Origin of the sequence: Gorillibacterium terrae, from assembly GCF_051594785.1 — a bacterium.
Classification (GTDB): Bacteria; Bacillota; Bacilli; order Paenibacillales; family NBRC-103111; genus Gorillibacterium.
Genome location: NZ_JBPPGI010000007.1, coordinates 1 through 166,182 on the forward strand (window position 1 = coordinate 1; position 166,182 = coordinate 166,182).

142 protein-coding genes, 4 tRNA genes, 1 rRNA gene, 2 pseudogenes and 1 riboswitch are annotated in these 166,182 nt (G+C 59.9%); of the genes and pseudogenes, 21 read left to right on the plus strand and 128 right to left on the minus strand.

Annotated elements, in window-relative coordinates; all coding sequences use genetic code 11:
- Positions 1 to 229 precede the first annotated feature (229 nt).
- From csrA to ACSEXS_RS20245, 14 genes are all read right to left on the minus strand, one after another.
- Positions 230 to 466: a carbon storage regulator CsrA gene (gene csrA / locus ACSEXS_RS20180; RefSeq protein WP_438435055.1), complete on the minus strand. Its 237-nt coding sequence runs from the start codon at positions 464 to 466 to the stop codon at positions 230 to 232.
- A gap of 4 nt (positions 467 to 470) precedes the next feature.
- Entirely contained in the window at positions 471 to 926 is a 456-nt protein-coding gene (fliW, locus tag ACSEXS_RS20185) for a flagellar assembly protein FliW (protein ID WP_438435056.1), read from the minus strand.
- 82 nt (positions 927 to 1,008) lie between these two features.
- Positions 1,009 to 1,578, minus strand: a complete 570-nt coding sequence (locus ACSEXS_RS20190) for a DUF6470 family protein (RefSeq protein ID WP_438435057.1) — start codon at positions 1,576 to 1,578, stop codon at positions 1,009 to 1,011.
- A 126-nt stretch (positions 1,579 to 1,704) separates the two neighbouring features.
- Positions 1,705 to 2,595 (minus strand): flagellar hook-associated protein FlgL, encoded by an 891-nt coding sequence (flgL, locus tag ACSEXS_RS20195; protein ID WP_438435058.1) that lies wholly within the window; start codon positions 2,593 to 2,595, stop codon positions 1,705 to 1,707.
- Positions 2,596 to 2,620: 25 nt separating this feature from the next.
- Entirely contained in the window at positions 2,621 to 4,195 is a 1,575-nt protein-coding gene (gene flgK, locus ACSEXS_RS20200; protein ID WP_438435059.1) for a flagellar hook-associated protein FlgK, read from the minus strand.
- A gap of 17 nt (positions 4,196 to 4,212) precedes the next feature.
- Complete coding sequence (locus tag ACSEXS_RS20205) at positions 4,213 to 4,713, minus strand: flagellar protein FlgN (RefSeq protein WP_438435060.1); 501 nt, start codon at positions 4,711 to 4,713, stop codon at positions 4,213 to 4,215.
- 21 nt (positions 4,714 to 4,734) lie between these two features.
- Positions 4,735 to 5,019, minus strand: a complete 285-nt coding sequence (flgM, locus tag ACSEXS_RS20210; protein ID WP_438435061.1) for a flagellar biosynthesis anti-sigma factor FlgM — start codon at positions 5,017 to 5,019, stop codon at positions 4,735 to 4,737.
- A 119-nt stretch (positions 5,020 to 5,138) separates the two neighbouring features.
- Positions 5,139 to 5,564, minus strand: a complete 426-nt coding sequence (locus tag ACSEXS_RS20215; protein ID WP_438435062.1) for a flagellar protein — start codon at positions 5,562 to 5,564, stop codon at positions 5,139 to 5,141.
- Between the two features lie 166 nt (positions 5,565 to 5,730).
- Positions 5,731 to 6,564, minus strand: coding sequence for a ComFC family protein (locus tag ACSEXS_RS20220; protein ID WP_438435063.1), 834 nt, complete (start codon positions 6,562 to 6,564; stop codon positions 5,731 to 5,733).
- Complete coding sequence (locus ACSEXS_RS20225; protein ID WP_438435064.1) at positions 6,561 to 8,558, minus strand: ATP-dependent helicase ComFA; 1,998 nt, start codon at positions 8,556 to 8,558, stop codon at positions 6,561 to 6,563. Before ACSEXS_RS20225 ends, ACSEXS_RS20220 begins: the two co-directional genes overlap by 4 nt.
- Positions 8,559 to 8,616: 58 nt before the next feature.
- Positions 8,617 to 9,021, minus strand: a complete 405-nt coding sequence (locus tag ACSEXS_RS20230; RefSeq protein WP_438435065.1) for a hypothetical protein — start codon at positions 9,019 to 9,021, stop codon at positions 8,617 to 8,619.
- A gap of 100 nt (positions 9,022 to 9,121) precedes the next feature.
- Positions 9,122 to 9,844 (minus strand): response regulator, encoded by a 723-nt coding sequence (locus ACSEXS_RS20235; RefSeq protein ID WP_438435066.1) that lies wholly within the window; start codon positions 9,842 to 9,844, stop codon positions 9,122 to 9,124.
- Between the two features lie 8 nt (positions 9,845 to 9,852).
- The gene (locus tag ACSEXS_RS20240) at positions 9,853 to 11,007 is read right to left on the minus strand and encodes a sensor histidine kinase (RefSeq protein WP_438435067.1); all 1,155 of its coding nucleotides are present in this window, start codon (positions 11,005 to 11,007) and stop codon (positions 9,853 to 9,855) included.
- A 95-nt stretch (positions 11,008 to 11,102) separates the two neighbouring features.
- On the minus strand, positions 11,103 to 13,799 hold the full coding sequence (locus tag ACSEXS_RS20245; RefSeq protein WP_438435068.1) for a phosphodiester glycosidase family protein: 2,697 nt from the start codon (positions 13,797 to 13,799) through the stop codon (positions 11,103 to 11,105).
- A gap of 290 nt (positions 13,800 to 14,089) precedes the next feature.
- On the opposite strand from ACSEXS_RS20245, the gene ACSEXS_RS20250 reads away from it, so the two are divergent.
- Positions 14,090 to 16,426, plus strand: a complete 2,337-nt coding sequence (locus ACSEXS_RS20250) for an Ig-like domain-containing protein (protein ID WP_438435069.1) — start codon at positions 14,090 to 14,092, stop codon at positions 16,424 to 16,426.
- Positions 16,427 to 16,611: 185 nt separating this feature from the next.
- Here the strand turns inward: ACSEXS_RS20250 and metK are convergent, their stop codons facing one another.
- The 17 genes from metK to spoIIID form a co-directional block, all read right to left on the minus strand.
- Complete coding sequence (gene metK, locus ACSEXS_RS20255) at positions 16,612 to 17,820, minus strand: methionine adenosyltransferase (protein WP_438435070.1); 1,209 nt, start codon at positions 17,818 to 17,820, stop codon at positions 16,612 to 16,614.
- Positions 17,821 to 18,079: 259 nt separating this feature from the next.
- Complete coding sequence (locus ACSEXS_RS20260; protein WP_438435071.1) at positions 18,080 to 18,358, minus strand: alpha/beta-type small acid-soluble spore protein; 279 nt, start codon at positions 18,356 to 18,358, stop codon at positions 18,080 to 18,082.
- Between the two features lie 104 nt (positions 18,359 to 18,462).
- Positions 18,463 to 18,945 (minus strand): hypothetical protein, encoded by a 483-nt coding sequence (locus tag ACSEXS_RS20265; RefSeq protein ID WP_438435072.1) that lies wholly within the window; start codon positions 18,943 to 18,945, stop codon positions 18,463 to 18,465.
- Between the two features lie 106 nt (positions 18,946 to 19,051).
- Positions 19,052 to 21,655, minus strand: a complete 2,604-nt coding sequence (locus ACSEXS_RS20270) for an S-layer homology domain-containing protein (RefSeq protein ID WP_438435073.1) — start codon at positions 21,653 to 21,655, stop codon at positions 19,052 to 19,054.
- A gap of 420 nt (positions 21,656 to 22,075) precedes the next feature.
- Positions 22,076 to 25,852 carry an S-layer homology domain-containing protein gene (locus tag ACSEXS_RS20275; RefSeq protein ID WP_438435074.1) on the minus strand — a complete coding sequence of 1,259 codons (3,777 nt, stop codon included), beginning with the start codon at positions 25,850 to 25,852 and terminating at the stop codon, positions 22,076 to 22,078.
- 261 nt (positions 25,853 to 26,113) lie between these two features.
- Entirely contained in the window at positions 26,114 to 27,172 is a 1,059-nt protein-coding gene (locus tag ACSEXS_RS20280; RefSeq protein ID WP_438435194.1) for a glycosyltransferase family 4 protein, read from the minus strand.
- Between the two features lie 261 nt (positions 27,173 to 27,433).
- Complete coding sequence (locus ACSEXS_RS20285; protein WP_438435075.1) at positions 27,434 to 28,177, minus strand: WecB/TagA/CpsF family glycosyltransferase; 744 nt, start codon at positions 28,175 to 28,177, stop codon at positions 27,434 to 27,436.
- Between the two features lie 6 nt (positions 28,178 to 28,183).
- Positions 28,184 to 29,383: a polysaccharide pyruvyl transferase CsaB gene (gene csaB, locus ACSEXS_RS20290; protein ID WP_438435076.1), complete on the minus strand. Its 1,200-nt coding sequence runs from the start codon at positions 29,381 to 29,383 to the stop codon at positions 28,184 to 28,186.
- Positions 29,359 to 31,410: a DUF5693 family protein gene (locus ACSEXS_RS20295; protein ID WP_438435077.1), complete on the minus strand. Its 2,052-nt coding sequence runs from the start codon at positions 31,408 to 31,410 to the stop codon at positions 29,359 to 29,361. Before ACSEXS_RS20295 ends, csaB begins: the two co-directional genes overlap by 25 nt.
- A gap of 157 nt (positions 31,411 to 31,567) precedes the next feature.
- The gene (locus ACSEXS_RS20300) at positions 31,568 to 33,265 is read right to left on the minus strand and encodes a phospho-sugar mutase (protein WP_438435078.1); all 1,698 of its coding nucleotides are present in this window, start codon (positions 33,263 to 33,265) and stop codon (positions 31,568 to 31,570) included.
- Positions 33,266 to 33,335: 70 nt separating this feature from the next.
- Positions 33,336 to 33,773: a 3-hydroxyacyl-ACP dehydratase FabZ gene (gene fabZ / locus ACSEXS_RS20305; RefSeq protein WP_438435079.1), complete on the minus strand. Its 438-nt coding sequence runs from the start codon at positions 33,771 to 33,773 to the stop codon at positions 33,336 to 33,338.
- 45 nt (positions 33,774 to 33,818) lie between these two features.
- Positions 33,819 to 34,394 (minus strand): CDP-alcohol phosphatidyltransferase family protein, encoded by a 576-nt coding sequence (locus ACSEXS_RS20310; protein WP_438435080.1) that lies wholly within the window; start codon positions 34,392 to 34,394, stop codon positions 33,819 to 33,821.
- Between the two features lie 87 nt (positions 34,395 to 34,481).
- Positions 34,482 to 34,757, minus strand: coding sequence for a DNA-directed RNA polymerase subunit beta (locus tag ACSEXS_RS20315; RefSeq protein WP_438435081.1), 276 nt, complete (start codon positions 34,755 to 34,757; stop codon positions 34,482 to 34,484).
- A 20-nt stretch (positions 34,758 to 34,777) separates the two neighbouring features.
- A complete protein-coding gene (locus ACSEXS_RS20320; RefSeq protein ID WP_438435082.1) occupies positions 34,778 to 35,650 on the minus strand; it encodes a flagellar hook-basal body protein in 873 nt (290 codons plus the stop codon).
- Positions 35,651 to 35,656: 6 nt separating this feature from the next.
- Positions 35,657 to 36,604, minus strand: coding sequence for a flagellar hook-basal body protein (locus tag ACSEXS_RS20325; protein WP_438435083.1), 948 nt, complete (start codon positions 36,602 to 36,604; stop codon positions 35,657 to 35,659).
- Positions 36,605 to 36,629: 25 nt separating this feature from the next.
- A complete protein-coding gene (locus tag ACSEXS_RS20330) occupies positions 36,630 to 37,646 on the minus strand; it encodes a rod shape-determining protein (protein WP_438435084.1) in 1,017 nt (338 codons plus the stop codon).
- Positions 37,647 to 37,827: 181 nt separating this feature from the next.
- Positions 37,828 to 38,118: a sporulation transcriptional regulator SpoIIID gene (gene spoIIID / locus ACSEXS_RS20335; protein WP_438435085.1), complete on the minus strand. Its 291-nt coding sequence runs from the start codon at positions 38,116 to 38,118 to the stop codon at positions 37,828 to 37,830.
- Between the two features lie 274 nt (positions 38,119 to 38,392).
- Here spoIIID and ACSEXS_RS20340 point away from each other — a divergent pair, with 274 nt between their 5' ends.
- Positions 38,393 to 39,796, plus strand: a complete 1,404-nt coding sequence (locus tag ACSEXS_RS20340) for a phytase (RefSeq protein ID WP_438435086.1) — start codon at positions 38,393 to 38,395, stop codon at positions 39,794 to 39,796.
- A gap of 108 nt (positions 39,797 to 39,904) precedes the next feature.
- Here ACSEXS_RS20340 and ACSEXS_RS20345 read toward each other — a convergent pair whose 3' ends face one another.
- The 9 genes from ACSEXS_RS20345 to ACSEXS_RS20385 all read right to left on the minus strand — a co-directional run bounded on the left by ACSEXS_RS20345 (position 39,905) and on the right by ACSEXS_RS20385 (position 53,078).
- Complete coding sequence (locus ACSEXS_RS20345; protein ID WP_438435087.1) at positions 39,905 to 40,033, minus strand: hypothetical protein; 129 nt, start codon at positions 40,031 to 40,033, stop codon at positions 39,905 to 39,907.
- A gap of 46 nt (positions 40,034 to 40,079) precedes the next feature.
- The gene (locus tag ACSEXS_RS20350) at positions 40,080 to 41,639 is read right to left on the minus strand and encodes a response regulator (protein ID WP_438435088.1); all 1,560 of its coding nucleotides are present in this window, start codon (positions 41,637 to 41,639) and stop codon (positions 40,080 to 40,082) included.
- Positions 41,614 to 43,515: a cache domain-containing sensor histidine kinase gene (locus ACSEXS_RS20355; RefSeq protein ID WP_438435089.1), complete on the minus strand. Its 1,902-nt coding sequence runs from the start codon at positions 43,513 to 43,515 to the stop codon at positions 41,614 to 41,616. Before ACSEXS_RS20355 ends, ACSEXS_RS20350 begins: the two co-directional genes overlap by 26 nt.
- Before the next feature lie 129 nt (positions 43,516 to 43,644).
- Complete coding sequence (locus ACSEXS_RS20360; RefSeq protein WP_438435090.1) at positions 43,645 to 45,333, minus strand: type 2 periplasmic-binding domain-containing protein; 1,689 nt, start codon at positions 45,331 to 45,333, stop codon at positions 43,645 to 43,647.
- Positions 45,334 to 45,437: 104 nt separating this feature from the next.
- Positions 45,438 to 46,331 (minus strand): carbohydrate ABC transporter permease, encoded by an 894-nt coding sequence (locus ACSEXS_RS20365; RefSeq protein WP_438435091.1) that lies wholly within the window; start codon positions 46,329 to 46,331, stop codon positions 45,438 to 45,440.
- A gap of 20 nt (positions 46,332 to 46,351) precedes the next feature.
- On the minus strand, positions 46,352 to 47,323 hold the full coding sequence (locus ACSEXS_RS20370) for an ABC transporter permease (protein WP_438435092.1): 972 nt from the start codon (positions 47,321 to 47,323) through the stop codon (positions 46,352 to 46,354).
- A gap of 185 nt (positions 47,324 to 47,508) precedes the next feature.
- On the minus strand, positions 47,509 to 50,733 hold the full coding sequence (locus tag ACSEXS_RS20375) for a cellobiose phosphorylase (RefSeq protein ID WP_438435093.1): 3,225 nt from the start codon (positions 50,731 to 50,733) through the stop codon (positions 47,509 to 47,511).
- 42 nt (positions 50,734 to 50,775) lie between these two features.
- The gene (locus ACSEXS_RS20380; RefSeq protein ID WP_438435094.1) at positions 50,776 to 52,116 is read right to left on the minus strand and encodes a glycoside hydrolase family 30 protein; all 1,341 of its coding nucleotides are present in this window, start codon (positions 52,114 to 52,116) and stop codon (positions 50,776 to 50,778) included.
- Between the two features lie 233 nt (positions 52,117 to 52,349).
- The gene (locus ACSEXS_RS20385) at positions 52,350 to 53,078 is read right to left on the minus strand and encodes a peptidoglycan DD-metalloendopeptidase family protein (RefSeq protein WP_438435095.1); all 729 of its coding nucleotides are present in this window, start codon (positions 53,076 to 53,078) and stop codon (positions 52,350 to 52,352) included.
- 228 nt (positions 53,079 to 53,306) lie between these two features.
- Here ACSEXS_RS20385 and ACSEXS_RS20390 point away from each other — a divergent pair, with 228 nt between their 5' ends.
- Complete coding sequence (locus tag ACSEXS_RS20390; protein WP_438435096.1) at positions 53,307 to 53,816, plus strand: hypothetical protein; 510 nt, start codon at positions 53,307 to 53,309, stop codon at positions 53,814 to 53,816.
- A 268-nt stretch (positions 53,817 to 54,084) separates the two neighbouring features.
- Here the strand turns inward: ACSEXS_RS20390 and spoIID are convergent, their stop codons facing one another.
- The 38 genes from spoIID to spoIIR form a co-directional block, all read right to left on the minus strand.
- Entirely contained in the window at positions 54,085 to 55,395 is a 1,311-nt protein-coding gene (spoIID, locus tag ACSEXS_RS20395; RefSeq protein WP_438435097.1) for a stage II sporulation protein D, read from the minus strand.
- A gap of 141 nt (positions 55,396 to 55,536) precedes the next feature.
- On the minus strand, positions 55,537 to 56,097 hold the full coding sequence (locus tag ACSEXS_RS20400; protein WP_438435098.1) for a hypothetical protein: 561 nt from the start codon (positions 56,095 to 56,097) through the stop codon (positions 55,537 to 55,539).
- Positions 56,098 to 56,156: 59 nt separating this feature from the next.
- A complete protein-coding gene (locus ACSEXS_RS20405) occupies positions 56,157 to 56,870 on the minus strand; it encodes a response regulator transcription factor (protein WP_438435099.1) in 714 nt (237 codons plus the stop codon).
- A complete protein-coding gene (locus tag ACSEXS_RS20410) occupies positions 56,860 to 58,149 on the minus strand; it encodes a sensor histidine kinase (protein WP_438435100.1) in 1,290 nt (429 codons plus the stop codon). The genes ACSEXS_RS20405 and ACSEXS_RS20410 overlap by 11 nt, the downstream gene beginning before the upstream one ends.
- Before the next feature lie 305 nt (positions 58,150 to 58,454).
- Entirely contained in the window at positions 58,455 to 59,807 is a 1,353-nt protein-coding gene (murA, locus tag ACSEXS_RS20415; protein WP_438435101.1) for a UDP-N-acetylglucosamine 1-carboxyvinyltransferase, read from the minus strand.
- Positions 59,808 to 60,032: 225 nt separating this feature from the next.
- Positions 60,033 to 60,281, minus strand: coding sequence for a DUF1146 family protein (locus tag ACSEXS_RS20420; RefSeq protein WP_438435102.1), 249 nt, complete (start codon positions 60,279 to 60,281; stop codon positions 60,033 to 60,035).
- Between the two features lie 50 nt (positions 60,282 to 60,331).
- Positions 60,332 to 62,623 (minus strand): S8 family serine peptidase, encoded by a 2,292-nt coding sequence (locus tag ACSEXS_RS20425; protein WP_438435103.1) that lies wholly within the window; start codon positions 62,621 to 62,623, stop codon positions 60,332 to 60,334.
- Between the two features lie 497 nt (positions 62,624 to 63,120).
- Positions 63,121 to 64,635: an NADH-quinone oxidoreductase subunit N gene (locus ACSEXS_RS20430; protein ID WP_438435104.1), complete on the minus strand. Its 1,515-nt coding sequence runs from the start codon at positions 64,633 to 64,635 to the stop codon at positions 63,121 to 63,123.
- 2 nt (positions 64,636 to 64,637) lie between these two features.
- Positions 64,638 to 66,311: a complex I subunit 4 family protein gene (locus ACSEXS_RS20435; RefSeq protein ID WP_438435105.1), complete on the minus strand. Its 1,674-nt coding sequence runs from the start codon at positions 66,309 to 66,311 to the stop codon at positions 64,638 to 64,640.
- Positions 66,301 to 68,271 (minus strand): NADH-quinone oxidoreductase subunit L, encoded by a 1,971-nt coding sequence (gene nuoL / locus ACSEXS_RS20440; RefSeq protein WP_438435106.1) that lies wholly within the window; start codon positions 68,269 to 68,271, stop codon positions 66,301 to 66,303. The genes ACSEXS_RS20435 and nuoL overlap by 11 nt, the downstream gene beginning before the upstream one ends.
- A gap of 19 nt (positions 68,272 to 68,290) precedes the next feature.
- Positions 68,291 to 68,602 (minus strand): NADH-quinone oxidoreductase subunit NuoK, encoded by a 312-nt coding sequence (gene nuoK / locus ACSEXS_RS20445; protein ID WP_438435107.1) that lies wholly within the window; start codon positions 68,600 to 68,602, stop codon positions 68,291 to 68,293.
- Between the two features lie 3 nt (positions 68,603 to 68,605).
- On the minus strand, positions 68,606 to 69,373 hold the full coding sequence (locus tag ACSEXS_RS20450; protein WP_438435108.1) for an NADH-quinone oxidoreductase subunit J family protein: 768 nt from the start codon (positions 69,371 to 69,373) through the stop codon (positions 68,606 to 68,608).
- Positions 69,363 to 69,827: an NADH-quinone oxidoreductase subunit NuoI gene (gene nuoI, locus ACSEXS_RS20455; RefSeq protein ID WP_438435109.1), complete on the minus strand. Its 465-nt coding sequence runs from the start codon at positions 69,825 to 69,827 to the stop codon at positions 69,363 to 69,365. Before nuoI ends, ACSEXS_RS20450 begins: the two co-directional genes overlap by 11 nt.
- 33 nt (positions 69,828 to 69,860) lie before the next feature.
- The gene (gene nuoH / locus ACSEXS_RS20460; RefSeq protein ID WP_438435110.1) at positions 69,861 to 70,868 is read right to left on the minus strand and encodes an NADH-quinone oxidoreductase subunit NuoH; all 1,008 of its coding nucleotides are present in this window, start codon (positions 70,866 to 70,868) and stop codon (positions 69,861 to 69,863) included.
- Positions 70,869 to 71,969 carry an NADH-quinone oxidoreductase subunit D gene (locus ACSEXS_RS20465; protein WP_438435111.1) on the minus strand — a complete coding sequence of 367 codons (1,101 nt, stop codon included), beginning with the start codon at positions 71,967 to 71,969 and terminating at the stop codon, positions 70,869 to 70,871.
- A 7-nt stretch (positions 71,970 to 71,976) separates the two neighbouring features.
- Positions 71,977 to 72,693: an NADH-quinone oxidoreductase subunit C gene (locus ACSEXS_RS20470; protein ID WP_438435112.1), complete on the minus strand. Its 717-nt coding sequence runs from the start codon at positions 72,691 to 72,693 to the stop codon at positions 71,977 to 71,979.
- Positions 72,690 to 73,208, minus strand: coding sequence for a NuoB/complex I 20 kDa subunit family protein (locus ACSEXS_RS20475; RefSeq protein WP_438435113.1), 519 nt, complete (start codon positions 73,206 to 73,208; stop codon positions 72,690 to 72,692). Before ACSEXS_RS20475 ends, ACSEXS_RS20470 begins: the two co-directional genes overlap by 4 nt.
- On the minus strand, positions 73,193 to 73,555 hold the full coding sequence (locus tag ACSEXS_RS20480) for an NADH-quinone oxidoreductase subunit A (protein ID WP_438435114.1): 363 nt from the start codon (positions 73,553 to 73,555) through the stop codon (positions 73,193 to 73,195). Before ACSEXS_RS20480 ends, ACSEXS_RS20475 begins: the two co-directional genes overlap by 16 nt.
- 204 nt (positions 73,556 to 73,759) lie before the next feature.
- Positions 73,760 to 74,164 carry a F0F1 ATP synthase subunit epsilon gene (locus tag ACSEXS_RS20485; RefSeq protein ID WP_438435115.1) on the minus strand — a complete coding sequence of 135 codons (405 nt, stop codon included), beginning with the start codon at positions 74,162 to 74,164 and terminating at the stop codon, positions 73,760 to 73,762.
- Between the two features lie 137 nt (positions 74,165 to 74,301).
- The gene (atpD, locus tag ACSEXS_RS20490) at positions 74,302 to 75,708 is read right to left on the minus strand and encodes a F0F1 ATP synthase subunit beta (RefSeq protein ID WP_438435116.1); all 1,407 of its coding nucleotides are present in this window, start codon (positions 75,706 to 75,708) and stop codon (positions 74,302 to 74,304) included.
- Between the two features lie 68 nt (positions 75,709 to 75,776).
- A complete protein-coding gene (gene atpG, locus ACSEXS_RS20495) occupies positions 75,777 to 76,637 on the minus strand; it encodes an ATP synthase F1 subunit gamma (protein WP_438435117.1) in 861 nt (286 codons plus the stop codon).
- 141 nt (positions 76,638 to 76,778) lie between these two features.
- Positions 76,779 to 78,293, minus strand: a complete 1,515-nt coding sequence (gene atpA / locus ACSEXS_RS20500) for a F0F1 ATP synthase subunit alpha (RefSeq protein ID WP_438435118.1) — start codon at positions 78,291 to 78,293, stop codon at positions 76,779 to 76,781.
- A gap of 15 nt (positions 78,294 to 78,308) precedes the next feature.
- Complete coding sequence (locus tag ACSEXS_RS20505; protein ID WP_438435119.1) at positions 78,309 to 78,860, minus strand: F0F1 ATP synthase subunit delta; 552 nt, start codon at positions 78,858 to 78,860, stop codon at positions 78,309 to 78,311.
- Positions 78,857 to 79,345, minus strand: a complete 489-nt coding sequence (gene atpF / locus ACSEXS_RS20510; protein WP_438435120.1) for a F0F1 ATP synthase subunit B — start codon at positions 79,343 to 79,345, stop codon at positions 78,857 to 78,859. Before atpF ends, ACSEXS_RS20505 begins: the two co-directional genes overlap by 4 nt.
- 101 nt (positions 79,346 to 79,446) lie before the next feature.
- The gene (gene atpE / locus ACSEXS_RS20515) at positions 79,447 to 79,671 is read right to left on the minus strand and encodes a F0F1 ATP synthase subunit C (protein ID WP_438435121.1); all 225 of its coding nucleotides are present in this window, start codon (positions 79,669 to 79,671) and stop codon (positions 79,447 to 79,449) included.
- Positions 79,672 to 79,788: 117 nt separating this feature from the next.
- Complete coding sequence (gene atpB / locus ACSEXS_RS20520) at positions 79,789 to 80,571, minus strand: F0F1 ATP synthase subunit A (RefSeq protein WP_438435122.1); 783 nt, start codon at positions 80,569 to 80,571, stop codon at positions 79,789 to 79,791.
- Positions 80,572 to 80,604: 33 nt separating this feature from the next.
- The gene (locus tag ACSEXS_RS20525; RefSeq protein WP_438435123.1) at positions 80,605 to 80,979 is read right to left on the minus strand and encodes an ATP synthase subunit I; all 375 of its coding nucleotides are present in this window, start codon (positions 80,977 to 80,979) and stop codon (positions 80,605 to 80,607) included.
- Positions 80,972 to 81,211 carry an AtpZ/AtpI family protein gene (locus ACSEXS_RS20530; protein WP_438435124.1) on the minus strand — a complete coding sequence of 80 codons (240 nt, stop codon included), beginning with the start codon at positions 81,209 to 81,211 and terminating at the stop codon, positions 80,972 to 80,974. The genes ACSEXS_RS20525 and ACSEXS_RS20530 overlap by 8 nt, the downstream gene beginning before the upstream one ends.
- A gap of 445 nt (positions 81,212 to 81,656) precedes the next feature.
- The gene (gene wecB, locus ACSEXS_RS20535) at positions 81,657 to 82,802 is read right to left on the minus strand and encodes a non-hydrolyzing UDP-N-acetylglucosamine 2-epimerase (protein WP_438435125.1); all 1,146 of its coding nucleotides are present in this window, start codon (positions 82,800 to 82,802) and stop codon (positions 81,657 to 81,659) included.
- A 129-nt stretch (positions 82,803 to 82,931) separates the two neighbouring features.
- The gene (gene upp, locus ACSEXS_RS20540; RefSeq protein WP_438435126.1) at positions 82,932 to 83,561 is read right to left on the minus strand and encodes a uracil phosphoribosyltransferase; all 630 of its coding nucleotides are present in this window, start codon (positions 83,559 to 83,561) and stop codon (positions 82,932 to 82,934) included.
- A 260-nt stretch (positions 83,562 to 83,821) separates the two neighbouring features.
- Positions 83,822 to 84,229, minus strand: a complete 408-nt coding sequence (locus tag ACSEXS_RS20545) for a RidA family protein (protein ID WP_438435127.1) — start codon at positions 84,227 to 84,229, stop codon at positions 83,822 to 83,824.
- Positions 84,229 to 85,476 (minus strand): serine hydroxymethyltransferase, encoded by a 1,248-nt coding sequence (glyA, locus tag ACSEXS_RS20550; protein ID WP_438435128.1) that lies wholly within the window; start codon positions 85,474 to 85,476, stop codon positions 84,229 to 84,231. The genes ACSEXS_RS20545 and glyA overlap by 1 nt, the downstream gene beginning before the upstream one ends.
- A gap of 101 nt (positions 85,477 to 85,577) precedes the next feature.
- A complete protein-coding gene (locus ACSEXS_RS20555) occupies positions 85,578 to 86,168 on the minus strand; it encodes a TIGR01440 family protein (RefSeq protein ID WP_438435129.1) in 591 nt (196 codons plus the stop codon).
- Positions 86,169 to 86,183: 15 nt separating this feature from the next.
- Positions 86,184 to 86,642, minus strand: a complete 459-nt coding sequence (gene rpiB / locus ACSEXS_RS20560; RefSeq protein ID WP_438435130.1) for a ribose 5-phosphate isomerase B — start codon at positions 86,640 to 86,642, stop codon at positions 86,184 to 86,186.
- 138 nt (positions 86,643 to 86,780) lie between these two features.
- Positions 86,781 to 86,860, minus strand: a riboswitch (ZMP/ZTP riboswitch).
- A 63-nt stretch (positions 86,861 to 86,923) separates the two neighbouring features.
- Positions 86,924 to 87,502 carry a low molecular weight protein arginine phosphatase gene (locus ACSEXS_RS20565; protein ID WP_438435131.1) on the minus strand — a complete coding sequence of 193 codons (579 nt, stop codon included), beginning with the start codon at positions 87,500 to 87,502 and terminating at the stop codon, positions 86,924 to 86,926.
- A gap of 87 nt (positions 87,503 to 87,589) precedes the next feature.
- Complete coding sequence (locus ACSEXS_RS20570) at positions 87,590 to 88,144, minus strand: manganese efflux pump MntP (protein WP_438435132.1); 555 nt, start codon at positions 88,142 to 88,144, stop codon at positions 87,590 to 87,592.
- Positions 88,145 to 88,348: 204 nt separating this feature from the next.
- A complete protein-coding gene (locus tag ACSEXS_RS20575; RefSeq protein ID WP_438435133.1) occupies positions 88,349 to 89,497 on the minus strand; it encodes an L-threonylcarbamoyladenylate synthase in 1,149 nt (382 codons plus the stop codon).
- 111 nt (positions 89,498 to 89,608) lie between these two features.
- Positions 89,609 to 90,412, minus strand: coding sequence for a stage II sporulation protein R (spoIIR, locus tag ACSEXS_RS20580; protein WP_438435195.1), 804 nt, complete (start codon positions 90,410 to 90,412; stop codon positions 89,609 to 89,611).
- Positions 90,413 to 90,600: 188 nt separating this feature from the next.
- Between spoIIR and ACSEXS_RS20585 the strand changes: the two genes are divergently transcribed.
- The gene (locus tag ACSEXS_RS20585; RefSeq protein WP_438435134.1) at positions 90,601 to 92,211 is read left to right on the plus strand and encodes an ATP-binding protein; all 1,611 of its coding nucleotides are present in this window, start codon (positions 90,601 to 90,603) and stop codon (positions 92,209 to 92,211) included.
- A 350-nt stretch (positions 92,212 to 92,561) separates the two neighbouring features.
- On the opposite strand, the gene prmC is transcribed toward ACSEXS_RS20585, so the two are convergent.
- From prmC to ACSEXS_RS20610, 5 genes are all read right to left on the minus strand, one after another.
- Complete coding sequence (gene prmC, locus ACSEXS_RS20590) at positions 92,562 to 93,476, minus strand: peptide chain release factor N(5)-glutamine methyltransferase (protein ID WP_438435135.1); 915 nt, start codon at positions 93,474 to 93,476, stop codon at positions 92,562 to 92,564.
- A gap of 125 nt (positions 93,477 to 93,601) precedes the next feature.
- Positions 93,602 to 94,669, minus strand: a complete 1,068-nt coding sequence (gene prfA, locus ACSEXS_RS20595) for a peptide chain release factor 1 (RefSeq protein ID WP_438435136.1) — start codon at positions 94,667 to 94,669, stop codon at positions 93,602 to 93,604.
- Positions 94,670 to 94,796: 127 nt separating this feature from the next.
- Complete coding sequence (gene ychF / locus ACSEXS_RS20600; RefSeq protein ID WP_438435137.1) at positions 94,797 to 95,897, minus strand: redox-regulated ATPase YchF; 1,101 nt, start codon at positions 95,895 to 95,897, stop codon at positions 94,797 to 94,799.
- A gap of 148 nt (positions 95,898 to 96,045) precedes the next feature.
- Positions 96,046 to 97,605: a histidine kinase N-terminal 7TM domain-containing diguanylate cyclase gene (locus ACSEXS_RS20605; RefSeq protein ID WP_438435138.1), complete on the minus strand. Its 1,560-nt coding sequence runs from the start codon at positions 97,603 to 97,605 to the stop codon at positions 96,046 to 96,048.
- A 103-nt stretch (positions 97,606 to 97,708) separates the two neighbouring features.
- Positions 97,709 to 97,915: a hypothetical protein gene (locus ACSEXS_RS20610; RefSeq protein ID WP_438435139.1), complete on the minus strand. Its 207-nt coding sequence runs from the start codon at positions 97,913 to 97,915 to the stop codon at positions 97,709 to 97,711.
- A gap of 303 nt (positions 97,916 to 98,218) precedes the next feature.
- Between ACSEXS_RS20610 and tadA the strand changes: the two are divergent.
- From tadA to ACSEXS_RS20625, 3 genes and pseudogenes are all read left to right on the plus strand, one after another.
- Positions 98,219 to 98,686: pseudogene (gene tadA / locus ACSEXS_RS20615) on the plus strand (tRNA adenosine(34) deaminase TadA); the annotation flags it as partial.
- A gap of 140 nt (positions 98,687 to 98,826) precedes the next feature.
- Complete coding sequence (locus ACSEXS_RS20620) at positions 98,827 to 99,771, plus strand: EamA family transporter (protein WP_438435140.1); 945 nt, start codon at positions 98,827 to 98,829, stop codon at positions 99,769 to 99,771.
- On the plus strand, positions 99,768 to 101,045 hold the full coding sequence (locus ACSEXS_RS20625) for an ArnT family glycosyltransferase (RefSeq protein ID WP_438435141.1): 1,278 nt from the start codon (positions 99,768 to 99,770) through the stop codon (positions 101,043 to 101,045). Before ACSEXS_RS20620 ends, ACSEXS_RS20625 begins: the two co-directional genes overlap by 4 nt.
- A gap of 47 nt (positions 101,046 to 101,092) precedes the next feature.
- On the opposite strand, the gene ACSEXS_RS20630 is transcribed toward ACSEXS_RS20625, so the two are convergent.
- Together ACSEXS_RS20630 and ACSEXS_RS20635 are read right to left on the minus strand one after the other, a co-directional pair.
- Positions 101,093 to 101,671, minus strand: a complete 579-nt coding sequence (locus ACSEXS_RS20630) for a hypothetical protein (protein ID WP_438435142.1) — start codon at positions 101,669 to 101,671, stop codon at positions 101,093 to 101,095.
- Between the two features lie 228 nt (positions 101,672 to 101,899).
- On the minus strand, positions 101,900 to 102,043 hold the full coding sequence (locus tag ACSEXS_RS20635; protein ID WP_438435143.1) for a hypothetical protein: 144 nt from the start codon (positions 102,041 to 102,043) through the stop codon (positions 101,900 to 101,902).
- A gap of 156 nt (positions 102,044 to 102,199) precedes the next feature.
- On the opposite strand from ACSEXS_RS20635, the gene ACSEXS_RS20640 reads away from it, so the two are divergent.
- Entirely contained in the window at positions 102,200 to 104,827 is a 2,628-nt protein-coding gene (locus ACSEXS_RS20640; RefSeq protein ID WP_438435144.1) for an EAL domain-containing protein, read from the plus strand.
- An 86-nt stretch (positions 104,828 to 104,913) separates the two neighbouring features.
- On the opposite strand, the gene ACSEXS_RS20645 is transcribed toward ACSEXS_RS20640, so the two are convergent.
- The 4 genes from ACSEXS_RS20645 to ACSEXS_RS20660 all read right to left on the minus strand — a co-directional run bounded on the left by ACSEXS_RS20645 (position 104,914) and on the right by ACSEXS_RS20660 (position 107,346).
- Complete coding sequence (locus ACSEXS_RS20645) at positions 104,914 to 105,591, minus strand: ABC-2 transporter permease (RefSeq protein WP_438435145.1); 678 nt, start codon at positions 105,589 to 105,591, stop codon at positions 104,914 to 104,916.
- Complete coding sequence (locus ACSEXS_RS20650; protein WP_438435146.1) at positions 105,588 to 106,478, minus strand: ABC transporter ATP-binding protein; 891 nt, start codon at positions 106,476 to 106,478, stop codon at positions 105,588 to 105,590. The genes ACSEXS_RS20645 and ACSEXS_RS20650 overlap by 4 nt, the downstream gene beginning before the upstream one ends.
- A 62-nt stretch (positions 106,479 to 106,540) precedes the next feature.
- A complete protein-coding gene (locus ACSEXS_RS20655) occupies positions 106,541 to 106,915 on the minus strand; it encodes a GntR family transcriptional regulator (protein WP_438435147.1) in 375 nt (124 codons plus the stop codon).
- 206 nt (positions 106,916 to 107,121) lie between these two features.
- Positions 107,122 to 107,346: a DUF2188 domain-containing protein gene (locus ACSEXS_RS20660; protein WP_438435148.1), complete on the minus strand. Its 225-nt coding sequence runs from the start codon at positions 107,344 to 107,346 to the stop codon at positions 107,122 to 107,124.
- A 529-nt stretch (positions 107,347 to 107,875) separates the two neighbouring features.
- Here ACSEXS_RS20660 and ACSEXS_RS20665 point away from each other — a divergent pair.
- Positions 107,876 to 107,952: transfer RNA gene (locus ACSEXS_RS20665), tRNA-Arg, on the plus strand.
- A 92-nt stretch (positions 107,953 to 108,044) separates the two neighbouring features.
- On the opposite strand, the gene ACSEXS_RS20670 is transcribed toward ACSEXS_RS20665, so the two are convergent.
- The 9 genes and pseudogenes from ACSEXS_RS20670 to ACSEXS_RS20710 form a co-directional block, all read right to left on the minus strand.
- Positions 108,045 to 109,085, minus strand: coding sequence for a LacI family DNA-binding transcriptional regulator (locus ACSEXS_RS20670; protein WP_438435196.1), 1,041 nt, complete (start codon positions 109,083 to 109,085; stop codon positions 108,045 to 108,047).
- 96 nt (positions 109,086 to 109,181) lie between these two features.
- Positions 109,182 to 109,877, minus strand: coding sequence for an MgtC/SapB family protein (locus ACSEXS_RS20675; protein ID WP_438435149.1), 696 nt, complete (start codon positions 109,875 to 109,877; stop codon positions 109,182 to 109,184).
- 42 nt (positions 109,878 to 109,919) lie between these two features.
- Positions 109,920 to 110,762, minus strand: a complete 843-nt coding sequence (locus tag ACSEXS_RS20680; RefSeq protein WP_438435150.1) for a sugar ABC transporter permease — start codon at positions 110,760 to 110,762, stop codon at positions 109,920 to 109,922.
- A complete protein-coding gene (locus ACSEXS_RS20685; RefSeq protein ID WP_438435151.1) occupies positions 110,762 to 112,060 on the minus strand; it encodes a carbohydrate ABC transporter permease in 1,299 nt (432 codons plus the stop codon). Before ACSEXS_RS20685 ends, ACSEXS_RS20680 begins: the two co-directional genes overlap by 1 nt.
- Positions 112,061 to 112,124: 64 nt before the next feature.
- A complete protein-coding gene (locus tag ACSEXS_RS20690; protein WP_438435152.1) occupies positions 112,125 to 113,420 on the minus strand; it encodes an extracellular solute-binding protein in 1,296 nt (431 codons plus the stop codon).
- Between the two features lie 16 nt (positions 113,421 to 113,436).
- Complete coding sequence (locus tag ACSEXS_RS20695; protein ID WP_438435153.1) at positions 113,437 to 114,072, minus strand: histidine phosphatase family protein; 636 nt, start codon at positions 114,070 to 114,072, stop codon at positions 113,437 to 113,439.
- A 52-nt stretch (positions 114,073 to 114,124) separates the two neighbouring features.
- Positions 114,125 to 114,736 (minus strand): histidine phosphatase family protein, encoded by a 612-nt coding sequence (locus tag ACSEXS_RS20700; protein ID WP_438435154.1) that lies wholly within the window; start codon positions 114,734 to 114,736, stop codon positions 114,125 to 114,127.
- 385 nt (positions 114,737 to 115,121) lie between these two features.
- Complete coding sequence (locus ACSEXS_RS20705) at positions 115,122 to 115,571, minus strand: hypothetical protein (RefSeq protein WP_438435155.1); 450 nt, start codon at positions 115,569 to 115,571, stop codon at positions 115,122 to 115,124.
- Positions 115,572 to 115,678: 107 nt separating this feature from the next.
- Positions 115,679 to 115,792 (minus strand): annotated as a pseudogene (locus ACSEXS_RS20710) (acetyltransferase); the annotation flags it as partial.
- A 216-nt stretch (positions 115,793 to 116,008) separates the two neighbouring features.
- Between ACSEXS_RS20710 and ACSEXS_RS20715 the strand changes: the two are divergent.
- On the plus strand, positions 116,009 to 116,443 hold the full coding sequence (locus tag ACSEXS_RS20715) for a hypothetical protein (RefSeq protein ID WP_438435156.1): 435 nt from the start codon (positions 116,009 to 116,011) through the stop codon (positions 116,441 to 116,443).
- 75 nt (positions 116,444 to 116,518) lie between these two features.
- Here ACSEXS_RS20715 and ACSEXS_RS20720 read toward each other — a convergent pair whose 3' ends face one another.
- The 4 genes from ACSEXS_RS20720 to ACSEXS_RS20735 form a co-directional block, all read right to left on the minus strand.
- Entirely contained in the window at positions 116,519 to 116,671 is a 153-nt protein-coding gene (locus ACSEXS_RS20720; protein ID WP_438435157.1) for a YjcZ family sporulation protein, read from the minus strand.
- 100 nt (positions 116,672 to 116,771) lie between these two features.
- Entirely contained in the window at positions 116,772 to 117,365 is a 594-nt protein-coding gene (rbr, locus tag ACSEXS_RS20725) for a rubrerythrin (RefSeq protein ID WP_438435158.1), read from the minus strand.
- A 211-nt stretch (positions 117,366 to 117,576) separates the two neighbouring features.
- Positions 117,577 to 119,967 (minus strand): YhgE/Pip family protein, encoded by a 2,391-nt coding sequence (locus tag ACSEXS_RS20730; RefSeq protein WP_438435159.1) that lies wholly within the window; start codon positions 119,965 to 119,967, stop codon positions 117,577 to 117,579.
- Positions 119,968 to 120,045: 78 nt separating this feature from the next.
- Positions 120,046 to 120,690: a TetR/AcrR family transcriptional regulator gene (locus tag ACSEXS_RS20735; protein ID WP_438435160.1), complete on the minus strand. Its 645-nt coding sequence runs from the start codon at positions 120,688 to 120,690 to the stop codon at positions 120,046 to 120,048.
- A gap of 231 nt (positions 120,691 to 120,921) precedes the next feature.
- On the opposite strand from ACSEXS_RS20735, the gene ACSEXS_RS20740 reads away from it, so the two are divergent.
- The 3 genes from ACSEXS_RS20740 (at position 120,922) to ACSEXS_RS20750 (ending at position 121,854) form a co-directional block, all read left to right on the plus strand.
- A tRNA-Pro gene (locus ACSEXS_RS20740) sits at positions 120,922 to 120,995 on the plus strand.
- Between the two features lie 144 nt (positions 120,996 to 121,139).
- Positions 121,140 to 121,213: transfer RNA gene (locus ACSEXS_RS20745), tRNA-Pro, on the plus strand.
- A 230-nt stretch (positions 121,214 to 121,443) separates the two neighbouring features.
- Complete coding sequence (locus ACSEXS_RS20750; RefSeq protein ID WP_438435161.1) at positions 121,444 to 121,854, plus strand: hypothetical protein; 411 nt, start codon at positions 121,444 to 121,446, stop codon at positions 121,852 to 121,854.
- Positions 121,855 to 121,941: 87 nt separating this feature from the next.
- On the opposite strand, the gene ACSEXS_RS20755 is transcribed toward ACSEXS_RS20750, so the two are convergent.
- On the minus strand, positions 121,942 to 122,223 hold the full coding sequence (locus ACSEXS_RS20755) for a KGG domain-containing protein (protein ID WP_438435162.1): 282 nt from the start codon (positions 122,221 to 122,223) through the stop codon (positions 121,942 to 121,944).
- A 279-nt stretch (positions 122,224 to 122,502) separates the two neighbouring features.
- On the opposite strand from ACSEXS_RS20755, the gene ACSEXS_RS20760 reads away from it, so the two are divergent.
- Positions 122,503 to 126,663: an endo-1,4-beta-xylanase gene (locus tag ACSEXS_RS20760; protein WP_438435163.1), complete on the plus strand. Its 4,161-nt coding sequence runs from the start codon at positions 122,503 to 122,505 to the stop codon at positions 126,661 to 126,663.
- A 59-nt stretch (positions 126,664 to 126,722) separates the two neighbouring features.
- Here the strand turns inward: ACSEXS_RS20760 and ACSEXS_RS20765 are convergent, their stop codons facing one another.
- The 9 genes from ACSEXS_RS20765 to ACSEXS_RS20805 all read right to left on the minus strand — a co-directional run bounded on the left by ACSEXS_RS20765 (position 126,723) and on the right by ACSEXS_RS20805 (position 145,241).
- Positions 126,723 to 128,672, minus strand: a complete 1,950-nt coding sequence (locus ACSEXS_RS20765; RefSeq protein ID WP_438435164.1) for a methyl-accepting chemotaxis protein — start codon at positions 128,670 to 128,672, stop codon at positions 126,723 to 126,725.
- A 352-nt stretch (positions 128,673 to 129,024) separates the two neighbouring features.
- Positions 129,025 to 130,101 carry an endo-1,4-beta-xylanase gene (locus tag ACSEXS_RS20770; protein WP_438435165.1) on the minus strand — a complete coding sequence of 359 codons (1,077 nt, stop codon included), beginning with the start codon at positions 130,099 to 130,101 and terminating at the stop codon, positions 129,025 to 129,027.
- Positions 130,102 to 130,205: 104 nt separating this feature from the next.
- Positions 130,206 to 131,720 (minus strand): response regulator transcription factor, encoded by a 1,515-nt coding sequence (locus tag ACSEXS_RS20775; protein WP_438435166.1) that lies wholly within the window; start codon positions 131,718 to 131,720, stop codon positions 130,206 to 130,208.
- Complete coding sequence (locus ACSEXS_RS20780; RefSeq protein ID WP_438435167.1) at positions 131,713 to 133,527, minus strand: sensor histidine kinase; 1,815 nt, start codon at positions 133,525 to 133,527, stop codon at positions 131,713 to 131,715. The genes ACSEXS_RS20775 and ACSEXS_RS20780 overlap by 8 nt, the downstream gene beginning before the upstream one ends.
- On the minus strand, positions 133,524 to 135,053 hold the full coding sequence (locus ACSEXS_RS20785; RefSeq protein ID WP_438435168.1) for a response regulator: 1,530 nt from the start codon (positions 135,051 to 135,053) through the stop codon (positions 133,524 to 133,526). The genes ACSEXS_RS20780 and ACSEXS_RS20785 overlap by 4 nt, the downstream gene beginning before the upstream one ends.
- 129 nt (positions 135,054 to 135,182) lie before the next feature.
- A complete protein-coding gene (locus tag ACSEXS_RS20790; RefSeq protein WP_438435169.1) occupies positions 135,183 to 136,094 on the minus strand; it encodes a carbohydrate ABC transporter permease in 912 nt (303 codons plus the stop codon).
- A gap of 12 nt (positions 136,095 to 136,106) precedes the next feature.
- Positions 136,107 to 137,087: an ABC transporter permease gene (locus ACSEXS_RS20795; RefSeq protein ID WP_438435170.1), complete on the minus strand. Its 981-nt coding sequence runs from the start codon at positions 137,085 to 137,087 to the stop codon at positions 136,107 to 136,109.
- 73 nt (positions 137,088 to 137,160) lie between these two features.
- Positions 137,161 to 138,861, minus strand: coding sequence for a type 2 periplasmic-binding domain-containing protein (locus ACSEXS_RS20800; RefSeq protein ID WP_438435171.1), 1,701 nt, complete (start codon positions 138,859 to 138,861; stop codon positions 137,161 to 137,163).
- A 293-nt stretch (positions 138,862 to 139,154) separates the two neighbouring features.
- Complete coding sequence (locus ACSEXS_RS20805; RefSeq protein WP_438435172.1) at positions 139,155 to 145,241, minus strand: alpha-amylase family glycosyl hydrolase; 6,087 nt, start codon at positions 145,239 to 145,241, stop codon at positions 139,155 to 139,157.
- Positions 145,242 to 145,674: 433 nt separating this feature from the next.
- Between ACSEXS_RS20805 and ACSEXS_RS20810 the strand changes: the two genes are divergently transcribed.
- The 4 genes from ACSEXS_RS20810 to ACSEXS_RS20825 all read left to right on the plus strand — a co-directional run bounded on the left by ACSEXS_RS20810 (position 145,675) and on the right by ACSEXS_RS20825 (position 151,043).
- On the plus strand, positions 145,675 to 147,645 hold the full coding sequence (locus tag ACSEXS_RS20810; protein ID WP_438435173.1) for an NAD(+) synthase: 1,971 nt from the start codon (positions 145,675 to 145,677) through the stop codon (positions 147,643 to 147,645).
- A gap of 335 nt (positions 147,646 to 147,980) precedes the next feature.
- Entirely contained in the window at positions 147,981 to 149,138 is a 1,158-nt protein-coding gene (locus tag ACSEXS_RS20815) for a hypothetical protein (RefSeq protein WP_438435174.1), read from the plus strand.
- Positions 149,139 to 149,260: 122 nt separating this feature from the next.
- Positions 149,261 to 150,268 carry a Gfo/Idh/MocA family protein gene (locus ACSEXS_RS20820; RefSeq protein WP_438435175.1) on the plus strand — a complete coding sequence of 336 codons (1,008 nt, stop codon included), beginning with the start codon at positions 149,261 to 149,263 and terminating at the stop codon, positions 150,266 to 150,268.
- A complete protein-coding gene (locus tag ACSEXS_RS20825; protein ID WP_438435176.1) occupies positions 150,249 to 151,043 on the plus strand; it encodes an alpha/beta fold hydrolase in 795 nt (264 codons plus the stop codon). Before ACSEXS_RS20820 ends, ACSEXS_RS20825 begins: the two co-directional genes overlap by 20 nt.
- A 121-nt stretch (positions 151,044 to 151,164) precedes the next feature.
- Here the strand turns inward: ACSEXS_RS20825 and ACSEXS_RS20830 are convergent, their stop codons facing one another.
- From ACSEXS_RS20830 to ACSEXS_RS20865, 8 genes are all read right to left on the minus strand, one after another.
- Positions 151,165 to 152,295, minus strand: a complete 1,131-nt coding sequence (locus tag ACSEXS_RS20830; RefSeq protein ID WP_438435177.1) for a hypothetical protein — start codon at positions 152,293 to 152,295, stop codon at positions 151,165 to 151,167.
- Positions 152,285 to 152,797: a zf-HC2 domain-containing protein gene (locus tag ACSEXS_RS20835; RefSeq protein WP_438435178.1), complete on the minus strand. Its 513-nt coding sequence runs from the start codon at positions 152,795 to 152,797 to the stop codon at positions 152,285 to 152,287. Before ACSEXS_RS20835 ends, ACSEXS_RS20830 begins: the two co-directional genes overlap by 11 nt.
- Positions 152,794 to 153,369: an RNA polymerase sigma factor gene (locus tag ACSEXS_RS20840; protein ID WP_438435179.1), complete on the minus strand. Its 576-nt coding sequence runs from the start codon at positions 153,367 to 153,369 to the stop codon at positions 152,794 to 152,796. The genes ACSEXS_RS20835 and ACSEXS_RS20840 overlap by 4 nt, the downstream gene beginning before the upstream one ends.
- A gap of 233 nt (positions 153,370 to 153,602) precedes the next feature.
- Complete coding sequence (locus tag ACSEXS_RS20845; protein WP_438435180.1) at positions 153,603 to 155,066, minus strand: stalk domain-containing protein; 1,464 nt, start codon at positions 155,064 to 155,066, stop codon at positions 153,603 to 153,605.
- A gap of 230 nt (positions 155,067 to 155,296) precedes the next feature.
- Positions 155,297 to 155,449 (minus strand): small acid-soluble spore protein P, encoded by a 153-nt coding sequence (locus ACSEXS_RS20850; RefSeq protein WP_438435181.1) that lies wholly within the window; start codon positions 155,447 to 155,449, stop codon positions 155,297 to 155,299.
- A gap of 51 nt (positions 155,450 to 155,500) precedes the next feature.
- Positions 155,501 to 155,647, minus strand: coding sequence for a hypothetical protein (locus ACSEXS_RS20855; protein WP_438435182.1), 147 nt, complete (start codon positions 155,645 to 155,647; stop codon positions 155,501 to 155,503).
- A gap of 57 nt (positions 155,648 to 155,704) precedes the next feature.
- The gene (locus ACSEXS_RS20860) at positions 155,705 to 156,049 is read right to left on the minus strand and encodes a hypothetical protein (protein WP_438435183.1); all 345 of its coding nucleotides are present in this window, start codon (positions 156,047 to 156,049) and stop codon (positions 155,705 to 155,707) included.
- A 91-nt stretch (positions 156,050 to 156,140) separates the two neighbouring features.
- Complete coding sequence (locus ACSEXS_RS20865; protein ID WP_438435184.1) at positions 156,141 to 156,767, minus strand: class I SAM-dependent methyltransferase; 627 nt, start codon at positions 156,765 to 156,767, stop codon at positions 156,141 to 156,143.
- Between the two features lie 187 nt (positions 156,768 to 156,954).
- Here ACSEXS_RS20865 and ACSEXS_RS20870 point away from each other — a divergent pair, with 187 nt between their 5' ends.
- From ACSEXS_RS20870 to ACSEXS_RS20880, 3 genes are read left to right on the plus strand one after another with little or no spacing between them, the layout of a single operon-like run.
- Positions 156,955 to 157,545 (plus strand): TetR/AcrR family transcriptional regulator, encoded by a 591-nt coding sequence (locus tag ACSEXS_RS20870; RefSeq protein WP_438435185.1) that lies wholly within the window; start codon positions 156,955 to 156,957, stop codon positions 157,543 to 157,545.
- Positions 157,542 to 158,045 carry a flavodoxin family protein gene (locus ACSEXS_RS20875; protein WP_438435186.1) on the plus strand — a complete coding sequence of 168 codons (504 nt, stop codon included), beginning with the start codon at positions 157,542 to 157,544 and terminating at the stop codon, positions 158,043 to 158,045. The genes ACSEXS_RS20870 and ACSEXS_RS20875 overlap by 4 nt, the downstream gene beginning before the upstream one ends.
- Positions 158,042 to 158,680 (plus strand): flavodoxin family protein, encoded by a 639-nt coding sequence (locus tag ACSEXS_RS20880; protein ID WP_438435187.1) that lies wholly within the window; start codon positions 158,042 to 158,044, stop codon positions 158,678 to 158,680. Before ACSEXS_RS20875 ends, ACSEXS_RS20880 begins: the two co-directional genes overlap by 4 nt.
- A gap of 258 nt (positions 158,681 to 158,938) precedes the next feature.
- Here ACSEXS_RS20880 and ACSEXS_RS20885 read toward each other — a convergent pair whose 3' ends face one another.
- The 8 genes from ACSEXS_RS20885 to rrf all read right to left on the minus strand — a co-directional run.
- The gene (locus tag ACSEXS_RS20885; RefSeq protein ID WP_438435188.1) at positions 158,939 to 159,487 is read right to left on the minus strand and encodes a DUF1697 domain-containing protein; all 549 of its coding nucleotides are present in this window, start codon (positions 159,485 to 159,487) and stop codon (positions 158,939 to 158,941) included.
- Positions 159,488 to 159,586: 99 nt separating this feature from the next.
- Positions 159,587 to 159,673: transfer RNA gene (locus ACSEXS_RS20890), tRNA-Ser, on the minus strand.
- 108 nt (positions 159,674 to 159,781) lie between these two features.
- Positions 159,782 to 161,062 carry a serine--tRNA ligase gene (serS, locus tag ACSEXS_RS20895; protein WP_438435189.1) on the minus strand — a complete coding sequence of 427 codons (1,281 nt, stop codon included), beginning with the start codon at positions 161,060 to 161,062 and terminating at the stop codon, positions 159,782 to 159,784.
- An 81-nt stretch (positions 161,063 to 161,143) separates the two neighbouring features.
- A complete protein-coding gene (gene pdxT / locus ACSEXS_RS20900) occupies positions 161,144 to 161,719 on the minus strand; it encodes a pyridoxal 5'-phosphate synthase glutaminase subunit PdxT (RefSeq protein ID WP_438435190.1) in 576 nt (191 codons plus the stop codon).
- A 171-nt stretch (positions 161,720 to 161,890) separates the two neighbouring features.
- Positions 161,891 to 162,778 carry a pyridoxal 5'-phosphate synthase lyase subunit PdxS gene (gene pdxS / locus ACSEXS_RS20905; protein ID WP_438435191.1) on the minus strand — a complete coding sequence of 296 codons (888 nt, stop codon included), beginning with the start codon at positions 162,776 to 162,778 and terminating at the stop codon, positions 161,891 to 161,893.
- A 50-nt stretch (positions 162,779 to 162,828) separates the two neighbouring features.
- Positions 162,829 to 164,148 (minus strand): D-alanyl-D-alanine carboxypeptidase family protein, encoded by a 1,320-nt coding sequence (locus ACSEXS_RS20910; protein WP_438435192.1) that lies wholly within the window; start codon positions 164,146 to 164,148, stop codon positions 162,829 to 162,831.
- A gap of 273 nt (positions 164,149 to 164,421) precedes the next feature.
- Positions 164,422 to 165,882 carry an IMP dehydrogenase gene (guaB, locus tag ACSEXS_RS20915; protein WP_438435193.1) on the minus strand — a complete coding sequence of 487 codons (1,461 nt, stop codon included), beginning with the start codon at positions 165,880 to 165,882 and terminating at the stop codon, positions 164,422 to 164,424.
- Positions 165,883 to 166,076: 194 nt separating this feature from the next.
- A 5S ribosomal RNA gene (gene rrf, locus ACSEXS_RS20920) occupies positions 166,077 to 166,182 on the minus strand; the annotation flags it as partial.

Sequence of the window (166,182 nt, forward strand, 5' to 3'; positions counted from 1 at the left end):
GTTATGGTTGATTCTCATCGTTATTACCTCCATGTGTTTGGGTGTAGGTCCACATCCGTGTGGGCCCTGTTCGGCGGTTCCGCAGGGTCGGCCGCCCCTGAGAATCGCTTATACTACCTATATCGAAAGTCCCGGGCCAAAAGTGAAGAGCAAAATGCGAAAAAAAGAGAGCTTTTTCGAGAATTTTTTCTCGAAGGCTCCCTTTTCTCCCAGCACGTCGATAGCCCGATTATTCCGGCTTGTCCCTTTTCAACAGACCGGCCAGCCCCTGCATATGGAGAGCGCTCTTCGAGGCCTCCCGGTTGGCTTGCTGGATGGCCTGGTAGATTTCCTGGCGGTGGATCTGCACCTCTTTGGGAGCCGTGATGCCGAGCCGGACCGTGTCTCCCTCGACGTCGAGAACGACCACCTCAATTTGGTCTCCGATGACGATGGATTCGCCTTTCTTCCGCGCGAGTACCAGCATGGAGTCACCCTCTCCCTTCGCTCGCCGCAGCCGGGAGCAGACGGTGTTTGGTGGTGTATTCCTTGTCGTGGAGCACGATCTGCTTGCCCGTCTTGCGCTCTCCATTGATTACAACCGGAGCAAACAGGTTGGCCGTGGCCTCCTGAAGGCGATCGCCGATGGTGAGAATCGACAGGACGACCAATTGCTCTTCCCGTTCGGCTTCCAACTCCTTTTGATCCGCCTCCGACAGCTCGAATTCGTAATCGGGGAAGAAGGTGAAGGGGTTCGCGACCACGAAGGCCAGCTCCGGCTCGTCCACCGCTTGCAGATAGGAGAAGGGAACCTCCGGGTCCGGATGAATCAGAAGGAAACGATGCAGGGTCTCAAACCCGGGAATCCCGTGGGGGAAGGATAAAATGTCTTGCTCTTCTGCCTCGACCGTCCCGCAAGCCGCGGTTGCGATCTGGATCTTCGCCATGGGGGATCATCCTCTCGAACGGTGAATTCGGTATAAAAAAAGCTATAGAGTCGCGTCCATAGCTCGATTATACCGTATGCGATTACACTTTGATATCCAGCTGCGGCGGGATCACCGTCAGCGCCGCCTGCTGGGCGACGTAGATATCCAGCTTGCCGCGGATGTAGTCAATCTCCGGCTTATGAACCTGCACCTCGGTTTCCACGCGGCCTTCCCGGACGTCAACCATGGGGGGAGACGGCGTGTACGCAACCTCCACGTTGTTCGTACTCGGCTCGGTCAGGTAGTTGAACTCACGGAACTTCAGCGCCTCTTCTTTGCCGATCTCGGCGATGGTATTTCCCGGGCTGGTGAGGTCCGCCAGCCGGTCCCCCTGCTGAACGATGCGGGCGACATGAGCCCAGGCCACATTCCGCGCCTCGGCGTGAATTCGGTCCATCGACGCCAGTGCGTTGCGCATGCCGAGCGCATCCCAAGCCCGACTCTGGTCGATTCGGAGCGTGCCCGGCTCGGAATGAATGGAAATGGCCGCCGGAGCGGTCGTCAAGGACAACTCCGCTTGCGGCTGGCGGATCGAAAGGCGGGCGGGAACCGAATCCATGCCGATCCGGGCATACTGCTGGCGGATTTGAATGGCGGGCAGGGTCGTCATGGGCGAGATACCTCCGAATGCCGGAATCCATCCCGGTCAGAGGGCGTTTCGGTCTCGGCTGCCGCGGCTAGGATGTCGGGAAACGGCTCCGGGGATTCGATCGGATTAACGCAGAAGTCGTTCGGGTTAACGCAGGAAGTCGATCAGGCTCTGCTGGATCAGCTTGGCTCCGACGGAAAGCGAGGATTCGTACACATTTTCCTGCGTCTTCATATTGGTGATCAGCTCCGCCATGTCGGCATCCTCCGTTTTCGACTGGAGGGTCTGCAGGTTGGTGCTGATGTCCCCCAGCCGGTCCTGGGCCAGCTCGACGCGGTTCGTCTTCGCGCCGACGTCGGAGCGGACGTTCAGGAGCTGCTGCAGACGGACGTCGAGCTTTTCCAGCATGGCCGACACGCCGGTCTGGTCTCCGGCGCCAAGGGAAGCGGATAATCCCTTCAGCACGCTGAACACATTGTCGCCGGCTTCTCCAAACACCCGGTTGCCGGTTACGTTGATGCCGATCTTGGTCCCGTTGCCGATGGAATACTGGATCTGCCCGCCGTCCGTCACGGAAGCCTCGGGAGAGTCGGCAGAATAGGGCGGCTGATCGGTCATCTGTCCGTTAAAGATATATTTTCCGTTAAATTGGCTGTTGGCCACATCCACCAGCTGAGAGCTTAGCTGGTCGACCTCGTTGCGAACCGCCTTCAGCGCGTCCTCGGGATTGGTTCCATTGGCCGCCTGCACGGTCAGCTCGCGGATTCGCTGAATAACGCTGCCGGCTTGTCCCAGCATCGTGTCGGTGTTGTCCATCCAGGAAATGGCCTCGTCGACGTTCTTGGTATATTGATCGTTCGTTGCCAGCTCGCTGCGGTAGCGCATGGAATAGGTGATTCCCACGGGATCGTCGGATGGCTTGTTGATCTTGCGGGTGGTGGACATCTGGTTCTGCATGTTGCTCAACCGGTTCATGTTGTTGTTCAGGTTGGTGAGCAGTTGGGTATTCATCATGCTCTGGGTAACCCGTCCGGGCATGGCGATCCCCTCCTTTCAAAATTCGTTACCGGCCGACGACGCCCATGCTGTTGATGATCTTGTCCAGGCATTCGTCGAAGGTGGTCATGGTTCGGGCCGCTGCATTGTAGGCGTGCTGGTACTTGATCAGGTTCGACATCTCCTCGTCGAGGGACACGCCGCTGACCGACTGGCGCCGGGAATCGACCTGGTCCACCAGCAGCTTCTGGTTGCTCGCCTGCCGCTGGGCCTCCTGGGACTGAACCCCGATTTCGCCTACCATGGCGCGGAAATACTCGTCGATCGTGCCGCCGTTCAAAACGGTGGTGCCGGTATGGTCCGGATCGAAATTGAACGACTTGCCGCTCAGCCCCTGCATGAGGAGCGCAAGCCCATTGTTGCCTTTGATCACCTTGACGGTGCTGTCGGTCGTATCGGTATAAGTCCGCAGAGAGGACGCGATATTTTCCACGTTGTCGACGATCGCCGGATTAACGGTAATGCTTGCCGCGCTGAACTCCGTCTCGCCGGGCTTGAGGGTGAAGAAGGGAATGCCGGCGGTGACGTCCCCGTTCAGCGAATACCCCAGCTGATGAAGGCCGTTGATCCCCTTGACCGTCACCTCAAGATCCGCGGACAGGGTCGTATCGCTCGAATAAGGGGTGCCGTTCAGCTCCGTTCCGGCGCGGATGACCGTACCGGCGGGCAGCGTTACCTTGACGTCGCCTTCCGCCATGGTCTTGACCATGTTGTCCAGCTGTTTCTGAAACCCGGTGACGATGCTGTCCCGCGACTCGATCAGCCCCTTGACCTCGCCGCTTACCAAATCGCCATTCGCTGCCGCGTCGGTCAAAAAGTCGGAGTCGACGGTCTGATTGACCTCAATGCCGGTTACCAGATCGGCATTGCCCATCTTGATGTGGTAGCCGTTGTCCGTATCGGTAACTGTGATGTTGACCATCTTGGACAAGCCGTCCACGAGCACATCCCGCTGGTCCCGCAGGTCGTTGGCATCGTTGCCGAGCCCCTCTACGCGGCGGATTTCTTTGTTCAGGTTGGCAATTTGCGACAGGCTGGTGCCGATCTGGGTCGCCTTGACCGAGAGGTTGTCGGTGAGGTCGCTCTTCAGATCGCGCATCTGGCTGGAGACATGGTTCAGGGCGTCGGTGAGGGCCAGCGCATTTTCCTTCACCACCGCACGGGCGGTCAGGTTCTCCGGCGACTTGCTCAGCTCCTGCCAAGAGTTCCAGAAATTCTGCAGCACCGTCCGAATGCTGGTATCCGACGGCTCGTTCACGATCGTCTCCAGCTTCTCCAGCGTATCCTGCCGGACGCTCCAATCGCCGTAGTTCTTGTTTTCGTTGTAATACTGGTTATCCAGGAATTTCTCCCGGATGCGATTAATATGGTCGAATTCCACCCCTTGGCCGATCTGCCCCGGAAGGACGCTCGACGTCATGCCGACGGCCTCCAGCGGGCGCGAAGCCACCATATTGACGACCTGGCGGGTATACCCGATCGTGTTCGCATTGGCCATGTTATGTCCGGTTGTCTGGAGCGCCGTTTGCTGGGCAAACAGGCTTCGCTTGGCGATCTCCAGCCCGCTGAATGTCGATCTCATGGGAGTCCCCTTTCTTCCTAGACGCGATTATCGTAGAACCGGTAGCGAGAACCGGCGGTTTGCTGCTGCAAGGGATTCCGGTAGACCGTGTCGTCGTCCGGCGGACCGATCATCAAGTCGAGCGAGAGGTTTAAGTAATCCAGCGACTGTTCGATCAGCTGGCGGTTCTGCTCGTTCAGCCGCTTCAGCTTGTCCAGCCGGCTCGCCAGCTCCTGCTGCAGTTCACCCACGGCGGCCTTGTCCTCCATGCGGAAGATCAGCCGGATCACCTCGCCGACGGTAATCGCCGGAGTCGGCCGGAAGCCCTTTGAGATGAGAAACCGGTCGATGGCCTCCATCCGCCGCTTCTCGCATTCCGTCACCTGGCGGACCAGCCCCGCCTCCTTATGGACGATCCGGTTCAATTCGTCGACACGGTTCTCGACGAGCACCCGGATTTTCGCCTCCGACAGCTCGATCAGCGCGTCATGCAGTGAAATCAGCTGCTCCATTTCTTCCCTGAGCGCCTGGATGGACATGCTCGCTCCTCCTGAATGCCGCTATTTTAAATAGGGCAAAAGCTTCTCCGCCAGCTTGCCGGAGTCAACGTGGTAGGTTCCCGTGGAAACCTGGTGCTTCAGTTCCTCCACCTTCGCCTGACGGGCCGGATCGACGCCGTTCTTGGAGGCGGCCGCCTGCAGCTCCTGCAGCTCCTTGGCCTCCGGCGAGATTTCCAGCTGATCCTTGCGCTTCGTCTTCTCCCGGTTCACTCCGGCCGTCTTGCCATCCTGCTGCTTGCGATAGGGATTGACGCCGCCGATCCGCGACGGTTCGTTGATTTTCATTGCGTTCACCCCGCTTCTGCTCTCGATTGTAAAAAAACTTGCCGAAATAGGTTTACTCCTATTATCGGCAAGCGATTGGCGATTATTTAGTTTTCGGAAAGAGATTCCGTGAGCTTACCTTATTTGCTGCGGTTGCGCAACCGGTCCTTGATCTGATAGCTCGCCCCGTCCTGCTGCTGACGGGCGTCCTCCTTGCGCTTCTCGTCCTGCTGGGCCTGATTGAAATCATGCATCAGCCGCTGGCGGCAGTTCGGGCACATCGTCTGCTCGCGGATCAGCGTCCCGCACACCTCACAAGGATATGCCAGATTGGGGGCATTCACGATCGAGATGCGGCCCTCCCGGATAAACCGGATAATCTGCTTGACCGGCACTTCCGTCGCGTCGCTCAGCTCCTGGAGGGTGATTCCCCGATTCTCTCGCAGATAGTTCAAGCAAATCTCGTATTGGTATTCCAGCTCTTTTTGGCAAGCCGGGCAGATTCCGCTGAGCGATCGGACGCAAACCTTGCCGCAGCGGGTGCAATTCATGACATTCAGGCTCATGATCCTGACTTCCTCCAATACCAAATTCATCGCCGCCCGCTGCAGAAAGCTTGCTCGGGGGTAGGCTGGGCCGCTCCGCCACACGGGGGCTGGACTCTCGGCCATCTTGTTCCCTTAGTGTACATGACTCTCGGATTCTTGTATAGAATGCTTTGAATGGATTCCTTTACCGGGCCCAGGTCAGTCCGCAGACCTCGGCCCCGAGTCGGGTCCGCAGGACAGAGGAGCATTGCTGCATGGTGCTTCCTGTCGTGTAGACATCATCCACCAGCAAGAGACGCGGCCCTGCCGGTGAGAAAGCGGAAGACGTCAAGGCGAAAGCCGCTTCCAGCCGGACGATCTCCGCCTCATTGGGGGCGAACGCGTCGCGCAGATCCAGAAACCGCTGACTCCGCGATTTGAGGCTTTGCTTCACGGTCGAATGCGTCCGCAGAAGCAGCGGATACACCGACAGGCCCGTTAATCGCGCGAGCTCGTGCGCCATTCTCTCCGCCTGATTGAAGCCGCGCTCGAGCAGCCGCTCCCGGCTCACCGGCACGAAGGTCACGCCGTCAAACGGACGATCCTTCCTGGCCGCACTCCCTTCCGCGATCAGGGCGTAGGCGTGGTGCAGCATGGTTCCCAGCAGCCGGGCGAAGCGTTCGTCGCCGCGGTATTTGTAGCGGGCGAGCCACTCCTTCATCAGCGGATTATAGCGGACGGCGCTGCGGCTGAGTTGATAATCCCGCCGATGGCCGCGTAAGCAGTCCGGGCAATCCTCCGGGCGGCCGCACACCGGACAGCGGATTTCGGTGATCCAAGGGATCGCCTGAAAGCAGGCCGCGCAAAGGCCAAGCGGATTCCCGGCTCCCTTCAGCGTCCCCTGGCAGGTAAGACAAGATTCTCCTGCCGAACCCCGTTGATCCTCTTTCCAGCGAACCAGCAGCGATCGCAGACGATCCAACCCGCTCTGCGCCCGCCGCGGGCTCGGGCTTGGGCTGGGGTTAATTTCCCTTTTCATTCTTTTCCTCTTCCCTTCCGCGGAATGGGCAGCAAAAAGCCGCTTTGGCGGGCAAGCCGGTTCATTCGCCGAATCTGCCGGACCGCGCCCGTCTGGTTGCGGGTTACCGACTCGGCAGCGAATACCACGTACCCTGCCGGATCGTCCTTGGACCTGCCGGCACGGCCCGCCATCTGGATGAGCGCCGCCTCGCCAAACCAGGAGGCGTCGGCGTCCAGGACGAAGACATCGGTGCGGGGAACGGTAACGCCCCGCTCCAGAATCGTCGTCGTGACCAGGATGTCGTAACGCCGCTTGCGGAAATCCGCGACCTTCTCCATCCGCTCCTCGTCTTTGGAGCTTGTCCCGGAGACCGACCGGTCCGGATAACACTGCCCAAGCAGGGCGGCAAGCGGCTCCACCAACCGGATTTCCGACACGAACACGAAGACCTGCGCCTCCCGCGCCAGCGAGCGGTCGAGCAGCCGCTTGAGCGCCCGCGGCAGGCGGCCCGTCCTTCCGCCGCCCACCCATTTGGCGAGCGGCGGGATTCGAACAAGCCACGGCACGGGCAGGGGATGCCGGTGGTAGCGCACGGGCACTTTGGCATGCGGCAGCTTTCCCCTCGCCGCTTGCTTCTCCAGCTCGCGCGGCGGAGTGGCGCTGAGCAGGATTCGCCGGCCGACGGGGGCGAGGGCTTTCTCCGCCGCGTAGGTCAGCATCGGGTCGCCGGCGTAGGGGAATGCGTCGATCTCGTCCAGGATGACGAGGTCAAAGGCCGAACGGAACCGCAGCAATTGATGCGTGGTGGCCAGGGTTATACCCGCGTCGGCCCAACGGTCTTCGCTTCCGCCGTAGAGGGCAATCACCGTCTCGGCGGGAAATGCCGCTTTAAGCCGCGGCAGGAGCTCCAGCACGACGTCCTTGCGCGGTGTGGCCACGAGCGTCCGGCCACCGCGCCTCCGTTCGTCGGCAAGGAGCGGAAACACCATCTCGGTCTTGCCGGCGCCTGTCACCGCCCAGATCAGGAAATCCCGGCTTGCGGAGGGAGCCCCCTCCGACTTCCGCAGAAAACGCAGCGCCGCGGCCGACGCTTCCGCCTGCGCCGGGCTGAGCCCCCAGGCGGCGGTTAAGCCGCCGGGGGAACACTCATCCAGACCGGTCATATCGGCAGCGGCCCCTCGAACCGGCTCCACGCGTCCGCTGCCCCCTCCGGCTCCGCAGTCCACCCCCGAAACCGGCCCCGCCTCGAACAGCGGCTCGCACATGCGCGAGCGCCCCATGCCGAGGCAGCGTTCACAGTAAGCGCAGAGGCCGCCGCAGCTCGGACAGGGTGCGAAGCGGAGCTCGTCCTCCCCGGCTCCGCAGCGGCGGCAGACCAGCTTCGGCGGCGCGCCGGATGGTTGCCGGTCCGGATGCCGGCGGCCTGCCCGAAGCAACCGCTGCTTCCATCCCGGCTCCGTCGCCGGGGCGGTGCTCGGCTCCTCGTCCTCCACTCCGCAGCGAATCGCCAGCCAGCCGCGCAGCTCGGCCGCTTGCGCCAAGGTCCGCCACCGCTCGCCGGATACATCGATCCCCCGCTCCGCGCATAAAGAAAGCAGCTCATCCCGGAACAGGGAGCGCCCCCGAATCGCCGCGGCCAGCCGCCGTACGTCAGGTTCGTTCTGTTCAAGGGATGGCTGCTTGCCCATTCCCGTGCCGATTTGCAATCGAATGCCGGACCGCTTGGGTTCCGGAATGCCCGCTTCCGCGGCCCGTTTCGTCAATTCCCTCCTCTGCTCCTCATCCTCGCTGTCGATGCCGCCAGGAAACCGATCCGGCGGTGTCCATCCCGACCGGATCAACCGGTCCCGCCATCTCGCCGCCTGTCCCCAGGATAGGGATACGCCTGTCCAGAGAATCGGATGGTCCTCGCCCGGCTGACTTTGCCAATAGGCGGCATCCGTCCGTTCATCGAGTGTCGCCCGCCATTGCCAGCGCTGACGCACCCATACCGCATATACCGTCGCTGTCACGTTTGCCCTGCCCCCAACTCTTTCCTCCACGCCTTACCTGCGCGCGGCCGGCATAGCCTTACAACCACTGATGAAGCGGCCGTTTCGGACTGAGGTCCATCCGATAGAGATGGAGTACAAGCAAAGGCTGCGATTCATGCTCCTCAAGAAAACGGTCTAACCCTTCCGTCGATTCATACAACTTGACATTCGGCCGTTCCAGCTCGACCTTGCGGACGATGGCGGCGGTATCATCCTTGGAACCGTCATCAAAAACGGCAATGGCCGTCTGTCTGCCGCGAAGCCACGACACGAATAGATAAGAGTACAAATACCATTCGATCTTGGCCGCGCTGTCTCGGGTGATCACAACGAGCTGATAGGTCTCCCGCTCTTTCCTCCGCCGCGAACAGGCATGCAGTACATGAATCACCGCGGCGCAGATCGCATAAGCTCCGACAATCATCAGCAATCCAGGTATCATCGGCGGCTCCCTCCTTGGTGGGATAGTATATGCCGCCTGAGCGCCCAGAGTGCGTTGTCATCCGTCCCTCCGGTCCGCCTGGATTGTCTCTGTTAGTCGGTTACAGCGTTACCCACCCGTTCTTGATCGCGTTGATGACCGCTTGGGTCCGATCTTCCACCTCAAGCTTCTGCAAAATGCTGCTGACATGGTTTTTTACGGTTTTTTCGCTGATGAACAGCGACTCCCCAATCAGCTTGTTGCTTTTGCCTTCCGCCATGAGCCTCAGCACTTCCGCTTCCCGTTTGGTCAGCGGGCTTTCCGGCGTATGTATGTACCGAACCCCGGCTTCCTTCAGCGGATCGCCGCTGCCCGACGTTGCTCCGCGCTCGTCCAGGTAAGTCATCCTGCGCAGTTGATTGATCAGCTTGCCCGTTACTTTGGGATGTATGTATGCGTGTCCGGCCACGACCGCGCGGATGGCGTTGATCAGCGCTTCCGCCTCCATGTCCTTCAACAGATAGCCGGAAGCTCCCTTGCGCAGCGTCTCGAACACATACGATTCATCATCGTGAATGGAGAGGATGATGATTTTGATCATCGGGAAGATTTCCTTCAGCTTCTCCGTCGCGGCCACGCCGTTCTCCACCGGCATGTTGATGTCCATCAGCACGATATCCGGCTTCAGCTCGTTGCAGAGCTCGATGACCTGAATCCCGTCGCCGCATTCCCCTACTACTTCCAGGTCATTCTCCATGTTGATAATCCGCTTGACACCTTCGCGAAACAGTTGGTGATCGTCCGCCAGAACCAGCTTGACGGTCTTGCTTGTGGCGAGTGCCATAACATCACTTACTCCTCTCTGTTCTTAGCGCTGAGTGGAATCTCCATCATGATTGTGGTCCCCACCCCCTTCGTAGACTCGATGTCCATCTTCCCCTCCAGCAGCTCCACGCGTTCCCGCATGCCGAGCAAGCCGAAATGAACCCCTTTGGCGAAGACGGCCTCCATGTTTTCGGTGTTAAAGCCCTTTCCGTTGTCCCGAACCCGGATAATGACGGTGGATTCCTGAAACTGAACCTCCAGCCGGATAAAAGTGGCCTCCGCATGCTTGGAGCAGTTGGAGAAGGCTTCTTGAACGAGCCGGTAAATGGCCACTTCCATGCCGGAGGGAAGGCGGACTTCTCTGCCGTTTAGATCGAATTGGGTGCGTATTTTGGTTTTCTCTTCGAAGTCTTGGGAAAATTTCCTCAAGGTGGGCACCAGACCCAAATCATCCAGCGCCATCGGACGGAGATTGAAGATAATCTTGCGGATTTCCTCCAGTCCGCCCCGGACTTGTCCCTTGAGCTCGGTCAATTCTTCGCGAACCATGTCATACTCGTTCTTGACCAGCATTCGCTCGGCGATTTCCGTGCGAAGCACCACATTGGCCATCGTCTGCGCAACCCCGTCGTGAATTTCCCGGGCAATACGCTTGCGCTCATCCTCTTGGGCAAGGATGATCTTCAGGCCGAGCAGCTGCCGGTTCTTGGCGGATTCCAAGATGCGGGTGACCTGATTCAGATCACCCGACAGGTATTCCAGTACGACATTCATTTGCGAAACCAGCGTTTCCGCCCGCTCCACCTGCTTATCCACGTTCTTGATCCGCTTCTGCAGGTCGTTGCGCCTCAGCTTGAGGTGGTTTTCCTTTTCCCGAAAAACCGTCAGCTGCAGCTGCAGCTGAGTGGCGCCCTCATAAGCGATGCGGATATCTTCTTCCCGAAATTTATGAAAATCCCGGCTTACTTCCGTAAGCCGGATTCGGGTGCGTCGGTACTCCAACTCCAAGCGGTCGACCTGCTTGATCGCCTCGCTCGCTTCTTCCATGACCTGCTGGAGCTCCTTGTACAAGGAGTCCCTTTCCGCCCGGACGTTTTCGCAGATTTCGAAGATCTGATACTTGCTGCTCTCCATGACTTCGATGGCATTCTTAATCACGCGGTCAATTGCGTCCACTTGCAAGGCGGCCAGGCTCCTTCAATCGTTGATTTGCCTATATAGTAACATATTTCGCTACGCTTGATGTGAATAATTAGTACTGATCGGATAGAACTATTTTACTCCAAGGTGATCGTCTTAGTCTTCGAGTCATACGTTACGGTCCAATGGAACGCTTCGGACAGCACCCGAAGGGGGACCATAGTCGAGGCTCCTTTCAGCTCTGCCGGGGCATCCGTGGCCACTCGCTTGCCGTCGACGATCAGCGACTTGTCGCCGATCCACAGATCGGCCAACTGGCTTCCGCGCAGGATGCTGACCTGCCTCGTGGCATTCGTCCAGACGACGCTTCCGCCGAGAGCTTCGGTGATAAATCTCACAGGGACCATCGTCCGTCCGTCTTTCGTGGTATAGGGAGCCGGGGCCGGCGACAGCGAAAGCTGCTTGCCGTTCACGGTTACCGTCGTCTTGTCGAGGGTCAGGATGACTTTGTTGCGGGCCGCTACAGGGGCGCCCACTTTATATTGGAAGGCAATATCGTCGATGCCGATGCTGCCGGTCCGGGACCGTTCATCCTGGCCTACGGCGGGGCTCGCTACATAAATGCGCTTCAGCTTGATCGGATACACCGGCTTCGCCGCGGTCAAGTCGGCGGTCAGGGTCTTCCACCCCTGCCAATCGATGCGCTCGGCCAAATCGACGCGCGTCAGCGTCCCGGCCGCATCCACGATTTCCGCCCGCAGCATGTTGAGGCTGTTGTCGCCCAGCACCTTCACGGACAAGCTTTGCGGCGATCCCTGCGCTTGAACGCCGTCGGGGTCGGTGCCGAACTTGAGATAGGCCGCTTTGGTAACTTCTCCGAAGGTGCCCGGTGTCATGTCGTAGTTCAACTGCATCGCGGCGTTCGTTGCGGAAAGGCCGCCCAGCCCCGCCGTCTTCGCGGCGGTCGCGGTGAGTTCTCCTTGCGGATAGACCGTGACGCTGCTCGGAACCTCGGTCTTGTCAAAATCGGACCAGATGGACGAGGTCCCGCTGGACAGGGGGAGAATGGTGCGGAAGCCGTCATAACCGGCGACCAGCTGCCCCCCGCTTGTGCCCGCATCCGTTACCTTCAGGCTTCCGCCGCTGACTTGACCCTTAAAGCCCTTGGTCTCCCACTTGAACGAGCCGGCCGGAAGCGTGCGCTGCGTCCCGTTCTTCAGCTTTACTTGCACGGACAGGCCGATGTCGCTGCCGCTCATCAGCACCGTGCTGGTCGGAACGATGGTCATCGAAGCGATATCGTCGCGGCCGACGACGTTCACATCCAGCGTGCGGGAGGCTTGGCCCATCACGGCCTTGATCGTCGTTTTGCCGGTCGCTTTTACGGTAAAGGCATTGCCCTTAAAAGCGCCGACATTGCCGGTGCTGCTCCAGGCTACCTGCGACTGATCAAATTCCATCGGGTTGTAGTAGGTATCATAGCCCTTGATCTGATAAGTCAAGCTTTCGCCCAGGAAGACAGAGGTCTCGCCCAGGATGCTGATGCTGAGCGCGCTCCCCTTCGGAGCCGTCGTATAGACGCCCAAGCCGTTGACCACCCGGCGCTCGTCGCCGTTCTCGGTCGTATTGGCGACGACCACATCCGTCTCGCCGAGCGGCCGCGAAACGAGCTGGGTCGAACCCCCGCCGTCCATATTCAGCGCTTTATACACGCCGATCTTGACGAGGAACTGCTGCAGCTCCTCCAGGCTCATGCCGGCGCTGTCGGAGCTCTTGTCCGCGGTCACGAGATAGACATAGCGCTGGTCGGCCGAGTAGCCGACCGCCGTCCGCGCGCGGTAGTATTGGCCGCCGACCCCGCTGATGTCCCGCGAGAAGGTTGCCGCCTTGCCGCCGTCGACCAGAATCGTATGCCCGCCCATCAAGAGGCTGAGGTCGGCGTCGGTATAGGCCTTGCCGCTGCCGGTAGAGACGAGTTGGGCTTGGGTGGATAGCGGATCGCCCACCTGCATATGGGCTTTCACAAATTCGGCGCCTTTGCCATGTGCGCGCAGGATATAACCGTCCGCAGGCGGAACCATGGGCAGCGCCTTGCCGAGGGAAATCTGCTGGATGATGTCATTCTGCACCAGTACCTCGGTCGGCGTCGTCCCGCTGCCGGTTCCCCGGTTGGTGCTGGCCCACTTGTCGGTGTACAGCTGAATCGAATCCACCATCGTGTTGGTGTTTTTGTTATCATAGTCCGAATAGTAGAAGTTCTTGTTCAATCCGGACAGCGTATAGCTCTCCCCGTCCGCCGCCGTCACGGAGCCCTGAAAGCCGAACAGGTCGATGACCGGCTTCTTGTCCTTGGTGAGCGCGAAGCTGTACAACCCCTGAATGCGGGAAGGCGACGTCAGGATTTCTCCGCCCTTAACCACCCCGCCCATCGGCGCCCGGTCTACCGTCGAAGAAGTATTGTAGACGTCTCCGTTGATGCCCGCGACCGCTCCCGTCTCTTCGGCCATGCCGCGCACGCTGTTGCTGGTCGTGATCGAATCGTTCTCGCCGTTCATCACGCCAAGCTCCACATATGGAGCCTGCAGGTCCACCTGCACCACCTTGGCGGTCGTTGCGACGGTTGTCGTGCTCCGCTTGATCTTTGCCGTATATGTCAGCAGATTAGCGCCTGCCGTGATCGGCTCCTTGCTCTTCAACAGGGCGTCGGTGACCGTCGAAGCGGCCTCCGCCTTGTCCGCATATAACGTGAACGCCGGCACCATCAGTACCATCGCGACTCCGGCACTCACGACCTTTTTCCAATTCCAGCTCTTCCTGCTGTTCCTTCCTGCCATTCGTTTCGGTTCCTCCTCATTCGCTCGGTTTGCCGGAATTCTGTCTACCGTTCTCTATTTCCGGCTAGCTCTAAATCTCGTATTGCTAGATTCGGCCCGCACCGGCGCAACTCAAAAAAAGCCCGCCGGAATGCGGATTCGGGGACTTCTTCCAGCCGCCTATTATCTTAGACTCCTTCCCTTTGGGAAAAGTTACGTTTTTTTTGAAAATAGATTTCTTCTAATATCTGCGGACAGGAAGGTCGATATAAGAGATAAGACCAATCCCGTCATGCGAAAGGAGAACCGAATTGAAAGCAACCCGAATCATCGCCCTGCTGCTGACTGCCGCTCTGTGTCTAAGCCCCTTTACGTCGATTGCGGCCGCCGCAAGCGCCGATCTGTCCAAGCTGGTCGTATCCAAAAACGAAGTGACCTTGGAGGTCGGCGACTCGCTTTCCCTCTCCTCCACTGCCGTCTATACCGATGGAAGCACGGCCGTCGTCACCGTCAGCACCACCTGGACCAGCGAGAATTCCTCCGTGGCCAGCGTTTATAACGGCACGATCACGGCCAAAGCGGAAGGAACCGCCATCCTTACGGCCGTCTACCATAATCAGTCGCAAGCGGTTCAAGTCACCGTGACCAAGAAGGTCAAAAGCCTGACGAAGTCCAAGCAGAAGCTCGAAATTCGGCTTCAGGACAAAGCCACGGTCGAGCTGACCGCCACCTACAGCGACAATTCCACGGAAGAGGTTCGCTCCAAAGCCGACTGGTCTTCCAGCGACGACGATGTGGCCACCGTCGTGAACGGCGTCGTCACCGGCGTCGGTTCCGGTTCCGCCACGATCACGGCCAAGCTGGGCAGCCAAACGACCAGCATTCCGGTCTATGTCGAGTTGGTCAAACGGCTCGATCTCTCGGAATCCTCTCTCTCCCTGCTGCTCAAAGAGAAGAATACGCTCGAGCTGATCGCCACTTATCCGGACGGTACGACCCGCAACGTGGCCGCCGATGCCGATTGGACGACCAGCGACAGCACGGTAGCCGATGTTATCCGCGGTACGGTTACCGGCTACAAAGCCGGAACCGCTACCCTCACCGCAGCCTATGGCGGCAAGAGCACCACCATCGCCGTCAACGTCGATGCTACGAGCAAGCTGGACGTCAGCGAGCAAAAGCTGTTCCTGCACAAGAACTCCCAAAAGCAATTGAAGCTGACCGCCGTCTATCCGAACGGAACCTCGACCGACGTGACCTCTCTTGCGACTTGGGGCAGCAGCAATGAAGCGGTCGCCACGGTCGCGAACGGTTCAGTCGCCGCAGTCGCCCCCGGCTCTGTGACGATCACCGCAACCTACGGGACCAAGAAGGTTACGGTCAACGTCGATGTTAACATCCCGCGCTACCTGGAGCTGAGCGACGATTCGGTCTCCATGAAGGCGAAGGAAACCGCCGCCATCTCGCTCATGGCGACCTACCTCGACGGTACTCGGGAGGATGTAGCCAATCTCGCCACCTGGAGCTCCACCAAGGAGGAGATTGCCTACTTCGATCAAGGCAAAATCTATTCCGTCGGCCAGGGGGAAGCCAAGCTCACCGCTTCATACGGCGGCAAGACGGCGACCGTGACCGTCGATGTCGAAGTTCCGGCCAAGCTCGCGCTGAACAGCAAGACGGCCGCACTCGGAATCGGCGAGAGCTACCAGCCGAAGCTGCTGGCCATCTTCGCGGATGGCCATGAAGAAGACATCACCGCCAAGGCGACCTGGTCCAGTTCGGCGGCCTCCATCGCCGAAGTAAACGCGAGCGGTCTTGTCCTCGGCGTTGCCTCCGGCTCGGCGACGGTGACCGCCAAGTATCAATCCTTGTCGGTTACGCTTTCGGTGGGAGTCGCGCTGGCCAGCAAGCTGACTCCCGATGTCCGCTCCGTCTTCCTGAACGCCAATCAGAGCAAGACGATCAAGCTGACCGCCACCGACTCGGCCGGCAAGAACACCGATGTGACCGCCGATGCCCAGTGGAAGGTCGGCAATGCGAAGATTGCCGACGTGAACGACGGAGTCGTGACCGGCTATACCCGCGGTTCTACCACGGTTACGGCACAATATGGCGGCAAGACGGTCAGCATCCCCGTCGATGTCGACGTCGTCCAGAAGCTGGAGGTAAACAAGAAGTCGCTCTCGTTAAAATCCGGCGACAAGTATCAACTGGCGCTGACCGTTACGTTCAGCGATGGCAGCAAAAAGGCGGTGACGGCCGAAGCGGAATGGACCTCCAGCGCTTACAAGGTCGCCGATGTGAACGATGGGCTGATCTCCGCCATCGCCTACGGCAAATCCACCATCACCGCCAAGTATGGCAACAAATCGGTCACGGTGGCCCTGGACGTCGATACCCTCAAGTACCTGCAGACCGATGAAGTCGTGCTGAACGTAGCTGTCGGGTCGAAGACCAAGGTCGTCGCCACCGCGACGTACGCGAACGGTACCGAAGAGGATGTCTCCAAGCCCGCCCTCTGGTCCTCCTCCAAGGTATCCGTGGCCGACGTCAAGGACGGCGTGATCCGGGCCATCGGAAAGGGCAAGGCCACCATTACGGTGAGCTACGCCGGCAAGAAGGCCAAGATTACGGTTAATGTGAAGTAAGAGCCTTTCGATTCTTCCAATACAAAAAGGCCTCCGGCCGCTGTTCAAGCGGGCCGGAGGCCTTTTGCTATGAGTAAAGAGGATCAGGTCGTCGTAGCCGCTCATGACAGCGACCGAAACCAGTGCGGTCGCCAGGATGGCGAGCGTCGCCCCATGGTCCATATTCCCCCCGAATCAGCCGTTCCTTATGCCAGGCTGAGGGCATCCGCCTTCAGCTTCTCCGCCTTGTCGGTGCGTTCCCAAGGCAGGTCTACGTCCGTACGGCCAAAATGGCCGTACGCCGCCGTCTGCTTGTAGATCGGCGAACGCAAGCCGAGCTGCTTGATGATCCCGGCCGGGCGCAGGTCGAAATTATCCCGGATCAGGCTAACGATCTTCTCATCGCTCACTTTGCCGGTACCAAACGTATCCACGTTGATCGAGACGGGGCGAGCCACGCCAATGGCATAAGCCAATTGAATTTCGCACTTCTCGGCCAGTCCGGCCGCTACGATATTCTTGGCGACATACCGGGCGGCATATGCTGCAGAACGGTCTACTTTCGTCGGATCCTTCCCGGAGAAAGCGCCGCCGCCATGGCGGGCGTAGCCGCCGTAGGTATCGACGATGATCTTCCGGCCGGTCAATCCGGCATCCCCTTGCGGACCGCCGATGACGAAGCGGCCGGTGGGATTGATGAAGTATTGAGTGGAAGCATCCAGGAACTCCGCCGGAACGATGGGCTCAATGACGTGCTTTTTGATATCGGCTTGAATCTGTTCCAACGCCATATCCGGAGCGTGCTGGGTCGATACGACAATGGTATCGACGCGGACCGGCTTGTCCCCTTCGTATTCGACCGTTACCTGCGTTTTGCCATCCGGGCGCAGATAGGCCAGCGTTCCATCCTTGCGCACTTTCGCCAAACGGCGGGCCAGGCGATGAGCCAGGGCGATTGGCATCGGCATGAGCTCCGGCGTTTCATTCGTAGCAAAGCCGAACATCAGCCCTTGGTCGCCGGCACCGAGCGCCTCAATCTCTTCGTCGGACATGAGTCCTTCACGCGCTTCGAGCGCTTGATTGACCCCTTGCGCGATATCGGCCGACTGCTCGTTCAACGAGGTCAGAACCGCGCAGGTTTTGTAATCAAATCCATACTTGGCGCGCGTGTAGCCGATGTCCTTGATGGTATTGCGGACGATCGCGGAGATATCCACGTAATCCGCTCGGCTTGTAATTTCGCCGATGACGAGTACCAGGCCGGTCGCCACCGATACCTCGCACGCAACCCGAGCATTCGGGTCTGCTTCCAAAAATGCATCCAGCACAGCATCGGAAATTTGGTCGCAGATTTTATCCGGATGTCCTTCCGTGACCGATTCCGACGTAAACAACCGTTTCACGCCATTCCCCATACGTGTTTCGACCTCCTCTTAGTCAAGCAAATCGCCAACCTATATCTTGCCCTTTATGAAGGATTATGTAGCGAATGCGATGTTATCCTGATGATAAAAAATCAACCTTTTCCAAATCGGAAAAGGTTGGGGGTTACCTTCCATAAAGTATAGTATCGGAAATAAAGATACCTGTCAATTCGTGCTAACCCGTTTTGGGACCCATGATTCACCCATTTTATATCAATTTTGCGAATTTTTTAATTCTTCACGAATCGATTTAGGAAAGCTTAAAGAGCTCCTGTTCCGCTTGTTCGATCAGTCGCTTGGTGATATGGCCGCCGACCGCCCCGTTATCCCGAGAAGCCAGGTGTCCCCAATAATCTTTCTTCATTCCGCTGGTTCCGCTTGAACCCAATTCTCCGGCAAACTCCGTATCTGCGGCACCATTCATGTACCCCTGTCCCACAGGAAGACCAAGCTCTGCGGCGATCTCGTACTTCATCGCATCGAGGGCTTGCTTGGACGCGGGGACGACCTTCTGGTTGGACCTTGCCATTGCTTCGGCACCTCCTGAGTAGAGTGTAACCCTAGGATATCCCGCCGAAGAAGGCCTAACTCCCGTGAAATGCTGGAACCCTCATGCTTCGTGAAGTTGCCGGGTTAAGGAGCGATCCGGTTGCCATTCTTGTCAAGGACCGTATAACTTCCTCGAACCATGACAATACTTGAAGTTAAGGCGGTTACTCCCCTTCCGTCCCGGGGGAAGAGCAGCAAATGATTTTTCGGAACGGCTACTCCGTTTGCCAAGTCTTTGCCGTCCGTTAAATCCGGAATCCCGCTTCCGTCCTTGCTGTACGCCTTGGTATTTCCCGCTCGCACGATAAACTCGGTACTGGCATTGGCGATCAACTGCTGACCGGCCGTCAGGCTAACGTTGATGACCTGCGTCATCCCGCCGCTGCTCGAACCGCCGGTTACCGATTTAATGGCTTGATCGACGTAGCTCTTCGTGACCACCGGGTCATCGGCAGATCCGGGTTGAACGGCAGAATCGGCCTGGGTATGCGAGGGCAAGGATGAGCCTACAAATACGGCTGTCCCTAGAGCCAGTGTCGCCACCAGGTATGTCCATTTCTTCGCCATCATTTACCTCCTTGTGCTGTTCTATGAGGTTAGACTTAACGAGTCTAGCAAAAGTTGCGAAAAAAAAGAACCTGACCGAAGTCAGGTTCTTTTGGGTTGAAGAGGATTAGTTGAAGATGACCGTGGTCGTAGCCGTTGCAGTGCCGGCAATGAAGGTGATCGTAACAGAACCCTTCTTGTCGTCAACGCGAGTTACATTACCGGAACCATCAACCGTAGCAACCGAACGATCGGAGGAGAACCAAGCTCCAGCCGTCGTCAGAGTTACTCCATACTGGTCGGTAACCGTAACATCACCAGCAAGAGACTTAGCGTTTACGGTGCTGGCCAATTCATACTTATCAGACTTGAAGGCAATCTTAGCAGGTACCGGAACGGACTCGGATACCGTTACGGTTTGTTCACCAATCTTAGCACCGGTCATGCTGTATACAACAACCGTTGCCGTACCGGCTTTCTTACCAACTACCTTGTAAACGTCGTCTGCCTTGACAACTTGCAGAATGCTGTTGTCGCTGGAGGTTACCGTACCAATGTAGTTCGATTGTTTCAGGGCAATTTCGTTACCGCTAGCGTCTTTACCAACCAGCGTGATCTTCTTGGCATAGCTGTCATTGTTGCCGGCATAAACAGCCGTACCAACGGAATCTACTGCATAGGAAGCAATATCCTTATCAGCAAGCGTCGAAACCGTCAGATCATACTTGGAAGTAGCAACATCTTTGCTGTCAACAACCAAGGTCAGCGTCAGCGTTTCGGATCCTGCTTCAACACCAACCACCGTTTTACCGCTCAAAGCAACGGCCTTAGCGGCAGCATCCTTTTCTTCAACCTTGAAGGTGAAGCCATCGTTATCAACAGCGCGTCCGTACTGGTCAACAACCGAAACATTCTTGTTTTCGATCGTTACTTGACCACCAACGGCGAACAGGTTCTTAAGGTCTTTAACACCAATGATGGAAACGGGGGTAGCCTTTTCAACTACATCAACCGTTACTTGGCTTGCCAATACCGTCTGGCCGTTCAACCAAGCGTAGAGGATATTGGTGCCCTTCTGAGCAAACTTCACTTTCAGTTCGCCAGTGGTCGAATCAAACTTATATTCGATCGTGCCAGCGGCAGTAAGCTTAACTTGTTCAGCAACGGAGTTCGTATTGAAGGCCTTGGTGTCCATCGGCTTGTCGAAAGTGTCGAGAGCCGTGAAAGGAACCGTTACCCACTCATCAGCTGCGACAAGAACACCCGGGTTGGAGACGGTGAACTTGCCAACCTTAGCAGCATCATATACTTGAACTTGGAAGGTTGCAAATGCACCATTAGCCGGGTTCAAGATCGTAACGATCGTGATGCCTGCCTTGGAACCAGCTTCCATGGTCAGAACGCCTTTGCTGTCTACGGCAAACTTAGCCGGATCAACTACGTCCTTGTTACCCGATTCGATACGGAGAGCCGGAGCGATGGTGGTAGCACCAATGCCCTGGTTCAGCTTGATGCTGTTGCCATACTGATCCTTCATGGTGTAAGGAATTTCAATCCCCTTGTCACCAACAACAATGCGGTCTTTGTTCTTCAGCGGAGTTACCGGACCGAACTGCATGGTCGTTACAGAGCTGGCCGAAACTACTTTGAAAGACTTGGCAGCCGTAAGTCCAGCGGAGGGGTACAGAGCGCTGACCGTGATAATGTCGTCGACTTTTGCCTTGGACAGGTCGATCTTACCGCCAACGACGGTATAAGCGCCGTAGGTAGCACCATATACGGTGATATTGCTATCTGCAACAACGCTGGAGGAGTGCTTCTCACCAAACTGGTTGAGAACCTTAACATCCAGGTCTTGGTTTGCAGCTTGCGTCAGGTTTTGAGCACCGATTTCGAGTTTGTCGGCCTTTTCAGCTTCAACTTTGATCGTCTTGGCATCAAAGCCCTTAACAGCAACAGTGTAATCGCCAGCGGGAAGAGCAAAGCTCGTTGCCAATACAACGGACTTGTTGTCTTCAGCCCAAGTAGCGGTTACGTTGTAAGGAACGTTGCCATTCTTGACCGTGTAGGTCAGAGCAGCCTTTTGATCAGCCGTAGCAGCTTGGTTGAACGCTACTTGGATCTTCTTAGCACCAACTTGCTTCACTTCGGCAATCGCCAGTTCCTTAACCGGAGCATACAGCGTGTAGGCACCTTCTACCAGAGCGGCGCGAAGAGCGTCCTTCGTGTAGTCGGCAGCCTTTTCGATCAGGCCGGCTTCGAGAGCGGCGGCTACATAGCCAACAGCCCACTTTTCAACCTTGCCTTCAACCGTAGCGCCTTCTTTCGGCTCGAGGCCGGAAGCGACAACCAGAACCTTAGCCAATTCTTCGATCTTCATGTTGGCGTTCGGTTTGAATGCCGTTGCGGATACGCCGTTCATGATGCCGGCTTTTACAACAGCACCGATGTACGGTTTGCCCCAGTGGTAGCTAACGATATCCTTGTAGGCGTTAGCGGAGGCCGGAGCGTTGTCCAGGCCCAGGGTCAGAGCGATAACTTTAGCCAGCTGAGCGCGAGTCATCGGTTGGTCGAGATCGCGGTCACCTGCAGGCGTATTGCCGTTGAAGATACCGGCTTCTGCCATTTGGTCGTATTTCTGAGTCGTCGTCAGTTCAGCAGCGCCGGCCATGCCAGCGAATGCGCCGAAGACGAGAGAAACGGCCAGAAAGAGTGTCAAAACTTTCTTCATAACCTTTTTTTCTCCTCCTTGGAAATGCGTCAATGTCTGTACGTGATTCTTTGAAAAAATTGAGCTCGATTCCCTCATTGTGTGTGTCACCCCCTTCCCAGAGTTGAGCGTGATTATGGTGTTAGCCTGCTGCCCGAGAAGCAGCAGAAACTCGCAAACGGAGACAGAAAAATAGGCTCTGCGGCCACCTTTCCAATTATACACTGGCTTGCCAACCACCGTAAAGGAGATTTTTGAGTCAGTGAACCGGGAGGCAGATGGACCTCAGGACATATGCCGCATCCTCGTGCGCCGTTTACATCAACTACTTAAACGCATCTGGGTCAGAAAAGTTGCGGGATTTCAAAGTTTTCTAAGTTTTTTTTAAAAAAAGCAAAGGACAGGCCTTCCTAGTTCAGAAGGCCTGTCCTGTGTACCCGGTTATTTGGGAAACTTGCCTTTGAATTGCAGCACTCGAACCGCTACTACCGCGGCTTCGGCCCGGGTAAAGGAATTCAAGGGATCGAAACTAAACGTACCCGCCGCATAGAGATTCGGTTTACCCGTTATAAATTTGGCCTTGTTCACGGCCTCTACGGAGGTGCGGGCATAATAATCGATTTTGGCTGCATCCGTAAACTGCTTCTGCAGTGCCGTCAGCGATTTATCCGGGTCATTCGTCATCTTAAGCTTGGCCGCACGGGCGATCATCACGGCTGCATCTTGGCGGGAAATGGACAGGGTCGGCGCGAAAACATTATCTGTGACTCCCCGGATAATCCCGGCCCGAGCTGCCGTCTCGATATAGCGGTAATCGCTCGATTTGGTGGACTGGGTGGTAGACTGCAAATCTGTAAAGGTTAGTTTTCCCGAGTAATTGAGGGGAAGGTCGAAAATCTTCACCAGCAATGTGGCAAATTCACCCCGGGTAATGTTCTGGTTGGGCACAAACGAATTCAATTCCAAATTGTACATGTACCCCTTGGCATAGAGAGCGTCCAGTTCGTTGCGGGCCCAGGGATGATTGATCACATCGGTCCAGCTGTTAGCCAGATAGAAGACCCGATAATATCCGAAGTCCTGGAAGGGAACCGTGATCGTATTCTTCTTGCTGTCGACAACGCCGCCCAGGTTCTCCCATTCGGGCGTTGCAGTCATCTTGCCAGTTTCGTTAACATGATAGCCGAATCTCATAACCGTTACATATCTCCAGGCGGACTGGGTGATATTGGGGTCATATTGCAAGGTGAGTTGTCCCTTCTCGCTCGTTACCAGGTTATCGGCTGGGGCTCGGTGTTCATAATCAATATAGAAGTTCCCGGCCTCCAGGGTCTTGCCCGAATTCTGACTCAGCAGTGAGAGAGAGAACGGCAGCAGGCCGCCTTTCTCCGGGCTATCCGGAGTTTTCTCCAAGGTACTGACGAACCCGGCATCCATATAATACAAAGGGCTTGCCGGCTGGAAGCGCCCCGTTCGATCTTCCAATAGGGATGTCAGAGAAGAACTGGTAAACGGCTGATCGTAATCGAGATCGACCAATTGTCCGGTTGTCCCGTTGGCGATACCAAACAGGAGCGAACGTTCACTGTAAAGAGCCGGTTTCTTCGTGCTGTCATTTCGAGTAAGGAAAGTACTCTTAGGAAATTTTATCTGGATTTGATTATTGAATGCCTTTACGGAACTGGACAGCTTGGTTTTAAAGCGTGCCCCTTCCACCGGCGTATTGGCATAATTCAGAATGAGGGTGCCGGGGATTTTTTTGCTTCCCTTCATGATGGTGAAGCTTATGGAATTCGTACCGGATTTGAGATCGCTCAGCTCATAGGTAAAGCTGTAAGCATTCGGATCCAGCACCTTCGCTTGGCCTTTCTTCTTGTCGTTAAACGTAATCTTATCAGCGCCCTCGGAAACGATCTGCACAATCTGATAATTGCTCGTGATGTTGGCCTGGAGCTGTCCTTTGCTGTTGGTAATCAAGGCAGGCGAAGTAATTTGAAATGGAAGCGGCTCGCGATGAATCGTGAGGGTTCGCGTCACCTTGATGTTGGAGGCATTGGTTATCTCAAATTCCAACGTCGTATCGCCAAAGCGGCTTAAGGTAATGGCATTGGTTTCAAAGATACTCGATCCCACTTTACCGCTGCTAAAGAAAATTTCGTTGTTCTTCTCCCATATGCTTCCGGTACCGTCACCGCCGGTTACAGCTGGAGCGGAACCGGTGCTCAACGAAGCGATCGTGACGGATCGATACACCGGCGCGCCTTGCTCATTGTTGGAACGGGCCGTCAGTTTTAATTGAGTCGCGCCTGCCATCTGCCCCTTGATCGTCACTTTGTCCAACTGGGTAGAATAGACATCGTCTGAAGATCCGGGAATAAAATCGTTCGTCTTATCATTCACCGGATAAACGCTGGTGAACGACGGAGCCGAATCTTTATAATAGAAGAATTCGAAGGTCGCCCTCGTTACGACTTTACCGTTGTTGTATATGACAAACTTGACCGTATTCAATCCGTTGTTGAAGTTGATGCCAGTCGTGTTGATCGCAAACTGGCCATCCTTGCTCGGCAACAACGAATCGGCAAGTGTTTTCTCCTCCAGATCGTTGAAGGAGTATTTGACTTTGCCCATCTCAGCCTGGGACACACTGACCAGGCGACCTTTCAACAGATTATCCGAAAACGGATAGACCCCGTCAAAGACTTGTCCCTTGCTCAGATTGGTTAGAATCAGATAAGGAGCCACGTTAATTTGCAGCGTATAGCTTACGCTGTTGATAGGATCCGGCCCGACCTTGCTGTCAAGCGGGGTAATGGTAATCTTATGCTGGCCATTCAGCATCTGATCTAGCTTATAATCTTCTCTACCGGCCTCGATTCTGGTTTTGGTTGCCGAGTTATTGTCGATCATCACATCGATAAAATCGGCATTCACTGTCTTGATTCGCAGGCTGCGGGGAAGCTCGCTGATCGTAGTTGCGGAAGACAAGTCCTGGAACTCGATATCCTTCACAGCGGACGGCGAACCGATTCCGACGAAGGTAACCGTCGGGCTGTCCGCTTTTACATAGGTCATGGTGAAATCCTGCTGCACGGCAGCTCCTCCGGTACTGCTGGTAAAGAGGAAGGTAACCGTTTGGAGTTTACGGTGAGTGCCATCCAATTGAATGTGACCGGTATCCTTTAAGTTGTATACGTTATACGCACTAGTCGTTCTCGTCGGATTAAGCTTAGACAAATCGATTTCCAACGGCGAGGTCATGCCGTCAGCGGAAATTTTCAGCCTATCATAAAGAGGAGCCCCGTTCACAAGTGGAATCTTGAGATCAGTATCTAGGTCAATAGCCGTACTGTTAACCGTGGGGCTGGCAGCAAGTAGCTGATAATCCCCATCAGAAGCGCCCTTCACATTCGTATGGAATGCAAAGGCTCTGCCATTGTCGAAGATAAAGGAGCGCTGAATCCTAAAGGAACTGAGCGTAGTGCTGTTCGTCGTGACGAATACCATCTGATTATCTCCCGGTTTCAGATTGAAGCCGCTGAAGCCGGTATTGTTGCCGGAATCGTCGCTCATGACCACAAATGTGAAGAAACCATCGGGAAAGCTGCTCGACTGGCTACCGGAAACGCCCATGGCCGATGCCTCTACGTTGGTCGAGTTCTGGGCCTTACCGGTAATGGTCAGGCTATTGGTAGAACCCGCTTGTGGATTCTTAGGATAAAAGCCGTCATCGACAAAGGGCTCGTCGCCGATTTTAAGATTGGTGATATTGGCAATAGACGTTAAATATGCCCAGCCGGGCTGGGAAGTAACCCCATTGCTGTTCGTCCCCAGTCGGATGGTAATCCGGTTCAGTCCCTCGGTGAGGCTGACATTACGGAAGATGATTTGGTTGCCTGATAGAACCGCCTTATTTAACTTTTCTACGACGGTTTGTTTGGTATCGGGATTGAAGATTTCGTAATAAATATTTTGAACCTGCTCCTCGCTGATCCCAGTAATGTTGGCCCGCAAGTCGATCGGGTTCGAGGTAAAGCGGTCGATTCTGCTGTCGTCCTTCGGTTTTCCCGTGATGGCGTTAACATCGGCATCGGTGGTGGTATAAAGTCCGGTGATCAGGATCGTGGCCCCGGCCGCTTGAACGCGGGCCGGAAGAAGCGCAACGAGCAGTGAGAACACCAGCGCGACGCTCAGCCATTTCTGTGTAGCTTTTGCCAAGATAAGTCCTCCTTGTGGTTCAAGTTCAACTGATAAGCTTCTGTTGCTGCCTGCTGCAGACGCGGACAACCGCCGGTTACCCAGCTCCTCCCACGCCCGCAGCTCCGCCGGAAACCATTCTATAGTTTGGTTATCGGTGGGAGGAAGCGGATTGTTTAGGGGTCGGAGAAAATGGTTTCTTGTATTTATTGGAAGATTTACGTGGCCAGGCCAACTCAAAAAGCCCCCAGTCGCTTGACCGGGGGCTTGCTTTCATTCCAATTATTTCGAGCGGCCCGCCGAGATCGCGCGCTGCAGGAGGTTGATGACCGGTTTCTTCTTCTTGCCGAGGATTCCGATGAATTCGGCACCGATCTCCAGGCCGAAGAGGATGACCACGACGAGAATGACGGTAATCCAGTTCTGCTTCTGCGTCATCAGCACGGCGCAAAGGCCGAAGGTTGCAGAAATGCCGTAGATCATGAGCACCGTCTTGCGCATGCTGAAGCCCAGGTCCAACAGGCAGTGATGCAGGTGGCCTTTGTCGGCGACGGAAATCGGCTTGTTGTTGAGTTTGCGCCGGACGATAGCGAGCAGCGTATCCGAGATCGGCACGCCCAGAATCAGGAGCGGGATGACGAAGGAGACGATCGTCGCCTGCTTGTAACCCATGATCGACAGAATCGACAAGGCATACCCGAGGAACAGCGCTCCGGAGTCGCCCATGAAGATTTTGGCTGGATGGAAGTTGAAGAACAGGAAGCCGAGCGAGCTGCCGATCAGCAGCACGCAGAGCAGGATGACCATCGGGTTTGAGAACGGCATGAGTACGGCCACCGCCATAATCGTCGCAGCGGAAATACTGGAGACGCCAGCGGACAACCCGTCTAGGCCGTCGATCAGATTGATCGCGTTGGTGACGCCGACAATCCAGAACATCGTAATGGGTACGCTGATCCAACCCTGGTTGATCGGCAGCGAGTCGCTGAACGGAATGTTGACGATGTCGATCTCGAGACCGAAGGAAACGGCTACCCCGGCTGCAATCAACTGGCCGAGCAGCTTCAGCTTCGGCGAGAGGTTAAAGCGGTCGTCGATGGCGCCCGTCAGGGCGATGATCGTACCGCCGAGAAGCAGGCCGATGGCGACGTGGTCCTTATCGTTATAGACAATGCCGGGACTTACAATAATGTAGGCGAGCACGAAGGCCAGGAAGATCGCCAGGCCGCCGAGCAGCGGCATCGGCTTCGTATGGACGCTGCGATGGTTGGGAATCGAGACAGCACCAATTTTATAGGCAAATTTGGACATAAGCGGTGTCAGCAGGACGGACAAGAGCATGGATGCGGCAAAACCGATCCCATAAATCCACCAATTCAATGTAGTCAACCCCTTAGGTTCTCTGGCAATCTAGTTCTTTAACAGGACGTAGGCGAGGTCCGCAAGGTTGCAAGGCCTCTTCTTTCTTTTTCGAAAAAGGGCAGCAAAACAAGAAGCTGCGGTAAGCTCCTAACCTACTATAATGACATGTAACCAAATAGACAATCCGGCGAAACAGAGAAAAACCCCGGCTAACGGAGGTCAGCCGGGGTTTTCTGGCTTTTATTTCAGCTTATCTCTTTCTTTCATGACTTTCAGCGCGAATTTTGGCAGGACGAGCATGCGCTTGTAGCGGGTCGGCTCCTTGACGAGCCGGTAGAACCACTCCAGCCGCAGCTTGATCATCCAGCCCGGGGCGCGCTTCAGCTTGCCCGCGAGAATGTCGAGGCTGCCGCCTACGCCCATGATCAGCGGCACGCCGAGCTGCTCCTTGTACCGGTCGATCCACGGCTCCTGGGTGTCGGAGCCGCGGCCCACAAACAGCAGATCGGGAGCGGCCCTGCGGATCTCCTCGATCACGTCCGCATCCTGGTCGGAACGGAAATAGCCGTCGCGGTAACCGGCCAAGGTCGCCTGGGGATACCGCTCCTGCAGCTCCGCCGCCGCCTGGCGGATGGTGGCGGGGTCCGTGCCGAGCAGGTAGACCCGCCAGCCGCGGGTCTCGCCGATGCGGATCAGCTCGTGCATCAGCTCGATTCCCGCCACTTTCTCGGCGACCGGCTTGCCGATGTAGCCCGTGGCCCATACCACGCCGGCGCCGTCCGGAACGATGATCTCGGCCCGCTGGAGCATCGCCAGGTAAGCGGGATTCTCCAGCCCCTCCATCACCATGATCGGATTGGCGGTAATCACCTGGGTGGGCGTCCGGCTCTCAACGGCCTCGACCAGCACCTGGACCGTGTCCGCAAAGCCCAGCTTGCAGAAGGGAATGCCGTACAGGGATACGGCGGGAATACCGGGTCTCATAGACGTTCAACCTTTCTTCGCGAGAAGCTCTGCGATCCGTTCGGCCGGACGGTGAGCCTCGTTTTTGAGCGTTTCGATGAGCGGATGGGCGGATACCGCCCATGCCTCATGCGAATCGAGCAGCAGCATGGCCTCGCGGGCGAGCTTGCCGGCGTCGGGCTCGGAAGCGGAGATCGCCGCCTGCCGGTTCAGCCGCGACAGGAACTGGTCGATCTTCGGGTCGTAGGAGAGGCCGACCACCGGCACATGCTGCGAGGCGGCGTAGATCAAGGAATGCAGGCGCATGCCGATCATCAGGTCGCATTCGCCCACCGCCGCCAGCATCGCCTGCGGATGCTCCAGCCCGGAGGCGATTCGCACGTCGGGCGCTTGCTCGGCGCCCATCCGCCGGACCACCTCGCGCGACGCTTCTTCGTCCGACGGCAGATGGAAGGGCAGGAACCGCACCTCGACGCGGCGATCGCGGCGGATGCGGTTCAGCGCTTCCGCCACCGCGGCGAGCTCCGAGCGGTCGGCGTTCCAGAAGCGCACGGAGACGCCGATGACGGGCGCGGGCTTCTCCACCTTGGCCGCGGAGGCAGGCGCGGAGGCGGGGCTATCCGCACTCGGCGCATCCGGCGCCGAGACGCTTGCCGCCTTCTCCGCGGCTGCCCCCTCCCCTGCCGCCGAGGACCGCAGCGGCAGGCCCATGACCGGGTCCGGGACGACGTCGATCGGGGCCGTGAGCCCCATGCGCCGCAGCAGGTCCGCCGACTCGCGGTCCCGGACCGAGATGTACGCGCAGCGGGCGAAGGTACGGCGGATCGGGCCAAAGAAGGCTCTCCGCCCGACCGGGCCGATCCCCTGCGAATAGATGAAGGTCGGCTTGCCCAGCCACTGAGCCAGCTTGAGGATGGCGAGGTAATAGGGAACCGTCAGCTTGCCGGTGGCGTCCTGGAGCAGGCTGCCGCCGCCGCTGATCAGGGCGTCGCTGCTCCGGATGGCGGACAGCACCTCGGCGGGCTTCATCCGATGGACGGCCTCCACGCCGTACATCCGTTTCGTTCCCTCGGGGTCGCCGGACAGCACGACCGGGCGCACGTCGAGGCCCGCCCGCTCCCCTTCCTCGGCCAGCGCCAACAGGATGGACTGCAGCACGGCCTCGTCCCCGCTGTTATGAAAGCCGTAGTAGCCCGACAGCGCTATCCGACGAACGGTTCTGCCCATTTTCGCCATCCCCTCGCCGCCAAATTCCATAGTCCGATCAGGATAAAGCCGATGACCGCCCCGAACAGCAGGCCGTAGGCCACTCGGATCGCCGAGATGTAGATCGGCGTATGCAGATGAGTGAAGGTTCCGACCATATCCACTTGGCCGATGACGCCGAACAGGAAGATCCACAGCCCGAGCGGCTTCCGGTAACGGAGCCACAGGTACGCCCCGAGAATGAACAGCGGATGGCCGAAGAGGAACTCCTTGATCCGCGGGCGGACGCCGAGGCCGTTCTCGAGGAACGACCGGAACACCATTTCGCCGCCGCTGGCCTGTCCCTCATTGCCGGTACGGGAAATGTAGTAGAGCAGAGCGCCGCCGATGAGAAGGGCGAGCACCACCCACAGCACCGTGATCGGCGAGGCCAGCAGCTTCCGCAGCTTGCGGACCCGCCCGCCGTTCTCCAGGCCTTCGCTGAACAGCAGCAGGTAAAGACCGACGACCGCAAGCGGCAGGAAGCCGAGCAGCTTCACGCCGGTAAACTGGTTCAAGAGCAGGTTGAAGGTGATGTGGTTCAACAGCCCGACCACATAGAACGCTCCGATCAGCGAGAGCAACGTCGTGCGAAGGAAGACATTGGCGACCGTTCCGCTGGCCGCTTCGGCCAACCGGGGCTTCCGCAACCGCCGAATGGCCAGAATCATCGCCAGGCTGGCCGAGCTGACCCCGGACGAGAGTGCAAGCAGCTTGTACAGCATGCCGGGCGAGAGCACATACAGCCCGGCGCTGCCCACGAGCCCGATAGCGAAGACGACGAGCGCCCAAGACGGGAAGAACGCGGCGACCAGGAGCGTGGCGAGGGCGACGCCGCCTACGACCACGAGCGGCTTGAGCACCGCGTGCAGCGGGCTTTCCGTATAAACGAATCGCTCCGCCGGCCCTTTATCGGTGCGGTAACCGGCATCGGCGATTCGGGGTATGGCGCCTTCCTTGCCGTCGAGCGACCGCTCCAGCGCATTCAGCGGATCGGTGATGGTCGCCTTGTCGACATTGCGGTATGCGCGGGCGTTCAGGAAGATCAAGCGGATGTTCCGGTCCTTCACCGCCAGCACAAAGCGGTCGGAGGCGGTCTTGATCCGGTTGTCGAGCTCCGTCGGCGTCAGCGTCGGCGAGAGCTTGTCGGCATCGGCCTCCGTAAACGAATGGGCACGCAGCACATTGTAATGCAGCTTGGCGGCGAGAGTGCCTAGCCCGGCCGGCGTCTTGATCAACTCGACGGAAGCGAGGCCGATCTTGTGTTTATCCATCAGCTCGGCAAAATCCTTGATGTGGTTCTCGTCCCCGATGCCGTAGCCCGGCACATAATCGCCCTCGACGATCAGCGTGCGGGCCCCCGCCCCGGCATAAGCCGACAGGATGCGGTCCATGTCCGCTTCGACGAAGGGCTGATGGCGGTTGGAGATGCGCGGCACAATCCGGAAGCCCTTGGCCTTCAGCTGTTCCAACGCGAGCGGGTCCGGACCGAGCGGCTTGAGCGACACTTCGTCCGGAGACGCGTTGATCGCCAGGCCGGGACGCCCCTGGTAGTCCCAAGTGGAGACGGAGAGGTTATATTTCCCGAACCAAAATTCCAGCTCCGGCTGAAGTCTGGCCCGGGTCGCTTCGTCCGCGAACAGGAGGTAGGTGTTGTTCTCCCGGGGCGAGGACAGGTTGCCGTTCAGCAGGGACACGTCCTTCTCCGTAAACAGGTCGATGCGCCGGGCGAGCTGCAGCTCGTTCAGGGTCGTCTCATACACGGCCACGCCCTGCACGCCCGCTTTCTTCAAATTGTCCAGCTGCTCGGAGACAAAGGTCTGGGGGTCGTCCTTGTAGGCGCTGATCTCCAGGATGTCCCGGTAGTCCATGACAAACTCCACATGTTTCGTGGACCGCTCCGTCTTGACTCTGGCATAAGCAAGCGGAAGCGAGGCGACGAGTCCCAGAATCACCAGGATCCACAGCCCTTTAAGAGCGAGTCGGTTCCATTTTGCGTACCCTTTCACCTTGCCCAACTCCTGTTCCATTCATTTTCCGGAAAAAGGGTCCGCTTGGGACAGCCGGCTAATGGCCTGCCCGTCAAGAGGACCCGTGATTCGCTCCCGGAGAGAGCCTTCTGCCGGGGCTACCCGGCAGAACCCAACCCTGCCGCGTTCAGGCCGCTTACGCGTCGACGCGCGCCAGGACCGCTTCGGACAAGCCGGCAATACGGACCTTGGAGTCCTCCGTGGAGGTTCCCTTAACGGCAAAGTACACTTTGATTTTCGGCTCCGTGCCGGACGGACGAAGCGTGAACCAGGAACCGTCGGACAGCACGTATTTCAGCACGTTTTCCTTGGGCAGGCCTTGAATGCCCAGCGAGTAGTCCAGCACCTCGACGACCTCTGCGCCGTTAACGGCCTTCGGCGGGTTCTGGCGCCAATCGTCCATGATGCCCTTGATCTTCTCGAGGCCTTCCTTGCCCTTCAGCGTGCGGGACTCCAGCTTTTCCAGGAAGTAGCCGTATTCCTCGTACAAGGAAAGCAGCACGTCGTACAGGGTCTTGCCCTGCTTCTTGTAGTACGCCGCCGCTTCGCTGATCAGCATCGAGGCGACGACCGCATCCTTGTCGCGGGCATAGTTGCCGGCGAGGTAGCCGTAGCTTTCCTCATAGCCGAACAGGAAGGTGTGGCTCTTCGTCTGGTCGAACTCGGTCATCTTCTCGCCGATGTATTTGAAGCCGGTCAGCGTGTTCATCACTTCGACGCCGAAGCTCTTCGCGATCACGGCGCCCATTTCGCTCGTGACGATCGTCTTGATCACCGCGCCGTTCGCCGGGATGGCTCCGCGGTCCTTGAGGCTGCTGAGCAGATAGTGGACCATGATCGCGCCGGACTGGTTGCCGGTCAGCACGTTGTATTCGCCCGAAGCGTCGCGGACGACCGCGCCCATCCGGTCGCAGTCGGGGTCGGTGCCGATGATCAGATCGGCGTCGATCTGCTTCGCCAGCTCCACGGCCAGCGTGAAGGCGGCCCGCTCTTCCGGGTTCGGAGACTTCACCGTGCGGAACAGCGCATCCGGCTGCTCCTGCTCCGGCACGACATGCACCTGGGTAAAGCCGATTTCCTTCAGGGCGCGGCGGACGCTGAGGTTGCCGGAGCCGTGAAGCGGGGTGTAGACGATCTTAACCTTGTCGCCCATTTCCTTCGCGGTCTGCGGATTCGGGCTGACGGAGGTGACGGCGTGGATAAACTTCTTGTCCATCTCTTCGCCGAGCCAGTGAAGCAGGCCCTTCTGTTCCGCCGCGGCGCGGTCGATCCGCTTCACGGAGGTGAACAGGTCGAGCTTGTTGATCTCGGAAATGACGGCCGCAGCCGTCTCGGCGACGATCTGTCCGCCGTCCGGACCGTATACCTTGTAGCCGTTGTACTCCGGCGGGTTGTGGCTTGCCGTGACCACGATGCCGGCGGATGCGCCGAGCTCGCGAACGGCAAACGACAGCTCCGGCGTGGGGCGCAGGCTCTCGAATACATACGCCTCAACTCCGTTTGCCGCCAGCACCAGCGCAGCTTCCTGGGCAAATTCGGGCGACTTGTTGCGGGAGTCGTAGGCGATGACGACGGAGTGCGAGCGTCCCTTGTCCTGAAGCAAGGAGTTCGCCAGGCCCTGGGAAGCCCGTCCCACCGTGTACTCGTTCATCCGGTTGGTCCCCGCGCCGACCACGCCGCGCATGCCGCCGGTTCCGAATTCGAGGTCGCGGTAGAACCGGTCCTCCACTTCCTTCGCATCCCCGCGGATCGCTTCCAGCTCCTGCTTGGTCTGTTCGTCCGCGCTGTCCAGCCACAGCTGGTATTCCGCTTGTACCCGTTCGATTTCTGCCATTGTTCGGTTCCTCCTTAAGCGGCCGTGGAGGCAATTCTCCAAAAGCCCCGTACCGCTTGTATGTAATAGGTTATTCGGCAGGCCGGTCGGCCAATGCAAACATCAATTCTCCTTCGGCTACCACGCGGTCCCCCACCTTGGCCACTCCCTGGCCCTTGCCGATGGAGCCCTTGAAGCGGGTGACCGTCATTTCGAGCGTCAAGGTGTCGCCGGGAAATACCTGTCCGCGAAACCGGAAGTTGTCGATCCCGGCGAGCAGCCCCAGCTTGTTGCGGTTGGCTTCCAGTTGGAGCAGCGCGACTGCGCCCACCTGGGCGAGCGCTTCGGCGATCAGCACGCCCGGCATGACGGGATAGCCGGGAAAATGCCCGGCGAAAAACGGTTCGTTCACCGTGACGTTCTTCAGTCCCACCGCCCGCTTGCCTGCCTCGACCTCCAAGATTCGGTCCACCAGCAAGAACGGGTAGCGGTGCGGGATGATTTCCTGAATCTGCTGAGCATTGAACATGGGCAGCCGTCCCCTTTCCGTTTATCAATTTATCGTTCGCTTTCTTCAGCGCTTATGCTCCAGTCCGTCCTTCTTGCCTGCGGCGGATACCTGGGCGAGCGGCGGAGCCTCATCTTCTCCCTCGTTGACCCGTTTGACCGAAACCGCATAGATCGTGGTCGTGACAAACGAGAAAGCGATGACCGCCCAGAGGAACGGAATCGCATGCTCCACCTTCAGAACAATCAGAAGAATGGCCAGATAGAACAGCACGGTGGTCAGCTTACCCATCGCATTGGCCGGTACCGTCTTCTTTCCCCGCACCTTGAAGAAGACCGCCGCGACGATCATGCCCGCATCGCGGAAGACGACGGCCACCGCCGCCTGCCAGGGAATCCAGCCGATGTAGAGGAAGGAAAACACGACCGTCAGCATCATCAGCTTGTCCGCCAGAGGATCGAGCAGCGAGCCGAGCTCAGTGACCTGCTGCCGTTTCCGGGCGATGTAGCCGTCCAGCACGTCGGTAAGTCCGGCCAGCAGCATAATCAGAAATGCCGATTGCACGTGCCCGCTGAGGAAGACATAGAGATACACGGGAATCAGCAGAAAACGCAAAAAGGTCAAGACATTCGGCAATGTCAAAGGTCCGCTCTCCTCACGAAGGATTTCCATCCCCTCATTATACCTAGGAACTGCCGAAAAAAAAACTCCCTTGGCAGGGAGCGGGGGTCAAGAAGCAAAAATAAGATCGAAGGCATGCTTCCAGGTTTGCCATTTCCAGATATCGGATGCGGGCGCATGGCCCAGGCGCACATACCCGATCGCCATTCCGGCGAATAAGGCAATGGCGCACAGAAAGGGCAGCGAGATCCGAAACCAGAACCGGAACCGCTTCTTCTTGCGCGTCGGAGCGGGCTTGCCGGATGGCTTCGCCTTCTTGCCGGCGTCGGGCGATTCCTCGCGGGCCGCAAAATCGGCGCGTTGAGCTTCCCCGTTTGGCTGCATGGCGGCCTCCTTCCTTTCGGTCAACCTCGGAGGTTGTTGGCGAGATTCATCATGGTGTCGGCGGACGAGAGCGCCCGCGCATTCAGTTGGTAGGCTCGCTGGACGAGCAGGAGATCGGACATTTCTTCGGCCATCGAGACATTGGACTGCTCCAGCCAGCCCTGCCGGATGCCAAGCGGCGTGTCCACGGTGCGCTCGGGCGAGTTGGCGTCGAAATCGGCGGGAGCGGCTTCCCGTACCACCTGAGCGATCGCATTGTCCATCCCGGAAGGAACGGTAAACAAATTATTCCCGATTTGCTGCAAAAATTGCGGCTTCACCGCGACGTCGAGCTTGATCTGGCCCAGTCGGACGATGTCGTTGGGCTTATCCTTCGGATGGGCGGTCACGGTTCCGTCCGTCGAAACCTGCAGCGCGTACCCGGCCTGAACCTGAATCGGACCGGTCCGGCCATCCGGGTTCTTTCCCATTACGGGATAGCCTTCCTTCGTGGTCAAGGTCAGCCGTGTCGGGTCCTCCCCCAAGGCCGTCAGCTGAAAGCCCCCGTCCCGGGTATAGGCCGTCTGGCCGTTGGCATTCACCTCGAAGAAGGCATCTCCTTCGACGGTGAAATCGGTGCTCACGCCGGTCTCCTTGAGCGACCCTTGCGTAAGGTCATATTGAACCTGGCTGATGCGGCTGCCCCAGCTTTGCACATAGCCGAGCGGAGACAAGCGGCCGCTCTGCTGGAAGCCTTGGGGCTGGCGCTTCACATTCATCAGAATGTCGGAGAAGCTGGCTTCCTTGCGCTTGTACCCCGTGGTATCCAAATTTGCCATATTGTCGCCCAAGATGTCAAGCTTTTGCTGCAACGCGGTCATGGAAGTCATCGCGGAAATCAGGGATGCGTTCATCGTCCGTTACACCTTCCCCACTTCGTTGACCGCCTTGTCCAAGCTGCGGTCGTAATATTGAACCATCTTCTGGTTGGCTTCATAGGCGCGCAGCGCCGTGTTCAGCTCGACCATCGACTGGGCCGGGTCCACGTTGGACTGCTCCAGGTATCCCTGCCGCAGAACGGCTTGATGGTTATCGACGAGCGTACCGAGCTCTTCGTTGCGCTCCCCGTTCCGGTCGGTCAGCGCCGTCACGGTTCCTTCGTCGCCCGGATTGATCCGGTAGACGCCGTTGCCCTCGCGGACGAGGCGGTTGGGGTTGTCCACCCGGCTCAGGAGAACGCCGAGCTGCCGGCCTGCGGCATCGAGCAGCGGCTGCCCGGTCACGGGATCGAGGAAGCGTCCGTCCGCCGTGGCGGTGACGCTCGTCAGGGCTTGGCCCGTGTCCGGATTCACCAGCTTTACGGGCTGGCCGTCCAGGCCCAGCACCTTGTCGCCGTCGGCGGTGATCAGGTCGCCCGCCTCGCTCACTCCAAAGCTGCCGCTGCGGGTGTAGCGGGTCTCGCCGTCCGCACCCTGCACCGTGAAGAACAGCTGCTTCTGAAACACCCGGTTGCCGTCGGCGTCAAACGCCATGCCGCGGCCGTTGAAGTCGAGACCGTCCTCCTGAATGTCCGAGGCGATGGCGAAGTCGAAGCCGTTCTTGGTTTCCTTCAGGTCGCCTTGCACATAGAGGGACGGGTCTTCCTCGGCGAGCACGCCGGTATTGAGCCGGCCGATCGTCTGCGAGGTGCCGCCCGATCCGGCTTGTCCGCTCGTCAGGGCGATCAGCATCTCCGGGAAAGAGCGGGAGATGGCGTTGACCTGCTTGTAGCCGGGGGTTCTCAGGTTGGCGATGTTATTCGTGATGGTATCGTGCTTGCGCTGCTCGGCGATCATGCCGGAAGCGGCGGTATAGAGTCCTCTGATCATGCGCTCACCTGCTTGTCCCTCGTGATTACAGCCGTCCTGCGGCGGCCGGACGCTTGCGCGCCACCTTGTCCAAATTGTCGAGCATGATGCCCGTTCCCTTGACGACACAGTGCATCGGATCCTCGGCGATCAGCACGGGGACCATCAGCTCCTGGCTGAGCAGTTGGTCGAAGCCGTGCAGAAGAGCGCCGCCTCCGGTCAGGATGATGCCCTTGTCGATGATATCGGCGGCCAGTTCCGGCGGTGTCCGTTCCAGCACCGTCTTGGCCGATGCCACGATGGAGGATACGGGCTCGAGCAGCGCCTCGCGCACTTCCTGGGAGGTGATCGTCACCGTCTGCGGCATGCCGCTCACCATGTCGCGGCCGCGGATGTCCATCTGCTTGTCCACCGTTCCGGGACTGACCGTCCCGATCCGCACCTTGATCTCCTCCGAGGTGCGCTCCCCGATCAGGAGCTTGTACTTGCTCTTGATGTACTTCATGATGGCGGCGTCGAACTTGTCCCCCGCGACCTTGAGGGAGGAGGAAGTCACGATGTCGCCCATCGAGATGACGGCAACGTCCGTCGTTCCTCCGCCGATATCCACCACCATATTGCCGCTGGGCTGGAAGATGTCCATTCCAGCCCCTACCGCGGCCGCCTTCGGTTCTTCCTCGAGAAACACCTCGCGGGCCCCGCCCCGCTCGGCCGCTTCCCGAATCGCCTTCTGCTCCACGCTCGTCATGTTGGTCGGCCCGCAGATCAGAATCCGCGGGGCGCGCAGCCAGGACTTGGCGCCGATCTTGGCGATAAAGTACTTCAGCATCATCTCGGTGACCTCGAAGTCTGCGATCACCCCGTCCCGCATCGGCCGGATGGCAACGATGTTGCCGGGGGTTCTCCCCACCATCTTGCGGGCCTCTTCCCCGACGGCGAGCACCCGCCTCGTCTGGCTCTCGATGGCCACGACCGATGGCTCATCGAGCACGATTCCCCGACCCTTAACATAGATCAATACATTGGCCGTCCCCAAGTCAATCCCGATATCCTTGCTCAACATCCCGACCCGTTCCTCCTCGAACCGTCCGCCCGCCGGGCGATTGCTGCGCCCAAACGCTCTTTCCTATTGTATCGGTGCGCACAGCCTGTTTGCTTATACAAAATTCGCCATAAAAATAAAAAATCCTCCTTTTTCCGATTCTGCGCGGTCCGGATACGGGAGCGGATGCTGGCGGGAAGAATCAGGAATGGGCGGATACGAGTTGTTCTTGGGTTTTGGCTCTCGGGGACTTCTTGTATTTGATCTTGGTCGCCTCTCCTCCTCTCAGGTGGCGGATCGATTTGTGGTATTCCAGAATCGTTTTGACCTGGTTCGCGAGATCGGGGTTGATATCGGGAAGCCTCTCGGTCAGGTCCTTGTGTACGGTGCTCTTGGAAACGCCGAACTCTTTCGCGATGGTGCGAACCGTGTGTTTCGTTTCCACGATGCAGCGGCCGATCTTGATGGTTCGTTCTTTGATGTAATCGTGCACTCGCCTCGCCTCCTCTATTCCAGTTGGAATTGGTACATTATATGAGGGGCAGGCCAAGATATGCTGTGTTCGTACAACGAAATAGAGGGGGATTGTCCTTGCGCGGCGCGGGATTGAGCCCGTTTTGCCGGCGGTCGGCTCCGGAGCGGCAGGCCGGCCCGAAGGCGGTCCGTTTCTTCCTTTAGATAACCTTAAAATAGCCATGACCCTCCCTTAACATAAGGCCTGTACACTGACCTATAGCTCACATCATTATGCGAGGGAGACGAGAACCATGAATCCGGTATATAAAGCAATCCCGGCAGCCGCTCTGGCCGCCGCCCTGCTCGCCCCCAGCCTCCCGGCGGCAGCGGCGGCCAGCCCGGTGCCCCAAGGCTTTGACCCGCTTCGCGCCAAGCTGCAAGCGATCGGCGCAACGGTCCAGTGGAACGCAGAGGATGAGGAAGTCCGGTTTAAGCTCAGGAACGGCATCGTCGGCGTGGTAACCGTCGGAGAGAAGGAATACCGCCTCGCCGGGCGGACAGCCGAGCTGTCGAGGGAGGTTCGGCTGAACAAGGGGGTTACCTATGTCCCTTCGGAGTTAATTCAGCTCGTTCTGGCCGAGAATGCCCGATACGGCAAGCCGGAAGACGCCGTGAAGCGCGTATCGGTTCAGGCGAAGGCCGAAACTGAAGCGGTCGATTCCGGCGACGACGCGGCGGACGATCCCGCCATTTGGGTGGACCCGGCCAATCCCGCCGCCAGCAAACTGATCGCGACGAACAAGGGCGGCGGTCTGCTCGTCTACGATCTGAACGGCCGTCAGTTGCAATCCTACAAGACCGGGAAGATGAACAACATCGACCTCCGCTACGACTTCCCGCTAGGCGGCGGCAAGATTGACATTGCCGCGGCCACGAACCGGACCACCAACACGATCGACGTCTTCGCTTTTCAGGGGAAGACCGGCGAACTGACCGATATCGCCGCCAAGCCGATTCAGGCCAAGATGGAAGAGGTGTATGGAATCAGCCTGTACCATAGCCTGAAGTCCGGCAAATTCTATGTCATGGTCTTGGGCAAAAAGGGCGAGTTCGAACAGTACGAGCTGTCCGACAACGGCAGCGGCCGGGTCGCCGGCAAGCTTGTCCGCGAATTCAAGCTGGCGACGCAGTCGGAGGGGATGGTGGCGGACGACGAATACGGCTACGTCTACATCGCCGAGGAGGACGCCGCCATTTGGAAGTACGGGGCTGAACCGCAGGCGGGAACGACTCCGCTCGCGCAGGTCGACCTTGCGGACGGTCGCCATCTGGAGGACGATATCGAAGGGTTAACGCTCTATTACGCCAAGGATGGCACGGGCTACCTGATGGCTTCCAGCCAGGGCAGCAACAGCTATTCGATCTATGAGCGCGAAGGGAACAACGCCTACCTGGCGAGCTTTCAAATTGTCGACGGCGAAGAAGTGGACGGCACCACCGAGACCGACGGCATCGACGTGGTCGGCTTCGGCTTAGGAGCGGACTACCCGTACGGCCTGTTCGTCTCGCAGGACGACGCCAATTGGCAGGACGGCAAGAAGCAGAACCAGAACTTCAAGCTGGTGCCGTGGGAGGCGATCGCACAGGCCGTACAGCCTCATCTGGCGCTGGGCAATGGGGCGAATCCGCGCGAGCTGGTGTACCGCGGAAAATAGCTTCAATCCGAGGCAGCTTCATAAAAGGTCTTCCGACATTGTCGAACAGCCGCCGACCCGACCGCGCCATGCGCAGAGTGGGGTTCGGCGGCTTTTTGCCATGCAGAGCTAGTTGTCCATGCCGATGCCGTCCCGCTTCATCGCTTCGTCCACCAAATCGCGCCGGGGCAGCTTGGTATGCAGATGAAGCAGAAGCGCCGTGTTGAGGAGGGTGAACAGGAGAATGGCCACGATCAACCGAATCACCTCCTTTTCATCAGCCGATGGAGAGGCTCGGACGGGCTTACGGCATCAACCGCTTTTGCTCGCGGTATTCCAGCGGCGTCACGCCTTCCGTTTCCCGGAAGATCCGGGTGAAGTGCTTGACGTTCTCGAAGCCCACCTTGGCGCTGATCTCGTAGACCTTGTCATCGGTTCCCTCGAGCAGCTCCTTGGCCTTCTGGATGCGCAGCTTGCGCAGGTAGGCGACGAAGCTCTCGCCGGTGTATTCCTTGAACGCCTGGCTGAAATACGTGTAGTTCAGCGAGACATGGTTGGACACCATCGCCATGTTGAGGTTGTCCTGGTAATGGGCGTGGATGTAATCCAGCGCCTTCTGGATCTCCTTCGGGTCGCTGTGGGCCGAACGCATCTGCCGAATATACTGGTCGGTGCGCTCCAGAAGATTCTCTACGCTGTGAAAGTAGTCGTGAAAATGGTCGAAATTGTAGATGTTCCCGGCTTCCCGGTAAGCCTTCAGAATCTCGATCGATTCCTCTCCGTACAGTTGGTAAACCTTGTCGAAGATGAGCTCGTTGATCGCCCGGCTGATCCCCTCGAGGTAGCGGATGTCGTAGCGGACGACGGTCTTGATGTCGAGCACATGCAGCAGCAGACGCTTCATCTCCGCTTCCCGGCCCATGCCGAGCATGTTGGAAATCTTCGTGATTTCGTCGATCGGCAGGGTATAGGCGGTGTCCCGGTCCTTGATCGAGCTATAGGCGATAACGCCCGGCGCGGATTGCAGTAGGAAATAATGCAGGGCCTGCCCCGCCTGCCCGTAAGCCGTCTTGACCTGCTCCATCCCGGCGGCGCGTTCGCTTAAGCCCATGCGGACCGTGAAGAAGTTGCGGTCCTGAATCTGCGCGGCCAGCTTGCGGAACAGCTCTTCGCGCCGGGCCAGCAGGATGAGCCGGTTGTCCTTGTCGTAAAATCGGGTATACGGCTCGCCTTCCTGCAGCAGGTCCTGCAGCAGGCTGTCGACTTTGGTCAGGTACTCGATCCGGTTATCCGGCTGGCGCGACTCGGAGATCTTGATCAGGCCGACATAATACCCCTCGTCGAGCCAATGCTGATCGGCCCGGGCCAGATGCTCGCGAATCTCCCCGGAGCCGATCCGGTCATGGATGAGCACGTAGTTGTACTCGCTCGCGATAAAATCCTCGCGCATGCGCTCGGAGAACAGCGATTTCGCCGCCCATTCGTCCTGCCGCTTGCGTTCCGACTCCAACCGCGCCAGCGTCTGGAACAGCTCCTCGCGGACGATCGGCTTGAGGAGGTATTCCTTCACCTCGTTGCGGATGGCCTCCCGCGCATACTGGAAGTCGTCGTGGCCGCTCAGGATGACGACCGCCGGCTTCTCGGGAAATTCCTGGAGCCGGTTGATCAGCTTGATGCCGTCCATCACCGGCATGCGGATGTCGGTGATGACCAGGTCGATGCCCTCGCGGACGGCGATGGCCAGCGCCTCCTCTCCGTCTCCCGCCAGGAAGAAGGCATATTGACCGGGAAACTGGCGCTCGATCATCGCCCGAAGGCCCAGCCGAATGTTCTGTTCATCATCGACGATCAATAATTTGCGCATCTTGCGGATTTCCTCCGGTCAATATGAGATAAGGCAAGGTGATGATGACCCGGGTGTAGCGCCCTTCCTCGCTCTCCGCGCGAATCCCGTATTCCTTGCCGTAATACATGACGATCCGCTGATCGACATTGCGCAGCCCGATCCCGCTGCCTTCCCGTTCGGAGGGAGGAAGCTGGTTGCGCCGCTCTTGATACTCGGCGTCCTCCATGCGGATCATCAGGTTGAGCTCGAGCAGCCGGGCGGGCGACATGCCGGTGCCGTCGTCCTCGACCTCAAGGAGCATCTGATCGCCCCGGCTGTAAGCGCGGAGGGTCACCGTCAGCCCATCCTCGGCACCTTCGGCGTTCATGCCGTGCTTGACGGCGTTTTCCACGATCGGCTGCAGCGACATCTTCAGCACCTCCTGCTCCAGGAAGGGAGCGGGGATGTCCAGCTTGAGCGACAGCCGGTCGTTGTAACGGATGTTCATGATCGCCATGTAGTTCTGGATATGGCTGATCTCTTCCTGAAGACGGACATGGTTGCTCGTCCACCTCAGATTATACCGCATCATGCCGCCGAGAGAAGTCAGCGCGTCCGAGAGGATATATTGCCCTTCGATCTCGGCCATCATCTTCAGGTTCTCCAGGGTGTTGTAGAGGAAGTGCGAATCGATCTGGTTGCGCAGACTCTTCAGCTCCGCTTCCTTGGCCGAAGCCTGCCGGTTGACCGCCTCGACGATCAGCTCGTTCATCTTCTTCATCATCTGGCGGAAATTGTTGGCGAGCTCTCCGACCTCGTCCTTGCCGTTCACCGGAATCTCCACCTGAAAATTCCCCTTGCGGACCTTCTTCATCGAATCGCGAAGGATCTTGAGCTTCTTCAGAATGATCGATTGGAGAAAATACGAAATGAGCGACAGCAGCACGATCAGGACGATGGTGGCGGCGATGATCGTATTGCGCCAGCGCGTAATTTGCGAGATCGACCCCTTCATCGAGACCAGGTTCAAGACATGGACATCCAGCTTGTCGATGGCGGTCTGGATGCAGAGGTACGGCTGGCCGTTATAGGTAAACGAGAAGCTGGACCCTTCTCCGGCGTGGCGGGAGAATTGGCTCTTGATCTCGCTGATTCCGATGTCGTTGTAGAACCGCGACTGCTTGTTGGTATAGACCCTTCCGTCCCGGTCGATCACCATCAACTGGGTATTGGGGTCCTGCACCGAGCTGAAAATATTGGTGAAAAAATCCTCGATCTGCACGCTGAGTTGCATAACCCCGATGCTGCCGCTGTAGTCGTTGCGGATCGTTCTGAGGGCCATCACATACGTCTCGCGGGTGGCGCTTCCTTCGTAGCGTTTGGTGAGCTCCTTGTCGTCCTGGTCGATCTGCCACCGGACGTTCTCTGCCTGTTTCTTCACCAGAGCCGGCCACGGCTTATCCTGAATCCGCTTCTCCTGAAAGATAATCGGCCAGAATTCGGGCACGTTCGGATTGGCGGTAAAGACGCGAATGGTCAGCGATGGATTGCTGATCGTCAGGTTAAGCAGGTTCTGAAAAGCAAATTCCCGGAAATCCAGCAGTTCGTCCACTTCCGGCACTGCCGTATTTTCAAGCATCTTCTTGAGCAATTTATCGGACGAGACAATCTGGGTGGTGTTCTCGATGCTTTCGATTTTGTTGATGATGCTGTTCTTCTCGGTCTCGAGCAGGTATTCCGAATTGCGGGTTGCATCCGCGAGCTTGCTCGTGTACATCTGGTTGAACAGGTACCAGGAGAAGATGACGATCGGAACCAGAATGATGATGACATACGAAAAGATCAGCTTGAATTGGATGGACAGCCCGTCGATCCACTCTACCATTCGTCCGATGCGGAACCGTCTCTTCCTCATCCGAAATCCCCCGCCCTGTGCTTGCTCGGAGCCCGCTCTGCCGGCGGCCCCTATCCTTAGCTTATCATAGGAAGAAGCCTGACCGAAAACCGAAGTTTAAGGTCAGGCTTACCGAAACCGGATGTTTGCTTACTTGCCGGCTCCCAGCTTCTTCACGTTTTCTTCGTAGGCCTTTTGCTTGTAGGCATCGACCTTGTCTTTGCCTGCGGCCTTGATGTCTTCCTGATATTTGCTCCAGATCTTGTCGAAGTCGGCATCCGACTTGGCCATCAGGAGCTTCGGCAGCGCTTTGCCCCACAGCTGAGCCATCTTGGAGTTGGCGACGCCTTCATCCGAGTTGCCGGTCGGGGCGATGTTGTCGAACTGCGACATGGAGACGGACTTGCCCTTCGTCCAGTCTTCGAGCTGTTTGGACGGTTCCACCGAAGGCGGAGCCCATTGCAGAATCATGTTGGTGTCCTGCATCATCCAGAAGGTGAAGGACGAGCCGAACTGCTTGTCGAAGGCCGAGCGGTCTTTGTTCAGCAGCTCCAGCGCTTCCGGCTTGAACTGATCCTTGCCGTCGATCGTGTCGTAAGAGAAGCCCTTCTCGCCGAGGTACAGGTCCTTGTTGCCTTCTTCGCTGATCAGGTAGCTCAGGAATTCGATGGCGCGCTTCTTGTCCTTGACGTCCTTGGAGATCAGCGTGACCGTCCAGCCCGAGATGCTGGGGCCGGCGAGCGTCGGTTGGTCGCCGTTCGAATTCTTCGGACCGTCGATGGCGATGTAGGCTTTATTCGGGTCCTTCTGGTAGAGGGAGATGTTCTGGTTGGCAAAGTCGGTGCGTTGGTACAGCATCGCGAAGTAGCGGCCTTGGGCGATCTTCTCTTCCATCTGGGCGCGTTTGTCGATGAAGATGTCCTTGGCGAGCAGGCCGTCCTGGTTCGCTTGACGGAACACCTTCAGCCACTTGATGTATTCCGGGTCGGTCGAACGGTCATACAGCTTGCCGTCCTTCTCCTGCGGGATGGCCAGGAAGTTCTGCAGGTAGCCTTCGAGCGAAGTGTTGCCGGTTTCGCCGAATTCGTGCAGGCCGATCGGGATCAGCGGTTGGCCGTCGACGGTCGGGAATTTTTCCTTCGCCAGCTTCAGGGCGTTCAGGAAGCCTTCCGGGGTGCTCATATCGGGCTTGCCGATCGCTTCCCACATGTCCTTGCGGACTTCAAAGGTTTGATTGGAGGTGAAGTTTTCGCCGTATTTCTTGTAGTCCTCCGCGGAAGCCGAAGAGTTCGGATAGCCGTAGACGTTGCCGTCCGGCTGGGTGTACCAGCCCATCTTGGCGGTGTCCGCTACCTTGAAGAAATACGGGTCGTATTCTTTGGCCAGCTCGTTCAGCGGCAGAACCATCTTGCCTTCGATCATCTTCTTGACGGCGTCTTCCCACCAGCCGAGGGTAATGAAGTCAGGCAGCTTGCCGGAGGCGAGCATCGTGTTCAGCTTTTCGTTCTCGTTGCCGGCCGGGACGATGAAGTTGATGTTAACGCCGGTCTTCTTCGTCACGTACTGGCTCGTGGGATCGACGCCCCACTTGTTCGGGAACCAAGAGAAGTTCAGGTACCAGTCGAACGTGATCGGACTCGTGTCGCTCTTCCAGCCCGGTTCGTCCGCGTTGGCCGAAGGTGCGGTCGAAGCGGCTGCGGATGCCGATTCGGACGGCTTCGCCGAGTCGGAAGGAGAAGGACTCGCGCTTTCGGAGTTCTTGCCTCCGGAGCAGGCTGCCAGCGAGAAGACCATGGACGCCGCCAGCAGGGAAGTGGCGATTTTTCGCGTTTTGCCCATCTGATTTTTACCCCTTTTCATGAATGAGATTGATGTATTAGCAATCTTCGCCGGTTGGACAAAGATCGGTAATCGGTTACATTTGGCGGACGATCAAAGGGCGCTTAGCCCTTGATCGATCCAATCATGAAGCCTTTGACGAAGTACTTCTGCAGGAACGGATAGACGAACACGATCGGCGCCGTGGTGACGACCATCGTCGCCAGCTTCAGCGACTGCGAGGTGACGGCCCGGGACACGTTGCTCGGCATGGCCGCGATCATCGTGTTCGCTCCGGTGCTGGAAGAGGCCACCACGCGATAGAGGAAGGTCTGGATCGGCTGCAAATCCATATTGTTGATGTAGATGACGCCCGTAAAGTAATCGTTCCATTGATACACGCCGTGGAACAGCGCGATCGTCGCCACAACCGGCATGGACACCGGGATGATGACCTTGTAGAAAATCTTGAAGTCGTTGGCCCCGTCGATCTTGGCCGCCTCTTCCAGCCCGTCGGGAATTTCCCGGAAGAAGGTCAGGAAGATGATCAGGTCCCAGAAGCTGAAGGCCGCCGGTATGATGTAGACCCAGAACGTGTCGATCAGATGCAGGTTGCGGATCAGCAGGTAGGTCGGGATCAGGCCGCCGCCGAAGAACATCGTGATCGTACCGATCAGCATGTAGAACTTGCGGCCGATCAGCTCTCGGCGGGAGAACGCGTAAGCGACCATCGCCGTAAAGAACACGTGCAATACGGTGCCGACCACCGTTTTGGCGACGGTGATGCCCATCGCCGTCATGATGCCGGTGCTGTGAAACACCGTGCGGAAGCTGTCGATACTGAAGATGCGAGGAAACCAGTAAATTCCGCCGCGCATGGCGTCCGTGCCGTCATTGAAGGCATTGACGAGCACATACCAGATCGGGTACAGCGTAAGAAAGCAAACAATCAGCATCAGGAGGTTGTTCACGACGTCGAAGACGACTTCCCCCCGCGTTCTTCGGTTCATGGAAAACATATTCGGTCACCGTCTCTTCTCTAGAATAGGGAGGTATCGTTGAGCTTCTTCGTCACGGCGTTGGAGCCGAGCAGCAGGAGGAAGGCAATAACGGACTTGATCAGGTTCACCGCTGTGGAATACGAGAAGCGCGAATTGATAATGCCCACCTGGTAGACATAGTAGTCGATGACGGTGCTTCGGACTTCGTTCAGCTGGTTGCGCAGCACGAGGATTTGGTCAAAGTTCGAGTTGAGCATGCCGCTGACGGCCAGAATAAACAGGATCGAGATCGTTCCCTTGATCGAAGGAAGGGTGATGCTGAAGATTTTCTGAAAGCGGCCGGCTCCGTCGATGGTAGCCGCTTCGTACAGCTCGGGAGAGATGCTGGAGATCGCCGCCAGGTAGATGATCGCGGACCAGCCAAGCTCCTTCCAGATATCCGAGGCGACGACGATTGTCCAGAAATATTTCGGTTCCGCCAGATAAGAGATCGGCTGATGAATCCAACCGAGAGACATCAGAATCTTGTTCATTACCCCGACGTCGGCCAGCCAGTTGGCGAGAATCCCCCCCAGGATGACCCAGGACAGAAAGTGAGGCAGGTAGGAGATCGTCTGAATCGATTTCTTGAACAGGACCGAACGGACTTCGTTCAGCAGAATGGCGAAGATGATCGGCAGGGGAAACCCGATGACCAGCTTCAGCAGGCTGATGCCCAGCGTGTTGCGAATGACGTAACCCAGATTCTCGTCGTTGAAAAATTCGCGAAAATGCTCGAGACCCACCCAGGGGCTGACCGAACCGGGAATGATATTGTAATCCTTGAAGGCGATCGTGATCCAGTACATCGGAATGTAGTTGAAAATGATCATCCAGGCGACGCCGAGCAGCGCCATCACTTGCAGATACCGCTGTGTAACCAATTTACCAGCTAGTTTCTTCCATTTACCGGCTTTTTTAACCGGCTTCCTCTCTGTGTTTGCAGCTTCGATTCCGACTGTGGAGCTCATAGCCGGCAGCACCTCCGATTTCTCCTATCCTGTGATGAAAGCCCTTTCTATCTCTAGTTTATTGCCTTTTGGTCCATATGAATAGGACCGGAATTTTATATGGAGGATCATTATTTCAGGTTTCCGGGCCTAAGAGGAAACCGATTTCGTTGACGGGTGCCGTCCTAAGCCCGGATGCCGGAAATTTAAGCGAGCTGCACTTCGATGGAGCGGACACCTCCGCGGCGAACCTTCTCCGCCCAAGCGCCGGAAACCGCCGGACCGTCGACCGTAAGCTCGCTTCCGTCCTTCGCCGTCAGCCGCAGGGAACGCACGGCAGCGGCATTCTCCCCGTAGGTGGAGGCTTTGCCCGGATTGCGGTAGGTCACTTCGGTGTGTCCCAGGAAGCGGAAAGCCACCGACCCTGCTTCGTCGAACAGCCAGGAAGGCAGTACCGGACGAAGCTGCAGCCGCAGCTCGCCGTTCTCCCAGGCAAACGGCTTGGCGCCCGCCATCATGCCGATCCACATGCTCAGGAATTCGGCGGTGGAGCCGCTGAGCCGGGCATAGAAGCCGCGGCCGACCACATGCGGGTCGGGATTGACGGCCGTCGCGATGAACGACGAGTTCTCCAGCGTGCTGCGGCCATAGACGGCCGGGTCCATGAAGGGAACGAGCGAGCGCTGCATCTCTTCCTCGCATTCTTCGTACAAGCCGCTCTTCAGCAGCTCCAGCACATATTTGTAGGACATGTGCATGAAGACGGACTCCCGCTCCAGCCAGCCGGCGGTAAAGGCGCGGATGCGGCCGATTTCATGCGATTCGTTCTCCAGGCTGACCGAGGTCTTGAACATCCGGAGCACCGGGTCGTACAGCTCGGACTGCTTGATCTTGGAATGAATGGCGCGCGCTTCTTCCGGGCTCGCCACGGTTTTGAGGGCGCGGGCCGGGCCCTCCAGGAAATGCGGGAGCGCTTCGCCGCGGAACTCGCGCACGAGGACCTTCGGCAGACCGTAATGCGTCTTGGCCGGTTGGCCGTTCGCATCCAGCACGGGCTCGAACCGCGTCGCCTCGAAGCGGAAGTAGGTGGGAACCAGTCCGCCGCCCATGGCGGTCGCGCGCTCGATGCCGAGCTCGATCACCTGTAGGAAGCGGCGGCCGATGCCGCCGAGCTCGGCCAGAGCGAGCTCTTCCTCTGCGCCGGAGAGGCCGAAGCGGATCGTCTCCCGGTACGCTTCCCGCGCGCCTGCCACCTTATCCCAGTAGGCGAAGGGGTCCAGGCTGCCTGCCAGCCGGTCGTCCGCGAGAGCGGAGACCGTGCGCAGGAAGGCCAGGATCTCCACCGGCACGCGCACGGCGCGCTCCGGGAATTCTCCGCAGGCTTCGGCCAGGAAGGTGAGCAGCCGCTTCAGCTCGAAGGTCTCGCTCATCCCCGAGCCGACGATGCCCGGCAGGCCGTTCATGGCATCGTTCCAGCCCGGCTTGTTGGCTTCCATCTCGATGCCCATGCCGTAGGGATCGAGCGTGGCGAACTTGGTCAAGCCAAGCGACAGAAGCTTCACGGTCAGGTCGGTCGCATAGACTTCTCCGAGGCCGTGTGCGGTCTTCAGCCAGTGCGTTCCCTTGAGGCCGATGCCCAGCTTCTGCATCTTCTCCTCGTCATGGACGATGGCCCCGTACTGGCGAACCTTGCCGTCCTTCAGCACGTACTTCTCGCTGCGCGGCAGCACGCGAACCGGACTGTCGAAGAAGGTGTAGCTCCGCTCGCCGAACAACAGCGCTTCCTTGCGGTCGGGGTAGATCGCCAGATAGGCGTCGATCAGGTCCATGTTGTAGGTCCAGTGATCGGACCAATAGCCTTCGCCGAAGTTGGCCTCGATCCGCTGATCGGATAGGCCGAGCAGCCGGTTCAGGAATTCCTCGTCGCTTACCGACAGCCGGATACCGCGGTCGGCGAGGAACCCGATGACTTTGCCGGGCGTGAAGGCCTTGCCGACCAGCGCGGCAAGCTCCTCGCGGCTGCCGTCCACGGTCTCCTTTAGGCGCTGCGCAAGCTCCTCCGACCGCGAGGCCGGCACCGCGAAGCTGGTGCCCTCCACGCCAAGCGGGTTATAGCCGTCGGCTTGCATCAAGCTGAAGAACATGCGGATGTTGAACGTGCCGACTTCCGGATGGAAGAACACGTCGTTCCGCCGGTTCTGGTTGGCGTCGCGGAAATTGCCGTTGCCTTGGGAATAGAACTCCGGCAGGATCGAGAAGAAGTTGTAATCGCGCTCCAGGTCGCCGTGCTTGCGCGAATAGAGATGAACCACCTTCGGCTCCTCGCCGTCCTTGCCGCCGAACAGGAACGGATAGCCGCCGCGCAGCAGGTTATCCAGGTAGCATTGGCGGGCGTAAGCGTCGACGAGCGGCTTGCCGGTGCGGGTGGCGATGTCGTCGGTCAGCTCGGCGACGAGCCGGTTCGCTTCCGCGCGCTTCGCGCGGACATAGGCGGCGGACACCAGCCGGGACGCCTGGGCGTTGATCCGCTCCGCGCGCGATACATGGCCGATGAACGTGTACACGTTGGCGGCCGCTCCGGCGGCAAGCCGGACGGCTTTGCCCGTGAAGCCGCAGGGGATTTTGTTGTAGGCGTATTGGGGCCTCTCGGTCAGCTCGGCAACGGGCTGCGCGGCGAAGACATCGGGAAACGCCAGCGACGTGTTGTCCCCGAAGACGAGGTCCGGGTCGACGATCGGCGAGAGCAGCTCCTCTTCATCCGAGAAGCTCAGGTAGAAGTGGCCGCTCACCACTTCGCTGACCTCGGCTTCATCCCCCGTGCTGGACCGCACCTTATAGAAAGGAATGCGGTTCTCCCGGTTGCCGACCTCCATCCAGCTGCGCAGCAGGTGGCCGACTTCCTTGAAGCCGCCGTTCTCCACGCCGTACGGGAGAATTTCCGGCAGTCCGTCGAGCAGCTCGAAGCTCCGCTCGCTTCCGGACTCGTTGATGACGGTAACCTGGCGCACCAGGGCGGCAAAGTCTTCGCCGGGCACTTGGAAATAGACGACCTTCACCGTCAGGCCGAGCCGGCGGTGCGTTTCCTCGAGGGAGATCTCGTTGGCCCTCACCCGCATCGTCCGCCGCGCGTCCGGATCGGGGCGCGCCGTCTGGAACGGCTCGTAGAGCTCGCCGTCTTCGAGCTTCAGGAAGGTGCGGAAGCCGCTGGCCGACACCGTTTTGTAAGCAATGGCCGCAGGGGAAAACTCCATGATCGGGCTATTCTTGTCGCGGATGCCAAAGCCGCTGATCGCCTGGCCGCGGTTGACGTAGAAGGTCCACATCGGGATGCCCTTCAGGCCCGCGAGGCCCGGCAGGAAGCTGGCGAACGGCTTCGCTTCCGGGTAGTTCTCGATGACAAACGTATCTTGCTCGAACGAATAATGACCCATGCTCGTTCAGCCTCCGGAGGTCAGATTTTCAGTAAGAGTGGTTCAGTCGGCGAGGACGAAGGTGGCGATGGAATGCGCCGGCAGCTCCTGGGCCAGCATCGTGCCGCCGATTCCGAGCGACAGGGGATGGGGCTCGTCGGTTTCGTTCTGGACCACGGCCGCAATCGTTCCGTCGGGATTGCGGAAAGCAACCGCCTGCACAGCGGCATGGGCGTTCATGAGGCCGATGCGGACGGCTCCCGGCTGGATATGCCGGCTAAAGTGGCCGATGTAGTAGTACGAGCTGTTATAGTGGAGCGTATCCGTACGGGTGTCGGCGATGATCGGCGCGTCGCACAGGTTGCCCACATGATTGGGGCCGCCGGTTTCGTCCAGCACGAGGTTCCAGTCGAGATAGCCCTCGCACCAGTTGTTCAGGTCGCCGATCATGTTGCGGCCGTAGCGTTCGCCGGTAAACCATTCACCCAGCTTCACGCCGCCTTCCTGGCAGCCCTCGGTGAACAGCAGGTGCTTCTCCGGAAACAGATCATGCGTCTGGCCGACGGCGGCGAAGTCCTCGCTCACATACCAATGGAAGCCGGTCCCCCAGACATACCGGGCCGCTTCCGGATCGCTGAACACGGTGGACGCGCGCTCGACGAGCAGGTCGCGGTTGTGGTCGAGGATCAGCAGCTTGATATCCTCAAGGCCTTCGCGGTGAAGCGTCGGGCCGAGGTGATTTTTGACAAAGTCGCGCTCTTCGGCGGCGCTGTAGATGCAGGAGTCCCACACCTGGACGGCAGCCGGCTCGTTCTGGACGGTGAGCGCCCAGATCGGAACGCCCTCCGCCTCGTAGGCGCGGACGAATTTGGTATAGTAGAGTGCCCAAACGTCGGCGTATTCCGGCTTCAGCTGGCCGCCGTTGTTCATCTCTCCGTTCGTCTTCATCCAGGCGGGCGGGCTCCAGGGAGAGGCGAGCAGTTGAATCGGACTGCCCTTGACCTTGGCCGCGTCTTGGATCAGCGGGAGGATCAGCTCCCGGTCGTGGGCGATGTCAAAGCTCTTCAGCTCGGTATCGTAATCGTCGATATAGGTATAATTGCCGAGGGCGAAGTCGCAGCTGTGAATGTGCACCCGCCCCAGGGTGTAGCCCAGCCCTTCCACGGGGTCGAAATAGCGGCGGATTGCTTCCGCGCGGTTTTCCGGGCTAACCCGGGATAGGGTATACGCCGCTGCCTCGGTGAACGCGCCGCCGAAGCCGAGGATCGTCTGATAGGTTTGGTCCGGAGCCAGCTCCAGGTCGGCCCGCTCGCCGGCCGTTCGCTCCGCTTGCTTAGGCGGAGCCTGTTCGCTCCAACGCTCGCCGGTATCCTTGGCGGTGACGAAAATCTTCGTCTGAGTCATGATCATTCTCCTTATAAGGAAGCCATCCGGTTTGATTCTTACCTTTCTAGTTAATACGAAACCGGTTTCGAATGCAAGCAAACCCTAAATAATGATCCTTCGCCCGAAAAATTGTTCCATTTGCTGCCTGGTTTGCTCCTCATGGCCGCCACTGCTGCCCCAAATAGAAAAAAACCGCCCGGGGGCATCGGCCCGCGAGCGGCGCTATCGGTTCGGCCTGTCGGCCCCGCCGATTATTTCGGCAATACGTCCGTCGGATTCAGCGTGGTTTCGCCCTGGCGGATTTCGAAGTGCAGGTGCACGCCTTCGTCCTTCTCCAGTTCGTTGCGTCCGGCTTGGGCGATCACGTCGCCCTTCTTTACTTCGGCTCCAACCTTCACCTTGACGTTGTCCAGGCTCTGGTAGACGGTGACGAGGCCGTCGGGATGCGTGATTTCCACGAGCTGCCCGGTCAGCGGCTGCTTGTCTACCGCAGTCACCTTGCCGCTCTTGGCGGCGAGGACGTCGAAGGTCTGCTCGTCTTCGCGGGCGAGGGCGATCCCGGTTTGCGGGATGAACTGATCCTCCACCTGCAGCATAGCGGCCGCTTTGTCTTCGGCGCTGGCGTTCTTGTCGTAGTAGTTGGACACGATGTCGAGCGCGGTGTGGTCGGTTACCGGCCACTGCATCTCTTCGGCGACTGCGGCGTTGGCGGGCACGGCATCGTCGGGAGCCGACGTCTTGGCATTGTCCGTCTGGCTGACGGCCGCCCCGGCGGTCGTATCCGACCCGGCCAGCTTGTCGCTGACCGATCCCTGATACCACCACATTAACGAAAAGATAATAGCCGCCGCTGCCATGTAGATCGCCGGATAGGCCCATTTCTTGCTGAGCAGCCTTTTCCAGGCGCCGGCGGGTTTGGCGGTTTGCCGCTCCTCTACAGTTTGAGGAGCTTCTTGCAAGTTTTTGTTTTCTTCTTTCATAGGATCATCACCTCATCCCTCATTCTTGCCAGAATGAAAGCTTTTATACGCGAGGTGATAGGGTTGGAGAAAAAAGTGTTGGCCCCTTCCCGCCAAGGAAGAAAGAGCTGGAGAGAAAGGGTAACCCATTTGGAACGGATCAGGTAGAATATGGGTGACTGCATGTTTTGATTGGAAGGCTTGAATAGAACGGGTACTCAGAGAGAATGCGGGAAAGAGGAGATTTGAATGATGCGAAGGATTCTGATCCTTATCTTGACCATTGCCGTTCTGTTTGCTGGAGGGAGATCGGTGTACCTCCATTATTCGGTCTCCAGAATCCTGATGCGTCATGGCCTATCCCAAGATTCGGTCAAGCTTACCCGGACAATCGGGATTTTCCACGTCTATTTCTATGTAAAAGAAAAAGAGAAACAAATGGGCTTTCTTGTCCTGCGGAAGCGAAGTCCGTTCGGTTGGAAGACGTATGTCGAGGTTGTCGGCTCGGTGACCGGTCCGCGGGATTCTGCCAAGCTGCTCTACCCTATGGTGGTCAACGGCGGCACCACAAGCAGGTCGCTTTGGGGCGGGGTTGTCACCCAAGCCGAGTCTCCGGAGATTCGGATCCGGATCAATGGAGACCTCTATGAACCCGACCAGCTCTCCTACAAGAAAAACGAGTATCTCTATTTTCTGGTGGATTCCGAGAAGGTGGGGCTGATGGATAAACTGACCATGGAAATCAACGAAGATAATTGACCCTTTTCCAAATGGCGATAAGCACACACCCCGGCAGCTTATGTTGGAGACAATGCGCTCGGATGAAACGGCTAACTCACCCTTGTTTCTAACGCATAACACCTCCAAGTTTGTCCTCCATATCCTACGACATGGACGCCTGTTCTTGAAGGTGTTTTAATTGTTTCACGCTATGAGGTCATTTTCGGCGATGCCTTAATAATCAGGGCTCAACCTGTCCTATAAAGCTCAATCTCTCCTCAAATGCTCAGCCCAGCGTCTGCTTACTCTACCGTTTATCTCCCAACAAAAGGCCCGCATTCTGCAGCCGAACTCCCCGATAATAGTAGCGGACGATGTCCTCCGCCGATTTTCCCTCCCGGGCCATGCCCTCCGCTCCCCACTGGCTCATGCCGACGCCGTGGCCGTTGCCGAAGGTGGTGAACTCGATCTGGCTGCCCTTCACCTTCCATTCAAAGGAGGAGGAGCGGAGCCCCAGCTTCTCGCGGATTTCCCGGCCGCTGAAGGAGGCATCGCCGATCTGGACCTCGGCCACGCGATGGCCCTCCGTCCTGGCGGTAATCCGCATGCCGGAAGCGGCGGCATTCGCGCTCAGCTTGCCGGAGAGCCCCAGCTTCCGGACGAGCTGCTTTTTGCTGATGGTCACGGTCGTCTCGTAGCCGGGCGCGTCCTTGTCCCACGGACTGGGCACGCTGCGCAGGTACGGCTCCGAGACGTTCCAGTAGTCCTCGGCGTTCTCCGTGTAGCCGTTGCCGGAGGAGAAGAACACGGCGTTGATCGGCTTGCCGCCATACGTAAGGATAACGCCCGCCGTCTCCTCTACCGCCCGCGCCAGCTTGGCCCGATTGGCGGCATATTCGGCGCCCCAGCTCTTGCGCAGCTGGGCATCGGTGAGAAACGCCTGGTGTTGGACCGTATCGGTCACCCAGGCCGTCTTGTCGGGCACGCCGCTGAAATCGCCGTCCAGGTAGCGGCGGACGATATAGGTGCGGGCGGCCAGCGCCTGCGCCTTCAGCGCCTCGGGCGCGAAGTCGGCCGGCATTTCCGCCGCCACCACCCCGAGCACATAGTCCTCCAGGGGAAGGCGCTGCACGGTCTCCGTTCGGGCCAGGTAGACCGGCACGACCAGCGACAGCTTGCCGGCGAGCGGAGCCGCGCTTGCCGCAGGAACCTGAACAGCCGCCCCGCCCGGTTGCCCGGCGGTGGCGGCTGGAAGAGGAAGCCCCGTTGCCGCCGCGCCCGGCCGGACCGTCTCCTGCGGCTGCGCCTCGCCGCCGCGGTGGCTGAGGAGCCCCGCCGCCATCACGCCAAGGGCGGCGAACAGGGCCAAGCCGAGACACACGGCCGGCAGCGGGGGAGTACGGCGGACCCGCCACACGGCGGTCCCGCTTGCCGGAGCGGGCGCCGCGGCAAAGCGGACGAACACGGCAAGCCGCGGCAGCCGGAACCGGCGCAGTCGGAGCCCGCGAAGGAGGGCGGGCAGGCGAAGCGCAGCCGAGACGAGCTGCCGCAAAGAGGCGGGGCGTCCCGCCGGCCGGGTCTTGGAGTCCCCGGCCGGTCGGGGAAATACGGGTTTCATCGTGATCCACGCATCCTTTCCGGTTCCAAAGTCTATCGGTCTCTCTATCAGGTTGTCCTGCCGGAAGGAGGACAATACCTACTTTATGAGATTGCTAGACCCGATAGAACCGATACCCGGTCCGGAAGCGCAGCGTCGGAGTTACTTCATGCGGTACAGCAGGAGGCCGCCGCCGCCGATCAGCAGCAGGGCGACGATAGTGCCGCCGTACTCGCGCAGGATCGAATTCATCAGCACCGGAGCGGCCTCGGTCATCATCAGCAGGAGGCCCGCCAGCACCAGCACGGCGCCCAGCACGGGAGGAGGAAACGGCAGCCGGTCCAACTCCCGAAGCGTGTAGAGGGGATCGCGGCGGTTGTTCAGCAGGCGGGCCCGATGCACGCTGTCGAACAGGCAGTAGAAATACATCACCGGAATGCACAACGACAGGAGCAGGGTCAGCGGCATTTCAATGGCAAGTCCGCTTCCGTTGTTCTCCACCAGCGCGATGAGGAAGATATTCACGATAAGCCCGACCATATAGGAGGCCCCCCGCCTCATCAGGCCGAGATAGAGATGGCCGAGGCCGGGGATCAGCATCGAGAAGATCACCGAAGCGGCTACGCTCTTCTTGGGAGGCTGCGGCTCAGCAAAAGGCGGACGGGCATACAGGGGGTCGAACTCGTCCGGAAGGGGCGGAATTCGAAGGTCGTCGGAATACATCGGCATTCTCTCCGTTTCACTTGGTTTCCTTTAGTATAGCGCCCGGTTGTCATAGGCCGTCAGTGCCGAGTGTCATCCCGGTTGTCACGACCCGGCCGGGTCAGCCAATGACGCTCGGCCGCCATGCGGGCCGCCTCGGCCCGATTGCGGACATCCAGCTTGGAATACACCGAGCTGATGTAGTTGCGGACGGTACCCTCGGAGATGAACAGCAGAGCGGCAATCTCCTTGTTCGAGAGCCCGTCGGCCAGTCCCTTCAGCACCTGCTTCTCCCGCTCGCTCAGGCCGAACTCGTCCTCCGGCGCGGCCGCTGCAGCCGGTTCGGGGGCGGTCGCGCCGCCCGAGCCGGCCTGCGCGAAGATCACCCGGGCCATCTGCCGGGGAATCAGCGTCTCGCCGCGGAATACGTGGCGGATGCCCGAGACGAGGTCCTTCGGGTCCATCGCCTTTAGCAGATACCCCTCCGCTCCCGCGTTCATGGCGCCGAGGACCAAGTCCACCTCCTGGAAGGTGGTGAGGATGATCACCTGTACCTCCGGCCATTCCGCCTTGATCCGCTTCGTCGCCTCCACTCCGTCCAGCACCGGCATCTGGATGTCCATCAGGACGACATCGGGCCGGTCGGCGCGGCAGCGCTCGATGGCCTCCTGCCCGTTCTCCGCCAGCCACCGCACCTCCAGATCGGGCTCCATGTTGAGCACGATCCGCAGGCTCTTGCGAATCAGCTCCTGGTCCTCGACCAGGGCCAGCTTGATTCTTCCCTCATCCTTCACGGCTCCCGCCTCCTTGCCGATTGTCGATAGTCCGCTCCGTCCCGGCTGACGCTTCGGCGGGCGCCAGCGGGATGGAACATTCCAGCACCGTTTCCACGCCCGGCTGCGACCGCAGGCTCATCCGTCCGTCCAGGGCGGCAATCCGCTCCCGCATCGCCCGCAAGCCGAATCCCGGATTCAGCCGGTCGAAGCCGGAGCCGTTGTCCGCAAGCTCCAGCCGCAGCTCGCGGGGAGTAAAGCTCAGCCGTAGGCCGATCCGCGATGCCTGTCCGTGCCGCTTGGCATTGGTCAATCCCTCCTGCACGCTGCGCAAGGCTGCCAACCGGACCTCCGGCGGGCAGGCCGGTTCGGTACCGGATACGGTAAGCTCCAGCTCCGTGCCGGTCGAGCGCTCGAACTCCGCCGCCACCCGTCCGATCTCCGCGGTCAGGCTCACCGGACGACGCTCCGCCATCTGATGAATGCTCCGCCGGGTCTCGTCCAGTCCCTGGCGGGTGAAGGCGAGCAGCTCCCGCAGGCTCTCCTTGGCCTCCTCCGGGGCGGTATCAATCTGGTACAGCACCGCGTCCATGCCGATGATGGTCGAGGTGAAGGTATGGCCGACCGTATCGTGCAGCTCCCGCGCCAGCCGGTTGCGCTCCGTCAGAGCCGCGACCTCCTCGACCTGCAGCGCATACAGCTCCAGCGTCTCGTTTTTCTCCCGAATGGCATTCGTCAACTCCCGGGCCTTCCGCTCCTCCGAGACCAAGAGATGGAGCGCGAGCCCCAAGCCGTAAAAGGCGAGATAATAGGCCAAGAAATTCACGGTCCCGCCGAGACCGAGCGTGAACGGAGCCTGCCAGCCGCCGCCCAGGCACAGCCCCAACAGAGGCAGCAGCACGACGACGACCGGCGCGGCGTACCATAAGCCTTTGCGTCCGGTCATATAACCAATGGTTAAGGGAAGGTAGAGGAACTTGGAACCGGAATCGCCGTTATTCTGCATGGTGACGTAGACGAGCAGCCCGCCGGTCAGCAGAATCTCCGTTCCGACGTAGGCCAGAGGGCGGATGAGCTGCGGCCGGAAGAACAGCTGGGGAATGAAGTACGATAGGAAGAAAGCGGCCGGCAGCAGAAAATCCTCCATCCGTTCCATCGGACGCTGGAACAAGACCGCCACTCCGGCAAAAAACCAGATGGTCCGAAGCAGGAACAAAAAGGTATCGAGCCCCGTCCATTTTCTCCCGTTGCCAAGCAGGTCCTTCCGGTCCGTCGTGCCCGTTTCTTCCGTCCGATTCATTTGTAAAGTTCGTTCAGATCGGTCGGTTCGGTCGTTTCGCTCCGTCACCGTCTCTTCTGTTCGGTCCGTCCGCCCAGTCCGCTCCACCTGTTCTGTCATGCCGTACCCTGCCTTTCTTCCTGCTGGTTCTTATTATACGGTCCAAATCGCTGCAGCGGGTAGTTACGGATGTCATGGGCTTGTCACATGTCACGGAATGGAGCGGTGCGACGGTTGGAATCATAGCAAAAGCCCGCTGCCGAATGACAGCGGGCGAACTAGGGTCGAATTTATGGTTGATGCCGGAATTTCGCTTCTATTCGGGGTCAAGCGAGCGTGGGCTGCACCTGAAACCGGGGGAGCAGCTCCTTCTCGGATGCCGCCGCTTCGGCTTCCAGCCGCACCGGTACGGGCGCTTCCGTATCCGTACGGGCGATGTTCGCTCCGAGGTCGTACAGGTTGCGGACAATATCGACGTAGCCCCGGTCGATGTGGTGAATGTCGGAGATTTCCGATTCGCCTTCGGCAGCCAGCGCCGCGAGAATCAGCGCCGCTCCGGCCCGAAGGTCGGTTGCCTTCAGCTTCGCCCCAGCCAGCTTGCGGCCGCCGGTGACCACAGCCGTCCGTCCTTCGACGGCGATGGAGGCGTTCATGCTGAGGAACGCGTCGACATGCATGAAGCGGTTCTCGAAGATGGTCTCCGTCACCAGGCTCGTTCCATCCGCCTGAAGCAGGAGTGCCATCATCTGCGACTGCAGATCGGTCGGAAAGCCGGGATGCGGCAGGGTCTTGATGTCCACCGCTTTCAGCCGGGCGGAAGCGGCCCGCACCCGCAGAGCATTGTCCTCCTCTTCCACGCCGACGCCCATTTCCTGCAGCTTGGAGATCAGCGGCCGCAGGTGGTCGGCGATCGCGCCCTCTACCCGAACATTGCCGCCGGTGATGGCCGCGGCGATCATATACGTTCCCGCCTCGATCCGGTCGGGAATGACCGTATGAACGGCTCCCTTCAGCCGTTCGACTCCTTCAATGCGAATGACGCCGGTGCCCGCGCCGCGGACCTTGGCGCCCATGGCTCCGAGGAAATTGGCGAGATCGACAATCTCCGGCTCCATGGCCGCGTTTTCGATGATGGTGATGCCCTCCGCCAAGGAAGCGGCCAGCATAATATTTTCCGTGGCGCCGACACTGGCGACATCGAGATAAATTTTGGCTCCGGTTAACCGGCCTTCCGTCCGCACTTCGATCCAGCCGGTGCCCACTTCAATCTGGGCGCCCATCGCCTCGAAGCCCTTCAAGTGCTGGTCAATCGGCCGGGTGCCGATGGCGCAGCCGCCGGGAAGCGCAATGCGGGCCCGGCCCAGACGGGCCAGAAGCGGCCCGAGGACGAGGAAGGACGCGCGCATGCGGCGCACCAGCTCGGGATCGGCTTCGGTGGAGGTCAACCGGGTCGCGTCGATGGTTACCGTCTGATTGGCATAGTCCACCTCGGCGCCCAGGCTGGCCGCTACCCGGTTGATCGTCATAACGTCGTCGAGCCGCGGCGCTTCCTGAATGATGCTCTTTCCTTCGGACGCCAAGAGGGCCGCCGCAATTATCGGCAGCACCGCGTTTTTTGCCCCGCTGATTTTTACCGTTCCATTTAAACTTTGCCCACCGCGGACGATGATCTTCTTCATGCCGCACCCCTCCGCGTTCTGTTTTCTTCGCAAGTCATCCACATACCATTCGCAGCCTCTTCGGATTTTCGTGTGGTACCGCTTGGCAAGGTCTGCCGTTTTCCGTTCGAATTGATGGGGTTATACCCATTTTGAGCGTTTCCGCTCTTCGTTATGCACCTGTATCGCTGACGCTTCCCGGCATCCTTGGGATCCGGGTCCAGCCATTTCGGAAGGAGCAGCCGCTTAGAAAAAACCCTTCAGCCCCGCCGACCAGCTAATGTAATCGGTGAAGAAGCGCCCCACCTCATAACCCAACGCCACCGCGAGCAGAACCTGCAGGAGCCTTGCGGCAAACGACCTCGGTTCCTTGACGAGCTTGTCGAACTTGAGCTGCTGCAAGGCGATCCAGGCGATCACGATACACGCCAGCATCGTCAGAAGCGAGGTCAGACTGCCGACGGCGACCGTTTGGGAAAGCCATTTCTCATCCACGCATGCATTCCCCTCTCCAACACCAGAATATGTGACATGGGCGGCGATGGTTAATCCGCGAGCGTCAGCTTGAGCGCGTAAGGCTGATCGTCGAGTTGCTCTCCCTTGGCCGCCGACACCAAGACATAATAAACCCCGGGCTTGAGCCGCAGGCCGCTGGTGATTTCGCGGAGCAGCAGATCGCCCTGCCCCTTCTGCGCCTTCCCGGACGCCAGCGGCTTCGCTGTGGAATCGAGCACAGTCAAGTCGAGCATGCCTGCCGTCCACTCGCTGGTCAGCGACAACCGGACCGCCTTCTCCTTGCTGATCTTGAACCGGTACCAATCCTGGTCGGCGGAGGTCTTGACCACGCCGCTGTACGCCACATCGGGCCGAAGCTCGGAGGCTTGATACGGCTTATCGTCCGGCTCGCGCGGGTCTAGCGTCTCTCCGTCGTAATCCACCCGCAGGGTATACTCCCCGGTCGGCGGCGAGGACGATCGCTCAATGCTTCCGACCCGGATGTAATACAGACCCGGCCGGACCTCGGCGCGGTCGATCCGCTCCGGCTGGCCTTCGTCCGCTTGGTCGACGGTACGGCCCGGTTCGTCCGCCCTTTGTAGGAGCAGCGTGAGGTCGATCCGCTGGGACGCCGTCGACGCCTTCAACGTCAGCTTGCCGGGCCGGTCCACCTTCAGCGAGTACCAATCCTCGTCCCCCGAGCGATCGAAGGTGCCGGTGAGAATATGGTTGCGGGGCGTCAGCCGGTATGCGGTGTACGCCCGGTCGTTGTCCTCGAACCGGTCGGGCGCCATCCGAAACAGCGGCGTCAGGTGAAGGGACGCGCCGCTGGGCACGGCCGGAAGCAGCAGCCGAAGGAACAGGGTACCGGTCTTAACCGGCAGCGTATACGTTCCGTCCGCGTTCGGCGAGACCGCCTTCCCCTTCTCTTCGCCCTCGTAATAAGCTTCCAGGACCGCTCCTTTGCCCAGCTTGGCCGACGCCTCCAGGTTCAGGTCCACATAGCCGTCGAACGGCGCAGCGACCGACAGCCAGCCGTCGAAGCCGGCGCCGCCCGCCGGAACGCGGAGATCGCTCTGCTTGTTCATGGGAAGCACCCGCGCCGTCGTGCGGGACGCGCCCGCGTAGACGTAGAATGAGCCGCTGTCGGCGGCGGCCAAAGCCCGGTCGGCCCGCAGCAGTCCGTAGCCGGTCTCGCGGTCCCAGCCGGCTTCCGCCAGGTCTTCCGCCGTGGAGCGAATCAGCGTCCGCAGCTCGGAGGGAGACAACTCCGGATGGCGGGCGAGAACGAGTCCGCCGACCGCCGCCGCCTGCGGAGCGGCCAGGGAGGTGCCGCCGCTGAACCGGTAGGTTCCCTTCAGCGAGGTGGTGAACACATTCCAGGGCGCCATCACGTCCAGCTCCGGACCGAAGTTGGAGAGAACCGCGCGGGAGTTGTCCTCCATGGCTCCGCCCACGGCGAGCACCGTGGGGTAGGCGGCGGGGTATTTGACGTCCTTCCCTTCATTGCCTGCGGCGGCCACCAGCAGCACGCCCTTCTCCTCGGCGTAGCGCACCACCGACTCCATATAAGTGGAAGGCTTGTTGAGGCCGAGAGACAACACCACGATGTCCGCCCCGTGGTCGACGGCATACCGAATGCCTTCGCCCAAGAGGTCTTCATCGCCTGTCCCGTCGGCCTCCAGCGCCTTGACCGGCATGATCCGTGCGTCCGGCAGGATACCGGCGATGCCCTTCTCGTTATCGGCCGCCGCCGCGATTACGCCGGCGACATTCGTGCCATGGCCGTTGTCGTCTTCGGGCGGCGTTCCCGGATGCACCAGATTGACGCCCTCGACCAGAGCCGGCGCCAGATCGGGATGCCACTGCTCGACGCCGGTATCGACGACGGCGATGACCACCCGCTTGCTTCCGGGCGTCATTCCCCAGGTATCGGAGGCGTGAATTTGTCTCAGGTAGCTCTGATGGCTGAGCATCGGGTCATTCGGCGTTGCAGCGGCGACGCGGAAGGACTGGTTGCGCTCGAACGAGACCGCTTCGGCGGAGCTGGCCCAACGCTCGGCCCAGACTTCGGGGTCCTCTCCGCGAACGGGTCTGGCCACGGTCACGCGGGAGCCGTCATGCCGCCGCACGACCTCGCTGTCGTTCAAGAAAGACTGCGGAGGCTCATGCTTCCAGACGGCGATCCAGGAATCTCCGGAAGCCGGGTTATCGGATTTGGATGCGGAAGTTTGCGGTTGTGCGGTTGTCCAAAGAGCAGCGCTTCCCAAGGAAGAAAGGACGAGGACCAAGAGTCCGATGCCTACGGCCAGCCGGTACATGGTATGCTGCTTTCTTCTCATCGCTTCGGGCAACCCTCACTCTGCGGGTCATCTACTTTTATCCGGCATCGCCGCCAAGAAGCGCGGCGCTTCGGGACAAAGACCCAATCTTTTACGATATTCGCGTTATTCTGCGTTTGTCCTGCCTTCCGGGTGGAAAGGGGTCCTAAGTCCCGGTCTGCCCGAGCCCTGGCTCTCCAACGGGAGGACTAAAGGCGGCGGAAGCGAATGTCCTCCGCTCTTTCTTCATCTTTGACTTATCCCCGGGGATTCTAACCCTCCGCTCTCCCGATTGGGCTTCCCCGTCGTGCCGGGAAATTCCGCGGAAACAAAAAAAGGCAGCGAATCGCTGCCTGGTACGCCGTCAGTCCGGGTCGTACGGTTACAGGACGGCGCGCGGATGGGTATCAAAACAAGGAGCCGAATCCCCGCTAAACTACGCTGTCACGGGGTCTTGCCCGCACGTATCCGAGTCGCAATCCGGCTGAGACACGTTCGGTATCAGCATATCATGTCCCCTAGAATAAATCCACGGTCACCGAGAAAATGTTCTGCACCTGGCTGATGATTCCCTGCGGATAAAACCCGAGCAGAATCCCCGCCACCGCGCAGAACCAGAGCACGGCATAGACGGTCCAGGGAACGCGGGCCCCTGCGGTCTCGGGCGCCTCGCTGCGCATAAACGCCTGCCGAAGAATTCCAAAGTAATAGTAATAGGACAGCACGCTCGTGACGACCATGATGATCGCCAGGGCGTACATGCGGACCTGAACCGCTCCGAACAGGATGAACAGCTTGCCGAAGAAGCCCGCCGTCACCGGAAAACCGGCGAGGGACAACAGCAGGAGCACGAGAGCGACGGTCGTGGCCGGCGCCCGGTAGTAGAGCCCGGCGAAGCCGAGCAGCGCCTCCGTGCCGGACAGCCGCTCGACAATGAGGAGCGCCGCGAATATGCCGACGGTCATCAGCAGGTACGCCACCAGGTAGTAGACGAGCTCGGCGAAGTTGGTCAGGTGGACCGCCGAGAACTGGATGCCGATCGGCACGAGCAGGTAACCGGCGTTCGCCACTCCGGAATAAGCGAACAGCCGCTTCATGTTCTTCTGTTTCAGGGCCAGCACGTTGCCGACGATCATCGCCGCGGCCGCCAGGATCATGATCGCCAGGAATACGTCGTATTCCAGGGCGCTAACGTTCTGGCCGTTGATCAGCGTCTGCTGGAAGAACACGCCGTAGAACAAACGGAAGATGACGGCGAGTCCCGCCCCCTTGGAGACCACGGCCAGGAAGGCGGCGACGGGATACGACGCTCCTTCGTAAGCATCCGGCGCCCACATGTGAAACGGCGCGGCGGCAATCTTGAAGCCGAAGCCGGCGAGCAGCAGGAACACCGCCGCATAGAGCAGCGGCGTCAGGCTGGCATCCGCCGCCTGGACCGCACTGTTGATCGCGGTGAGCTCGGTGGAGCCGGAAATGCCGTACAGGAAGGACATGCCGTAGAGAATGAGCGCCGAGGAAATGCCGCCCTGCACCGCATACTTGAAGGCCCCTTCGTTGGCCTTGCGGTTCTTCTTGCGGATTCCGGCCAGCACGTAGCTGGACAGGCTGAGCGTCTCCAGGCCGACGTAGAGGGTAATGAGGTCGGCCGAGGAAGCTAGGATCATCGCGCCGAGGAGCGCGGCGAGCAACAGATACGTCGCTTCACCTTCCGCCGCGATGCCCTCCCGCTCTGCCGTGCCGATGCCCATCAGCAGCACGAGGGCCGTTCCGCCCGCGAACACCAGCTTCAAGACCGTGCCGAAGTCATCCACGCGGAAGCTGCCGCCCAGCAGAGAGACCGGCTCGGACGGGTTCCATTGAAGGGCGAGGAACACGGCCGATACGGCCACGCCTGCGAGACCCAGCCAGCCGATCAGGCTGCGTCCGATCCGGCGCGGCAGGAACAGGTCGAGCAGCAGGAGCAGCAGGAAGCATGCGGCGATGGTCAGCTCGGGCCGCAGATGGACGAGGTCGCCCGCTTTTAGAATTTCCATCCCTATTCACCTGCCTTTGTCACGGCGGACTCGATATGGGTGGTGAAGCCGGCGACCGCCTTCTCCGCCGTATGGCTGACCAAGCCGGGGTAAATCCCCAGCAGGAGGATGAAGGTCGTGAGGACGATCATCGGCACCGCCTCGATGAGCCGCGCGTCGCGATACCCCGCCGCCGGGCGAACGGATTCGGCTGCAGCCGGAAGACCCGGCTCCGCTCCGTCTCCCGCTCGCTCCTCCGCCGTCGCCGAAGGTCCGAAGGTGATGGCCAGCACCGCCCTCAGCATGTAGGCGGCGGCGAGCACGAGCCCCACCAGGCCGGCGGCGGCTATCCAGCGGTACGGGCCGGACAGCCCGACGAAGATCAGCAGCTCGCCCGCGAAGTTCGACAGGCCGGGCAGCCCGAGCGAGGCGAGGCCGGCAAACAACAGGACGCCGCTCATGAACGGCATCGAGGAAGCGAGCCCGGACATCCGGGACAGCTCGGTCGTCCCCGTCCGTTCACTGAGGCTGCCGACCAGGAGGAACAGGAGCGCCGAGATCAGCCCGTGCGACACCAGGAGGAATACCGCGCCGGACCAGCCCTCGGTATTGAAGGCGGCCAGCCCGAGCAAGACGATGCCCATCTGGCTCACGCTGGAATAGGCCAGCGTGAGCCGCAATTCCTTTTGCACGAAGGCGAGCACCGCCCCGTACAGCAGGCTGATGAGCCCCAGCGCGGCGATCAGCGGCGCCCAGGTCTTGGCCGGGTCGGGGAACATCAGGAAGGCAAAGCGGATCAGGCCGTACGCGCCCATCTTGAGCAGGATGCCGGAGTGGATCATGACAACCGCCGGGGGTGCCTCCTGATGCATCTTGAGCATCCAGGTATGGAACGGAAACACCGGCAGCTTGATGCCTAAGGCGACGAGCAGCAGGAAGAACAGGAAGGTCTTCATCCCCGCCGTCATCGTGAACGGGTTATCCGCGAAATGCAGGTAGGCCTGAGGATTATGGAACAGATTGTCCATGATCGTCTGAATGTCGCCGCTGTAGCCGAATGCCATCGTCTGCTCGTTCAGCGAGAAGCCCGCCGTCGCGATCAGAATCAGGAAAGCCGCCAGCATGAGCGCCGACCCGAGCCCGTTGTAGAGCAGGAACTGGATCGCCGCCTTCTCCCGGTTGACCGAGCCCCAGATGCCGACCAGGAAGAAGACCGGCACGAGCGAGGCCTCGAAGAACAGGAAGAACAGGAACAGATCGCGGGCCATGAAGACGCCGAACATGGCCGTTTCCAGCAGCAGGAACAGGATGTAGAATAGCTTGCGCCGCTTTTTGATCTGGACCGACGCCAGGGCCGCCATCGCGACGACCAGAGCGGTCAGGAACACGAGCGGCAGCGACAAGCCGTCCACCGCCAGGTGATAGTCGAAGCTCAGCGTGTAAGAGGAAGCGTCCTTCAGCAGGATCTTATCCAGCGGGATGCGAATCCAGGCATGACGCTCCGCGAACTGGAAATCCGCAAGCCCCGCCTGGAAGCGGACGAACAGGAGGCTGGCGAACGCGAGCGGAAGGAACGAAGCCGCGATCCCGATCCGCTGCAGCAGCCGGCCGTTGTCCTTGCCGACGAACAGCAGAATCAGCACGCCGAGGAGCGGCGACAGCAGGATCAGGCTGAGAAGCGGCAGATTATCCAACATGGAGGAACCTCCTTCCGGCAAAAGCCAGCATCAGCGCGACCAGCCCGAGCAGGGTGACGAGCCCGTAGGTCTGCACCTTGCCGTTCTGCAGGCAGGCACCCAGCCGGGACAGCTGCAGAAGGGCGAGCGCGGTCAGCCGGACGATCCCGTCCACGAGATAACGGTCGATGGCTTGCAGCACGAGACCGAGCCCTTTGACGGGAGCGACGATTCCTCGGCGATAGAAGGCATCGACGTAAAATCCGGCTTCGGCGGCTCGGGCGAACGGCGTAAGCCCGGCTGTACCGCCGCTCGCCGGGCCTGCGCTTGCGCCGAGCGGCGAGCGTGCCTTGCGTCCATAGGCGAGGTAGCCGAGTCCGAGACCGGCGAGGCCGGCCGCCGTGGACAGCAGCAGAACCGGCCAATCGGCCCCGTGCTCGACGCCCTCGCCGGTCAGCCAGCGGCCGAAGCCCGACAGGGCGCTCCCCGGGAGGAACAGGAAGCCCGCCGCTGCGGCCGGAACGGCCAGCGCCACGAGCGGTCCCGTCATCGACCGGGGAAGGGCTTCGGGCGCGGCTGCGGCAGCCTGTAGCCGCAGACCGCTCGCGCCGGCTTCGTCCCGGTCGCTTCCGAGGAACACGAGGATGAACAGCCGGGCCATGTAAAAGGCGGCCAGAACCGTCGTCAGCAAAGCGACGGCGAACAGGACCGGCTTGTCATGGTAAGCCTCCGTCAGGATCGCGTCCTTCGACCAGAAGCCGGACAACGGCGGAATGCCGGACAGGGCAAGCGCTCCGATGCCGAAGGTCCAAGCGGTGACCTTAAGCTTGCCCGCGAGCCCGCCCATCCGCCGGATATCCTGCGTATGGACGGCATGGATGACGCAGCCTGCCGCCAGGAACAGAAGCGCCTTAAAGAAGGCGTGCGTGAACAGATGGGAGATGCCGGCGCTGTAAGCGGCCCAGCTGCCGAGGCCCATCGCCAGCATCATGTAACCCAGTTGGCTGACCGTGGAGTAAGCCAGCACCCGCTTCAGGTCGTTCTGCGCGGCGGCGAGCACCGCTGCGAACAAGGCGGTGAACGCGCCGACGATGGACACCGTCTGGAGCGCCGCATCCGAAGCCAGGAAGACCGGATAGGTGCGGGCCACCAGATAGACGCCCGCGGCGACCATCGTCGCCGCATGGATCAAGGCGCTGATCGGCGTCGGACCCTCCATGGCGTCGGGCAGCCAGGAGTGCAGCGGGAACTGGCCCGATTTGCCCATGGCTCCGAGGAAGATCAGGAGCGCGATGCCCGTGACCATCCCCGCGCTGAAGGGGGAACTGGCCGCATCGGCCGCATGGGCGGCGAAGGCGCTCTGGATCGCCGAGAAATCGAGCGCATGGTCCGGCATCTGCCAGAACAGCAGCAGAATGGCGAAGAACAGCCCCATGTCGCCGACTCGCGTCATCAGGAACGATTTCTTGGCGGCGGCTCTCGCTTCCGGCTTGAAGTGCCAGAAGCCGATCAATAGGAACGAGCAAGCCCCGACCAACTCCCAGAACAGGTAGAACTGAACGAGGTTGACCGAGATCACCAGGCTGAGCATGGAGAAGCTGAAGAGCGATATGTAGCCGAGGAAGACGGTGAACCGTTCATCTTCTTTCATATAGCCGCAGGAGTAGATCAAGACCAGCAGGCTAACGCTGGAAACCACAAGCAGCATGAGGGTATTGAGATTCGTCACCTCGAAGCCCATGGTAATCGAGAAATCCCCCGCTTTGATCCAGGTCCATTCGTTCCACGCGTAATCGGCCGCATGCTCCTTAAGCCGCCCCAGGTAGAGGGCACAGGCCAGGACGAACGAAGCTGCCGCGGCGGCGACGCTGATCGCCGCGCCCAGCTTCTTGCCCTGCCGCCCGAGGGCGGTCAGCGCGAGAAAAGCGGCCAGCGGAAACAGCGGCACGATCCAGGCGTACTGCGAAAGTTCGGATGGCATCAAAAAGGTCCTCCTTTCGTCAATGCTTCAGTTCGTCCATCTCGCTCACATCGGCCGTCGGCTTGTTCCGGTACAGCGCGATCAATAGCGCGACGCCGATCGCCGCTTCCGCAGCCGCCACCGTGATCGTGAACAGAGAGAAGACTTGCCCCGTGAGGGACGGGTTAATGCCCATTTTGGAGAAGGCCACCAGGTTGAGGTTGACGCCGTTCAGCATCAGTTCGATCGACAGGAGCACGATGACCGCGTTGCGCTTGGTCAGGGCTCCGAACAGGCCGATGCAGAAGAGGATGGCCCCCAGCGTCAGATAAGGGGACAGAATGCCGCTCATTCGCTATTCCTCCTCCCGCTTGGCAATGACGATCGCTCCGACGAACGCGGCGGTGAGCAGAATGCCCATGATCTCGAACGGCAAGGCGTAGCGGCTCATCAGCAGCTTGCCGATCTCCAGCGTCGTGTTGGCCGGCAGCGCCGCAGCCGCTTCGGGAAAGCTGGCCTTCTGTATGGCGTAGTATAGGAAGCCGAACAGCGCCAGCACGCCGACCGCCGCCAGGATTTCGTGGAGATGGCCCGGCGCGCGCTTGACCGTGGGCGCTTCCTCGTCTTCCCTCCAGGTGGGACCCGGTCCCCGGCTCGGCTCGTCGGCCGCTTCTGCGCCGGGCCGAGCGTTTGGGGGCTCCGCCGGGACAGCTGCCGATGCCGCTTCCGTCGGTGCAGCTCCTGTCGAGACAGCTCCTGTCGACGAGGCTTCTTTCGGCACGGACTTCGCCGGAGCGGCTCCCTCCGCTTTTCGCGCTTCCCCGGCGGGTCCTGCCCCCTCCTCGCCGTCGTCCGGCCGGTGCTTGGTCAGCATGATGCCGAAGATCATCAGGATCGACACCGCCCCGGCATAGATCAGTACCTGAACGAACGCGACGAAATCGGCTCCCAGCATCAGATAGAGGCCGGCGAGGCTGACGAAGGTAACCGCGAGCGACGCCACCATGTGCACCACCTTGGCGGAGTTCAGCATGACGATGCCTCCGCCGATGGACAGGATGGCGAACAGCATATACAGGTAGCTGGCCGGTTCACTCAGATTGTCGATCAGGTTATTCAGCATCCTTCTTCGTCCCGCCCTTCTTGATCATCGCCGAATTGTTCTCCTGGCGGACATTCGCCGTATTGCCGCTCAGCCATTCCCGGTCCTTGAACAGCTCATCCCGGCTGTAAGCCGCCAGCTCGAAGTTATTCGTCATGACGATCGCTTCCGTCGGGCAGACCTCGGTGCACAGATCGCAGAGGATGCACAGCTCGAAATTGATGTCGTACGTGTCGATGACCTTTCCTTTCTTTTCGGGATCGGGGTTCGGTTTTCCTGTCAGGGTGATGCAATCCGTGGGGCAGGTTCGCGCGCAGGCGTTGCAGACGATGCATTTGTCCGGATCGAAATACTGAATTCCCCGGAACCGGTCCGGCATCTTCAGGGGAACGTTCGGGTAATCGTAAGTGACCTTGGGGCTGAGCATGGCTTTCAGCGTAACCCCGAGCCCTTTGGCCAAGCCTGTTCCCTTCATCGGCTTCTCCCTCCGTTCGCTAATGGCCTTCTTTTACATCAGGAAATGCATATAGGCGGCGGTGATGAAGATGTTCGCGAGGGCCAGAGGCAGCAGCACCTTCCAGCCGAAGCTCATGAGCTGATCGACCCGCACCCGCGGCAGCGTCGCCCTCAGCCAGATCAGGAAGAACACGCAGAAGCTGAATTTCAGCAGAAACCAGAGCAGGCCCGGGATAAAATCGAGGACCGGAAACGGCGCATGCCAACCGCCCAGGAACAGCACGGTGGTGAGCGCCGAGATGGCGAACATGTACACGTACTCGGCCAGCATGTAAAAGGCGAAGCGGAAGCCGCTGTACTCGACGTGGTACCCGGCGACCAGCTCCGATTCCGCTTCCGGCAGGTCGAACGGCGTGCGGTTCAGCTCCGATACGGCAGCCACGACGAACACGGCGTAGCCGACGAGCTGAGGCAGGAAATTCCAGTGATGCAGCCCGCCCGCCTGAAGATCGACGATGTCCCGCAGATTGAGGCTGCCGGCCATCATGACGGTCCCGGTGACCGAGAGCACGAGCGGCACCTCGTAGCTGATCATCTGCGCCGCCGACCTCATGCCGCCGAGCAGCGAGTACTTGTTGTTGGAGGACCAGCCGCCGAGGATGATGCCGAGGGTCGAGATGCCCGAGAGGGCGACATAATAGAGGATGCCGACATTGAGGTTGGCAAAATAGAGCGTCTTCGTAAACGGAATGGCGGCGATGACCGCGAACGCGGGCACGAAGGCGATGGCCGGGGCGATCCGGAACAGGCCTTTTTCCGCCTTTTGCGGAATGGTGTCCTCCTTCATCAGCAGCTTGAGGATATCGGCCACCGTCTGCAGGAGCCCGAACGGGCCGACCTGATTGGGGCCGTGGCGGTACTGCATCCAGCCGATGATTTTACGCTCCGCATAGATCGCATAGGTGACGAAGAACAGCACGATCAGCAGCAGGACGACCGTCAGCCCGACCATGCCGCCGAAGCTGCTCCAGGTGACGGGACCGTTCAACCAGTCTCCCATTTAGCAATCCACCTCCCCGACGACGATGTCGATCCCGCCCAGGATCATGATCAGGTTGGTCATCGTCTCCCCGACGAGCAGCTCGGGCAGAATCTGCAGGTTGACGAACGACGGACGGCGGAATTTCAGCCGGTACGGCTTATCCTTGCCGGTCGAGACGAGATGGCAGCCGATCTCGCCGCGCGGCGATTCGATCGCCGTGTACGCTTCTCCCGCCGGAACGCGCAGAACCTTCGGCGCCTTGCCCATGATCGGGCCGTCGCCCGGGAACACCTCCAGCGCTTGCTCCAGAATCCGCAGCGATTGGCGGATCTCCTCGATGCGCAGCAGGTAGCGGTCGTAGCAGTCGCCGTTCTTGCCGAGCGGCACCTCGAAGTCGAACCGGTCGTAGAGGCTGTACGGCTGCGCCTTGCGCAGGTCGTAATCCACGCCGGTGCAGCGCAGATTGGCTCCGCTGAGGCCGTAGCGGATAGCGGTGTCCGCGTCGTAGCGGCCGACGCCCTTGATGCGGGCGAGGAAAATTTCATTGCCGCTCACCAGCCGCTCGTATTCCTCCAGCTTGCCGCGCATATACGGGATAAACGCCCGCACTTTGTCCAGCCAGCCTTCCGGAGCGTCCCACTTCACCCCGCCCACGCGCATATAGTTGTACGTCATGCGGGCGCCGCACAGCTCGTTGAACAGGTCGATGATGATCTCGCGGTCGCGGAACGCATACAGGAACGGGCTCATCGCCCCGATGTCGAGCAGGTAGGTGCCCCACCAGACCAGGTGGCTCGCGATCCGCTGCAGCTCCATGACCGTAAGGCGCAGGAATTCGGCCCGTTCGGGCACCTCCAGCTGCATCATCTTCTCGACGGTATGGACGAGCACGTAATTGTTGGTCATGGCCGAGACGTAATCCATCCGGTCGGTGTAGGGGATGATCTGGGTGTAGGTCAGGTCCTCGGCCAGCTTCTCCGTGCCGCGGTGCAGATAGCCCATGACGGGCGTCGCTTCGGTGATCACCTCGCCGTCCAGCTTGACGATGATCCGGAACACACCATGCGTGCTCGGATGCTGCGGGCCGACGTTCAAGAGTAGCTCTTCCGTTCGGATCATGGCCGTCTCACACCTCCGGGTCCAGCGGTTCATAGTCCTTGCGCAGCGGGTACCCCACCCAATCGTCCGGCAGAAGAATGCGCCGGAGGTCGGGATGGCCCGGGAACTCGATGCCGAGCAGGTCGTAGATCTCCCGCTCATGCCAATTGGCGGTGGCCCAGACCGGCGTAATCGAGGGGATGGACGGCGCCTCGCGGTCGGTTCGGGCCTTCAACGCCAGCTCCTCGCCCGAAGCGAGGGAGCGCAGAATATAGACCACTTCCAGATGAGTCTCGTAATCCGTGCCGGCCATGCCTCGCAGGTAGTCAAACGCCAGCTCCGGGCGGTCGCGCAGCAGCCGGGCGGCCGCGGCGAGCCGCTCCGCCTCCAGCCGCAGATACGCCCGGCCTCCGTCAAGCTCGTTCAGCGCCGCCTCCAACACCGTCCCCTCGCCGAGCTCGCCGTTCAGAAGCGCCGCCAGCTCGGCGAGCCGCTCCTGCCGCGGGTCCGCCGGCGCTGGGGGCTCGGCTTCCTTCGCGGCGGCCTGAGGCTCCGCTGCGGCCGGCTGGTTCAAGCCCGCTTCCGGCGCCGTTAAAGCAATCTCGGCCGCCGCTGAGCCGGTCTGCGCGGCCGCTGCGGCCACTTCGGCTTCGGTTTCTTCGGACACCTGCGACCCGGGTTTATCCGCTTCGCCCTCCGGTCGCTGCTTCGCTTCCCGCTCCGGCTCCTTGCCTGCCTCGCTCATCGGCTCGTCACCCGCTTTCCGGTCTTCGCCTCGTATCGAATCTTCTCTTGCAGCTTGTTGATTCCGTAGATGAGAGCGGCGGGGTTGGGCGGGCAGCCCGGGATGTAGACGTCGACCGGCACGATTTGGTCCACGCCCTTGACGACCGAGTACGACCGGACATACGGTCCGCCCGCCGTAGCGCAGGACCCCATGGCGATCACCCACTTGGGCTCGGGCATCTGATCGTAGAGACGGCGGAGCAGCGGAGCCATTTTCTTCGTAACCGTGCCCGCCACGATCATGACATCCGACTGGCGCGGCGAGGTGCGAAAGATGACGCCGAAGCGGTCCAGGTCGTAATGGGACGCGCCCGTGCCCATCATTTCAATGGCGCAGCAGGCAAGACCGAAGGTCAGCGGCCACAGGGAATTGCTGCGGGCCCAGCCCTTGAGCTGCTCCAGGGTGGTCAGGAAGACGTTGCGGTCCAGCTCCTCCCGCTCTTCCGGCAGGATGTCGTCTAGAGGGAATTCCATTGCAGCACCTTCTTTCTCCAGGCATAGAGCAGGCCTGTCGCCAACAGGCCGACAAAGAGGCACATCTCGACAAACGCAAACAAGCCGAGCTTGTTGTAAGCGACGGCCCAAGGGTAGAGGAAGACGGTTTCCGCATCGAAAATGACAAACATCAGGGCGAACAGGTAATACCGGACATTAAACCGCACCTGCCCTTCTCCTACCGGCTCATTGCCGCTCTCGTAGGTGGTTTTCTTCTCTTCCGTCGGCTTGCTCGGACGAAGCAGTCTTCCGAGAGACAGGGCAAGCACCGGCAAAAGAATGCCGATGGCGATAAACACGGCGACGATCCCATAACTGGCGTTCATGTATCGGGCCCCCGTTCGCTATGAAGAATTGTAAGTGCTTTCTTGATTATACCAAATCGTTAAAAAGTTTGTCTATTCCGTTAACATCCACCGTTGAGTCCATCTTCCCTTTACATACCTACTCGCCGAGCCGCTTTGGCATGCCACCCGTCCCGCGGCTCGCAAACAACAAAAAAAGCGAAGGATCGGCTCCTCCGCTTCTGTTTAATGCTTATGGCTGGCAACGTTAATCCGGTTGACTGCGCGTTTAAGCGCGAGCTCGGCACGGACGGCGTCGTACTCGTCCAGATGGAGCAAGCGGCTCTCGGCGCGGCGCTTCGCTTCTTCGGCGCGGCTAAGGTCGATGTCGCTCGGAAGCTCGGCCGTCTCGGCCAGGATCACCACTTTGTCCTTGCGGACTTCCATGAAGCCTCCGCCGAGCGCGACGACCTCCTCTTCTCTTCCGTCGGTCTTGATCCGCACCGGCGAAATCTTCAGAGGAGTGAGAAGCGGAATGTGGTTCGGGAGAATCCCGAGCTGGCCTTCCACACCCTCCACAACGATCATGTTCACGTCATGGTCATACACCTTGCGTTCCGGGGTCACGATTTCGAGTCTAAATGTGCTCACTTAGCACCCTCCTGACCGTACGGACTGTACTTCTTCCGCGGTCTCCCCGAATCGGAATCGGCTTACGCCCGCCAGCCGGATGGGCTTGGCAGAGGGAAGGCCGGCCTGGCGGGGAGCCTGCGGCGAAGGATGTTCCGTTACAGAGTTTTCGCTTTCTCTACGGCGCCTTCGATCGAGCCGACGTTGATGAAGGCGAGCTCCGGCAAGTCGTCGTATTTGCCTTCCAGAAGCTCCTTGAAGCTCCGTACGGTATCCTTGACGGGAACGTAGATCCCCGGCATGTTATTGAAGGCTTCCGCTACGTGCAGCGGCTGGGACAGGAAGTTCTGAACCTTGCGGGCGCGGTAGACGGTTACCTTGTCTTCGTCGCTGAGTTCGTCCATCCCGAGGATGTTGATGATATCCTGGAGTTCCTTATAGCGCTGCAGGAGGCGTTTTACGCCCTGCGCCACGTCGTAGTGCTCCTGGCCGACCACTTCCGGCGTCAGGATGCGCGAGCTGGAAGCCAGCGGATCGACGGCCGGGAAAATCCCGATGGCGGCAATGCTGCGCTCCAGGTTGGTGGTGGCGTCCAAGTGGGCGAACGCCGTAGCCGGAGCCGGGTCGGTGTAGTCGTCGGCGGGAACGTAGATCGCCTGAATCGAGGTAACCGAACCGTTGCGGGTGGTGGTGATCCGTTCCTGCAGCTGGCCCATTTCCGTTGCCAGCGTCGGCTGGTAACCAACGGCAGACGGCATGCGGCCGAGCAGCGCGGATACTTCCGAACCGGCTTGGGTGAAGCGGAAGATGTTGTCGATGAACAGCAATACGTCGCGGTTTTCTTCATCGCGGAAGTATTCCGCCATGGTCAGACCGGTCAGTGCCACCCGCAGGCGGGCGCCGGGCGGTTCGTTCATCTGGCCGAAGACCATCGCCGTCTTCTCGATAACGCCCGAACCCTTCATTTCATGGTACAGGTCGTTGCCTTCGCGGGTCCGTTCGCCGACGCCGGCAAAGACCGAGATCCCGCCGTGTTCCTGGGCGATGTTGTGAATGAGCTCCTGCATCGTAACGGTCTTGCCGACGCCGGCGCCGCCGAACAGGCCGATCTTGCCGCCCTTCGGGTACGGGGCGAGCAGGTCGATGACCTTGATGCCCGTCTCCAGGATTTCCTGCGTCGGGGAAAGCTCCTCGAACGTCGGGGCTTGCCGGTGGATCGGGCTGTACTTCTTGGGCGTTACCGGCGCGCCCGGGTCGATGCATTCGCCGATGACGTTGAAGACGCGGCCGAGCGTTTCCGGTCCGATCGGTACCGAGATCGGCTTGCCCGTGTCGATGGCTTCCACGCCGCGGACGAGTCCGTCCGTGCTGGACATGGCGATGCAGCGAACCGCATTGTCGCCCAGGTGGAGAGCCGTTTCGACCGTCAGGGAAATGTCGGACTCCCCGGGGTTCTCCGCCTTCTTCTCAATGGTAATGGCGTTCAGAATATCAGGCAGAGCCCCGCGTTCGAACTCGATGTCGACGACAGGACCCATGACCTGAACAACGCGTCCTTTGTTCATTTCAATTCCCTCCTATTTCAATCCACGCAACTTGATCGCAAGCAGGCGAAGCCGGCCGTTTGCCCGGGCTATACCAGCGAGTTGGAGCCGGCGACGATTTCGGTGATTTCCTGCGTAATCGCAGCCTGGCGGGCCCGGTTATACGTAAGCGTAAGCGAATTGATGAGTGTGGTCGCGTTCTTGCTCGCGCTGCCCATCGCGGTCATCTTGGCGCCGAATTCGCTCGCCTTGCTTTCCAGCAGCGCGCCGTAGATCAGCGTTTCCGCGTATTTCGGCAGCAGCACGCCGAGCACTTCCTCCGCGGAGGGCTCATACTGGTAGTCGTTCGCGCTGCGCTCGGCCTTGATGTCCTCCAGCGGAAGCAGCTGCTTGGAGGTCGGCACCTGCACGATCGCGTTGACGAACCGGTTGTAGATGATGTGGATCTCGTCGTAGATGCCGTTCGCAAAATTGTTCACGGCGGCCGAAGTCAAGTCCTTGATATCGCCGAACATGGGCGTGTCGGACAGACCGGTGATTTCCTCCAGCACCGGATAATTGCGGCGGCGGAAGTAATCGCGGCCCTTGCGGCCGACCACGAGCAGCGTGTATTCGTCCTTGGACTGGTGGCGCTCCTCCAGGATCTGAACCGTCCTGCGGATCAGGTTGGAGTTAAAGCCGCCGGCGAGTCCGCGGTCGGAGGTAATCACCAGGTAGCCCGTCTTCTTCACCGGACGCTTCTGCAGCATCGGGTGGCTGACCTCCCGATTGGCCGCGGCGATGTGGGCGACCATCTCGCGTATCTTCTCCTCGTAGGGCCGGGCGGCTTCCGCCCGCTGCTGAGCCTTGCGCAGCTTGGCGGCCGCTACCATTTCCATCGCCTTGGTGATCTGCTTCATGCTCTGGATGCTCTTGATCTGGCGTTTGACTTCGCGCATTCCTTTTGCCATTTTTTTCACCACCTAAGAACTTTCCATCGGAAAGTTCGCATCGTAAGCATCGGCTAAGCTTTTCGTTAGAAAAGTTCGCATCGTAAGCAACCTCTAAACTTTCCATCGGAAAGTTCGCATCGTAAGCAAAATGCTAGCCGTTTATTTCGAGGGAGCGAATCCCTTGCGGAATTGTTCGATGGCATCCTTCAGCGCCTTTTCGTTATCCGCGGTCAGGTCCTTCGTATCGCGGATCGAGGCGAGGATTGCCGGCTGGTTGGCTTCGAGGAACGCGAGGAACTCTTTCTCGAAGCGCTTGATGTCTTCCAGCTCGATCTCGTCGAGGTAGCCCTTCGTTGCCGTGTACAGGCTGGCGACCTGCTTCTCGACGCTCAGCGGCTGCTGAATGCCCTGCTTCAGCACTTCCATCAAGCGGGCGCCGCGATTCAGGCGGGCCTTGGTGGATTTGTCGAGGTCGGAGCCGAACTGCGAGAACGCCTGCAGCTCGCGGTACTGCGCGAGGTCCAGCTTCAGCGTACCGGCGACCTTCTTCATCGCCTTGATCTGGGCCGAGCTGCCGACGCGGGATACGGAGACCCCGACGTTGATGGCTGGGCGCTGGCCGGCGTAGAACAGATCGGATTCCAGGAAGATCTGGCCGTCGGTGATCGAGATCACGTTCGTCGGGATGTACGCGGAGATGTCGCCCGCCTGCGTCTCGATGAACGGCAGAGCGGTGAGCGATCCGCCGCCCAGCTCGTCGCTCAGCTTGGCTGCGCGTTCGAGAAGGCGGGAGTGCAGGTAGAAGACGTCGCCCGGGTAAGCTTCGCGGCCCGGCGGACGGCGGAGCAAGAGCGACAATTCGCGGTAAGCGGCGGCCTGCTTGGACAAGTCGTCGTAGATGATCAGGACGTGCTCGCCCTTGTACATGAAGTATTCGCCCATGGCGCAGCCGGCGTAAGGAGCCAGGTACAACAGCGGCGAAGGCTCTGAAGCGGAGGCCGTAACGACGATGGAGTAATCCATGGCGCCGGCTTTCTGCAGCGTGCCGACGACGTTGGCTACGGTCGACTGCTTCTGGCCGATGGCGACGTAGATGCACTTCACGCCGTTGCCCTTCTGGTTGATGATCGTATCGATCGCGATCGCCGTCTTGCCGGTCTGGCGGTCGCCGATGATCAGCTCGCGCTGGCCGCGGCCGATCGGAATCATCGAGTCGATCGCCTTGATGCCGGTCTGCATCGGCTCAAATACCGATTTACGGGCCATGACGCCCGGAGCCGGCGATTCGATGTTGCGGAATTCGGTCGTGGCGATCGGTCCCTTGCCGTCGACGGGTTCGCCGAGGGCGTTGACGACGCGGCCGAGCATGGCGTCGCCGACCGGAACCTGCATGATGCGGCCGGTCCGCTTGACCTGGTCGCCTTCGCGGATGTCCGTGTACGGACCCAGGATAACGATACCGACATTGCTTTCCTCGAGGTTGAGGGCCATGCCCATCACGCCGTTCGAGAATTCGAGCAGTTCCCCTGCCATACAATTCTCAAGGCCGTGGGCGCGGGCGATACCGTCCCCGACCGTAATGACTGTGCCGATTTCGTAAACCTGCATATCGGCCTGATAGTTTTCAATCTGGCTTTTAATCAGCGTGCTGATCTCTTCCGCTCTTATACTCAAGGAACTCACCCCTATCTACTGTGCTTTGCGTGAAACCAAGCTCTTGCGCAGCCGGGCCAGCTGGCCGGAGAGGCTGCCGTCGTACAGCATATCGCCGATGCGGACCGTCAGTCCGCCGAGTATATCCGTGTCGATGACGTTGACCACCTTGACGGTCTTGCCGATCTTGGCCCCGAATTCCCGGGCGATCTCGGCCGACTCTTCCTCCGTAAGGGGGAACGGGGTCGTTACGACCGCTTCGGCCTGCTTCATTCCTTCGCCTGCGATCTTGCTGTAATCGGCAGCGAGCTCCGGCAGAAGCGCTTCCCGTCGGCGGTCGACCAGAAGCTTCAGCAGGTTTGACACCTCGGTCGACACCTTGCCGTCAAACAGAGCGGCGATCACGTTCTTCTTCGCCTCCGGGGCGATGCTGGGATGTCCCAGAACCCCGCGAAGGTCCTCGCTTTCGGCAAAGGCGGCGGCGACCTGCTTCAGGTCCTCCTCCACGGCCGAGACATTGCCGTGTTCCCGGGCCAGCTCATACAGCGCCTTGGCATACCGTTTGGAAGCTGCCGTGTCCTTGCTCATGAGGATTGTCCCCCAACCTCTTTCAGGTAATCGTCAACCAGCTGCTTTTGCGAGCGGGGATCGATCTCCTTGCGGATGATCTTGGAGGCGATCTGGACGGACATGTCGCTCACTTCGCCGCGCAGAGCGGCGATGGCTTTGTCCTTCTCCGTCTCGATCTGCTGGAGGGCGTCCTGCTTCATGCGGGATGCTTCTTCCCGGGCCGAGTGCAGAATTTCCTCCGTCTGGTGATTCGAGGCCTGACGGGCCTGCTCGACGATACCGAACGCTTCCTTGCGGGCCGTCTCCAGCGCCTGCTTTTGATCCTCCAGGTACTGGACGCTTTCCGCGCGTCCCTGTTCGGCCTTCTGAATTTCGCTCTGGATATATTCACGGCGCTTCTCCATGACGCCGAACAGCGGACCGAACGCGTAACGGTTCAGCAGCAGGTACAGCACCACGAAGGCGACGATGGTGATCAAGAAATTTCCCAGATTAAACGTCACTGTAAATCCTCCCTTCGGCAACAAAGCCGCATGCAACCGTCCAAGTAAAAGGAAGGCGCGGATGGCTTAGGCCTTCCCCGCCAAACCTGGAATATGTGAACTTAGGCGCCAAAGTAGAACATGAAGGCGAGGACGACACCGATGATCGGCACAACTTCGACGATACCGACGCCGATGAACATCGTGCTTTGGAGCGTGCCGCGCAGTTCCGGCTGACGGGAGATCCCTTCGACCGTCTTACTGATAATCAGGGCGTTGCCAATACCGGCGGCGATGGCGCCGAGGCCTACTACAATTGCTGCTGCAAGATATGCATATACTCCCATTGTTTAAAATCCTCCCTAAGCTAATTTTGGATGGGTATGGTGATCCCCGTTCGGAACAAGCGAGCGCTATCCGCGGGGGTGTAGCTGAAATGAAGTGCGGTCTTAACCGACCGAAAGTCAATGCGCGTCCTCGTGCACGGTCGCCTGTGCGATGTAGACCAGCGTCAGGATCGTGAAGAGGTACGCCTGGATGGCGCCGATGAAGATACTGAACCCTTGCCACACCGCCATGAGCGGCGTGCCGAACGCCCCGGCCATCAAGATGGTCGAGATGAGCACTTCCCCGGCGTAAATGTTGGCAAAAAGACGCAGGGCAAGCGTCAGCGGCTTGGCCAGATTTTCGATGATGTTGACGGGCAGGAAGATGGGATAGGGTTCGACATAATGCTTGAAGTAATGCCGTGTATTCTTCGTCATGCCCCTGAAGTGAACGATCGAGATGACGACCAGCGCGAGCGCCGCCGTGACGGACAGGTCGGCCGTCGGCGATTTCCACCAGGAGACCTCGGCACCTTCATGGCCTTTGGCAATAGCATCGTCGATCGCCGCCTGGGAGACCACCGTGTGGCCGAACAACTCGACCGGATGATGGGCTTCCGACGTGACGAAAAACGGGAGGCCGAGCAGATTGCCGATGAAGATAAAGAGGATCAGGGTCATCGCCAGCGACGTGTATTTCTTCCCCGTCTTGAGATCCTGCGTGCTCGCGATCATGCCTTGGATAAACTCCACGACCCACTCCAGGAAGTTCTGCATCTTGGAGGGGTTGGTCACGGACAGCTTCCGGACGCAGAGCCGGGCGATCACGAAGACGATCACGCAGGTCACCAAGAGCGTCAGCAAGCTGGCGAGGTCGATCTTGATGCCATGTCCCAGATCCCATATCGGAAATTCATGCATGGATATAATTCACCCCTTTCCCCGGCCTTGCTCTTAATGGTTTTTAAAAGCGGAGAAAATGCCGTAGAGAATCGTGCCGAACTGAATGAACACCAGTCCGGCGACGAGTCCGACCAGGCTTGCATGGAGCTTGACGGCGATCATGGCGGCGAGGATGACGATGCAGACGCGCGTTATGTAGCCGAAACCCTTCTGCTTTTTCTCCGACTTTTGAACAAGATGATTGGCAAAGCGCTTGGTATGATAACCAAGATTCCAGGAAATCGCCAGGCTGGCCGCCGTTCCGAGCGCAAGTCCCGCGAGCGCCGGTCGGGCCGACGGAAGGAAAAGCGCCGCCACGAGGCAGACGGCGATGAACAAGAGGGCTATAGTGAATAACTTTCTCAAGAGTACGGCCAGGTCATCCATTCGTTTCCTCCAAGTAGCGCTTGATGAGGAGAACCGCTCCGGCGAGTCCCAGCGCGAGACCGGTCAGCGTGCCTGCAATCATCCAGGCTTTGCCGCCGTTCGTCAATCGGTCGATCCAGCGTCCGACCGCGTACCCTCCCAAAATACCGAGCGCCACCTCCACGCCGAGCGTGCCGACCAGTCCGGCAGCCTTCCAAGCTTCATTGGGCTTATGGGAACCGGGGTCCGGCATGTGAGACTCCCTCCTCCAAAAGAAGCGGTTGCAGGTGAGAACTTTCACGGATGCGATCAGCGTAAAAATAGCGCAAACAATCCTCATTCATTGTAGCTAAGGCAGGAACCCATGTCAATTCGGCCAAAAAATAAACTTCTGTGAACGAGCATCAAAAAAACCTTGATAAATCAAGACTTGTGTCGTTTTGTTGCGTTTGCTACCGTTTCCACTGTGACTGAATCTATTGACAATTTCAGATAACTGTTATATGGGGCTTTATACCCAGATTGCGAAAAGAGGCACAAACCCTTGCCAATATTGGGTTTTTCGAGTTGCCCGCCCACAACTTTCATAGCCTTGGCAAAAACCCATCCAGCGCCCGTAGCGCCCTTCCCAGAAAGAAAACAGGCCGGTTCGGGACAAAAGGTCCCGCCGGCCTCCTGGTCGGTTTGCACGCATGCGTTCAGTTCGTTCCGAAGGGCTCAGGCCGCTCCGGGGACAAGCCGAAATGATGCTTGATTGCCTGGACGATCCGCTCCGACGCCCGGCCGTCTCCGTACGGATTGGCCGCCCGGCTCATCCGTCCGTAGAGCGCCTGATCGGTGAGCAGGGCCCGGGTTCGGGCATAGACCTCCTCTTCCTCGGTCCCGACCAGCTCCAGGGTTCCCGCTTCCACGCCCTCCGGACGCTCGGTGGTATCCCGCAGCACGAGCACGGGCACGCCGAAGGAAGGAGCTTCCTCCTGCAAACCGCCCGAGTCGGTCAGAATCAGGTGGGTGTGCGGATAGAAGTTGTACATGTCCTCGACATCGAGCGGATCGATCAGCCGGATGCGCGGATGGCCGCCGAGGATTTCGTTCGCCGGCTCGCGGACGGCGGGGCTCAGGTGCACCGGATAGACGATGGCGATGTCCTCGAACTCGTCGGCGATCCGTTTGACGGCGCGGAAAATCTGCCGATGCGGCTCGCCCTGGGATTCGCGGCGGTGCGCTGTCATCAGCACGAGGCGCTTGCCCTGCGCCCAGTCGAGCATCGGGTGCGTATAGCCTTCGCGCACCATGTAGCGGGGCACGTCGGTAATCGTGTTGCCGGTGACATAGACGCGGTCGGCCGGCTTGTTCTCCTTCAGCAGATTGCCCGCCGACCAGCCGGTCGGGGCAAAATGCAGATCGGCCAGCACCCCGGTGAGCTGCCGGTTCATTTCCTCGGGATACGGCGACAGCTTGTTCCAGGTCCGGAGGCCCGCTTCCACGTGGCCGATCGGAATCTGCTGGAGGAAGGCGGCGTAGCTCGCGAGGAAGGTGGTCAGCGTGTCCCCGTGCACGAGAATGATGTCGGGCTTCGCTTCGGCGAACACCGGCATCAGCCCCTGGATCACCCGAACGGTAATCTCCTCGAGCGACTGCCGGTCCTTCATGACGTTCAGGTCGTAATCCGCCTTGATGGCGAAGGTCTCCATGACCTGATCCAGCATCTGACGGTGCTGGGCGGTCAGGCAGACGAGCGGTTCAATCTGTTCCGGGTGACGCGCAAGCTCCAGCACGAGCGGAGCCATCTTGATGGCCTCGGGCCTTGTCCCGAAAACCGTCATTACTTTCAGACGTTTCATGAGGAACTCCTTTCCCAGACCGTGGCGGCGCGGAAGCTTCCGCGCCGGAGATTTCGGCTTGACCCAAGCTTCGTCAAGCTCCTTTATCGTACGGCCGCGAAGGCCGGGAGTTTCACGACAAACCGGACGTTATTTCGTGCCGAACAGACGGTCGCCCGCGTCGCCGAGACCGGGAATGATGTACCCGTGGTCGTTCAGGTAATCGTCGACGGCGGCGACGTAGAGGTCCACGTCGGGGTGGGCGTCCTGCAGGGCCTTGATGCCCTCCGGGGCGGCGATCAGACACATCAGCTTGATCTGCGTGCAGTTCAGCTTCTTCAGCACGCTGATGGCGGCGATGGCGGACCCGCCGGTCGCGAGCATCGGGTCGATGACGATCAGTTCGCGTTCGGTCACGTCCGTCGGCAGCTTGGTGTAGTATTCGACCGGCTGCAGCGTCTCGGGATCGCGGTACAAGCCGATATGGCCGACCTTGGCGGCGGGGAGCAGCTTCAGCACGCCGTCCACCATGCCGAGGCCCGCGCGCAGAATCGGAATAAGGCCGAGCATCCGGCCGGAGATGATCTTCGATTCGGTCTGGGCTACCGGGGTTTTTACCGTTACCGTCTCCAGCGGAATGCTGCGGGTAATCTCATAGGCCATAAGGGTCGCCACTTCGTCCACCAGCTCGCGGAAATCCTTGGTCGTCGTGTTCTCATCCCGGATGTACGTCAATTTGTGCTGGATCAGCGGATGATCGCAAACATATACTTGTCCCATCAGTTATCCTCCCGAACGGCTTTCCACCGTTTTTTTCATAAAACTTTGTCCATTATAGCACAACCGATTCATTTAATCTTTTCCAAAACCTTGAACAGGATATTCCAAGAAAATGCCGCAATTTGTCGAAAGAGGGGTTCTTCCCTTAAACCGGTTTACCGTCGAGCTTCAAAAAAACAAGCCGCTTTCCTCCCCGGTACGGGAAGAAAAACGGCCTGTTTGCTGCTCCGGCTTTGCTGCTCCGGCGATAGTATAACCACTTACGGGCATCCTTCGGCAAGAACCGCTTCCGCCTCGATCTCGACCAGCAGCCGGGGATCGATCAGCGCCCGCACCTCGACCATCGTGGCCACCGGATCGATGCCCCGGAAGAATTCGCCGTGCGCCCGCCCGATTTCCTCCCAGAGGGAGATATCGGTGACAAACATGCGGGTACGCACGACGTCCTTCAGTTCGGCGCCGAGCGTGCCGAGCGCCTCTCGGATGGTCTCCAGGATGCACCGTGTCTGGGTGTACGCATCGCCCTCGCCCACCACCGCGCCGTCCTTCATGGCGGTCGTCCCCGCCACCTCGATCCGGCCGCCGATGCGGATGGCCCGGCAATAGCCGACCTTGGCCTCCCAGGGCGACCCGGAATAAGCGCGGTGCCGTTCCTGCGGCGGCATCATCAATACGTCAGCCCCTCGTACAGCGGGTACTGGTCGGTCAGCTCGCCCACCATGCCGCGCGCCTTGTTCAGGGCGGCCTCGTCGTTCGGGTTCTTGAGCGCCAGCGCGATGATCTGGCCGATCCGCTTCATCGCCGCCTCGTCCATGCCGCGGGATGTCGCGGCCGGTGTGCCGATGCGGATGCCGCTCGTCACGTTCGGGCTGGCCGGGTCGAAGGGAATGGCGTTCTTGTTGACGGTGACGCCGATTTCGTCGAGCAGGTGCTCGGCGGCTTTGCCGGTGATGTCAATGCTGCGCAGGTCGACCAGCATCAGGTGGTTGTCGGTGCCGCCGGACACGATGGTCAGTCCCTGGGCCATCAGTTCCTCGGCGAGCACCTTGGCGTTCTTCACCACCTGCTCGGCGTAGGTTTTGAATTCCGGCTGAAGCGCTTCGCCGAAGGAAACGGCCTTGCCGGCGATGATATGCTCCAGCGGACCGCCCTGCGTGCCGGGGAAGACGGCCTTATCGATCGCCGCCGCCCACGCCTTGCGGGTGAGGATCATGCCGCCGCGCGGACCGCGCAGCGTCTTGTGCGTCGTCGTGGTAACGAAGTGGGCGTGCGGGACCGGGCTCGGGTGAACGCCGGCGGCTACCAGCCCGGCGATGTGGGCCATGTCGACCATGAACAGCGCGCCCACGTCCTGGGCGATGGAGGCGAACGCCTCAAAGTCGATGATGCGCGGATAAGCGCTCGCGCCGGCTACGATCAGCCGGGGGCGGTGCTTGAAGGCCGCCTTGCGGACTTCGTCGTAATCGATGCGGAACGTGTCCTCGCGGACGCCGTACGCGGCGAAGTTGTAGAGCAGGCCGGACGCGTTGACCGGGCTGCCGTGCGTGAGGTGGCCGCCGTGGGCGAGGTTCATGCCGAGGACGGTGTCACCCGGCTTCAGCGCCGCCAGGTAGACGGCGAGGTTGGCTTGGGCGCCGGAGTGCGGCTGCACGTTGGCGTGCTCCGCCCCGAAGATCTCCTTGGCGCGGTCGCGGGCGATGTTCTCCACGACATCGACGAACTCGCAGCCGCCGTAGTACCGCTTGCCGGGGTATCCCTCGGCGTATTTGTTCGTCAGCACGGAGCCCATGGCCTCCAGAACGGCGGGACTGACAAAGTTCTCCGATGCGATCAGCTCGATATTCCGCTTCTGGCGGGTAAGTTCCTTCCCCATCGCCGCGAGAAGCTCCGGGTCCTGCTTGCGCAAATGTTCCATGTCCATCCTCCCAAGGGTTCATTCTTATGATAAGGGCTGTATCCTCTTGTTCGTTCTGCAGCACGGCCGACACGACCGGCACGGTCTCCGCGCGAAACCCGCTATTCGCAGGTCCCGAGCTCCCGGGCCGCAGCCGGGTCGTACACGGCGCGCGGGCCGCCGATCAGCTTCGGGCGGCTGTACGCCATCGTCACGGCGGCTTCGCCGATCCGCTTCACGCTGGGCCGCACGGGCACGGCCACCGGCTTCAGGTGCATACCGATCAGCGTCGAGCCGATGTCGATCCCGGCGTCGGCCCGCACGGCCTCGATCACGACCGGATCGGCCGCCTGCCCGAAGGCGTAAGCCGCGAGCGACCCGCCGGCATGCGGCACGGGAATCACCGAGACCGGCTCCCAATCCGGCCGGCCCGCCAGCCATTCGCGCTCGGCGACGAGCGCCCGGTTCAGGTGCTCGCAGCACTGAAACACCGGGCGAAAGCCCGCCCGCGCCTGCGCCCGGCGGACGCCTTCCCAAAGAGCGGCGGCGACGCCCAAGCTGCCGGCCGAGCCGATCCGCTCGCCGGCCACCTCGCTGGTGCTCGCGCCGATGACGACCAAGCTGCCCGGCGGCAGCTTGGCGGCGGCGACCAGCTCGCCGAGCGCCCGATCCACGCCCGCCGCCAGCTCCTCGCGATCCGTTCTCTCGCTCATGATGCCTCGTCCTCCTTACGGATGGATGGCCGACGCTCCTTCGAGCCCGGTCACCTTGGCGATCCGGCCCTTATGCCGTTCGCCCTCCGAAAATTCCGTCGAGAGCCAGACCTTCAGAATCTCCTCGGCCATGCCCGGGCCAATGACCCGTTCGCCCATGGCGAGCACGTTGGAATCGTTGTGCTCGCGCGTCGCCTTCGCCGAGAACAGGTCGTGCACCAGCGCGCAGCGGATGCCGGGAATCTTGTTGGCGGCGATGGTCATGCCGATGCCCGTGCCGCAGATCAGCACGCCCTTGTCGGCGGCGCCCTCCGTCACCTTGCCGCAGACGGCGGCCGCGTAATCCGGGTAATCGACGGATTCCGGACCGCTGCACCCGAGATCGAGCACCTCGTGTCCGAGCTCTTTCGCCACCTCGGCCAGCCTATTTTTCAGGGCGTACCCTGCGTGGTCGGCTCCAAACGCTACTTTCATTGCTGTGGTTCCCCTTTCTGTCGCTTGCCCAGTTTTTCCTATTATACCCGAACCGCCCCCTCTTGGCACGATCAACGATTTCGTTCACAACGAAAAAAAAGAGCCCGCCCGCGCGAAAAAAAACATGCGCGTTGCGTCGCTCTTTGCCCAGGCGGCCGGCCGATAGCCCCGAAGCTTCACCGTGGTAGCCCACTATGCCGCCAGTCACTTCGGAGTCTTGCGATTTGCTTCTATGGTAACGGGATTGGACCGGTTTGTAAAGCGGCCTTCCGCACTAAAGACTAGTCTTCCCGCTTGAGCCGCTCGACGATCCGCTTCAGCGCATCCTCGATATCGCGGGCGCAGATGCGGTAATCCTCCAGGGTTCCGCCGAACGGATCGGAGATGTCCTGATCCTGCGCCAGGCTTTCCAGGAACAGCGCGCGTTCCCGCTCGGCCGCCGTCAGCTTGCCGCCCAGCGAATGCTTGGTCACGAGCTCCGCCAGCTCCCGGTCGGCGTCGGCCTGCTCTTCCTCGCTGCCGCTTCCGGCATATTCGAGCAGGGTGAAGACCTTGCCCTCCGCGGCGGGGAAGCGGGACAGCAGCTGGTTCTTATGCCGGACGGTCATCGTCAGGATCAGATCGGCCCCGGCCACGAGCGGTTCCTTCACCGCTTGGGCGCTCCTTCCGCTCTCGATGCCTTTATCGGCCAGCACCTTCTGGGAATGGCTGGAGATGGAGCTCCCTTCCATGGCGGCCACTCCTGCCGAATGAACGTCGAGGGACAAGCCCGCTTCCTTTGCCATCTTGCGCAAAAGCCCTTCGGCCATCGGACTGCGGCATGTGTTGCCGGTGCAGACGAACAATATGGTTTTCCCCATGAAAGTGGTCTCCTTTCCGAAGAAATCGGGTGATTTCTTCATTATACCCCATAAGGCGAGCGATAGGGAAACGGTCTACGCCTTTTTTCAGAATAAAAAACGCAGGCCGAACGTCAGCAGAATCAGCCCCCCGAACGCTTCTCCGTAGCTGCCCACCCATTCCCCGACCCGCCGGCCGAGCATGAGACCCGAGATGGACATCAAGCCGCCGAAGGCGCCGAAGAGCAGGACCGCGAGGATCAAATCCGAGGCGAAAATGCCGAGCGAGACGCCCACGGAGAAGGAGTCGATGCTGACCGAAAAGGCAAACAGCAGCATGCCCCAGAGCGAACGGGCGTTGATGCCCTCGCTCTTCTCGCTGCGCAGGGAGTTGTAGATCATATGGGCGCCGAGCAGCACCAGCAGGATGCCGCCCACCGAGGTCGCCACTTCGCCCAATAGCTCGCCCACGAGATGTCCGGCGAAGATACCGGCGAGCGGCATCACCACGTGGAAGACGCCGATGATAACGCTCAGCTTGAGCACATCGAGCAGGCGGATGCCCCGAAGCCCGATCCCGATGCCGAGCGAGAAGGCGTCCAGTCCGAGCGCGAACGCCATCAGGATGAGGGTAAACCATTCTCCCCACTGCGCGGTATTCATGTTCTTCTCCCCTTTTGCCGGCCTATCCGAGTGAGACGGCATTCGCCTTGTCCGGTTCTTTGTTCATGGATATGCGGACGACCGGGAAAACATGTCCGGCCTATCGGCCAGGAAAGGTTAAGCGAGAGAAGAAGCGGCCGCGCGAATGGAAGAACGCAAAAAAGCCCGTCTCCTCCGGCGTGCCAGGGGAAGCGGACTTCGGGATCAGGGAACGGCACGGACGACCCGGCCGCCGGCGGCCTTGCGCAGCCGGTTCATCACGGCGGCGCCGAGCCCCGCCTCGTCGACGGCTTCGGCGAGGATAAAGGTCGTGCCGGCCTCGTCAAAGGCGCGGAGCGCGTCGTACAAGCCGCGCGCATAGGCGGCGGGGTCGCCCTCCGGGCCGTAGGCGATCACGGTATCGGCGGCGTAGGCCGCGGCGCGCTCCTCCGCGGCGAGCACGCCCGTGCGCTCGCCTTCCGCCTTCCTCCGCACCAGCTCGCGGTTGATCCAGGCCGTGCGGCCGCTCGGATCGCCGGGTTCGGCGGTCACGACGGTCAGATGGCCCTTCGGCGCATAGTGGGTGTATTTCATGCCCGGCGCCTTGGGCGTGCCTTCGGCTTCGGCGTCGGCCTCCGCCGCGACCGGAACGGCGCGGGCGGCTAGCCCGGCGGCCGCAGCCTGCGGATCGGCTCCGGCGGCCGACTCGCGGGCGCTGGTCACCTCCGCCCCGGGCACGGCGAGCCGCAGCGCTTCCGCGCTGACGCCGCCGGGGCGGAGGATGTGGATGCGCCCGCCCGGGCGGCATTCCACCACCGTCGACTCGACGCCGACGCCGGTCGATCCGCCGTCGACCACGCCGCCGATCCGCCCGGCGAGGTCGTCCAGCACGTGGGCGGCCCGGGTCGGGCTGGGCCGCCCGGAGCGGTTCGCGCTGGGCGCGGCGAGCGGGCAGCCGGCCGCGGCGATGAGGGCGAGCGCGACCGGGTGGTCGGGCATGCGGACGCCTACGGTCGCAAGCCCCGCCGTGACGCGCGGCGAAACGGCGCCGGGAACAACGGGCAGCACGACCGTCAGCGGGCCGGGCCAGAAGGCCGCCATCAGCGCCCGGGCGGTGTCGTCCGGCGGAGCGGTCAGGCCGTCCAGCTGGGAGGGGTCGGCGATGTGCACGATGAGCGGGTTATCCGCCGGCCTGCCCTTCGCCGCGAATACCCGCTCCACCGCCGCCGTATCCCCGGCGTCCGCCCCGAGTCCATAGACCGTCTCCGTCGGAAACGCCACCGGCTCTCCCCGGCGGAGCATTTCCGCCGCCGCGCGGACAGCCGGATGCTCCGGAGTCGCCTCGGCGGCGTTCACCTGCCATAGCTTCGTCATCGTCTTCATTCCTCGTTTAGGTTCAGGGAGCAGCCCCCGGATAGATTGAGCGCAAGACCCGCGCCGTTGCCCATTATAGCGAATCTGTCCGGGACTGTCACTTCGCCGGGCTTACCGGAACAGCCCTTTGATCCAGCGGCCGATGTCCTTGAGCAACTCCCACAGGAAGAACTTCGCCTTCGGCTTCGCGTCGTCTGCGCCGGCGGCCGCACTCGCCCCGCCATCCGAATCTGCGGCGGCAAGCTTGCCGCTGTCGGACTGGGCGGCCGAGCCGTCCTTGCCGGCCGAAACCGCAGAGCCGCCCTTGCCGGTCGAGGCCGACGCCCCGACTTTTCCCGCTTTCCGTGCGGCGCTGTCCTCGTCCGCCGATTTTTTGCTCAGCACGGCCTGCTTGAGCGCGGCCCCGTCCTCCTTCTTGGCGACGGCATCGGCAAAGCACAAGGGAGGAAATAGCACGCACCACCAGTTCTGGCCTTCGCCCTTGCCGAGCGTGATGCGGAGCGCTTCATATTCCCCGGCGGCATACAGGCGCGAAGCGAACATTTTATCGGGAAACTCGACCTGGCCGAGTTCCACGGAGTATCCGTATGGGAAGCCGCGGGTGGCGAGCAAGTTACCGACCAGCCTGCCGATCTCCGGCAGATGCTCGCGAATGGCCGTCCGGGCTGCCGCCAGATCGTTCGGCTCCGCTACCCACCCGTTCAGCTCGGCGCCCACCCGGTCGCGGATGACGCGTTTGATCGCCTGATCCTGGATCGTATCGGAATTGGCGACGATGCGGATGCGGATCGATTCTCCCGGAATGCCGCTCCCGCCGAAGGCGGCGTCCGCTTTTTGCGTCTGCCAGTTTAGGACCAGCATCGTTAGGGAAAAAAATAAGAGTGCCAACACTCGGGTATTCGTCCGCTTGACCATTCGTTTCACGCCCCGCTTCCGGCTTCTTGGTTCTATCTCCAGTATGGCCCGGACGCGAATCTCTTAAACCTCTCTATCAATTCCATTTGCTAGAAGGATCACTCCCCGACTCCTACGCCTTTGCGTTTGGTTTGTGTTATGATTTGGCGTAGAGTGTTCACCGTTTTGCTTGATCGGAGGCTTGCCGCGTGCATTGGTACAAAACCTTTTTTGCGAATATCAGCATCCTGCTCACCCTGACCTACCTCGCCAGCGTCTTCAATAAGTACCTGCTGAAAGGCATGGTTCGCCGAACGCAAAATCTCCTCTTCGCCCTGGCCGCCATCCTCGGCGGATGGGTCTCAATGTATTTTGGACTGCCGCTCGCGGAAAATGTCTTGTTCGACCTGCGCTTCGTCCCGCTCATCATTGCTCCCTTGTTCGTCGGCCCCTCCTATTGGCTGATCGTGATCGGCGCCGGTATCGGGCTCACGCGGCTCACCTTTTCCCTGACCACGGCCTCCTGGGTCGGCTGCCTGAACATGACGATCCTGGGCCTCGTCGCCGCGGCCCTGCATGAATATTGGAGGAAACGCGAAGCCGGGTTCTGGAAAAAATGCCTGAGCTTCGTCTTCACCATCAACCTGACGAACGTCCTCGTCATCGCGGTGTTCGGCGTCATTCCCGCCGGTAAATACCTGACCGATATCGCTGTGCTTACCTTTCCGATAAGCGTGCTGCTCAGCCTGGCTTTCTCGCTCATTCTGCGTGATTTTCAGTTGGAATTCCGCCGACAGGATAACCTGCAGGAAGCCAATTACGAGCTTGCCGTCCAATACGAGATCGCCCAGGACAAAACCGCCGAGCTGGTCCGGACGACGGCCGCGCTCGAGGAGCATGCGCATATGCTGCAGCTCAGCAACCAATACAAAAGCGAATTCCTCGCCAACATGTCCCACGAGCTGCGCACACCGCTGAACAGCATGCTGATCCTCTCCCAGCTGCTGGCCGAGAACCGGGCCGGCACGCTCCCGCCCGAGGAAGTCAGCTACGCGGAGATGATCTACTCCTCCGGGCAGGACCTGCTCCGTCTCATCAACGACATCCTCGACCTGTCCAAGGTGGAGGCGGGACGAATCGAGATCATCCGGGAGGCGGTCAACCTGGGCGAGCTGCCGCAGCTTCTGGAGCGCCATTTCCGCCCTCTTGCCCAACAGAAGGGACTCGCCTTCGAGCTCGTGTTCGGACCCGAACTGCCCGCGCTCATCTACACGGACGGCCAGCGGCTGCAGCAGATTCTGATGAATCTGCTCTCCAACGCCTTCAAGTTTACGGAGCAAGGCTCGGTGCGCTTATCCATCCAGGCGGTAGACCGGATGGATGTCCTGGAGGCCTTCTTCCGGCAAGCGGACCGGATGCCGGAGAGGCTGTCGGACTTCGAGATCTTCGGCTCCTTCTTCGAACCGGCGCCGGAGCCCGCTCCCCAGCCGCCGGACCCGGCGAGCGGCGCGTCTGCGCCGTCTTCGTCAACGCCGTCTTCGGCGGACTCCGGCGGCAGCAGTCCGGAATGGCTGGCTCTCGCCGTCGAGGACACCGGTATCGGCATTCCCGAGGACAAGCAGGCGATCGTCTTCGAAGCCTTCCGCCAAGCCGACGGCACGACGAGCCGCAAGTATGGAGGCACCGGCCTCGGATTGTCCATCTCCCGGGAATTCGCCAAGCTGCTCGGCGGGTTCATTCAGCTCGACAGCGAGCCGGGGCGCGGCAGCCGGTTCACGCTCTATCTGCCGTACGGGCGGGAGGTTGAATCGACCCGGTAGGCTAGGGATTCGCCTAATCCAGGAACGTTAGGGAGAGGGAGTACCTCGGGCCGGTCTTGGTCGGTCTTGGTCGGTCTTGGTCGGTCTTGGTCGGTCTTGGTCGGTCTTGGTCTGTCTTGGTCTGTCTTGGTCTGTCTTGGTCTGTCTTGGTCTGTCTGGATCGGTCTCCTTCGTCTCCGTCTGCCGAAGCTGGCCGTCCCCCTCTCGCCAATCTGAACAAAAGGCTTCCGGTCCCCGTTGGATAAACGGGAGACAGGAAGCCTCTTTCAATTCGCCGCATGTGCCGGTTGTCGGTGTGCGTCTCACTCGGATAGGCGATGCACCCGGTCCGCATCCCCAACCGGCTCACGTCAATCCCGGTCGCGGCCGGCGAGCACATGCCGGGAAATTCCGGCGTAGTCCGGCACGATCTCCAGCCAGTCGAACCGGCCGGTCGCCCTAAGCAGCGCCGCCACCTCGTCGGCTTGGCCGATGCCGACCTCGAAGCCGACGAGACGGGGCCAGATGCCGTACTCGGCCATCTGGGCCGCCATCCGTCGGTACGGCTCCAGGCCGTCGCCGCCGCCGTCGAGCGCGAGAAGCGGCTCATGCTGGCGCACCTCGCGCTGCAGACCGGCAATATCGCCGGAGGGGATATACGGCGGATTGGACATCAGGATGTCGGGCTGAAGCCCGGCGGCCTGAAGCGGCGCCAGCAGATCGCCCTCCAGCCAGCGAATCCCCGCATCGGCCCCGCTCCGCTCGGCATTGCCGCGCGCGACCGCGAGGGCCTGCGGCGACAGGTCGACGGCGGCGATGCGCCAGCCCGGGCAGAGGGTAGCCGCCGTCACGGCGATCGCCCCGCTGCCCGTGCCGATATCGGCGGCCAGCACGGAAGGGTCGTTCCCCGCCGCCGCAGCGTCGGCGCCGGGCCACATCCGCTTGCCGTGGCGGACGATGGCCTCCACGAGCAGCTCGGTCTCCGGCCGGGGAATCAAGACGGCCGGCGTGACTTGGAAGGGGAGCCCGTAGAACTCCTGCTCCCCGAGGATATACTGCAGCGGCTCCCCCTCGGCCCGCCGCGCGAGCACGGCCGGCCACCCCGCCGCCGCTTCCGGCGGGAACGGCTCGGGAAAGCGCCAGAGCAGCTCGGTGTCGCTTGCGCCGAGCTGCTTCGCGAGCAGTCGGCGGGCGCTGACCTCCGGCTCCGTGATGCCCGCTTCCCGCAAAAAAGAAGAAGCCTGAACATAGGCTTCGCGAATGGTGGGCTGCTGTTGTTCGTTCATCCGGTTCGGCTCCTTCTTTCTTCCTTCCCGGGCTACCTTCTACCGCCTTAGAAGCGACAAGGAAGCAGCCCGGCACCAGGTTATCCTAGGTCCTGCGTGCTTTTTCGAGTCATTGGCTGGCAGCGTTACTCCGCCTTCTCCAGCAGCTCCGCCTGCGCCGCCACGGTCAGCGAGCCGATGATCTCTTCGAGATCGCCGTTCAGCACGCTGTCCAGCCGGTGCAGGGTAAGGCCGATGCGGTGGTCCGTCACCCGGCTCTGCGGGAAGTTGTACGTGCGAATCCGCTCGCTGCGGTCGCCGGTGCCGACCTTGCTCTTGCGCTCGTCGGCGTACTTGGCCTGCTCTTCCTGCAGGAACTTGTCGTAAATGCGCGCCCGCAGCACCTGCAGGGCTTTCTCTTTGTTCGAGTTCTGCGACTTGCCGTCCTGGCAGGTGGCGACGATGCCGGTCGGCACGTGCGTGACACGCACCGCCGATTTGGTTGTGTTGACCGATTGGCCGCCCGCGCCGCTCGAACAGAAGGTATCGACGCGGATGTCGCTTTCCTTGATGTCGATCTCGACTTCCTCGGCTTCCGGAATGACCGCCACCGTCGAGGTGGAGGTGTGAATCCGGCCGCCCGATTCCGTCACAGGAATGCGCTGCACCCGGTGCGCGCCGCTCTCGTATTTCAGCTTGCTGTAAGCGCCCTTGCCGCTCACCATGAACACGACTTCCTTGAAGCCGCCGAGGTCGTTCACGTTCGAATCGAGCACCTCGACCCTCCAGCCCTGGGCATCGGCGTAGCGGGTGTACATCCGGTAGAGGTCGCCTGCGAACAGCGCCGCTTCGTCGCCCCCTGCCGCCCCGCGGATTTCGACGATGACGTTCTTGTCGTCGTTCGGGTCCTTGGGCAGCATCAGCACGGTGAGCCGCTCCTCGAGCGCTTCCTTGCGCCCGGAGAGCTCCTCGATCTCCAGCTTCACCATCTCGCGCATGTCGTCGTCGAGCTTTTCATTCTGCATGGCCTTGGCGGCATCCAGTTCCTCGCAGACGGTCCGGTATTCTTTATAGGCGTCGTACGCTTCCTGAAGGTCGGACTGCTCCTTCGAGTATTCCCTCAGCTTGGCGGAGTCGTTCGCCACATCCGGATCGCACAGCAGCTCGCTGAGCTTGTCGTATCGGTCTGCCAACGCTTGCAGACGGTCCAGCATGATGGTTCCTTCCTTTCGTATGCGGCTCCCTGAATCGTCAGGGGAAATTGCGGTCATCTTTGCCCGCACGGCTTTCGGGTCACATCGGTCCTCGGCCTCCGGTTCTGGGGTAGAAAGCGTTCAATGGCTAAACGTTAAAGCGGAAGTGCATCACATCGCCGTCCGCCACCACATAATCCTTGCCCTCCAGCCGCAGCTGGCCCTTCTCCCGGGCCGCCGCCATGGAGCCTGCGGCGATCAGATCATCATAGGAGACGACTTCGGCCCGGATGAAGCCGCGCTCGAAATCGGTGTGGATGACTCCGGCCGCCTGCGGCGCCTTCGTCCCCTGGTGAATCGTCCAGGCGCGGACTTCCTGCACCCCGGCCGTAAAATACGTGTACAGCCCGAGCAGCTTATAAGCAGCCCGAATGAGCCGGTTGAGCCCGGACTCGGTCAGCCCCAGCTCCTGCAGGAACATCTCCTTGTCCTCGCCTTCGAGCTCGGCGATCTCCGACTCCACCTTGGCGCTGATCGGAACCACCTCGGCCCCTTCGGCTGCGGCGTAGTCCCTGACCTTCTGCACGTACGGATTGGCATCCGCGTTCCCCGCCTCGGCCTCGCTGACGTTGGCCGCGTAGACGATCTGCTTCATGGTAAGCAGCGGCAGGTCGCGGAGCATCTGCCGCTCCTCGTCGGACAGCTCGACGCTGCGCGCGGGCTTGTCGGCGTAGAGGGCTTCCTTGATCCGCTCCAGCAGCTCCACTTCGGCGGCATACTTCTTGTCGCCGCCCTTCATGTTCTTGCGGGATCGGTCGATCCGCTTCTCGACCGACTCGAGATCGGCCAGAATCAGCTCCAGGTTGATCGTCTCGATGTCGCTCACCGGATCGACCTTGCCGGAGACGTGGGTGATGTTCTCGTCCTCAAAGCACCGCACCACATGGACGATCGCGTCCACCTCGCGGATGTGGGCGAGGAATTTGTTGCCGAGCCCCTCGCCTTTGCTCGCGCCCTTGACCAGACCGGCGATATCGACGAATTCAAAGGCGGTGGGCACGATGCGGTTCGGGGTGACGATGTTCGCCAGGCCCTGAAGCCGCTCGTCCGGGACTTCGACCACGCCTACATTGGGATCAATGGTGCAGAAGGGATAGTTGGCCGACTCCGCGCCCGCCTGGGTAATGGCGTTGAACAGCGTGGACTTGCCCACGTTGGGCAGACCGACAATTCCGGCTTTTAATGCCATCTATGGAACACTCCTTGTCATCTGAAAGAGTACATCCTTTTTATTATACAGAAAAAGCCGCCAAAAGGATAGGAAGGCCCTCAAAAAGTCAACGCTACACGCAAGGACCGTTCGCCCATTCGCGGTTGGCGCCGGATTTCGCCATACGTCAGGACACGAGCGGATAAACCGCATTGCGTCCATTCGCTTTGGCCTGATACAGCGCTTCGTCCGCCCGGTGCAGGAGCCCCGTGAGGGTGCTCCCCTCCTCGGTGCCGTCGGCCAAGCCGAGGCTCGCGGTGAGCGCGATCCGCTCGCCGCCGTGCGTCAGCGGGCTTGCCGCAAGCTCGGCGCGGATCGCTTCGGCTACCCGCCGCGCGGCGGCAAGCTCCATGCCGGGCAGCGCGGCGACGAACTCCTCCCCGCCGTACCGGGCAAACGGATTGCTTTCGCCAAGCAGCCGCTCGCAGATTCCGACCACATGCACCAGCGCGCGGTCGCCGGCAAAATGTCCGTAGCGGTCGTTCACCTGCTTGAAGTAGTCAATGTCCAGCAGCAGGATGCAGAACGGCTCGCCCCGCGAAGCGCAGTCCCGGAACAGCTCGTCCGCTTGCGTTAGGAAATACGCCCGGCTGTAGGTCTGCGTCAGTCCGTCATGGGTCGCCAGGTATCGCAGGCGCTCCTCGCTCACGGCCGCTTCGGTCACATCGAGCAGGCTGAGCATCCGGCCGACGGTTCGCCCGGCCCGGTTGAGGACCGGCGAGGCGTAAACCTCATAATAGAACGAAGCGCCCTCCCGCTCCAGCCGAATCCGCTGGCCCGCTTCCAGATCGGAGGGATTCAGCCGGGCGAGCAGGCTGCCGGGCGGCTCGAAGGCCTGAAGCCGGTCCAGGCGGTAGCCGAGATGCTCCGGCCTGAGCGCGGAGACGATCCGGGCGGCGGCCCGGTTGTAATCGGCCAGCCGGTCGAAGGGGTCGAAGACGACGACGCCGTCGCGCATGCTGTCGAAGATGTGTTCGCGGGCAATGGGCGCGATATCGAGCATCCCGGTGGTTCGGATCGCCCAGATGTAGCAAGCGGAGGTGATCGCGAGCACGAACGGCACCGGATCGATCCCATAGGGCGTAAGCCCGATCAGGTAGAGAAAAGCCGCGAGGATGGGCAGCAGATGTCCCGCCAGCATCGCGGTCACCTGCTTGCGGTAAGCCGGCGTCCGCTTCCACTGCCGCATGAGAATGAGCGCGGCCAGCATCAGGCAGCCGAAGGTGTAGCTGCCCTGGACGATATACCAATCGCCCATGACGACGTCGGTGGTAGGGAAGGGAGAGTCCGCCCGCCAGTAAATGGAGCGGTAGAAGAGGTGATGCCACTCGTTCGTGGCAATGAGGACGAGGGTGATGGAAGGTAGGAGGAACAAGGCCAGCTTGATTTTGGCGCGCAGCCACTTCTCCATGGCGCTGTAGTGCATCACGAGAAGCACACAGAAGGGCGGGCAGAGGGCGATCCCCATATACTCCACTACGGCCCACAGCTTGATTTCCGCGAGCGTGGTGCTGGCGAGCTCCATGGCGAATCCGAATATGTAGAGGGTAGCGGTTACCGAGACGCCGATAAAAGCCCATTTGCCGGTAAAAGGGGTCTTCATGGAGGCGACGTACAGCCCCATCAGCAGGCTGAGGACACCCGAGATCGACACGAACGTGATGAGTGAGGCAGTGATGGAGTTCATGGGCCCCGGTTTCCCTCCGAATCCGTGAAAAATGTCGGAATTTCCCTGAAACTCCCTCATTATAGCACGGCGTTAAGCGGCGGGGCCAGAAAGTCCGCCGCTCCTAGCTGGTCCGGCGGCGAACCGGCATGACGGCGAGCACATTCTCGTTCTTGAACAGACGGGGAGCGCGCCGTTTCCAGCAGTAGGCGGTGAGGCCGTCCGGATCGGCGCTCAGCACGCTGATTCGCCGCTGGGTAAGCTTGTTCTCGCGGTCCAAATAGATAATATCCACCATATGCCCCACATATCGATCAAAGGTACCCGTCATTCGGAAGCCTCCTCGCATCCGTCTTAATCCGTTTCATTCGGAACGTTTGTTCCTATAGTATACTCCCTTTTTCGGAAGATATGCAAACTTACGTTCGCCTATTTTATTGGGAAAAGGTCCGCTTTTTTCCCGGTTTTCTCCTTCGGTCTCGCGCGCACAGGCCCGTTTGCCAATCCCCGCCAAGCCAAGTAAAATAAGTGGAGTTGTCCACCGAACCACCCGGTTATCCACAGAATTATCCACAACATGTTAACAACAGAATGGATGTTCGATGAGTAACATCCGGAAGAAACGGAGAATCGTATGCCTGAGAGCCAAATCGTTCATGACTATTGGATGCGGGAAGCGCTTGCCGAGGCGGCCAAAGCCAAGGTGCTCGGCGAGGTGCCGATCGGCGCAGTCGTCGTTCGCGCCGGCGAGGTGATCGGCCGCGGCCACAACCTGAGGGAAACCGCCGCCGATCCGACCGCCCACGCCGAGATGATCGCCATCCGCGAAGCGAGCGCGGCCCTGAACGCCTGGCGGCTGCTCGACTGCACGCTGTATGTCACCCTGGAACCCTGCCCGATGTGCGCTGGAGCCATTGTCCAAGGGCGGGTGCCGACCGTCGTCTTCGGCGCCTCCGATCCCAAGGCAGGCTGTGCGGGAACGCTCATGAACCTGCTGCAGGAGCCCCGCTTCAACCATCGCGTCGAGGTGATCCCCTCCGTGCTGGAAGCGGAGTGCGCCCGGGAGCTGACCGAATTCTTCCGCGGCCTGCGCCGAAGCAAGGGGACCGGCGGCCCTTCCCCATCGGAAGCTTTGCCGCCGGAGCCTACCGCCGCCGCGACCGAGAGTCCGGAAGGGAACGAAGGCGATTCCGCCCTCGCCCGGCCGGAACGACCCGATGACCGTCAAAAGGAGCGTAACCCGTGAAATCGATATCGAAATGGTTGATCTTGGCCGGAGCCTGCAGCTACGGCGTGCTGTCCACCTTCGTGGTCTTTGCGTACGACCGCGGCTTCACCGTCGACGAGGTGGTCGGCGGCCAAAACTTTGCCGGCTTTCTCCTGATGGCAGCGGCCTATCTGGTCTCGCGGCTCTTGGCCGGACGGACCCGTTCCGGCAAGCGCCCGGGAATCTTCGCCGGGCTGTCCCGGGGAACGCCGCTTGCCGCGCAGGACGGCCTGAAGCTTGCCGGAGTCGGGGCGCTCATGGCGTCGACGGGGATTTTCTATTACGGCGCGCTTCAGAGCCTGCCCGCTTCGTTCGCCATCGTCCTGCTGTTTCAGTTTTCCTGGATCGGCGTGCTCGTCGATGCGCTCCTCTCCCGCAAGCTGCCGTCCGCCTTGGAAGGGCTGGCGATTCTCGTGCTGTTCGCCGGCACCCTGCTCGCCGGCGGCGTCCTGCCGGGCGGCTTCGGCGGAGCGGACCTCGCCGGCGTCCTGCTCGGGCTCGCCTCTGCGGTCACCTACGCCCTGTTCATTCTCTTCAGCAGCCGGATAGCGCCGCAAGGGGCGCCGCTCGGCCGCAGCCTGATCATGAGCGCGGGCTCGCTCCTCGTCAGCTTCATCGTCTACCCGCCCTCGTTCCTCGCGAACGGCGCGCTCGGCCAAGGGCTGCTGCTATGGGCGCTGCTGCTCGCCCTATTCGGCGCGGTGATTCCGACGCTCTTCTTCGCGATCGGCGCTCCCGGAACCGGCGGCAGCCTCGCCTCGATTCTCAGTGCCGCCGAGCTGCCGACGGCCGTGCTCATGTCCGCCCTCGTGCTCGGCGAGACCGTGACCTGGCTGAAGTGGGTCGGCGTGCTCGTCATCCTCGCCGGCATCGCCCTGCCGGAATGGAGCAAGCTGAGTCGCCGGAGGCGAGGGGCATGACGCCCGTTCTCCGGCCAATTCGGGACGCCGGTCGCAAGGCAAGCCGCTTCCTGCGCCTTCTGCCGCCGCGAAAGGCCTGCCTGCTGCTGCTCGGCTTCACGCTGCTGCTGAAGATCCTCTTGGTGCTGGCGGCCGGAACGCAGTACGATTACCGCTCCGACGACCGGGAATACCTGCGCTCCGCCCGCATTCTGCTGGAGCAGGGGACGCTGACCTACAACGATCCGAGCCAACCGACCGCCTTCATCACGCCGGCCTACCCGGCCTTTCTCGCGCTGGTGATGAAGCTGGTCGGCAGCACCGGCCCGGCGGCCGCTCAAACCGTCCGGGTGATCCAGGCGGTGCTGATCACGGCGGCGCTGTGGCTCCTGTTCCGCATCGGCAGCCGCCTGTTCGGCGAGCGGACCGCCTTCATCGCGGTGCTGCTCGCCAGCCTCTATCCGCCGCTCTGGCTGATTTCGAACTTCCTGTTCACCGAGTCGCTGTTCATCGCGGTCCTGTTCCTGCTCATCGCCGCCGCTCTGCGCGCCGAAGCCAAGCCAACCTACGCGAACGCGCTCCTCTTCGGTCTCGCATGGGCCGCCGCGGTCTATGTCCGCCCGACGGTCGCCCTCTGGCCCGGCCTGTTCTTCCTGCTGCTGATCGTCCGCAAGCGGATTCCCTTCGCCCGGCTGTTGCGCTGCGGCCTCGCCGCGGCCCTCGTCTTCGTTCTCTGCCTCACTCCGTGGTGGGTACGCAACGAGCGGGTATCGGGCGGCGAGTTCATCCCGCTCACCAAGTCCTCGGGCAATCCGCTCCTCTTGGGCACTTACCCGTGGACGGTTCCGGCGCTGTTCCTGGACGAACAGAAGACCTGGCATACGACCGACAACCTCTGGGTGAACGACGAGCTCGACACCCGGCACGCCGTAGAGCGGCTGAAGGACGGCTTCGCCCACCGGTTCTGGGTGTATGCCAGCTGGTATACCGTCGGCAAATTCCTGCTGTTCTGGGGAGACGTCTTCTACTGGATGCCGCTGCCGGGCATTCCGCTCGCCGCCGCCATTGCCGCCCATTACCTGCTCCTCGCCGCCGGGTTCGTCGGCCTGTACCGGGCTCGCCGCAGCCGCGACGCCGTCACCCTGATCAGCCTGCTCGGCTACTTCACCCTGCTGCACATGGTCTATCTGCCCCATTCGCGCTACGCGCTGCCGCTCATGCCGATCGTCATCCTGTTTGCCGCCTCCGCTTACACCGGATGGAATAGACGCATGCCAAAAAGGCAGATCCTGTGACCGGCAGGACCTGCCTTTAGACGGGAGAGCTTCTTTCCTGGTCTCCTTTATCTACCTGGATCAGCAGCAGAAGATTGCTCGACGAACAATTCAAGCGCTCCCGTGAAATAATAAAGATCTTTCGAGAACTGATTCCGAATGAGCTCCTTCGCATGTTCATCATCTGTCATCACAACCACTTTATTGGCCGCGGTATCTATTCCCCAGGAGACGTTCACCCTCTTCCCATTTTGCTCCGGATAATGACGTTCGTCTGAATTTACACCGAATAAACGATTTATCTCCAGCACCGTGTTTTCCAACTGGTATTGGGAGTTCTTTACCCGCCTTACGGTGAACCGGCTGTCCACGGTCGAGGCCAGCACATCTACCTGTTCCTTGGTCCCTGCCAGCAACAAGACAGGTTGAGCTTCGTCAAAGTAAATACCGCCAAAGGAATCGGGATGATTGGCCTCCATCTCCTTCTTTGCCTTATCCATAAGGTAAAGCATGGCATTTTGCTTCGCGGAGATCTCCATAAACTCGTCTTCCGTCATGATTTTCTCCCCGCTCGCCGAGCTGGACGAAAGCGAGAGAACGAGCATCGCTGCCAATGTGAGCAGAGCGGTCAACCGGGTTATCTTCAACGTATTCCCTCCCTGGCGTAGAATCCCTTGCCATCCCCGCTGGAATGGCCGAGAACGGCTGTCTACTATAGAGATATACACTTCTTCTTAAGGGCGGGTTGCATACCATTTCTACTTTTTTTTGGATTAGAGTCTGCTAAAAAAAGGCCGTTTCCCGGCTGATCCGAGCATCTGCTCGATCAAGCCGGAAACGGCCTTTTGGTAAGATCGGTCTGAGGGGTTATTCCTTTATAAAGGAAAGCCTTCTTCCATGACCGCGAGAGCTTCATCGACGAGCTCGACAAAGGCCCGCTCGGGGTGGCGGGCGACTTCCATCTGCGAGGCGACGATGACGCCTACCCAGAGGTGAAGGTCCTCACCCTCACATCGCATCGAAGCGACCCGGCCATACCGCTGGATCGTTCCTGTCAATTGATATCGGAATTATTTTGGCAAATCGTAAAATCGGGTTTCTTTGCCAGCGGCGGACAGGGAAAAGGGGAACCGTGTCGAATAGGTAGGGAACGGACGAAATAAAGCGGGTGTGCTATGGGTAAAGAATTGGTCATCAACGGGGCGCTTTTGATCGCCTTTCTCTTCTTCTTCTATCAATTGACGGATCGGATCGGCGATGCCTTGTCCCGAGCCAAGGCGCAGGTGCTGCACGGACTGGGCTGCGGACTGCTCGGCATTCTGCTCATGCTGTTTACGGTAAAAGCGGCCGAGCACGTAATCGTCGATTTCCGCGCGGTTCCGGTGATGCTGGCCGCCGCCTTCGGGGGCCCGTTCGCCTCGGTGCTGGCCGCCCTTGTCATCGGCGCCGTCCGGGTGCTGCTGTACGGCGTTAACTTTGCCTCCGAGATTGCGGTGGCCAACCTTTGTCTGATCGCCATGGGCGCCATTCTCATCAAGCGCCTGCGGCGCCCTCCCTTCCAGGAATGGATCTGGATGAACGCCAGTACGGTGGCCTTTTCCGCCGTCTGTCTGATGCTGGTCATTCCCGGAACGCTCCCGGCGTTAAAAACGACAGCCCTCTACTGCCTCATTCTCATCCCGGTTAGCTCGCTCAGCTACCTGTTCGCCAGCGAACAGCTCCGCTCCCACGACAATGCCCGGGAGCTCAAGCGCAAGACCACCGAGCTGACGCAAATCTTCGACCATGTCGGCTCCGCCATCTGGTCCTGGAACCAGAAGACCGGCGAAATCTCCGTTTCCCGGGAAATCGAGAAGCTGTGCGGCTACGACCACGCCGCCTTCCTCAAAGACCCGCTGTTCTGGCGGACCATCCTGCATCCGGACGATAATCTGACGTACGAAGCCGTCTGGGAGAGAATTGCGGCGGGAGAGAACGTGACCCGGGAGTGCCGGCTGATCCAGCCGGACGGGCGGGAAATTTGGGTGCAGGAATCGTTTCGGCCGCTGCTGGACAAGGACGGGAGCCTGGAAAAGGTGATCGGGTCCGTCGTCGATGTCACGGCCCTGAAGGAACAGGAGCAGCAGCTCCGGGAGAGCCGCAACCGCCTCTCGATCACGCTGGACAGCATCGGAGACGGCGTGATTACCACCGACGCCGTCGGCGACGTGCAATACCTCAATCCGGTCGCCGCCCAGCTCACCGGCTGGAGCTCGGAGGAAGCGCTCGGCCGGAAGATCGAGACGGTCATGCCGATCTACCACGAGCAGACGCGGGAGCCGGTGCTGAGCCCGATCTATCGGGCCATCTCCGAGCGGCGTCCGGTGGACATGCCCGCCGAGACCTGTCTGGTCCGCCGGGACGGCAGCGAGCTGCCCATCGACGACAGCGCCTCGCCGATCTATGACGAGCAGGGCCGGGTCTCCGGCGTCGTGCTCGTCTTCCGCGACATTCAGGAGAGACGGCTCCAGGAGGAGCGCATCCGCCACTACGCCTTCCACGACGCGCTCACTGGCTTACCCAACCGCCGGTTTTTCCGCGACAAGCTGGCGGCCTGCATCGAATCCCAGCCGGCGCACTCGTCGCTTGCGCTGCTGTTCATCGACCTCGATCATTTCAAGCTCATCAATGACTCGCTCGGCCACGAGATGGGCGACCAGCTCTTGATCGAGGTGGCCCGCCGCCTGAAGGAATGCGCGAGGGAGCAGGATACCGTCTCGCGCCTGGCCGGCGACGAATTCACGGTGATCCTGCGGAACGTTACCCTGAAGGAAGCCGGCGAGCACGCCCTCTACATCAAGCAGTCGCTCAGCCGCAAGTACCGGCTGGGCGAACGGGAATGCTTTACCAGCCCCAGCATCGGCATCAGCCTCTACCCGCAGGACGGACAAGACGTCGACACCCTCATCAAGTGCGCCGACACGGCGATGTATCACGTCAAGACGCACGAGAAGAACCACTTCCGCTTCTTCTCCGCCGATATGACCGAGAAGGTGCTGCGCAAGGTCGAGATCGACAAGGGGCTGCGCAGCGCCCTGGAGACCGACAGCCTGCGGCTTGAATACCAGCCGAAGGTCGACCTGGAAACCGGCAAGCTCACCGGGTTCGAAGCGCTCTTGCGCTGGGATCATCCGGAATGGGGCCCGATCTCGCCGGATGAATTTATTCCCGTCGCCGAGGAGAGCGGGCTCATCATTCCGCTCGGCGAATGGGTGCTGCGCACCGGCTGCCGCCAATTCCGCAAATGGCTCAGCACCGGCAACCCGGGAGAGCGGCTCGCCGTCAACCTGTCGGTCAAGCAGCTTCAAGACCCCGGCTTGCCGGCGCTGGTGGAGCGGGTGCTGGAGGAAGAGCAGCTCTCCGCCGATCAATTGGAGCTGGAGATCACAGAGACGATCATGAAGCAGGGCGAGCACACCGTGCACATCCTGGAGCATCTCAAGGCCATGGGCATCTACATCTCGATCGACGACTTCGGCACCGGCTATTCCTCGCTGAGCTACCTCAACCGGCTGCCGATCGATGCACTGAAGATCGACAAGTCATTCATCCGCAACATCTATACCGACCATGCGGATTCGGAGATCGTTACCACCATCATCACGCTCGCGAAAAGCCTGAACCTGAAGGTCATCGCCGAGGGCGTGGAAACGGCCGAGCAGCTCGATTTTCTGAGGTCGAACAACTGCCACGAGGGTCAGGGCTATCTGATCGGCCGCCCCTCGCGTCCCGAAGCGATCGAGGAAGCCCTTCTCTGCCGTTGAAGCCAACAGAACCCGCCCCCGAAGACGTTGCCTCGGGAGGCGGGTTCTTATGCTTAGTGCAGCGCAGGAGCGTACGGCGAGCCGCCTCAGAACAGCTCGCGGCGCTCGAAGAGACGGATTGAAGCGGCTAAAGACAACAGGTAGATGACGACCGCAATCGCGAACAGCAGCACCGCCCAGAGGGACGGGGATAACCGCGACGCCTTCTCCAGCAAGTCGGTCAGCCAGGCGGGCGGATCGTCGCCCTTGGAGCCGAACGCGGAGAAGAGGAAGCCTCCGCCTGCACCGATGGCGAAGAGCCCGATGAGGAAGAGCCTCTGAAACGTCTGCGCCTTGATCATTCCCAGCTTGAAGGCCATCGGCAGATAAAGCGAGACCAGCAGGCTGAAGCCGAAGAGCGTTGCGCACAGGCTGAGCAGGGCGAGCTCGGTCCCTCCTTCGTTCAGCCCAAACAAGCTTCCGATTCCCCAGAAGATTACGAGCAGGCCGAGGAAGACGATCGCAATGCTGACATATTTGGCCTGGACGATCTTCCGCCGAGGGAGCGGAAAGGCGAGCAGCAACCGAAGCGAATGATTCCGTTCGTCCTCGTACAGGGTGCGATTGGCAAAGCTGTAGCCGACCACGAATACCGGGAAGATCGTCGTCGCCCAATTGGCGTCTCCCATCGATGCGTACATGAAGAAGATCATGAGGCCGATGGCAAAGAACAGCACGAGCGATCGCTTCTGCACGGCAAAATCCTTGGCGATCAACGCGATCATGACGCCACCCCTTCCCGGGTTAGCCGGAGCAGCAGCTCGTCGATGGTCAACCGCTCCGTCTTGAAGTCGGCTCCCGGAAAAGCCGCCGAGAACGTCCGCCGGAAACGGACCGGGTCCTGGACGATGCCGCTGTACCCGAAGTCGGTGGCCTTGACGCCGGTCAGCAAGGCGTCCACTTCCCGGCTGCGGAAACGGTTGTCCGCCTTCACGATCGTCCAACCATCTAAGAGCTCGTGCTTGCCACTTGAAAGGAGGACCCGCCCATTATCGAGCAGGGTGATGTAGTCGGCGATCTTCTCCATATCCGACGAGATATGCGAAGAGAAGAACACCGTGCAGCGCTCATCCTGGATCAGCTCCAGGAAAACCTGAAGCAGCTCGTTGCGGATAACCGGGTCGAGCCCGGAAGTGGGTTCATCCAGGATCAGCAGCTCCGGCTCGTGGGACAGGGCGAGCGCGAGCGACAGCTTCACCTTCATCCCGCGGGACAGCTCCTTGACCTTCTTGCCAGGGTCGACCTGGAACCGGTCCAGCCAACCGGCAAACCGTTTCGCGTCGAACCGCGAGTAGAACCGGCTGACGAATTTGCCTGTCCAAGCCGCCGTCATGTCCTCATAGAAGTACGATTCCTCGCTGACATACCCGATCCGGTCGCGAACGCCGATCCGGTTGGCCGCTTGATCTTTGCCAAACAGCCGAATCGTGCCGCTGTCCCCCTTGATCAGATCGAGAATGCATTTGATCGTCGTCGTCTTGCCCGCCCCGTTGCGGCCAACAAAGCCCATGATATACCCGCGCGGAATACGGAAGCTGACATCCTTCAGCTCGAACCGCTCGTACCGCTTGTTCAGCCCCTCCACTTCCAGGGCGAATTCGCTCTCCTGCATGCTTTACTCCTCCTTCTGACTTGTTCCAAGTTCCAACTCCGCCGCCTAACCGGACCGCGCCGCTACAACTCCTTGAGCAGCAGATCCAGAGTATGCCGGATCTCGCCGTCTTCCATGCCGAGCTCCCTTCCCTTGGCGATGGCTTCCTCAAGCGAATCCTGCATCGCCTTCAGCTTCGCCTCGCGGACGAAAGCGGCGCCGGCCTGCGCCACCACCGAGCCTTTGCCCGGCCGGGTGACGATGAAGCCTTCCGCCTCCAGATCGTCGTAGGCTTTTTTCACCGTGATGACGCTGATCTCCAGCTCCTTGGCCAGCGCGCGGATGGAGGGCAGCGCTTCTTCGGGAAGCAGCTTGCCGGTGACGATCTGCTCGGTGATCTGCTTCTTGATCTGCTCATAGAGCGGCAAAGGATCGCTATTCGACAATATGATGTACAAGCCCTCACCTCGTATGCCAAGTTCAACTGTTAATATTATTATATACACAGTTTAATCTTTTTATGTACAGTGTCAAGCCCTTCGGCCAAAATAAAAAAAACCGCCTCCGAAAGAGACGGTATCTCTGCAGTCAATGCAACCCGTCGGCATCTGCGACGGCCTGGATGGATTCGATTCGGACGCTTAGGAGAGCAATCGCCTTGCCTTTAGCCTCGGGGAGGGAATGGATCGTGGCCGAAGCTGTTCTTCTCGCGGATTCTTCCGTCCCTGCCGTGAATCAGCACCTCCGAGTGCTCCTTTCGGGCAATCTTGTTTGCCCGCTTGATCGCCTCCGCCTGAGTGTCCGTCCGCGCCGTCGCCCGGCCGTTGCCCTCGCCGATCACCTGCCAGCCTCCCTCGGGATGGGGAGCGACATGCTGATGCTTGCCCATAGGTTCCTTCCTCCTCGCCGCCCCATTCGGGGGTTTTCTTACTTCTTACCCGGGGGAGGAAAGTCCAAACGGCGATTCGGCGCTGCGCCGCAGTCGGGCCATGGCCCGGCCCTAAGTCCGGTTGACCGCTTACGCTCCGCTACCCGAGCCTCCGGAAATCGTCCTTCTCGAATTTTTTTCGATCCCGCCTCTCGTCTATATGCGCCACCACCGAAATCAAGCCCATCGTTCCCACTACCACGACCGTCGTCCAAAACAAAGCGGCACCCAACATAGCGCTATCGCTGCTCCTCAGATCGGCTCTTCCCGTCAACATCAACTTCCGAGGTGTCTTAGGCCTTTATTCCCAGGAAGGAAATCCCTGTATTCCTACTCATTCGACGTATTGGTTATAATGTCCTTCTGTTCATAAATTCGGAAGCCAAACTCCCTCCGCTTCTTCGGCGAAGGGTTCCTTTTCGGTAGCAGCCTCAAGCCGGTCCGCCAGTTGCGCCACGAGCGGCCCGGGTGGTATAATGTTAGTTGCTGCGTTCCCGTAGCTCAGCAGGATAGAGCGACAGTTTCCTAAACTGCAGGTCGGAGGTTCGAATCCTCTCGGGAACGCCATTTTTATGTCCGCTCTCTAACCTCAAATAGTCCCTGTCGACGGTCAACCGTCGACAGGGACTTCTTTAATTAGAGATAGTTCCGCCCATTTCTTACGGCGCCCCGGTTAGCTGCCCTTTCTGGGTGGATTGCCGTTCCAGGATCGTGGAGGGCAGCAGAATGCTCTTATTGACCACGGACCCGGGCGGGGGGTCAATGAGATCCATCAGCATTTTAAACGCTTCACTCCCTAGAAGGTGGGGGTTCGGGTCTACACAGCTGACAGATGGGGAAACCTTGTCCAGGAAGGGAGCATTATTAAAGCAAAGAATGCCTACTTCTTCCGGAACCCGCAGTCCGTTGGTTTGACAATACTTCAAGGCGCTTAAGGAAGTGATGCTGTCCATCGTCATGATCGAGTCGAACGACACGCCTCTTTCCCGAAGTTCATCAAGAGTCCGGTTTAAGTCCGACTCGTCATCGCTGCAAGGAACAATATGCGTGTGGGACAACTCAAGGCCCGCCTCCTTAACCGCCCGCTTGTACCCGTGAACCCGGTCGTAAATCACATCCTGCTTCAGGTTGGGAACCAGCAGCAGCATCTTTCGATAGCCCTTATCCAGAAGATAACGGGTCGCCATATAGCTATCCCGAATGTTGTCGTTATGAATGGAGAACATGTTGTGGGACATATTGCTGCCAATCAATACATAAGGAATCCGGTACTTTTGCATGTTTTGAAGCAGTTCATCCTTATCCTGCGAGAGAACGCTGGTGAAGATAAACCCGTCCACCTGTTTTTTCTTGAACAGCTTGATGCACGAGGCCATTTGCTCCTCAAAGGTATGAAAGATCGCGAACTGAAGATTGTAGTTCTGCAATTTGGCCGCGTCGGAAATTCCGTACAGCACATCGCTGAAAAACGAATTCCCGAGGATTTCCCTCGGGTTTCTCGCAATCGTAAAGCAAATGGTGTTTGTTTTTTTTAAGGACAGGGATTGGGCATGCGCGTTGGGCACGTAATTCATTTGTTCCATGGCCGTGGCAACCTTCTGCCTTACCTCATCCGAAGTATTCCCTTTATTCGTCATGACTCGGGATACCGTAGCTGGGGAAACGCCAGCCATCTTGGCAATATCTCTTATGGTAGCGATTCGAAGTCACCTCATTTTGACGGACAATTACTCAGGCGTCGTCTCATCTGACACTTTCTATATTTTACTATGACGCCAAGAAATGGGCCAGCCATTTTATCCACCAAACTCGATAGAGGTTACGTCCGGAATTTCTTTAAGGCTTTGCGCAAAAGCAATCCATGACATGGTTTTGGACGCGGTGTATTGAAGCGAGATTTCTTGCAGAGGCGCCCCTTCCATGTCCTTTTCCTGAATGCTCAACTCGCTGATCCGGGCTTCATTCAACGTTAAAACCTCGTATACTTTGTTGGAGTGAGCCGAGCCCGCTTTCAGGGTGATCGTGATGGCCCGGGAGGTGGTCGGGGTGAAATACCGGTGCTCGATCTTGTTAAGGATGCGCAAAGAGATGAATACCATCCCGCACGTGAGGATGGCCGGGTAGATAAACCCGGCCCCTACGGCCAATCCGATTGCTGCCATCACCCAAAGCGTCGCCGCCGTGGTCAGTCCCTTCACGAACATGCCCTTTTGCATGATGGTTCCGGCTCCCAGGAAGCCAATTCCGCTGATCACTTGAGCGGCTAGCCTGGCGGGATCGAGCCGAACGCTGGTCTCGTCGACAAACTGGCTGAATCCGTACATGGACAACAGCATGATCAAGGTCGAGCCCATGCACACCAATATGTTGGTTCGGAGGCCGGCCGCGTGCCGATTCATCTCCCGCTCAAACCCGATGATCCCCCCGAGGATAAGGGACAGAGCCAGCCTTAGCGTCATGTCCAGCGTTCCAATATGCCAAGGATCCGCCATTACCCCTCACCCACTGTCTATTATGAATTCATCTAAACCCCATTAGCTCTTGGTTGCGCCGGAGGTCAGTCCGGAAATCAGATAGCGTTGGAAGAACAAGAACACGGCAGCGATCGGGACGGCGATCAGAATGGAGCCTGCGGCGAAACGGGTAAAGTTGCTGCCGAACTCCTGGTTGACCAGGTTGAAAAGCCCCAGTGCGAGCGTATAGTTTTCCGGGCTGCGAATGACGATTCGCGGCAGCAGGAAGTCCATGAACGGCGCCATGAAGTTAAACAAGGCAACCACGGCCACAATCGGTACGGCGAGCGGCAGGATGATCTGGAAAAAGATCCGGAAGTGGCCCGCGCCATCGATTTTTGCCGATTCGTCCAAGTCCCGGGGGATGGTATCGAAATACCCTTTGACCAGAAAGGCATGGGTCGGGATCGAGGTCCCGATGTAGACCAAGGTCAACCCCACCAGAGAATCCAGGAGGCCCAACAGGCTCAGCAAGATATAGATGGCCACCATGCCCATCAAGACCGGGAAGATCTTGATCGTCATGAGCACGAAGAGGCCGTTTTTCTTGCCGACAAAGTTATACCGCGAAAATGCGTAAGCCAGGAACAGCGTAACCGTCAGCGACAGGACCGTCTTGACGCTGGCGACAATAAGCGTATTCTTGTACCACAGCAAGTAGTTGCTGTCCGGGTTGGTGAACAGCCAGCGATAATGCTCCAACGACGCATGCTTGGGGATGATCGTGGCGCTGTACATGCTTGTTCCCGGATTCAGCGAGATTCCAAACACCCAGACGAGAGGGTAGATGATGATCAGGAAGGCGACCAGAAGAATAAGATAGATGCCGGTAACTTCCAGTTTGGACTTTAGTTTGGCACTCATTATAACTTGCCTCCCTCCTTAAAGGATCGGGTTCTTCTGAACTGGAAGAAGGCCACTGTCGCGACAATAATGCCGAGCATAATCGAAATGACCGCAGCCATATTGTAATTGAGCGTATCAAACGTCAGCTTGTACACCCAGGAGATGACAATATCGGACGACCCTGCCGTTTGGCCCCGTACCGGCGGCCCGCCTTGGTTGAACAGATAAATCAGATTGAAATTGTTGAAATTGCCGGTGTACTGCATAATGAGCAGCGGCGCCGTCGCAAACAGCACATGGGGCAGCGTGATATTGCGGAACTTCTGCCACTTGCTGGCTCCGTCAACCTCGGCCGCTTCGTACCAGTCCCCGGAGACGCTTTGAAGAACCCCGGTAAACAGTGCGAAGACGAAGGCGGTTCCCAGCCACACCTCGATAAAGATAATCGCAACTTTCGTCCAGAACGGATCGCTCATCCAGGGGATGGACAACCCAAACACGGACAAGATTTGATTGTTGATCGCGCCGAACTGATCGTTGAACATAGCGGCGAACGTCAAGATCGAAACAAACCCGGGCACCGCCCACGGAAGAATCAATACCGTGCGGATCAGCTTTTTGAACCGGATGCGCTTGTCGTTCACGATGATAGCCAGGAACAAGGCCGTGCCGATCTGCAGGGTGGTGGCCACGATCGTCCACACGACCGTCCAGGATAAGACGGAGAAGAAGGTTTTGCGCCAAATCGGTACGGAGAAAATACTGATGAAGTTCTTAATTCCTACCCAACTGAGCAAAAACCGCGGCGGTGCATTGTAAATGTTGTAGTTGGTAAAGGCCAAGGCAATCATGAAGAAAAGCGGCAGCATCAGTACGAAAACAACCATCAGAAAACCGGGAGCTACCAACAGGTAGGGAAACCCTTTATCCCAGGATTGTTTGAATCCCTCGCGCAGGGTTGATCTTCTCCAGCCCCGGCGAATGCGTTCCGCTTCTTTCTTGGCGTCCCTCAAGTTAAAGACATAAACCCCTAGTCCAAACACGGTCAGGATGATCGAAACGATCCCCTGAATGAGCAAGACCCGGGAATCGTCAACGCCCTGCAGCGTGCCCAGGGTAACAATTCCCCAATATCCGATATTCAGAAAATTTCCGAACACCAAAAGAAAGGAAGCCATAATGACAAAGAGCAGGATGCCTTTCATGTATCGCCGGTTATAGACCTGTCCCAGTCCGGGAACGACAGATAACAGCATGGCCAGGCGCGGGTTATGCCGGTTGTAAGGGGGGAGACTCTGCCCTTTCGGATCATCCATATCGAACTACCTCCTGACGATAGCGAGAGGGAAATCCGCAGTGGATCTCCCCCCCATTCATCTGCTATTTCTTCGAAGAATTATTTACTTTGATTTGCTCTTTGATCTGATCCACGGCCTCATTCAATACTTCTTGGGCATTGTTCCCCTGCGAGAGGAACACGAAGGCATTGTGCATCGGCTCCCAGGTCTGCGAGATCTCCGGAATATGCGGCGTAGGCGTGGCAAACTTGGCTTGCTCGGCAATCGGTCCGAAGAACGGATCCTTGGCAACCAGGTCGCTTTCCAGCATGCCGGTGGTCGCCGGAATTTCGCCCAAGGCTTCGAAATGGTGTTGAAGCGATTCCTGGCTGGTCATAAACCGCGCCAGTTCCTCGGCCCATACTTTATTCTTGGAGAACGGCGACAGGACCCATCCCTTGATGCCCAGGAAGGAAGGCGGACGTTGTCCGTTGGCCAGCTTGGGAATGGGGGCGACGGCCAGCTTATCGCCGAGGGCCTGCTTATAGTTCACCATGGAGGAAGGCACGGATACGACCGCTCCAACCTTGCCTTCTTTGAAGAGACCGTCCATGACGTCACCGGTGATCGACTTGGGCAGGTAGCCCTTTTGGAACCAGGATTGGATCAACTCCGCTCCCTTAACGGAACCGGCATTGTTCAAGCCGACATCGTCTACATCGAAGCCATTCTCATTGGTCTTGAAAATGTATCCGCCGTTGCCCTGCAAGAACATATTGGTGTAATAGAAGTTTGCTCCGTCAATCAGGAAGCCGTATTTCTTCTGGGCTTCATTATTGTACGTAGAGGAGAACGTCTCGAGCTCTTCCCAGGTTTCCGGGGCCTTCGGCAGCAGCTCTTTGTTGTAGTAAAGGACAGCCGTTTCGACGACCATCGGCAGGCAGTAAATGTTATTGTCGAGCGTAACCGCCTTGATCGTATCTTCCGAGTACGATTTCAGCTGCTCTTCACTCAGCTTAAAAGGTTCAGCCAACCCTTGAAGGACGTTCTTCCCCATCGAGTTGTGGGTAGCCCACCAGAGATCGGGTCCGCGGCCTGCAGGTCCGTCGAGCGAAAAGGATTTGGATTGTTCCCGGGCATTGAACGGAATGACTTCCACCTTGATGCCGGTTTTCTCGGTGAATTTCTCGGTCATATACCGAATCGACTGAACTTCCTTCTCCGATTCGTTCGCCCAAATGGACAGCTTCTCCGGCTTCGGCGCTTCGGCGCCTTGCGTGGCTGTCGGGACAGCGCTCGAGGAGTCTCCGCTTGGAGCAGCGTCACGCTTTGGACCGCATGCGGCAAGACTCAGAACCATAGCGCAAGACAATAGGAGCAAACTCGGCTTTTTCAACATAGAAATCCCCCTCCAGTTATTCCGTAACGTACGCACCCAGATGCTCGGTATGTACCTTCGCGGACTGACATACTCCGTTCTCATCCAATTCAAATTCGACGATTCCCGCGTTATAGACCGGTATCGTATCCCCGGGGTTGGCAATTTGTTTCAAATCGGCAGTGGATTGGCCATGTCCGACGACCACGATATGGTCATCCGTCCCCAGATAGGGAACAAGCTCGGCATCAAAAAACCGCTGCACGCGCGCCCGCACCATCGCATGATTTTCCGGCCATACCGGCCACCACTGCTTCTCGAGGTCCTGGGTAGCGATAAAATCGGCCTGGGGGAAGCTGCTTGTCACGTGGGCGCATCCTTCCCAGTCGTAGTCCCGGTAATCCTTCCATTCTTCATTGAAAATTTCCGACATCTCGGGAATAAGAACGATCCGCTGCTGCTTAGACTCCGCCAAGGGCAGTGCGGTCATAATGGTCCGCCGCAGCGGGCTGCAATAGATTTTCTTGATCGGGATCTCTTTAAAGAAAGCTGGGATTTGCTCCACCTGCCACTGCCCCGTTTCGGACAGCGAACAGTTCGGACCTCCTCCTTGACCGATATTCATGGTGGATTGACCATGCCGAATGACGTATAAATGCAACTGACTGTTCATCTCCTTTGTTCATGCTAACGCTTTCATTTTCGTTACTTAGCGGCCCCGCCGATTAGGTTCGAAGAGAAGGTTCCAGGTGCCCGTTGTTGTTGAGCTCTCTGACACCGGTCGTTCCCGTTCCGAAGGAAAAATGGCTGATGCCCGTATTCCATTGCAGGAACTCCATGTGGGTGGAACCCGAAATCTCAAGAATTTCCCGGATCAGATAAGCATTGAACATTCCGTGGGCGAACACAGCAACCGCTTCTTCCTCAAGCTGGCGAATTCGGCTTACAACCGCCTTAGCCCGATCCATGGCATGCTGGGGATTCTCTCCTCCCGGATAGATCCACCCGCCCTCTTCCATGTCTTCCGGAAAAACGGCTTGGGGTATCAATCGGCGCAGCTCTTCCCGTGACGGTCCCCCAAAGGAGCACCCTTCCCGGTATTCGTACAACTCTTTCCACACTTCAATGGGGAGGGAAAGCGCATTCGAAAGCGGAAGCGCCGTTTGCATAGCCCGGATTAACGGACTTGCGATGATTCGTGCGACGGGTTGGTTCTGCAGATAGGCCGCCAGCTGTTCGGCTTGGGTTAATCCTAAGTCCGTAAGGGGCGAGTCGGGCATATCCTGACTCATCGTATTGCCTAGGGATTGACCGTGGCGAACAAGAAATAACTCCATACGACCTCCATTGATTCAAAGATCCATGTAACAAATCATGATTTTTTCTGAAACCGGTTTCCAGTTCATTTAATCATTTAATTGTGAGTTTGTAAACAAATATTTTTTGTTTTCTAATTTCATTTTTCATGAAAACTGAAGGAAAATGTTATGAAACGAATCAATTTGTTTCAGAATAAATGCTAAATTGCTTCATATACTTGACCTTGGTGGTTCATTGCCCGAGCAGTCATGCAGTCCTCTGCCGCTAAAGTAAAGCGTTCGTTGAGTGAAATGCGGCGGCTGCCTTAGAGCAGCTCGCGACAAGCCGTATCCCATGCACACCAATTCGATTAGCCCACCGGCATAGAGCCGGTGGGCTTTGCTGAAAAATCTGGAGTACCGCTTAAATAGCCCCGGCCTGTGCGATACCGCTGAAGGCGACCGGTCCCGTAATGGTGACAGCGGGCTCTCCGCCGGTATGGGCTGCAAACATCGTGTAACGGAGCTGACCGGAGGCCGGGATCGCCGGGTGGAAGTCTGCCGCATGGAACGTGAGTAAGTTATCTCCGGTGGAGAGGCCCGGACTCGCCGTATAGATGACCGTCCCCGTACCAGGCGTTGCCGTTCCCCCTCTTTCCACCGTAATCGTAACCGTGTCAGCGGCCGTTCCCGATACGCCCAAGGTTCCCCACAACTCGATGCGGACGTCCGCTTCATTGGGCGTCCCAATGACGAGGGCCACTTGCAGTCCGATGTCGCCAACCAAGAGAGCCGGGCTTACGGGCAGGATCCCCGTGCCGGTGTTCGTGTTGCTGAGCTCCGACGTCCGGGAATCCAAAAACTGAATGGTCATGAACAACTCTCCTCTACCAGATTCCTTCGAAGGTAGTTCATTATATGAAAACCATTCACGCTGACTTGTGCCAATGACTTCGGATAAGGAACCATATTTGCCGACGCTCAGCCATTGTCGATCATTTTGATCACCTTGGCCGGATTGCCGCCCACGACCGCATGGGCGGGGACGTCCTTGATCACCACTGCCCCCGAAGCGATAACCTCATTCCCGCCGATCATCTTTTCTTTTTCCGTTTTGGTTGGCATCCGGACAATCTCCTTCATGAAGTCGGGTTGGATTCCATTATAAGCTCCAACCGGCCGAGCGCCAAAAATCAGGATGCGCAGAACAATATATTTCCTATATAATTCTATATATTTACAATATAATCCATATATCGTATAGTAGAAGGGTAGCGTATGTTAGCGCTAACAAACCTTGGAGGTGCTAAGATGAAAAGGAAACAAGGAATCGCTCTGTTCATGGCCGTAATCTTGACGCTGTGCCTCGCTTCATCCGCATTTGCCGCCTCGCAGACGTTTACCATTCCGTATCTGGATTACTTCGTACAGCACGGCATGAGCAAAGGCGATACCTCCACTTTCGTCTATACCAATACCACCGGCGCGAATCAAACCGTCGTCTTCCGCATCACCAACGTGAATTACAATGACAACAGTACCACGGACGTGGTCGGCAAGCTGAGCGGCTCGTACTTGTTGAGATATGCCAACGGCACGACGTATAACCTGGGAACGATCGGCGGATCGGTTATGTCGGGCGGGCTGACCAACTACCTGGCCCCGGGAGCCTCCTTCGTCGTCAACCTCAAACCGGCAGACGGAGTGAACCAAGTGGCCTTTAAGATCAAGTTTGATGCCCATTGATTCGCCGATCGCGGACAAGCGGACAAAAAAATCCCCGCAAGGGCCGAAGCCCTGCGGGGATGCGCCTGGGGAGGATTAACAGAAAGCGCGCAGAATGATCACCAGAAGGATGAACAGCACCAGAACAAAGCTGAATGCGCTGCCGCCTCCATAAGGTGCAACTACGCCGCAACCGCAGCCACCGCCGTATCCGCCATACCCTGCTCCATAGCCGGGGAAGTAACCCATGTTTCCGCACTCCCTTCATTGAAGATACTGTAGGATATGTGGAAGCCATGGTTTGGTCTGGTCATTTGCAGCGGTTCATTCGCCCAAAAGTTTGCTGCGCTTACAGCGCTTCGGCAAACAGCTCGAAGACTTTTTTCGGCTTCAGGCAGGTCGGGCATTTCTCCGGCGGGTTCTTGCCCTCGTGGATATGGCCGCATTCGGTGCAGATCCAGACCACCTTCTCCTCTTTCTTGAAGACCGAATCCGTTTCCACCTGTCCCGCCAGCTTCAGGTAGCGGGCCTCGTGGCGCTTCTCGATATTCATGATCAGCCTGAAGGCGCCGGCAACTTCCGGGAAGCCCTCTTCCCTCGCAATCCGTTCGAATTCCGGATACAGCTCGGTCCATTCCTCGTTCTCGCCGCTCGCTGCCGCTCTCAGGTTCTCGGCGGTTGTGCCCTTGGCAAACGGGAAGGAGGCGGCGATCTCCAGACTGGCCGGAAGCTCTCCGCCGTAGCCGGCGACGAGCAGGTTGTAGAAGCGCTTGGCATGCTCCCTCTCATTGTGGGAGGTGGCTTTAAAGATTGCGGCGATCGGCGTCAGACCTTCTTCCTCCGCCACCTCCGCGAAGATCGTGTAGCGCATGCTCGCCTGCGACTCCCCCGCAAACGCTTTCAGCAGGTTTTCCGCGGTGCGGGTTCCGATAAGGCTTTTCATCTTCCATTCCTCCCAGGTATGTAACGTTCGAATCAGGACTTGTTCGATTTTTCACAACTTAAGAATAAGTATAAATATCGAAACCCGACAGGACAAGTTATCATTCTATGGATATTGATAGCTCCTCTCAGCGGCATGCCTCCCGGATGCAAAAACCCCTCCGCCCAAAGAGCGGAGGGGTTGCTTGCCGTTCACGGAAGCCACGGCGTACTTAGGCCGGAAGTCCGGATTCGTTCGCCAGATCCTTGTGCTTGTTGAACTGAACGCTGTAGTACAGCAGGCCGAGCAGCATGAAGACCACGATGAAGCCGATCAGCACGCCGGCGTTCTGCCACATGGCCGTAAAGTGGCCGCTGGAGATAACATCCTTGAAGCCGAATACGGAGTACGTCATCGGCAGCAGGCGATGGAACTTCTGCAGGAAGTCCGGCAGCAGCTCCTTGGGGAAGGTACCGGCAGACGTCGTCAGCTGGAAGATCAGCAGCACGATGGCGACGAAGCGGCCGGCGTTACCCAAGGCGGACACCAGGAATTGAATGAGGCTCATGAAGGCCAGACTGGTAATGATGGATAGAAGGATGAACAACGGAACGCTCTTCACCTCTAGGCCCAGTACCGTCAGCAGGAAGATGTCGAGCACGACGGCCTGGATGACGCCGACGAGAACCGTCACCATGAACTTGCTGAAGTACCAAGCCACGCCCGATTTAGGCGGCACGGCCGGATGCTTGATCTGGAACACGATGGTGAGCAGCAGCGCGCCGATGAACAGGCCGAGGGACATGAAATACGGGGCGAAGCCGGTCCCATAGTTGGGAACCTCGGTATAGCGCTGCTCAGTGACTTCCACCGGACCCGCGAACATTTCGGCGTTCTTGTCGCCGGTATTCATCGAGCCGGTCTGCTTGGTCGCGTCGCCCAGCTTGGTCGCGAGCTCCGTGTTGCCGTTCGCGAGCTGGTCGGCGCCGTCCTGCAGCTTGCCGGTTCCGGCGTCCAGCTGCTTGGCGCCGCTGGCGACCTGCTCGGCGCCGTTCGCCAGCTTATGCGTGCCGCCAGCCAGCTGCTCCGTGCCGTTCGCCAGCGCGCTGGCGCCTGCGGCGAGCTTGCCGGTTCCGGCGGTCAGCTGACCCGTTCCGGCGTTCAGCTCGCCTGCGCCGGCCGACAGCTTCTTCGCGCCGGCTTGCAGTTGACCCGCCCCGGCGACCAATTGATCCGCGCCGCCGGCCAGTTGGCCGATGCCGGCGCTGAGCTGCTCCGAGCCGGCCTGCAGCTGGCTTGCGCCGGCGGCCAGCTTCTCGCCGCCCGCGGCCGCTTCGTCCAGCTTGGCGGCAACGGTGTCGAGCCCGGTCTTCAACTGGGTCGACCCGGCCGACAATTGAGTCGCTCCGGCGATCAGTTGATCCTGGCCGGAGGTGACGGCGGTGAGGCCCTGGGAAACCGACTTGCTCGTTTCCAGCAGCTTGGCGAAGTTCGGGTCCTGCGCCAGCTCGGGATGGGCCTTCGCGTAAGCGGCCAGCCCGTTGGAGATGCCGTCGGCTCCGGCCGACAGCTTGGTCAGGCTCTCCTTGGAGGCGGTCAAGCCCTTCTCCAGCTGAGCCGCACCGGTACCGGCCTTATCCGCTCCCGCGGACAACTGCTCCGCGCCGGTCTTCAATGTCCCAAGCCCCTGCGACAGCGAGCTTGCGCCGGTGTTCAGCTCGGTGAGGCCGCTGCCCAACGCGCCCGCCCCGGTCTGCAGGGAGGCGATGCCGTCCTTCATCGGAGCGGCACCGGCCACCAGCTTGCCGAGTCCGGCGTCGATGGCGTCGGCGCCCTTCTTCAGCTCGGCGGCGCCGGCGGACAGCTTGCCGACATTGGCATTCAGCGTATCCAGCCCGTTCTTGAGCTGAGACGCGCCGGAGACCAGCTTGCCGGAATTGGCGTCCACCAGCTGCACGCCGTTGTTCAGGTCGGTCGCGCCCGAAGCCAGCTTGTCGAGGTTCTCGCGGACCGTCTTGATACCGTTGTCCACTTCCTTCGAGCCGTCGGCGAGCTTCGAGGCCCCGTCGCCCGCTTGGCCGATGCCGTCCGCCAGCTTGTTCACGCTGCTGAACACGGCCTTCGAATACGCTTCGGTCACATTCTCCGACAGCTCGCCCTTAATCCGCTCGATCGCCGTCTTGCCGATCTGGGCGGCCAGGAAGTTGTAGCTCTCGTTCGGGATGTACAGGACTTGCGCCTTCTGCGGATTCTCGTCGGTGACGGTGACCACCTTGGACGAGAAATCCTCGGGAATTTCAATCGCCATGTAATACGTGCGGTCGGACAAGCCGTTCACCGCTTCTTCCTTGCTGACGAATTGCCAGTCGAAATCTTTGCCTTCTTTCAGCTTGTCGGCCAGTTCCTTGCCGACGTTCATCGTCTCTCCGTTGAAATCGGCGCCTTTGTCGCTGTTGACGACCGCCACCGGAAGCACGTCCATCTTCGCATACGGGTCCCAGAAGGCCCACAGGAACATGCCGCAGTACAGCAGCGGAACGAGCAACACAGCGATGACCGGGATCAGCACCCGCTTATCGCGCACGATCGAAGACAGTTCTCCTGAAAATGATCTCTGCTTCATGAATTTCAAATCCTACCCTTCTTTTTTCAAATTGCTATTCCGGTCGCCAGCCGGTCTCTAAGGCACAGCGGCGAAACCTTACGCTAACGCGGAGCCGTTGCCCGCCAGGGGCTCCGGCACGGCCAGCCCTTCGGCCAGATACAGATGAAATAGCCGGGCAATCTCTTCGTTGGAAAGCTTGCCCCGCGTCTCGTTCCATTCGGAGACGAATGCGACATACAGCTTCAGCATGACGAACGCCGTTATCTCGGGATCGCAGGCCCGAATCTGGTTCCGCTGGGTGGCGGTTTCGATCTTGCGCCGGATGAAGCCGATAATGGCCCATTCCACCTGCTGCATGGCTTCTATGGCCGCCCGGGTCCCCATATCCTTCACTTCATGGGTAAGCTGAATGGTAAGCCGATGCGATTCCCGGAAGTTCACCATATGGAGCAGAACGTTGTGGAGATTCTCGAAAAAGGGCAGTTCCTCATCCATCACCGACTCGGCGATCTCTTTCATCTGCAAGATGAATTCGTCCAAGATGGCCTTGAACAGCTCCTCCTTGTCGGCAAAAAACGTATAGATCGTCCCTTTGCCCACCTTCGCATCCTTGGCCACTTGATCCATCGTGGTGGCCTTATAGCCGTAAATGCTGAAGGAGCGGGTTGCAGCATCCAGGATCTGCTGCCTCCTGTCTACCGTAGCGATTCTTGATCCCTCCCTTCCCGCGCGCCCTTCCATCGGGCCTGTCATCTGGTGTTTCGCTAAAAACTGACCAAATTACTGATTTGGTCATTTCGTACTGAAGCTGATTCTACTCCCATCTCCGTCCGTTTTCAAGTCCTTTTTCATAAGTTTCTTCCCATCCGCTGAAAAAAATTCTCACTGTCTTGTCCCCTTCATTTAAAAAAAGGCTTTGCTTTTTTGATTCGACCTTGTTATAATATTTCTTGCTGGTCCTTTAACGACCATCGAGACGTGGCTCAGCTTGGTAGAGCGCTTGCTTCGGGAGCAAGAGGTCGCAGGTTCAAATCCTGTCGTCTCGATTCCGCATTAAACCGTAAGACAACCCCCTCGCGGCATGAGGGGGTTGTTTTTTCACCGCATGGAAAAAGATTCTCGGTATCCGCTCTTGTAATCGCTCCGCCTTGTGGTATAATCTTGTCTGTTGGCCCTTCAAACGGCCTTGACGAGACGTGGCTCAGCTTGGTAGAGCGCTTGCTTCGGGAGCAAGAGGTCGCAGGTTCAAATCCTGTCGTCTCGATTTCATTCCACCCCTAAAGACAACAACCTAACGGGCAGAAACCGATAGGGGGTTGTCTTTTTTGCTGTGTGCTCCCCCCGTTACATAAGCCCCCTTTACTTTCCCTAAGACACACCCTATACTCGTAGGGTGCAATTCACAGGGCTTGCAGCTTTGGCTATCCCTGTAGAGAAAGGTTAGGAGGAATTCCCCTGCAAGACGCTCTTTTCCATCGGGTGGCGGCCCGGATCATGGACCGCTCCGCCTGCACGGCTGCCCTGCGCATCGAACCAAGGTTTCCGGGAGACCGGCTGGTCGGAGGGAAATACAACCTCGCCACCCACACCGTCTTCCTTTATAAAGAAGATATCCTGATCCAATGCGGCCGGTTGTTCGGCTCGACGGACCGCGCCGAGGAATACATCGCCGTCATTCTCGCCCATGAGCTGGGCCATGCCCAGGACGGGCAGCTGCGGGAGTTGGCCGATTCCCTCGATCTGCCGATTTCGGAGGCCGAGAAGGCGCATATCCGCCTGCGCATCGAAGAGAACGCCTGGGCCTATGCCGAAGCGCTGCTTCCCGAAGCGGACGCCGCCTTCCTCGGGACGATCATCGAGCACTCCCTCGCCGCATACCGAAGTGTCATCGCGGACGTCGCCTAACCAACATTAAAGCAGGGCCCCGCTCCTTCGTAAAGGAACCGGCCCTGCTTTTTTTAACATTCGACTACTTTATAGGAAAGACTTCAGTCAGTCGCGCTGACGGGCGCGGGCTTCGCCGCCCTTGCGTCCCGCTTCCTCGCGGCTCATCTTGCCGTTACCGCCGGAGGAGCTGCTTTGGCCGCGGGCTTCGCCGCCTTTTTCTCCGATTTCTTGGTAGAACTCACGGCCATGGGATTCCGAGGTGGCTTCGCCTCCCGTTTGGCCGATCTCTTGGTAGAACTCGCGATCATGCGTCTTCGAGGTTGCCTCTCCACCCTTACGTCCTGCTTCTTCCCGGCTCATCTTCCCATTCTGGTTGTCGCGTGCCATGGTGAATTCACTCCTTATCAGGTTTTGAGTTTTGGTGTTGCCCTCCCTACTTAACCCCCTCGTCCTTCCGGTGAAACATCCTTTTTGGGAGAACTTCCCCGCCTTGCGTTTGCCTCTTCCATATGCTACACCCTCTCTATTCTCCATCCTGACGCGGAAAAACAATCTCATAATTTCGGGGGGAATTCCCTTTAGTTTCAGGATGGGAAATCGTCCCAGACCAAGCTAGAATGAAGACGTTTCCCATTTGTAAGCGATTTCAATTTGAGGAGGATGAGGATGAAAAGAGTGTGGAATGCCTCGCTTGCGGTTCTCCTGCTGATCGGCCTGCTGGGGCCGCGTGCGGGCGGCACCGCGCTGGCGGACAGCAGCCCGCCGGTGGTGGCGAGCTACGACTTTGAGGGCGGCACGGCGCAGGGCTGGTCGCAGCTCGGAAGCGGATCGGTCCAGGCCGTGGGACAGCCGGAGTATGCGCCGTTTGAAGGCAAGTACAGCCTGCTGACCAGCGGGCGGACGGATGCTTGGAACGCGCCCAGCTTGGGCGTAACATCCCTCCTTAAGGCGGGGGCTGTTTATACCATCTCCGCCGAAGTGAAAGCCGTGGCCGCCGAGGATGCGGGGAAAGCGGCGATTACGATCAAGCGCACCGATTCCGAAAAAAAAGACGAGTACAAGCAAGTGGCCGCCGCAGCCGTCAACGAGCAGGGCTGGGTCAAGCTGGAGGGAACCTACACCTATGAGACCGCAGCCAATCTGCTGCTCTATATCGAGAACGACGTCAAGACGGCACGCTACCTGATCGACGATGTCCGGATCGTGGAAACCACTCCCCCGCCGGCTAATCCGGGAGGTGGCACTCCGAGTCCGGGAACAGGCTCGGCTCTGTCCCTTCATGCCGATTTTGAAGACGGAACCCCCGCCGGCTGGGCCAGCCGCACCGGCGGCGAGAAGGTCGCGATCTCAACGGATGCCGCCCACACCGGCAGCCACAGCCTCGCCGTCACGGGGAGAACCGAAACCTACCAAGGCCCTGCGCTGGATCTGACCGACAAGGCAACTACCGGCGCCAAGTATCGCCTCTCTGCCTGGGTGCGGCTGCTCTCCGGAGAACCGCCCGCCAAGATGCGAATGAGTCTCCAGGTCGACAAGCAGGGAACGGATACCGCCTACCTTACGGTGGTCGGCAACACCGATGTCACCGACGCTGCCTGGGTGCACCTGAGTGCCGATTATACCTTGGACAGCTCCTTCGACAAGCTCTCGCTCTATCTCGAAACGGCAGAGGGAACCCCTTCCTTCTATCTCGACGATTTTGAGCTGGATTCGATCGGGACGCTTCCCGTCCAGACCGATATCCCCTCGGTCTATGAAGCTTTCCGCGACGATTTCCCGATCGGCGCGGCGATCGAGCCCGAAGAGACGAGCGGCCGCTACGGGGAGTTGCTCACCCGCCACTTCGACAGCATTGTCGCCGGCAATGCGATGAAGTGGGATGCCACCGAGCCCAAGGAGAATCAGTTTAACTTCAGTCGAGGCGATGTTTTGGCCGATTATGCCAAGTCGCGCGGCATCGGTATGCGCGGCCATACCCTGCTCTGGCACGCGCAGGTTCCGGATTGGCTGTTCAAGCATGCCGACGGAACGGATCTGACCAGCTCGGCGGAAGACAAGGCTCTTCTGCGCTCGCGTCTGGAGAATCACATCAAGAACGTGGTCGAGCATTTCAACGACATCGTCTATACGTGGGACGTCGTCAACGAAGTCATCGACGAGAGCCAGCCGGACGGCTTCCGCCGCAGCAAGTGGTTCGAGATTCTCGGTCCGGAATTCATCGATGACGCCTTCCTCTATGCCCGCAAATATGCCAAGCCGGAGGCAACGCTCATCATCAATGATTACGGGACGACGAATGCGAAGAAACGGCAGTTCCTGTACGATCTGGTGAAGGGCATGAAGGCCCGCGGTATTCCGGTGGACGGCGTCGGCCACCAGATGCACAACACGCTGGAAAGCCCCTCTCCCGCAGAGGTCAAACAGACCTTGGAGATGTTCGCAGGACTCGGGGTAGAAAACCAGGTCACCGAGCTGGACGTGAGCGTCTACCCGAGCGGCTCTACTCCGGCGTACTCCTCGCTTTCCGATGAGGTTGCCCTCAAGCAGGCGTATTATTACCGCGACCTGTTTCGCCTGTTCAAGAGCTTGAAGATGACGGCCCATCTGACCGGCGTGACCATCTGGGGAATGTCGGACGACAAGTCCTGGCTGTCCAAGCCGGAGCGAACCGATTACCCGCTGCTGTTCGACCAGCAGCTGCAGGCCAAGCCCGCCTATTGGGCGCTCGTCGAGCCTTCCAAGCTGCCCGTGCTCATCGAGAATGCCGTCGCGAGCCAAGGCACACCGGCGATCGACGGCAAGAGCGAAGCGCTCTGGGAGGCGGTGAGTCCGCTCCCGGTCAAGACGGCGGACGGGACGTCCCCTGCCTCCTTCAAAGCCCTGTGGAACGCCGACCGCTTGTTTGTCTATGCGAGCATCGACGATGCCCGCAATCAGGCAGGAGACAAGGTGGAGCTGTACCTGGACGGGGACAACAGCAAGTCGCCCGCCTACGGGTCCGACGACCGGCATTACACACTGAGCCGATCCGGCAGCCCCTTGGAGGGAGTGGACTATCGGGTTAGCGAGCGCGCCGGAGGTTATGTGCTGGAGGCGTCCGTCCCGCTTGCGGGCGGAGTCGTCGGCCGGAAGATCGGCTTTGACGTACGCGTAACCGATGCGGACACCGGTGCGGCCGCCGCTTGGAACGACTTTACCGGTTCGCAGGATACGGACCCTTCCATATTCGGCACACTTACGTACGGTCCCGCCCTCCAGCTCGGGGAAGCCCTTCCCGCGTCGCCGGTCGTCGACGGCCTGGAAGAAGGCGTCTGGGCCGGTGCGCCCGCCTACGCGACGAATGTGCAGGTTGAGGGCACCGGCGGAGCGACAGCCACCTTCAAGACCCTATGGGACGAGAACTGGCTCTACGTCTTCGCCCACGTCGTAGATGCCAGCCTGAGCAAGGCCAGCGCCAATGCTTATGAACAGGATTCAGTCGAAATCTTTCTGGACCGAACCAACGGCAAGACGGCGTTCTATGAGCCCGATGACGGCCAGTACCGGGTGAATTACGCCAACGAGCAGACCTATAACGGGGCGGCATCGGCCGATGTCTTCAAGACCGCCACCCGGCAGACGGATGTCGGCTACGACGTGGAAGCGGCGATCCGGCTGACCCCAACGGCGGCGTCCGGCAGCCTGCTCGGCTTCGATCTGCAGGTCAACGACGATCGCAACGCCGACGGCGTGCGCGACAGCGTAAGGATCTGGAGCGATCCGAGCGGGCAGTCCTGGCAGAATACCGCCAAGTGGGGAACGCTGCTACTGAAGGCCCCCTCCTCTCCCGGCAACCCCGGCGGCACGGGTACGGGGACGACGGGCACGCCAAGCTCCTCCGTTCAGGAAGGCAGCATCAATCTAACGACAGGCGGAACGTTGTCGCTGAACGGCGTCACCCTGGTCTTCCCCGCCGGAGCGCTGAGCGGAGAAGGAAGCCTGCGCGTAACGGTCGGCAAGGTACCCGAATCTGCAAGACCCGCTACGCCCACCGGCCATAAGCTGCTGAGCGACGTCTATGAGATCGCAGCAAACCGGACAGGCGCGTTCCAACAGCCCGTCACGCTGACGCTGCCCTTCGACCCGGCCAAGCTGGCGGAAGGCGAAGAAGCGCAGCTCTTCGCCTTCGACGAAGCGGCAGACGCCTGGGCGGCGGTCGGCTCCTCTGCCGCCGACCTGAAGCACGGGACGGTGTCGGCCCGCGTCGAGCGCTTCTCCACGTTCGCCGTTCTGTCCGCTCCTAAGCCGAACGCCGGATACGAGCCGAGTGACATCGCCCGGCACTGGGCCCAGGCCGCCATCGAACGGCTGGCACGGCAGGGAATCGTGTCGGGCTATCCCGACGGAACCTTCCGGCCCGACTCCGCCATCACGCGCGCCGAGTTCGTTACGCTCCTCGCGAACGCCTTCCCCCTTCCCGAGCCGGCTGCCTCGGCCTTCGCCGATACCCGCGGCCACTGGGCGGAACGGGCCATCGCGCAAGCGGCAGCGGCCGGGATCGTACAGGGCGACGGCGGCGGCCGGTTCAAGCCGGACGCTCCGCTCACCCGCGAAGAGCTCGCCGCCATGCTCGCCCGGCTGGGGCTGCTCGACCTCTCCGCCGGTCCGGCCGTTCCCGCCTTTAAGGACAGCGGCGAGATTTCCGCATGGGCCAGGGCTCCGATCGCCGCGCTAGCGGCACAGGGATACCTGCAGGGCTATCCCGACGGGACGGTGAAGCCGGTTCGCGCCTGCACGCGTGCCGAAGCGGCGGTCCTGATCGCCCGGCTGCTGCAAGCGGCGGACTGACCGATAACGCAAAAAAGGGTGCCCCTGGCTGTTTCCGAACCAGGAGCACCTTTTTTGCATTACACGATAAATTTGCTTGTCAACAGCTGCAGTTCCTCCGCCAGCTTGCTCAACGCGGCAGTCGATGCGGTAACCTCTTCCATAGAGGCCAGCTGTTCTTCCGTAGCCGCCGATACCGACTGGACGCCACTCGCATTCTGGACCGCCACTTGGGTCACCAGGTGAACCGCCTCTGCGGTCTCCTCGACTCCGCCTGCCATGATCGTCACCTTGTCCGAAACCTGCTGAATCTGACCGGCAACCTGGGCAATGGCCTCATTGATGTTGCGGAAATGATCCCCGGCTTGGGTAATGCTGCCGATTCCTTCATGAACTTCCTGTAGCGAGCGTTGCATCACTTGGGAGGCTTCGCCGATTTCCTGCTGAATCGTCTGGACCATCTGCGCGATCTGACCGCTGGAGACGGCGGATTGCTCGGCCAGCTTGCGCACTTCTCCCGCCACGACCGCAAAGCCTCTTCCATTCTCCCCGGCGCGTGCCGCTTCGATCGCCGCATTCAACGCGAGCAGGTTGGTCTGCCGAGCAATACCCGTGATAAGGTCGACGATTCGTCCGATTTGCTCCGAGCGAGTGCCCAGCACATTGACGGATTCTGAGAGCCCTTCGACCGATTGGGCGATGGAATTCATCTGCCGGACGGCCTTCGTAGCTGCTTCATTGCCCTGGATGGACTTCTCCGATGTTTGAGCCGCAATCTCTACGGCGTACCGGATGTTCTCAACCGCCTGGTTCACGTCCTGTAGAATGACCTGCATGCTGGCCGAGCTGTGCTCGGTGCTATGCATTTGGGTACTGGCCCCCGCCGCCATGTCCGTAATGACGCCGGCAATCTGTTCGGCGGCTTTACTGGTCTGTTCCGATCCGGCAAGCAGTTGTTCAGCCGATGCAGCCACTTGCACGGAATGTCCGCCGACATCCCGAATCAGGTTGCGCAGATGGTCGGACATCGCATTGAAGGCCGATGCCAATTCACCGATCTCGTCCTCCCGATGAACCGGGATAACCTCCGTCAAGTCGCCCCCGCTGATTTTCACGGTTGCCGCCCGGATGGCTCGGATCGGAAGAAGAATCGAGCGGATAATCAAAAAGACGACTATGCCGCCGATGAGAATAGCCAACAGGTTGATGAGCAGGGAGTTTCGGAGGATCGGAACCATAGCCTGGTCGATCTCCGACTCGTACATCGTTCCCGCGATCACCCAGCCCGTCTCCGGATTGGCGGCAAATACCATCAGTTTGTCATCCCCGTCGTACTGATACTCGAAGGATCCGGCTGGGCTTTCGTATAGCTTGTCCATGAAATCACTACTGGCCGTGGTTCCCCTTTTGATGGTGGGGTGATGGATATACTTGCGCTCCTTGTCGATCACAAAGGCATATCCCCTTTTACCGATTTTGGCCAGCTGGGTTAGCTCGGAGATTTTCCCCAGACTCAGATCAAAGCCGACAACCCCCGTGCCGTCCTCCAACATCTTCGCCAGGGTCACCACGATTTCGCCGGTTGAAGCGGAGATATAGGGATCGGTGAGGACGACGGCTTCCTTTTCCTCCTGGGCTTTGAGGTACCAGGGCCGCTTGCGGGGATCAAAGTCCTTTGCCAACGTAGCAGATGTCGTGTACATGTCCCCAGTGGCTGTACCGACGAACACGCTGAGCAGGTCTTCCTGAAGCGCGAAAAAGTGGTTAAGGTCTGCCTCGAAGGCAGACTTGCCCTGCCGGGTTATGGCCTCCCCTTGATAGTGCTCCGCCAGGTAATCGAGCTGCCCTTCCTTCTCCTTCATCATATTGCTGATAAACGAGTTCAGAAGCGTGACATTCTCTTGCGCGCTTTGGGTCAGCCTCTCCCGCATTTCTCTCGAAGCGCTGGAATAAGAGGCCCAACCCATCACCAGGGTAGGAATAATCAGAATTCCGGCAAACGATACAATCAACTTCTTTTTTAGATTCATACGCCAAACTCTCCGTAGCCGGGACCGCCCGTTTGCCACTCTCTTCACATGTATCCACTCCGATTTAGTGAAACTGTTCTCAATCTCTATGAGCGAATGCTACAGAGTTCTCTTGAACGTGTCAATATATGAGAATTTTTGTCGAAATAACTCCATAATGTTTAAAATTCCTGATGTATTTTGTCATTTTTAGCTGAAAAGAGAAACAAAGCTGATACACCCCGCCGTACAAAAAAAGCTATTCCCAGGAGCATAGCCTGCCCCTGAGGATAGCTTCGGTTATTTATGTATACTCGCTTGAACTCTGTTGCTGCTTGAACCCTGTTACTTAGCCTTACCTTGGTAGGTAGCCTCAAGCCCCTTCCGGGTCGCCTCGGACGACGCCTGTTGCTAAGTGGCTTCTCGTTCCTTTGGCTTGGGCCAGTTCGGCCACGCTCCAGAAGGCGGCCTTCGGCTGGCGCTGCTCGTCGAACAGGAACGGCCAATTCTTCCGGCCCGGAACGGGGAAGTGGTCCAGCCAGGTGTAATCGTCGGCGACTCCCCAGAAGGTCACGGAGTCGATGACCCCGGCGTATTCCAGGAAGAGCCGGAAGATCTCCTCGTAGCGGAGCCGCTGCAGCTCGGCGAGCCGCTCGGACGGCGCCCGTCCCTTCAGGACCTGCCGGTCCTCGAACGCATACAGGGACAGGTCGAGCTCGGTAATGTGCAGCCGTAGGCCCAGCGAAGCGTAAGCCTCGATGGCCTGCCGAATCTCGTCGATCGAGGGGCCGTAGATGTTCCAATGCGCCTGTAGGCCGATGCCGTGAATGGGCGTCCCCTGCTCCAGAAGCGTATGGACGAGCGCCCGGATTTTGTCCCGTTTGACCGGATCGGTCTCATTGTAATCGTTATAGAACAGCAGCGCCTGCGGATCGGCCTCGTGGGCCGCCTCGAAGGCGAGTCGGAGGAAATCTTCGCCGATGAGATCGAGCCACTTGGACCTGCGCAGCCGCTCGTGGCGCTTGTCCTCCACGGCCTCGTTGACCACATCCCAGGCGTACGCCCGGCCCCGGTAGCGGCCGACCACGGTCCGGATATGGCTGCGCATCCGCTCGATGAGCAGCTCCCGCGAGGCCGGTCCGCCGTCCGGCCCCTCGAAGATCCAATCCGGCGTTTGGTTGTGCCAGATGAGCGTATGGCCGCGCACGCCCATGCCGTGCGTTTCGGCGAAATGAAAGAGTCGATCTGCCGCTTCAAACGCATACGCGTCCTCGGCCGGATGAATTTCCGCCATCTTCATTTCGTTCTCTGCCGTAACGCTGTTAAACTGCTTGGCAATGAAGGCTCCTTGCGAGGCCAGCACTCTCGTGCTGACGGCCGCGCCGATGCGGAACCGGTCCCGAAATAGTTCGCGGAGAGCGGGAACCTCCCTTGTTCTTCCTTCCCTCATGAACAATCCCTCCTGATCGAGCTCAGGGCCGCGATTGGCGGCCTTAAGCCCATCATACCGGTTCTGTATCCGCTTTCCATCACCAGATTAAAGCGTTTTCCCCCTCATCCTTCATCCCTGCGGAGCTTTCGGTAGACGGCCGGCTTGAGCGCCGTACGCTTCTCGAATTCCTTGAGAAAATGATGATAATGCTGGTATCCGACCTCCTCGGCAATCACCCGGATGGTCTCCTCGGACTCGGCCAGCCTTCGCTTGGCTTCCTCGATCCGGAGGTTGTGGACGTACTCCAGGAGACTCACGCCATGCTTGCGCAAAAAGGCTTGCCCGAGGTAGACCGGATGGATGTAGAAGCGTTCGCCAATCTCCTTGATCGTCACCGGCATGCGGAAATTCTCCTGCAGGTACCGTTCCACCTTCTGCAGCGGATGCCGGGAATCCGCCTCCTTGTGCCGGCGGATCAATTCGATGTCTTGCCTGAGAAAATCCTGGAGCGCCTGCTTCAGGGCAGCGAGCGATTCCGGCTCGGTGCGGAGGAAGCCGATACAGTCGCGCCAATTCTCCGTGGCCACGCCCAACTCGCGCAGCACCTCAAGGCTTTTCAGCACGACATGCGCGCTGATCATGTAGACGACGCCGGGTGCGGTCCGCTTCTCCTCAAAGCGGGCGAACAGCTCGCCGATCAGCGCGACCGTTTCTTCGTCCTGCAGCCGTTCGGCGGCGGCCATGATCCGTTCCACCAGCCGAACCGAATCGATGTCATAGCTGAATTCCGGCCGTTCGGATGTTTCGCTGTCAACCAGGCCGCTTGCGTCCGGCTGGTAAAAAAACGGGATCGCCGCCTCGACCGCTCCCGAATACGAGATGGCCAGCTCGCGCAGGCTGGCGACGCGCGGTCCGACCGCAATCAGGACCGGCTTTCCACGGCCGCGCAGCTCGTCGTAAAGCCGTTTGGCGAGCGGCAGGGCGGTCTGTTCTCCCTCGGCGACGAATCCCGCTTGGCCGGGCCCCCGTTCGACATACACCGCTTGGCCAGGCTGCGAGAATCGGCGGCACTCCTCCCGGTCTTCATCCCGCAGACCTTCCAGATGCAAGTATCGCCAGCTGGCTACCGTTCCGTCTAACCGAGCCATCCGCTCGGAAGCACTGCTGTCCGCATCAAGGCTTTCATCCCGCAGCATCCGGGCGATAGCCAGCGACAGGAGCCGGCTCTCGGCCCGGTCTTCCTGCCCGCGCAGCCGTTCGCGCTCTTGCAGTTCTGCCGCTACCTCTTTGAGCGTTAATTCCCACTCCTCCTCCATCACCGGCTTGAGGAGATAGTGCCTGACCCCGCTGCGCAGAGCGGTGCGGGCATAGTCAAAATCGTCGTGTCCGCTCAGGATGACGAACATCGCTTCGCTTCCGGATTCACGGGCCTTCCGGATCAGCTCCAACCCATCCAGGCCCGGCATGCGGATGTCGGTGACCACGAGGTCGGGCCGGCACTCCTGGATGGCCAGCAGGGCGTCTTCCCCGTTATCGCAAGTGCCGCACACCTCATAGCCGAGCGCTGTCCAATCGGTCATCAGCTCGATGCCTTCCAGCGCCATCTGCTCATCGTCGGCCAGTATCACCTTATACATGAGGCTGCTCCAAAGTCAGGCAGTTCAAGAACTCCCGGGGGATGCCGATCCGGATCGCCGTGCGCTCGCCGGGGATGCTTTCGATGCTGAACTGAGCCCTGCCGGCGTAATACAAGTTGAGCCGCTTGTACACATTGCGCAGCCCGATATTTTTTCCGGACGGACTTTCGGAATCCAAATTGCGGACGATCTCGTTCAGCTTGTCCTCATCCATCCCAATCCCGTTGTCATCCACCTCGATGATCAGCTCCTCTCCAAGCCGGACTGCGACGCGAATCCGCCGCAAGCCCTTTACCGATTGGAGGCCATGCTTGCAGGAATTTTCGACGAGCGACTGGATGCTCATCTTCGGAATTTCACAGTCATGTGCCGCCGGATCGACATCCAGCTCATACGTGAACCGGTCTTGGAACCGGAACTTTTCAATCTGCAGATACATGTCGATGAAATCAAGCTCCTCTTTGACGGTGACCCAGTCGTTCTTCCAACTGAGCAGCCGCCGCAGGATCTGAGACAGGTTGCGAATGATGTCGGTAACTTGATCGTACTGATATTTCTTGCACACGACCAGAATAGCGTTCAGGGTATTGAACAGAAAGTGCGGATCCACCTGACTCTGCAAGAAATTCAGCTCAGCCCGGACCTGCTCCAGCTCCAGGTCCTTTTTCTGGATTTCCAGCTTGTAGACATCGTTGATCAGGTTGCGGATTTTTTCGGTCATCAGATTGAAGCTGCTCAGCAGCCCGCCGATCTCGTCCTTGCCCCCATAGATGGCGATTGGCTCAAACCGCTCGTATTTGACCAGCTTCATGTGCTTGTAGAGCAAGCTGACTCGCCGGTTATACGAACTGAAGATGACCATGATCAGGACAGTGGGGACCACGATCGTGATCAGGGACAATTCCAGGAAGAATCGGGAGGTCACGTGCATCTGCCTGTCGGCCAGGCCCCGGTTGGGCGTACCGATCAGTCTCCACCCTGAGGTATAGCTGGCCGTGTTGAGTGTACTGACAAACCGGTTGGGGGCCTCTTGGCCCTGCTCTTCATCCGGTGAAAGGCCTTCGAGCTGCTTGCCTGTGCCAAAGTACGAATGACCCGTCTCCAGGACCACCCGGTTCTGTTCGTCGACCAACTGGAAGCGCAAGTAATCCCGCTCGTTGCTGAACAACTCCAGCCAATGTTCGAGCCGGAGGTCGATGCGCAGATATTTGCTGTGCTTAAGCAGGTCGGGATAGTTGTCCAGACGCCGGATAATGCTGACGTAGATCATATTCTGCTGCGGGTTCATCGGATTGGTATCGAGAAAAGAGACCAGCAGCACCTTTTCCTTGGTCGAATTGATGTTGCGGTACCAATCGCTGGTAAGGTCGGCCGGTCGGATGGAGAAATAACTGCCGCCGTTCTGGATGGTCGGATTGGAGGTGTAAACCCCGAGCCAGGATATGTAGGAATGCAGATTCGTATACTGTCGGAGCTTGTCGCGCAGCACATCATTGTAGCTGTCGTAATAGTCGCCATAATCGGCATAGTTCTGGTCCAGCAGCTCATTGATCACCCGGTCGGCGGCTACCGTATTGCCGATGGCCACGCATTCGTTGATCATCTGCTGCATTTCGTATCCGGCCCGATCGACCGATATTTGCAGATTCTTGTGCTGCTGGGCTTCTGCATTGGCGCTGATTCGCACGTAGAACAAGGCATTGATGGTCAGAATCGGAATCAGGACGCAGAATACATAGATGAACAGGAACTTCATCTTGAGCGGGATGTCGTTGATGAGTCCGAGCGGATTCCATCTGCTCCTCATGATAACCCTCCTGCCGGTTCTTTGCCTTTCTTGTAAGCGGAAGGCGAGATTCCGTTCAACGTCCGGAATTTCTCGGTAAAATGGTCCGTGTCTCCATACCCGACCCGCGAGGCGATATCGGCGATGGATAAATCGGTGCGCCGCAGCAATTTCTTCGCTTCTTCCATCCGTACCTCGTGGAGGAATTCATTGAACGGAATGCCAAACTGCCTCTTGAACCGCTGGCCCAGGTAAGCGGCATTGATATGAAACTGCTCGGCCACCTGCTGGAGCTGCAGCTTCTCCCGGAAGTGGGCCCGAATGTAATCGCCCACCTCGTACTCCAGCGCATCTTCCTTCCGGTCGCGCCGCTCGGCAAACCAGACAGCCGCCTGATAGACATCTTCCAGGGCGGAACGCTCCGAATGGGCGGCCAGGTCCTTCCGAAACCAGGCAGCTTCCCAACTAGCCCGATCCCCTCCATGCCGTTCGATTTCCTGCAGCAGTTCGAGCTTCAGACTTGCCAACCAGGCGGCACACCACGTATCCGCCACCTGGCTGGCCGTAAGCGTTCGAACCAGGTCGCCGGATTGAGACCGAACCGCTTCGAGTTCGCCCGCCACCACCGCCTTCCGCAAGCGGTCCGCCGCTTCCGGGGATAGGGCGGCTTCCGGTGAGACCGGTCGTTCCTTGCAAGCGCGGATCCCCTTCTTATCGGTGCCTTGCCCGGCCCTCTCGATCGTCTGGGCTTCCCGGAAGGCCGCCCGGGCAGAGCCTACGCCGGCATGTTCCGCGCTCATCCAGAAGCGGGCTTCCCGGGCAACGTCCGCCGCATACCGTTTCGCCAAGGCGGAAGCCAGTTCGACGGAGGCACCCGCTGTCCGGGCCGCCGCGAGATATCCGCATCTTCCCATGCGCAGCACAAAGGGGAGCAGCCGGCATGCTCCGGCGTTCCCGAGGGAGGCCATGATCTGTTGCAGGCGGAACGGAAACTGGACGGCGCCCCCTTCGTTCGCTGCAAACACGCAGCAGACCGATGCCTCCTCCCAGTCCGGGTCCAGGTTGAGTGTATAGGCATTCAGCAGTGCCTTGTCCTCCTCCAGCAGCCGTCCGACAGACTCTGCCCGCAGGAAGCTTTCCGCCTCCAGCTGCTTGTCCAGCGCGGCCTGCTCCATGTGGATCTGCTCCGCGGCCGCCCGAACCGCCTCTTCCAGCTCCGCCTCTTCGAGCGGCTTGGTCAAGTAATTCGAGATGCCGTATTGCATGGCCCGCCGGGCATAGCCGAAGTCGGCATGGCCGCTGAGCAGGATGAATTTGCAGGCCGGGTAGCGGGCTGAAGCGAGCCGGATCAGGTCCAGGCCGTCGATCACCGGCATGCGGATATCCGTAATCACCAAGTCCGGCCGGTTCGCCTCCATCACCTGCAAAGCATCTTCCCCGTCCAGGGCTTCGCCGCAGACGGTGAAACCAAGCTTCTCCCAGTCGATCATCAGCCGAAGCCCTTCCAGCATGATCGGTTCATCATCGGCAAACAGCACCTTCAGCATGAGCGCATCCTCCTTTGACGTGCTTCTGCCGGGGGTTCCCACCGCACCGGGCTTTAAACAGGAGAAACCGCTCCAGCATGAGCTGAAACGGCCTTTCTCCTCTATTCGGTTGATGCTCGCAAGTATGGACTATTCCTTCACGCTGCCGAGATTCAACCCGACGACGAAGTAACGCTGCAGGAACGGATAAACGAACAGGATCGGAAGCGCTGTGACGATGGTGATGGCAGACCGAATGGTTTCCGGGGTGACCATGGCGGAGGATTTATCCGGATTTACGCCATGTTGTAGACCCAAATCGCTGTTCGAGCTCATCGTCGTGCCGATCAGCTTCATCATCTCGTATTGGAGCGTGCTCAGATTCTGCTTGGAGGAAGCATACAGCATCGTATCAAACCAGGAGTTCCACGAGCCGACGGCGATGAACAGCGCGACGGTCGCCAGCACCGGCGTACAGAGCGGGAAGATGATTCGCAGGAAGATGCGGAAGTCCCCGGCTCCGTCGATCTTGGCGGACTCGATCAATCCGTTCGGAAGCCCGCGGATATAGGTCCGCACGACGATCAGGTTGAAGGCGCTGACCAGACCCGGCAGCACATACACCCAGAAGCTGCCCAAGAGGCCCAGGCTCTTGATCAGGAAGTAGTTCGGAATCAGACCGGCATTGAAATACATCGTCAGAATGAAGACCATCCCAATGCTCTTACGGAAGACGTAGTGGGGCTGGGCCAGCGTGTAGGCCAGCATCGTGGTCAGGAACACGCCGAACACCGTAGACAAAATCGTCCGGGCGACCGAGATGAACGCGGCGTGATAGACGGCACCCGATGCGAAGATCGACTCGTAGTTCTTCCAGGTCCAGCTCCGAGGCCAGAGGTAGATACCACCCCGCATCGCATCGTTACCGTCATTGAACGAGATCGCCAGCGTATGGAGAAAAGGATACAGGGTCACCGTGACCAAAAGCAACATAAAGATTGTATTCAAGGTGTTAAAAACGTATGGCTCCACCGAGGTTTTCTTCAAACGTGAAGTTTCCATGGCCTACTCCCCTTAGATCAACCGCTCTTCGCCGAGGCGCTTCGCGATGGAATTGGCGATCAGAATCAGCCCGATGCTGACAATGGTCTTGAAGATGCCCGCTGCCGTCGCCAGCGAGTAGTTGCCCATGGATATCCCATATTTGAGCACGAAGATATCGATGGTCTGCGACCAGTCAATGACAAGCCCGTTGCCGAGCAGGTACTGGAGCTCGAATCCGGCGTCGAGGATGTGGCCGATGTTCATGATGAGCAGAATCACGAAGGTCGCCTTGATTCCCGGCAGGGTAACGAAGCGCATTTTCTGGTAGCGGGAGGCTCCGTCTATGGCGGCCGCCTCATAGAGCGAGGGGTCGATGGACGTGATGGCGGCCAGGTAGATGATCGTGTTCCAGCCGACTTCCTTCCATACGTTGGAGGCCCCGACGATGCCCCAGAAATACTTGCCTTGACTCAGCCACATGATCGGATCGTTGATCAGATGCAGCTTCATGAGCAGTACGTTGACGATGCCATCGTTGATGGAGAGCGAGGTGGAAACGATGCCTGCCGCAATGATCCAAGACAGGAAGTGCGGCAGATACGATATAGTTTGAACGGCGCGTTTGAAGATGCGCACTTTGATTTCATTCAGCAAGAGGGCGAGCAGGATGGCCGTTACGAACCCCAGGACCAGGTTGATGAAGCTCATGGCCAGGGTATTGCGCAGCACGCCGAGGAATGCGTCATCCTGGAACAGGAACTTGAACTGGTCGAATCCCACCCATTTTTGATCTTTGAACGGCAGGGCCGGCCGGTATTGCTGGAAAGCCATCGACCATCCCCAGATCGGAGCATAATTGAATAGAATCACGTACAACACGAGCGGAACCGACATGAAGATCAGCTGCTTCTGGCTTTTGATCGTCTTCCAACTGATGGCGACGCCGATCTCGGGATCGACTCTCCGTTTCTTTGCGGCCTTGGATTTGACCGCCGGTATGGCTTCGGCCATCGATATTCCCTCCTGTACCGAGGGCAAGCAGAGCGGAGAAGATTGCCTCTTCTCCGCCTTGCCGCCATTCTGTTTATTTGCTGGACCAGTTCTGGATGCGCCATTGGAGCTGTTCGTTGATGCGGTCTTCATACGCCTTCATGTTGATCTTGGAGATCTTGTCGACGTATTCCTTCCAGAGAGATTCGAAGTCGGCAGGCTTCGCCATAACCAGCTTCGGCAGGTACTTCGTGGACAGTTCGTTCAGCTTGGTATCAGCCAGCTTAGCGGGCGAACCGTCAACCAGGTCGATGCTCCAGGCCGGGTAGTAAACCGGGTTTTCCGCCGGCTCCTTGAAGAATTCAGCCCAAGTCTTGTGTCCATAAGCTTTCAACACTTCTTGGTCAACCGGCTTCAGGCTGTCGAAGAATTCCTGCGGCTGGCTGCCCGGATCGGTAGCATTGCCGTCGGCATAGGTTCCCTGCATCTTGGGGGCGTTCTTCCAGAAGTACTCGGCCTTGTTGGACAGCTTCCAAGTGGTATCGTCGGCATTCTTGCGTTGTTCAGGGGTGCGGTAGTAAACGCCGTCCTTGACCATGTAGTCTTCGCCTTCGATACCCCATTGCAGCGTCTTCTGCCAGTCTTCGGTCATCAGAGAGTCGAAGAACTTGATAATGCGCACGGCCTTGTCCTTGGCCTTGACGGAGATGCCGTAACCGCGGTTGATGTTAAGGGTCGGACGGTCACGGTAGTATTCGGTGGCGCCTTCATAAGTCAGCGGGAAGCCGACATACGTGCTGCCGTACTTGCCCTGCGATTTCAGCGAGTTTTCGCCGTCCCCGAAGTTCCAGTGCTGGTCGAACATCCCGATGACCTTGCCGCTGGCGATCTTGGCCAGGTACTGGTCATAGTTCTGTACGAGAGCTTCCTTGTCGATCAGTCCTTGAGCATTGACCTCATTCAGCTTCTTGTAATAGTTCTTGGCGATATCCTTGTCGGCGAAGATCTGGGCATGGCCGTTCTCGTCGACGATAACGCCGCCGTCGTTCGGGTGACCTGCCAGATGTTCCGGGGGATTCCGCAGCGGGAACGTTCTCCAGTCGAAGTTCAGGGTCTCGAACCCGATCATGTCGGGATGTTTTTCCTTGTATTTGGTAATGATGTCGAAGTATTCGTCCAGCGTCTTCGGTGTCGGCCATCCCATCTCCTTCAGAACATCCTTCTGGAGATAGAAGCCGGGACCCTCGTAGGTGGTTTCGTTGAACTTACCGGTGAAGACGTTGTAGTTCGGCAGAACGTAGAGATGGCCGGATGCGGGATCCTTGATCTTGTTCCACACGGATTCGTAGTGCTTCTTCAGGTTCGGAGCGTACTGCTCGATCAGGTCTTCCAGCGGAATGAAGGCGCCGGCTGCAATCAGCTTGTCGTCGCCGGTCATGATGTCGGCATAGTCGCCGCCGGCGGTCATGACGCCCAGCTTCTGCTGGAGGTCGCCAACCAGGAACTCCATGTTCAGGGTGACGCCGGTTTTTTCCTTAATCATCTTGTAGATCTTGTTATCAGCGGCGGCCTGTTGCCCCGGTTCGCCGATGAACATCGACAGCGTAATCGGTTCCAAAGCTTCCGGCGAAGCAGCCGGACTAGCCGCATTCGTCGCGGCTGCCGTTCCGGCGGCCGTCGGTGAAGCGCTTTCTTTCTTCGAGGAATCCGACTTGCTGCAGCCTGACATGATGAGGCTGAACGCCATAACGGCGCTAAAAGCGGTCATGACGGAGACTCTTGCCTTTTTTCTCATTCCTTGCCCTCCCTTTTTTATCCAAACCCTCTGACAGCCAGAATGGAACTGGCTTGAACACATTCTTGCACCCGGGTAAGTACTATTATACGACGAGAGAATGCGCTTACAATTAACAAAATAAAGGTCTACCCCCCCGAAATTAGAGGACACTCGAACGGCAACCATCCGCGATTGTGCCGGACCCGGACCCGCCGGTATCTCCCTGGTCGGAGAAAAAATCGGGCTGCCCCGCGATTTTGCATGCGGGTGCAGCCCGATTGGGGATTGTCGCTCGATCGGTAAGGAGCTTCTTACGGGTTCAACAGGCGGCAAAGCGCTTGGGCGCTTTCGGCCCGGGTGAGCGAATCGGCGGGAACGAACCGGCCGTCGCCGCGGCCGTTCAGCAGCCCCAGTTCGGCCGCCTGCCGCACCGCGTCGCGGGCCCACTCGTGCACGGCGGCTTGATCGGCGAAGGAAGCGAAAGCCTCAACGCCGGGCAGAGCTTGGACGGCGCCGGCCTTGACGCCATAGGCGTAGGCCCGCATCAGCATGACGGCCATTTCCTCCCGGGTGATGGCCGCGTTTGGAGCAAAGCTGCCGCTCCCCTGGCCGGATACGATTCCCGCCCCGAAGGCTGCGCCGATCGCATCGGCGTACCAAGCCATCGCGCTGACGTCGGCGAATGCGGCCTGCTGCGGCTTAAGCTCCAGCGCCCGGGCCAGCATGGCGGCAAACTCGGCGCGGGTGATCGCTTTCTCCGGAGCGAAGGTCCGCTCCGTCGTGCCGTTCACCAGGCCGCGGGCCGCCAGGAGCTGCACGGCGGGCGCGGACCAATGCCCAGCCGGCAGGTCGACGAAGGTACGCACGGCGGTGAGGAGCGCATAGATCGAAGCGCCGTCGGCAGGCACGGTCCAGCTGGAATCGGCGCTATTCCAGACGCCGCGCACGTAAACCGCGGTCCCCGCTCCGTCGAAGCGGTAGACGTTGGCCGTCTTACCCGCTGCTTGGGAGGCGGCGGCGAAGCTCAGCTTCATGCCGGATGCCGTGACGGCCCGCTCCGTTCCGTCGCTCGTCTGCACGGCGAGCTTGGCGGCAAGCGGAGCTTGCACCGCCGCCACCGAGGCAAAGCGGCCCTGCCGCTTCAGCGCGACGTACCGCTGCTCGGCATCGGCAGCCTTGACGGCATCGAGATGCAGCACCAGGCTGCCGGTTCCTTCTGCGGCGGCCTTCGCCAGGACTTCCTGCGGCAGTAGCACGGCTGTGCCGCCCCGTTCGATGCGGACGACAGCGCCCGCGGGCAGACCGGCCGCTTCGCGCGGCAGGACGATGCTCTCCACGCCGCTGCCGATCCGGACGCGGGCCTCCCCGCTTGCATCCGGCTTAAGCTCGGCCGCCGATACGCGATAGGTTGTCGCGCTCGGCGTTGGCGTCGCGCTTGGCGTCGGCGTGCTGCCCGGCGTTGGCGTCGCGCTCGGCGTCGGCGTGCTGCCCGGCGTCGGCGTGCTGCCCGGCGTCGGCGTCGCGCTCGGCGAAGGAGAGGCGGTCTCCCCGCTCGTGCGGGTGATGGTCACCGGAATCGTCTTCGTCGCCTTCTCTGCCCGGCCTTTATCCGTGTACCAGGGCAGTGCCAGCGTCTCGGCGGTCGGCTCGATGTGCAGCTCGAATTTGTTCTCGCCCGGCTGAAGAGGCATGCTTTCGACATAGACGTTGCCCTTGGCATCCATCGCTCCCTCCGGCAGCGGCTGGCCGTTGATCGTAAAGGCCACGCCGTAGGGAACGTTTGCGCTCAGCGTCCAATGATCGTCATCGGTCGAGTATTGAATGCCTTCGCCATAAGAGATCCGCGGCTGCAGGAGGATCATCGGGATATCCACCCAGCGGAGGACATAGTCGTCGACCACCATGCGGTTGCCGCCCTGATTATTAATGGTGAGCTGCATGTTGGTATCGGTCGAGCTGTACGCCCAGTTGCCGGGGTCCTCCGTGTCGCCCGCGAGGTGCTTATGGCTCGTGAGCGCTTCCTTGTTCCAGTCGCCCCGGGCGTACTTGTATTGAATGGATTTGCCCGCCATCATCTTGAACGAGTATTCCACCACGCTGCGGTTGGTCGCGCCGCTCGGCACGAGCAGCTTGGTCGAGCTCACGTTCCAGCCGTTGAAATCCCCGGCAATGGTGATGTCGTCGGTGCTCGGCGTGTAATCGGGCAGGTGCAGGCGGAGCAGGACATCGATCATGACGAGCTTCGGCGTCACCGCCTGCTCGTTCGACTCGGCCCGGTTGTAGGCCAGATCGTATCCGGCCACCTTGTAGCGGTAGGCCGTGTCGTTGCTGACCGTGAAATCGGTGTACGTGCGCTTGCCGCCTGACACGGCGGCGATCCGGACAAACTTCCCGTCGGCCGGAGCCCGGTAAATCTCAAAGCCGTACACCGAGCTGTCCTCGCTCGTCCAGTTCAAGACGGCGCGGCTCGATTCCTGAAGGATCGGCGCCAGCGCCGGCGCTTCCGGCGCTTCGGCATCCTCCCGGTTCGGGTAGACGATCACCTGGGCATGCGAAGCGGAGTCGGTCCAGGTCTCGCCGTTGTCGGTGGAGAAGGAGGCGTAATAGTCATACACGCCGGCCTGCAGCGGTTCGAACGAAGCGGCGTACACCTTCGTCCCGTCCGCTCCGTCCTGCTTGAATTTGAGCGGCTTGGCGGAGACGGCTTCCGGCTCGCCCGCCGGAGCGAAGGACAGCTTGCCGACCAAGCCGGACGGCGCCTGTCCGGGATTTCCGTCGGTCAGGCCGGGTGCGAGGACGGATACGGTCATTTCCCCCGTCGTGCTGCCGACTCCCAGGTACACGGCCTCCGTCACGCCGGACACGGCGGAGACCGCCGCGATCGGATAGGAAGGCGTAGCGGACGCCGACTGGCCCGGCAGTCCCTGGGACGCGCCTTGGTAGGCGGCCACGCGGTAATAGTACTTGGTTCCGTTCGTTACCTGGTCATCGGTATAGGCGGCGGTCGGACTCGTTCCGATCGGCTCCAGCTTGCCGCCGTCGAGCAGGGACCGGTAGATGCGGTAGCCTTCCGCTCCGTCCACCGCCTGCCAGGAGAGCTGAACAAGGCCATTGCCGGAAACGGCGGCGAGTCCAGTCACTTCGCCGATGGGCGACAGCGTGCCCTCCGAGATCAGCATGACGCCGGACAGAGCCGGAAGGGTGTACGTCAGCTTCCCGTCCCGGACCACGGCGCTCACGCCGCTGCCGAGGCCGTCGGTGAGCTTCAGCCCTTCCGGCAGATAGCCGGTCACATCGGCCGTCACCGTCTGTTCGGCCTCTCCGCGGTTGATGGAGACGACCGCGGCCTTGGTGTCATCCTTGCGGGCATAAGCAATAACGTCGCCGGTCGCATAGACCGCCTTTAGGTCGCCCGTGCGCAGCACGGCTTCGCTCTCGCGCAGCTTGGCCGCCTTCTGATAGGTGGCGAACAGGTCCGTATACACGCCCGTCGCCGAGAAGCTCTTGCCGTCGGCCCCGTTCGTCTCGGCTACCCGTTCCCAGGGGAAGGAACGGCGGGAATCGGGGTCCTTCGTGCCGGTCAAGCCGACCTCGTCGCCGTAATAAACGGTGGGCGCCCCCGGATACCCCATCTGGAACAGAGCGACCAGCGCCTGCTGCTTCAACGCCTTGGCGCTCGCCTCCTCCGCAATCTTGAGATGCTCCTCCTCGTAGTTCGGGTACATCAGCTTGGTGATCGAGCGGGTCGTATCGTGCGAATCGACCAGGTTGAGCATCGTCCGCCAAGCTTCCTCCGGATAATCCTCGCGGATCGACTCCAGCGTGTCGTTGAACGTTTTCGCGTCGCCCCCGATCAGGAACGCTTGCAGCGCCCCGCGGAAGCGGTAGTTCATGACGGAGTCGAACTCGTCTCCGAGCAGATAGCGAGTCGCCACGCCCCATTCCTCGCCGAGAATGATCGGATCTTCGATGGCGTTGCCGTTCGCGTCCTGCCGCCCCGCCGTCGATTTGACGGCCTCGCGGAACTTCCGCCAGGTTCCGTCGGATACGTCGGGCGCCACATCCAGCCGCCAGCCGCTCGCTCCCATCCAGGGCCAGCGCTGCGATACGGTGCTCTGCATCGCCGCCGACGCGTCGCTGTCGCTCTTGCCGGTCAGAGCATGGCCGATGACCGTCTCGCGGTAATTGACGTTATTCCATTCATGCGTCTCGCCGCTTGTGCCGATGGCATCGCCATCGCCGGGCTGCGGCGTCTTGGCATCCATCGCCGGCAGGGAATCGAAGCCCCACCAGGCATCGTACCGGTAATGCGTGCCGCTGTCGTCCTTCACCTTGACGTTCTCCACGGTGAACCAACTGACGAATTCAAAATCCTTCGGGTAGGCGTAAGGCTTGCCGGTCGCCGGATTGGTTTGGGCGGTAAACCAGGCCTGCGCCTCCCGCTCGGCGTCCGCCTGCGCGAGCGTCTTGCCCCGCTCCTTGGCCGCATTTTGCAGATCGTAGACCTTGGCCCAATATTCATAGGCGCCGATCTCCGGATATTTGCCGTACCGGTCGAAATAAATGCTGTCGTCCCCCACATGGTTGAATACGCCGTCCGTGATCAGGTGCATGCCGCGCGCCTTGATCTCCTTGGCGAATTCGATGAACACCTTGTCGGATGCCTTGCGCGTCTCCGCATAGTTGAGCCCCGAAGTCGGGTCCCCCGGCTTGTTGTACACCGGCTGCCCGAACATCGGGTCCAGGTGCTCGTAGTCGGTGGCATCGTATTTATGGTTGGAGGCGGCCCAGGCGACCGGATTGAGGTAGATCGCCGTCACGCCGAGCGATTGCAGGTAATCGAGCTTCTGCCGGATTCCCGCGATATCGCCGCCGTAGAACTCGTTCGACCACGTGCCGTCCGAGATCGCGTCCGGGTAATACGGCTTGTTCTCCGCCTTCACCCGGTCGGGATTCTCCGGCACGTCGCTCCACTTGCCCCACACCTGGTTCGATGCGGGATCGTTCGGCACTCCGCCGTCGAAATATTGCAGCGGCAGCGCACGAATCCCTTCGTCCTTGTTCGGGCGATCCTCGTCGCGGACGCCCCGCGCTCCATCCACCAGCTTGGCGCGGTTGTTGGAGGAGTCTCCGTCAAAGAAACGGTCGGGGAAAATCTGATAGACGACCGCGTTCTTCATCCAGTCCGGCGTCTTGTAATCGGCCCGATAGACGGTGAGATCGAACGGAATGGCTCCGTCGTCGGTCACGACCCCCGTGCCGCCGCGGCCCGTCGTGCCACTCTTGTCGTCGCCGAGCTCCGCCTTGGCCGAGCCGTCGATCAGGATAAACTTATACCCCCATACGCCGATGCCGGTGAAAACCGATTTCGGAATGACGGCTTCCCAGTAATCCTTGCCGTCCACGGTCGTCGCCTTGCGCATGTCGAAGGTCGACGCCAGTCCATTCGCATCCGTCAGCTCGACCCGGGCGAGCTGGACGTCGTCCTGAGCGGTCGCCACCCGCAGCGTGAGATCGGTGCTGTTCTCGGCAAGGGCGCCGAAGGGGTTCTTAAACGTCTGGGAGCGGCTGTCGAAAGCCACGGCGTCCTTGTCGATCCGCCCATTCGAGCCTCCGCCAGCCGAGAACGTCTCGCCCTTCAGCTTCTTCTCTCCGGCGTAATCGATGCTGTAGATCGCGTAGAGGTCTTCTCCGCCGACGAGCTTCAGGTTAGCGCCTTCCTGGCCGGTCTCGCCGTAATTCTCGCTCCAATCCGGACCGAAGGCCACCTTTGCCTCATAGAGGCCTTCGGGCAGCTTGACCTGCGACATGTATACGCTTCCATCAAAGTTGTAGTCAATGAAGTAATGCGTCGCATCCGCCGGAGACCAGTCGTTCGCCTCCCCGAGCTCCGTCTGCAAATTCCCGACGAGCCGAGGCCAGCGGTCTGCGGCAAGAGCCGGCGCATAGGATGGCAGACCCGCCACTCCCGGTACGGAGATGCGAGCCTGACCCGCGTCCTCGTTGATATAAAAAGCGACGGTCTGCGGCTCGCTCAGCGTCAGTTTAAAATTGTTGCCGCTATCGACAAACCCGTCCCAAGTGCCGTTCTTGGTCAGCTTGAACTCGTACTGCCCCGCATCCAAAGGCGCCTCGTAGGCATAGAAGCCGCCGACCAGATGCTTGAATTTCCAGGCTGCATCGGCATTGTTCCAGCTGTTGACGCTTCCGGCTATGTACCAGCTCGTCTTGCCTCCGGGCTGATCGGTCAAGCCCGCTGCCGGCCCAACCGGTCCGATGCCCCCATTGTCAGCGCTTACAATTGGCGCATGCCAAAAGCCCGCTACCAGCTGCAGCACCAGCAGGAAGGCAATCAACGCGTTCGTACTCCGGTTTCGGATCATCCGCTGCCATCTCATGGATTTGCACTCTCCTTTTAGTTTGAATTATTAATGCAAACGTTTGCATTCAATGCTATTACTAAGAATATCACTCTGTTTTCCCGACTGTCAACGAAAATAAATCGCTTTCATTCGTTAGATTGTGCGACTTCTGAGCTAGTCCCTTCCGCCTTTCGGCGGTGATCCATGCAATTATACCTATTCATTCACTCGGTTCACCTGTGCATGGCACGAACTTTTTGTAGAAAATGGATCAAATTTGCGCAATTACTTCTTTGTCTCCCCCCATTTGCCTCGCGTCTGCGGCAAAGGTAAGATGGAGACAGATACCGCAGACCGACCGCTCTTCGCGGGAAGCCCGCTGTTACGATCGGGGCCGCTTGGGGTACAATGAAGACGACTTCCCGGCTTGACCCTATTTTCATACCTAGACCAAGGATGGGTGATCCTTTTGTACAAGCATGGTTTTGCCAGGGTGGCCGCTGCCTCTCCGGAGCTGCGCGTGGCCGACTGCCCCTATAACGCAGACCGCATTCTGGACGTGATTCGGCAGGCGGCGGAGCGTCAGGTCGAATATCTGGTGCTGCCCGAGCTCTGCCTCACCGGCTACACCTGCGCCGACCTGTTCCTGCAGCGCCAACTGCTGGACGGAGCCCTGGAAGCGCTGCGGCGGATCGCCGAGGGCACGGCAGGCCAACGCCTGATCGTCATCGTCGGCCTGCCGGTCGATATCAAAGGGCGGCTGTTCAACTGCGCCGCCGTGCTGCAGAACGGGCGGATTCTCGGTCTGGTGCCGAAGACCTGCATCCCCGGCTACAGCGAATTTTACGAGCCGCGCTGGTTCGCCGCCGCCGAGGAGCTGGAGACGGACGAGCTGTTGATCGGCGGCGTCCCGGTACCGGTCGGCAACGACCTGATGTTCGTCTCCGAAGAGAACGACAACCTCGCCTTCGGCGTGGAAATCTGCGAGGACCTTTGGGTGCCGGCTCCGCCGAGCAGCCTGCTCGCCCAGGCCGGAGCGGTGCTGTTGTTCAACCCGTCGGCCAGCAACGAGCTGGTCGGCAAAGCCGATTACCGCCGGCAGCTCGTCTCCGGCCAATCGGCCTCCTGCGTGGCAGCTTACGTCTATGCCGCTTCCAACACCGGCGAATCGACCACCGACGTCGTGTTCGGCGGCCATTCCCTGATCGCCGAGAACGGCCAGATGCTCGCCGAATCCGAACGCTTTACGCATGAGAGCCGGCTGATCGAAGCCGATATCGATATCCCGCGCCTGCAGTATTCGCGGATGGTCATGGGCACCTTCCGCGCCGGCCGCGGCAGCCGGGGCTACCGTACGGTTCGCTTCTGCGATCCGGCTTGCGCCCTGCCCGCCGGCCGCAAGCTGGCCCGGAAGATCGACCCCAGCCCGTTCGTTCCCGGCAATCCGCAGGTCCGCGACGAACGCTGCCAGGAGATTCTGGCCATTCAGACCTCCGGGCTCATGAAGCGCGTCCGCCATATCGGCTCGAAGCAGCTCGTGATCGGCATTTCCGGCGGGCTGGATTCGACGCTGGCCTTCCTGGTCGCCGTCCGCGCCATGCAGCGGCTGGGGCGTCCGGCGAGCGACGTGCTGGCGGTGACCATGCCCGGCTTCGGCACGACCAACCGCACCTACGACAACGCCGTCGGACTCATCAAGGCCCTCGGCGCGACCCTCCGCGTGGTCGATATCAAAGCGGCCTGCCTGCAGCATTTTGCCGACATCGGCCATGATCCCGAGCAGCACGACCTCACCTACGAGAACGTGCAGGCCCGGGAACGGACGCAAATTCTGATGGACCTCGCCAACAAGAACGGCGGCATCGTCGTCGGGACCGGCGATCTCTCCGAGCTCGCTCTCGGCTGGTGCACCTACAACGGCGACCATATGTCGATGTACGGGGTAAACGGCGGCATCCCGAAAACGCTGATTCAATATGTGGTCAAGTGGTATGCCGACCACGAGGCTGACGAGACGGCGCGAGGCTACCTGGAGAGCATCATTGCGACGGGCATAAGCCCCGAGTTGCTCCCTCCCTCGCCGACCGGCGAAATCGTCCAGCTCACCGAGGATATCCTCGGCCCGTACGTGGTGCATGACTTCTTCCTCTACCACATGCTTCGGACCGGCGCCGGGCCCAGCAAAATCCTCTATCTTGCCGAAGAAGCCTTCGGCCAAGGCTATGCGCGGGAGCAGCTGATCGGCTGGCTGAAAGTGTTCTATACCCGCTTCTTCACCCAGCAGTTCAAGCGCTCCTGCCTGCCGGACGGCCCCAAGGTCGGCACCGTCAGCTTGTCGCCGCGCGGAGACTGGCGCATGCCGAGCGATGCGTCCGCCGCCCTGTGGCTGCGCGAGGTCGAGGAGCTTTCCGGAGCGGCGGCGAGCGACGCTGCCCGGTGATCGCAGGTACATCGTTTCGATTCGGAAGGGGCCATCGGCTCCTTCCTTTTTGCATTCTCTATCGAAGAGGCGGCCAATCGGCAGACGGCGGCTTTCGGCTTTCGGCTTTCGTCTTTCGGCTTTCTGCCGCGTTTGGCCGGAGCCCTCTTTCTCCCGCGTTCGGACTCGGGCCCGAAGACAGGAGTGGCGGTTGCTCCCGTTTCCGAACTCGGACGCTCTTTTCATCCGCGCAATCGGCAACCGGCGTTTGAGCGGCGGCCCGCCCGGGTAATGGGGAATACAGGAAACGCTTATGAATCCGCCCGCCCCGCGGGCTTTTACAAGGGGGAATGGATATGCTGCCGTATCGCAAAATCGCCGCCGCCCCTCTCCTCTTGCTTCTCCTGCTCGCTGTCGGCAACGGACCGGCGGGAGCCGCCGTTAAGGACGCAACAAGTCACGCCTCCGTTCCAACCCAAGCTGCCATGCACCTGCCTGCCGCCTCCGAACCGCTGGAATCCGCCGCCGTTCCCGACGCACCGCTTGTCCGGCCCAAGGACGGATCGTTCTCGCTGTCCCTGCCCGACGGCTGGACGGAAGACCCGGCTTTGAACGCCTACGCCGAGTTGTCGGCATCGAATTCCGCCGGCGACCGGTATCTGATAATATTGTCCGAGCCTAAGCCGGGCGGCGGCAAAGAAACTGCGCCTAGCCTGGCCGACTACCGCAGCTTGTGGATGAAGGAATACGCCGCGTCCTTGTCCGGGATGAAAGCCGAGAAGGAAGCCGCCGTCCGGCTGAACGGCCGCGAAGCCCGCTTCGACGAATTTTCCGGCTCGATGGACGGAACCGCCCTGCGGTATGAAGCGGTATTCCTGGATGGAGGCAGCCGCTTCTACCAGCTGTTGTTCTGGTCTTCGGAAGACCGCTTTGCCGAAGCACGGGAGGATTTCTACGCGATCGCCCGCTCCTTCCGCTTGTCCGGCTCCGGGACAGATGCCGCCTCCTTGAGGGCTCAATCCGCCTCTTCCGCAGTCGATTCGCCGCTCAGGATCACCGGCGAGGACGGCACGCAGATGATGCTTCCGGGAGGCTGGTCAGAGAACGAGGGAGCTTTACCCGGAGCCACCATGCAGGCCGACGACGAGGCCCGTTCCCGGCATCTCGCCGTCATCTCCCAACCGGATGAAGCCGGTATCACACCCGGCCCCTTCGGAAAAGCCGAAGAAACCGCATTGCGGCAGAAGCTGGCCGCCTTCCTCGCCGACGCTTTTGCTTGGCAGCGGGCTGGCTCGGGCACCGCTTGGAAGCCGGAAGCCTTGACGGTCAACGGATTTCCCGCCCTTCAGACGGATCTTGCCCTACCGAACGGCGATACGCCGGTCGGCATCTGGGTGACAGCCATTCGAATGCCGGACGCCGTCCAATACCTGATCTTTTGGACGGCGGAGGATGACCTTGCCGCGATGAAGCGGGACCTCCTGCCCTCCGTGCTCTCCTTTCAACTCCAATAGCACGCCCGCCCACGCGTACTATCCGGGCCCGGAACCACGTTCCGGGTCCGTTTTGCGGCTGCGCTTCCTTCGAGTACAATAGAAGGTGACCTTATTCTCCTTAGGAAAGGAGCGTTTCCGCCATGAAGCTTCGCATCGGTTTTGTCGGCACCGGCGGGATTTCCCGGGCCCATCAGGATCAACTCTCCCGTCTGGGCGATGTGGAGGTAACCGGCTTCGTCAGCGGCCGGTTCGAGAACGCCGAGCATTCGGCCCGCCGCTGGCCGAACGCCTGCGCCTACGCCACGCTGACGGACATGCTGGACGCCGGTCCGCTCGACGCCGTCTATCTGTGCGTGCCTCCCGACAGTCACGACGGACTGGAGGAGGTTCTCGTCGACGGGGGGATTCCCTTCCTCGTCGAAAAGCCGCTCGCGGCCGACTGGGAACTGCCGGCCCGCGTGGCCGCGAAGGTTCAGGCCAGCGGCCTCCTCACCTCCGTCGGCTACCACTGGCGCTACCTGGACTCCGTGGCCGCCGTTCAAGCAGAGCTCGGAACGACCCCGGTCGGCCTCGTCCACGGCTATTGGATGGGCACCATGCCGCGTGCCGCCTGGTGGATCGACTACAACCGCTCCGGCGGCCAGTTTGTAGAGCAGACCACGCATATCGTCGATCTCATGCGCACCCTGTGCGGAGAGGCGGTCGAGGTCTACGCCGCTTACGGAGCACGGGTGATGCAGGACCAAGTTCCGGGAACGACCGTGTACGACGTCGGTTCCGTCACCTACAAGCTGGAGAGCGGCGCGGTGGCCACCATCTCCAACACCTGTCTCCTCCCGCACTATCACAAGACCGGGCTCGATCTTTACACGGAAAAAGGCGTGATCGAGCTGCGGGATACCCTGGTTACCGTTCTGGAAAACGGCCGCAAGCTGGAGCAGCGCCACGACGGACAGGCTCTCCGCAAGGAAAACGAAGCGTTCGTGCACGCCCTGCGCACCGGCGACCGGTCGCGCATCCGCTCCGATTATGCCGATGCGCTGAAGACCTTCGAGCTGACCTTGGCGGCCAACCGATCCGCCCGGACCGGCAAGCCGGTCACGATTGCCGAGAAAGGATGGAGAACCGATGAACCCGACGAAGATTGAGCTGCCCGGACGCCCGTCCCTCGCGGTTGACCAGCAGGGAGCGGGGGCGCCGCTCGTGCTATTGCACGGATTCTGCGGCAGCTCCGGTTATTGGAATAGAATCGTCCCGACGCTTGCGGCGAGCCGCCGCGTCATCGTTCCCGACTTACGCGGCCACGGCCGCTCGGAAGCTCCGGACGAGCCGGTCTATGCGATGGAAGACTTCGCCGACGATATCGCCGCCCTGATCCGTACGCTCGGGTTGACCAAGCCGGTGGTGCTCGGCCACTCCTTGGGCGGCTACATCACCCTCGCCTTGGCGGAGCGCTATCCTGAGCTCCTCGGCGGCTTCGGCCTCGTCCATTCCACCGCTTTGCCCGACACGGAAGAGGGTCGCGCGGGCCGAGACAAGGGCATAGCGACCATTCGCTCCGAGGGCATCGCCGCCTTCGTCGATGGGCTCGTCCCCAAGCTGTTCGCCCCCGACCACCTCGCTTCCATGCCGGAGGCCGTGGAGGACGCCCGGCAGATCGGGTACGGGACCTCCGCCGCCGGCGCCGCGGCCACTCAGGAAGGGATGAAACGCCGCCCCAACCGCAACCGGGTGCTGACGGAGACGGAGCTTCCCGTTCTGCTGGTCGCCGGCGCGAAGGACGGCATCATCCCACCGGAGAAGGTTTTCTCCGTCGAGCGCGATTCCATTACCCGGGTCAAGCTGGAGAGCGCCGGACATATGGGCATGCTCGAAGCGCCCGATGCGCTCGCGGCGGCCATTCTCCACTTCGTCGCCGAGTAGCCGCCCCGGTGCCCAATTGCGTACTGCTCTTCAGGGTCGCACCGCGCCAAAAAAGAACAAATCCGGCTCCGCAGGCCATGCGGGGCCGGATTTGCTTTAAGTCCAGGATGTTCCACGTGAATCATTGGCCTTTTCGGCCGTTTTTGTCCCGCCGCTCGCCGAGAAACAGCCAGACCCCCCCGACAATAAACAGAACGGCAATCGCGGTTGACTGGAAGTAGCGGTAGAACCAGACGGAGAAACGATTGTTTCCGAACAGTTGGTCGATCAGGTCGAGGCCGATGAACTGGAACAGGCAATAGACGCCAAGTGCGATCAAGCCAAGCCCCACCGCCCGGTGATGAGTCCGCAGGCCTGCGATCAGCGGCTTATCCGTGAGCGGCTCGCGGCCGTATTTGGAGATGGTCTGCAGCGCGTCGAACAGCGCATAGAACCAGATCAGCGGAATCAGCAGCAGGAACAAGGAGAGATGCAGCGCGTCCAGCAGGTAGATGGAGATGAGGAAGCCGGCCATCAGCTGGAGACCGCGCGTCTGCAAGCCAAGATACATATGGCCCGCTCCCGGCAGAATCGCCAGCAGCGTCGCCGCCATCCGGCTGCGCTTGCCCTCTTCCCGGCTCTTCTCCAGATCGTCGAACAGCGAACGATCCTCCAGCAGCTCGCCGTTCTGCTTACGGTTCACCAGCTGCACGGCATCGAACATCGCGTAGAGCCAGATGACCGGCAGTGCCAGCAGGAAGGTCAGGAAGCCCTCCACGCGGGTGGTAAAGGCGACGAAGCCGACCAAGGCGAAGAGGCCGAAGAACGAGACGAGGAAGGTCAACCCCCTCTGCATCAGGCCGAGCTGAAGGTGGCCGAGTCCCGGGATAATCGACAACAGAATCGTGTAAAAGCGTTCATTCTGCGATTGCGCGGCCGAAGCATTCGCTCCCCGTTGCCCCGAGTAAGGGGGAATCGGCCCGCTCGTCGGACGAAAGGCATCCGAGCGCGGATCGTAAGGCTCGGGCGTCCGCCGGGGCGACAGCAGGAAGAACAGCGCGTCCAGCATGTTGATCAGCCAGATGCCGGCCGCGGCCAGAACCAGCAGCGCCGCCGCCTCGCCCGAGTGCGCGAAATCCGCCAGGAGCGACAGGAAGAGGGCTCCGAAGAATCCGGCGGAGTAGAGGAAGGCACGGGCCCGGCGGTTTAAGTAAAAGTGCCCGAGCCCCGGCACGAACGACAGCAGGAAAGCCAGAATCGGATTAGGGTACACGGCGAGTTCCTCCATTTTCTTTCGGTTGAATCGTATCCAGCAGAGAGGTCGTGCGTTCCATCAGCCGGTCGGCGACGCCGGGCTTCGCCGGCTGGGCCGCAGCCGTTTGCTCCAGCCGATCGAGACCCGTCCGCATCGCATCCAGCACGCCCGTCGAGAGGATGGCGGCCGTAATCGCCGCGGCGGCCGCGTAGTGGACGAGCTTCCGCTCGAACCAGCGTTCCCGGCGGCGGAGGGGAGCCGGCTGGGGAAGCTCGCCGTTTTCCCCGGCGGCATAAGGCGTTAGCCGCTCCATGATCGCGTCCGTCCAGGCCGCCGCTTCCACGGCTTCGGATGCTCCCGTGCCAACCGCCGACCGGTCCAGCGCCGGCTGCAGCGCTTCGAGATACAGCGCGAGGCAGCGGTCGCAGCCTTCCAGATGTTCCTCCAGCTTCCTTCGCTCCTGTTCGGTCAGCAAATCCTCCTGATAGCTCCGCCAAGTATCGAGACTGTAATGCGTCACCGAAACTCCTCCTCCTTCCAATGCCGCCGAATCCACTGGCGCGCCCGGTACAGCTTCGACTCCACCGTCTTCATCTGCACGTTCTGCATATCGGCGATTTCTTGATAACTTTTCTCGTGAAAATAATACGCCAACACCACGTCGCGGTAATTCTCCGGGAGCTCGTTGATTCTCCGGTGCAAGAGCTCCCGCCTTTCCCGGTCGAGCAGACGCTCCTCCTGAGGTGGAAGGGAATCGTCCATCACCTCGGCGCCCAGGAAAGCCGGGTCATCCGGCTCCTCGCGGCGGCGGCGAAGCTTCCTCGCCTGGTCGATCGCCTGGTTGGTGGCGATGCGGGTGATCCACGTCTTGAAGCCCTGCTGGCGGTATCCGGGGAGAGCGGAGTAAATTTTCAGGAAGGCCTCCTGCGTCACATCCTCCGCGTCCTTGGGATTGCGGACGACGGAGAGGGCGACGTGGTAGAGGTACATGCGGTAGCGCTCGACCAAGAGGCGGAAGGCCTCCGTCTCGCCGGCAAGAACCGCTGCCACAATCGCTTCGTCTTCGATCTCTCTCTCCCCCTCTCCATCCATAGACGTCCCGCCGAACAGCTCCCCCTGCACCCTTTCTCGACTTCCGACCGCTGGTTGTCAAAAAAAAGACGCGCATGGGGCGCGGCCACTTCAAAAGTCAGCGCTTCGCATGCGGATCGTCCATTCAATCGCTTTCGCTTTTACAAGACGATTCCGCACATTCCGCTTTCCTATTTCCGTGGCCTTACCCGAAGCGCGGCTCCGTCCGGCCTCCAAGCGGCCCGGCCCGGTTCTTAAGGAGCGGTAATGGATGCCCGGTACAGCCGGTTATCCCAGCTTACCTGACCGCCGAGCGCCGTCACGGCAAAGCGCAGCGGCACAAAGGTTCGCCCGTCCGCTACCACCGGCGAAGCGTCCAACGCCACGCTCCTGCCGTTCACCACGGCCTCGCGGCTGTTCAGGCGAAGCTTGAGCTCGGTTCCGCCGCGCCGCACGGTCAGCACCTGCCCGGTGCCGTCCCACGCCATCGTCGCGCCGAGCCGCTCAAAGATCCCCCGCAGCGGCACCATCGTCAGGTCCTTTTCCATGTAGCCATAGATTTCATTGACCATCCGGCCGTTAACGAACACTTGAACCTGCGGCTTGGCATACCGCTTCACGATGATCGCGTTGCTGAGCTCGCGGCCCGGCGTCCGTTTCATCGCCCCGCCGGCATACAGGCCGGAGCTTGCGCCGCCGTCGAGATTCATCGCCTCTGTCAGCCCCAGCTTCACCAAGGCTCCGGCCAGCTCCTTGATCGTCGCCGCCGAGGATACGCCCAGCACAAGCTGGCCCTTGGCGTCGACGCCGGCGAAGCTGCGGGTTCCGGAACCGGTCGTGATCTTGGCATCGGTAAAGCCGTCGCGGGACGGATTGACATCCGTTTTGCCGTTTGTAACCAGCTTCGGCCCTACGCCGACGGCGGCCTGAAGCTCGGAGGTTTCGTAGACCTTGCCGGTTTCCAGATCGATGACCGTCTGTCGAATCTCCGCCTGGTTGCCTGCTTTCACCGAAGGAAGGATATTCCGTTGGTTCATGTCGGCCTTGCCGATCAGCAGCACCTGGCCGTCCTCGGGGACCGTCGCCGTCCCTTCCGTGACGGATACGATCCTGCCGCCCTTCACCACCGCCTTCACGCCGGGAAAGGAAATCCGGGTTCCGAACGCGCGGGTAAACAGCACCGCCTGCTCCGCATTGGCCGTTCCATAATAGCGGTTCACGCTCCAGGGCTTGAAGGTATAGCGCTCGCCCGACGGGGCGGTCAGCGTCATCTCCACCTTCAGGCTGAGCCTGCGGATATCCGGGACCTTGCCGACCGGGATCGCAAGCGCCTGATTGCTGCCGGAAAACACCGTTTCCCCCGCGTTCAGCAGGAGGCCGTTCGGATACCGCTCGGCAGCGTTTGCGGCGTAGGCATCAAAAAACGTCCCGTTGACCGCCACCGACGCCCCGGTCCGCTTGACGAACGAGGCCAGGCTTTCGATGTGGCCGATTCCGCCTTGGGCGGTGACCGACATCACCCGCAGATAAGGGTTATTGACGTCAATCCGGGCCAATTGCAGAGCGATGGTTTTTCCGCCAACGCTGAGGGTTTGGCTCTCGTAGCCGAGGCCGGTTCCCGCCGCCGTCGCCATCGGGCCGACGGAAGCCGAGGCCGTAATCAGGCCGCATGCGAGGAGCAGGGTCAAGCCGATTCGGCCGATTCTGAGTTTGTTCATAGGGCTCTCTCCTTCGCGCCAAGGGTTTTGTCCACGGCAGCACTAAGTCTCTTGTTCTCCCTTTACCCGCCGAATTCCTTTATTGACGCGTTGAGAGAGGCCCTTTCGTTCCCGTTCCCGATAACGTCCTTGGATAAAAAAACCGCGGCTTCGCCGGCCGCGGAATTTCAATTGGTTATAAGCTTCGCCGCTTGTTAGATGAACCCCAATCAGGCTCTGCGGCATTCCATTCAGCTTCCCTCGCCGTGATTCTGGCGCGAATGGTTCCGGTTCTTGACCTTCTTGGAGCCGGACAAGGGCTCCGGTCCGCCGGACGAATCCCGCTTCTTGCGCGGCTCGCCGTCATGAGGCGGATTGACCGGCTGAGGAATATCAACAGGCATGCGAATCTCCTCCTTTCGGCAACCTGTCCTACACGACCCCGTTCACCAAGGTCAGTTGTAATTTTGGCGGGACGACCGCTTGCGCCGGTCATCCTGATCCTGCTGAAGCTCGGCCGCATGCTTGCTGTTCACCGGATTGCGCTCCAGCTCCTCGACCGTATTCTGCAGGTTCTTGTCCGCCTTCGGCTTCTTGCCCATGGCCTCCACCTCCCTCCCGTAAGCGGCAGGCTGCCTTCCAGCCGGCGACCTGCCCGTTCAGGCGTGCGTCACCCGCTGAAGCAGCTGGGCGCACTCGTGAATATGCCGGACATAGTCTTCGATAAGGTTCTGAACTTTGTCGATGCTCTCGTCCACCGTAACCCCATCCTTGTCGACGTCCACAAAACCGACCTCAATCTCGCGGTCATCGACATACCGCACCGTAAAATCAAAGGTATACCCGGAGCGCCCTTCCGTATCGATATGAATACGCAGTACGTTCGGGTCATGGCCATCGGGCCGGACCTCGGCTTCGTCGGACGGGTTGAGGCATTCCGGCAGATGCTCCTGCCAGCCCGCGATCAACGTATCGTTTACGACCGGAGTAAGTTCCTCATTCATGGGCTTCGCCACCTCCGTCCTTACCTTTTGCCATTCGCCGCGTTCTTATCCATGCCTCCGCTCCTGCAGGCTTGCCGCCAAAAACGGACGGTCAGGCTTCCTGCCTTCGATAGTCCAGCCTCATGAGCCGCTTGCCGGTGGGCAAAGGATGCTCCTGCCGCAGGATAGGGGTATAGCCGATCCGGAAGAGCGCCGCGGTCCACTCCTCCTCCGCCACATCCCGATGCACGCCGGTTAGCCCGGCGAACGCTTGCTCATAGGGCGAAGCGGAGACGAACCCGCCGTCCGAATTGAGTTGAATCACGCTGGAGAGATAAGCCGGCCTTGCTTGTCCGATCAACCGGCTGAACGGGTCAACGCCGATATACTCGACGACCAGATTGGCAATCACCAGATCCGTTATCGGCAGCGAAGCGTCGCCGCTCGCCAGGTCCATCCGTTTCAGGATGAGGACCGGTTCCAAGGAGGCGTAACGCTTGCGGCAAGCTTCGAGATAGCCGGCATTAATATCAATGCCGTAAACGGTTTGCAGGGGAGTCCCGGCGATGTGCTCCAGCCCGTTTCCGCCCGCTACACCGGCGATCAGAGCCGTTCGGGCCGGATAATCGGTCAATTGCTCCCGCATAATTCGATTCAGTTCCCCGAGCTGGCCGACAACCGGCAAGCTCATATGCGCTTCATATTCCTCGAGCGGAACTTGCTCCCACGGATGCTCCATGCTATTCTCTCCCTGTTCTTTTCGTTTCCTCGTGGTCTGATTCCCACCATCTTACCATATCCCTTGGAAAAATCGCTCCATTAAGCCGAGGACAACCGCCGATAATTTTCTAATTTCATCTTGACAGTGTAAAGATAATCCCGTAATCTTGACATTGTCAAGATAGAACCCGCGAGGAGCCGCTTCCGTGAACGAAAAACCTTACCACCATGGGGATCTGCGCAACACCCTGATCGAGGCCGGCATCGGCTTAATCAACGAAGAAGGCATCAGCGGTTTTTCGCTGCGCAAGGTCGCGTCGCGCTGCGGCGTGAGCCATGCCGCTCCGTACAGCCATTTTCGGGACGTGCAGGACTTGCTGGCCGCCATGGGAGCTCATGTGACGGAACAGTTCACCGCCGCCCTGCAGGCTTCCGTAGAAGGGCTGGAGCATCCGCACCTCGCCATCCGCGAGCTGGGAACCGCCTATATTGCTTTTTTTGAGCAGCATCCCGCCTACTTTCCCTTTCTCTTCTATCATTCGGGTATCGCAATTCAGGTCGAGGAGACGGCAGACGGCGAACCGCCTTATCCGCCGTTTGCGGTGTTCCATGCGGCCGCCGGGCGATTGTTTCGCAGCCTCGGCCTACCGAACCGGAACGACTCGGGGAGGCTGATGGCCGTATGGTCGACCGTGCATGGCATCGCCGCCCTCATTACCAGCCAGAGCATTCATTACCCGGGCAATTGGCGTGACATTTGGCAGTTATTTTTGGATTCGGGAGGAAAAATCCAATGAAACTCATTGTCCATGATTTGGCGATTACGGACACGGCGCCCTGGCTCGGGGACCTGCCGGCAGACGCCGAGGTGATCGCCAACACCGGCGGAATCCGCGCCTGCACCGGCTGCTTCGGCTGCTGGGTCCGCACCCCGGGGAGATGCGTGCTGAAGGACGGCTACCAGCATATGGGCGAGAAGCTCGCGGCTTGCGACGAGCTCGTCATCGTCAGCCGCTGCGTCTACGGCAGCTACAGCCCCTTTGTCCGCAATATTCTGGATCGGAGCATCTCTTATGTACTGCCTTACTTCGTCTCCCGCAACGGAGAGACCCATCACCGCAACCGTTATGACCACCGCTTTAAGCTCTCGGTCCACTTCTACGGCGACGATCTGACCGAGGCCGAGCGGACGACCGCCCGGAGGCTGGTCGAAGCCAACGCCGTCAATTTGTATGCCGACGTCGCCCAAATCGAATTTCATGAAACCGCGCAAGCGGCAGGGGAGGGCTGGCAATGAAAATCGTCCTGGTCAATGGAAGCCCCAAGCCGGCCAAATCCAATTCCGGCTTCCTGCTGGCCGCGCTCGAACCCCTCGTCGCTGAGGGGAACGAACTCGTGTCGCTGCGGGTCAATCCCAAACCGCTCCTTCCCTCCCAAGTGGAGGAGTTGTGCAGCGCCGATGCGATTGTCCTTGCTTTTCCGCTCTATGTCGATGCCATTCCCTCGCAGCTCATGTCGGTGCTGGTCGAAGTGGAAGCGCTGCGGCGCCGGGACTCCTCCAAGCGCGTCCGCGTCTATGCGCTGATCAACAACGGGTTCTACGAGGGCCAACAAAGCCGAATCGCGGTGGACATCCTTCGCCATTGGTGCGACCGCTGCGGCTTCCAGTTCGGGATGGCCGTTGGGCAAGGAGCCGGCGAGATGCTCGGCTCTATGGAGAAGGTCCCCCTTGGCCATGGCCCGCTGAAAAACCTCGGCAAGGCGATGGAGAAGCTGGCCGCCGCCATCCGGCGAGGCGATAGCGCAGAGTCGGTGCACATCCAGCCCAATTTTCCCCGAATCGCCTGGAGGCTCGCCGCCGTCCACGGATTCTGGCATCCGACCGCCAAGAAGAACGGCTTGAAGAAGAAGGATCTGCTGAGACGTTTTTAGCGGCGGGACAACTAAAAAAGCTTGCTGAGTCGGTTCCTTTCGGGAAAGCACCGATTTCGGCAAGCTTTTTTTAGCATTGTCCTGAGGGAGCCCGACGGGTCCGAATGCCGTTCGATCGTCCTTTAAGCTCACCGCAAATACAGGAACCCCCGGTCGTTCTTAGGTAATCTGCTTCAACAGAACGGGGGCATCTGTCATGAATGCAATTGGTCCGCGTCCTCTCTGCCGCTTCTCCGCAACGACCGCCGGGGGATGGAGTCAGGCCTGCATGGCTTCGGCGATCTTTCGCAACGTATTGACGTTCCGCGAGGTCAGCTTTTCGCGATACCGCTTGTTGCCCAGTACCTTTGAGCCGAACTCGGAGGTCAGCGTCAATCCCTTGGGGACGGTCCAGTAGGCGCTATTCCCCACGGCCCAGAACCGCTCTCCGTCCGCCGGCGGCAGCTCGCCAAATTTCTGCTCCAGCTCCTCCGACAGCCCTTCCTCCTCGCAGACGAACCAGTACAGATGGCAGCCTTCGGGAACCTCCTTCGACTCGGCTTGAAGGACCGCCTGGCGAATTTCCGCTTCCCCGCGAAGAAACAGATGGGCTTCGTACCCGAAGCGGCGGCTAAGCTCCCGCTCCAACGCGTCCTTTGTCTCCTCCAGGCTCGTCCCGTCCGGCAAGGTAAACACCACATTGCCCGTGGCCAGGAGCGTCTTAACCTCGCGGTAGCCCATTTCCGCAAAGGCCGCCTTCAAATCCGCCATCTTGATCGCAATCCCGTTGACATTGACGCCTCGCAGCAGTGCGCAGATCCGTGCCATATCCCGGCCTCCTGTCTTTATATGCCCTCTGATAGTAAAAAGAAGCCAACTGCCTATTTGCGCAATTGACTTCGTTGTTCTTCAGCATTCAGTTAAAAGCGGAGAGGGTGGGATTCGAACCCACGGTACCCTCGCAGGTACGACGGTTTTCAAGACCGCTGCCATAAACCACTCGACCACCTCTCCAGGTGCGCTTTCCGCCGGTTTTTGCTTGTGCGCCGGGGCAGCACAAGCATTTTACCATACGGAAAGCAGCGGATACAATGGTTAATTTCACCGCTCGAAGCGGCGGAGTTACTTCTTGGAGATAATGCGTACGCCGCCCATGTAGGGTACGAGCGCTTCCGGGATGACGACGCTGCCGTCTTCCTGCTGCCCGTTCTCCAGGATGGCGGCGACGGTCCGGCCGATGGCCAGGCCCGACCCGTTCAGCGTGTGCACGAACTCCGGCTTTGCCTTCGCGTCGCGGCGGAACCGGATGTTGGCACGGCGAGCCTGGAAATCCTCGAAGTTGGAGCAGGACGAGATTTCCCGGTACATGCCGCTGTTCGGCAGCCAGACCTCAAGGTCGTACGTCTTCGCCGACGAGAAGCCGATATCGCCCGTGCAGAGGCTCAGCACGCGGTAAGGCAGACCGAGCTTTTGCAGCACGGTCTCGGCATCGAGGGTCAGCTTTTCCAGCTCGTCGTAAGAATCCTCCGGCTTGGTCAGCTTGACCAGCTCGACCTTGTTGAACTGATGCTGGCGAATCAAGCCGCGGGTATCGCGTCCGGCGGAACCGGCCTCGGAGCGGAAGCAGGCGCTGAACGCCACAAAATACTTCGGCAGCTCGTCGGCGCCGAGAATATCGTCGCGGTGGTAATTGGTGACCGGCACCTCTGCCGTCGGAATGAGGAAGTAGTCCATGCCCTGAAGCTTGAACACATCCTCTTCGAACTTGGGCAGCTGGCCGGTTCCCGTCAAGCTGTCGCGGTTGACGATGTACGGAGGAAGCATCTCCTCGTAGCCGTGCTCGTTGCTGTGCAGGTCCATCATGAAGTTCATGAGGGCGCGCTCCAGACGGGCGCCGAGCCCCTTATAGAAGACGAACCGGGAGCCCGTTACCTTCGCAGCGGCTTCAAAGTCGAGGATTCCCAACTCCTGAGCCAGTTCCCAATGAGCCTTCGGCGCAAAGGCAAATTCGCGAGGCTCTCCGTGACGGCGAACCTCGAGGTTGTCGTCCTCGCTCAGCCCCACCGGGGTAGAAGCATGCGGCAGGTTAGGCAGCGACAGCACGATGACGTTCAGATCGGCCTCCAGCACGCGAATCTCTTCGTCCAGCTCCTTGATCCGATCGGACACCTGCCGCATCTCCACGATGAGGCCCTCGGCATCTTCGCCGTTCCGCTTCTTGGCCGCCACCTCCTGGGATACGGTATTTCGGCGGTTTTTCAGTTGCTCCGTCTCCTGCAGCTTGTCCCGCCGGCTCCGGTCGAGGGCGGCGAACCGGTCCAGGTCGGGCAGCGGCTTGCCGCGGTGCCCGAGTCCGGTCTTCACTTCGTCAAATTGATTTCTCAGCAGCTTCACGTCAAACACGTAAAATTCCTCCCAAAGGGACCCCATGCCCGTCCGCGGGCCAGGGTCGGCCTATTGAATGCGTTCCTTGCCCGCTGGGGGTCAAGCCCGATACTGGCGAACCATATCGGCAAAGTAGACGTGCAGCCGATGGTCCTCGGTCAGCTCCGGATGAAAGCTCGCCGCCAGCAGATGCTCTTCCCGGGCCGCCACGATGTCCTCCCGGTGGGTAGCGAGAACCTCGACTCCCTCCCCCACCTGCTCGATCAGCGGAGCGCGGATGAAGACCGCCCGAATCGGATCATCGATTCCCTTGACGGCAAGGTCGGTTTCAAAGCTTTCCCGCTGGCGGCCAAAGGCGTTGCGCGCCGCCCGGATGTCCATCAGCCCCAGGTGGGTATCGGCCTGTCCGGCGATTTCCTTGGCGAGAATAATCAAACCGGCGCACGTACCGAAGATCGGCCTCCGTTCCTGCGAAAAGCTCCGCAGCGGCTCCGTAAAGCCATAGGTGCGGATCAGCTTGCCGATGGTCGTGCTCTCCCCGCCGGGAATGATCAGCCCGTCCAGATCGGCCAGCTCGTCCGTCCGTTTCACCGGAACCGCTTCGGCCCCCGCCCGCTCCATCATGGAGAGGTGCTCGGCCACGGCGCCCTGCAGCGCCAGAACTCCAATCTTCATTCGCGGTTCCCTCCTGCCCGTTCCATCCAATCGGCCTATTCCTGATTCTTCCCGAAATGACCCCGCATAAAACGGGAGCCCGTCCGCCGGAGGCGGATCTCTCCGCTTCCGTCAGCAGGCAATCAGCGGTTTATGCCGATCGGGTTTCCGTTTTTACCCGCGCTGTTCGATTTACCAGCCGCGTTCCTGCATCCGTTCCGCGGCCGCCAGCTTGGAGATCTCGATCCCCTTCATCGGCGTACCGAGGTTCTTCGACAGGTTCGCGATCAACCCGTAATCGGTGTAATGCGTCGTGGCTTCCACAATCGCTTTGGCAAACTTCGCCGGGCTGTCCGATTTGAAGATCCCCGACCCGACGAATACGCCGTCCGCACCGAGGTGCATCATGAGCGCCGCATCGGCAGGAGTGGCCACGCCGCCGGCCGCAAAGTTGACCACCGGCAGCTTGCCGGTTTCATGCACCTGCAAGAGCAGCTCGTAAGGAGCGCCGAGGTTCTTGGCTTCCGCCATCAGCTCGTCGGTCGACATGGCCTGCACCTTGCGCATCTGGGCCACCATCATCCGCATATGGCGCACCGCTTCGACGATATTGCCGGTTCCCGGCTCGCCCTTCGTGCGGATCATCGACGCGCCTTCGCCGATCCGGCGGAGCGCCTCGCCCAGGTCGCGGGCTCCGCAGACGAACGGTACGGTGAACTCGCGCTTGTTGATGTGGAACAGATCGTCAGCCGGAGTCAACACTTCGCTTTCGTCGATGTAATCGACGCCGAGCGATTCCAGTACCTTCGCTTCAATGAAATGACCGATGCGGGCTTTGGCCATAACCGGGATGCTGACGACCTTCATGACTTCTTCGACGATGGTCGGGTCCGCCATCCGGGCCACTCCGCCCGCTGCGCGGATATCGGCGGGTACGCGTTCCAGCGCCATGACGGCGGATGCCCCCGCCTCCTCGGCGATCTTCGCCTGCTCCGCGTTCATGACGTCCATGATGACGCCGCCCTTTTGCATTTCCGCCATCCCGCGCTTCACGCGGCTGGTCCCTGTTTCGTTTGCCACTGTGTTCAAGCCCCCTCAGGTGTGCATGATCATGCTATATGGAGATTCCTTTAAAACCAGCCCTTAACGGTGTGGCCCAGTCGGGAGAAGAAATCCCCCACGCCCCGCCAGAACAAGCGGAAAGCCCCTGCCTTCTTCACATCTTCGGCCGCAACCAATTTGACCGTCTTGGTAACCTTGCCGTATGTGACGGTCATCGTTCCGAGCTCCTGTCCCTTTTTGACCGGGGCCGTCAGCTTGCCGTCCGTCGTATCCTTCGCCGTCTTCTTGATGTCGCTGTCCTTGGCGTCCTTCGGCAGGATAAGGGAAACCGTGTCACCGACCACGACCGGTACGCTGTTCTTAAGGCCCTTCTTCACCTTGACGGTCGGTACGGTGTCGACCGCGGAATCCTTGGCAACCACCGTCTTGGTCTCGAAGTTATTGAAGCCGTAGTCCAGCAGCTTGCGCGTCTCGATAAACCGGGCGGCCTCCCGCTCCGATTTGTTCGGGTTCTTCTTGGTCGATTGGGCATTCATGACCACGCTGATCAGCCGGGTGCCATTCCGCACCGCGGTTCCCGTGAAGCAGTAGCCGGCTGCGTCGGTGCTTCCCGTCTTCAGGCCATCCATGCCGGGATAGGCAAATTGCTTTTGAAAATCGGTCGTCGCCTTGCCTTCCAACATCCAGTTCCAGTTCTGCATAGGGAACTGATCCGATTCGCGCAGCTTCTTGCTCGGAATCTTGGTAAATTCGAGGATCGACGGATGGTCCTTGATCAGCCGCAGACCGAGCGTCGAGGCATCCCTCGCCGACATGAGCGTATCGCCTTCCAGCGGGTTGTTCTTCAGCTCCGGATCCTCGATATCCTCGCGGGTAAGACCGGTTGCGCTGGTAAAATGGGTCTTGCTCATTCCCAGCTCCTTCGCTTTCTCATTCATGAGCGCGACGAAGCTCTGCTCGTTGCTGGCCATGTATTCCGCCAGCGCGACCGCAGCGTCATTCGAAGAGTAGATGGACAGCGCGTACAGCATATCCTTCACGGAGAGCTGTTCGTTCTCCGCCAGCATTCCCCCGGATCCGCCGACATTGGCGGCGTAGTGGCTCGTGGTTACCATGCTGTCCCAGCTGAGCTTGCCGCTGTCGATCCGTTCCATGAGGATATATTCCGTCATCATCTTGGCCATACTGGCCGGCGGCAAAGCCTCGTCGGCATTGTTCTCATAGAGAACCTGCCCCGTCGCCGCGTCGATGAGAATCGCAGATTTCACATTAAGTTGAAGTTCGGGCGCTGCCCATGCCTTCGAGGAGGAAGACGGAACGTAGGCAACCGCCAGGGAGACAGCCAACACCAGAGAAAGTCCTTTTTTGAGACCTGACAACCGTTTCACTACTCACACTCCCATAGGTTTACTTGATTTCATTTTCCTATTGTAGCACAGGCCCCCCATCAAAAAAAGAAAAACCGGGAGCTTTCGCCCCCGGCTTATATAAGCTTTTATGCCGGCCGTCTGCGATTCCAAAATCGCAACCGTCGTCGTTCCCGGCTTCTCCTTCTTCGGTCCTCGTTACTTGGTATTCAAGGAGCTTACCCTTGTCCCCTTTTCCCGCTACCCGGGGAGTTGCGATCGCCGCTTACCGTACAATTTGACCGCTCTTCCGACTTACAGGGAATAGTTCGGCGCTTCTTTGGTGATCTGAACATCATGCGGATGGCTTTCCCGCAGGCCGGCGCCCGTGATGCGGATAAAGGAGGTATCCTCCTTCAGTTCCTTCAGCGTGCGTGTGCCGCAATAGCCCATGCCTTGGACCAACCCGCCGACCAGTTGATGAACCGTATCCTTCAGCGGTCCCTTGTAGGCGACGCGACCCTCGATGCCTTCCGGTACCAGCTTGGTCTCGTCTTCCTGGAAATACCGGTCCTTGCTGCCTTCCTTCATCGCGCCGAGCGAGCCCATGCCGCGGTAAACCTTGAATCGGCGGCCTTGGAAAATCTCCTGCTCCCCGGGGCTTTCTTCCGTGCCGGCCAACAGACTGCCGACCATGACGGCATCCGCTCCCGCCGCCAGCGCCTTGGTGATGTCGCCGGAGTATTTGATGCCGCCGTCTGCAATGATTTGCACCCCATACTCGCGGGCGACGTTGGCACAGTCGTAGATGGCCGTGATCTGAGGAACGCCGATCCCGGCAATAATCCGGGTGGTGCAGATCGAGCCCGGGCCGATCCCCACCTTCACGACGGATGCACCCGCTTCGATCAAATCGCGGGTTCCGTCCCCCGTCGCCACATTGCCGGCGATGATCAGCAGCTGAGGATACGCTTCGCGAAGGCTGCGAACCGTGTTCAGGATGTTGATGTGATGGCCGTGAGCCGAGTCGACGACGATGGCATCCACTCCGGCCTTCACGAGAGCATCGGCACGCTCCTTCCAATCCTTCGAGACCCCGATGGCGGCCCCGACGACGAGACGGCCTTGAGCGTCCTTGGCTGCATTGGGGAACTGGATCGCCTTTTCAATATCCTTGATGGTGATAAGACCCTTCAGCTCGTTGTTCTCATCGACCAGCGGCAGCTTCTCGATCTTATGCTGCTGCAGGATAACCTCCGCTTCCGCCAAGGTGGTTCCAACGGGAGCCGTCACCAGGTTATCCTTAGTCATGACTTCGGAGATGTTCATGGAGAAATCATGAATGAACCGCAGGTCGCGGTTGGTAATGATCCCGATCAGCCGATTGCTCTCGTCCACGATGGGAACCCCGGAGATCCGGTACTTGCCCATCAACTCTTCGGCATGGTAGACCTTGTGCTCCGGTGTCAGCGAAAAGGGATTGGTGATAACTCCGCTCTCCGAACGTTTGACACGGTCAACCTCCTCCGCCTGCTGCGCCACCGACATGTTCTTGTGAATGATGCCGATCCCGCCCTCCCGGGCGATGGCGATCGCCATAGCGGCCTCCGTGACGGTATCCATGGCCGAACTGAGAAGCGGAATGTTCAGCTTAAGCGTCTTGCCGAGCGTCGTCGATACATCCACTTGCTTCGGCCCGAATACTTCGGACCGCCTCGGAACCAACAGCACGTCGTCAAAGGTTAACCCTTCTTTGTCAAACTTGGATTCCCACACGTATGGAAGCCTCCCTTTTTTCTGTCCCTGCGTATATTATTGCAAGTTTAACAAAAGCTTATTTTTAGTGTCAAGGCACTCCAACCAGGAATATAAAGTCGATTTATCAGAATGATAACCATTTATTGCATCCCTCGGAAACATCCGGCAAAGACAACAAAAAACCCCGCATCGTAAGATGCGAGGTTCATTGTGCTTGGCGACGTCCTACTCTCCCGGGACCCTGCGGTCCAAGTACCATCGGCGCTGGAGGGCTTAACGGTCGTGTTCGAGATGGGAACGCGTGGTTCCCCTCCGCCA

Excerpts from the sequence above, each read along its gene's own strand:
- csrA (WP_438435055.1), bottom strand. The coding sequence starts at position 466 with ATGCTGGTACTCGCGCGGAAGAAAGGCGAATCCATCGTCATCGGAGAC.
- fliW (WP_438435056.1), bottom strand. The coding sequence starts at position 926 with ATGGCGAAGATCCAGATCGCAACCGCGGCTTGCGGGACGGTCGAGGCA.
- ACSEXS_RS20190 (WP_438435057.1), bottom strand. The coding sequence starts at position 1,578 with ATGACGACCCTGCCCGCCATTCAAATCCGCCAGCAGTATGCCCGGATC.
- flgL (WP_438435058.1), bottom strand. The coding sequence starts at position 2,595 with ATGCCCGGACGGGTTACCCAGAGCATGATGAATACCCAACTGCTCACC.
- flgK (WP_438435059.1), bottom strand. The coding sequence starts at position 4,195 with ATGAGATCGACATTCAGCGGGCTGGAGATCGCCAAGCGAAGCCTGTTT.
- ACSEXS_RS20205 (WP_438435060.1), bottom strand. The coding sequence starts at position 4,713 with ATGTCCATCCAGGCGCTCAGGGAAGAAATGGAGCAGCTGATTTCACTG.
- flgM (WP_438435061.1), bottom strand. The coding sequence starts at position 5,019 with ATGAAAATCAACGAACCGTCGCGGATCGGCGGCGTCAATCCCTATCGC.
- ACSEXS_RS20215 (WP_438435062.1), bottom strand. The coding sequence starts at position 5,564 with ATGAGCCTGAATGTCATGAATTGCACCCGCTGCGGCAAGGTTTGCGTC.
- ACSEXS_RS20220 (WP_438435063.1), bottom strand. The coding sequence starts at position 6,564 with ATGAAAAGGGAAATTAACCCCAGCCCAAGCCCGAGCCCGCGGCGGGCG.
- ACSEXS_RS20230 (WP_438435065.1), bottom strand. The coding sequence starts at position 9,021 with ATGATACCTGGATTGCTGATGATTGTCGGAGCTTATGCGATCTGCGCC.
- ACSEXS_RS20235 (WP_438435066.1), bottom strand. The coding sequence starts at position 9,844 with ATGGCACTCGCCACAAGCAAGACCGTCAAGCTGGTTCTGGCGGACGAT.
- ACSEXS_RS20245 (WP_438435068.1), bottom strand. The coding sequence starts at position 13,799 with ATGGCAGGAAGGAACAGCAGGAAGAGCTGGAATTGGAAAAAGGTCGTG.
- metK (WP_438435070.1), bottom strand. The coding sequence starts at position 17,820 with ATGGGGAATGGCGTGAAACGGTTGTTTACGTCGGAATCGGTCACGGAA.
- ACSEXS_RS20260 (WP_438435071.1), bottom strand. The coding sequence starts at position 18,358 with ATGGCAAGGTCCAACCAGAAGGTCGTCCCCGCGTCCAAGCAAGCCCTC.
- ACSEXS_RS20265 (WP_438435072.1), bottom strand. The coding sequence starts at position 18,945 with ATGGCGAAGAAATGGACATACCTGGTGGCGACACTGGCTCTAGGGACA.
- ACSEXS_RS20270 (WP_438435073.1), bottom strand. The coding sequence starts at position 21,655 with ATGAAGAAAGTTTTGACACTCTTTCTGGCCGTTTCTCTCGTCTTCGGC.
- ACSEXS_RS20280 (WP_438435194.1), bottom strand. The coding sequence starts at position 27,172 with ATGCTCTTGTCCGTCCTGCTGACACCGCTTATGTCCAAATTTGCCTAT.
- ACSEXS_RS20285 (WP_438435075.1), bottom strand. The coding sequence starts at position 28,177 with ATGAGACCCGGTATTCCCGCCGTATCCCTGTACGGCATTCCCTTCTGC.
- csaB (WP_438435076.1), bottom strand. The coding sequence starts at position 29,383 with ATGGGCAGAACCGTTCGTCGGATAGCGCTGTCGGGCTACTACGGCTTT.
- ACSEXS_RS20300 (WP_438435078.1), bottom strand. The coding sequence starts at position 33,265 with ATGGCAGAAATCGAACGGGTACAAGCGGAATACCAGCTGTGGCTGGAC.
- fabZ (WP_438435079.1), bottom strand. The coding sequence starts at position 33,773 with ATGTTCAATGCTCAGCAGATTCAGGAAATCATCCCGCACCGCTACCCG.
- ACSEXS_RS20315 (WP_438435081.1), bottom strand. The coding sequence starts at position 34,757 with ATGCAGCCAAACGGGGAAGCTCAACGCGCCGATTTTGCGGCCCGCGAG.
- ACSEXS_RS20320 (WP_438435082.1), bottom strand. The coding sequence starts at position 35,650 with ATGAACGCATCCCTGATTTCCGCGATGACTTCCATGACCGCGTTGCAG.
- ACSEXS_RS20325 (WP_438435083.1), bottom strand. The coding sequence starts at position 36,604 with ATGATCAGAGGACTCTATACCGCCGCTTCCGGCATGATCGCCGAGCAG.
- ACSEXS_RS20330 (WP_438435084.1), bottom strand. The coding sequence starts at position 37,646 with ATGTTGAGCAAGGATATCGGGATTGACTTGGGGACGGCCAATGTATTG.
- ACSEXS_RS20340 (WP_438435086.1), top strand. The coding sequence starts at position 38,393 with ATGAATCCGGTATATAAAGCAATCCCGGCAGCCGCTCTGGCCGCCGCC.
- ACSEXS_RS20350 (WP_438435088.1), bottom strand. The coding sequence starts at position 41,639 with ATGCGCAAATTATTGATCGTCGATGATGAACAGAACATTCGGCTGGGC.
- ACSEXS_RS20355 (WP_438435089.1), bottom strand. The coding sequence starts at position 43,515 with ATGAGGAAGAGACGGTTCCGCATCGGACGAATGGTAGAGTGGATCGAC.
- ACSEXS_RS20360 (WP_438435090.1), bottom strand. The coding sequence starts at position 45,333 with ATGGGCAAAACGCGAAAAATCGCCACTTCCCTGCTGGCGGCGTCCATG.
- ACSEXS_RS20365 (WP_438435091.1), bottom strand. The coding sequence starts at position 46,331 with ATGTTTTCCATGAACCGAAGAACGCGGGGGGAAGTCGTCTTCGACGTC.
- ACSEXS_RS20370 (WP_438435092.1), bottom strand. The coding sequence starts at position 47,323 with ATGAGCTCCACAGTCGGAATCGAAGCTGCAAACACAGAGAGGAAGCCG.
- ACSEXS_RS20375 (WP_438435093.1), bottom strand. The coding sequence starts at position 50,733 with ATGGGTCATTATTCGTTCGAGCAAGATACGTTTGTCATCGAGAACTAC.
- ACSEXS_RS20380 (WP_438435094.1), bottom strand. The coding sequence starts at position 52,116 with ATGACTCAGACGAAGATTTTCGTCACCGCCAAGGATACCGGCGAGCGT.
- ACSEXS_RS20385 (WP_438435095.1), bottom strand. The coding sequence starts at position 53,078 with ATGAAAGAAGAAAACAAAAACTTGCAAGAAGCTCCTCAAACTGTAGAG.
- ACSEXS_RS20390 (WP_438435096.1), top strand. The coding sequence starts at position 53,307 with ATGATGCGAAGGATTCTGATCCTTATCTTGACCATTGCCGTTCTGTTT.
- spoIID (WP_438435097.1), bottom strand. The coding sequence starts at position 55,395 with ATGAAACCCGTATTTCCCCGACCGGCCGGGGACTCCAAGACCCGGCCG.
- ACSEXS_RS20400 (WP_438435098.1), bottom strand. The coding sequence starts at position 56,097 with ATGTATTCCGACGACCTTCGAATTCCGCCCCTTCCGGACGAGTTCGAC.
- ACSEXS_RS20410 (WP_438435100.1), bottom strand. The coding sequence starts at position 58,149 with ATGAATCGGACGGAAGAAACGGGCACGACGGACCGGAAGGACCTGCTT.
- murA (WP_438435101.1), bottom strand. The coding sequence starts at position 59,807 with ATGAAGAAGATCATCGTCCGCGGTGGGCAAAGTTTAAATGGAACGGTA.
- ACSEXS_RS20425 (WP_438435103.1), bottom strand. The coding sequence starts at position 62,623 with ATGAGAAGAAAGCAGCATACCATGTACCGGCTGGCCGTAGGCATCGGA.
- ACSEXS_RS20430 (WP_438435104.1), bottom strand. The coding sequence starts at position 64,635 with ATGGAAATTCTAAAAGCGGGCGACCTCGTCCATCTGCGGCCCGAGCTG.
- ACSEXS_RS20435 (WP_438435105.1), bottom strand. The coding sequence starts at position 66,311 with ATGTTGGATAATCTGCCGCTTCTCAGCCTGATCCTGCTGTCGCCGCTC.
- nuoL (WP_438435106.1), bottom strand. The coding sequence starts at position 68,271 with ATGCCATCCGAACTTTCGCAGTACGCCTGGATCGTGCCGCTGTTTCCG.
- nuoK (WP_438435107.1), bottom strand. The coding sequence starts at position 68,602 with ATGAGCGGCATTCTGTCCCCTTATCTGACGCTGGGGGCCATCCTCTTC.
- ACSEXS_RS20450 (WP_438435108.1), bottom strand. The coding sequence starts at position 69,373 with ATGCTGAATAACCTGATCGACAATCTGAGTGAACCGGCCAGCTACCTG.
- nuoI (WP_438435109.1), bottom strand. The coding sequence starts at position 69,827 with ATGAAGGGAACAGGCTTGGCCAAAGGGCTCGGGGTTACGCTGAAAGCC.
- nuoH (WP_438435110.1), bottom strand. The coding sequence starts at position 70,868 with ATGGGAGACTGGTTGAACGGTCCCGTCACCTGGAGCAGCTTCGGCGGC.
- ACSEXS_RS20465 (WP_438435111.1), bottom strand. The coding sequence starts at position 71,969 with ATGATCCGAACGGAAGAGCTACTCTTGAACGTCGGCCCGCAGCATCCG.
- ACSEXS_RS20470 (WP_438435112.1), bottom strand. The coding sequence starts at position 72,693 with ATGAGCGAGGCAGGCAAGGAGCCGGAGCGGGAAGCGAAGCAGCGACCG.
- ACSEXS_RS20475 (WP_438435113.1), bottom strand. The coding sequence starts at position 73,208 with ATGGAATTCCCTCTAGACGACATCCTGCCGGAAGAGCGGGAGGAGCTG.
- ACSEXS_RS20480 (WP_438435114.1), bottom strand. The coding sequence starts at position 73,555 with ATGAACGCCAGTTATGGGATCGTCGCCGTGTTTATCGCCATCGGCATT.
- atpD (WP_438435116.1), bottom strand. The coding sequence starts at position 75,708 with ATGAACAAAGGACGCGTTGTTCAGGTCATGGGTCCTGTCGTCGACATC.
- atpG (WP_438435117.1), bottom strand. The coding sequence starts at position 76,637 with ATGGCAAAAGGAATGCGCGAAGTCAAACGCCAGATCAAGAGCATCCAG.
- ACSEXS_RS20505 (WP_438435119.1), bottom strand. The coding sequence starts at position 78,860 with ATGAGCAAGGACACGGCAGCTTCCAAACGGTATGCCAAGGCGCTGTAT.
- atpE (WP_438435121.1), bottom strand. The coding sequence starts at position 79,671 with ATGGGAGTATATGCATATCTTGCAGCAGCAATTGTAGTAGGCCTCGGC.
- atpB (WP_438435122.1), bottom strand. The coding sequence starts at position 80,571 with ATGCATGAATTTCCGATATGGGATCTGGGACATGGCATCAAGATCGAC.
- ACSEXS_RS20525 (WP_438435123.1), bottom strand. The coding sequence starts at position 80,979 with ATGGATGACCTGGCCGTACTCTTGAGAAAGTTATTCACTATAGCCCTC.
- ACSEXS_RS20530 (WP_438435124.1), bottom strand. The coding sequence starts at position 81,211 with ATGCCGGACCCCGGTTCCCATAAGCCCAATGAAGCTTGGAAGGCTGCC.
- wecB (WP_438435125.1), bottom strand. The coding sequence starts at position 82,802 with ATGAAACGTCTGAAAGTAATGACGGTTTTCGGGACAAGGCCCGAGGCC.
- upp (WP_438435126.1), bottom strand. The coding sequence starts at position 83,561 with ATGGGACAAGTATATGTTTGCGATCATCCGCTGATCCAGCACAAATTG.
- ACSEXS_RS20545 (WP_438435127.1), bottom strand. The coding sequence starts at position 84,229 with ATGATGCCGCCGCAGGAACGGCACCGCGCTTATTCCGGGTCGCCCTGG.
- glyA (WP_438435128.1), bottom strand. The coding sequence starts at position 85,476 with ATGGAACATTTGCGCAAGCAGGACCCGGAGCTTCTCGCGGCGATGGGG.
- ACSEXS_RS20555 (WP_438435129.1), bottom strand. The coding sequence starts at position 86,168 with ATGAGCGAGAGAACGGATCGCGAGGAGCTGGCGGCGGGCGTGGATCGG.
- rpiB (WP_438435130.1), bottom strand. The coding sequence starts at position 86,642 with ATGAAAGTAGCGTTTGGAGCCGACCACGCAGGGTACGCCCTGAAAAAT.
- ACSEXS_RS20565 (WP_438435131.1), bottom strand. The coding sequence starts at position 87,502 with ATGGGGAAAACCATATTGTTCGTCTGCACCGGCAACACATGCCGCAGT.
- ACSEXS_RS20570 (WP_438435132.1), bottom strand. The coding sequence starts at position 88,144 with ATGAATACCGCGCAGTGGGGAGAATGGTTTACCCTCATCCTGATGGCG.
- ACSEXS_RS20575 (WP_438435133.1), bottom strand. The coding sequence starts at position 89,497 with ATGACGAAGCTATGGCAGGTGAACGCCGCCGAGGCGACTCCGGAGCAT.
- spoIIR (WP_438435195.1), bottom strand. The coding sequence starts at position 90,412 with ATGGTCAAGCGGACGAATACCCGAGTGTTGGCACTCTTATTTTTTTCC.
- prmC (WP_438435135.1), bottom strand. The coding sequence starts at position 93,476 with ATGAACGAACAACAGCAGCCCACCATTCGCGAAGCCTATGTTCAGGCT.
- prfA (WP_438435136.1), bottom strand. The coding sequence starts at position 94,669 with ATGCTGGACCGTCTGCAAGCGTTGGCAGACCGATACGACAAGCTCAGC.
- ychF (WP_438435137.1), bottom strand. The coding sequence starts at position 95,897 with ATGGCATTAAAAGCCGGAATTGTCGGTCTGCCCAACGTGGGCAAGTCC.
- ACSEXS_RS20605 (WP_438435138.1), bottom strand. The coding sequence starts at position 97,605 with ATGAACTCCATCACTGCCTCACTCATCACGTTCGTGTCGATCTCGGGT.
- ACSEXS_RS20610 (WP_438435139.1), bottom strand. The coding sequence starts at position 97,915 with ATGACGGGTACCTTTGATCGATATGTGGGGCATATGGTGGATATTATC.
- ACSEXS_RS20625 (WP_438435141.1), top strand. The coding sequence starts at position 99,768 with ATGACGCCCGTTCTCCGGCCAATTCGGGACGCCGGTCGCAAGGCAAGC.
- ACSEXS_RS20635 (WP_438435143.1), bottom strand. The coding sequence starts at position 102,043 with ATGCGATGTGAGGGTGAGGACCTTCACCTCTGGGTAGGCGTCATCGTC.
- ACSEXS_RS20640 (WP_438435144.1), top strand. The coding sequence starts at position 102,200 with ATGGGTAAAGAATTGGTCATCAACGGGGCGCTTTTGATCGCCTTTCTC.
- ACSEXS_RS20645 (WP_438435145.1), bottom strand. The coding sequence starts at position 105,591 with ATGATCGCGTTGATCGCCAAGGATTTTGCCGTGCAGAAGCGATCGCTC.
- ACSEXS_RS20650 (WP_438435146.1), bottom strand. The coding sequence starts at position 106,478 with ATGCAGGAGAGCGAATTCGCCCTGGAAGTGGAGGGGCTGAACAAGCGG.
- ACSEXS_RS20660 (WP_438435148.1), bottom strand. The coding sequence starts at position 107,346 with ATGGGCAAGCATCAGCATGTCGCTCCCCATCCCGAGGGAGGCTGGCAG.
- ACSEXS_RS20675 (WP_438435149.1), bottom strand. The coding sequence starts at position 109,877 with ATGGCGGATCCTTGGCATATTGGAACGCTGGACATGACGCTAAGGCTG.
- ACSEXS_RS20680 (WP_438435150.1), bottom strand. The coding sequence starts at position 110,762 with ATGAGTGCCAAACTAAAGTCCAAACTGGAAGTTACCGGCATCTATCTT.
- ACSEXS_RS20685 (WP_438435151.1), bottom strand. The coding sequence starts at position 112,060 with ATGGATGATCCGAAAGGGCAGAGTCTCCCCCCTTACAACCGGCATAAC.
- ACSEXS_RS20690 (WP_438435152.1), bottom strand. The coding sequence starts at position 113,420 with ATGTTGAAAAAGCCGAGTTTGCTCCTATTGTCTTGCGCTATGGTTCTG.
- ACSEXS_RS20695 (WP_438435153.1), bottom strand. The coding sequence starts at position 114,072 with ATGAACAGTCAGTTGCATTTATACGTCATTCGGCATGGTCAATCCACC.
- ACSEXS_RS20700 (WP_438435154.1), bottom strand. The coding sequence starts at position 114,736 with ATGGAGTTATTTCTTGTTCGCCACGGTCAATCCCTAGGCAATACGATG.
- ACSEXS_RS20705 (WP_438435155.1), bottom strand. The coding sequence starts at position 115,571 with ATGACCATTCAGTTTTTGGATTCCCGGACGTCGGAGCTCAGCAACACG.
- ACSEXS_RS20715 (WP_438435156.1), top strand. The coding sequence starts at position 116,009 with ATGAAAAGGAAACAAGGAATCGCTCTGTTCATGGCCGTAATCTTGACG.
- ACSEXS_RS20720 (WP_438435157.1), bottom strand. The coding sequence starts at position 116,671 with ATGGGTTACTTCCCCGGCTATGGAGCAGGGTATGGCGGATACGGCGGT.
- rbr (WP_438435158.1), bottom strand. The coding sequence starts at position 117,365 with ATGAAAAGCCTTATCGGAACCCGCACCGCGGAAAACCTGCTGAAAGCG.
- ACSEXS_RS20730 (WP_438435159.1), bottom strand. The coding sequence starts at position 119,967 with ATGAAGCAGAGATCATTTTCAGGAGAACTGTCTTCGATCGTGCGCGAT.
- ACSEXS_RS20735 (WP_438435160.1), bottom strand. The coding sequence starts at position 120,690 with ATGGAAGGGCGCGCGGGAAGGGAGGGATCAAGAATCGCTACGGTAGAC.
- ACSEXS_RS20750 (WP_438435161.1), top strand. The coding sequence starts at position 121,444 with ATGGACCGCTCCGCCTGCACGGCTGCCCTGCGCATCGAACCAAGGTTT.
- ACSEXS_RS20755 (WP_438435162.1), bottom strand. The coding sequence starts at position 122,223 with ATGGCACGCGACAACCAGAATGGGAAGATGAGCCGGGAAGAAGCAGGA.
- ACSEXS_RS20760 (WP_438435163.1), top strand. The coding sequence starts at position 122,503 with ATGAAAAGAGTGTGGAATGCCTCGCTTGCGGTTCTCCTGCTGATCGGC.
- ACSEXS_RS20765 (WP_438435164.1), bottom strand. The coding sequence starts at position 128,672 with ATGAATCTAAAAAAGAAGTTGATTGTATCGTTTGCCGGAATTCTGATT.
- ACSEXS_RS20770 (WP_438435165.1), bottom strand. The coding sequence starts at position 130,101 with ATGAGGGAAGGAAGAACAAGGGAGGTTCCCGCTCTCCGCGAACTATTT.
- ACSEXS_RS20775 (WP_438435166.1), bottom strand. The coding sequence starts at position 131,720 with ATGTATAAGGTGATACTGGCCGACGATGAGCAGATGGCGCTGGAAGGC.
- ACSEXS_RS20780 (WP_438435167.1), bottom strand. The coding sequence starts at position 133,527 with ATGAGGAGCAGATGGAATCCGCTCGGACTCATCAACGACATCCCGCTC.
- ACSEXS_RS20785 (WP_438435168.1), bottom strand. The coding sequence starts at position 135,053 with ATGCTGAAGGTGCTGTTTGCCGATGATGAACCGATCATGCTGGAAGGG.
- ACSEXS_RS20790 (WP_438435169.1), bottom strand. The coding sequence starts at position 136,094 with ATGGAAACTTCACGTTTGAAGAAAACCTCGGTGGAGCCATACGTTTTT.
- ACSEXS_RS20795 (WP_438435170.1), bottom strand. The coding sequence starts at position 137,087 with ATGGCCGAAGCCATACCGGCGGTCAAATCCAAGGCCGCAAAGAAACGG.
- ACSEXS_RS20800 (WP_438435171.1), bottom strand. The coding sequence starts at position 138,861 with ATGAGAAAAAAGGCAAGAGTCTCCGTCATGACCGCTTTTAGCGCCGTT.
- ACSEXS_RS20805 (WP_438435172.1), bottom strand. The coding sequence starts at position 145,241 with ATGAGATGGCAGCGGATGATCCGAAACCGGAGTACGAACGCGTTGATT.
- ACSEXS_RS20815 (WP_438435174.1), top strand. The coding sequence starts at position 147,981 with ATGCTGCCGTATCGCAAAATCGCCGCCGCCCCTCTCCTCTTGCTTCTC.
- ACSEXS_RS20820 (WP_438435175.1), top strand. The coding sequence starts at position 149,261 with ATGAAGCTTCGCATCGGTTTTGTCGGCACCGGCGGGATTTCCCGGGCC.
- ACSEXS_RS20825 (WP_438435176.1), top strand. The coding sequence starts at position 150,249 with ATGAACCCGACGAAGATTGAGCTGCCCGGACGCCCGTCCCTCGCGGTT.
- ACSEXS_RS20840 (WP_438435179.1), bottom strand. The coding sequence starts at position 153,369 with ATGGATGGAGAGGGGGAGAGAGAGATCGAAGACGAAGCGATTGTGGCA.
- ACSEXS_RS20845 (WP_438435180.1), bottom strand. The coding sequence starts at position 155,066 with ATGAACAAACTCAGAATCGGCCGAATCGGCTTGACCCTGCTCCTCGCA.
- ACSEXS_RS20850 (WP_438435181.1), bottom strand. The coding sequence starts at position 155,449 with ATGCCTGTTGATATTCCTCAGCCGGTCAATCCGCCTCATGACGGCGAG.
- ACSEXS_RS20855 (WP_438435182.1), bottom strand. The coding sequence starts at position 155,647 with ATGGGCAAGAAGCCGAAGGCGGACAAGAACCTGCAGAATACGGTCGAG.
- ACSEXS_RS20860 (WP_438435183.1), bottom strand. The coding sequence starts at position 156,049 with ATGAATGAGGAACTTACTCCGGTCGTAAACGATACGTTGATCGCGGGC.
- ACSEXS_RS20865 (WP_438435184.1), bottom strand. The coding sequence starts at position 156,767 with ATGGAGCATCCGTGGGAGCAAGTTCCGCTCGAGGAATATGAAGCGCAT.
- ACSEXS_RS20875 (WP_438435186.1), top strand. The coding sequence starts at position 157,542 with ATGAAACTCATTGTCCATGATTTGGCGATTACGGACACGGCGCCCTGG.
- ACSEXS_RS20880 (WP_438435187.1), top strand. The coding sequence starts at position 158,042 with ATGAAAATCGTCCTGGTCAATGGAAGCCCCAAGCCGGCCAAATCCAAT.
- ACSEXS_RS20885 (WP_438435188.1), bottom strand. The coding sequence starts at position 159,487 with ATGGCACGGATCTGCGCACTGCTGCGAGGCGTCAATGTCAACGGGATT.
- pdxT (WP_438435190.1), bottom strand. The coding sequence starts at position 161,719 with ATGAAGATTGGAGTTCTGGCGCTGCAGGGCGCCGTGGCCGAGCACCTC.